The sequence below is a fragment of the Roseateles sp. So40a genome, from assembly GCF_048081605.1.
Taxonomy (GTDB): domain Bacteria; phylum Pseudomonadota; class Gammaproteobacteria; order Burkholderiales; family Burkholderiaceae_C; genus Roseateles.
In genome coordinates, this window is sequence record NZ_CP182288.1 from 4,122,456 (window position 1) to 4,349,522 (window position 227,067).

The window sequence follows — 227,067 nt, forward strand, 5'->3', positions numbered from 1 at the left end:
CACGCGAGCAGCTTGCGCGACGGCGCCGACTTCCGCGCGATCGCGTAGAACGTGCCCCCATACGGCACCTGCGACCCACCGGGCAGCGACGACGCACGCCACAGCCCCTTGGTCTCCGGTGCGACGAAGGCGTTGAGCTGCCCGACCAGCCACGCGCCCGAAAGCTCCGTCGCCAGCCGGCCCTGCTTGAATCCCGCGCCCCAGTCGTTGGACCACGCCTGCACCTTCGCGTCCAGCCCCTTCTGCCGCGCGCGCAGCGCGACCTCGAAGGCGCGCTCGAAACGCGGTGAGTTCACCAGCACCCGCGAGTCGGTGTCGAAGTACACGCCCTCGCCCGGCTTCAGCCCATCGGCGATGAGGATGTCCTTGATCTCCTGCACGTTGGCGATCAGGTAGGCGTCGGTGCGCGCCTTGATGCGCTCGCCCGCGTCCACATAACGGTCCCAGCTGACGGTCAGCTCCTCCGGCGCCACGCCGGCCCGGCCCAGGATGTCCTGGCGATACAGCATCGTGCCGGGTCCGATGTCCGCGGGCATCGCGACGACCGCGCCGCTGCGCGCGATCGCCTGGTCGTAGGCATAGGGCACCAGCCGGGGACGGAAGGCCTCGATGCCGAATGGCGCCTGGCGCAGGTCCTCCAGACCACCCCCCTGCGCGAAGCGGCCGACGAAGCTCGACTCCAGCGCCATCACATCGGGCAGCCCGACCGCCGTCGACAAGGCCGTCGTCATCGCGGTGTGATGGTCGGAGTACTGCCGCATCAGGATGCGCAGCTCGACGTCGGGATGCATCGCCTGCCACGCCGGGATCGCCGCGCGGGCGATCTCGTCCATCAGCGGGAAGGCGGCGACCGTCAGCACCTCGCGCGTCTGCGCCAGCGCCGGCACCACCAGCACGCCGGACCACGCCGGCACCGTCATCGCCGCGAGCATCCCGCGGCGGCTCAAACCACGCGGCGCGCTCAAAAGTCCAGCTCCATCGTCAGCACGGTGCCTTCCTTCAACGAACCGCCGGACGGCGGCTGCAGGTAGACGCCGAAGCGAGACGCCAACCCGGGCCAGCGCTGCGCGCTGAGCGCGGCGATCGCGACCTCGATGCCGGACTGCACGTGGCCGGTGTCCGGATCGACGTTGGGCACGATGCAGCGCTCGCAAGCCGTGCGGTGGACGAGGCGCCGCCAGGTGCCCTCGCCGATCGCGTCGCCGTCCCGCCAGACCATCTGCATCACGTGTTCCTCGATGAAGGGCGGCAGCGGGTCCTGTGCCTCGCGCAGCACGAGATTGGGACGCAAACGCCGCGCATCCACCGGCGCACGCCCTTCAGCCGCCAGGCACTCGTTGAGCTCGACCACGGATCCCGTGGACACCGCATGCAGCGCGTTCGGACCGGTGCCCAGCCGCGAGCTCGGGTTCAGCTTGACCAGCCGCAGCTCCTCGCCGGTCAACTCGCGCAGGAACTGCGCCGCGAGCGCGCCGGCATCGCGCGCGTCATGCCCGACCATGCGGCCTTGCTCCGGGCTCCAGATCGACGCCGTGATCAACTCGCCCGCGGGCTCGCGCGAAAGCCGCAGCGGCTGCTGGCCCTCACCGCGCAACAGCAGCGCGTCGCCGAGCAGCTTCGGCTGCAGCAGCGCGAGCTTCGGATGCGAGCCCAGCCAGGCGAGCTCGCCCCGCGCGTCGACGACGGTCCATTCGCGGTCGCCTTCGATGCGGCCGTCGGCGTCGAAGCGAAGCTCGCTCACGCGCGCACCGGCGCAGGACTTCACCGGATAGACGTAGAGCGCGTCGACGCAGGCAGAGAGCGTCGAGGTCTCGACGATCGCGTCCGACGCCGAGGTCGAGTTCACGAACGCGACGCGGTCCATGACGATCTCAGCGCGGCAGCAGGTAGGTCGCGATGCAACGCGCCGGCAGCGACGCGACACCGGCCTGGCCGTCGATGCGCAGCGAGAAGCGATGCGCCCGCTCGCTGCGGTTCATCACGACGACGGCGATGCTGCCGTCCTCATTGATCGCGGCCGTGCATTCGAGGTCCTGGCTGCTCGCCGAGCACAGCACGCGATGCGCGCCGGGCCGGATGAAGCGGCTGAAGTGGCCGAGGTAGTCGTAGGAGCTCTGCGGCATCAGCCGGTTCTGCTCACGGTCCGCGAGCATCGGCGCGCTGCAAAGGTTGCCGACGTGGTTGGGTCCGCCGGTCTCGTCCAGCAGCAGGTTCCAGTCGATCCAGCCCACCGTCCAGCGGTTGAGGTCGTTGAGGATGCTGCGTCCGTAGCGCTCGCCCGTCGCCCACGAGCCGATGTGCGGCCCGCCCTCCTGGCAGCCCTCGGTGAACAGCAGCTGCTTGTCGGGATAGGCGTCGTGCAGCAGGCCGACGTGATCGAAGTGGTCCTCGACGTACCAGTGGAAGCCGCAGCCCCACACGTACTTCGCGGCCTCGGGGTCCGAGTACACGACATCGGCGCGTTGCACCATCTGGTCGCGGTTGTGGTCCCAGATCACGACCTTGATGCGTTCAAGCCCGGCCGCGTGCAGCGCGGGGCCGAGGTGGTCGCGGACGAAGTCGCGTTCCTCCTCGGCGCTGTAGACGCAGGAATCCCAGCGCTGCACGGCATCGGGTTCGTTCTGCACGGACACGCCCCAGATGGGCACGCCCTCGGCCTCATAGGCCTGGATGAACTTCACGTAGCACTGGGCCCAGGCCTTGGCGTAACGCGGCAGCAGCTTGCCGCCGTTGTTCATCTCGCCGTTGGTCTTCATCCAGGGCGGCGGACTCCACGGCGACACGAGCAGCTTCATCGGTCCGGGCGCGACCTTCATCGCGGCCTGGATCATCGGCAGCAGCGCGCGGCGGTCGCGATCGATGTTGAAGTGCGTCAGCGCCTCGTCGCCGGGGACTTCCGCGTGGGCGTAGTTGCCCAGCGAGAAGTCGCAGCTGTTCATGTGGACGCGGTTGAAGGTGTAGCCGTGGCCGGCGCTCGCGTCGAAGTAGGCCCGCAGCAGCGCGTTGGCTTCCGCGGGCGGGAGCTTCTGCCAGGTGGTGGCGGCGGCCTCGGTGAACGCGCCGCCAAAGCCCTCGATGCGCTGGAAGCGTCTGGCGCTGTTGACGACCAGCTTGGACATGCCGGCGATGGCCGGATCGGCCATCAGCGCGGCCACCGGCTGCAGATCCAGCGGCGGCTGCGGCGCGAGCCGCGTCGCGCTCGCCAGGTCCGCGCCCTTGGCGGACAGCGTCCATCCGAGGGACACGCTGGCGCGTCCCGTCCTTGTCTCCGTCATCGCTGTGCCCTTATGTCCTGCGCGCTTATGAAAGCGCTTTCAGGATCCGAGCATAGAGGCAGTCCGCGTGACGGTCAATCGGTAGCAAACACCCTCGCCCGCGGAGCGGGAGAGGGCGGGGGGTGAGGGCTCGTGGCAGTCAGAGGATCACTTGACCGGATACGCCTTGCGCAGCGCCTCGTACTGCGCCTTGGTGATGGGCATCATCGACCCATGCCGCAGCTGCGCGGGCATCTCGAAGCGATCCCACTCCTTGCGTCGCGAGTTGCCCAGACCTCCACCCACGGCCCTTCGAGCCTCGGCGCCATCGACAGCCCATACCCCGCCCCCGCGTACTGCTCGTAATACAGGTACCAGTCGATCCCATTGGGCGCGCGCACCAGCGTCGGTGCCTCGCGGAATGCCGGGCTCAGCGCGGGACCCGGCTCGGGATACGGCCCCAGCAGCTCCTTCGCGCAGCTCATGCGGATTGTCTTGCCTGTCGTCCAGATGTACGACGGATAACGCTCGTCCTTCACCACCGCGCAGTACCCGCCCTCGGGATTGGCGATCAGGAACGTATCGATCGTCGCGATCTCCCACGAGAACAAGCGCTTGGGCGCCGTCTGGAAACGACGCAGGTCCGGAGAAACTGCGTAGAGCGTGCGCTGGCTCGACCAGTAGCGCTCGGGATCCTCCGGCACGCCGGGCACCGTGGCCGTGTGCCACAGCACGACGAACTGGTTGGACGGCTTGTCGAAATAGAGCTTGGGCGCGCCGATGCGCTGCATCGCATTCGGCAGGCCGGCCACCTGCGACAGGTCCGGCCGGTAGGTGCCGAAGGCTGTATTCCGACGAGACCGACGGCACCGCGGCTGGCGTCTCGCAGACGCTCAAGCTGATGAGCACCGCGGACGGCACCACCTGGACCGCGCCGCGCGTGATCGCCGCGGCGGTCAAGCCCTCGGACCGGCCCGGCATGGCGGTGACCAGCCGCCTGGGCGATGGCAGCTACCTGCTGAGCTACGAGCACTGCAGCACCGCCGGACTGGCTTGCCGCGTCGCGTTCAAGCGCTCGGCGGATGGCCTGGACTGGGGCGACGCGGCCGTGCGCGGCGAGGAGCCCAAGGCCGCCGACGGCCGCTACTTCCGCCACGCGCCGACGCAAGTCTGGCTGCCCGCGCGGCAGCGGCTGGCGCTGGTCGGGCAGATCCTGTTCACCGCGGCCGGTCAGGTCGACGCGGCGGGCAACGGCGGCACGGTCTTCCTGAGCTCGACCGCCGACGGCAGCGGCCCGTGGACGGCGATGGCCGCACCGTTGAAGGTGCTCAATCCGCCGGCGGCGACGAACTGGTGCCAGAACTACTCGTCGCCGATGCAGCCCAGCGCCGATGGCAGCAAGCTGATCATGCTGGTCAGCGACTTCGAGCTCGACGCGCGCGGTCAGCAGGTCTGCCGCACGCGCTTCGCCAGCGCGGCCGTGCCGGCGCCCTGAGCGCTCCGGCTCAGATCGAGCACCAGCACGCGCGTCTGGGCGCGCGACGGATCGCCCGTCAGATCACTCCTCAGATCGCGATCGCGTCGAAGGAGGTGGTCACCGCGCGCGCGCCCGGCCACAGGGCCAGCCCGCCGGCCAGGCTCCAGGCCTGATCGTGGCCCAGGCGGCGCAGCGCCCGCGCCGCCTGCGCGCTGCGGTTGCCGCTGCGGCAGAAGAAGACCACCGGCGTGTGCGCCGGCAACGCGCGCCAGCGCGGCAGCGCGTTGACCAGCGCCGACAGCGGCACCGCCTCGGGCGAGAGCTCCTCGGTGGGGCTCATGCGGGCCTCGTAGGCCTCGCGCACGTCGACCAGCACCGGGGTCGCGCCGCGGTCCCGCAGCAGCGCCTCCAGGCTCGCCACGTCGAGCTCGACCCGCTCGCCCGCTCTCGTGCACGCGACCCGCGCGCCGCAGGCCATGGTCTGGTACTCGGTCGGCGCGAGGTCATGTTCCAGCACGCCCTTGCCGATCGCGAAGGCCTCGGCGCTCAGGCGGCCCTTGAGCACGCCGTCCAGCAGCGGCTGGGCCGCGCACTCGACGGCCAGCGTCGTGGCGAAGCGGTCGTCGTAATCGTGGCCCGGCAGCAGCAGGCCGTGCGGACCGACGTTTCTCTCCAGCGTCTTGAGCGAGGGCCCGAAGGCCTGGGGCGCGCTCTGCGTGAAATCGCTGCGGCCCAGCGCGCCGGGCATCACCGTGTCACCGACGAAGGCCGCCAGGAGCTCCCCGCCGGCATGCAGCAGGTAGGCGGTGGAGTCGGCCGTGTGGCCGGGAATCGCCAGCCGCGACAGCCGATGCGCGCCCAGCGCGAGCACCTCGCTGCCCAGCGGCCAGCCCAGCGCATCGACGCGCTCGGGCCAGGCTTCCTCGGCGAGTTGCGCGGGCAAGGCGTCGCGCAAGGCCTGCGCGGACGAGGCGTGGTCGCCGTGGCTGTGCGTGTCCAGCACCGCGGCCAGTGTCAGCGCGCGACATCGCAGCCATTGCGTCAAGGTGCCGGTGAGCTCCGGCAGCGGATCCACGACGACGCATCGGCCGCTGTCGGCATCGGTCACCACGTAGCAGCAGGCGCCGTCGACGGTGAAGCGGGTGAGCAGGTCCGGGCGCTGCGGCACCGACGTGCCGGTCGCGTCGGCGGACACGCGCTCGGAGGCCGGCGTCTGGCAGGTCGCGCGCAGCGATTCGCCGCAGGCGCGCAGGCGACGGCAGGCCTCGTTGATCGTGGCGTCGGCATCGGCGGCGCCGAAGGACAGCCGCACCGCCGAGGCGGCGCGCCAGGCGGGCAGGCCCATCGCCTGCAGCACGTAGCTGGGCGCGGCCTTCGCCGCCCCGCAGGCGGAGCCGCCGCTGACGCGCAGCCCGGCCGCGTCGAACAGGTCCAGCAGCAGCTTGGCGCCCAGCCCCGGCACGGACACATTGAGCGTGGTCGGCAGGCTGATATCGAACGGCGCGTTGAAGACGACGCCGGGGAAGGCCTCGCGCAGCGCGTCGGCCAGGCGCTGGCGGCGGTCCAGCAGCTGGCTCAGCGAGGCGAAGGTGCCCCCGCCCTCCAGCGCGTCCAGCACGGCGCCCAGCGCGGCGATGCCGGCCATGTTCTCGGTGCCCGAGCGCAGCGCGCCTTCCTGTCCACCGCCGGCCATCAGCGGGGTGAAGGGCGCGCCCTCGCGGACGTAGAGCATGCCAATGCCCTTGGGCGCATAGAGCTTGTGGCCGGAGAACGGCGCGTAGTCGATGGCGCGTTCGCCGAGCTGCAGCGGCAGCTTGCCCAGCGCCTGGACGCCGTCGACCAGCCACAGCGCGCCGCTGCCGCGCAACGCGTCGGCGATGCCGTCGAGGTCGCTGATGACGCCGGTCTCGTTGTTGGCGGCCATCGTGCAGACGAGTCCGGCGCTGGCGGCGTGCGCGCGCAGCCAGACGAGGTCATGGCGGCCGTCCTGGCCGACCGGGATGGCGACGACCTCCCGGTCCAGGCCCAGCAGCGCGTTCCAGTGCTTGAGCGCCTCGGGCACCGCCTTGTGCTCGGTGGCGCCGTAGAGCAGCCGCGCCGGCAGGGCTTCACCGGCGAGCTGGCGCCGACGCAGCGCGGTCAGCGCGGAGAGGACGGCGGTCTGGATGCCCTCGGTGGCGCCGGAGGTGAAGAGCAACTGCCCGGTGGGCGCGCCCAGCACGCGGCGCGCGGTGGCGCGGACCTCGTCGAGCCGGGCACGGGCCTTCAGCCCGCTGCCGTGGATGCTGCTCGGGTTCCCGAAGGCATCCGCCATCACGGACAGCGCGGCATCGCGGGCCTGCGGCAGGACGGGGGTGGTGGCGTTGGCGTCGAGATAGATTTCCATGGGCGTCGATTGTCAGAAGTCGCCCTTGGAATCCACATGCAAAATCCGCCTTTCCTTTGCCAGTTTCGGCAAATGGATTCCATGGATGACCGACATGACGAAACTGGATTCCATCGACCGCAAGATCCTGCAGGTGTTGCAGCAGGACGCCTCGGTCCAGGTCAGCGACCTGGCGGCGGAGGTGGGGCTGTCGACGACGCCCTGCTGGCGGCGGGTGCAGCGGCTCAAGGAAGCGGGCGTGATCACGCGCAACGTGATGCTGGTGGATCCGAAGAAGGTGAACGTCGGGGTGACGGTGTTCGTGTCGGTGCGGGCGAAGGAGCACTCGCAGGCCTGGTTCGACCAGTTCCGCGCGGCGGTCGAGGTGATCCCCGAGGTGGTCGAGTTCTACCGGATGAGCGGCGACGTGGATTACCTGCTCCGCGTGGTGGTGCCCGACATCGCGGCCTACGACCAGGTCTACCGTCGGCTGATCGCCGGGACGCAGCTGTCGGATGTCAGCTCCAGCTTCGCGATGGAGGAGCTGAAGTTCACGACGGCGTTGCCGTTGTCCTATCTGCCGTGACGTCTCCCCTGAGACAGCCCGTGCGATATCTCGTGAGCCCCGCTCACCATCTCAGCCACGATCTGCCCGCCCACGCGCCGAGCGCCGCGGACATGCCCATGCCGAGCACGTACCAGATCGCCACGAACGGCGCGGCCATCTCGGGGCAGTGCAGCGCGTAGACACAAGCGCCCACCGCGCCGGCCAGCCAGCCCGCCGCCGCGCCGGTCAGTACCGGTCTGGTCGGCGCCAGGCCTCTCAAGGCCCACAGCAGCGCCGCTCCGATCGGGAGCGAGGTCGCGGTCACGTTGAACACGCAGGTGCGCCAGGTCGAGCCCAGCACCAGCGGCATCCGCGCCTGCGGTTCGGCCATCCACAGCACCGCCGCCGCCCAGATCCAGAGCAGCGACACCGGCAGCCACACGCCCAGCCACCAGCCGTTCATGCGCGCGCCCGGGTGCCCGAGCCGGAACACCACGATCAGCCCGGTCGCCGCGACCGCCAGCGGCATCGCCACCTTCTGCCAGAACGCGGGCGTCGCCATCACCTGCCCCAGGTCGGCACGAATGCCGAAGGCGGTCTGCACCCAGGCCAGCGCGAGCAGCACGCCGATCACCAGCGCGATCGCGAATCGACGCTCGCCCACGCGGGTCGGCACCGGGCTGGCGTCTCGCGCGAGCATGCCGATCAAGTCCTCGGTCTTCATGTCATGTCCTTCCACAGGCGCGCCAGCGCCTTGAGCCCGCGGTGCACGCCCACCTTCACCGCCGATTCGCTCATGCCCGTCAGCCGCGCCGTCTCCTGCACCGACAAGCCTTCCAGCTTGGTGTGCAGGATGGGCAGCCGCTGATTCGTCGGCAGCTGTTCCAGCATCCGGCCCAGATCGCGGCGCGAGTCGCCCGCCTCCTGGTCCGAGGTCGCGAACACGGCGAGCTCGTCATCCAGCGGCTCGTTCAGCGCCTCGTGCCGCTCGCGCCGTCGCCACAGGTCCACGAGCTTGTAGCGCGCCACCGCATGCACCCAGGCGGTCAGCGGCTCCCCGCGCCGGTAGCTCTGGCGTTGCGCGTGCACCGCCATCAGCGTCTCTTGAACCAGGTCCTCAACCTCGTCGGGCAGCTGCTGCAGCCGCCGCCGGAAGTACCCGCGAAGCAAGGCGCTCAGGCGGTCCAGGAAGCGGCGGTAGGCCACCGCATCCCCATCCAGCCCGGCCAGGAAAAGCTCGTGCAACTCGTGTTCTGTCGCGATCACGAGGTCTATTCGCGTCATGGGGTCGAAAGGTTACAGGGGCGCCGAGAAATTCTTTCGACAGATTTTTCCGTTCGCTGTAACCCCCGGCCTCGCCGCTGCGAACTAGCTCTCGAGACGCCGCAGGAACCTGCCTCGGCGTTCTCCTCACAACCGCAAACTCATTCAACCGCACAAGGAGTGCCCCATGAAGACGACCACCCTGAGCCTGGCCCTCGTGACCCTGACCGCCCTCTCCGCCAGCGCGATGGCCCAGGACGCCAAGCCCGCCGCCGCCGAGAAGGAACGCTGCTACGGCGTGGCGATGGCCGGCAAGAACGACTGCGCCGCCGGGCCCGGCACCACCTGCGCCGGCACGGCCAAGATGGATTACCAGGCCAATGCCTGGAAGTACGTCCCCGCCGGCACCTGCACGACGATCAAGACGCCCAAGGGCATGGGCTCGCTGTCGGCGATGAAGTCCTGATCGGCGCACGGCCATGAGCACCCCGCTGGGCGCGGGGCTGGGCTTCAAGCCCGAGTTCGCCGAGGACGCGCTGAACGCGCGCGATCGGGGGCTCTGGTTCGAGGTCCATCCCGAGAACTACCTCGTCGCGGGCGGCCCGCGCCTGGCGCTGCTCGAGACGCTGCGCGCGAGCCATCCGGTATCGCTGCATGGCGTGTCGATGTCGCTGGCCGGCATCGAGCCGCCGGATGCCGATCACCTGCGCCGGCTCGCGGCGCTGGTCGACCGCGTGCAACCGGTGCTGGTGTCCGAGCACCTGGCGTGGAGCCGCTTCGGCGGCGGCTACGCGCCGGACCTGCTGCCGGTCCCGCGGACGACCGAGTCGCTGCGCCGCCTGGTCGGCAACATCCAGCGCCTGCAGGACGCGCTGCGACGTCGTGTGGCCATCGAGAACCCCAGCCACTACCTGCAACTGGATCACGACTGGGACGAGGTCGAGTTCCTGCACGAGCTGGTGCGGCGCACCGGCTGCGGGCTGCTGGTCGACGTGAACAACCTGGCCGTGTCCGCGCGCAATGTCGGACTGGACGCGTCCGCCTGGGTCGACGCGGTCGACAGCGCGGCGGTGATGGAGATCCACATCGCCGGTCATCGCCCCGACGGGGACGCGTCGACCGGTCTGTGGATCGACAGCCACGACGCGCCCGTCTCAGCCCCGGTCTGGGCGCTGCTGGAGCGCTTGACCGCGCGCATGGGCCCGCGCCCGACGCTGCTCGAGCGTGATGCCAAGCTGCCATCGTTCGAAGAACTCGTCGCCGAGCGCGCCATCGCGCAACGGGTCCTGGACCACGCCACCGATCCAGGGCGCGATGCGGGAGGCGATGCGAAAAGCGATGCGAAAAGCGATGCGGGAAACGATGCCGCGCTCGCCCGGTCGCCGTTTCTGCCCTTCGACCTCAGACGCGAGGAGAGCCTCACATGACGCTCGCCAGCTTCCAGGAAGACTTCTGGCGGGCGCTGTGGATCCCGCCACGCGAGGGCGCACCCATCGACGCGTGGCCGCCCGCGAACCAACCCGGCTTCGCCGTCTATCGCAACACGGTGCTGTCGGGATGCGTGGACGCGCTGGTGTCGTTGTATCCCGCGGTCCATCGATTGGCGGGGGAGGCCTGGATGCGCGCGGTCGCGATGGAATTCGCGCAAGCGAGCCCGCCCTCCGCAGGGGAACTTCAGCATTACGGCGACGGTTTCCCGGACCTTGTCGAGCGCGTCACCGCCGATGGCGACGTCCCCTGGCTCGCCGATGTCGCCCGGCTGGACCGCGGCTGGAACCACAGCCACGTCGCCGCGGACGGGCCGGTCCTGGACCTGCCAACGCTCGCCCGCCAGGACGCGGACCGTCTGTCCACGATGCGGCTCAGACCTCATCCCGCCACCCGCTGGTTCACAAGCGCGGACTGGCCCGCCTTCAGCCTCTGGCAGGCCGCCCGCACCGACGGTGCCGACCCGAACCCGCCGCATTGGCACGGTCAATCCAGCTTGCTGACTCGCCCTGACGGCGCGGTCATCGCCTGCGAGATCAGCCCGGCCGCGCTCGCCCTGCTCCACTGCTGCGCCGCGGACACCGCGCTGGGCGAGGCCCTCGACACGGTCCAGGCCCGCTTCACCGACGCCGACATCGGCGCCGAGCTCGCCCGGCTCCTCCAACAGGGCGCGTTCCTGCGCCCACCCGCCTTCATCACGGAGTCCACATCATGAACACGCTCTCCAGCACCTCGACGCGCACCCGCCCCGGTTCCGCCCGCTGGTCCGCCCTCCTCGCCTGGCTGGATCGCCTGATCTCGCACGACCTCATCGCGCTGGCCAGCCGGTTCAGCATCGCCGGCGTGTTCTGGCTTTCCGGCCGGACCAAGGTCGAAGGCTGGTTCACGCTGACCGACACCACCTTCCTGCTCTTCCGCCAGGATTACGCGCTGCCGCTGATCCCGCCCGAGATCGCCGCCTACCTGGCCACGACCGCGGAACACGTCCTGCCGATCCTTCTGGTGCTGGGCCTGTTCACTCGCTTCGCCGCGCTCGGCGTGCTCGGCATGACGGCGGTGATCCAGTTCCTGGTGTACCCCTCGGCTTGGCCCACCCACCTGAGCTGGGCCGCGCCCATGCTTTACCTGCTCGGGCGGGGGCCCGGACGCTGGTCGCTGGACCACGTCGCCGGGTGGGATGTCCGCCGCAACCCTTGAAACGTCAAAAGCGGTCCATATAATCTCCTGCTAGCACTCGCGAAGGTCGAGTGCTAACAAGCCCCACGGCCTGGGTCGCGGGGCTTACTTCTTGTGAGGGGGCTGGCCGGTGCGATCCACGCACGGCGGGCCCTGACAGCAAGTCCGCACAGTCAAGGAGATCTGATGAAACTGCGTCCTCTGCACGATCGCGTGATCGTTAAGCGCCTGGAAAACGAAACCAAGACAGCCTCCGGCATCGTCATCCCCGACAACGCCGCCGAGAAGCCCGACCAGGGCGAGGTGCTGGCAGTCGGCCCGGGCAAGCGCAACGACAAGGGTGAATTCGTCGCCCTGAACGTCGCCGTCGGCGACCGCGTCCTTTTCGGCAAGTACAGCGGCCAGTCCGTCAAGGTCGATGGCGAAGAGCTGCTGGTGATGCGCGAGGAAGACCTCTTCGCCGTCATCGCCAAGTAAAGCTACTGCGCGGCACGCTGGCGTCGTCGGGCGGTGCTCGGGATCCTCACGTACCCAAGTACGTTCCGGTCCCTCCGCTCCTGCCTCCTAGCCCGCGCACCGCTCGCTACGCTTTCCTCGGCAATGACCTGAGCGTCAGCGTGGCAGCAAATTCATAGTCAGATTTCGGAGAAATTCTCATGGCAGCAAAAGACGTGGTCTTCGGCGGCGAAGCCCGTGCCCGCATGGTCGAAGGCGTGAACATCCTGGCCAACGCGGTCAAGGTCACCCTGGGCCCCAAGGGTCGCAACGTGGTCCTGGAGCGCTCCTTCGGCGCCCCCACCGTGACCAAGGACGGCGTGTCCGTCGCCAAGGAAATCGAGCTCAAGGACAAGCTCCAGAACATGGGCGCCCAGATGGTCAAGGAAGTCGCTTCCAAGACCTCGGACAACGCCGGTGACGGCACCACCACCGCCACCGTGCTGGCCCAGGCCATCGTCCGCGAAGGCATGAAGTACGTGGCCGCGGGCATGAACCCGATGGACCTGAAGCGCGGTATCGACAAGGCCGTAGCGGCCCTGGTCGCCCAGCTGAAGGCCGCCTCCAAGGCCACCACGACCTCCAAGGAAATCGCCCAGGTCGGCACCATCTCCGCCAACTCCGACGCGGACGTCGGCGAGATCATCGCCAAGGCGATGGACAAGGTCGGCAAGGAAGGCGTCATCACCGTCGAAGACGGCAAGAGCCTGGAAAACGAACTCGACATCGTCGAGGGCATGCAGTTCGACCGCGGCTACCTGTCGCCGTACTTCATCAACAACCCGGAAAAGCAGTCGGCGATCCTGGACAACCCGTTTGTCCTGCTCTACGACAAGAAGATCAGCAACATCCGTGACCTGCTGCCGACGCTGGAAGCCGTCGCCAAGTCGGGCCGCCCGCTGCTGATCATTGCTGAAGAAGTCGACGGCGAAGCGCTGGCCACGCTGGTGGTCAACACCATCCGCGGCATCCTGAAGGTCGTCGCCGTGAAGGCCCCGGGCTTCGGCGACCGCCGCAAGGCCATGCTGGAAGACATCGCCATCCTGACCGGCGGCAAGGTCATCGCCGAGGAAGTCGGCATGTCGCTGGAGAAGGTCACGCTGGCTGACCTGGGCCAGGCCAAGCGCGTCGAAGTGGGCAAGGAAAACACCACCGTCATCGACGGCAACGGTTCCGCCGGCGACATCGAAGCGCGCGTCAAGCAGATCCGCGTCCAGATCGAGGAAGCCACCAGCGATTACGACCGCGAGAAGCTGCAAGAGCGCGTGGCCAAGCTGGCCGGTGGCGTCGCCGTCATCAAGGTCGGTGCCGCCACCGAAGTCGAGATGAAGGAAAAGAAGGCCCGTGTCGAAGACGCGCTGCACGCCACCCGTGCCGCCGTTGAAGAAGGCATCGTGGCTGGCGGCGGCGTCGCGCTGCTGCGCGCCCGTCAGGCCGCTGGCACCATCAAGGGCGACAACGCCGACCAGGACGCCGGCATCAAGCTGATCCTGAAGGCCATCGAAGCCCCGCTGCGCGAGATCGTCTACAACGCCGGCGAGGAATCGTCGGTCGTCGTGAACAGCGTGCTGGCCGGTTCGGGCAACCACGGCTACAACGCGGCCAACGGCACGTATGGCGACATGATCGAGATGGGCATCCTGGACCCGACCAAGGTCACCCGCACCGCCCTGCAGAACGCCGCTTCCGTGGCGTCGCTGATGCTGACGACCGAGTGCATGGTCGCCGAAGCACCGAAGGACGAGTCCGCCGGCCCGGCCATGCCCGGCGGCATGGGCGGCATGGGCATGGACATGTAAGGTCCGGCCGAGCCCGATGACCGGCGCCCGGCGCCGGTCGTCATCGCTCACCAGAAAGGGGTCGCTTCGGCGACCCCTTTTTTCATGGCCGCGCGCTGCGGGTGTGCACGGAGCCGTGGACCTGTTTCTCTTGGATACGCTTTGGGCGTCCGCCTTGCCCGCTGGCGGTGCGTGAATCGCCCAGAATCGTTGGCGCCCCGCTCGTCGGACCTCGGTCCGGCCATCACGCTTTCCCCAGTCCGCACGGCCCCGTGCCCCAGGGGATGTCACCTGAATCGGGGGCGACCATAATGCGGCTGACAACTTGTCACAAATGATGGTCCAAGCGTCTTCGCTCTCATTGCAAACCCTGGTCGACGAGGCCCTGGCCCACGCGCCCTCGCTGGCGCATGGGCTGTACAACGGCCTTCAGGACGAACTCAAGAGCCGCCTCGAATACCACCAGTTGCTGGCGGGGTGGTCGAAGCGCCGCGCGAGCTTCGCCGCCGACTTCGAGGCCTCGCTGTCCCGGCTGCTGGCCATCGCCCGCGACGGCGGCGATCCGATCCAGCGCGACAAGGCGCCGGCGCGTGCCTCGGGCGGCGACTTCTCGTTCAGCTTGGTCGACGAGGGCCAGGCGCTCAAGGACGTGGCGCTGTCGCATGTGATCACGGCGATCGAGGACCAGTCCCGCGCCGAGCTCCACCAGCTGGGCAACTTCTTCGCGGCGCTGCGCGGCATCGCCCGCCCGTTGAAGAACGACAACCCGCTGCGGGCCGCGCTGTTCGCGCATGCGCTCTCGCGCGCGGTCGAGGGCGTGGACCTGGACGCGGAGGGCCGTTACGCGCTGATGCGCGTGGCCGCGCTGCCGCTGGCCACACACCTGCAGCCGGTCTACGCCTCGCTGTGTCAGAGCCTGCGTCAGGCGCAGATCAGCGGCATGCTGACCAGCCATGGCGCGGCGCTGAAGGAATCGGACCTGCGCCAGCGCCAGTTCAAGAGCATCACCGAGGCCCCCGCGCCGAAGGCGACGCTGGACCAGGTCGCGCTGAAGCTCGACCTGATGAACACGCGCGCCGCCGAGCTCGGCCCCGCACGCGGGCAGCCGCTGGTTGCGGGATCGGGGTCGGGATCGGGATCGGGATCGACGTCCGCACCGCCTCGGCTGGGTCCGGGCGTCGGCGCGCCGGGCACCGACCTGCTGTCGCGCCTGTACGACCAGATCCTGGCCGACGACAGCCTGCAGCCGCCGCTCAAGGTGTTGATGGGCCGCCTGCAGGTGGCGATCGTGCGCCTGTCCAAGACGGACGCGACGCTGCTGCGCCGCCAGGACCATCCGACCTGGCAGTTGCTGAACCGCATCGCCGCGCACGGCGCCGGCTTCCAGCGTGCCGACGACGCCGAGCTCAAGAGCTTCCTGCAGTTCCTCGAACGCGTGATCCAGCCGCTGCTGGACAGCGCCCATCCGGCGGCGATGCAGTTCCAGCAGGCGCTGACCGAGGTCGACGCGCACATCCGCGCCCAGGCCGAGGCCCGCGGCCAGCGCAGCGCCGTGGCGCTGGAGCGCCTGGACCGCGAGCAGCAGCGCCAGGAATGGCAGCGGATGCTGCGCGACCAGCTTCAGCATCAGCTCGACGACGCCCGTGCGGGCAAGCTGATGAGACGCTTCCTGCTCGGCCCCTGGGTCGAGGTCATCGCGCAGGCGATGGTCCAGCACGGCCGCGACGCGGTGGAGCCGCAGACCTACATCGAACTGGTGGACGCGCTGTTGAACAGCGTGTCGCCGCAACCGGATGAAGCCGCTCGCCAGCGCCTGCGCGGCCAGTTGCCGGACCTGGTCCGCGCGCTGGAACGCGGCATGGACGCGATCGCGTTGCCGCCGATGCAGCGTCAGACCTTCCTGGATGAACTGATGCGCCAGCACGGCCGCGTGCTGCGCGGCCTGCCGGCGGTCGAGGAACCGGCCGTGCCGGCGCCTCCGGCCCCTCGCCGCCCGGCGCTCACGCCCGAGGAGCTGCTCCAGCAGCTGCTCGACGAGCGCGAATCGCAACTGCCCTCGCGCTGGGCGCATGAGCGCGTGGACCGCGGCCAGTTGCCGACGGTGCCGGTGGCGCTGTACAGCGAGGAACATTCGCCGCACGCGCGGGCCGCGCTCCAGGATTGGATGGCCGGGCTGCAGATCGGCGGCTGGTACCACCTGTTCCTGCAGAGCGAATGGATCACCGCGCAGATCGCGTGGATCAGCGACAGCCGGCAGATGTTCCTCTTCGTCGGCCAGATGCCGGACGAGCGCCATTCGATGACGCGCGGCGCGCTCGAGCAGCTCGTGGCCAACGGCCTGATCACGCAGCTCGAGGACGCGCCGCTGCTGCAGCGCGCCATCGGCACGCTGATGCTGGACCTGGACCGCGCCCCACCCAACGGCAACGACCGCTGACGCCCACGGGCCGGGCACCTGCCCGGCCGTTGCGGCACCGCTGAACGGCGCTTGAATCCGGCAAGGGGCTCCTGCTGGTCAGGCTGCTTCAGGTCACAATGCGCCCGCCTCGCGCCATCGCCGCGGGGCTGCTTCGTTGTCCCGACGCTCCATGCCCGCCGTGTTCCGAGTCCTCCGTTCCTCGCGCGTCCTCGCGCTGCCGCTGATCGCCGCCTTCTCGCTGTCGGCGGTCCAGGCCCAGACCGTGCCGCCCAATCCGGCGCCCGGCCGGACCGTGGCCACGCCCGCCGCCGATCAGGCCCAGCGCCCGCGGCTCGGGCTCGTACTGTCGGGTGGCGGCGCGCGCGGCCTGGCGCATGTGGGTGTGCTCAAGGTGCTGGAGCGCGAGCGCATCCCGGTGGACATCGTCACCGGCACGTCCATGGGCGCCATCATCGGCGGCCTGTACGCGAGCGGCATGACCGCCGACGACCTCGACCGCGAGCTCTCGCGCATCGCCTGGGACCGGCTCTTCGCCAGCCGCGTCGACCGCCAGGACCTGTCGCAGCGCCGCAAGGAGGAGGACTTCGAGTTCTCCGCGACGATCGAATTCGGTCTGCGCGACGGCGAGGTCCGCGTGCCCACCGGCACCTTGTCCAGCCGGGGACTGGAGGCGCTGCTGCGCCGGCTCACGCTGCCGGTGCGCAACGTCCGCCAGTTCGATCAGTTGCCCACGCCCTTCCGCGCGGTCGCCACCGACATGGAGAACGGCCGCGAGCGCGTCCTGGCCGAAGGCGATCTCGCGCTGGCGCTGCGCTCCAGCATGAGCGTGCCGGGCGTGTTCGCGCCGGTCGAATGGGAAGACCGCATCCTGGGCGACGGTGGCCTGGTCAACAACCTGCCCGTGGACGTCGCGAGGGAGATGGGCGCCACCCGGCTGATCGCCGTCAACGTCGGCACCCCGGTGGGCGGCCGCGAGACGCTGAACTCGCTGATCGGACTGACGGCGCAGATGATCAACATCCTGACCGAGCAGAACGTGCAGCGCTCCATCGCCAGCATGTCCGCCGGGGAAGACCTGCTGATCACGCCGCAGCTCGGCAAGCTGACGTCGGGCGACTTCGACAAGGTCAAGGCGCTCATCCGCGCCGGCGAGGAAGCGGCCGAGGCGCTGCTCCCGCAGCTGCGCGCCTACGCGGTCGACGACAAGACCTACGCCGACTGGCAGATCGCGCGCATCGGCACGAAGGCGCCGGGCGTGTTCATCACGGCGGTGAAGTTCGAGGGCTCGGACAACACCAATCCCGAGCGCTTCCGCAGCCAGCTGGAATCCAGGCCCGGGCAGCCCTTCAACAACGAGACGGCGGAGCGCGACATGCGTTTCCTGTCCTCCAGCGGCGACTACAACCGCGTGGACTATCACGTCGAGCAACGCCCCGACGGCGAGACGCTGGTCTTCAACATGGAGGACAAGCCCTGGGGCCCCAACTATTTCCGCGTCGGCATGGACCTGTCGACCGACTCCGGCGGCGACAGCTTCTTCAACCTGCGGCTGAGCCACAACCGCCACTGGCTGACCGACAAGGGCACCGAGTGGCGCAACCAGGTCACGATCGGCGAGACGCCGCGCCTGTACACCGAGCTCTACCACCCGCTGGGGCTCAAGCTGGGCGTGGCCGATGACTGGTTCGTGAGCGGCTGGGCCGAGGCCAACCAGCGCAAGCAGATCGTCTATGACGACAACGACCCGGACAACGCCAGCCTGGGTCAGGCCCGGCTGGTGCGGCGCGACGCGGCGATCGGCTTCGACCTGGGTCAGCCCTGGGGCCGCTGGGGCGAGGTGCGCCTGGGGGTGCTGAGCCAGATCCGGCATGCGCGGCCGGACCTGATCACCGTGGCCACGCCGGCCATGGGCCAGCTGCGATGGACCAGCTACGAGCGCGGCTTCCGGCTGCGCACGGTGGTGGACCAGCTCGATTACGCGAACTTCCCGCAGCACGGCTATCGCTTCACCGCGGAGGCCCAGGGCGGCCGGCAGGACAACCGCAACCTGGCCAGCGGACGTTTCCTGCGCCTGAACATGGACGGCAACCTGGTGCGCAGCTTCGGCGGTCACACGGTCAGCCTGTACGCGCGCGCGGTGGCCTCGCAGCAGCCGGACGATACGGGACTGGGCGGCTACACGCTGGGGGGCTTCCATCAGCTGTCGGGCTACAACCCGAACCAGCTCAGCGGCAACTCGCTGCTGTTCACGCGGGCGACCTACTACCGGCGGCTCAACGACAACCCGTTCCTGTCACGCGGCTTCTTCGTCGGCGGCACGCTGGAGGCGGGCAACACCTGGCTCTCGCGCCGAGACATCAGCGTCAAGGACATGCGCTACGCGAGCAGCATCTTCCTGGGATCGGACACTGGGCTCGGTCCGCTGTACGTCGGCATCGGCTACGCGCCCAAGGGCGGCACGGCGTTCTACGTCTTCATCGGCCGGCCGTGAATCACAAGGGGCCCGAATGGCCCCCTCGCCCGCGCAGCGGCGGGAGAGGGCAAGGGCTAGGGGCGGTCCTGGACTTGAGAGGCCTCAGGCCTGACAGGCGTCATCCGACGCCGCTTCATCCTCGCCCTCATCCTCTTCCGAGTACGGGGCGCGCGGCTCCGCGTGGGCCCAGTCGTAGATGACCTCGGCGACGTCCTCGAGGCCCTGCTTGCTCAGCGCCGAGAACAGGGTGATGCCGATGTCCGAGTCCTCGGTCGCCAGGACGGCGATGTCCTTCTGGACCTGCGCGAGGATGGCCGCGCCTTCCTTGCGGTTGAGCTTGTCGGCCTTGGTCAGCACGACCAGCAGGCTGACCTCGCCGGCGGTGACGCGGTCGGAGACGAACTCCAGCAGCTGCTTGTCCAGGTCGGTCAGGCCCAGCCGCGAATCCACCATCAGCACGACGCCCGACAGCGACTCGCGCTGGCTCAGGTAATCGGCCATCACGCGCTGCCAGCGCAGCTTCGCGTCGCGTGCCACGGCGGCGTAGCCGTAACCGGGCAGGTCGGCGAACAACGCGTCGGGCGCGTCGCGCGGTCCCACCGCGAACAGATTGATGTGTTGCGTGCGGCCCGGCGTCTTGGACGCGAAGGCCAGGCGCTTCTGCTGCGCCAGCGTGTTCACCGCGGTGGACTTGCCGGCGTTGGAACGTCCGACGAACGCGATCTCCGGCAGCCGGCGTGGCGCCAGGTCTTGGGCGAGCGCCTCGCCCTCGCCGGCCAGCGCCGAGCCTTCGTCGCCCTCGGGCGCGCCGACGTCGGCGTCATCGAGGAACTCGTCGTCCAGGTCGTCCGCCTCGGCCTGCGCGGCTTCGCGCGCCTTGGCGTCCTCGGGCAGCACGCCGTTGACCGGCAGGTGCCGGAGCTGGCTGGCGGTGGTCAGGAAGCGCGCTGTGTGGGTCCAGGCCAACGCCCGCTTGCCCGGGGTCAGCGCTTCGGTGCTGACGAGCTTGGGCGGCGGGGGCAGGCCTTGCGCCTTGGCCTTCTCGGTGGCCTTGGCGCGCGCCTTGGCGGCGGCGCGCATGCCGGTTTTCCCAGGGCCCTGCTTGGGCGGTTGCTTCTTCTTGGGGGCTCCCGCGCGCCCCGCGACACGGCCTGCGGGTTTCCCTGGGGCCGAAGAGGCGGGTTTCTTGTTGGAATCGGTCATCGCGCTGCGGGGCTCAAAAGAGGTGCCATTGTAAGATCCCGCGCTTGCGCCCACCCGACCCTCAACAATTCATGAAGACTGCCGCTTTCTTGTTGTCGAGTATGGTTCTGATGTCCGGCGCCGCCATCGCCGCCGAACCGCAAGCATCCGCCAAGCCTGATCTCACCAAGGGTCAGGCCATCAGCTCCCAGGTCTGCGCCGCCTGCCACACGGCGGACGGCTCCCGGGGCAGCCCGGCCAATCCGATCATCGCCGGCCAGCACGCCGACTACCTCGCCAAGCAATTGCACGAGTTCAAGTCGGGCAAGCGCAAGAACGCGGTGATGTCGGGCATGGCCGCGCCGCTGTCCGATGACGACATCCGCAATGTCTCCGCGTTCTACGCCAGCAAGGGCAGCAAGCCCGGCTTCGCCAAGAACAAGGAGCTGATCACGCTGGGCGAGAAGATCTACCGCGGCGGCATCGCCGACAAGCAGGTCCCCGCCTGCGCCGGCTGTCACAGCCCCAACGGCGCCGGCATCCCCGCCCAGTACCCGCGCCTGGGCGGCCAGCACAGCGACTACACCGAGGCCCAGTTGACGGCGTTCCGCGCCGGCGGCCGCCCCAACAGCCCGCAGATGCTGGCCATCGCCGCCAAGATGAGCGATCGCGAGATCAAGGCGGTCTCCGACTACATCGCCGGCCTGCGCTGAGCGGCCGCGCGCGGACCGCCCCTTTCGGGGAGAGTCCCGACGAACGAGGCCGGTGATCCGATCACCGGCCTTCGCTTTAACCGGCACTCGCCCCATCGGTCACGCGACGCAACGAGAATGCCGGCCATGACCGAGAAGTCCCCCGACCGTCCCCCCCGGCCCGCGGCCGCCGCGACCCTGCGCGTCGCGTTCGACGACGCGCTGGAGCTGCTGGCGTCGATGCGTTTCGCCATCGCGCTGCTGACGGTGCTGTGCATCGCCTCCGTGATCGGCACCGTGGTGCAGCAGCGCCAGCCGATGACCAACTACGTCAACCAGTTCGGCCCGTTCTGGTCGGAGCTGTTCGGCAAGGTCGACCTCTACACCGTCTACAGCGCGTGGTGGTTCCTGCTGATGCTGGGTTTCCTGGTCGTGTCCACGAGCCTGTGCATCGCGCGCCACACGCCCAAGATCCTCCGCGACCTGAAGACCTTCAAGGAATCGATGCGCGAGCAGGCCATCCAGGCCTTCAAGCTCAAGGCGCTGGGTTACCTGCACATGAACCCGGAAGCGGCGCTGGGCCAGGTCAATGCCTGGCTGGCCGCCGAGGGCTGGAAGGCCCGCGCGCAGGTCCGCCATGGCGGCGTCATGATCGGCGCGCGCAAGGGCTCGGCGCACAAGATCGGTTACCTGGCCGCGCATTCGGCGATCGTGCTGATCTGCCTGGGCGGGCTGTTCGACGGCGATCTGGTCGTGCGCGCCGTCATGTGGGCGCAGGGCAAGCAGATCTACCAGGGCGCCGATCTCAACCAGATCGCGCCGGTGAACCGGCTCTCGCCGGGCAATCCCAGCTTCCGCGGCAACCTGTACGTGCCCGAGGGCAGCCGCTCCTCGACGGCGCTGATCTCCATGCCCAGCGGCGTCGTGGTGCAGGACCTGCCCTTCGATGTCGAGCTCAAGAAGTTCATCGTCGAGTACTACTCGACGGGCATGCCCAAGCTGTTCGCGAGCGACATCGTCCTGCACGACCGCCAGGACGGCTCGACCCACACGGCCAAGATCGAGGTCAACAAGCCCTTCACCTACCGCGGCGTGACGATGTACCAGAGCAGCTTCGAGGACGGCGGTTCGGGTCTGAAGCTCAGGCTGCGGGCGCTGCAGTCCGCGCATGACACGCCGCTGGACGGCCGCGTCAACGGCACCACCACGCTGACCGTGGACGGCGAGAGCTACGGGCTGGAGTTCACCGGCCTGCGCGTGATCAACGTCGAGAACTTCGCCGACGATGGCAAGGACAAGTCGGGCGCCGATGTCCGCAAGGTCGACCTGGTCGGCCGCCTGGAGCAGCACCTGGGCTCGGGCGCCAATGTCAGCGACAAGAAGACACTGCGCAACGTCGGCCCGTCCTTCAGCTACAAGCTGCGCGACGCCAGCGGCCAGGCGCGCGAATACAACAACTACATGTTCCCGCTGGAGCTCGAAGGCCACCGCGTCTACCTGCTCGGCGTGCGCGACACGCTGGCCGACAGCTTCCGCTACCTGCGCGTGCCGGTGGACAGCAAGGACAGCCTCGAGGGCTGGCTCGCGCTGCGCCGCGTGCTGGCCGATCCGGCGCAACGGCTGCTCGCCGCGCGGCATTACGCGCTGGGCGCCAGCCCGACGGACAAACCGGCGATGCAGGCCCAGCTCGAGGCCACCGCGCTGCGCACGCTGACGCTGTTCGCCGGCGCCGAGGGCCTCAAGGCGGACACGCCCGCGCAGGGCGCGGCGCTCGGCGGCCTGCCCGCGCTGTCGCAGTTCATCGAGCGCGAGGTGCCGGAGCCTGAGCGCGGCCGCGTGTCCGAGGTGCTGCTGCGCATCCTCAACGGCAGCCTGTTCGAGCTGCACAAGCAGGCCGAGGAACAGCTCGGCCGCCCGCGCCCCGAGCCCGGCGACGCGACGCAGGCCTTCATGACGCAGGCGGTGCTGTCGCTGTCGGACGCGATGTTCTATCCCGCGCCGGTGGTGATGCAGCTGGACGATTACCAGCAGGTCCAGGCCAGCGTGTTCCAGGTGACGCGCGCGCCGGGCCAGACGCTGGTCTACCTCGGAGCGGTGTTGCTGATCGTCGGCGTGTTTGCGATGCTCTACGTCAAGGATCGGCGCCTGTGGCTGTGGCTGGAAGCCGCCCCGGGACGTCCCGAGCAGACACGGGTGCGCATGGCGCTGTCCAGCAACCGCGAGACCGCCGAGCTCCCCGTCGAATTCGAATCGCTCAAGCAGCGCCTGCTGCATGAGGAGGCCTGACATGACCAGCACCACATCCACCGCGGATTCCTCCCACCTGCCGTCGGGCCTGCCGTCGCAGATGCATTCGCAGATGCCATCCCAGATGCCGGGCTCACCCGAGGGCACGCCCGTGCGCTCGCTGCAGATCGGCAAGCGCGGCTACTTCCAGGGGCGTGACGCGTTCGACTGGATCTTCGCGGCGCTGGTGCTGATCGGCGCGGGCTTCGCGTTCAGCCGCTACCAGGCCTCGATGGATGTCTACGAGAAGGGCATCCTCGCGGGCGCGACGCCGGCGCTGATCGCGCTGGGCTGGTTCTGGCGGCCGCTGCGCCTGCTGTGCCTGATCGTGGGCGCGGCCAGCCTGTTCGCGATCCAGCTCTACCTGCGCCAGACGGACGGCTTCGGCGCGGACCTCGCGGCGGGCGAGAAGACCTCCTTCCTCAAGTACATGCTGTCCAGCCAGAGCGCGATCCTGTGGATGAGCGTGCTGGTGTGGATGAGCACGCTGTTCTACTGGCTGGGCTTCTTCAAGAAGGCCGGCGGCGACAGCGCGGCCGAGGCGATCGGCACGCGGCTGGCCTGGGGCGCGGTGGGCATGGCGCTGATCGGGACGATGGTGCGCTGGTTCGAGAGCCACCAGATCGCGCCCGACATCGGCCACATCCCGGTCAGCAACCTCTATGAGGTCTTCGTGCTGTTCACGTGGCTGACCACGCTGATGTACCTCTATTACGAGCAGCGCTTCGCCACGCGCGCGCTGGGCGCCTACGTGATGCTGGTGGTGAGCGCGGCGGTGGGGTTCCTGCTCTGGTACACGGTGGCGCGCGACGCCCACGAGATCCAGCCGCTGGTGCCCGCGCTGCAGAGCTGGTGGATGAAGATCCATGTGCCGGCGAACTTCATTGGTTACGGCAGCTTCGCGATGGCGGCGATGGTGGCGCTGGCCACCCTGCTGAAGACGGCGACGCCGCGCGCGCTGGTGATCGGCCTGATCGGCGTGCCGGTGGGGCTGGTGCTGGTGCTGCTGGCCTTCCGCTTCGGCGCGAACGTGTCGCCGGAGACGGCCACGGGCCTGAATGGCTGGGCCGGCAAGATGGCCGGCGTGGCGGTGTTCCTGGCGGCGAGCGTGGCGTTGCGCGGTCCGCTGACGGCGCGGCTGCCGGCGCTGTCGACGCTGGACGACCTGGCCTACAAGGCCATTGCGCTGGGCTTCGCGTTCTTCACGATCGCGACGATCCTGGGCGCGTTCTGGGCCGCCGAGGCCTGGGGCGGCTACTGGAGCTGGGATCCGAAGGAGACCTGGGCGCTGATCGTCTGGCTGAACTACGCGGCCTGGCTGCACATGCGCCTGATGAAGGGCCTGCGCGGCGTGGTCAGCGCGTGGTGGGCGCTGATCGGGCTGCTGGTCACGACCTTCGCCTTCCTGGGCGTCAACATGTTCCTGTCGGGGCTGCACTCGTACGGGACGCTGTAAGCCCACGCGACCTCCCTCGAAGGGCGGCCTCGGACTTCGGTCCGGCGCCGCCCTTCCCTCTTTCGAGGTAGCGACACGTGCGAGGCCCCGCGATGCGGGGGGCCGGCGGGGGTCTTAAGCGCGCTTTCATGTCAAGACGGTCCGGGGAGCGTAAGGTTCAGGCCTTCCCTCCCCTGAAGGTCCGCCATGCACTTCCACTCCTCGCGCCACGGCCCGCGCATCCCGTCCTCCGAGATCGCCTCGCGCGAGGTCTACGACGACCGCCGCACCTGGCTGAAGTCCGCGGGCGCGCTCGGGCTCACCGGGCTGGGGTTGAGCGGTCTGGTCGACGGCGTCCAGGCCCAGACCGCCGGACCCGGCAAGCTGGCCAAGCTGCCGGGCGCCAAGAGCGCGGTGGCCGGCGCCAACGTCCTGGAGAAGTTGACGGCCTACAAGGACGTCACCTCCTACAACAACTTCTACGAGTTCGGCACCGACAAGGCCGATCCCGCCGAGAACGCGCACACGCTCAAGCCGCGGCCCTGGTCCGTCGTGATCGAGGGCGAATGCGCCAAGCCGGGCCGCTTCGGCCTGGAGGACCTGCTCAAGGTCGCGCCGATGGAGGAACGCGTCTATCGCCTGCGCTGCGTGGAAGGCTGGTCCATGGTGATCCCGTGGGTGGGCTACTCGCTGTCGGAGCTGATCAAGAAGGCCGAGCCCACCGGCAAGGCGAAGTACGTCGAGTTCACGACGCTGGCGGACAAGGCGCAGATGCCGGGCGTGCGCTCGGGCGTGCTGGACTGGCCCTATGTCGAGGGCCTGCGCCTGGACGAGGCCATGCATCCGCTCACGCTGATGGCCTTCGGCCTGTACGGCGAGGTGCTGCCCAACCAGAACGGCGCGCCGCTGCGACTGGTCGTGCCCTGGAAGTACGGGTTCAAGTCGGCCAAGTCCATCGTCAAGATCCGCTTCGTCGAGAAGCAGCCGGTGAGCAGCTGGACCAAGGCGGCGCAGCAGGAATACGGCTTCTTCTCCAACGTGAATCCCAACGTCGACCATCCCCGCTGGAGCCAGGCCACCGAGCGCCGCATCGGCGAGGACGGCCTCTTCGCCAAGCGCCGCCAGACGCTGATGTTCAACGGCTACGAGGCCCAGGTCGGGCAGCTGTACGCCGGCATGGACCTGAAGAAGAACTTCTGACGCCCTGATCGCATGAGCGCTTCCCCCGCCCTGCCCCGGCGCGCGCCCGCGCGCCGCCATCCCCTGCTGCATCCGGCGGCCAAGGTCGTGCTGTTCGTGCTCTGCCTGGTGCCGCTGGCCTGGTACGTGTTCGGGGCCTTCGCCGACCGGCTGGGCGCGAACCCGGCCGAGACGCTGATCCGCGGCCTGGGCGACTGGGCGCTGCGGCTGCTGTGGATCACGCTGGCGGTGACGCCGCTGCGCACCTGGACGAACCAGCCGGCGCTGGCGCGTTTCCGCCGCATGCTGGGGCTGTTCGCGTTCTTCTACGCCAGCCTGCACCTGCTGGCCTACGGCTGGCTGGACAAGTCGCTGGATCTTGGCGAGATCCTGCGCGACATCGCCAAGCGGCCCTTCATCCTGATGGGCTTCACCGCGTGGGTGCTGCTGCTGCCGCTGGCGGCCACCTCGTTCAATCGCGCGATCAAGGCGCTGGGCGCGCCGCGCTGGCAGGCGCTGCACAAGCTCGTCTACGCGATCGCGATCATCGGGCTGATGCACTTCATCTGGATGCGCGCCGGCAAGAACAACTTCGTCGAGCCCATCGTCTACGGGACCATCCTCGCGGTGCTGCTGGGCTGGCGGGTCTGGCGGCGAGTGCGGCGCTGAGGGGCGCTGATGGGCGCTGATAACCTCCGCGTCATGCTCAGCCTGCACCCCGTGACCGAGCGCGACCTCGCCGCGCTGCGCCGCTTCGAATTCGACAACCGCGCGTTCTTCGAGTCGCGCATCAACGCCCGGCCCGCGGCCTATTACGACGAGGGCGGCATCGAGGCGGCCATCGCCACGGCCCTGCGCGAGGCGGCAGCCGACGTCGGCCACCAATACCTGATCAAGGACGGAGACGGCGCGCTGATCGGCCGCATCAACCTCAGCCACGTGCGGCGCACGCATTACCACTCGTGCGAGCTGGGCTATCGCATCGCCGAGTCCGAGAACGGCCGCGGCCACGCCAAGGAGGCCGTCCGGCTGGTGCTGGCGAAGGCCTTCGGCGAGCTGGGTCTGCAGCGCGTGGAGGCCAAGGCCCGCGCAGGCAACGCGGCGTCGATGAAAGTGCTCGCGCACAACGGCTTCCGCGAGTTCGGCCGATCCACGCGCAGCTTCCAGTTGCGGGACGAGTGGGAAGACATGCTGCACTTCGAGCGCCACGCCGCATGAGCGCCCGTGAACGTCGCGGCCGTGCGCCCGCCGGTTTGCCCGAGGCCCTGGCGGCTCGCCTGGGCGACCACGCCTGGCACCGCAACCTCGTCGGAGAGGCCGGCGCCGCCGTGCATCGGCTGAGCCGTGCCGGCCACCCCGACCTCTATCTGAAACACGGACGCGGCGACGCGGCCTCGGACATCGTCGACGAGTTCGCTCGCCTGCGCTGGCTGGCCGGCGCATGGCCGGTTCCGGTGATCGAGCACTTCGAGGCCCGCGCCGACGAGGCCTGGTTGCTCACCCGCGCCCTGCCCGGACGCACCGCCTACGAGCACCTGAGCGCGACACCCGAGCTCGCGGCGGACCTCGTCGCGACGCTCGGTCGCGCGCTGCGTCGCCTGCATGCGCTGCCGGACGCGTCGTGTCCGTTCAATGCCGATCTTCAGCGGCAGCTCGCGCTCGCGCGTGCTCGCCTCGATGCTGGGCTCGTCGACGCGGACGACTTCGACGAGGCCCGCGCCGGCTGGACACCGCAGCAGGTGTGGGACGCGCTGCAGGCGATGCAGCCGATGACCGAGGAGCGCGTCGTCACGCACGGCGACTTCTCGCTGGACAACCTGCTCCTGGACGATCAAGGCGCGCTGGTCGGGGTGATCGACGTGGGCCGCGCCGGACTCGCCGACCGCCATCGCGATCTGGCCATCCTGGCCAACAACCTCGATGAATTCGGACCCGCGCTGCGCGACGTGCTGTTCGAGGCCTACGGCGGTCCGATCGATCCGCGCCGGATCGAGTGCCAGCTGCTGCTCGACGAGTGCTTCTGACGCGCCGGGCCGCGGCCCCTGCGCCCGGCTGGGTCGACCTATACCAACGCAGGATGTCCGCGGCGCCGGCGTGCTCCTACGCTCTGGTCCGGGTCGTCGCATCACGCGCGCCCCGCTGGCCCGTGTAGAAAGGACGCCGCCGTGTTCCATGCCGCCTACGCCCGCATCCAGGTGCGGGTCGCCCATTCCGACCCGGTGGTCGCCGCCGGTCTCGCCACGCTGCTCGAGCGCGAGGGCGACATCGACGTGCTCGACGACAGCATCGCGCTACCCGCCGTGGTCCGCGACGCGATGCGCGCACCCAACCGCACCGACGTCGTCATCGCCGATTACACCCGCGCGATGGCGCTCGCGGCGATGCGCCCTCCCAGCGACGCCCTGCAGCCGCGCCTGATGGTGCTCACCGCCCACGATCGCGAGCAGGACGTGCGCAGCGCGCTGGAAGCCGGCGTCGACGGTTATGTCGAGCTGGGTTGCGCGTCGCAGGAACTGGTGGCCGGCGTGCGCCAGCTCGCGCGGGGGTCGCGTTTTCTGAGCGCGCTGGCCGCGCGGCGCGTCGCCGACAGCATGAGCCGCAGCCGGCTCACCGGACGCGAGCGTCAGGTGCTCGGCCTGGTGGCCGACGGCAAGAGCAACAAGGCGATCGCGATCGCGCTGGACATCTCCGCCGGCACCGTCAAGACCCACATGAAGGGCATCCTCGGCAAGCTGGCCGCGGGCTCGCGCACGCAGGCCGCCACGATCGCCCGCGAGCGCGGACTGATCTCGGCGGACAGCACCATCGTCTGAGGGCCCGCCCTCGTCAGCGCGGGATCAGTCCCGGAGGAAACGCACCGGCGTGTGCGCGTACTTGGGCTCGGCGTGGTCCTCGAGGACCGCGTGCTTGCCCTTGGCCTTGAGCGCGGCGGCATCCGCCGCGTTGACCAGCTCCACGCCGTTCGCGTTGAACATGCCGCGGTAGTAGCGGACGTAGGTCGTCTGGCCCGCCTGGAGTTTCAGCGGCGTGCGGCCGTCCACGCCGACGAACAGCGAGTAGTCGCCCGGCTTCACGTCGAAGGCCAGGTAGGAGCGCGTGCCCACCACGAGGTTCACCGCCGACGGAGACTTGTAGCGCGCCTTGGCATCGGTCACGTCCGCATCGGCCAGCAGCTGGAAGTGGTCGGGGGTGTACTCGTAGGACTTGCCGACCTTGCCGTAATCGTTGAAGAGCAGCACACGCGCCCGATCCGCGGCCGGCGCCTGCAGCGCCTCGTCCGGCGTCGCCCAGCTCATCGCGTACTGCGGTGCCGGGCTCAGCACGGCGGGACGATTCAGCACCGGGCGCAGCACCTCGTCCTTGAACAGGTAGCCGAGGTCGCGCACGACGTCCTCGGGTTTCATCTTGTCGCCGGTGTAGCGCTCGTAGCGGTGGATCGCCTGCCAGCGCCAGCGCTGGTCGCGGCGGTCGTACAGCACCGATTCGGCGGCGAGCGACATGTGGAAGTAGCTGCCGCCGGCCTCGCGCAGCGCGATCTGCCAATCGATCAGCAGCACGTAACGCGGTCCGGCGGACACGCCCACTTCCGGCAGGCGGCGCACGGTCTCGGCGACGGACGGGCTGGCGAGGTCCTCGGGCACGATCACGTAGTTCACGCCCGAGAGCGCCGGCTCCGCGCCCATGCGCATCATCCCGGCGCAATGCCACTTGCGCACGACGATCCGGTTGCCGGTGTTCGGGCCGGTGCAGTCGGCGACCGGCATCAGCACCACCACCTGCAGGTCGGCGGGGGCGATCGCCTCGCGCAGGTCGTCCTTGCGGACTTCGGTCCAGCGGGATTTCTCCGGGTCCAGCGGGGACGGCTCGGCGGCGGCCTGGCGCGCGGCGCCCATCAGGGAGAGGACAGCCAACGCGGCCAAGGCGGCCGCGGGCAGGGAACGTGAGGGGAGGAAGGACGGGAGGGAGGGGATGAACTTCATGATGACAGCTGGATGCGGGGATCGCGCCTCTCTTGCCGGAGGTCCGCGGAAAGTCGCCTGAACGGCGCGCGGCGAAGATAGCAGCGCCCCGCCCGGCCGCCGTGTCGCGCCTCGGCGCGCCGGTGACGGATTCCCGCAAATCGGCCGCTTCGGCGCTCCTGACGGACCGGACCGCCTCGGGCATCACGCCTGCGCAAGCCCCCGGGCTGGCGGTCGGCGGCCCTCATCCGGGATAATCCCGGGTTTGCTCAGGCCCGCCGCCTCATGTCCCAGCCCACGCCCGACCGACTGCCCGCCAGCCTGCCCGCGCTCGTCGATGCCGCCATCGTCGGCGGCGGACCGGCCGGCTGCAGCGCGGCCAGCTGGCTCAGCCAGCTGGGCCTGAGCGTCGCGCTGATCGAACGCGCGCCCCGCCTGTGCGACAGCCTGCGCCCGCTGGATTACCGCCAGGACTGGCTGCTGGGAGCGCCCGGCGAGTCCCTCGCCGACCTGGGCGAGCGTTACGCCCGCCACGCCAGCGCCCAGGCCGGCGTGCACGCGCTGACCGGCCAGACGGTGCAGCAGCTGGACTGGCACGCCGAGCAGGGGTGGACGCTCTACCTGGACGGCGGCCCGGCCTTCTCGGCGCTGTCCGCCGGCAGCGGCGATCACACCACCCCGGCCGGCCTGCAACCGCTGCGCGCCCGCGCGCTGCTGCTGGCCACCGGACTGACGCCCCGCCACCCTGCGCCGCTCTACCCCGAGGGCCCCGAGGGGGACCGCCATGGCCGGGTGCTCGACGCGATCGAACTCACCGCCGTGCGCGACCGCCTCGCGCCGGGCAAGGTGCTGCTGCTGGGCGGCGGCGACAACGCCGTCGAGAACGCGCTGCACCTGGCCGCCCGGGGACACGCGGTCACGCTGTGGTCGCGCTCGGAATGGCGCGCCCAGAGCCACCTGATCCAGCAGCTGGACACCGCGCCCGGCCTGCGCCGGCGCAGCGCCCAGGCGCTGCCGACCGCTGTGGTCGCCGACGCGGACGGCGTGCGCGTCAGCTCCAAGGCCTACGGTGAGGAGCGCTTCGACCAGGTCGCGGTGCTGCTCGGTTACGAACCCGAACCCTCCGCCTGGCTGCAGGTCGCCGACGCGTTGCAGCGCGCTGGCGTGACCGCGCCCTCGCAGCCCTTCCGCGACGAACCCCGCTTCGGCGTGCTCGGGCTGTTCGTGGCCGGCGACGCCAGCGGCCGCCAGCATCCCTGCGTGCAGACCGCGCTGGGCGACGGAGTCGTCGCGGCCAAGCAGATCGAGGCCTTCCTGCGCCCGCTGCGCGAGTCGCAACCGCCGCCGGCGCTGCGGCGCAACAACCGCCAGGTGATCCACATCCACGGGCTGCGCTTCGGCGCCAACCTGGGCGTGCTCGACTTCGAGCGCGAGGGCCCGCAGCCCATCCTGGTGGACGCAGAGGTCAACCTCGGCGCGCAGACCATCGTCTCGCGCGACGCCGACATCGGCCACGTGCTGGACTACCGCCGCGTGCGCACCATCATCATCGACGAGTGCACCGCCGAACACACCGACCTGCTGGAGGCGCTGCTGGGCAAGCTGTGCGTCCGGCTGATGAAGCTGCCGGGCGTGGTGGGCGTGCGCATCAAGGTGACCAAGCTTGAAATCTTCCCCGACTGCCAAGTCGCAATCTCAGCCGAATGCGGCCAATGGTGATCCCATGACGACCGAAATCCTCTCCCCCGACCAGACCCTCGCCAGCGCCGCCGATGCGGAAGCGAAGAAGCACGCGCACGAGATGAACAAGCTGTCCAAGCGCCTGCATCGCCAGGTCGGCCAGGCCATCGGCGACTTCAACATGATCGAGGACGGCGACAAGGTCATGGTGTGCGTGTCCGGCGGCAAGGACAGCTACTCGCTGCTGGACATCCTGATCAACCTGCGCGACCGCGCGCCGATCAAGTTCGACATCGTCGCGGTGAACCTCGACCAGAAGCAGCCCGGCTTCCCCGAGGACGTGCTGCCGGCCTACCTGAAGTCGCGCGGCGTGGACTTCCACATCGAGGAGCAGGACACCTACTCCATCGTCAAGCGCCTGGTGCCCGAGGGCAAGACGACGTGCTCGCTGTGCTCGCGCCTGCGCCGCGGCATCCTGTACCGCGTGGCCGGTGAGCTGGGCGCGACCAAGATCGCGCTGGGCCACCACCGCGACGACATCGTCACCACGCTGATGCTGAACATGTTCTTCGGCAGCCGCATGAAGGGCATGCCGCCCAAGCTGGTCAGCGACGACGGCAAGAACGTCGTCATCCGGCCGCTGGCCTACGTGAAGGAATCGGACCTGGAGCGCTGGGCCGAGCACCGCGAGTTCCCGATCATTCCGTGCAACCTGTGCGGCAGCCAGCCCAACCTGCAGCGCGCCACGGTGAAGGCGATGCTGCAGGACTGGGACCGCCGTTTCCCGGGCCGGGTCGACAACATGTTCACCGCGATGGGCAACATCGTCACGTCGCACATGCTGGACCGCAACCTGTTCCCGTTCGAGACGATCAAGGCCACCGGCTCGCCGGTCGCCGACGGCGACATCGCCTTCGACGAGGACGAGCAATGCGGCACGCCGGCGCCGGCCACGGGCGTCGTGAACATCATCCGTCCCGGCCAGGCGCCCGCGACCCCGGCGATCCCCGCCCCGGTCGACGACGCCGGCGAGGCCTACTCCGCCGCGGATTGAATCTCCCTCTCCCGCTTGCGGGAGAGGGCGGGGTGAGGGCCAGCAGCGGTGGCAGTACGCCGCTGCTCCCGCAGCTTCGCATTCCCATACGAAGAGATACCCCGCGCTGACCGCACCGTCACGCCGTGCACACGCACGCCGCTTGCCGGAGAGGCCACAATCGGTCGCCTGGAGGTCTCCATGTTCACCTTGAATCGTCGATCGGCCCTGCTGGGCCTGGGCGCGGCGGCGGTGCTGTCGCTGAGCGGCTGTGCCGCGCTGAATTCGGTCTCCGCCGACGCGCAGAGCTTCGGCAGCTGGCCGGCCGGCCGGCAGCCCGGCACCTTCGCCTTCGAGCGCCTGCCCTCGCAGCAGCGCAACGAGGCCAACCAGGCCGCGCTCGAGGACGCCGCCCGCAACGCGCTGCTCAAGGCCGGCTTCACCGAGGCCAGCGACCCCAAGCAATCCGACATCGTCGTCTCGCTGGGCGCGCGCATCACGCGCACGTCGGCGGCGCCCTGGGACGATCCGCTGTGGTGGCGCGGGAACGGCAGCTACTGGGGTTGGCGTTACGGCCCGGCCTGGCGCCCGTATTACAGCCGCTGGGGCTATGCCTACCCGGGCGATTCGATGATGGAGCGCCGGTATGACCGCGAGGTCGCCATGCTGCTGCGCGACCGCAAGTCCAACGAGCCGCTGTATGAAGCGCGCGCCTCCAACGACGGCCTCACCGAAGGCGGTCAGGAGCTGTTCGGCGCGCTCTTCGAGGCGTCGATGATGGACTTCCCGCAGACGCGTCCCGAGCCGCATTCGGTGACGGTGCAACTGCCGCCGCGCACCCTGAAGTAAGGCGACGCCCGGACGCACCTCGTCACCGGAAAGCGCCGGGCGCCTGTCATCGGCGGCCCTGATAATCGCGGTCTCTCCAACAGGGAACCGCGATTTTTCTTATGTCGCTGAACATCGTCGTCATGGCCGCGGGCAAGGGCACCCGCATGAAGTCCTCGCTGCCCAAGGTGCTGCACAAGCTGGCCGGCCGCGCGCTGCTCCAGCATGTGCTGGGCAGCACCGCGGCCCTGGCGGCCGACGCCCGCATCGTCATCACCGGCCATGGCGCCGATCAGGTCGAGGCCGCCGTCGGTGGCGAGGGCCTGCGCTTCGTCCGCCAAGAGCCGCAGCTGGGCACCGGCCACGCGATCCAGCAGACCGTGCCGGCGCTGACGGCCGGCGGCAGCACCCTCATCCTGAGCGGCGACACCCCGCTGATCAGCACCGCGACGACGCGCGCGCTGGTCGACGCCTGCGGCGGCGAGCGCCTGGTGCTGCTCACCATCGAATACGCTGATCCCACCGGATATGGCCGCATCGTGCGCGACGCGGCGGGCGAACAGGTGCTGGCCATCGTCGAGCACAAGGACGCCAGCGACGCGCAGCGCGCGCTGCGCGAGTGCTACACCGGCGTGATGGCCGCGCCCACCGAAGCGCTCAAGCGCTGGGTCGGCCAGCTCGACAACAACAACGCGCAGGGCGAGTACTACCTGACCGACATCGTCGCGATGGCCGTGGCCGAGGGCGTCCCCGTCGTCGCGGTGAAGACCGCCGACGAGACCGAGGTGCTGGGCGTCAACAGCCCCTCGCAGCTGGCGCACCTGGAGCGCCGTTTCCAGCTCGCGCAAGCGGAATCGCTGATGACCGCCGGCGTGCGGCTGGCCGATCCCGCGCGCTTCGACCTGCGCGGCACGCTGCACTGCGGCAAGGACGTCGAGATCGACGTCAACTGCGTCTTCGAGGGCGCGGTCACCTTGGGTGATGGCGTGCGCATCGGCGCGAACTGCGTGATCCGCAACGCGACGATCGGCGCGAATGCCCGCATCCACGAGTTCACCCACATCGACGGCGAGACCGCCGGCGCCAGCGTCGGCGAGGGCGCGCTGATCGGCCCGTTCGCCCGGCTGCGGCCCGGCGCGAAGCTGGGCGCGGAGGTCCACATCGGCAACTTCGTCGAGGTGAAGAACTCGACGCTGGCCAAGGGCGCCAAGGCCAACCACCTGGCCTACCTGGGCGACGCCACCGTGGGCGAGCGCGTCAACTACGGCGCGGGCAGCATTACCGCCAACTACGACGGCGCCAACAAGCACCGCACGACCATCGGCGCAGACGTCCATGTGGGGTCCAATTGCGTGCTCGTGGCCCCGGTGACGCTGGGCGACGGCGCCACCATCGGCGGCGGCTCGACGATCACCAAGGACGTCGAGCCCGGCGGGCTGGCTGTGGCGCGGGGCCGACAAACCGTGATTTCCGGCTGGTCCCGCCCCAAGAAGGTGAAGTGATTCACCCAAATCGGCTGGGAACTGCGTAAGCTCTGCTATTCGTGTCACGAACTGTGACAAGTTCACGGGACTGACTTCTTTGAAGTTTGCAGGTATCGAACTCCCCCCGAGCTGTGGGAGGCGCGATTGCCCCATCCTTCTTAGGATCCGTCCCGTCAACCAGCTGAACGCTGTTCCCCAGCTGAATCCTTATGGCGAACTCCAAGACTGCTGCCCCGCTGCTGCCTCAGAACGACGACCTGATCGCCGTGCCGCCGGCTTCCGCCGCGCTGGACGCGTTGTCGGATCGTTCGGACGCGCCCGCCGCCCAGGCGGCCCGCGCGGAGGCCTTGGAGCAGCTGGCGATGTCGCACGCGATGTGTGATCAGGCGGCTGACGCCTGCTTCTACCTGTGCCGCAGCCTGGGTCTGGCGCGCCAGCAACAGACGCCGGATGCCGCGCCCGACCTGGAACTGCTATTCCAGCTGCTGGGCGCGCTGGCGGACCTGCCGGGCGAGGTGTCGGCGATGCCGATGCCTGAAGGTCAGGCCGATGGCCTGGGCGTCGCGGAACTCTGCCACCAGCTCAGCGCCGCACGCGAGCTCACGACCGCTGCCTGGAACGAGGCCGCCGAGATGGATGACGCCATTGCCGCATGCCCTGCAGCACCCGCCCACGCCCTGCATTGAGGGCGACGTGACGGCAGCCTGCTAGCGCTGCCGCTCATGGCCGGCGATCAGCCGGCTCACTCGCGAAACCGACAAGCCCAGTTCACGCGCCAAGGCAGTCATCGACTGCCCGCCTTCGGTGTGCGCGCGATACAGCGCTTCCTCCCGGCTGTGGCTGGACTTCAGCCATTCGCCCCAGCGACGCAAACGGGGCGTGCGCGGCGGATGCTCGCTCAGGCGCACGGTGCGTTGCACGAAGGCCGCGTCGCCCAGGAAGATCTGATGGCGCAGCTGCCCCCAGATGTCCAGGTCGGGTTCTGCTTCGACGATCGCCTGATACCGCTGCGCCGCCTTGCGCCGGTCTGCCGCGTTCTGCGGCACGCGTCCCAGGACGTTCGTCCACAGGCCTTCGACCTCCAGCCAGTCCGGCGCCGGCACCTGGCCGGCATGCGCCTGCAGGCTGCTCCAGCGCCAGGCGATCGGTGCGTTGGCCAGGCCGGCGCGGCGGCCGATCAGCTCGACGTAGCGGCAGGCGTCCAGCAGCAGATGCTCCCGGTCGACCAACACCGCCTTGAAGCGCCCCTGGAACACATGCCCGATCTGCCCGTGCCGGCGGTTGTGCGCCTGCGTGTACACGCCGTTCAGATGACGCATCAGCCGCGACAGATTGGCCTGCCGCGTGAACAGCAGCAGCTCGTAATGCTCGCGGCCCAGCCCGTAGGCGAGCACCTGCGCGTCGAAGCGCTGCACCGCCTGCTCGATGAGCGCGAGCATCACGCCGCGGTCCTCGTCGTCGGAGAACACGGCGGCGTCGCCGCGCGTGGCGACGTGATAGACGGCGCCGGCGAACTCGATGCGAAGCGGTCTGGCCATGCCCAATAACTAGGCGACAGCCGCACAAAAGACAAGCGCCCGCCCCCCTGTTCAAGGCCCGGGCGCAAGACTTGACCCCTGATCACGGGGCCCGCGATAGCGTTGGGGCTATCGGGGGTCAGGACTCCACAGCAAAACCTGGAACCGCTGCCTACGCATGGGTCCGCAGCGCGCGAAGGCTGACCGATCGGCCGAACGATCGGCTGACCGACTGGCTGACGCGCCTCAGCGCTTGCCCAGCGAGTTCAGCACGCCCATCACGGCGTCCTCGCCCATGTTGCGCGCGTCGGCGAGTTCCCCGCCCTGCGTGGTGCCGAGCACCTGCCCGTCGCCGGCCAGCACGGCCACGGTCGGGATGCCCTTCTTGAGCGTCACGCCCATCTGGTTGGCGACGTCGACGTTCTTGTCGAAGCGCCCGACGTTGACCTTCACCGTGACGAAGCGCTTGTCCACGGCGCCGCCGAGGTGACCTTCGTTGAAGCCCTTGTTCAGCGCCAGGCAGTCCTTGCACCAGTTGGCCCCGTAGACCACCAGCACCTGCTTGCCATCCTTGGCGGCGCGGGCGACGGCCTTGTTGATGTCGGCGCGGGCGTCGGCCTGCTCGTCATAGGGACCGGCGGCCGTGTCGGCGGCATGGACCGGGGTGACGGACACCGCCGAGAACGCGATCAGCGCGGCGGTGAGGAACTGGGTGGCGGTGCGGCGTTTCATGACGCCGGAGTGTGCCACTGCAGCAAAACCGTGACGAAGGTGAGGGTCGTCATCGGGTACAAAGGCGGGTTTCGCACAAATCATCACTTTCAGGGAACGGGACTCTTCCGCCATGGCCTCCAGCCTGCTCGCATTGCTCGACGACATCACCACGGTCCTGGACGACGTGGCCCTGCTCTCCAAGATGGCCGCCAAGAAGACCTCCGGCGTGCTCGGGGACGACCTGGCGCTCAACGCGCAGCAGGTCGCCGGCGTGAGCGCCGACCGCGAGCTGCCCGTGGTCTGGGGCGTGTTCAAGGGCTCGCTCGTCAACAAGGCCATCCTGGTGCCGGCCGCGCTGGCCATCAGCGCGTGGGCGCCGTGGCTGGTCACGCCGCTGCTGATGGTCGGCGGCGCCTACCTGTGCTTCGAGGGCGTGGAGAAGCTCGCCCACAAGTGGCTGCACACGGCCGAGGACGACGCGCACGCCGCCGCCCTGTCCGAGGCGGTCGCCCATCCCGAGGTCGACCTCGCCGCGCTGGAGAAGGACAAGGTCAAGGGCGCGATCCGGACCGACTTCATCCTGTCGGCCGAGATCATCGCCATCACGCTGGGCACGGTGGCCGAAGCCAGCTTCACCACGCGCGTGCTGGTGCTGTCGGGCATCGCGCTGCTGATGACGATCGGCGTGTACGGGCTGGTCGCCGGCATCGTCAAGCTGGACGACGCCGGCCTGTGGCTCAGCCGCAAGGCCGCGGCCTGGCAGCAGGCGCTGGGCCGCGGGCTGCTGTGGCTGGCGCCCTGGCTGATGAAGGCCCTGTCGGTGGCGGGCACGGCGGCGATGTTCCTGGTCGGCGGCGGCATCCTGACGCACGGCGCGCCCTTCCTGCATCACGCGATCCAGCACGTCGTGGAGACGCTGGGCGTGGGCGGTTTCGCCAAGACCCTGGTCGAGCTGCTGGGCGACGCCGTCACCGGCATCCTGGCGGGCATCGTGGTCGTGATCGCGGTCACCGGTATCCAGCGGCTGCGCCATCGCCGAGAATGACGCCCCATGAAGACGCATCACATTGAAGTCCAGAAGTTCAAGGCCGCCTCGAATTCGAGCACCAGCGGCCTGGTGACCTTCAAGGTGGACGCCCTGCTCAAGGAACGCGAACCGGTCGACGGCATCGAGCCGAGCACGCTGCTCGTCATGACCGAGGCCAACGCGCGCGTGCTGATGGCGCTGCTCAAGACGCAGCTGACCGACATGGACGGGCGCAAGCCCAAGAGCCGTCACGGCCGCCACGGCTGACCGGGCGTCCCCTCTTTTTCAAGACCCTCAAGACCCCCGAGACCTCCCCCGAGGCCTCCTCGCTTCCAGGATCCGACATGGACTTCCCGCAGTACCAGCCCGACAAGGCCCTCTACACCCCGCTGACCGACGACGAGTTGTCGGACCTGGACGATTTCCTGTCCGAGATCGACAGCGACGCCGCGATGAACATCGAGGCGCTGGACGGCTACCTGAGCGCGCAGCTGCTCAGCCCGCTGCCGCTGAGCGACAAACCCGGCGCCGAATGGATGAGCCCGGTCTGGGGCGGCGGCGACCCGTTCGCCAGCGGCAAGCAGCGCAAGAAGATCGCCCTGCTGCTGCTGCGCCACGTGCACAGCCTGGCGGTGCAGTGGTCGACCAAGCAGGACGAGTGGGAACCGATCTTCAGCGTCGCCGAGGAAGGTGAGCAGCAGCTCGTCGACGCCGAGGACTGGTGCACCGGTTTCATGATCGGCGTGGACCAGGACGGCGAGGCGTGGACGCCGCTGTTCGATCACGTGAAGACGGCGGCCGCGCTCGCCCCGATCGCGCTGCTGGGCGGCGACGAGAGCCAGCTGAGCGCCGAGGACCAGGAAAAGCTCACCGACCTGCACTGGCGCGACGCGCTGAGCCGCGAGGTGCCCGAGGGCGTGCTCACGCTCTGGACGCTGCGCTCGCAGGCCGACTGATCCGACTGATCCGGCCGTTGCGACTGATTCGTTCGTTCCGACTGAGCTGACGAGGACCCCGATGCGAGCCCTGGCGCGCAAGTTCCCACTCGCCGCGCTGACGGCCGCCTTGCTGGTGGCCGGTTGCGGCACCAACGTCGTCAACCCGGTCACCGGCCGCACTGAGCGCAGCGCGATGAGCCTGCAGCAGGAAGTCGCCGCCGGCCGCGAGGGCCACCAGGACGTGCTCAAGGAGTACACCGTGGTCGAGGATCCCAAGCTGCAGGCCTACGTGTCGGCGCTGGGGCACAAGCTCGCGGCCCAGTCGCACCGGGCCGAGCTCGAGTGGCATTTCACCGTGCTGGACAGCCCCGAGGTGAACGCCTTCGCGCTGCCCGGCGGGTATGTCTACATCACGCGCGGGATCCTCGCCGTGATGGAGAACGAGGCCGACCTGGCCGGCGTGATGGGACATGAGATCGGCCACGTCACCGCCCGGCACGGCGCGCAGCGGGCCACGCGCCAGCAGAACGCCGGGTTCGGCGTGCTGGCGGCGACGGTGCTGGGCGCGGTGCTGGAATCGCGCGGCATGAGCGGCGCGACCGAATCGTTGGGGCAGGCCTCGCAGAACGTGGCGGCGGGCTACATCGCGTCGTACAGCCGCGACCAGGAGCTGCAGGCCGACCAGCTCGGCGCGGAATACCTCTCACGCAACCGCTACGACCCGCGGCACATGATCGACGTGATCCAGGTGCTGAAGGACCAGGAGCTGTTCGCGGCCGATCAGGCCCGCGCGCAGGGCCGGCAGGCGCCGAGCGGCAACAGCTGGCTGGCCTCGCATCCGAGCAATGACCAGCGGCTGCAGCGCATCCGTGACGAGGCCGCGCAGCTCACCGGCGGCCAGACCGTGGACGAGAACCGCGCGGCCTTCCTGCAGGCGATCGACGGCATGGGCTTTGGCGACAGCCCGTCCCAGGGGCTGGTGCGCGGACAGCAGTTCCTGCATCCGACGCTGGACATCGCGCTGACGGCGCCGGCGGGCTGGTCGCTGCAGAACGGCGCCGAGTCGCTGACGGTGATGAGCCCGCAGCGCGACGCGGCCCTGATCCTGCAGCCCGTGCCGCAGAAGGCGGGCACGGTGCATGCGGACATCCTGCGGGCCTGGGGCGCGGAGCAGGGCAACACCGACACGCGGACGATCAACGGCTTGAAGGCCACGCATTTCAGCGGCGTGCGCCGCAACGCGCAGGGCCAGCGCGGCAATGCCGAGCTGACGCTGGTGACGAGCGCCAAGGGCGCGGTGTACGCGCTGGTCTACGCGGCCAAGGACGCGCAGACGCTGCAGGCGCGGCGTGCCGGGCTGGCGCAGGCCGAGGACAGCTTCCGGGCGCTGAGCGCGGAAGACCGCAGGGCGGCCCGGCCGTGGAAGATCGCCTTGCGCGCCTTCCCGGCGGGCGGTTTCGCCGAGATGGCGAAGGGCTCGGTGCTGACCGAGGCGCAGCTCAAGCTGCTCAACGGCCGCTACGGCGGTGAGGCGCTCCCGAAGACGGGCGAGCGCGTGAAGACGGTGGTCGCGGCGCCCTGACGAGCGCCGCGAGGGGCCTCACTTCTGTTGCGCGGCGCCCAGGTGCGCCAGCCAGAAGGCCTCGTACTTGCGGTGCCAGCCCACGGGCTTCACCGCGCCGCCCAGGGCGTGCTCGCCGTCCGGATCCAGGAAGAGCTCCACCAGACCTTCCTTGCCCGACTCCAGCAGCGCGCGGTACACGTTGACGGTGTCCTGGTACAGCACGTTGGGGTCCTGCATGCCGTGCACCAGCAGCAGCGGCTTCTTGAGGTTCTTCGCCAGCGGCAGCAGCGAGAACTTGCGCAGCACCGGCTTGGAGCGGTCGACCTTGCCGATGGTGCGGCCGCTGTACCAGCTGTTGTAGTTCTCCCATTCCGTCGGACCCGCGCCCGCGATGCCGGCCGCGAACAGCTCAGGCTTCGTGTACATCGTGTACTGCGTCTGGAAGCCGCCGAAACTCCAGCCGTTCAGGCCGATGCGCGCGCCGTCCACGCCCAGGTTGCCCTTCATGTACGCGGCCAGGTCCTCGAGGTCCTCGGTCTGCGGCGCGCCCGGCTTCTCCCAGTTGGCGTCAGCGAACTTCTCGCCGTAGTTGGAATGGCCGCGCGGGTCCACCGTCACCGTGACGTAGCCGTGCTTGGCCGCCATGTACATCGCGAAGACATACCCGGTCGGCTGGAAGCTGTCGGTCTCCACCGAGTGGCGGTCGTTGAGCGGGCCGCCGTAGGTGTAGACGATCGCGGCGCGCTTGTCGGTCGGCGCCCAGCCCAGCGGCTTGAAGACGTAGGCCGGGATCAGGTCGCCGTGACGGTTCTTGAAGCTGAAGCGCTCCGGGCGCAGCACGTCGACGTTGGCCCAGGCCGGGTCATGGCTTTGCGTCAGCAGGCGGCCGGCGTCGGCACCGGAGGCGGTGGGCTGGCCCTTGAGCAGCTTCAGCTCCGGACGCTCGGCCCAGTTGCCGGCCACGGCCGCGGCCCACTGGCCGTTGCGCGCGACGGCGGCATTGCGGTGGTAATCCGGCGAGCGGCCCAGCGCGGTCATGCGGCCGTCCTTGAGCTCGACGCGCCAGACGTTCATCGCGGCGTAGTCGTCCTTGTTGGCCACGACGAACATCGACTTGGCGTCCGGCGTGAAGCCCAGCACCTGGAAGGCCTCGAAGTCACCGGTGACCAGCGGCTTGACCGAACGGTCCGCGCCCGCGGCCAGGCTCATCGCATAAGGCTGGCGCCAGCCCTTGTCGGCCAGGATCAGCACCAGCTGCTTCGAATCCGGCGTGAAGGACGGCGTCATCACGTTGACCAGCTCGTGGTGGATGGGCGCGCGACGCTCCAGCACCATCTCCGGCTTCGCGTCGCCGGGCTTGCCCAGATAGACGCGGAACAGGTCCTTCTCGCGCTCGAAGGTCGCGAAGGCGTACTGGCTGCCGTCGCGGGCCCAGACGACCGGCGAGATCTCGAACCAGTAGTCGCCGCCCGGATGCGTGAACACCGGCTCGGGCTGGCGCTCGGGCGCGGCACCGGCGGCCGGCACCTTGCGGATGTAGATCGCCATCGACGGGATGCCGCGCTTGTCGTCGGAGACCTCGCGGTCGACCTTCTTGGCGGTGGCCCAGCGGTCGCCGTAATTCATGATCTCGACCTGCCGGCCCGCGCGGGGCAGCGGCTTGCCGTCGGCACCGACCAGCGGCGCGGTGGCGGTCAGCGCCATCCAGCGGCCGTCCTCGCTCATCACCGTCTGGGCGATGCGGAACTTGCGGTCCTCGTCGTCGGGCGTGAACAGCTCGCGGTTGATCACCTCGATGCCGGCATTGGCCAAGCGCACGCGCAGCACGCGGGTGTCATCCTGCACGATCAGCGACTGGTCGTCCGGCGCGTACGCCACCGGCCGGAGCTGACGGCCCGTGGCGAGCAGCGGCTCGGCGCGCTCGGCACCGGCCTTCCAGCGCAGCAGCTGACCGCGGTAGGCCAGCACCAGCTCATCGCTCTTGGCCGCCCACACGAACTGCGACACGCCGGGATAGAGGTCCTCGGGCTTGAGCTTCTCGCGCTCGCGCTTCTTCTTGAGCTCGTCGCGGAGCTCCCACAGCGCCATGTCCTTGGGATCCTTGACCGGCTTTTTCGCCTCGGCGGCGGCGCCCGAAGCGGCCGAGGCCGGCGCGGCGGCAGCAGCAGGCGCTTCGCCCCAGGCGGCCTTCTCGGCGGCCTTGCGTGCGTCGTCGCGGGCCTTGCGCTCGGCGAGTTCCACCTTCAGCTCGGCGATCGCCTTGCGTTCCCACTGCTCCAGGTCCACCGCCTCGCCGCGCAGATAGGCGGCCTGGGCTTCCTCGCGGGTCTGGCGCTCGGTCTGCTCGTCGCGCTTCTGGCGGAGCTTCTTCGCGTAGCGCTCGAGGTTCTCCGGCGTGTCGACCGCGGCCATCGTCGCGGGCGAGCTCACGCGGACCGTCTTGCCGGTCTGCGTGTCATGGACGTACAGGTCGCTGCCCGGCTCGCCAAACGGGTTCCACAGGTAAGCGACGTAACGGCCGCTGGCGCTGAACTTCACATCCTTGGCTGCCTCGCCGCGGTAGGGCTCGGCGCGGAACAGCTGTTCCAGCGTCAGCGGCCGATTGGCCACGGCGACCGGCGCCGCGGTCGTCGTCTGCGCCAGCGAACCTTCGCTGGTGCCCAGCCCCGTCGCCAGGGTCGCCAGCGCCAGGGTAGTCAGGATCCATTGCTTCAAATCGTTGCTCCAGCCCCTCGGGGGTCGGTTGGGGACGCGGGATTCTAGGGAGCCGCTCAACAACTGCTTACCGCTGGGCTGTGCACCGGATCCGTCAAGCGCGCGTTAACCGTCCATACTTTCCCTAGGCTGGCCGCTTCCGGACCGCTGAACCATGACCTCCGGCAGGGGGATCGGGATCGCAGGACGAACGGCACGCACCGAAGAGAGGTTTTCGATGAAGCACCTGATTCAACGCATCCTAGGCGCCGCGGCGCTCGCCCTCGGCGCGCTGGGCGCGCCAGCGGCCTTCGCGGGCGACGTGGGGGTCTCGATCAGCGTGGGCCAGCCGGGCTTCTATGGCCGGATCGACGTGGGCAATGTGCGTCCGGACGTGGTCTACGCGCAGCCGATGATGATCGAGCGCGTCTATGAACCGGCTCCGCCGCTGTACCTGCGGGTGCCGCCGGCGCATTACCACTCGTGGGCGCGCCATTGCGGCTACTACCGCGCGTGTGGCCGTCCGGTGTATTTCGTGCGGGAGGACTGGTATTCGCGGACCTACGCGCCAGCCTATTACGGCCGTCCGTATCCGCGTCCGCTGCCGGTCTACGCGCCGCCGCCGCCGCCGCGCTGGGAGCCGCCGCGCCGCGACCACTGGGATGGCCGCCGGGACTGGCATGACCACCGCGACGATCGTCGCGGCTGGGAAGGCCGCCGCTGGGAAGAGCGCCGCGATGACCATCGCGGTGGCGACCGCGGAGCCTGGGACCGGGGCGATCGCGGTGACCGCGGTGACCGAGGCGGTGACCGGGGCGATCGAGGTGACCGTGGCCATGGGCATGGCCATCACCGCGACTGACGAGCGAGGCTCGCGTATAGTCAGCGCCTTACACGCCAGCAAGGCGTGATTCACGGCGCCGACGCATGTTCTCCAAAGCCCTCGCCGCTCTCGGTCTGCTGATCTGCGTGTTCCTCGCGATCGACATGGCCCTGCCTTATCGCCACCAGATGGCGTGGCGCGCGTGGCTGAAGCGGCCGGGACGTTTCAGCCCGGCGAGCTGGCGAGGACGGTTCAGTTCCCGTGAACGGCGCCGCGCGGCGCACGATGCAGCGTTGGACGCCATCGCCCGCGCCAAGAACCGGTCGGGCACCTGGGACGGCAACGTCTATCACGGTGACGACTTCGAGCAACGGCAGCGGCGAAAGCCGCATTGAGGGTTCAAGCCCTTCGGATGTCTCGCTCGGCTTACCAGCCTAGCTTCGCCGCCCGTGCGTGAATCTCCACGAGGATGGCCTGGTACTCCGGCGACCGGGGATCAAGAGGCTCTCGCCGGCCAGGAATATGGCTCGAAGTACGTACTCGTGGCAGTTCAACCTTCGGGTCGGCACGCCGCTGTTTCGGAGCGCACCGCCGCTGCAGTGCTTCTGCAAAATCGATGATCAAGTCGTATCTCCTGGGATAGCGAGAAGCGTGTCGGGCGCGCTTCCGCCGCACGCGTAGCGGTACGCAGTGTGGAAATGCGTCGAAGCAGCAGCTTCGAAGTCGGTGTAGTTGTCCATGTACTCCGGCAGCACCTTGTTGGCCGCGTCCTCACGGGTGGGCATCCAGAGACCCGAACGGCGCGCCTTTCGTGTCCCGGATCGGAATGCGACTGGGAAGAGGCGAGGCGCGATCCCCTCGAAGTGCTCAAAGGAAACGCGATCCTCCGCCTTCGTCCCTACACCTTCTGCATCCGCCGTATCAGCGGGTTCAGGCATGGCCTCGAAACGGATCGAGTCGTGGTGCAGGGCTTGAGCCAACCTCTTCAGGCCGCTTGAGCTGGTCGAGGAGGTAGGCCGTCCGTCCCGGAACAGCAACCGGGGCCCGGTCGCTCAAAGGCGCACGGGATCGTTCCGCCAGAACACGCTCCACCGCATATTCGGCCAGCAGGTGAACGTCATCGGACGCTTCGCGCATGCGCAACGCGGCCATCTGCAAGCGGCGACGACGTGCGAATTCTTCAGACCCGGGAGGCGATTCGACGATCACGTGTCCAGCCTCGAGCGCCGCTTCCAGACACGCGCTCAGCTTCAACCGAACGACTGCATAGCCATGATCGATCAGGCTTCGTTCCGTCGCCTCAACCACCCCATCCAACCCGCACCCCACCGGCCCCGCGAACGCAATCACGATCTCGTTGGATTGCCTCGACGCCAATCGCTGCATCAAGGTCCTCGAACCCGTCATCCGCTCATCGTTGCGGGCCACGCCGTCCGGCCGAGACACCCTCTCCTTCAGCTTCGCCTGTCCCATCACCCACCTCGCATCCGCGCCGCGAAAGCCGATAAGTTTCCAGCCGCGATTCAGCGCTGAACAGCCGTTGTCGGACGAACCTTGATCGAATGAGAAAAGGGCCGGAACCGCGTTGCCACGCAGCCACCGGCCCCTCTTCAGCGGGATGTCGTCAGCGCCTGGTCAGCGCCGCGATATCGCCCGTCATCACCGCCGCGCCAACACCGGCCTCAATGCGTTCCCCGTGTGCGTGCCCTGCTCGACCAGCGTTTCCGGACGGCCCTGGGCGACCACGCGGCCACCCGCCGAGCCCCCCTCCGGTCCCAGGTCCAGCACCCAGTCCGCCTCGGCGATCACGTCCAGGTCGTGCTCGATCACCACCACGCTGTGACCGCCATCCACCAACCGGTGCAGCACGCGGATCAGCTTCTCCACGTCGGCCATGTGCAGGCCCACCGTCGGCTCGTCCAGCACGTACAGCGTGTGCGGCGCCTTCTGCCCGCGGCGCGTGACGTCGTCGCGCACCTTCACCAGCTCCGACACCAGCTTGATCCGCTGCGCCTCGCCGCCCGACAAGGTCGGACTCGGCTGACCCAGCGTCAGATAACCCAGCCCCACGTCCTGCAGCAGCTTCAGCGGATGCGCGATGGACGTCATCGCGGCGAAGAACTCCACCGCCTCGTCGACCTCCATCTGCAGCACCTCGCCGATGCTCCGGCCACGCCAGCTCACCGCCAGCGTCTCCGGATTGAAGCGCTGACCATGGCACTGGTCGCACAGCACCTTCACGTCAGGCAGGAAGCTCATCGCGATCGTTCGCATGCCCTGGCCCTCGCAGGCCGGGCAACGCCCCTCGCCGGTGTTGAAGCTGAAACGCCCCGGCCCGTAACCACGAGCCTTCGCCTCCAGCGTCTCGGCGAACAGCTTGCGGATCGCGTCCCAGAAACCGATGTAGGTCGCCGGGCAGCTGCGCGGCGTCTTGCCGATCGGCGTCTGGTCGACCTCCAGCACCCGGTCCACCTGCTGATGGCCCTCGATGGCCTCGCAGCCCAGCCAGCTCGACGGCGCCCGGCGCAGCGGCACCGCCGCGGCCATGTTGGCCAGCAGCACGTCGCGCGCCAGCGTCGACTTGCCCGACCCCGACACCCCCGTGATCGCCACCAGCCGGTGCAGCGGCACGTCCACCGTCACGCCGTGCAGGTTGTGCAGCGTCGCGTTGAGCACCGTCAGCCGCGGCGCGTCCGCCAGCATCTCGCGGCGCTCCTTGATCGGATGCACCAGCGGCTTGGACAGGAAGCGTCCCGTCAGCGATTCCGGGTTCTTCGCGATCTCCTCGGCCGTGCCCTCGGCGATCACCCGTCCGCCGCGCTTGCCCGCGCTCGGACCGATGTCGATGATGTGGTCTGCGCGCCGGATCGTGTCCTCGTCATGCTCGACGACGACCAGCGTGTTGCCCTTGTCGCCCAGCGTCGAGAGCGCCTTGAGCAGGATCTGGTTGTCCCGCGGATGCAGGCCGATGGTCGGCTCATCCAGCACGTAGCACACGCCCTGCAGGTTGGAGCCGAGCTGCGCCGCCAGCCGGATGCGCTGCGCCTCGCCGCCCGAGAGCGTCGGCGCCGCGCGGTCCAGCGTCAGATAGCCCAGGCCCACTTCCTCGAGGAACTCCAGCCGGCCGCGGATCTCGCTGATCACGTCGCGCGCGATTTCCGCGTCACGGCCGGTCAGGGTCAGGCCCGCGATCCACTGGCGCGCCTCGGTCACGCTCCACAACGCGACCGTGCCGATGGTCTCGTGCTCGAAGCTCACCGCGCGCGCCACCGGGTTCAGCCGCGTGCCGTGGCAATCGGGACACGGCGCGTCGCTGAGGTCCTCGATCTCGGCCTCTTCGGCCGGGAAGCTCTGCTCGCGGCCGCGGTTGTCCTTGTCCTGCTGGCTGTCGTCGAGCGCCTTGCGCTGCTCGCGCGTCAGCGCCAGGCCCGTGCCCACGCAGGTGCCGCACCAGCCGTGCTTGGAGTTGTAGCTGAACAGCCGCGGATCCAGTTCCGGATAACTCGTGCCGCACTGCGGGCAGGCGCGCTTGGTCGAGAACACCCGCAGCGCGCCGATGCCGCGCGTCGCCTGCGCGTTGCGCAGCGCGTCATGCAGCCCGTCCAGCGGCGACAGCACGTGCACGACGCCCTTGCCGTGATCCAGCGCCTTGGCCAGCAGCTCGCGCAGCGCGGCTTCCGTCTCCGGCGTCACCGTCATGTCGCCGACCGGCAGCTCGATGCTGTGTTCCTTGAAACGGTCCAGGCGCGGCCAGGGACTCGTGGGCAGGAACTCGCCATCCACGCGCAGGTGCGTGTGGCCGCGCTGCTTGGCCCACTTCGCGAGGTCGGTGTAGACGCCCTTGCGGTTGACCACCAGCGGCGCCAGCAGCCCGATGTGCTGACCGCGGTAGTCGCGCAGCAGCTGCGCGGCGATGGCCTCCACGCTCTGCGGCCGGACCGGCGTGCCGTCGTTGGCGCAGTGCTGCACGCCCAGCTTCACGTAGAGCAGCCGCAGGAAGTGCCAGACCTCGGTCGTGGTCGCGACCGTGCTCTTGCGTCCGCCGCGTGAGAGCCGCTGCTCGATGGCCACCGTCGGCGGAATGCCCCACACCGCGTCGACCTCGGGCCGGCCCGCCGGCTGCACGATGGACCGCGCATAGGCGTTCAGCGACTCGAGGTAACGACGCTGGCCCTCGTTGAACAGGATGTCGAAGGCCAGCGTGCTCTTGCCCGAGCCCGACACCCCCGTCACCACGTTGAACTTGCCGCGCGGGATGCTGACGTCGACCGACTTCAGGTTGTGCTCGCGCGCGTTGACGATGCGGATCGCCTCGTCGGCCTTGCGGCGCTGGCGCAGCAGCGACTGCAGCGGCTTGCCCTCGGCGATCTTCACCGGCGCGCGGTCCATCTCCGCGGCGTACTCGCGCAGCGCCTGCGCGGTGTGCGAGGTCGGGTGATCCTTGAGCTGCTCCGGCGTGCCGGTGGCCACGACCAGGCCGCCGTCCTCGCCGCCCTCGGGGCCCAGGTCGATGACCCAGTCCGCGGCGCGGATCACGTCCAGGTTGTGCTCGATCAGGATCAGCGAATGCCCGGCCGACAGCAGCTTGCGCATCGCGCGCATCAGCTTGGCGATGTCGTCGAAGTGCAGCCCCGTCGTCGGTTCGTCGAACAGGAACAGCGTCCCCTTCGTCGCCGTCGCCTGGCGCGGCTTGGAGGCGGCCTCGGCCAGATACCCGGCCAGCTTCAGGCGCTGCGCCTCGCCGCCCGACAGCGTCGGAACCGGCTGGCCCAGCGTCAGGTAGTCCAGCCCCACGTCCGACAGCGGCTGCAGCTTGTTGATGACCTCGCGGTCGTCCTTGAACACGCCCAGCGCCTCGGTCACGGTGAGCTCCAGCACATCGGACACGCTGAGCTGGCGCCCCGCCCGTTCGAGCTTGACCTCGAGGATCTCGGCGCGGAAGCGCTTGCCGTCGCAATCGGGGCAGCGGAGGTACACGTCGGACAGGAACTGCATCTCGACGTGCTCGAAGCCCGAGCCGCCGCAGGTCGGGCAGCGGCCGTCGCCGGCATTGAAGCTGAACATGCCCGCGCCGTAGCTGCGCTCCTTGGCCAGCGGCGCCTCGGCGAAGCGCTTGCGGATCTCGTCGAACACGCCGACGTAGCTCGCCGGGTTGGAACGCGCGGTCTTGCCGATCGGCGACTGGTCGACGAAGACCGCGTCGGCCAGCCAGTCCGCGCCCAGCAGCCGGTCGTGGGCGCCCGGGGTCTCGGTGGCCTGGCCGAACCAGCGCGCGAGCGCCGGATAGAGCACGTCCTGCATCAGCGTGCTCTTGCCCGAGCCCGACACGCCCGTCACCGCGACCATGCGCTGCAGCGGGAACTCGACGCTGACGTTCTTGAGGTTGTGCTCGCGCGCGCCTTCCAGGATCAGCCGCGGCGTGCCCTCCTCGACGGCGCGCTTGAGGCCCATGCCCACGTGCTTGCGCGCGCCGAGGTAGGCGCCGGTCAGCGTGTCGGCGGCGCGGATCTGCTCGGGCGTGCCGTCGAAGACGATCTGGCCGCCCTGCTGGCCCGGGCCGGGACCCATGTCGATGAGACGGTCCGCGGCCAGCATCACGGCGGGGTCGTGCTCGACCACGACCAGCGTGTTGCCCGCGTCGCGCAGGCGCTGCATCGCCTGGACGATACGGTTCATGTCGCGCGGATGCAGCCCGATGCTGGGCTCATCCAGCACGAACAGCGTGTTGACCAGCGAGGTCCCCAGCGCCGTCGTCAGGTTGATGCGCTGCACCTCGCCGCCCGAGAGCGTGCGGCTCTGGCGGTCCAGCGTCAGGTAGCCGATGCCGACGTCGCACAGGTACTTCAGCCGGTTGCGGATCTCGTCGAGCAGCAGCTTGAGCGCCTCGTCGAGCATCGATCCCGGCAGCTGCAGCTCGTCCATGAAGCGGCGCAGCCGATGGATGGGCAGCTGCATCAGGTCATGGACCGACAGGCCGGGCAGGTCCTCCAGCTGCGCGCGGGTCCACTGGACGCCCTCGGGCAGGAAACGCTGCGCGGGCGGGAGCGCCGCGTCGGCGAGCGCCTTCGTGCCGATGCGCCACAGCAGCGCCTCGGTCTTGAGCCGCGCGCCTCGGCAGGTGGGGCACTCGGTGTAGCTGCGGTACTTGGACAGCAGCACCCGGATGTGCATCTTGTAGGCCTTGCTCTCCAGGTAATCGAAGAACCGGCGCACGCCGTACCACTGCTTGTTCCAGTTGCCGTTCCAGTTCGGGCTGCCCTCGATGACCCAGTCGCGCTGCGCCTGCGTCATCTGGTTCCAGGCGGTGTCGCGCGGGATGCCGGCGTCGCCGGCGTACTTCAGCAGGTCGTCCTGACACTCCTTCCACGCCGGCGTCTGCATCGGCTTGATCGCGCCGGTGCGCAGCGTCTTGCGCTCGTCCGGAATCACCAGGCCGAGGTCCACCCCGATCACGCGGCCGAAGCCGCGGCAGGTCTCGCAGGCGCCCATGGCCGAGTTGAACGAGAACAGCGCCGGTTGCGGATCGGCGTAGCGGATGTCGCTCTCGGGGCAGTGCAGCCCGGTCGAGTAGCGCCACAGCGCCGGCTCGACGCCCTCCTCCGGGCTGAGCACGTAGACCGTCATGCGGCCGCTGCCGCGCTTGAGCGCCAGCTCAATGGCCTCCATCGCGCGGGCCTGCTCGACGCCCTGCATGCGGAAGCGGTCGGCGACGACATCGAGGATCTTGCGCCCGCCCACGACGCGCTCGGACTGCACGCGCGTGAAGCCCGAGGCCGACAGCCACTGCTCGACCTCGCCGGCGCTCACCGTCTCGGGCAGCTCGACCGGGAAGGTCAGCACCAGGCGCGGGTCGTCGCCCACCGTGCGGGCGAGCAGCTCGGCGTGGATGGTCTGCGGGGTGTCGTGACGCACCGGCAGCGCGGTCTCGCGGTCGAACAGGTCGGCGCCGCGCGCGAAGAGCAGCTTCAGGTGGTCGTTGAGCTCCGTCATCGTGCCGACCGTGGAGCGGCTGGTGCGCACCGGGTTGGTCTGGTCGATCGCGATGGCGGGCGGCACGCCGTCGACCTTGTCCACGGCCGGGCGGTCCATGCGGTCCAGGAACTGGCGCGCGTAGGCGGAGAAGGTCTCCACGTAGCGGCGCTGGCCCTCGGCGTAGAGGGTGTCGAACACCAGGCTGGACTTGCCCGAGCCGCTGGGCCCGGTCACCACCGTCAGCTCGCCGGTGCGCAGGTCCAGGTCGAGGTTCTTGAGGTTGTGCTGGCGGGCGCCGCGGATGCGGATATCGGCGTCGGACATTTGGCGGTACGGGGCCGGGGAGCCCCGGAAAAGGCAGTGGGCGATGATTCTAGAGAGCGCGGAGGTCCAGCTTTGGCAGCAGAGAGGGACAAGGCTCGCGCTGCGACCGGATGGACACAGTGGTAAGCAATTGCAAGCAAAAGACCGTTCAGGAAGCCTTCGCATACCTCCTGTCAAGGCCTCTGAATGATGACTTCCGCACACTTGCTAGTCTTCGGGGGCTGCGGCAACAATGGACCCCGTCGTCGCCGAGCAACAGCGGCCCGAGTTCGACCGGACGGTGGGCGACGTATTTCAGGGAATACCCGTATCCCGATCGGATGCGGGACAAGAGCGACATGGACAGACACGACGGCCTTCCCCATACCGAGACCTCGGTGGTCTTGATGACGTCGGACGCGCCCGCGAAACCGGCGCAGCCGTCGTCGATGAACGATGCCTCGGTGTCCGGCCAGCGACCCGCGCCGGGCGAAGCCTTCGTGCTGCTGGTCGAGGACAACCCGATCAACCAGGTCGTCGCGCTGGAGTTCCTGGCGCTGATGGGGCTCAAAACGCAGCTGGCCCGCAATGGTCAGGAAGCGCTGGACCTGTGCGAGCGCGCGGCACCGAGCCTGGTGCTGATGGACATCCAGATGCCGGGCATGGACGGGCTGGAGTGCGCCCGCCGCTTGCGGGACCAGCAGGCGCAAGGCCGTCTGCCGCGTTTCCCGATCCTGGCGCTGACGGCGCATGCGCTGGACAGCGACGTGGCGGACAGCCTGAAGGCCGGCATGGACGAGCACCTGACCAAGCCGCTGGACTTCCTGACGCTGCGCCGCCGGCTGGCGCGCTGGCTAGACCTGCCGCAGCTCAACGACTGAATCGGCGCGGTTGCGCCGATGCGCTGTGCGCCACGCGCGACAGCGACCTGACGTCGCCTTGATCTTGCGCAGACCTGACAGGCATCCCCCTTCGCGAGACTGGCCTTGCACACGCGCTGCGTGATTCACTGCCGGTCCGCGCCCGATGTCCGGGCGTTCTCGCAAGGAGTTCCGCATGCCCGTTCCGCTCACCGCCACGCTCACGGATGAGGCCTACAACGACATCCGTTGGGCTGCTCGCGAAGATCGACACTCCGAGATGGAAGTGATCAGTCGCGCCTTGTACACGTACTTCAAACTTCGGCGCGAGGTGCGGTACGGCAAGGTGCTCGGCTTTGTGGATCCAGGTCACGAGCACCTGCTCCAATCGCAAGTCAGGTGGATCTGACATGAGCGATGACAACGGCGGCGGCTCGACCGCTCAACTCCTGACTGCCAGCGTCGGGATGCCCGAATCGCGAGCCGACGGACGCGCTCTTCGCATCAAGGATCTCGGTCTCTTCGCAGTCAGCATCCTCATCCTGATGGCACTCGTCGGCGTCAGCCTCCTCATCCTTGTGGATCCTTGCGGTGTGGAAGAGAACCGCCAATGGGCCCTATCCACCCTGACCGCGGTCTTCGGCGGCATCCTCGGCTGGCTGATCAAGCGATGAGGCGAGCGATGCCACCAGTCACGCGCCGCCCTCACCCGCCCTCGAGAAACCGCTCCACGATCGCGAAGTGCTCGGGCACGTTGAGCGCGGGCGCATGGCCGCAGCCCGGCATCGTCACGACCACCGCCCGCGGGCCGCGCACGCGCATCGCCTCGGCCGTCTCCGGCAGCAGCAGATCGGACGTCTCCCCGCGCAGGCACAACACCGGCAGGCTCAGCGAGTCCCACTCCGACCAGCGCTTGTAGTCGTCCGGGTGCGCGTGGAATTGCCGCACCATCGCCGGGTCGTAATGCGGCGTGACGCGTCCATCGGCCAGCCGCCGTGTCGAGGTCTCCGTCAAGCGCCGCCATTGCTCGTCGCTCATCCAGCCGTAGGGCTGATAGATCTGGCGGAAGTATTGCTCCAGCTCGCTCACCGTGTCGAAGGCCGCCGGGTTGCCCGCATAACTGCGGATGCGCTGGATCGCCGGCTCGGCAAGCTCCGGACCGATGTCGTTGAGCAGCAGCCGCCGGATGCGTCCGCGCAGCGAGGTCGCCGCGGCCAGGAAGCCGATCGCGCCGCCCATCGAGGTCCCGACCCAGTGGAAGCTCGACAGGCCCAGCTGATCGACCAGCGACACCGCGAGCTTCACGTAGAACGCGAGGTGGTACTCGCCGTCCGGATCGGGACTCCACTGCGAGAGTCCCCGCCCGATCGTGTCGGGGCATACGACGAAGTAGCGCCCCGTGCCGGCGAGATGCGCCGCCAGGTCGTCCATGTCGCGCCCGCTGCGCGCCAGCCCATGCCAGGCGATGACCGGCTCCGCGTCCGGATCGCCCCAGGTCGTGAGGTGCAGCTCGCGGCCCTCGCAGCGCAGGTACTTCGACGACGACTTCACGAGGCTCTCCTTCCCTGCCGCAACCGCCCGACCAATCCATTCGGGAAGTGATAGACGGCCAGCACGAACAACACGCCCAGCCAGAGCAGCCAGCGCTCCGGCGCGATCAGCTGCGACAGCACCGGAACGCCTTCCACGGCCGAGGCGCCCACGCGCATCAGGTCCTGCAGGTAGTTCTGCGCCAGCACGAACAGCGCGCTGCCGATCACCGCGCCGTAGATCGTGCCCATGCCGCCGATCACGACGATCAGCAGGATGTCCAGCATGATCTCGAAGGACAGCGAGGTCTCCGGTCCGTTGTAGCGCAGCCAGATCGCCAGCAGCGCGCCGGCCAGCGTCGCGAACACCGCCGCGAGCAGCGTCGACAGCGTCCGGTAGGTCACCAGCCGGTAGCCGATCGCCTCGGCGCGGAAGTCGTTGTCGCGGATGGCCTGCAGCACGCGCCCGAACGGCGAGTTGACGATGCGCAGCAGCGCCAGCACCAGCACCACGGTGACGACGAACAGCAGGTAGTAGCTCAGCAGCCGTCCGTCGATGCTGACGCCGAGCACCGGCTCCTCGAGGAACTCGGTCGACGGCGACAGCAGCGCCGGGAGGCGGAAGTTCAGCCCGTCCTCGCCACCGGTGAAGTCCGACAGCTGCGAGGCCAGGCCCTGGAAGGCCGCGGCCACGGCGAGCGTGATCATCGCGAAGAAGATCGCCTTCACGCGCAGCGAGAACAGGCCGATGACCAGCGCCAGCCCCAGCGACAGCAGCAGCGCGCCGCCAATCCCCAGTGCCAGCGTCGCGAAGCCGGGCTCCCAGCGCGAGCTCGCGATGGCCACGCCGTAGGCGCCGATGCCGAAGAACATCGTGTGCGCGAAGCTCACGATGCCGGTGTAGCCCAGCAGCAGGTCGTAGCTGGCGACCAGCACGATGAACACGAGGATCTTGGCCGCCACGTTGAGCGCCTTGGTGCCGGGGAACACGAACGGCGCGAGCGCCAGGGCCAGCACGGTCACGAGCAGCAGCGCGGCCAGCACGCGGCTGCGCGGCAGATCGTGGGACAGGAGGGATCGGAGGGGACTCATCGGGACATCACCGTCGGTTCAGCGTTGGCTCACGGGATAGAGGCCTTGCGGCCGCCACAGCAGCACGGCGACCATCAGCGCGATGTTGGAGAACAGTGCCGCCTTGGGCGCGAGGAAGCCGCAGTAGTTGGCCATCAGGCCCACGAGCAGCGCGCCGGCGAAGCAGCCCAGCGTCGACCCCAGCCCGCCGATGATGATCACGATGAAGATCAGCGTGTTGACCTGCGCGCCGATCTGCGGGATCACGCTCTGCTGGTAGAGCCCCCACAACACGCCGCCCAGCCCCGCGAGCCCCGAGCCCGCGACGAACACCGCGACGAAGAGCCGCCGGATGCGATAGCCGAGGCTCTCGACCATCTCGCGGTCCTGCACGCCGGCGCGGATCAGCAGGCCGAGCTTGGTGCGGTTCAGCAGCCACAGCAGGCCCACGAAGACCATCAGCCCGACGACCACGGCCAGCACCCGGAATTTCTCGACGGCCACATCGCCGAGCACCCACGCGCCGCGCAGCGACTCGGGCGGCTGCAGCGGGATCATCTGCGGGCCCCACACGAGCTTGATGAGTTCCTCTCCGATGATCATCCCGCCCATCGTGATCAGGATCTGCTTGAGGTGCATGCCGTAGACTGGCCGCACCAGCACGCGCTCGAAGACCAGGCCCAGCGCCGCGGCGCTGACGATGCCGGCGAGCGCCGCGACCGCCACCGCGGTCAGGTTGGCCGCCAGCGACGGGCTCGCCACGAAGCCGCCCATCGCGCCCATCACGGTGGTCGCCACGAACGCGCCCAGCGCGATGAACACGCCGTGGCCGAAGTTCAGCACGTCCATCAGCCCGAAGACCAGCGTCAATCCGGATGCGATCACGAACACGATCAGGCCCATCGCCAGGCCGGCGATGGTGAGCGTGGCCCAGCTCGAGGCCGAGCCGATCAACGGCAGCGCGACCAGCGCCAGCGCCGCGATCAGCAGCAGCGGGATCGCGTCGAAGCGCGCCTGCGGCACAGGCTCGGCCGCGAAGGACGCGGGCGTCACCACGGTAGAGGAAGAGGATGTGGAGGAAACCGTCATTGATGCGCTCCCAGCGACAGGCCCAGCAGGCGCTGCTGCAACGCGTCGTCCTCGCTCAGCGCGGACATGCGGCCGGCGTGCACGACGCGGCCGTCGTCCATCACCGCGACCTGATCGCCGAGCGCCTGGGCGACCATGAAGTTCTGCTCGACCAGCAGCACCGTCGTGCGCGCGCCGTCGCGGCCGCGCTTGATCTCCTGCAGCGCCTCGATGAGGTTGCGGATGATCGCCGGCGCCAGGCCCTTGGTCGGTTCGTCGATCAGCAGCAGGCGGCGCGGCTCGACCATCGCGCGCGCGATCGCCAGCATCTGCTTCTGTCCGCCGCTGAGCTTGCCCGCCGGATAGAGCCAGAACTTGCGCAGCGCCGGGAACAGCCCGAAGAGCCAGTCCAGCCGCGCGGTGTCAAGGTCCTCCAACGATCGCGCGCGGCGCGCCGCGAGGAGCAGGTTCTCGCGCACCGTCAGGTCGCCGAAGATGCCCATGTTCTCGGGCACGTAGGCGATGTCCAGGCGCGCGATCTCGGGCGTGGGCAGCGTGTGCAGCGGCCGGCCGCCGAGCACGACCGAACCGGCGCTCGCCCGCCACAGGCCCATCAACGTGCGCAGCGTCGTCGTCTTGCCGGCGCCGTTGCGGCCCAGCAGCATCGTGACCTCGCCCTCGGGCACCGAGAGATCGACGCCGTGGAGGATGTGATACGCGCCGATGTGCGTGTGCACGCCGTCCAGACGGAGCAGGTCCTGGCTCATGCGGCCTCCGGCATCGCGAGGCCCAGGTAGGCGTTCTGCACGACCGGCGAGGCGATCACCGCGGCGGGTTCGCCATCGGCGACCAGTTGGCCGTTGTGCAGCACGACGATGCGATCCGCGAGCTCGCGCACCACGTCCATCTTGTGCTCGACCAGCAGCACGGTGTGCGTGCCCTCGGCCTTGAGCGCGCGGATCAGGTCCAGGATCACAGGCACCTCGTCGACGCTCATGCCCGCGGTGGGTTCGTCGAAGAGATAGACCTTGGGCTTGAGCGCCATCAGCATCGCGACCTCGAGCTTGCGCTGATCGCCGTGCGGCAGGCTCGCGGCGGGTGCGTCCGCGCGATGGCCCAGCCGCACGCGCTCGACGATGGCGCGGGCCTCGTCGAGCAGCTCGCGATGGTTCAACCACACCGACCACATCCGCAGCCCCTGCCCCTCACGCGACTGCACCGCGAGGCGGACGTTCTCCAGCACGCTGAGCGTCGGGAACAGCTGCGTGAGCTGGAACGCACGCCCCAGGCCTCGCCGCGTGCGCAACGGCGCGGGCAGACGGGTGAGGTCCTCGCCGTCGAGCAGCACGCGGCCGCCGCTCGCGGCGAGCTGGCCCGAGATCAGGTTGAAGTAGGTCGTCTTGCCGGCGCCGTTGGGCCCGACGATGGCGGTCAGCGTGCCCGGGTGGAAGGCACAGCTGACGCGGTCCACCGCGGTGTGGCCGCCGAAGCGGATGGTGAGGTCTCGGGTCTCGAGCATGCGGGGTCGTTGGGTCGGAAGGCGTCGGCCCTCAGGGGCAGGTGCCGATCACGTAGTAGTTGGGGGCGGTACGTTTCAGCGTCGTGGTCGCGTAGATGTTCCACAGACCCATCGCCTGGTTGGAGCCATTCGCGTAGGTCAGGCCGGACAGCGCGTAGGCACGGCCGGAGATCGTGTGGGTGTAGTTGGAGGACGTGAAGCAGACGGCGGGCGTGCCCGGATCACCGGGGTCGCCAGGATCGCCAGGGTTGCCGGTCGCGCCGCCGGACACCTGGTCCACCATCGCCTTGAGCGCCGCGGCCTGCGTGCCGGCCTTCTGCGCGAAGTTGGAGCCGTACCAGCCGACCCAGTCCCAGCAGCCGTTCGGGTTGGGCAGCGAGCCGCTGGCGGCGGTCGTGCGGTAGGTGTTGTCGACCTTGGTCTGCGGGAACAGGACGACGATGTTGTTGGTGTCGGCCCAGCGCGAGAAGCCGGTGTTCCGCACGAATTTGTCGCCGATGGTGGCGTAGTTCTGCTGGCAGCCGTGCAGCGCGATGTGCAGCTTGCAGGACTGGCCCGCCGCGCAGCCCGCAGGGATGTAGGCCCAGCCGGTGGCCGCGAGCCCGGGGTTGGTGCTGAACGCGGTCTGGTCGAACTCGACGTAGTTGGCCGCGGCCGGGCTGTTGTTGCGCGCGTTCAGCGTGCCGTAGAGCTGCGTGAGCACGGCCTTGGCGCCGTCGTAGCCGCAGTTGGCGATGTAGGGCGAGGCGCTGGTGCCGCAGCTGTTGTTGCCGGTGGCGTCGAAGTCGGTGGGCAGCACGTGCGCGGTGCCGCTGCGCTGCACGTAGGACAGGTTGGCCGCGGGCACGCCGTTGTTGAGGTACTGCGTCTGCACCGCGTTCATCGGATTGGGGCCGACGGTCGAGTCGCTGGTGCCGACGAAGAGATAGATCTTCTGCGCGGCGACGTTGCTCTTGGCGTCGATCGCGGTGCCGCTCCAGTTGTTGATGTCGGCCTGCATCGTGTTGAGCGCCGACGAGGAGATCGTGGCGTTGTACATGCAGGCGGTGTAGTTGCTGTGGCCGGCGCACATGTAGGGACCGCCGGCGAAGACACCGACGCCCTTGAACGTCGATGAATAGGCGTATCCCAGCTGGTTGGCCATGAAGCCGCCGGAGGACAGGCCCGACACGGTGATCTGGGTCTTGTCGATGTTGAGCGACGGCAGCGGTGACGCCGCGTGCGCGGCGCTCGCGAGCGCCATCAAGGCGGCGGGGATGAGCGAGGGAAGCAGGGAACGAAGCACGGAACCACGGACTGCGGAGAACTTCATCGGAAACCTCCAGGGTGTCAGGGGGGGGGTGGGATCACTTCCTGTTGCGGATGGGGATGGCCATCTCTTCGGGCTTGATCTCGCGGACCAGCTCGGGCACGCCCCAGGCGAAGGCCGGGTCGACCTTGATCTTGAAGTGGTACATGGACTGCATCGCCTGATGGTCTTCCGGGCGGAAGGTCATGCGGCCCTTGGGCGTCTCGAAGCTCATGCCTTCCATGGCCTTGATGAGCTTGTTGGTGGTCGTGTCGCCGCCGGTCTTCTTGAGGGCCTCGACGACCGCGATGGCGGCGCTCATGCCGCCGGCGGTGAAGAAGTCGGGCGGCGTCTTGAACTGCTTGTAGTGATTGGCCACGAGCCACTCGTTGACCGGGTTCTTGGGGATGCCGAAGTAGTAGTAGGTCGCGCCTTCCATGCCGGGCAGCGACTTGTAGGCGGCCATTGCCGGCAGGATGTTGCCGCCGGTGGCGATCTCGATGCCGTAGCGCTTCAGGTCGAGGTCGGCGATCTTGAACGGATTGCCCGCGCCGGCCCAGATGATGAAGATCACCTTGCGGCCGGGCTGATCCTTGAGCTTGTCGATCAGGCGTTGCGCGCCGGCGGTGAAGTCGGTCGTGGTGGTGGGCAGGTATTCCTCATGGACGACCTTGGCCTTCTTGATGGCGTCCTTGAACGCCTTCACGCCGTCGCGGCCGAAGGCGTAGTCCTGCGCGAGCGTGGCGATCACGGTGCCGGGCTTGTCGAGCGCCACGGCGTTGGAGATCGCGTCCTGCGAGCTGTTGCGGCCGGTCCGGAAGATGTACTTGTTCCACTTGTCGCCGGTGATGGAGTCGGCGACGGCGGGCTCCACGAGCAGGATCTTCTTGTATTCCTCGGCCACGGGCAGCAGCGCGAGCGCGACGCCCGAGGAGGACGGGCCGACGGCGATGTCGGCCTTGTCGTCGCCGTAGGCGGCGGCCAGCAGGCTCTTGCCCACATCGGGCTTGCCCTGGTCGTCCTTCTCGATGACGACGAGCTTGCGGCCCGCGACGGTCATCGTGCCGCCGGTGGCGTAGTCCAGGCCCATCAGGAAGCCGGTCTGGGTCTGCTTGCCGTAGGCCTCGAGCGGGCCGGTGCGGCTGTAGACGTGGGCGATGCGGATCTCCTTGCCTTGGGCAAGCGCGGGGGCGTGCGCGCCGAGCGCGGCGGACAGCGCCAGCGCCGCGCCGGCTGCGGCGCGGATGAAGCCTTGGGTCATGTGCCTGGTCTCCTGGTGGGGGCGGACCGGTCGAGCGCCGGTCTCTTGCCACCTCTTCGCAAGGCCCGTGCCGTCCGGGAACACCCTCGGTCTGGACGCGTTTTCGCCTCAGGATGAGGCAGAAACGTTCACGCCGCTGTCCGGCTTCCAGACAGCGGCGTGGGTTGGCGAACACAACAACGTCCAGGTTCCGGACGGTGTCCGGAGTCCAGACAGCGACAGAGCGTCGCTCAGGTCCTGAACGTCGCCACCTGCTCGTTGAGCAGGCGGGCCTGTTGCTGGAGCGACTCTGCCGCGGCGGCGGTTTCCTCGACCAGCGCGGCGTTCTGCTGCGTCATGTCGTCCAGGTGCGCCACCGCCTGGTTGATCTGCGCCAGGCCATCGGACTGGCCCGCGCTCGACTGGCTGATCTCCGCCACCGTGCCGCTGACCTGCTGCACCGACTGAAGGATCTGCCCCATCGCCTCGCCCGCGCGCCCCACCTGCGCGCTGCCCGCGTCCACGCGCGACACCGAGTCGTTGATCAGGCCCTTGATCTCCTTGGCCGCATTGGCGCTGCGCTGCGCCAGCGCGCGCACCTCGCTGGCAACCACCGCGAAACCGCGGCCCTGCTCGCCCGCCCGCGCGGCCTCCACCGCCGCGTTCAGCGCCAGGATGTTGGTCTGGAAGGCCACCCCGTCGATCACCGAGATGATGTCGGCGATCTTGCGGCTCGCGCCGGCAATGCCGTCCATCGTCTGCACCACCTCGCCCATCACGTCCGCGCCCAGCCGGGCCCGGTCCGCCGCGCCCTCCGCCAGCTGATTCGTCTGCTGCGCGGCTTGCGCCGAGTTCGTCACCTGCTGCGTCAATTCCTGCATCGACGCCGCCGTCTGCTGCAGGCTCGATGCGGCCTGCTCGCTGCGCTGCGACAGGTCCTGGCTGCCCATCGCCACCTCGCGCGACGCATGCTGGATGGAATCGGTGGCATCGCGGATCGCGCGCACCAGGTCGCTCAAGCGGCCCTGCATCGCAGCGACCTGCGTCAGCACCTCGCCGATCTCGTCGGTGCCGGCGCTGCCGCCCACCACGTGCGCGCGCAGATCGCCGTTGGCCACGGCCTCCACCGCCTCGCGCATCTGTCCAAGACGACGCTTCAACCCGCGCGCGAACCATTCGACGGCGAGCAGCGCGCCGATGCCCACGGCGATCACCAGCGTCAGCGCGATGGTCGCGTCGCGGCGCGCGATCGCGGAGACGTCATCGATGTACACGCCCGAGCCGATCACCCAGCCCCAGGGCTTGAAGCCGGCGACGTAGGAGCGCTTGGGTTCGGGGTCCTTCGCGCCGGGCTTGGGCCAGAGGTAGTCGACGAAGCCGCTGCCCTGGGCCTTGACCGTGTCGACGAAGGCCACGAAGAGCTTGAGGCCGTTGGGGTCCTTGTTGCCGGAGAGGTCCTTGTCGTTGAGCTCGGGCTTGATCGGGTGCATGACCATCTTGGGCGTCATGTCGTTGATCCAGAGGTACTCGTTGCCCGAGTAGCGGATCTTGCCGATCTCCGCCGCGGCCTGCTGCTTCGCGTCGGATTCGGTGAGGCCGCCGGCGCCGATGCGGTCGAAGTAGCGCTTGGCGATGGCCTCGGCGTTCTTCACCTGCTCGACGGTGGTGATCATCTTGACGTCGAGGAGGCTCATCGCGGAGCGATGGCTGAGCCACATGACCAGCACGACGAAGCCCACGACGGCGGCGAGCACGGCCACGCGCAGCTTGTTGGCGAGGGTCCAGGTGCGGGCCTGGCCGGCGCGTGCGGACGGGGCGGCGGCGGACACTGCCTCGGCGGAGAAGCCGTCGGCGGTCGTGGTCAGCGTGTTCATGTCGTCTCCTGGGCGGGCCGGTGGATCCGGGCCTCGTCGTCATCCCTGCTTCGCAATATGCGCATGGCGGACGGTGTCCGGCAAGTGCTGGAACCCTTGATGAGGCCCATGAACACGGGTCAAACGTGAGGATGTGGCGCGAATCAGGCTGGCACGAGGTCCGGGTACTTGGCGAGCTTTTCGTAGAGGGTGGCGCGGGAGATGGCGAGGAGGCGAGCGGCGGCCATGCGATTGCCGTTGGTCTCGCGGAGGGCTTGGGCGATGGCGGCGCGTTCGAGTTCGGCCTTGCGCGCCGGCAACGTCGCCGTCGCTGTCGCTGTCTCCGTAGCTGTCGCTGTTGCGACATCGACGAAGGGAGGAGGTGGGCGTGGCACGCGAAGCGGGAACGGGTGGCCGTCGGAGCGACCTGCCGAGCGTGCGGAGGCTCGGGAGCGGAGAGGGCTGCCCGTTCCCGCTTTGTGTGCGGGCTCGGTCCCGGGGTGGGGGTCTGGGAGGGGTCCGTCCTCAAACGCCGAGTCCCACCCGAAGTGATGAGGCCGGAGTTCCCCGTCGTCGCTCATGAGGAAGGCTTGTTCGAGCGTGTTGCGGAGTTCGCGGACGTTGCCGGCCCAGGGGTTGGACTGGAGGGCGGCGAGTGTGTCGACGCTGAGCGTTTTCGGCGCGAGGCCGCTGCGTCGGGCGATGTCTTCGAGGAGGACCTCGACGAGGGCTTCGACGTCCTCGGGTCGTTCTCGCAGGGCGGGCAGCCGGATGGGGAGGACGTTGAGGCGATAGAAGAGATCAGCGCGGAATTCTCCGCGCTGGACCATGGCGGAGAGATCGCGGCTGGTGGCGGCGATGACGCGGACGTCGACCTTGACGACCTCGTTGGAGCCCAGCGGTTCGAGTTCCTGTTCCTGGAGCACGCGCAGCAGTTTGGCCTGGAGCGCGGGCGGCATGTCGCCGATCTCGTCGAGGAACAGGGTGCCGCCGTCGGCGAGTTTGAACTTGCCGTCGCGGCCCTTGCGCTCGGCGCCGGTGTAGGCGCCGGGGGCGACGCCGAAGAATTCGGCTTCGAGCAGGGTCTCGGGCACGGCCGCGATGTTGACGGAGACCAGTGGGCGGGCCGCGCGGCGGGAGGCGGCGTGGATCGCATGGGCCAGCAGTTCCTTGCCAGTGCCCGTCTCGCCGAGGAGCAGCACGGTGGCGTCGGTCTGGGCGACGCGGCGCGCCTGACGCTTGACCTCGACGGCGGCCGGGCTGGTGCCGATGAAATCGATGATCCGGTGCTTGGCGCGCCGGTTGCGGGTCTGCTCGGCGGCGAGCTGGCGGCGTGTCTCGTCGAGCTCCGCCTGCAGGCACGCGAACTTGTTCATCAGCGGCTGCATCGTGGTCTCGGGATGATCGAGCAGCACCATGCCCATGGCGCCGATCACGTCACCGCCCGGGCCGCGCAGCGGCAGCCGGCTCACGAGGAAGGTGCCCGCCTTGTTGGTCAGCAGGTCCACCAGGATGGGCTGGCCGGTGTCGATCACCTGCGCCATCAGCGTGTTGGGGACGACCTCCTCGACGAGGCGGCCGACGAATTCGGATTCGTCGCGCAGGCCCAGCGCGGGCAGGAAGCGCTTGTAGCCCTCGCTGATCCAGACGATGCGGTGCTCGCGGTTCACCACCATCGCGCCCTGCGCGGTGCTGGCCAGCACGTCGAACATCGACTGCGCCGCCAGGCGCAACACCGCCTCGGCATCCTGCGGAATGTCGTTCATGGCCTGTCTCCTTGGCATTCTTCCGGGCCGGCGGCGCGCTCGCGCCGTCCGTGACGGGAAGGGTCCGGGTCGTGCCGCCGCCGCGCGGGGCCGCCTCGGATCTGATGCGGGGCAATGTAGCAGCCCCCTCGCGCGCGAGGACCGTCGCGGACCGCGACGCGCTCGGGGCTATCCCTGAGCGTCCCCTGAGCGTTCCCTGGGCATTCCCTGAGCAGGAGACTCGCCGCGCCGGGGCTGATGCGGCTATAAACCGCCCTCATGGCGATCGTGGACTCGTGGACATCGGCGCGCGCGGCGCGGCAGGTGCTGGCCCTGGCCCGCAAGCTGCTGTCCGAGCGCGGACAGGCCAACAGCCTGGGCCTGGCCCAGGAGCTGATTCATCGCATGGGCGCGCTGTCTGCCGAGGCCTGGCCCGCGGTCTTCGACAAGCTCGCCGCCGATTTCAATCCCGAGCCGGCCGCGGTGCTGCGCGCCGCGCAGGCCTACGCCGACGCGCCCGGCACCGACACCCTGCGCGTCCTGACCGAACTCAGCGAGCCGCCGCGCCAGGAGCTCTTCCGGCGCCTGAACCGCGCGCCGGGCGGCACCGGCACGCTGGTGCGGATGCGGCGCCGGCTGCTGGATGGCCTGAAGGCGCATCCGGACTGGCGCATGGTCGACGCCGACCTGCTGCACCTGCTGTCCTCCTGGTTCAACCCGGGCTTCCTGGAGATGCGTCAGGTCGATTGGCAGTCCCCGGCGCAACTGCTCGAGCAGATCATTCATCACGAGGCCGTGCATGCGATCGACGGCTGGGACGACCTGCGCCGTCGCCTGCTGCCCGATCGGCGTCTCTTCGCGTTCTTCCATCCGCAACTGCCGCACGAGCCGCTGATCTTCGTCGAGGTCGCGCTGCTGCCCGACATGCCCGAGGCGATCGCGCCGCTGATCGCCAAGCGCAGCGAACCCATGCCCGCCAGCAGCTTCAAGATCGCCGTGTTCTATTCGATCAGCAACTGCGAGCCCGGCCTGCGCGGCGTCTCGCTGGGCAACTTCCTGATCAAGCGCGTCGCCGAGCACCTGCGCCGCGAGCTGCCGCGCTTGAAGGTGTTCTGCACGCTGTCGCCGATCCCGGGCTTCGCCGCCTGGCTGCAATCGGTCCAGACGCTGGACGAGCTGCCCGGGCTGAAACCCGCGCAGCGCGAGCGCGCCTCGGAGTCCCTGGGCCGCGTGCGCCAGCACAGCGCGACGGCGCTCGCGAGCCCGTCCGCGCTGGAGGACGACACGCTCCAGGAAGACCTGCGCCGCATGGCTGCGGTCTATCTGATCGCGCAGACGCCGCTGGCCGGCGGCGACCCGGTCGCGCGTTTCCATCTGGACAACGGCGCGCGGCTCGAGCGCCTCAACCCGGCCGGCGACCGTTCCGCCAAGGGGCTGAAACAGTCGCACGGGATGATGGTCAATTACCTCTACGACCTCGACCGCATCGAGCAGCACCACGAGGCCTTCACCCAGGGAGAGATCGCCGCCGCGCGCGCTGTCGGCGGGCTGCTCTGAGCCCGTCCTCCCCTCGATTCCTTCCTCACGACACAGAGGCCCGCAGAGGGCCCACAGGAGACTTGCCATGATCCCGCGTTCCCCGTCCCGCCGCCGCCTGCTCGGCGCCGCCTCCCTGGCCGCGCTCGGCGCGGGCATCGCCGCCGCGCCGTCCGCCTTCGCGCAGGCTGCGTGGCCCAGCCGGCCCGTCACCATCGTCGTGCCCTTCCCCGCCGGCGGCGGCACCGACGCCTTCGCGCGGCCGCTCACCGCGGTGCTGACCAAGCAGACCGGCAAGCAGTTCATCATCGACAACAAGGGCGGCGCCGGCGGCACCGTCGGCGCGACGCTCGCGTCCAAGGCCGCGCCGGACGGCTACACCTTCTTCATGGGCGCGGTCCATCACACGATCGCGCCGGCGATGTATCCCAAGCTCGAGTACAGGCTCGAGGAGGATTTCATCCCCGTGGGCCTGATCTCCAGCGTGCCGCAGGTCATCGTGATCAACCCGAACAAGGTCGCCGCGACCGACGTGAAGGGCCTGCTGGAGCTGCTCAAGAAGAACCCGGGCAAGCTGAACTACGGCTCCGCGGGCAACGGCACCTCGCACCACCTGGCGGGCGAGCTCTTCAAGCTGCAGACGCAGACCTTCATCACCCACATCCCTTACCGCGGCGCCGGTCCCGCGCTGCAGGACCTGATGGCGGGCCAGGTGGACCTGATGTTCGACGGACTCGGATCGTCGGCCGCGCACATCCGCGGCGGCCGCATCAAGGCGCTGGCCGTGGCGTCCTCCAAGCGCGCGCCGGGCTTCCCCGACATCCCCAGCGCCGTCGAGGCCGGCATCCCGCAGTACCAGGTCTCGACCTGGTACGGGCTGTGGGCGCCCAAGGGCACGCCCAAGGAAGTGGTCGCCGCGATGCAGGCCGAGCTGCGCAAGGCCTTCGCCACCGAGGAGCTCAAGACGATCTGGACCGGCCTGGGCACCGAGATGCCCAACCTCTACGGCGACGCCTTCGGCAAGTATGTGCATGGCGAGGTCGTGCGCTGGGCCGATGTCGTCAAGCGCTCCGGTGCGAAACTGGATTGATGCCCTGACCGCGTAACCGCATCACCGTCTGATTGCCTGACTGCCTTCCGATCGACATGACTCCCAACGCCAATCTCTTCGCGGCGCTGCGCGCGAATTTCTCCGCCGACCTGGATGCCTGCGCCATCGAGCTGGCCGATGGCCCCGAGGCCGGTCAGCGCTACAGCTGGCGCGACATCGACCGCGCCACCGCGATGATCGCCAACCTGCTGGACTCGCTGGACCTGCCAGCGGGCAGCCGCGTGGCGGTGCAGACCGAGAAGAGCGTCGAGTCGCTGCTGCTGTACCTGGCGGTGCTGCGCGCGGGTTACGTCTACCTGCCGCTCAACACCGGCTACCAGGCCGCGGAGCTGGAGTACTTCATCGGCAACGCGGAGCCGGCGGTTGTCGTCTGCGCCGGGAAGAACTTCGGGTGGATCAGCAAGCTGGCCTTCCAGGCGAAGGTGCCCTGGGTGTTCACGCTCAACGAGGACCGCAGCGGCACGCTGCTGGACCGCGCGGTGCAGATGCCCGACACGCATCAGCCCGCGGCGAAGCAGGCCGACGATCTCGCGGCGATCCTCTACACCAGCGGCACGACCGGGCGCAGCAAGGGCGCGATGCTCAGCCACGGCAACCTGCTGGCCAATGCCGAGGTCCTCAAGCATTACTGGGGCTGGCGCCCGGACGACGTGTTGATCCACGCGCTGCCGATCTTCCACGTGCATGGGCTCTTCGTCGCGTCGCACGGGGCGCTGCTCGCGGGCGCGCGGATGTTGTGGTTCAACCGCTTCGACCCGCGCGCCGTCATCGCGCGGCTGCCCGACGCGACGCTGTTCATGGGCGTGCCCACGCTGTACGTGCGCATGCTCGAGCAGGCCACGCTCACGCGCGAGCAGTGCGCGCGGATGCGGCTGTTCATCAGCGGGTCCGCGCCGCTGCTGATCGAGACCTTCCATGACTGGCAGAAGCGCACCGGCCACACGATCCTGGAGCGCTACGGCATGAGCGAGACCGTGATGCTGACCTCCAATCCGTACCAGCCGGCCGACGGCGAGCGCCGCGGCGGCACGGTCGGTTTCCCGCTGCCGGGCGTGGGCCTGCGCGTGGTGGACGACGCCGGCGCGCCCTGCCCCAGCACGGGCGACGGGGAGATCGGCCACATCCAGGTCCGCGGTCCCAACGTGTTCTCCGGCTACTGGCGCATGCCCGAGAAGACGAAGGAGGAGTTCACCGCCGACGGCTGGTTCAAGACCGGCGATGTCGGCCGGCGCGACGACCGCGGCTACGTGACCATCGTCGGCCGCAGCAAGGACCTGATCATCAGCGGCGGCTACAACGTCTATCCGGCGGAGATCGAAGGCTGGCTCAACGAGCTGCCCGGCGTGGCGGAGTCGGCGGTGATCGGCGTGCCGCATCCGGACTTCGGCGAGGGCGTGGTCGCGGTGGTCGTGCCGCGCGCGGGCGCGGCGCTGGACGGCGCGACGCTGATCGCGGCGCTCAAGGACCGCATCGCGGCCTTCAAGGTGCCCAAGCGCGTCTTCGTCGAGACGGAGCTGCCCCGCAACGCGATGGGCAAGGTGCAGAAGAACCTGCTCCGGGATCGGCATCGCGCGCTCTTCGGCTGAGACCGGCGGACAATCCGCCGCCATGAACGCCGCGTCGTCCCTGCCGCCCCAGCCGTCCCTGGACAACACCGCCTGCCCGCGCTGCGGCGGCGGTTTCCATTGCGGCGTGGACGAGGGCTGGTGCGCCTGTTTCGGCACGCGGCTCGGCGAAGGGCTCAAGGCCCAGCTCGCCCAGCGCTGGCCCGGCCAGTGCCTGTGCCTGCGCTGCCTGACCGAGCTCGCCCGCCAGGACCCGGACAGCCACGTGCCGGACGCCCCGAAAAAACCGGACGAGCCCCCGCTGTTGGGCGTTTGAACGCGTCCGCGGCACGGCCACAATGAACCCGATGCCCGCCTCGCCCTTCAGCCAGTCCATCGCCGAGCGCCTCCAGGTGCGACGCCTGGTCGTCTTCGGCCCCTTCCTCGCGCTGGGGCTGGTGCTGGTCGTGCTGTGGGCGCTGGTGCTGTGGTTCGCGCTGGTCTATCCGCGCTCGCTGGTCGACGACCTGCAGGACGACCTGCATGGCGTCGCGCTCAACGCCGCGCAGGACACCGAGCAGCTGCTGCGCGAGACCGAAGGCAGCCTGCGCACGCTCGACCTGCTGCTGCTCACCCGCAAGAACGAACGCCAGGATCTCGACGCCACCGTGTCGCTGCTGGCGGACTCGCTGCGCGACAACTCGCGCGGGCTGACCGACGTGATGCTCGCCAGCGCCGACGGACGGCTGTGGCGCATCCCGTCGGTGACCGGCGATCCGTACGTGAATCTCGGCCCGAAGAGCTTCCTGTCCGAACTCGGACGCCCGGGTGGCCCGAGCATCATCCTGGGCAAGCCGCTGCAACTGCGCCCGGGGGCCCGCTACGTGCTGCCGATGGCCACGCGGTTGAGCGCCCCCACCGGCCCCTTCACCGCCACCGTCGGCTTCATCGACCTGGACACGCTGCTGAAGGTCTACCGGGCGCGCTCGATGCGCGCGGGCACGGCGGTGCTGCTGGAGCGCGACGACGGCGTGGCGATGGCGCGCTGGCCCGAGGTGGCGGGGCTGCTCGGCAAGAACCTGCGCGAGCTCCCCGGCGGCGAGGCGCTGCCGCCCAGCCCGCCGGCCAGCGGCCGGTTCATCGTTACCCAGAGCCCGGTGGACGGCGTCGAGCGCATCGTGTCCTACCGCCTGCTGCAGGACTATCCGCTGCGCCTGTTCGTGTCCTTCGAGCGCGACCGCATCCTCGCCGGCTACCTGCAGCAACGCCGCGCGGTGCTCGCGTTCTCGGTGCTGATCAGCGCGATCGCCGTCGGACTGATGGCCTGGTTCACCCGCATGCAGCACCAGGCGCGGCTGCGCGAGGCGGAACGCCAGGCCACCTCGGACGCGTCCCCGATGGGGCTGTTCCGCTGCGACCTGCAAGGCCGCACCGTCTACGCCAACGAGACCTATCTGAGGATGCTGGAGGTCGACCGCCAGGACCTCGCCTGGGGGTGGCTGGAGCGGCTGCCCGCGTCGGAGCGCGAGCTCACGCGCGAGCAATGGGCGGCGCTGGTCGCGCAGGGCGAGCCGGTTGACCGTGTGCGCCAGCTCACGCGCCGCGACGGCACCGAGCTGCTGGTGCGGCTGCGCATGCAGCCCATGCGCATCGGCGGCCGCATCGTCGCGCACGCCGGCACCATCGCCGACATCAGCGCCGAGCTCGCCGCGCGCCGCGAGCGCGAGCGCAGCCAGGCCGTGATGAGCGCGATGGCGCAGAGCGTCAACGTCATGATGCTGGCCGTGGACACCGACGAGCGCGTGCTCTTCTGCAACAAGGCCTTCGAGCGCCGCTTCGACATCCCCGAGCGCTCCTGGCAAGGCCGCCACGCCTCGGAGGTCTTCGACGACCTTTATCCCGCCGTGCATCCGCTGATCCAGAGCGCCTTCGCCGGCGAGACCAGCGTCGTGGAGATGCGCGACGACGACGGCATCAGCCGCCCGATGCCGCTGGACGGCGACGACCGCGGCGAGATGCGCTACGTCGAGCTGACCTACGCGCCGCTGCTGGGCGACGACGGCGCGATCATCGGCGCCTACGGCGTGGCGCGCGACGTGACCGACGTGAAGCAGGAACAGCTGCGGCTGCTGCGGGCGTCCAACACGGACCCGCTGACGGAGCTGCTCAACCGGGCGGGGTTCGCCTCGCAGGTCAATGCCGCCTTGAGCCGGGCCACCGATCGCGACGAGCTGATCGCGCTGCTGTACATGGACCTGGACCGCTTCAAGCCGGTCAATGACGAGCACGGCCATCCTGTGGGCGACGCGCTGCTCAAGGCCGTGGCCGGCCGGCTGCGGCACGCGCTGCGGCCGCAGGACCTGGTGGCGCGCCTGGGCGGCGACGAGTTCGCCGTGTTCCTGACCCATGTCGCCAAACCGGCCGACGCGCAGGTGGTGGCCGACAAGCTGGTGCACGCGTTGGCGATGCCGTTCCGGATCGGGGCGCTGGAGCTGCACATCGGCATCAGCGTCGGGTTCTGCGTGCAGTGGGCGCGCTCGGCCCACATCGATGAGCTCGTCACCCGGGCCGATGAGGAGCTCTATCGCGCCAAGCGCGCGGGGCGCGGGCGCTCCAGCGGCAGCCTCTGCGCGGAACGCAATCCGGCCGGCACGGCCTGATCGGCACATCCGGGCAGGACGTCGGCGCCGGGCGCGCCGGTCCCGTGGCTCAACCGCAGTTGCCGAAGTCGCCGGGGCTCTTGCCGCCCAGCGTCGCGGTGGGCGTGGCGGGCCCGTGCTTGAGCCGCATCAGCGTCATCTGCAGCACCTTGGCATCGGCGCTGGCGCGGTGGCGGCGCAGCTTGGCCTGCGCGCGCACGTCCTGCTGCACCGCGTTCCAGCGCGCGGCCTCGTCCTCGGTGAGCAGGCGCCGCAGGTCCTCCAGTCGGAATCGCTGCATGCGGCCCGCGCTGTCGAAGAGCTTGCTCAGCCACGGATAGTCGTGGCCCCAGCTGTCGGAGTAGACGGTCTGGCCCGCCAGGCGCTTGTTGAGCTCGTCAGCGACCCATTCGCGGGGGCGGCCATGGCGCAGCAGCAGTTCGCGCGAGATGCCATGCAGCGCCTCGGCCGAAGGGTCCCAGTGCTGCCACTCGGGCGCAGGCTGGATCAACGAGCAGAACGGCAGTCCGCCCGCCTCGACGAAGCCGATCTCGATCGGGTAGCTGCCGCGTCCGAAACCGGAGGCCTCGAGGTCGAGGATGGTCGGCGCGAGGACCTGGGATTCGGCGGGCAGGACGGCGACGGTCATGGCCGGGAGTATGCAAGCGCCGGGCCAGCCGCGCGCGGCCCCCCTCCTCAGATCAGGGGACGGCGGGTGTAGGCGAGGACGGCGAGGAGGGCGGGGGCGGCGCGGAGTTGGCCGTGCTTGCCGGGGTCGCAGGGGTCGCCGGGTTCGCCGATGCGATCGGCTCGGACGCCAGCTCCAGCGCGCCGCCATCGCCGCTGTCGCCGCGATCGCGCATGCGCCGCCGCTGCAGCTCGTGCCAGCCGTCCAGGCCGCCGTCCAGCGCCAGCGCGCGCGGATGGCCGCGCTGGATCAGCTCATGCGCGCCCTGGATGGCGGAGACCTCGTTGGGGCAGTTGCAGTACAGGACGAGCAGCCGGTCGTCGGGCAACTGGTCGGCGTACTCGGGCAGCCGGGTCAGCGGGATGTTCAGCGCGCCGGGCAAGGTGCGCGGATCGGCGGCACGGCCGGGATCGCTGCGCACATCGATGAACAGCGGGGCCATGTCCTGCTCGACCAGCGCGGCGGCGTCCTCGACGCTGATGCGTTCGACCTCGCCCTGCAGCCGCGCCATCTGGCGGCGACGCCGCCAGCGGTTGCCGATCAGCAGCAGCAGCACCGCGCCGACGGCGGCCAGCGCCAGCAGGCCGGCATTGGACAGCGCGTCCAGCACGTCCTGGATCTGGTCGCTGAAGACCAGGCCCAGGCCGAGGAAACAGGCCGTCCAGACCAGGCCGGCGATGGCGTCGTAGGCGACGAATCGCCGCCAGCCCATGCCCAGCGCGCCGGCCATCGGCGCGGCGACGACGGAGATGCCGGGCAGGAACTTGGCCGCCAGCAGCGAGCTCCCGCCCCAGCGCGCGATGAGGCTCTCGCTCTGGCGCACGCAGACGTCGGGGGACAGGGACACACGGCACAGCAGGCGCAGCACGCGGTGGCCGTAATTGCGGCCGGCGATGTACCAGATCGCGTCGCCCAGCACGTTGGCCAGCACGGCGGCCACCACCAGCGACACCGCCGAGAGCCGCCCCGCCGCGGCCAGCCCGCCCGCCACGACCAGCAGCGGCGCGGCCGGGACCGGCGCCCCGATGCGCGCGGCCAGCGTCACGAGGAAGACGAGCAGGAAGTCGTGTTGGATCAGCAGGTCGATCAGGGCGCGCATGGACGCATTGTCGCGGTTGCCGAGGACGCCCATCGGCGGTGGGGCGATTCAGCGCAGCGGGTTCGCCTCGCCCCTCGCCCGTCGTTCATCACCGCGCACCATGCTGGCGCGCGCGGGCCTTCAGGACGCGAGCCGCTGGGCGCCCGGCCGCGCGACGAAGGCGAACTGCACGTACTTGGTCTCCTCGAGCTGCCGGCCGAAGAGCCGGTAGACCAGCCGGCGCTTGAGCGACGGCGTGTACCACTGCTCGTTGATGCCCTGCGCGTGGAGCACGTCGTAGCCGCACTCGTCGAACATGCGCAGCGCGCTGGCGCGCGTGAAGAAGCGCAGATGGGTGCGGTCGCGCACGCCGCTGGACTCGTAGCGGAAGTCGCGGTCATGCACCAGCGGCCAGAGCGTGTCCAGGTGCAGCAAGTTGGGCAGCGACACGACGACCACGCCGCCCGGCGCCAGCAGGGGCGCCGCATGCAGCAGCGCGGCCCACGGATCGGGCATGTGCTCGAGCACGTCGTTGAAGACGATCGCGTGGAAATGCGCCTTGGGCAGCGGCAGCGCGCCGTCGAAGAAGCCCTGCATCACGCGGTCCAGGTGCAGGGTCGCGCGCTCGGCGGCACCGGCGTCGGGCTCCACGCCCCAGACCTCGACACCGGGGCGGGTCTGCTTGACCAGCTCCCCGAAGGCTCCGGTGTTGCAACCGACGTCCAGCACCCGCGGGCAATCGCCCGGCAGGAAGGCCAGCATCTCTCGGCGCGCCAGATGGGGATAGTCGATGCGGACCAGCGGACTGGCGGAAGACGTTGCCGGCATGAGACCTCCTCGATCGCGGCAACTACAAGCACCGCTCAGGTGCGCGCAGCATAGTCAGCCCGAATGGCCGACGACATCCTTTGCTTTCGGGACAGGGTCATCCCGGTTTGCCACAATTCGGTGCGCTGTCAGGACGGTCTGGGATCGTCCCAGGGCCGCAAAGTGGTCGTCTCAGGCCGTTCTCGCGTCATGGGCGGTCTCACCCGCGGCGGCGTGGCCGTCCAGCGGTTCGACGGTCGCCGGCGGCACCAGGCGGAGATGGGAGGAGCGCCTCGGGAACGCCGCGCGCGCGGGCGAGTCCGTCGTCGCGACGACGCGGATCTGGGCTCGGGCTCGGCCGGCCAGCGTCGTGGCGGCGATCGTCGGGGGCGCGAGCGGGGTGACCTGCGGCGCCATCGGTGGCTCGGCGGGATGAGCCGAATGAGCCGAATGAGCCGGCTGGGCAGGATGGGCGCGGGCGCGAGGTGCGAGGCCGCGGGGGTCCAGGTCGATGAAGGCACTGGTGGTTCGGGCCGGGATCGCGGCGCCGGCCGCGTCCCCGGAGGAGGACCTTCTCGCTCGCTGTTGGACGACCAGCCAGGCCACACCAAAGGACACGAGGGCCGTGAGCACGACCGCGCAAACCACCGTGAGGGGTTGCCAGAGTGAAAGACCGTTCATGGGACCTGGTGGCAAAGTCGAACCGGCGAAATGATATTTTTGATCGTGGCCGCGCGGTGAGCGCTGGCGGCCCGCACCGTGACGCTTTTCGCCGATCGGACCTCGGGTGGCCGCCAGACCCCTTGAACACGGGGATCCGGGCCGTGACGGGTGTCACGAGCCTCGGGGAGACCGCGACGCCGACGCGGTCTCCGGCGCGTCCGGCGGGGCTGGAGCAAGAGGCGCGGAGGGGGGCGAAAACGCCCAAGCGCGCGGCTGCGCTACGATGGCCCGATAGACCGTGAGCCTGTCATCCCGAAGTCTTCGCCTGGTTCTGCTTGCAGGACGCCGTGCAAGCCCTCGCCTTGATTGCTTGGCGACTCTGTTCGTGCCGCATGTCGCGGCGCGACACGCGCGGAGGTGTTCCATGCCTGTCCCCCAAACCCTCGACGAGCTTCGCACCTCGTTGCGCCAAAGTGTCGATGCGCTGCGAAGACGCCAGGCCAGCGAGATTCCGGAGCAGCTGATCGATCGGCTGGTGGACCTGGATTGGCTCGAGTGGCACGGCGGCAATTTGCGCCTCACGACCACCGGGGCCAATATCCACCGTCAGGAGATCGTTCGCACCCGCGCCCTCGCCGAGAACCCATCAGGCTCATCGATCACCCCCAACCCATCGGAGGCCACCATCGCTACGCCCAACTACCAATACGAGAAACGTCAACGAGAACTCGCCAAGAAGAAGAAGAAAGAGGAGAAGGCCCAGCGCAAGGCCGCGGGCGTGAGCTCGCACGACGAGCCCGAGGGCCAGGGCCAGGGCCAGGACCAGCCGGCCGACAACGGCACGCCGCCCGAGACCGAGACCCCGGGCACGGCCTGATCGACCCAAGGCGGCGGCTCAGAACGCGCTCTTGACGACGCCGCCGTCCACGCGCAGCGCGGCGCCGGTGGTTGCCGAGGCCAGCGGGCTGGCCACGTAGGCCACGAGGTTCGCCGTTTCCTGCGGCGTCGCGAAGCGCTTGATCAGCGAGGTCGGCCGCACGTGCTCGAAGAATTCCGCCTCGACCTGCTCGAAGGACTTGTCGCTGGCGGAGGCCAGCTGCTCGACGAAGTCACCGACGCCGCGTGACTTGGTCGGCCCGGGCAGCACGCTGTTGACGGTGATGCCGGTGCCGGCCACCGATTCCGCCAGGCCGCGCGCGACGGCGATCTGCGCGGTCTTGCTCATGCCGTAATGGACCATCTCGGGCGGGATCTGCACCGCGCTCTCGCTGGCGATGAAGATGATGCGGCCCCAGTTTGCGCGCTTCATCGCCGGGAGCACCAGCCGGGACAGGCGCACGCCGCTGAGCACGTTGACCTCGAAGAAGCGGCGCCAGTCCTCGTCGGGGATGTCCTCGAAGGGCTTGGGTTCGAAGATGCCCAGGTTGTTGACCAGGATCTCGATCCCGGGATGGCGCTTCACCACTTCCTCGGCGGCGGCGGCCTGGCTCAGGTCGCCGGCGAAACCGAGGACGGTCGCGCCTGTTTCCTTCGCCAACTGCGTGACCACCTCGTCGACCGAGGCCTCGGAGCGCCCGTTGACGATGACGCGCGCGCCTTCCTGCGCGAGGGTCCGGGCGATGGCGTGGCCGATGCCGGCGGTGCTACCGCTGACCAGCGCCAGCTTGCCGTTGAGATTCAGATCCATGAAGTGCTCCTGAAGGGACGGTGAAACCCACCCGCTGCTCCTCGCAGCGGATCGTGCTCTGTTGGCGCTCCTCGAAGGCGGCACAGCTGCGATTGCCCGCGGCGTCCTCGAGTTCGGGATGGATGACGAGCTGATGCGCGCCGGCCGACCACGCACGGGCCGGAACGAAACGCCACACCGCGTCGCCGTCGGACAGCGAGGCGCTGCCCGCGACGCGCCGGCCCGCCGGATCGGCGACGGCGATCAGCGCCTGCGCGGACGCGCTGATCGGCGCATCCAGGCGCACGGACAGCGGCGTGCGGCTGCCCGCGCGCGGCGGGCTCAAGCGCCAGGTGTCGGGCTCCAGGCGCGCCTGGGCCGCCGCGGTCACGCGCCAGCGTTTCACAGCGGGTTCGGCGGACCTTGCGGACCTTGCGGACCTTGCGGACTTTGCGGATTTCTCGGGACCCGCGAGCTCGGGCGCCACGCGCAAGGACACCACCTGCCCCACGCGCAGCGCGCGTCCGGCCTCGACGTTGGGGCCGACATCGCGCTTCACGCGGCCGGGATCGAGCAGCACCGTGATGCGCCGTCCATCCGCGCTGGGCAGGGCGAGGTCCAGCAAGGCGTGCTCGATCACGGCCCCGCGTTCATCGATCAGCTGCACGCGCCGCATGTCGAAGGGCAGCCGCTGCGGCTGCGGGAAGCGGAGCTCGATGCGCAGGAGGTTCTCCGGCACCGACGCGGCCGAGGGGTGGATCTCGACGTCCAGCGGGCGCGCGTGAGCGGCACTGGCACTGGCAACGGCAAAGGCCACGACACCTGCCGCGGCCGCGGCGCCCACGAGCCGCCGCGCGATCGCGAACGACGGCCTCACGCTCATTCCTTGGGCGGCGCGAGGTCGGCGAAGCCCTCGTCGGTGCGGAGCATGCCGTGCACATCGCGCCAGCCGTCCTTGGGCGGGTAGCGGTAGTCGGCGAAGTCGTACTCGTTGACGAAGTCGCTCAGGCGCAGGAACAGGCCCTTGCGCATGGACACCAGCTCCATCGCGCCCGAGGCCTCGTTGCGGCGCAGCGCGGCGAGGTAGGTCGCGTCCTGGTTGTCGATGTGGGCGACCCGCACCGGGACGTAGACGGACTTCAATCCCAGCGTCGGTTCGGCCGGCCACTTGATGGGGGTGGTGACGCCGGGCTTGGCGGAGGCATCGGCGATGTCGGCGACGCTCATCAGGTCGGCCGACTTGTGCGAGTGGGTCAGCAGGACCATGGGGCCCTGACCCGCGTCGAACTGGACCATCCCGGCCGGGGCGCTTCCCCAGCCGAACTCGGCCACGGTCTTGGCGGCGATGTGGGCGCCGTCCTTGAGCTCGCGCAGCGGGATGGTGACCAGCGGCGAGCAGGTGAACGCGGCCACCAGCGTGGGCTCGCCGCCCAGTGTGGCGATGACCATCTTGCGGATGGGCGCGCGGGTCTCGTTCTGGTTGTGGACCGGGTGGTACATCTCGACGCTGGTGGTGGCCGCGCCGCCCTTGAACGGGAAGTCGAAGACGCGCAGCGTGGAAGCGAAGCTCGCGTTGGACAGGCCGGCCACGTAGAGCTTGCCGGCGTGGTGCGTCATGTCGGTGACGGTGTAGGTCGCGGCCGGCGTGTCGCGCCAGAAGGTCGTGCTCGCGGCCGGCGCGTCGGCGATCGGCATCGAGTCATGCGCGACGCGGTCCAGGCGGATCACCTCGACCTTGCCGGCGGCGTTGACGGTGACCAGTGCCGCTGTGGGCGGCGCGTCCGCCCGCTTGCCCGCGACGGACAAGGCGACATAGGCGAGCTCGCTGCCGGGACGCACCACCATGTCCTCGAAGCGCAGCTGCTCGGGCGAAGTCTTCAACGCGCGGGCGATGACGCCGGAGACATTCTTCAGGTTGAAGGCGGCGGGCGCCGCGGCCGGTGCCGCGGGCAGCGTCAGCGCGTGCAGCCGCGCCCCGCGCCAATCGGCGATGACGAGCGTGTTGGCATCGACGAAGCTGAGCTTGCCGGCGGACTGGATGGGCAGGCTTGCGGCGAGCGCGGCGTGGGTGCTGGCGCTCAGGACAGCGAGGGCCAGCAGGTGGCGAGGAGAGATCAGCGGCATCACGGGCTCCATGAACGATGCGGTGACTGTCCGTCCAAGCGCCGGCGCCACCTACTTACGATCGGGTGCTTGGCGTGTTCCTCTTTCGGGGGATGGCGCTAGCCGCACTGCCCCACGAATCCGCACGCGGTGCAGAACTCGCAGCCGTCTCGGTGGATGAGCGTGGCATTGCCGCACTCGGGGCACTTCTTGCCGGCCATCGCCACGATGCCGTTGCCCTCGGACGTCGCGCGCGCGACGACCTCGGCGCGCGTCGGCGCCTGCTGCATCAGGCCCATGTCCACAAGCGGATAACCCGCCTCGTCCAGCACGCCCAGCATCGCGTAGCGGTGGATGACCAGCCGCGCCACGTAGGCCACCGTCGACGGCCAGACCTGCTGTCGGCGCTCGCCGGAGAGCGTCGGCACCGGCGCCATGAAATGGCCCAGCGGCTCGCCGACGTTGAGCAGCTTGCGCAGCTTCATGCCGATCCACCCCGGGTCCAGCACGCGCATGTCCAGCGAGAGCAATCTCGCCAGCCCGTCGAAGGCCTTGGGATAGTTGCCCGAGAACCCCATCGCGCAGGGACGCGTGACGCTGCCGCCATCGGGCGTGGGCAGGCTGACCTCCTTGAGCGTCAGCGTGAAGAGCTCGCCGGTGGCGGGGTTGTCCACGTCCACCGCCCAGGCCAGCGTGCCCGCGGTGCCGGTGCGCGGCTCCTCGCGCGAGAACATCGCGTCCAGCACCGGCGTCGGCCCGCCGTCCTGCAGCGCGCCGAGCTGCTCGCAGCGCCAGCGGATCACCGCCGCCGTCGCCGCGACCACGCCGGGGAACAGGCGCGGATCGCCCTGCGGCGGCATGGGCATCTCGAAGGCGCGCTCCTCGGCGACAGTGGCCAGCGCGTCGAGCTTCAGGCGCAGCCAGGCCGCGTCGTTGGCGCGCAGGTCCATCGACAGCGTCTTGGCCATCGCGCCCAGGCCGCGCGGCTGTTCCGCGCCGTTGACCCACACCTCGAAGGGCAGCGTGCGTCCGAAGAGCCCGGCCTCAGGGCCCTCGGCCGGCAGCTCGCCGACGAAGAGCGCGAAGTCCCCATGCGGGTGGCGGATCATCGTGGACCAAGCCGGATTGCCGCCGGGCAGCTCCGGCCGGCTCGGCCAGCGCAAGGACGCCAGCACCGGCTTCGGCAGGCGCTCGACGCGCAGGCGCTGGTTGGGGCCGGTGTCGGGCTTCAGCGGCTCGGGCTGGGCGATCGGCTCCACGCTCAGCACCGCGCCGAGCACGCTGTTGGGCCGGTAGGTGGCGAGTCCCTTGAGGCCGCTCTGCCAGGCCCATCGGTACAGGTCCTGGAAGTCGGCGTAGGGATAGTCGGCGGGCACGTTCACGGTCTTGGAGATGGACGTGTCCACATACGGCGCGACGGCGGCGACCATGGCCTCGTGGTCCGCGGCCTGCAGCTCGAGCGCGGTGACGAAGGCGTCGGGAAGCGGGGCCTCGGGGCCGAAGAGGTGGCGGAAGAGCCGCCAGGCGTGGTCCTCGACGGCGTACTCCTTGAAGCTGTTGTCGGGCATGCGCTTCTTGCGCGTGTAGCGCCAGGAGAAGGCGGGCTCGATGCCGTTGCTGGCGTTGTCGGCGAAGGCCAGCGAGATGGTGCCGGTCGGCGCGATGGACAGCAGATGGGAGTTGCGCAGGCCTTGCGCGCGGATCTTGTCCTTGAGCCAGGGCGGCAGGCGCGAGGCGAAGTTGCCGCCGGACAGGTAGAGATCGGCGTTGAACAGCGGGAAGGCGCCACGCTCCAGCGCCATGTCGGCGGAGGCCTCATAGGCGGCGTCGCGCATGAGCTCGCTGATGCGGCGCGCCATGGCGCGGGCGGCGTCGCTGTCGTAGCGCAGGCCGAGCATCACGAGCGTGTCACCCAGCCCGGTGAAGCCGAGGCCGACGCGTCGCTTGTTGGCGGCCTCCCGCGCCTGTTGCGGCAAGGGCCACGGGGTGACGTCCAGCACGTTGTCGAGCATGCGCGTGGCGGTCTTGCAGACGTCGGTGAAGCCGGCCTCATCGAACGAGGCCTTCCCGGAGAACGCGTCCACGACGAAGACCGCGAGGTTGATCGATCCGAGGCAGCAGCAGCCGTAGGAAGGCAGGGGCTGTTCGGCGCAGTTGTGGACCATGAAGCCGTTCGCGTCGAACGCATGGATGTGCTCGACGGTCACGTCATACACCGGCGCATCGCCATCGGGCTCGATCGACGCGACCGTCGCGACGAAGCGTTCCCGATTGGGCCGGCGCTTCTGCGCCGCGAGGCGCTCGGCCAGCCGCTGCGATTTCGCCATGTCGGCGAATCCGATCCGATCGGCGAAGATCTGGAGGTTGTCCAGGGCGATGACCAGTCGCTCGTCGCCCGCCTGCCCCTTCAACGCGCTCACGATCCCGAATCGCAGCAACATCCGTTGCACGTCCAGCGTCTCAGAACGATCGCCAGATCGGAAGGACGCGATCGGCTCACCGTCGGGACTGGTCGTCAGAGCGCCTCTCACGTCAAACAGCGCTCGCAGGAACGCGCTCTGGGTGCGCGACGCAGCGGCCTCGATCGACGGTGGGACGCCGACGTCCGTCGGCACCGACGCGCCATTGCCCACGGCACGGAACTCGTCAGCCATCAGCTCGGTGCCGATCCAGCTCGCGCACGCTCGGTGGTCATGCAGCACGACTTCATCGCCGGGTTGCAAGGCCCCCGCCTGCGTCCACGTCAGTTCGGCCTTGGCCCCCCGTCGCTTGAGCACCCGCCGCACCAGATGATTCGCCGTCAGACGCAGCGTGTGACCTTCCTTGGTCTTCAAGGCCAGCACGGGCTTCACTCCCGTCGGGAAGAAGCCGGCGGACTCGGTCCGATACGCCTTCCCGTCGACCATCGCCATGAAGGGCGTGCCGATCAGGTCCGCCACCTGTCGGGGCCCTTCCCCCGTCATCACCCAGGTCTCCGCCGTCACGCACGGATTCGTCGCGCTGATCGACTCGCAGTAATGCAGGTTGTTGTCCGCGTTGATCCGATCCAGAAACAGCACGCCCGGCTCGGCGTGGTCGTAGGTGGAGCGCATCACCTGGTCCCACAGCTTGCGCGCGCGCATCCGCCGATACACCCACAGCCCGTCCGCCCGCTGCGTCGCGCCCGCCGCGCGTTGCTTGGCCCCCGGCGCCGCCTTGTGCACCAGCTCGATGTCCGCGTCCGCGTCCACCGCCTCCATGAACGCGTCCGTCACACCCACCGAGATGTTGAAGTTGCGCAGATCCCCCTGATCCTTCGCGTGGATGAATTCCTCGATGTCAGGGTGATCGCAACGCAACACCCCCATCTGCGCACCCCGCCGCGAGCCCGCCGATTCCACCGTCTCGCAGCTGCGGTCGAACACCCGCATGTAGCTCACCGGCCCCGACGCGCTCGACTGCGTCGACTTCACGTACGCGCCCTTGGGCCGGATCCGCGAGAAGTCGTACCCGACCCCGCCGCCCCGGCGCATCGTCTCCGCCGCCTCCGTCAGCGCCGTGTAGATGCCGGGATAGCCGTCTTCCTCCACCGCGATCGCGTCGCCCACCGGCTGCACGAAGCAATTGATCAGCGTCGCCGACAAACCCGTCCCGGCCGCCGACGCGATCCGCCCCGCCGGCACGAAACCGCGCCGCTGCGCCTCCAGGAAGCGCGCCTCCCAATGCGCGCGCTGCTCCGGCGACTCCGCCGCGGCCAGCGCCCGCGCCACCCGCGCCCGCACCTCCTCCAGGCTGCGCTCGCCGTCCTTGGCGTACTTCTCCAGCAGCACCTCCGCGCTGATGTCCTGCGGCGGCAGGTTCTCGGCGGTCGCGCGCTGCGGCAGCGACGCGACCGCAGGGAGCGTGGGTGTCGTCGAGGCGGTGTCGGGAACGTTCGGCGAAGTCATGCGCGGCCTCTCATCCAGTGACGCGGACCATCCTAGTACCGCGCGCCCCGGCCCGATGTCCCTCCCTTCCTAGACCGCACGGCCGACTCCCGCGCTCACCGTCCCGTCACAAACCCTTCACCGAAGTGACCACCGGTAAGCGCGTACTCGCGCGAAGAACACCGTTTGATGCGATTTCATCGAGCTTTCCGCTGGTTAGCCCGCATTGGTTGGTCGCATAGCGGACGCTATTCTTTTTCGCTATGACTCCCGACAAGGTCTTGCGTGCCAGCCCCAACACCCTGGGTGATCTGGAACAAGGCTGCGCCGATGCCCGCCGTCTGATCACCGACGGGGCGCTCGACGCGGCGCGCTCGCGCCTGGACGAGCTGCGCAAGATCCACGGCGACGACCACGCCGCGATGCAGGAGTCCTTCAGCGTGCTGGCCGAGGCGCATGGCGATTTCGCCGTCGCGCTGGCCCATCACAAGCGATTCCACGCGCTGGCCATCGCAGGCGGCGTGTCCTCGCCGCTGGCCTCCCGCGATCAGCTGCTCGCACGGCTCGTCGAGCGCCAGGAGCAGCAGGCCCCGGACATGACCTGGTGCCTCGTCGCGCTGGCCGCGGCGCGGGCCCCCGCCGGCGCGCTGCCGCACATGCTGCGCCAGCAGTGCCGCTCGCAGGACGTGCTCGCGCTCGGCCAGGGCGAGGCGATGCTGATGCTGCTGCACGATGTCGACCTGCCCACCGGGCGCAAGGTCTGCGAGCGCTTCCGCGCCGTGTGGATGCAGCAGCAGCCCACCGCCGGACCGCTGAGCATGGGCCTGACGGCCTGGCGCGGTCCGGGCGATACCGGCAGCGGCCTGCTCGGCCGCGCCGAACACGCGCTGGCGCGCAGCCAGCGCGAGGGCGCCCCGTTCAGAACGGGTTGATCGTTTTCTCGCGGCGGTAGTGGATGTAGCCCACGCTGGCCCCGGCGCGCAGACCCACGCCCAGACGGATCGGCGCCAGCGTGACGCCGTCGGCGCGCTGGTAGTTGATGCCCGCGCCGCCGATGTAGTACAGGCTGCCGTCCACGCCCGGGAAGCGCCGATAGATGTCGGCCGCCTTGGGCAGCTTGTAGACCAGCGTGAACACCTTGGAGGCGTTGGCGCCCAGGTCGAAACCGACCGACGGTCCCGCCCAGTACACCTTGCCGCCGCCGCCGCGCTTCATGATGAGCTCACCCTCGCCGTATCGCAGGCCCACGGTGATCGCCGCGCCGGCCTCCTGGCCCTTGATGTAGGCGTTCGGGCGGCCCTGGTCCTTGAAGGCCTTCTCGATCACCTTGGCCAGCCCCTCGGTCGTCTCGCCGAAGAAGTCGGTCGCCGCCTTCACGACCGAATCCTGGTCATAGGTGTCGTCCTCGGCCTCCGCGGCCAGCGCCGGCAGCGCCGCCAGTCCCGGCGGCAGGATCAGTCCGGCGGCGGCGTAGCGCCCCAGCCGCCCCAGCGCGTCGCGGCGCGCCGGCGCTTGCAGCGCCTCGTTCAGGTCCATCGAGCCCTCGATCGAAAAGTCTTCGCGGTTCATGCAGGTCTCCGGGTAAGTCTGGATGGCACGTCGGGCAATGCCAAGGCCCGGCGGGGTGCGGCTCGGCAGGGCAAAACAGGTGCCCGCTCTACGAACAGATGGATGCTACCCGCCGACGTGACAAACGGCGTGCGCATCGTGTCAACACGCCGATACACTCCGCTTCACGCCGTCGAGAGGGAACCCAATCCATAACAAGGGAGCGGCGATGCATGCAAATTTCGGTCACGACAAGAGTGCATCAAGGAGGACATGCAGTGAGCAGTGATCTGCCCCGTCTGGCTCGAGCGCTGGAATACCTGGACATGGCATCGGCGCTTTACCTCGCCGGCGGTGCGGACCATTCCGCGCAGCTGCTGGCCGCCGCGGGCGAACGCCTGCTGGGCGACCTGGCCCGCCTGATCCAATCCCCCGAGCACGGCCATGAGGTCCAGCAACTGCTGGCCCGCCTCACCCAGGCGCACACGCCCCACGCGGTGCCGGAAGTGTCCGGCCACAACCAGTCGCGCCAGCTCCAGGCGATGCTGTCGCGTCAGGAAACGCCCGAATCCACCGAGCTGCGCCAGGCGACCTCGGCGCTGCTGCGCGCGTCGTGGTACCTGCTCGAGACGATGGGCCTGGAGCCGCTCGCGCCCTCGCGCCTGCATCAGGCCATCGAGAAGAGCACCATCTACGCCGAGCTCTGAACCGAGCGCCGACACCGCCATGAGCACCGAACGCCGTCACTTCTCCCGCATCGCGTTCGCCGGTCCGGCGCACCTGGTGACGGTCGAGCAACGCCTGCCGGTGCAGGTGCTGGACCTGTCGCTCAAGGGCGCGCTGCTGCTGCTGCCCGAGGGCGCCAGCGTCGAGCCCGGCGCGCTGTGCCTGCTGGACCTGCCGCTGGCGCCGCACGAGGGCCGCATCACGATGGCGGCACAGCTGGCGCATGTCAGCGACGGCCGCGCCGGGCTGCTCAGCCTGGGCATCGACATCGAGAGCATCACCCACCTGCGCCGCGTCATCGAGCTCAACCTCGGCGACGCCTCGCTGGCCGAGCGCGACCTGAAGGCGCTGGTCGCCTCTTGACCCCCTCGCCCGCGAAGCGGGAGAGGGAGGGGTGAGGGCTCGTGATCGACAGCGAGCCCTGCCCCGAGCCCTCACCCCCCGCCCTCTCCCGCTTCGCGGGCGAGGGGGCCCAATGCGCACCGATTGACACGGTTGCTCTCCCGCAAGCGGGAGAGGGTGTCAGGCAGGCTCACTCGGCGATGAACTTCCTCAGCACGGCGAAGGCCGCGACGGGATCGTCGCGCCACGCGCCGTGGCCCACGCCCGGGAATCTCGCCAGCTGACGCCACTCGACCGGCAGTGCCTCGTGGATGTCCAGCGCGTCCTCGAGCGGGCAGACCGGGTCGTCCTCGCCCACCATCACCAGCACCGGGCATTGCGCCTTCTCCAGGCCCTGGAGCAGCCCCAGGTCCTGTTTCTCCCCGCTGACGAAGTGCAGCAGGATGTCCAGGTTCACCAGCGTGCGGCCGCTGGCCTCGGGGTCCGCGGCCGGCCGCGTGTTGTAGAGATGGCGCACGCCGGCCCAGTAGGCCTCGAAGGTCGCGTGCGACGGTCGGCTCCAGAAGGCCTCGGCCAGCGCGCGCGCCTCGGGGCCGCCGCGCCGCTCGAAGGCCGCGAGCTTGCGCTCCAGGCCCATGTGGTGCGAGGTGCTGGACAGGATCACCTTGGACGCATGCCCCGGATGGCGCGCGATGTAGCGCTGCGCGACGAAGCCGCCGAAGGACTGGCCCAGCACGATGGGTTTCTCGATGCCCAGCGCGTCGCTCAGCCGCACGATGTCGTCGGCCCACATGTCCAGCGTCCACTCGGAGGACGGCCGAGGATCGCTGCGTCCATGGCCCCGGTGGTCGTAATAGACGATCTGCGCCAGATCGGCCAGCTGGCTGAAGGCGGGCTTGAACGCCGCGTGGTCGAACCCCGGTCCGCCATGCATGCAGATCAGCGTGGGCTTCTCGCGCATCCGTGTTCCGTCCGGCACCAGGCCGGGCCCCTCGACGTCCACGAACAGGCGGACGCCGTTTCCGATGTTGATCTTCATGGGCGGGGAGTATGCCGCCCTTCCCTCGTCGTTCACCCCACGGATACCGGTCCCATCCCGCTGGGGCCGGCTTCGTCGCAGTCCGCTGGCGGGGCCGCCGGGGCACGGCCAGAATGCCGCCCATGTCCGATGCGCCCCCTCCCCTGTCCGCCCCGGCCCCGCTCGGCGCGGGCGCCCCCTCCCGCCCGTCGGCCCGGGAGGCCGCGCTGCAGCTCTTCAACCTGCGCATGATCGCCGCGGCGTTCTACTTCTGCCTGGCCATGGCCGGCGCGCGCTCGTTGACCTGGCTCACCTCGGACGACGGCGTGTCGGACTGGCTGCTCGAATGGCTGCGCTTCACCCGCCAGACCTTGCTGACCGCGCTCAGCATCCTGGCCGCGCTGGCCCTGGCCGAGGCGCTGCTGGCCCGCACCGCCAGCCGCTGGCCGGTGGCCCTGCGCGCGGTGGCGATCGCCGCCGGCGCGACGGTGGGCACGCTGCTGCGCTACAAGGTCGCCAACCTGGGCGCGCCCGAGGAACCGCTGCATTGGGACTGGGTGCTGTCCACGACGCTGCTGTGGCTGGTGCTGGGCAGCTTCTTCGCGGCGCTGCTGCACGGCCTGCGTGAGGAACGCGGTGCGCAGGCCCGGCTGGCCGCGCTCTCGCGCCAGCACGACACGCTGCAGGCGCAGCAGATGGAGGCGCAGTTCTCCGCGCTGAACGCGCAGATCGAGCCGCACTTCCTGTTCAACACGCTGGCCAACGTCAAGCGCCTGTACGAGACCGCGCCCGAGCGCGGCCGCGACATGATGACCAGCCTGATCGCCTACCTGCGGGCGGCGCTGCCCAGCATGCGCCAGGGCACGTCCACGCTGGGCCAGGAGCTGGAACTCGCGCGCAGCTACCTGACCATCCTCCAGCTGCGCATGGGCGAGCGGCTGCGTTTCGACATCGAGGCCGACGCCGCGCTGTTCAGCACGCCGCTGCCGCCGATGGTGCTGCCGACGCTGGTGGAGAACGCGATCAAGCACGGGTTGTCGCCACTGCCCGAGGGCGGACGCATCGACATCCTCGCGCGGCGCGAGCCCGACGGACGCGCCCTCGTGCTGGAGGTGCGCGACACCGGCCAGGGCTTCGCCGCGAGCGGCGGCAGCGGCGTGGGACTGGCCAACACGCGGGCGCGGCTGATGGCGATGTTCGGCCGCGACGCCTGCCTGGAGCTCGAGGCCGGCACCCCGCGCGGCGTCGTCGCCCGGGTGCGGGTGCCGCTGGGCGCGACTGCCCGGACGGCCGCGCCGTCGAGCGCCGCCACGGCGGGAGCCGCGACGTGAGCGCCGCGATGAACGCCGGCGCATCGGGTGCGTCGAGCGCGGCGGCGTCGCCGCTGGGCCACCTGTGGCACTCGTGGCGCTCGCTGCGCCGCGAGGAGCTGTCGTGGTTCCTGCTGATGGGCGTCTTCTACGGCCTCGTGGACGCGTCGTCGATCTTCTACGTGATGGACAACGCGCGCTGGCCCGCGGCGCTGGCCAACCAGTTGCTGACCCCGCTGCTGGTGGCGCTGGCCATCCTGCTGACCTGGCTGCCGGCCTCGCGCAGCGCGCTCGACAGCCGCTGGCGCATCGCCCGGCTGGGCCTGGCGGTGCTGGTCGGGGCGGTGCTGGCCAAGCTCGTCTACGACCAGCTGATGCCGATGCTGCACCTGCCCTCGATCGCGGACCTCGCCCGCGAGCGCAAGGGCGAGCACGCGGTCCGCCCGATCCAGTGGCTGAACTTCATCGGCGAATGCCTGTCGATCTGCGTCACCGCGAGCCTGTCGGTGGCCTGGTACGAGATGGCCATGCGCCGTCGACGCACCCGCGCCCGGCTCGAGGCGATGCTGCGCGAGCAGAGCGCGATGCAGCGCGACGCGGTCGCGGCGCGGCTGGCCGCGCTGCAGGCGCAGGTCGAGCCGCAGTTCCTCTTCGACACGCTCGTGGACATCGAACGCGCCTACGACCGCGCCGACCGCGAGGCGCCCGATCAGATGGAGCGCCTGATCCGTCACCTGCGCGTGGCGCTGCCGCGGCTGCGCGATCGCGGCGTGACGCTGGAGTCCGAGGCCGCGCTGCTGGACAGCTATCTGTCGGTGGTCGCGGGCCGGCATCGCCGCGCGTTGCCGCTGTCCATCGACTGGCCGGCGTGGCTGTCCGCGCGGCCGCTGCCGCCGATGCTGCTGCTGCCGCTGGCCCAGCTGATGCTGCGCGACGCCACGCGGCTGCCGACGCAGGCACGGCTCGCCGTGCAGGAAACCGCCGGGGGCGGCCTGCAGTTGCGGCTGGGTTTCGACCGCGGCGGCCTGTGCGGCGAGGAAGCCGCGCTGCACGCGCTGGGCGAGCGGCTGGAACGCCTGGAGCGTCCGCTGGGCGCGCCTCCGCCGCGGCTGAACTGCCGCAGCAACGCCGATGACACCGAATTCACGCTGGAGCTGCCCGCATGAGCCTGCATGCCACCCCGACCGCCGTGGTCGCCGAGGACGAGGAAACTCTGCGTCATGAGCTGATCGAGCGCCTGTCGCAGCTGTGGCCGGAGCTGGCCATCGTGGGCGAGGCGTCCGATGGCGTGCAGGCGCTGCGGCTGCTGCACGAGGACCCGCCCGATGTGCTGTTCCTCGACATCCAGATGCCCGGCGCCACCGGGCTGGAGGTCGCGCGCCAGGTGCAGGGGCGCTCGCATGTCGTGTTCGTCACGGCCTATGACCAGTACGCGGTGTCGGCCTTCGACGAGGGCGCGGTGGACTACCTGCTCAAGCCGCTGGAACCGGCGCGGCTCTTCACCGCGATCCAGCGGGTGAAGCAGCGGCTCGCCGGTCCGCCCACCGATCTGAGCGCGGTGCTGAGCCAGCTCGGCGCCCAGTCGGGCAAGACGCCGCAGCGGCAGTTCCTGCGCTGGATCAACGCGTCGGTGGGGCAGACGCTCAAGCTCATCACGGTCGACGAGGTGTTGTATTTCCAGTCCGACAACAAGTACACGCGCGTGGCCACGCGTCAGGGCGAGGCGCTGATCCGCAAGCCGCTCAAGGAGCTGGTGGAGGAACTCGATCCGCAGCAGTTCTGGCAGATCCATCGATCGACGCTCGTCAACGCGGCAGCCGTGGCCGGCGTGTCGCGCGACTTCCGCGGCCGCATGCAGGTCAAGCTCAAGGAAAGCGAGGACGCGTTGATCGTCGCGGAGAGCTACACCCATCTGTTCCGGCAGATGTGAGACCGCGGATCGCCGCGAGCCCTCACCCCCACCCCTCTCCCGCTTCGCGGGCGAGGGGTGTCACGGACAGACTGTCGCGTAGATGACCGCAGGGGCGGGATGGCACTTCCACAATCGCCGCAAACGACGGGAGACAGCCATGGCCGACGCCGCAGCCAACGAGACCAGCCACTACCGCATCTGCCCGCTGTGCGAGGCCGCCTGCGGCCTGCAGATCCGCACCGCCCCCTCCCCCACCGGCCCCACCATCGTCTCCATCCGCGGCGACGAGGCCGACCCCTTCAGCAACGGCTATCTCTGCCCCAAGGGCGTCGCGCTCAAGGACCTGCACGAGGACCCCGACCGCCTGCGCCAGCCGATGCGCCGCCGCGCCGATCGCCAGGGCTTCGACCCCATCAGCTGGGAGGACGCCTTCGCCGAGATCGCCCGGCGCCTGCCGCCGCTGCGCGAGCGCCATGGCTCCGACGCGGTCGCGCTGACCATCGGCAACCCGGCCTCGCACAAGATCGGCCTGTTCAGCTACTTCCCGCACCTGGCGCGCGCGCTGGGCACACGCAATCTCTTCTCCGCCTCGACGCTGGACCAGATGCCCAAGCAGCTCGCGTGCGGGCTGATGTACGGCCACTGGCTCAGCGTCCCCGTGCCCGACCTGCCGCGCACCGACCTCTTCATCTGCCTGGGCGCCAATCCGATGGTGAGCAACGGCAGCCTGTGGACCAGCCCCGACTACCGCGGCAAGGCCAAGGCCCTGCGCGCGCGCGGCGGACGCATCGTCGTCATCGACCCGCGCCGCACCGAGACCGCCCAGGCCGCCGATGAGCACCTCGCGATCCGCCCCGGCGGCGATGTCTACCTGCTGCTGGGCCTGCTGCATGTGATCTTCGACGAGGGCCTGGAGCGGCTCGGCGCGATGGCCGACCACGTCGAGGGTCTGCACGCGCTGCGCGCCGCGGTCGCCGATTTCCCGCCCGAGCGCGGCGCCGCGCACTGCGGCATTCCCGCCGACGCGCAGCGCCGCCTGGCGCGCGAGTTCGCCACGACGCCCAAGGCCGTGCTCTACGGCCGCTTCGGCACGTGCACACAGCGTTTCGGCTCGATCAACAGCTGGCTGATCGACGCGCTCAACATCGTCACCGGCCACTTCGACACCGAAGGCGGGCTGATGTTCCCCAAGGCCGCCGCGTTCGCCGCCAACACCATGGGCCGCCCCGGCCAGGGCAAGGGCGTAACGACCGGCCGGCGCCAGAGCCGCGTGGCCAAGGCGCCCGAGGTCATGGGCGAGTTCCCCATCAGCTGCCTGGCCGAGGAGATCGAGGTGCCCGGCGACGGCCAGGTCCACGCGCTGATCACGGTGGCCTGCAACCCGGTCCTGTCGGCGCCCAACGGCGCGCGCCTGGCGCGGGCGCTCGAGGGCCTGGACTTCATGCTCAGCCTGGACCCCTACATCAACGAGACCAGCCGGCATGCCGACCTGATCCTGCCGCCGCCCTCGCCGCTGGAGGACTGGCATTACGACATGGTCTTCTCGCAGCTGTCGTGGCGCAATCACGCGCGCTGGTCCGGACCGGTGATGCCCGCGTCCACGGGCACCGATGCTGATGCCAAGTCCGACGTCGACGCGCCCCGCGCGGAATGGGAGACGCTGCTGCGGCTGGCCGCGATCGCCATGGGCCTGCCGCCCGATGCCGACCTGCAGGCGGTCGACGACGCGGCGCTGAAGGCCGAGCTCAAGCGCCAGGCGGGCGATCGGGCCGACGAGATCCTGGCGATGCTCGACGGCGGCGCCGGACCGGCGCGCTGGCTGGACCTCGGCCTGCGCTCGGGCCCGTATGGCGATGGCTTCGGGGCACGGCCCGAGGGGCTGACGCTGGCACGCGTCCAAGCCGCGCCGCACGGCATCGACCTGGGCGAGCTCCAGCCGCGCATTCCCGAGGTGCTGCGCACGGCGTCGGGCCGCATCGACCTGGCACCGGCCGCGCTGGTGGCCGATCTCGCGCATGCGGACGCGGCGCTGCGGCATCCCACCGGCGACGAGCTGCTGCTGATCGGCCGCCGCGAGACCCGCAGCAACAACAGCTGGATGCACAACCTGCCGGTGCTGGCCAAGGGCCGCGACCGCTGCACGCTGCTGGTCCATCCGGACGACGCGGCGCGCGCCGGTCTCGCCGACGGCCAGGCGGCGCGGCTGAGCAACGCGCGCGGCAGCGTGATCGCGCCGGTCACCGTCAGCGCGGACATGCGTCCGGGCGTCGTCAGCCTGCCGCACGGCTGGGGCCACGACCTCGCGGGCAGCCGGCTGTCGGTGGCCGCGCGGCATCCGGGCGTCAACATGAACCTGCTGCTCGACGACGAGGCGCGCGATCCGGTCTCGGGCACCTCGGTGCTGAGCGGCATCGCGGTGCGGCTCAGCGCGGCGGAGGGCTGACGCCCACGCGGTTCAACGCGCTCTGACGTCCGTCTCCAGCAGGCTGCGCGGCACGTCGGCCCGCTCGGGCGGGGACGGGAAGCGTCCGGCCAGCATCCCGCTCATCAGCTCCAGGTGATGCATCACCTCCCACTGCTTGCTCAACGCGCGCGAGGGCAGGACGCCGTCGATGAAGCTCGTCAGGTAGCGCCGGGCCGCCTCCGTGGGCCCGAAACACGTGTCAGGCCGGTCCAGCGCCAGGTGGAAGGCCTGCAGCGCGCCGCGGAAGCGCGCCTGCGCGTGGCCGTCCTCGCCGGGCGGCCGATCCCCGATGAAGTGCTCGATCCAGACCTCGCTCCGCCCGGGCCCCGTCGTGGCCGCGCAGCGCAGATAGGTCAGCCGGAAGGACACCAGCCGCGACGACACGTCCGGCGCATCGGGCCGCGAGGGCAGCGTCGCGAAATCTGAGAAGCCCGCCCGCCCCTGCGCCTCGTAGCGCAGCGGCTGCTCGCTGAAGAGGTGGCGCTCGTGCAGCCGCAACGCCTGGTTGTCGGGCGCAGGGCGGTCCTCGACCCACACGGCCGATACGCCCGCCACGCCCGACGCGCCCGGTGCGCCCAGTGCGCTCGACAGGCCCGCCGGGAACACGGACAGCGGCCGCGGTTCGACGTTCTTGAAGAACACCAGCCGCAACGGCGCGCCGGCCAGCAGCGCGAGCACCTCCGCCAGCGGCGGTCCGTCACATCCGACCACCACCCCCAGCGGACGGCCGCTGAAGAGCTGCACGAATCGGCGCACCACCTCCGGCGTCAGCGTCGGACCGAGCAGCAAGGTCGGGTGGATCCATTGGCGCCGAGGCAGCGAGGTGAACAGCTGTCGGCCCCATTCCAGCGTCTGCATCTGCGGCAGCAGCTCGAAGTCCTGCCGCGCGGGATTCACGACCAGCCAGGTCTGCAATCGATGCGCCTCGCAGGCCTCCAGCGTGTGCCGCACCGAGGTCGCCGCCTGCCGCACCGGTTCGATCACCGGCTGCACGCGCCCCTCCGCGCCGAGCAGCGGTGCGAGGTGCCGCAGGGCCAGCACCTCCTTCTGTTTGCCATGGAGATATGGGAAATACATGGTCGGCTCCTCCATCTTGTCCATTGAGGGAGGCGCGATGATGAAGAGCACTGGTCGATCCGTCAGCAGCGATCGCCGATATGTGTGAGCCAAGTCAAGACTTGCGCAAAAAAGCTGGAAACGGTCGAGTGCGATTCGCACCGCCGCCAGCGGTCGCGACACTGACGCGCCCCGTTTTTTTCGGGCCCCGTCCTCGCGGAGTTCAGCGATCGCGCGCCAATGAAAAAGGGACCGCGATGCGGTCCCTTCGGGCGGGCCGCGCGAGCGCGGCGTTCGGGGTCAGGACTTGCGTCCGTGCGGGGTCAGCAGTTGCGTCAGCGGCCGCGTCAGGGGTTGCTTCAGGGGTTGCGTCAAGGGTTGCTCTTGGCGGGCTGCTGCGCCTGACCCATCGCCGCGAGTTCGGCCTCGCTGATGATCTCCATCGCGCGCACGACCTTCTGCACGCCGCGCACGCCACGGGCGATGTCGGTCGCGCGGGTGGCCTCGCGCTCGGTCACGCGGCCCATGATGTAGACGTTGCCGCGTTCCACGACGATGTAGAACGCGTTGGTGATCAGGTCCTTCGCATCGACCAGGCTCGCCTTGACCTTGGCGGAGATGGCCACGTCATTGGCGCGGCTGGACAGCGAGCTCAGCATGCCCACGCCCACCTCGTTCAGCACGCTGGACACGTTCTCCACGCCCTGCGCGATGCGCTCGACAGCGGCCTTGTCCTCGTCGTTGCGGGTCTCGCCGGTCAGCAGCACCATGCGGTTGTAGCTGTTGACGTTGATGTGCACGCGATCCCCGAGCTGCTCGCGGATGCGGTTGGCGGTCTTGAGCTCGATGCCCTGGTCCTCGAGCTGCGTGCCCGAGGTGCGCCGGTCGGTGGCGACGAACGCGCCGCCCACCGCCGCGCCGCCCACGATCAGCGGCACGCACGCGGTCTGCAGCAGCGCGCCGCCGACGGCGGCGGCCAGGATCAGGCGGCGGGAGACTCGGGAGGCGCGCTCGGAGCGGGAAGCGGTGCGGATCGGGGTCGTCATCGGGAGGTCCTTCGAGGTGGGGAGGGGCAAGCCCCGGGAGTCATTCGCTGGCGCCGAGCAGTTGCAGGTCGATCGCGTCGCTCAGGCAGTGCGAGAGCAGACGGTGGGCCTCGCCCACCCGCGCGAAGCGGCTGTGCGGGACGCGCAGCTGCACGTCGGTGTCCAGCAGCGTGGCGCGCCAGTCGTCGTCCTGCGTGCCGCTGAGCACGATGACGCTCATCTCCTGCGCATGCGCGACCTGCAGCAGGGCCGCGGCCGCGCCGCTGGCCTGCGCCTCGAACAGCAGCAGCAGGTCGCCCGGATGGCCGAAGGTCTGGATCTGGCGCATCAGCGCCGACGCCGGATCGGCGTAGCCCTGGGCCTGCGCGTCCAGCGCGATCGCGGCCAGGCCGGGACGTTCCTGCTCGAAGCGGCCCGCGAGGAGCGAGGCCATGTACGTCGCGTCGGCGGCGGAGATGCCCAGGCCGGCGGTCAGCACGCGGCCGCCCCCGGTGAGCGCGTCCACCATCATCTGCGCGGCGACCGCCAGCGGGCGCGAGAGCCCCTCGGCGACCTGATAGAGCAGATCGGCGCTTTCGAAGAATTGTTGTTGTATGCGTTGTTCCAACATGAGCGCGAATGATAAGGGCTGGCCCTGCCCCCGATCCGGGCGCCTGACGGCCCCCTCGCCCGCAAAGCGGGAGAGGGCGGGGGGTGAGGGCCAGTGGCCTCACGCCGTCCACCCTTCGTCTGGCACATCGAACGCCGCTCGCAACCACTCGATCCTGTCCCCCTCGATCGCGACGACGTCGAACCGGCACGGCGGCACGTCCGCCATCGACTGCAGGAAACATCGCGCCGCGAAGATCACACGCTGTTGCTTGCCGCGCGTGACGCTGGCCGCCGCGCCGCCATGCTCGCCGTCCTCCCGCGCGCGCACCTCGACGAACACCAGCGTGCCGTCGCGCTCGCGCAGGATCAGGTCGACCTCGCCGCCGCGCGCGGACGGCCCGCGCGCCACCCGATAATTGCGCGCCACCAGGCGCAGCCCCTGCCGCCGCAGGTGATCGAGGGCGCGCTGCTCGGCCTCGACCCCGCGCCGGCGCGCCGCCTCGCGGTCCGCGCCGCCGCCCCATCCGCTGGAGAGCTTCTTGAACATCCCGTCGTCCCCGTCCGCCTCGTTGACCGCCGCCGCCGCCGCGGCTGCCGGTCATCAGCAATATCCGGGCGGCACGCTCTACGTCGTCGCGACCCCGATCGGCAACCTCGCCGACCTGAGCCTGCGCGCGATCCACGTGCTGGGGCTGGTCGACGCCGTCGCCTGCGAGGACACGCGCGTGAGCGCTCAGTTGCTGCGCTGGCTGGGCTTGCACAAGCCGCTGCTGGCGCTGCATCAGCACAACGAGCAGCAGGCCGCCGAGGGCCTCGTCGCGCGGCTGCTGGCCGGCGAGCGCATCGCCTACGTCAGCGACGCGGGCACGCCCGCGATCTCCGATCCCGGCGCGGTGCTGGTGGCCGCGGCGGCGCGCGCCGGCGTGCGCGTCGTGCCGCTGCCCGGCGCGAGCAGCGCGGCCGCGGCGCTCAGCGTGGCCGGCGACGCGCGGGCGCAAGGGTTCCGGTTCGTGGGGTTCCTGCCGACCAAGGCCGCGGAGCGCCGCACGGCGCTGCAGGCGCTGACGGGCGCGTCCTACAGCCAGGTGCTGTTCGAGGCGCCGCATCGCATCCAGGAGCTGATCGCGCTGCTGGCGGAAGTCGCGCCGACGCAGACGCTGACCGTCTGCCGCGAGGTCACCAAGCAGTTCGAGACGATCCATACCGCCCCCTGCGCGACGCTGCCGGCGTGGATGGCCGAGGACAAGCAGCGGGAGCGCGGCGAGTTCGTGCTGGTGCTGCACGCCGCGCCGGTGGTCCCGGGCGACGACGACTTGCCGGAAGCGGCGCAGCGCACGCTGCGGGTGCTCGTGCGGGACCTGCCGCTGAAGCAGGCCGCGGCGCTGGCCGCCGAGCTGACGGGCGAATCGCGCAAGGCGCTGTATCAGCTGGCGCTGGACTGGAAGCAGGATGCCGAGGGCGACGATGACGAGGGCGCCGACGAGACGCCCTGAGTTCGTCATCCTGCGCAGCTTTTGAAGCCCCTCGCCCGCGGAGCGCGAGAGGGGTTGGGGTGAGGGCTCGTGTGAGCGCACGGTGCCCTTCGCAGAGCCCTCACCCCCGCCCTCTCCCGCTTCGCAGGAGAGGGGGTCAGAGCGGCGGCCTGGAGGGGCCGGCTCAATTGCCGGCGGTGCGCTTGTTGTGCTTCGCGCGGCGGATGTCGGCACTGGCGACGTCCTGCTTCTTCTGGATCTGACGGCGTTCCTTGGCGGTGACCACACCATCCGACTTCGCCTTCGCCTCGGCGTTGTTCACGCGGGCCTGTTCCTTCTCCAGGCGCTGGGTCTCGTGCGCGGTCAGCTGACCCGACGCGGCACCGTTGGCGATGCGTTGCTGCTGGTTGGCTTCACGCTGGTCGACGCGCGGCGTGGCGGTCGAGGCCGGGGCGGCGGTCTGGGCGAACGCCGAGGCGGCGAGCAGGCTGGACACGAGGGCGATCGACAGGGACATGCGCTTCATCGAGGTTCTCCTTGGGAGGGTTGGCTGCGGGTTGTGGGCCGCTGGGGAGACAACGCATGTCGAACCGGACACGGTGACCGGGCATCGGTAAAGGTCTGTGAAGCGATTGCTACGGGTCGATACCGCCACATCGCGGCTGATTGCGGCAGATTGCGCCGGGCGCCACGCCTCGGGTCACCACGCAAGGGTCAGGGTCACGGGCCCTGCCTACAATCGCCCGATGATTTCGCGCGAACCCACCCTCGCCCGCCTGGTCACCGCCCGTGCCCAGCTGCTCGAACCCTTCGGCCTGACCGACGCGTCGCTGTCGCAGGCCTTGCGGCTGATCACCGAGCACCGCGTCGACGACGCCGACCTCTACTTCCAGACCACCCGCGCGGAGGGCTGGAGCCTGGAGGAAGGCATCGTCAAGAGCGGCAGCTTCTCGATCGACCAGGGCGTGGGCGTGCGCGCGGTCGCCGGCGAGAAGACGGCGTTCGCCTACTCCGACGACATCTCCGAGGCCGCGCTGCTGGACGCCGCGCGCACCGTGCGGGCGATCGCGTCGGCCGGGCAGAGCAGGCGGGTGAAGGTGCCGGCCGAGCCGGTGGTCTCCGCCAGCCGCGCGCTCTACGGCGAGGCCGACCCGATCGCCAGCCTGGACAGCGCGCAGAAGGTCGCGCTGCTGGAACGCACCGAGCGCCTGGCCCGGTCCAAGGATCCCCGCATCGCGCAGGTGATGGCCGGCCTGGCCGCGGAGCACGAGGTGGTGCTGATCGCGCGCGCCGACGGCACGCTGGCCGCCGACGTGCGCCCGCTGGTGCGCCTGTCCGTCACCGTGATCGCCGAGAGCAACGGCCGTCGCGAGGTCGGCTCGGGCGGCGGCGGCGGCCGATTCGGCCTGGCCTATTTCACCGACGAGATGATCGCGTCCTATGTCGACCAGGCCGTGAGCGCCGCGCTGACCAACCTGGAATCGCGTCCGGCGCCGGCCGGAGAGATGACCGTCGTCCTCGGCCCGGGCTGGCCCGGCGTGCTGCTGCACGAGGCGGTCGGCCATGGCCTGGAAGGCGACTTCAACCGCAAGGGCTCGTCGACCTTCTCCGGCCGCATCGGCGAACGCGTCGCCGCCAAGGGCGTGACCGTGCTGGACGACGGCACGATCCCCGATCGCCGCGGCTCGCTGAACGTGGACGACGAGGGCTGCGCCTCGCAGCGCAACGTGCTGATCGAGGACGGCATCCTCAAGGGCTACATCCAGGACGCGATGAACGCGCGGCTGATGAAGGTCGCGCCCACCGGCAACGGCCGCCGCGAGAGCTACGCCCACGTGCCGATGCCGCGCATGACCAACACGTACATGCTGGGCGGCGACAAGGATCCGAAGGAGATCATCGCCAGCATCGACAAGGGCCTGTACGCGACCAACTTCGGCGGCGGCCAGGTCGACATCACGTCGGGCAAGTTCGTGTTCTCCGCCAGCGAGGCCTTCTGGGTCGAGAAGGGCAAGATCATGTACCCGGTCAAGGGCGCCACCATCATCGGCAACGGCCCCGACGCGATGACCCGCGTCAGCATGATCGGCAACGACATGCAGCTCGACACCGGCGTGGGCGTGTGCGGCAAGGAAGGCCAGAGCGTCCCGGTGGGCGTGGGTCAGCCCACGCTGCGCATCGACGGCCTGACCGTCGGCGGCACGGCCTGACGCCTGCGAATCGGCTCTCCGGGCCGGTTTCCGACGACCCGGCTCCGGCCGGGTTTCGTTTTTCCGCGAAGGCTGACTTGCCCGATGTCGTCGCGCGACGCGGGCGGATGTCGGCCCTTCGCGCTTGACGCAGCGCAGCAAGCGCAGGCACTATTGCCCCTTATGCGTTCCGCACCGAAGTTTTACTTTGCTTATTTTTGGTTCTCGCACCGCCCCGGCGGAGGAGAGGCGAACGCATAAGCAAACGCCAAGAATCCTCAAGAAACCGCCGGGCCCACAGCCCGGCGGTTTTTTTTCGACCCGGCGTGATTCCCCCTCGAAGCGATTCGTCAGCGGTTCCTGAGCGGCGTCCCCGCACACAACCCAGAAAGCGTCATCCCATGAATGCCAAGTCCAACAGTCCTTATCCCAGCGCCTCGCAGGCGGAGCGCTGGTATTCGCCGCAGGACAAGACCTCCCAGACCGACGATGAACGCATCCTGGACATCACGCCCTTGCCGCCGCCCGAACACCTCATCCGCTTCTTCCCCATCCGTGGCACGGCCATGGAGCAGCTCGTCGTGGGCACGCGCCAGCGCATCCGCGACATCATGCAGCGCAAGGACGACCGCCTGCTCGTGATCATCGGGCCGTGCTCGATCCACGACCCCGGCGCGGCGCTCGAGTACGCCAAGCGTCTGATGACGATGCGCGAGAAGCACGCCGACACGCTCGAGATCGTCATGCGCGTGTACTTCGAGAAGCCGCGCACCACCGTCGGCTGGAAGGGCCTGATCAACGACCCCTACCTCGATGAGAGCTACCGCATCGACGAGGGCCTGCGCATCGCGCGCCAGCTGCTGCTGGAGATCAACCGGCTGGGCATGCCCGCCGGATCGGAGTTCCTGGACGTGATCTCGCCGCAGTACATCGGCGACCTGATCAGCTGGGGCGCCATCGGCGCGCGCACCACCGAGAGCCAGGTGCACCGCGAGCTCGCCTCGGGTCTGTCCGCGCCGATCGGTTTCAAGAACGGCACCGACGGCAACATCAAGATCGCCACCGACGCCATCCAGGCGGCCGCGCGGCCGCATCACTTCCTGTCGGTGCACAAGAACGGCCAGGTCGCGATCGTCGAGACCAAGGGCAACCGCGACTGCCACGTGATCCTGCGTGGCGGCAAGGCGCCGAACTACGACGCGCAGAGCGTCGCGGTGGCCTGCGCCGACCTGGAAGCCTCCAAGCTCGACACGCGGCTGATGGTGGACTGCTCGCACGCGAACAGCAGCAAGAAGCATGAACGCCAACTCGACGTGGCCAAGGACATCGCCGCGCAGATCCGCGCCGGCAGCACCAGCATCTTCGGCGTGATGGTCGAGAGCCACCTGAAGGGCGGCGCGCAGAAGTTCAACCCGGGCAAGGACGATCCGTCGCAGCTCGAGTACGGCAAGAGCATCACCGACGCCTGCCTGGCCTGGGACGACTCGATCGAGGTGCTGGACGTGCTCAGCGAGGCCATCCGCGCCGCGCGCACCGAGACCGTCTGAGCGCCATGGCCCCTTGGCCCCATGGCCCCCTCGCCTGCGAAGCGGGAGAGGGGCTTCAGGCCGATCAGGCCGTCACGTCGAGGATGCGCGGCGTGCCGCCGGCGCGGTCCACATGGCTGACCAGCAGCGGACCGAGTTCGACCCGCACGCTCAGGTCCGGAAAGCGGACGGCGGTGAAACTGCCGTGGGAATACGCCGGCGTCTCGATGCGGCTGACCGGCGGCGCTTCCTGCCCCAGCGGATGGCGGCCGTAGGTGACGTCGGCGCTGTTGCGGGCGTAGGTCTCCTGGAGCGGCCCCTCCGTCCCGATGAACGGGGACAGCTTGAGCACCACCGACGGCGGCGGTCCGTCCAGCATCTCCTGCTGGATCCTCGCGCGGTACTGCTCCAACGGACTGACGTCGAACGGCGACGTCCTGAGCGGCGCCGCCTGTATCTCGGAAAACTTCAAATCGCCCCGGCGGCGATCCGGTTCCTGCCCGGCCGCCGCGCTCCCTCAAAGACTGTTCTGTGTTCTGGTGACCGGGCGGCCCGCGTGCGAGGCGCGTCGATGCGCGTCGATGCGCGCTCAAGTCCGGCCGGCCCAGGCCGAAATTGTCCGGCGTCGCGGGGGCGCGGCGCTCACGCGCGTCGTTGCGCCGGACGTTGATCGCCCGCGCGCCGCGAAAGCGTCGCGTGCACGCTGCATCTTGAAAAGCCGCGGCCACGCGCGCATGTTCGGCGAATGGCCCTCCTCGTCCTGGCGCTGGTTGCCGCGTTGATCTGCTTCTGGCTGCTGAGCCAGCCCTGGCGTCAGGCCCGACGCCGCGCCGCGCTGCGCGCGCGGGCCTTCCCGGCCGCGTGGCGCGCAATCCTGCGCCGCAACGTGCCGCAGGTGGCGCGTCTGCCGACCGATCTGCAGCTGCGGCTGAAGCGGCACATGAATGTCTTCCTCGCCGAGAAATCCTTCATCGGCTGCGCCGGTCAGGTGATCACCGACGAGGTCCGCGTGACGATCGCGGCGTTGGCGTCGCTGCCGCTGCTGGGCCGCACGCGCGGCTATTACCCCAAACTGCACACGGTGCTGGTCTATCCCGGCGCGTTCATCGTCGACCGCGTGCGCCATCAGGGCCCGCTGCAGATGCAGGACCGCCAGGTCCTGAGCGGCGAATCCTGGGGCGAGGGTCAGGTGGTGCTGTCCTGGGACGACGTGCTGCGTGACGCCGCGCAACCGGAGCGCGGCCACAACGTCGCGGTGCACGAGTTCGCGCATCAGCTGGATCAGGTCAAGGGAATGGCCAACGGCGCGCCGTGGCTGGGCAGCCGCTCGCGCCAGGCGCGCTGGGCGACGGTGATGCAGCACAGCTTCGACCTGCTGCGCGCGCGGCTCGCCGAGGGCGAGCCCGATCCGCTGGGCGACTACGCGGCCACCGAGCCGGCGGAGTTCTTCGCGGTCGCGAGCGAACGTTTCTTCGGCCAGCCTTGGGCGCTGGCGCAGGCCCATCCCGCGCTGTACGCGGAACTGCGCCGGTATTACGAGGTGGACCCGATGCTCTGGTCCTGAGCGCGGACCCGCCTCAGAAGCCCATCTCGGCCAGCAGCGCGTCGACGTCGTCCTGTTGCAGCGCCTTGTCGGGCGTCTGCACGCCGGCGAGCTGCTCCTCGGCCGCGGCCGCCTGAGGCGGCTCGTGCGCGGCGAGCAACTGCTGCAGCGGCATCTCCGCCGGACGCAGCATGTTCAGCACCTTGTTGATCACCTGGCCCGAGAGGTCCTGGAAGTCCTGCGCCATCATGATCTCGGTCTGCAGGCCCTTGACGCGATCAGCGAATCCGGCCGCGCCCGCCGCGTAGGCCGCGCACAGCCGCATCATCGCGCGGGCCCGCTCGACGCTCAGGTCGGGCGCGGCGGCAAGCCGCTGCAGCGACTGCGACAGCTCATGGCCCTGACGGGCCACGGCCTGCGCGTCCTCCTGCGCCGATTCCACGATGCCCAGCACCTTGTTGGCGGCCTGGTCGGTCATGCGCTTGACGTAATCCAGGCGCTCGCAGGCGTCCGGCAGCTCCTGCGACAACTGGTGCAGGGCCTGATGTTCAGCGGCGGAAAGGGGTGTTGCGGGCTCTGACATGGCCCATAAATCTTAAATCTGCAACCGCTGTAACCATCGGAAAGGGGGGCGGGCACCCGTGCATTTTTGGGGGTGAACCCTGCATTTGAGTCGCTCCCGCGGCCAGTCGCGGGTAGCCTTCGTCCCGTCCGCTCGCGGTCCGTGCTTGCTGTTGTTGGTCTTTGGCAAAGCGATCCGTCACATGAACATGGCCACCACCCGTCCCTCTCCCGGTTACTCCCGCGCCCCGCAGCGCGCGGGCGACGGCGCGAGCTTCGCCGCCGCGCCACGCGCGCAGAGCGCCCCGCCGCCGTCGCCGCTGCGCGATGTCAGCGAGATCATGGTCGGCGTGGTGCTGATGCTGGGCGTGCTCGCGGCCTTGCTGCTGCTGACGCTGTACACGCGCGATTCCATGGCCGTCGGCAAGGCGCTGCAGGAGCAGGGTCAGGCGCGCGGGACCATGGTCTGCAAGGATGGGCGTATCGCGCGTGGGGATGGGTCCATTCCGGATCGCATCACCGAGGACGGCGTCTTCGTCTGCACCGACTGGCGCACGCTTCAGGCGATCGAGCAGGAAGAGGCTGAGCGCGGGATGCGCAAATACTGAGCGTTTGCTTTCTCCCCTCGCGGATGGGGCAGGTTTACTCCCCTCGCCCGCGGAGCGGGAGAGGGGTGGGGGTGAGGGCTCTGCGTAGGGCACCGTGCCCCGCCACGAGCCCTCACCCCGCCCTCTCCCGCTCCGCGGGCGAGGGGGAATACACGATCAGGACCAGAGGTCGAGCGGCGGCTCGTGCGTCATGCCGCGCAGCAGGTCGCTGCGCGAAAGAAAGCCGATCAGCTGGCCGTTGTCGGCGCTCACCGGCAAGCCGGGCAGTCCGAGGTCCAGCATCAGCTGCGCGGCCTCGCGCAGCGGGGTGTCGGATTGCGCCACCGGCACCGGCGTCCACATCACTTCGTCGACAGGCGCCGCCAGGCGGTGCGCGATCATCGTCATCTCGGTGATCTCATCCAGGTCGTCGGCCAGTCCGCGCGTCAGGTCACCGCGCGTGGCCAGGCCACGCACCTCGCCCATCGGACCCAGCACCGGCGCCTGCGCCACCCCGGCGCGCGACATCAGCCGCATCGCCGCGCGCAGCGGCGCGCCCGAGCGCACGCTGATCATCTTGCGGCTCATCAGCTGGTGGACCTGCGTCAGCGGCTGACGCGTGGTGTCGCCCGCATACGCGGCGAGCGCCTCCTGCGCGACATAGGCCGAGGCACCGCCCGCGACCCCGCCACCGATCGCGCCGCCACCGCCCTGCCCCACGCCCGCCAGCACGACGGTGGATGGCGTCAGATCGCCCTGGCGCGCCATCGGCGCGATCGCGCGCGTGCGCGCGACCGCCTGCACCGGCGCGAGGTCGCGCACCTGCTCGAGCCCGCCCGTCAGGATCTTCCCGGAAGTGCCGTACACGGAAAACATGCGCTCAGGATCTCACGCCGCAACGCCGATGCCCATTGAGGAGAACGCGGATCAGGGCACGGATCACGGGACCGTTCATGGCAAGGCTCACGGCACCGCTCAAGGCACGGCTCATGGAACGGGATAAGCCGTCTCGTACTTCACCTCGCGCAGCACGACGTTGCTGCGCACGCTGGCCACGCCCGGCACCTTGAACACCTTGCTCTGCAGGAACTGGTCATAGCCCTTCATGTCGGGCGCGACGATCTTCATCACGTAGTCCGCCTCGCCGGTGATCGCCTGGCATTCCACGATCTCGGGGCTGGCGGCGACCATCGCCTCGAAGGCCTCGACCGCGCCTTCGGTGTGACGCACGAGGCTCACATTGGCCAGCACGCAGATCGACAGCCCGAGCTGCTCCCGGTCCACCAGCGCCACGTGACGCCGGATCACGCCGCGCTCCTCCAGCTCCTTCACGCGCCGCCACACCGGTGTGGCCGACAGCCCGACCTGCTCGGCCAGTTGCTGCGTGCTCTGCCGCGCGTCCGCCTGGAGCGCCTCGAGGATCAGCCGCGTCGCGCGATCGAAACGTTCATTTCCCATATCGGCCCTTTCTGAGAATGGCGCTATCGATCCACGAACGGAACCGAGCGAACAAGGCAAGAAAGTGCGCATTGTCTCGGAAAGAATCTGCTCATTCATACATTCGAGCCGACCGGGGCGCCCTCAGGGTCCGCGGCCGGCTCTTCCCGTTGGGGGAGACAGCCATGACCCAAGCCAGTCTTGCCGCCGCGCCGGCACTGCGCCCGTATCAGCTCTCGGACAACCTCGCCGCCTTGTCCGGCCAGGTCTTCCTCACCGGCACCCAGGCGCTGGTGCGCCTGCTGCTGATGCAGAAGGCCCAGGACGAACGCCAGGGCCTGGACACCGCGGGCTTCGTCAGCGGTTATCGCGGCAGCCCGCTGGGCATGGTCGACCAGCAGCTGTGGAAGGCCAAGAAGTTCCTCGACAAGGCCGCGGTCAACTTCCTGCCCGCGATCAACGAGGACCTCGCCGCCACCGCCTGCCTGGGCGTGCAGCGCGTGGCGCTGGATCCCAAGCGCACCGTCGATGGCGTCTTCGCCATGTGGTACGGCAAGGGCCCGGGCGTGGACCGCTCCGGCGACGCGCTCAAGCACGGCAACGTCTACGGCACGGCCAAGGAAGGCGGCGTGCTGGTCGTCTGCGGCGACGACCACGGCTGCGTGTCCTCGTCCACGCCGCACCAGAGCGACCTCGCGCTGCAGGCCTGGTCCATGCCGCTGGTGCATCCGGGCAACGTCGCCGAGTACCTCGAGTTCGGTCTCTACGGCTGGGCGCTGTCGCGCTTCTCGGGCGCGTGGGTCGGCTTCAAGGCGATCTCCGAGGTCGTCGAGTCCGGCATGACCGTGGACCTGGATGCCGTGCCGCTGGACTTCGAGCAGCCCGTCGACCACACCCCGCCGACCAACCTCCACATCCGCTCCGTCGACCTGCCTTCGCTGGAGCTGGAATCGCGCCTCGCGCACAAGATCGACGCGGTGCTGGCCTTCGCCAAGGTCAACTCGATCGACAAGCACATCGTGGTGAGCCCGCGCGCGACGCTGGGCATCGTCACCGTGGGCAAGGCGCATTACGACTTCATGGAAGTGCTGCGCCGCCTGGACCTGGACCCCAACGCGCTGGCCGCGGCCGGCGTGCGCGTCTACAAGGTCGGCCTCGTCTACCCGCTCGAACCCACGCGCATCCGCGCGTTCGCGCACGGCCTGACCGACCTGCTGGTCATCGAGGAGAAGGCCCCCGTCGTCGAGCGCCAGATCAAGGAACTGCTGTACCACCTGCCCGACGCGCAACGTCCGCGCGTGGTCGGCAAGTCCGATGAACACGGCGCCGCGGTGCTGAGCGCGCTCGGCGAGCTGCGCCCGTCGCGCATCATGCCGACCGTCGCGGACTGGCTCGCGCGCCTGAATCCCGCGCTGGACCGCCGCCATCTGGTGGTGGACTTCCTCACGCCCTGCCTGCTGTCCAACAGCGCCGATGGGGTGCGCCGTCAGCCCTACTTCTGTTCCGGCTGCCCGCACAACACCTCGACCAAGCTGCCCGAGGGCTCGCGCGCGCTGGCCGGCATCGGCTGCCACTTCATGGCGAGCTGGATGGAACGCGGCACCTCCGGTCTGATCCAGATGGGCGCCGAGGGCGTGGACTGGGCCGCGCATTCGCGCTTCACCACCGAGAAGCATGTCTTCCAGAACCTGGGCGACGGCACCTACTACCACTCGGGTTATCTGGCGATCCGGCAGGCCATCGCGGCCAAGGCCAACATCACCTACAAGATCCTCTACAACGACGCGGTCGCGATGACCGGCGGCCAGCCGGTGGACGGCCAGACCTCGGTGCCGCAGATCGCGCGCCAGGTCGAGGCCGAGGGCGTGAAGCGCCTGGTCGTGGTCTCGGACGAGATCGGCAAGTACGACGGCCACCACGGCCTCTTCCCCGCCGGCACGACCTTCCACGACCGCAGCGAGCTCGACGCCGTGCAGCGCGAGCTGCGCGAGATCGCCGGCGTCACCGTGCTGATCTACGACCAGACCTGCGCCGCCGAGAAGCGCCGCCGCCGCAAGAAGGGCGAGTTCCCCGACCCCAACAAGCGCATCTTCATCAACGAGTCCGTCTGCGAGGGCTGCGGCGATTGCGGACAGGCGTCCAACTGCCTGTCCGTCGTGCCGGTGGAAACCGACTTCGGCCGCAAGCGCGCGATCGAGCAGAGCAGTTGCAACAAGGACTTCAGCTGCGTGAACGGCTTCTGCCCGAGCTTCGTCTCGGTGCACGGCGCCAAGCTCAAGAAGCGCGCCGGCGCGGGCTTCGGTCCGACCGATCTGGCGCGCGAGATCGCCGCCATCCAGCCGCCCGCGGCCTGGGCCTGGACCGGCCCGTTCGACATGCTGGTCACCGGCGTCGGCGGCACCGGCGTGGTCACGGTGGGCGCGCTCGTGACGATGGCCGCGCACCTGGAAGGCAAGCAGAGCTCGGTGCTGGACTTCATGGGCTTCGCGCAGAAGGGCGGCGCGGTGCTGTCCTTCGTGCGGGTCGCGCCGACGCAGGACCTGCTCAACCAGGTCCGCATCGACACGCAGCAGGCCGACGTGCTGCTGGCCTGCGACATGGTCGTGGGCGCCAGCGCCGACGCGCTCGCCACGGTGAAGGCCGGCCGCACCGTCATCCTGGCCAACACGCATGAGCTGCCCACCGCCGCATTCGTCCGCAACCCCGATGCGAGCCTGCAGGCGGATTCGCTGCTGGCCAAGATGCGTCACGCGGTCGGCGAGGGCACGGGGCTGCTCGCGAGCATCGACGCGCAGGACATCGCCCAGCGCCTGATGGGCGACACCATGCCCAGCAACATCGTGATGCTGGGCGCGTGCTGGCAGCGCGGGCTGGTGCCCGTGTCCTTCGACGCGCTGATGCGCGCGATCGAGCTCAACGGCGTCGCCGTCGAGAACAACAAGACCGCCTTCGCGCTGGGCCGCCTCGCGATCGCCGCGCCCGAGGCGCTGCGCCGCCTCGCGGGCGAGCAGGCTGGCTCGGCCGTGCAGTGGTTCAACTTCGACCAGCTCGATGACAAGGACGGTCAACCCGGCCTGGTCTCGCGCCGCAAGGCCTTCCTGACCGAGTACCAGGACGCCGCCTACGCGTCGCGCTACGAGGCGCTGGTGCAGCGCGTGCGCGCCGCCGAGCAGTCGCTGGGCGATGCCGGCAAGGGCCTGCGCCTGACCAAGGCCGTGGCGCGCTACTACGCCAAGCTGCTGGCGATCAAGGACGAGTACGAGGTCGCGCGCCTGTACACCGACGGCCAGTTCGAGGCCGCGCTCAAGGCGCAGTTCGAGGACTGGGACCACCTCAGCTTCCACATGGCGCCCCCGCTGATCTCCAAGCCCGGTGCCGATGGCCGCGCGAAGAAGGTCGAGCTGGGCTCGTGGACCTTCAAGGCGCTCAAGACGCTGGCGAAGTTCAAGGGCCTGCGCGGCGGCGTGCTCGACATCTTCGGCAAGACCGAGGAGCGTCGCATCGAACGCCAGCTGGTGCGCGATTACGAGGCGCTGGTCGATGAGCTGCTCGCGCACCTGAGCGCCGACAAGCTCGAGCTCGCGACCAAGCTCGCGCGGCTGCCCGAGGGCATCCGCGGCTACGGTCACGTGAAGCTCGCCAACGTCGCCACCGTGCGCGCCCAGTGGAAGGACCTGCTGGACCGCTTCCACGGCCGCGCGGTCGAGGCGCCGATCGCTGTCGTGCCGCTGACGAAGGCCCCCGAACGCGTGAAGGGCGTGGCTGAACTCTGACCTTTGGGGGCTCCGCGCCGTCTTGGACATTCGTCAAGGCGCGCGGCGCGCATCGCGGGGAAGCTTTGGTCCTTGTGCCACTTCCTCCGCCGCCCGGGCGCACCGCGGCGGTCACCGCCATGCCGACAATCCTCAGCTTCCAGGGCCTGCGCGCCGCGATCTACCTCAATGACCAGCGGCCCGCGCAGGTCCATGTCATGGGCTCTGGCGGCGAGGCCCGCTTCGAGCTCCATGCGCCCTCCCCCGATGCGCCGCGCGGGCGCGTCGCGCTGCGCGAGAGCCACTTCTTCTCCCATGCTCGGCTGTCGGGCATCGCCGCGGTGCTCGCCGCGCAGCTGCCGCGGCTGCTCGCGGACTGGAGGGCATTGCATGGCCGGCATTGACGACGAACCGCGCGCTGACGACGAACCCGGCGTAGAGGCCGCCATCGACGCGGAGATGTTCGAAGCCGCCGAGCGCGAGGGCACGATGCAGCGCTCGCTGATGCCCGCGGCGATCGCGGTGCGTTACGACGGCGTGACCGATCGCGTGCTGGTGGTGCTGGACACCGGCGTGGAACTCGCGTTCGCGCCCTGGCTGGTGCAGGGCCTGGGCGGCGCGGAGGCGGGCGACCTCGCGCAGGTCGCGATCTCGCCATCGGGCCTGGGATTGCATTTCCCGCTGCTCAACGCGGACGTCTACCTGCCGGGCGTGCTCGAAGGCGTGATGGGCACCCGGCGCTGGATGGCCGCGATGCGCCGTGCGGACCGCTACAACTGTGAAGTAGCGCAAAGGCCTCTGGACAGGCCCGACAGGGGGACGGCATGCTAGCTCCATGTCCGCTTCGACACATCGCCCCGAGACCGTGCCTGCCGCGCTCGCCGCGCCCCGGCTGCGCCGCCGCACGCTGCTGCTGAGCGCCACGGCTGGCGCGGCGCTGGCCGCCTGCGGCGGTCTGCCCTCCGCGCCCGACATCCCGATGGACGCCGCCCAGCGCCTGCGCGCCGCGGATCGCATCGGCTGGGGCGCGACGCAGGCGCAGCTCGCGGAGATCGAGCGCATGGGCTGGGGCCCTTATGTCGAACGCCAGCTCAAGCCCGACGTGAAGGCGGCGATGCCCGGTCCGGTCCAGGCCCGCATCGACGCGATGGGCATCACCCAGGGCGATGTCGCCGCGCGCGTGTGGGCCGCGGAGTCCTTCCGCCGCAACGGCGACAAGGGCGCGACCGAGGACGAACGCGCCGCGGCGCGCAAGGCCTATCAAGAAGCGCAGGGCCTCGCCGCGCGTGAGACCGGCGAGCGCCAGTTGCTGCGCGAGCTCTATGCGCAGCAACAGCTGCTCGAGCAGATGTCGTGGTTCTGGTTCAACCACTTCAACGTGCACCAGGGCAAGCGCGACATCCGCCTGATGCTGTCCGATTACCAGGACCGCGCGTTGCGGCCGCATGCGCTGGGGTCCTTCCGCGCGATGCTGGGCGCCGTCGCGCGGCATCCGGCGATGCTGCGCTACCTGGACAACGATCAGAACGCGGTGCGCGGGCTCAACGAGAACTACGCGCGCGAGCTGCTGGAGCTCCACACCATGGGCGTGGACGGCGGCTACACGCAGCGCGACGTGCAGGAGCTGGCGCGGGTGCTCACCGGTTTCGGCGTCCGCGTGGACCCCGACCCCGCGAAGGTCGCGCCGCGCTTCGAGGCGCTGTACCAGCGCGACGGCCTGTTCGAATTCCACCCCGGCCGCCACGACTTCGGCGACAAGCAGCTGCTGGGCCGCACGATCAAGGGCAGCGGTGCCAAGGAGCTCGACGAGGTGCTGGACCTGCTCGTGGCGCAGCCGGCGACGGCGCGTTTCGTGTGCCGCAAGCTCGCGGTGTTCTTCCTGAGCGACCAGCCGCCGCCCGAGCTCGTCGACGCGATGGCGTCGGCCTTCCTCAAGACCCGCGGCGACATCGCGGCCACGATGCGGCCAATGCTGTACTCGGCGGCTTTCACGTCGACCGACGCGCCCAAGTTCAAGGATCCGCACCGCTACCTGCTGTCCAGCCTGCGCGCCGGCTTCGAGCAGCGCGAGCTGGTCAACGCGCAGCCGCTGCAGAACTGGCTGCGCCGGCTCGGCCAGGGGCTTTTCGACAAGCAGACGCCCGACGGGTATCCGCTCACGGCCGACGCGTGGAACAGCCCCGGGCAGATGACGCTGCGCTTCGAGGTCGCGCGCCAGATCGGCACCGGCGCCGCCGCGCTCTATCGCCCCGAGGGCACGAACGGCCCGGTGCCGATGCCTGACCTGCAGCCGCTGCGCGCCCGGGTGGAGCCCACGCTGGCGCCGTCCACGCGCGGCGCGCTCGCGCAGACCACGTCGCCGCAGCAGTGGCTCACGCTGTGGCTGTCCAGCCCTGATTTCATGTACCGCTGACCATGCAACGACGACACCTCCTGCAAGCCCTCGCCGCGAGTCCTCTGGCGATCTCCGGCGCGCGGCTGTTCGCGGCCGGCGCGGAGCAGGCGTCCGGCAGATCGCCGACCCCGCCCATGACGCGACCGCGTTTCCTGCTCGTGTTCCTGCGCGGCGGTTATGACGCCACGAACCTGCTGATTCCGACCGGCAGCAGCTTCTATTACGAGCAGCGGCCGCGCATCGCGATCGCGCGGCCCTCGGCGAACGATCCGGCCTCGGCGCTGGCGCTCAACGCGGACTGGGGTCTGCATCCGGCGCTCAAGGCCAGCCTGTATCCGCTGGTGCAGGCGGGTCAGGCGCGTTTCCTGCCGTTCGCCGGCACCGAGGACCTCTCGCGCAGCCATTTCGAGACGCAGGACAGCATCGAGCTCGGCCAGCCGGTGGGCGGCTCGCGCGACTACAACTCCGGATTCCTGAACCGGCTCGCGGCGGAGCTCGACGCGCAGCAGGCGCTGTCCTTCACCGACCAGTTGCCGATCGCGTTCCGCGGACCGGTGCGCATCGCCAACGCGGGCTTGCGCGAGACGGCGCGTCCGGCGGTCGATGCGAAGAATCGCGCGCTGATCGCCAGCATGTATCAGGGCCAGGCGCTGGGCGCGACGGTCGAGGAAGGCTTGGCGCTGCGAGAGGAACTGGCGCGCGACCTGTCGCCCGACAAGATGAAGGCCATGACCGATGCCGCCGGGCGCAACGCGATTCCGGCCAAGGGCTTCGAGCTGGAGGCACGGCGCATCGCGACGCTGATGCGCGGGCGATTCAGCCTGGGGTTCATCGATGTGGGCGGCTGGGACACGCACGTGAACCAGGGCGGCGCGACCGGCCAATTGGCCAACCGCTTCGAGGAACTGGGCCGCGGACTGGCGGCGATCGCCGATGAACTGGGGCCGGAAGTCTGGCGCGAGACCACGGTGATGGTGATCAGCGAGTTTGGCCGGACCTTCCGCGAGAACGGCAACCGCGGCACCGACCACGGGCATGGGAGCGTGTACTGGCTGCTGGGCGGCGGACTGGCCAGCGGCGGTCCGGTGGCCGGCGACCAGATCGCGTTGACGGCCAAGTCGCTGTTCCAGAACCGGGACTATCCGGTGCTGAACGACTACCGTGCGGTGCTGGGCGGGCTCTGGCAACGGCAGTTCGGCCTCTCGAACGCCGCGCTCGCGCGCGTGTTCCCCGACGTGCAACCCAAAGACCTGCGGCTGGTCTGAAGACCCCTCACCCCCCGCCCTCTCCCGCTTCGCGGGCGAGGGGGCCTCAGGGCCTCTCTCCGCGAAAGCCCCTCGCCCGCGAAGCGGGAGAGGGGTTGGGGTGAGGGCTCTGGGCAGGGCACGAAGCCGAAGGCGCAAGACCCCAGCCGTTGCAAGCGCTTGCACGGCAGGGCTTGCAGATGCGAGCAATTCTCATCTAGGATCGACGCAAACGAGAAGACTCCGGCGGGATCCGACCCCGCGACCAATGCAAATTGCAGGGAGGCCGCGCCGCGATCCGATCGGCATCGTTGGCGGCTCGGCCTCCTTTTCTTTTGGTCCGCGCCCATCCGGCCCCGCCGCTTTTCGTTTCCCCCGCCACAGCAAGCGTTCCTGCCAGCCCGTGTCCGCCGGACTTCCCGGTTCACACCCGTTCGTCAGGAGCCGCTCATGCCTTCGCTTCCGTCCCGCCTGCCGCTGTCACCGGCCGGGTCCGTGCCGGCCCTCCCTCCGTCGGGGGACGCCCGCCCCGCTCCGATGGCGGGCGACGGGGGATGCGCCGCGGCCGATCATCCCGGCGTCGAGTGCCTGCGCTGGATGGCCTTGAAGATCAGCTGCGGACTGGCCCCGGATGACCCGGGCCTGCTGCGCCAGCACCAGCTGGCGCTGGAGCAGCTCGTCGAGGCCGGCGTGCTGGCGCCGATTCCCGCCCAGGAGCAGGCCCTCCGATTGCTGTACGGCACGGCGCACAACACGCTGCTACCCTGGCATTGGCGATGTGCCTGCCTGGATCAGCTCAACCGGCCGCTCGCGGCGCTGCACCGGCTGGCTCACGCCCATGGCGATGACGCGCTCGTCGCGCGACTGCAGCGCTTCCATTGGCGCCTGACCCGCCGCCCTCTTCAGGATTGACCAGGAACGAAGGATCCCCGATGACCAAGGCCACCCGCATCGAACGCGACTCCATGGGCGATGTCGCCGTGCCCGTCGACGCGCTGTACGGCGCGCAGACCCAGCGTGCCGTCGAGAACTTCGCCATCAGCCGCCAGCCGATGCCCGAGCGTTTCGTGCGCGCGCTGGTGCTGCAGAAGGCCGCCGCGGCGCGCGCCAACATCGCGCTGGAGCAACTGCCTGCCGACATCGGCCAGGCCATCGACCGCGCGGCCACGCAGCTGCTGCAGGACCCGGCGCTGATGAACCACTTCCCGGTGGAGATCTTCCAGACCGGATCGGGCACCAGCTCCAACATGAACGCCAACGAGGTGATCGCCACGCTGGCCACGCGGCTCATCGGCACCGGCGCGGCCAACCCGCTGTCGGTCAGCCCCAACGACCACGTCAACGCGGGCCAGAGCAGCAATGACTCCATCCCCACCGTGCTGCACATCAGCGCGGCGCAGGCGCTGCAGGGCGAGCTGCTGCCGGCGCTGGACCTGCTGGTGCAGACGCTGCAGGACAAGATCGGCAGCGACGGGCATCACGTCAAGACCGGCCGCACCCACCTGATGGACGCGATGCCGCTGCGCCTGGGCCAGGAGCTGGGCGGCTGGTGCGCGCAGATCGACGCGCGACGCGCGCAGCTGCGCGCGCTGTTGCCTTGCGTGTGCGAGCTCGCGCAGGGCGGCACGGCGGTGGGCACCGGCATCAACGCGCACCCGGACTTCGCGCGGCGCTTCTGCGAGGAGCTCTCCACGGCCACCGGCCTGAGCTTCCGGCCGGCGCCGGACTTCTTCGCCGCGCTGTCGGCGCAGGACACGGCGGTGGCGCTCTCGGGCGCGCTCAAGGGCCTGGCGGTGGCGCTGATGAAGATCGCCAACGACCTGCGATGGATGAACTCGGGGCCGCTCGCGGGTCTGGCCGAGATCGAGCTGCATGCGCTGCAGCCGGGCTCGTCGATCATGCCGGGCAAGGTCAATCCGGTGATCCCGGAGGCGGTCACGATGGTGTGCGCGCAGGTGATCGGCCATGACGCGGCGATCACGATCGCGGGGCAGTCGGGCAACTTCCAGCTGAACGTGATGCTGCCGCTGATCGCGACCAACCTGCTGGACAGCCTGGCGCTGCTGGCGGCGGCCTCGAAGGCGCTGGCCGAGCAGGCGATCCGCGACTTCAAGGTCAACACCGACGGCCTGCAGCACGCGCTGGCGCGCAATCCGATCCTGGTGACCGCGCTGAACCGCGAGATCGGTTATCTGAAGGCCGCCGCGATCGCCAAGCGCGCGTATGCGGAGAAGCGCCCCATCCTCGACGTGGCCGAGGAGATGACCGACTTCGACCGCGCGACGCTGCAGCAGATGCTGGATCCAGCGAAGCTGACTGATGGCGGCCTCTGATCCTCACGCGATCCATCCCGCGCTGGCTCGCCGTCATCGGCTGCGCCAGCTGCTCGGGTTCGCGATCCTGCTCGCGGGGGCGGCGGTGCTGCTGCATCAGTGCTGGTCGTGGATCCGGCCCGAGGCCGGTGTCGGCCACGGATCGGTGATCGGGCTGGCGTTGCAGGCGGGTCTGCTCGCGGCGGCGGCGACGGCCTTCGGCACGCTGCCCGCGCTGGGCACGCGCAGCCTGTCGGCGAGGGGGCAGGACGCGCTGATGGGATTCGGCGCCGGCGTGATGCTGGCGGCGTGTTCGTTCTCGCTGATCATCCCGGGCCTGGCCGCGGCGCGCGAGCATGCGACGCCGACGGCCGCGGCGATGCAGGTCGCGCTGGCGGTGCTGCTGGGCGCGTGGGCGCTGATGGCGATGGACCGCTGGCTGCCGCATGAACACTTCATCAAGGGCCGCGAGGGCATGGACCCGACCCGGCTGCGGCGCACGACGCTGTTCGTGATCGCGGTCACGCTGCACAACCTGCCCGAGGGCTTGGCGATCGGCGTGGCCTTCGCGGCGAATGATCCGGTGGCGGCGGCCAGCCTGAGCCTGGCCATCGCGATCCAGGATCTGCCCGAGGGTTTCGTCATCGCGGTGGCGTTGATGTCGGTGGGGTACTCGCGGCGCAAGGCGCTGCTGCTGGGCGCGGCGTCGGGGCTCGTGGAGCCGGTGGGCGCGGTGCTCGGCGCGTGGGTGGTGTCGGCGTGGCCGCTGCTGCTGCCGTGGGGGCTGGGGTTCGCGGCGGGCGCGATGCTCTTCGTCATCAGCCACGAGATCATTCCCGAGTCGCATCGCAAGGGGCATGAGCGCTGGGCCACGCAAGGGCTGATGCTCGGCTTCGCGCTGATGATGGTGCTCGACACGGCGCTGGGCTGACGCACGGCCACGGCCGCTGGCCCTCACCCCTACCTCGCCCGCAAGCGGGCGAGGGGGAACCCGAGGGCGCGTGCAAAGCATCACGAGTCCCCGTCCAGGCCGATTCCGTCGATTTACAACTCGCCGCGCGCGGGCGGCAACCCGTCACGCTGATCGCGATGGCGCGCGTCGGCGACCGCGCACAAGCGGCGCTCGGCCCTTCACCATCGGTGCTCTGCCCTTCCAACCGCAGGACCCGAGCCGTGATGAAGAAGTTCTCCGCCGCGCTGTGCGCGATCGCCGCCGCGATCCCCCTGTTCTCGACGACCGCCTCGGCCGCCGGCCTCACGTCGCTGGAACTGCGTTGGATCTCGGGCATGACGCCGGTGCTGCAACACGCCAAGGCGCAAGGCATGCCGGTGGATGTCGTGGTGCAGCCGCAGGATGCGCCGGAGGCCTCGCCGCTGGCGCTGGGATTCAAGGACGGCCGCTGCAAGCTGGTGCTCAGCCTGCGCGGCAACCCCGAAGGCGAGGCCGCCACCGCGCGCCTGCCCGTGGGTCTCGAGGACAGCGCGCTCGAATTGATGGCCGCGCATGAACTCGGCCACTGCCGTCGCTACCTCGAAGGCGCGTGGTTCCACTTGCCGGCGGGGTTCTCCGCCGCACAGGCACCGGACGGTTTGAGCCCGGATCTGCAGCGGGCCTACCTGTCGATGAAGTCGACCCGCCGCGAGGAGGGTTACGGCGACCTGGTGGCGCTGAGCTGGGCGGCGCAACGGCACGCGGGGCAGTACGCCGCGCTGCACGCGTGGCTGGTCAGCGAGCGCAGCCGGGACCTGCTGCCGGGCAGCCACCACGACACGCTGGCCTGGATCAAGCTGGCCCGCGATCCGCAGGCGCTGGGAAGCGCCCCGTCGATGTTCGAGGCTGCGTTGCCGGTGTGGCAGCGTGGATTGAATATCGACGAAGAGTGAGATATTGGGATCAACCTACTCATTCGAGTAGGTTTTACGATTATCTTCGAATCATTTGAGTGGATACACCCGCCGAGATTTGTTAAGCAAATCTCCCAGGTTTCCACGCGCTGAATTCATTCCTAGACTGACTCCCATTCCTCGATGAATCCCGAAAGGGATAAATCAGGGATTCGGAGTGCCGACCGGTTTCGGCTCGTCTACCAGGAATGGATATGCAACTGCTCACTGAACAGGAAATTGATCTCGTCTCCGGAGGAGAGGTCGGCGCGACTGGCATGGGGGATGACTGGCATTACACGGGGGATCCGGCCAAGGAACCCAAAGACGACTCTTGGGGGCGCTGGATCAAGTGCATGAACCAAGACGTTCAGGCTTGCCTCGACATTTTCTGGACCGCTGCGGGCAAATAAGCAATGAGCCGCCCTCTCTCTCAATGCGGAGGGCGGCTCGATTGCACCAATCGCCATGAAAACATTCATTCGTCTCGGATTGGCCGCGCTGACCTTGGCGGTCGCGAATTCGGCACATTCCGTTGAATCCCGATCCACCCCTGAAAATACATCAGCGCTTTATGTCGCGGGGGATTCTCTCGTCATCAGAAGCACGGCGTTGATTCATCAGACAGTCGATGAAGTCATCGAGAAGCTCGATGCTGACCCCAATATTCGGAAGCTCTGGCTGATCGATGTGCCTGGTGGGTTCTCGATCCCAGGCGCCCGGCTCGCGTGGCGCGCGCAGGAACTGGATGTGATCGTGGGTGGAGGCTGCTACTCCGCGTGCGCAGACGTCGCGCTGGCGGCTCGCTCCTTGCGGGTCTCGCCTCGTCAAGGACGAATGACCGCCGCGATCGTCGTCCACGGGACCTTCGGCATGGACGGCACCTGGAGTTCGAACGGCCTCCACGATCTCGCCCGTTACGCCGCTCGCCTCGATCCGATCAAGCAGGCCGACATCGAGGAGGCGCTCCGTTACCCCTATCCGGTCGCTGCCGGTCTGTTCATCTTCACGGACGGGTCGGTACCCCAAGCCCAGGGAAAGACCACCTTGCTGTGCTCGCACTTCCCTCGCAAGTGCAGAGACCTGGATGTCACGCTGGAACAGTTGCACATCTCGACCACGGACGAGCCAGTGCCACCGCCACCCACCGAGGACACCCGCCAGGCACCCTCGTCGTGATGCCCGCCAGCATCGCGGCGGCGAGCACCCCCATCACCAGCGGCATCGACGCGGACGCGCCCTTCCCCACGGCGGCGCGCGGCCGTCCCGACAGCACATGCATCTTCTCTCCCTGATCGGATCGATGGTCTTCTTGAAGGCGACGCCGCGTCAGCGGACGTCGAAGGTCACCAGCATCGGCCGGTTGGACAGCGCGCTGCGCTCCACCATCAGCGTCAGCGTGCCGTTGGCCGACATCGCCAACGCGCCGCCCGCGCCATACCGCCACACCGCCTGGTGCGTGCCCAGATCGATGGCGAGGGTCTGCCGATCGGTCGAGACGAACAGGTGCTGGTTCGTCAGCACCATCTGGCGCTGGAAGTAGCTGTCGCCCGCGTCCATCGGCCACGACCACAGCAGGCTGCCGTTGGCGATGCTGCGCGCCTCGATGGTCTTGTTTTCCTGGTTGGACGCGTAGACCACGCCGTTGTTGCCGACCGGCAGGTCCATGTAGCGGCCCGACTGCGTCCAGCGCGTCTGTCCGCCGGCCAGATCGACGACGCTCCATTGGTTGTCGCGGCCCTCGCCGGGGCGCAGGTCGCGATTCGTGATGACCGTCGCGGTGCTCGCGTCCAGCAGCACCGGGTGCTGGTTGAGGGGCGTGCTGAACAGCACCACCGGCGACTTGCCCGGCGTGACGATGTCGACGTTGCGCGTACCGTCGCCCAGCGCGAAAGCGCGCAACCGGTCGCCCGCGTTGACGTGGACCCGCCCGTTGCCGACCGTCACGCCCCAGCGGATGAGCCCGGCGAGGTTCAGCGGCGGGTTGTAGGCCTGCGCGGTCCAGCGCACCGTGCCCAGGCTGTCCAGCCCGCGCGCGCTCAGCGTCAGGCCGTTCAGATCCGGCGTGATCAGGGTGTCGCCGCTCAGCGCCCAGGTGTCGCCCATGTCGATGGTGTCCACCGACTGCTGCGCGCGCACGGCGCCATCGGCGCGCGCGACCGTCGAGATCGCCGAGGTCTTGCCGTCGTTGGAAGCCGCGCCCGCGATCAGCAGGCGATCGCCTGAGGCCAGCGCCCGGTTGGGCGTGCCCGGCAGCGCGGCGCTCCACACGCGTTGGCCATCGGTCTCGGACAGCACGGTGACCGTGTCGGTCGCGGTGCCGTCCTCCAGCCGCAGCCCCGGGAGCACGACCTGACCCTGAGACAGCAGCACGTTGGCCGCCGGATAGTTCTGCGACAGGAAGGTGCGCGACCAGCGCGGCTGGATCTTGCTGGGGTCCACCGTCACCGCGATGAAGCCGTTGCGCGAAGGCGTGCCGCCGGGCCCTGCCCAGTCCACCGCCCCGCTGACTGCCTGCAGCGGCCGCGCGACGGAGTCCGCCGTGACGGTCAAGCGATAGCTGAAGCTGACCGAGCGGCGCTCACCCGGTGGCAGCGCGTTGCTCAGGGGGTCCTGGCCGAAGGCGATCGTGCCGCTGTAGGTGCCGGCCTTGAGTCCCGTGGTGAAACCCACGCTCACCAGCCACCGCCCGTCGGCCTGCAGATCGCGGTAGACGTGATCCACGGCCTTGTTGTTGGCCACCGCGGGGCGCTCTTCCCAGCCGGGACGGTAGTCGGTGGTCAGGCCGTTGATCGGGGTGGCGTACAGCTTGACGTCGGCGCAGGTGGTCGCCGGCGCCGCGTCGCAGCTGACGCTGGACTGGCTCAGCGCGTACATGTCCTTGGGCGAGTCCTCGAAGGGACTGCCGCCGCAGCCGCTCAGGACCAGGCCCGTTCCACCCGTCAGCACCGCCAGCATGGCGGCGCGCCACGCGGCATCGCGCCGCGCTTGCATCGTTCGCATGTGTTCTCTCTCCCTGAATGGCCCGAGGGAGGTCACGTGCATGCGTGCCAGGTTGTGCCTCGAGCCGCGCGCAGGCTAGCAGCGAGCGGCTGCGCGCGGAACCCACCCGAGGTGGGAACCGAGGGAAAGTCCCGAGGGTTGCGAGGGTCCTGACGCTCAGACCAGCGCGCGGCCGATCAGGATCTTCTGCACCTCGGACGTGCCTTCATAGATCTGCGTCACGCGCACGTCACGATAGATGCGCTCCACGGGGAAGTCGCTCACGTAGCCGTAACCGCCATGGATCTGGATCGCGGCGGAGCACACGCGCTCGGCCATCTCGCTGGCGAAGAGCTTGGCCATCGCCGCTTCCTTCAGGCAGGGCTGGCCGGCGTCCTTGAGCGACGCCGCATGCCAGATCAGCTGGCGCGCGGCCTCGATCTGCGTGGCCATGTCGGCGAGTTTGTGCTGCATGGCCTGGTGCTCGAAGATCGGCACGCCGAAGGCCACGCGTTCCTTGCTGTAACGCAGCGCCGCCTCGAAGGCCGCGCGCGCCATGCCCACCGACTGCGACGCGATCCCGATGCGTCCGCCTTCCAGGCCCGACAGCGCGATCTTCAGGCCCTGCCCTTCCTCGCCCAGCCGGTTGGCAGCGGGCACGCGGCAGTTCTCGAACAGGATCTGCGCCGTGTCGCTGGCGTGCTGGCCCATCTTGTCCTCGATGCGCGCCACGACGTAACCCGGCGTGGCCGTCGGCACCAGGAAGGCCGAGATGCCCTTCTTGCCGGCGGCCTTGTCGGTCACCGCCATCACGATGGCGACGTCGCCGTTCTTGCCGCTGGTGATGAATTGCTTCACCCCATTGATGACGTAATCGTCGCCCTCGCGGACCGCGGTCGTCTTCAGGCCGCCGGCCTCGGAGCCCACATGCGGCTCGGTCAGGCAGAACGCGCCGAGCATGTCGCCCCGCGCCAGCGGCTTGAGGAAGCGCTCCTTCTGGTCCTCGTTGCCGAAGGCCATCAGGATGGAGCACACCGGGCAGTTGTTGACGCTGACCACCGTGGAGGTCGCGCCGTCACCGGCGCCGATCTCCTCCAGGATGATGGCCAGGGCCAGGTAGTCCAGGCCCGCGCCGTCGTACTCGGTGGGCACGGCCACGCCGTAGCAGCCCAGCGCGGCCAGGCCTTTCAGCTGCTCGGCCGGGAAGTGGTGGGACTTGTCCCATTCGGCGGCCTTGGGCGCGATCTGGTCTTGCACGTAGGCACGGACAGCGTCCTGCACGGCGCGGTGGTCTTCGGAGAGCAGCATGGTCAGCTTCGGGTCGGAGCGGGCCCCGTGCGGGACCCAGGGGTGGTGTCGGCGCTCGTGACGCCGGGGGGAATGGGGTAATGCAGCGTGGACTGTCTGGACACGGGCTCCCACAGGCGCGCGGCGATGCGGTCGCCGTCGAGCGAGAGCCGCTCGCGCAGGCGCGCGTCCATCGGTTGCGCGGCGAGCCACTCGGCGCGGCGGTCGGGCGCGATCTCGCCAGCGGCCAGCGCCAGGCGCGCGGCTTCGTTGAGCAGCAGCAGCGAGGCCTGCTTGCGGGCGTAGACCTGATAGTTCGGTGCCGAGATTCCCACCAGCAAGCGTCCGACGGAATTGCGCCACGCCAGCGCGTCCCAGAAGTCTTCCGTCGTCGAGTCCGGATACCAGTCGAGCATCTCCAGCGGTCCGCCGGGGGCAAGTTGGAGCGCCCGCAGCCATTGCTCGTCCATCAGGTGGCTCGTGGCGTTGGGCATGGACCAGAGCGCCGTGCCACAACGCATCGGCGTCGCGGGCGGCTTAAAGGCGATCACCGCCGGATCGGCCACTGCATCGTCGATGCAGGCCATCTCCCGGATCGACTCCCGACCGAACTGCGCCTCCGTGCGGATCCAGGCGGAGGCATCCAGCGCCCGGGGCGACAGCGGCGGCAGCAGCGCTCGCAGCGCGGGCGCGGAGGCCGGCTCGAGCGCGGCCAGATCGGTGAGGATCCGCCAGTGGCTCCGCGCCATCGCGCCGGCGACCTGCACCCCGATCAGGGTGCGCGTGCCATCGAGCATCGCGCCCGTCAGCGCGCTGGCTTGGCTGAGGCGCGCCAGCATCGCGGCGCGATCGCCTGACGCCGCCGCGAGCGCGGCCCGCAGCTGCAACCAGCGCAGGCAACTGACCGCGGGCGCCATGGGCAGGACCATCGCGCGGCTCGTGTAGCCGTCGCCGACCGTGCGCAAGTCCGCACGCCGCGTGGGCAGCGGCTCCTCGATCGCCATGCCAGGCCGCGCCAGCGCCTCGCAGCGATGACCGATCTCGGCGTGCGCGTCGGCCAGCGCACGCAGACACGCGGCCTCGCGCATCCACGACGCGGCGCAGGCCTGCGTCTGCGTGTCACAGTGCCAGGTCTTGCCGACCGGCTGGCCATCGGTGCCCGCGGGACCCTCGTCTGGCGATGGCCAGCGCCGCGGGTCGGCAGGTTGTTCCAACTGGCCCGCTTCGACCTCGGCCCAGCGCTTCAGACCCTGCGCGTGCGCGTCATCGCCTGGCAGCGACAGGCCGATCAACGCGAACATCGCGTTGCGGTCCGCGGGCACGCTGCTCGGCGGCACGCGCAGCGCCTCGGGCACGGGCCGCGGTGCGTCGTCGGTGTAGCGGTTGTTGAACGCGGCCCACGCCGCCGCGAGCGTGACGACGCCAAGCAGCAAGCCGCCCAGTACCTTCAGACTCACTCGCGCCCAACGCTTCATCGTTCCTGCCCTCAGGGCCTCCGTACTGCCACCGCCTCTGGCCCTCACCCCTGCCCTCTCCCGCAAGCGGGAGAGGGAGTCGGGAGACCGCGGACCATCTACTCCTGCGCGAGGGGAGTTCTCACCAGGGCAGCGGGCTGCCGTCGTAGTTGAAGAACGCGCCGTTGTCGCCCGGACGCAGGCCGTCGAGCACCGCGCGCAGGCTCGACGCGCTGGTCGCGACGTCGATGTCGGCCTCCTGGCCGCCCATGTCCGTCTTCACCCAGCCCGGATGCAGGCTCACGCAGGTCGCGCGGCCTTCCAGCGACAGCGACAAATCCTTCATCACCGAGTTCACCGCCGCCTTCGACGCCCGGTACACCCAGCCCGCCGAGTTCGCGCGCAGCGACATCGACCCCATCCGCGAGGACAGGATGCCGATGCGCGCGTCCGGCGCCAGCGCGTCCAGCAGCTGCGGCAGCACCCGCATCGGACCCAGCACGTTCGTGTGCATCACGGCGTCGAAGTCCGCCTGGCTCGGCGGCTGCAGGCCGATCGTCTTGGGCCCGTACACGCCCGCCACGTACATCACGCGGTTGAACTGATGCCCGTCGAGCTGCCAGGCCAGACCCGCGATGCTGATCATGTCCGACACATCGAGCTTGATCGCCGTCGCGCCCAGCGTGCGCAGCTTCTCCACGCTGGCGTCGTCGCGCGCCGTGGCCACGACCGTGTCGCCGCGCTCACGGTGCTGCTTCACCAGCTCCAGCCCGATGCCCCGCGAGGCGCCAATGATGAGGACTTGCGTCATCGCGTCCTCAGATCAGCTCGACGCCGACCGCCGTGGCCTCGCCACCGCCGATGCACAGCGCGGCCACGCCGCGCTTGAGGCCGCGGTGCTTCAGCGCGCCCAGCAGCGTGACCAGGATGCGCGCGCCCGAGGCGCCGATCGGATGGCCCAGCGCCACCGCGCCGCCGTTGACGTTGACGATCTCGTGCGGCAGCTTGAACTCGGCCATCGCGGCCATCGTGACCGCGGCGAAAGCCTCGTTGACCTCCCACAGATCCACGCTCTTCGCATCCCACTGGTTCTTGGCCAGCAGCTTCTGGATCGCGCCCACCGGTGCGGTCGTGAACCACTCCGGCGCGTTGGCGTGCACCGCCGTGCCGACGATGCGCGCCACCGGCTTCACGCCCAGCTTGTTGGCGGTCGATTCACGCATCAGCACCATCGCGGCGGCGCCGTCGGAGATCGACGACGAGGTCGCCGCCGTGATCGAGCCGTCCTTCTTGAACGCGGGCTTGAGCGTCGGGATCTTGTCCAGCTTGGCCTTGAACGGCTGCTCGTCGCGCGAGATCACGGTGTCACCGCCCTTGCCGGCGATCGTCACCGGCGCGATCTCCCACGCGAAGCTGCCGTCCTCGTTGGCGCGCTTGCTGCGCTCGGTCGAGGCGATCGCGAACTGGTCCTGCGCTTCGCGCGTGAACGCGTACTTGTCCACGCACTGCTCGGCGAAGACGCCCATGGCCTTGCCGCGCTCGTACGCGTCTTCCAGGCCGTCCAGCGCCATGTGGTCGTACATCTGCGCCGCGCCGTACTTCACGCCCTTGCGCGCGAACATCAGGTGCGGCGCGTTGGTCATGGACTCCATGCCGCCGGCGATCAGGATGTCGGCGCTCTCGGCCTTCAGCGTGTCGTGCGCGAACATGACCGCGCGCATGCCCGCGCCGCACATCTTGGACAGCGTGACCGCGCCCACCGATTGCGGCAGACCGGCCTTGAGCACCGCCTGGCGCGCCGGCGCCTGGCCCTGGCCCGCCATCAGGCAGTTGCCGAGGAAGGTCTCCTCGATCGCGTCGGCCGGCACACCGGCGCGCTCGACGGCCGCCTTGATCGCAACGGCGCCCAGCTCCCAGGCGGCCAGACCGGCGAAGTCGCCCAGCAGGCCGCCGATCGGCGTGCGGGCGGCGGAAACGATGACGATGGAATCGGACATGGGGGTCTCCTTCAAAGAAATCAGGGCATGCCGTCGGGCGTCGACGGCGATCAGTGGATCGGAAGCTCGCGGTCCTGGGGCTCCGGCGCCTTCAGGGCCGGCGCCACGTCGCGGACGTGGAAGCGCTTGTGCGGGTCATACGGGAAGACATCCTCCACATGACCCGCCAGGATGCGCTCCTTGTGGGTCTGCCAGAACGCCGCATCGAGCAGGTCGGCGTGATGCGCCATGAAGACATCGCGCACGCCGGGATGGCCGAGCAGGAACGGGCCGAAGGTCTCCGGGAAGACGTCGAGCTTGTTGACGTGGTACCAGACCTCGCCCGACAGCTCCTCTTCCTCGTTGCGCGGCGTGGGCACCTTGCGGAAGTTGCAGTCGGTCAGGTATTCGATCTCGTCGTAGTCGTAGAAGACGACCTTGCCATGACGCGTCACGCCGAAGTTCTTCCACAACATGTCGCCGGGGAAGATGTTGGCCGCCACCAGGTCCTTGATCGCGTTGCCGTACTCCACCACCGCGTGCGCGAGCTGCGCCGGCGACGCCTCCTGCAGGTAGATGTTGAGCGGCACCATGCGGCGCTCGATGTACAGGTGCTTGATGACGAGGTCGTCGCCCGTCTCTTCCAGCAGCGACGGGCAGAAATGCCGCAGCTCGGCCACGAGCTCGTCCTCGAAGCGATGGCGCGGGAAGGCCACGCGCGTGTACTCCAACGTGTCGGCCATGCGGCCCACGCGGTCGTGCTGCTTCACGAGCAGGTACTTGGACTGGATCTGCTCCCGGGTCGTGTCCTTCTGCGGCGGGTAGAAGTCCTTGATGACCTTGAAGACGAACGGGTACGAGGGCAGGTCGAACACCAGCATCACCATGCCCTTGATGCCGGGCGCGATGCGGAACTTGTCGCTGCTGTGGCGCAGGTGATTGAGGAAGTCCCGGTAGAAGAGGTTCTTGCCCTGTTTCTGCAGCCCCAGCGTCGCGTAGATCTCCGAGCGCGGCTTGCGCGGCATCAGCGAGCGCAGGAACTGCACGTAGGCGCTCGGAACCTCCATGTCGACGAGGAAGTACGCGCGCGCGAAGCTGAACAGCATCTGCAGCTCGTCCTCGCCGAACAGCGCGGCATCGATGTAGAGCTGTCGCTCGCCCGTCGCGTCGATCGCGTCGCTCGCGCCGTCGGCCTGTTCCTTGTGCAGGATGGGCAGCGCGAACGGCGTCTCGGTGAAGCCGTTGACGATCTTGCCGACGATGTACGCGCCCTTGTTGCGGAAGAACAGCGAGGACAGCACCTGCACCTGGAAGTTGGTGCGCCAGCGGAAGGCGCCCAGCTCCTCGCCCACGGCCTTGAGCACGAGGTCGATGTCGCGACCGAGGTCCTCGAACTCCAGCGCGAGCTGGAAGTTCCAGACGATGCGCATGAAGGTGTCGCGCAGCGTGTCCTGCGAGGGGTAGTAGCAACGGTAGGTCGGCTGCGCGGCGGGCTCCTCGTTCTCGATGAACTCGGTGGAGATGGCCGGCCGCACGAAGATGAATTCGTTGTGGAAGTAGCTGTGGTGCAGGATGCGCGTCGTGACCGAGTTGAAGAAGGTCTCGGCGAGCTCGGGCCGCAGATGCCGCGTCAGCAGCCCGATGTAGTGCAGCTTGACCTGCTGCCAGACCTCGCTGGGCAGCGCGCTCGTCTTGAAGCGCTGTTCCAGCTGCGCGACCGCCTCGTCCACGCGCAGGTCGTAGAACTCGATGCGTTCGCGCTGCGCGCGCTGCTGACCGTGCCAGTCCGCCCGCTCGAAGCGTTGCTTGGCGGTGGCCGAGGCCTCGCGGAAGAGCCGGTAGTGCTTGTCGAACCCGTCGAGCATCGCCTGCGCGATCTCGAAGGCGCGCGGATCGTTGAGCTCGTGCGGGAACATGGCGCCGCGCGGGCTCAGCCGCCCTTGGCCGCGTCGTAGCGGCGGTGCAGCGCCTCGAGCGCGCGGCGGTAGGCGGGAGCGACGTCCTCGTGGCTCGCCGCGGTCACGCTCAGGTCCTTCAGCAGGCCGTTGTGCAGCCCGTAGACCCAGCCGTGCACCGCCACCGACTGGCCGCGCGACCAGGCATCCTGGACGACGGTCGTCTGGCAGGCGTTGCGGGCCTGTTCCAGCACGTTGAGCTCGCACAGCGCGTTGACGCGCTGGTCCTCAGGCAGCTGGTCCAGCCAGTCCTGATGGTGATTGCGCACGTCCTGGACATGGCGCAGCCAGTTGTCGACCAGGCCCACGCGCAGGTCCTGCAGCGCGGCGCGCACGCCGCCGCAATTGCTGTGGCCCACGATGATGATGTGCCGCACCTGGAGCTGGTCCACGGCGAACTGCATGACGGACAGGCAGTTCAGGTCCGAATGGACTACGACGTTGGCGACGTTGCGATGGACGAAGAGCTCGCCGGGCAGCAGGTCCACGAGCTCATTGGCCGGGACGCGGCTGTCGGCGCAGCCGATCCAGAGGTATTGCGGGGTCTGCTGCTTCAGCAGGCGCGAGAAGAAACCGGGCGAGTCCTGTTCGGTCTCGGCGGCCCAGCGCTTGTTGTTGTCCAGCAGGTCTTGCAGTTCGTTCGTCGTGCTCATGGGCGGGGATTGTCGCGGTTACGGGGCCGGGCGGGCATCAGGCAACCGCGAAGGCCTCACATCGTTTCGGCGAAGAGCTCGCGACCGATCAGCATCCGGCGGATCTCCGACGTGCCCGCGCCGATTTCGTAGAGCTTCGCGTCACGCCACAGTCGGCCCAGCGGGTACTCGTTGATGTAGCCATTGCCGCCGAAGATCTGGATGCCCTCGCCGGCCATCCAGGTGGCCTTCTCGGCGCACCACAGGATCACCGAGGCGCAGTCCTTGCGGACCTGGCGGACATGGGCGCCGTCCAGTGCGTCGAGGTTCTTGCCGACCGTGTAGCAGAACGCGCGGGCGGCCTGCAGCACGGTGTACATGTCGGCGACCTTGCCCTGGATCAGCTGGAACTCGCCGATGGACTGGCCGAACTGCTTGCGGTCGTGGATGTAGGGGACGACGTTGTCCATCACCGCCTGCATGATGCCGATCGGACCGGCGGCCAGCACGGCGCGCTCGTAGTCCAGGCCCGACATCAGCACCTTGGTGCCGCCGCCGACCTGGCCCAGGACGTTCTCGGCCGGGACCTCGACGTTCTGGAAGACCAGCTCGCCGGTGTGGCTGCCGCGCATGCCGAGCTTGTCCAGCTTCTGCGCGATGGAGAAGCCCTTCATGCCCTTCTCGATCAGGAACGCGGTCATGCCGCGGGCGCCGAGTTCGGGTTCGGTCTTGGCATAGACGACCAGCGTGTCCGCGTCGGGACCGTTGGTGATCCACATCTTGTTGCCGTTGAGGACGTAGAAGCCGCCCTTGTCCTCGGCGCGCAGCTTCATCGACACGACGTCGGAGCCGGCGCCCGGCTCGCTCATCGCCAGCGCGCCGACGTGCTCGCCGGAGATCAGCTTGGGCAGGTACTTCTGCTTCTGGGCGTCGGTGCCGTTGCGCTTGATCTGGTTGACGCACAGGTTGGAATGGGCGCCGTAGCTCAGGCCCACCGAGGCGCTGGCGCGGGAGATCTCCTCCATCGCCACCATGTGCGCCAGGTAGCCCAGGCCCGCGCCGCCGTATTCCTCGGGCACGGTGACGCCCAGGACGCCCAGGTCGCCCATCTTGCGCCACAGGTCCATCGGGAACTGGTCGCTGCGGTCGATCTCCGCGGCTCGGGGGGCGATCTCGGCTTGGGCGAACTCGCGCACCGCGTCGCGCAGCGCGTCGATGTCCTCGCCGAGATGGAAGTTCAGACCGGGCAGGCTCATGGGAATGTCTCCTCGACCGCCTCCACGCGGACCTCCTGGGATCCGCGCTGGGCAATTCGTTGTCTTACGTTTACGTAAACGTCAATTGTAGACCCAACAAGGGGCGTTTCGGTGACCAAGGTCACGCTCGCGCCGGGAACCCCCCACCAACAATGGACCGCATGCTGACCTCCGCCCCCGCGACCGGCCCTGCGCTGAACGAGCCGGACGACACCCCCTGCCCCGCCACCCGGGCGCTGATGCGCTCGATGACCGGACCCGCGCCGGCCACGGCGCCGGCCACGGCGGGCGTGTCGGTGCAGACGCTCGCCGGCCTGGGCGCGGGCGGCCAGGTGCTGCTCGACGGCCCCGGCGCGGTCCAGACCGCGCGCACCGTCGTCCGGCTGAGCCCGGCGATGGTGGGCCGGCAGGTGCTGGTCGTCCATGAAGCGGCCGGGCCCATCGTCACCGGCGTGATCCAGGATGGATCTGACGCCCCGGCCGATGCGCTCGATGCGGTCCATGCAGCCGATGCGCCCGATGCGGGCACCCCGCCCTTCGAGCTCGAGGTGGACGGCGAGCGGGTCGTCGTCGACGCCCGCCGCCAGCTGGTGCTGCGCTGCGGCCAGGCCAGCATCACGCTCACGCGCGAGGGCAAGATCCTGCTGCGCGGCACCTACATCTCCAGCCGCGCCAGCGGCGTGCACCGGATCAGCGGTGGCTCGGTCGAACTCAACTGACGCGGCCGACCGCCCGCGCACCCCGATCGCATGAGCAACACCGTCTTCGCCGAGGGCATGGGCCTGTTCCACCGCGGCAGCGGCGGCAAGGGCATCGCGCCGCTGGATGTCTGCCTGTCCCCGCCGCCGCCGCCCACCGGCCCGGTGCCGGTGCCCTACATCAACCTGCTGCAGGCCTCCGACCTGACCAAGGGCAGCGTCACCGTCTCCATCCAGCGCAATCCGACGGCGCTCGAGAACAAGTCCGAGGTGTCCACCAGCACCGGCGACGAGCCCGGCAACCAGGGCGGGGGCGTCGTCACCCACAAGACCAAGGGCAAGGGCTCGTTCAAGAACTGGTCCCGCACGGTGAAGGTCGAGGGCAAGGGCGTGGCCTGCCACGGCCACATGATGGGTCAGAACACGGCCAGCGATCCGCCCAACTGCATCGACGCGGCCGCCGTCGTGAACTTCAAGCTCGAGCTGGGCGATGTCTCCGACAAGGGCCCCTGCCCGCCCTACGACCGCGACCGCGATTCGCCGGCGATCACCTCCGAGCAGGACGAGGCGGTCAAGGGCAAGACCTGCTGGGAATGCGCGCGCCAGAAGGCCGCCGGCGAGGAACCGGTCACCGTCGACCCCACCAACCCGGCCGCCTTCGGCAACTGGCTGCGCAACGAGGCGGAGTTCCTCAGCCGCAGCGGCGGCAAGTACGCCTCGCGCGCCCGCGAGGCGATGACGCCCGACCACCAGCCACCGCTGTGCGTGGCCTGGGCCCTGGGCGGCTGCCACATCGAACCGACGGACACGGACCCCACCGGCTTCAAGCAGAAAATGTCCAAGAAGGAGATGGTGAAGCCGCATTGCCGCCGCCACTCCAACAGCCAGGGCTCGCAGGCCGCGGCCTTTGCCCGGCGTGTCCTCAAGGACCTGTAAGGCGCCACCCCGCCGCCCTCTGCAGTCACTCCGCCGCCATCGAAAGGATGTTCCAGCGTGCATGACGATTTCCGAGCGCTCCGCGACGACTACGTCGCGGCCCTGCGGCCCCGCGTGGCCGAGGCCCTGCAGTGGTGGGACGACCGCTGCGGCTACCCGCACACCGAGCAGCGTCCGTTCGACGCCAAGTCCCCGTTCCATCGCCGCTGGCCCGCCGGCCCGGCCGCGCATCCGCGCGTGCTGGGGCTGTTGCGCGAGTACTGGTTCAAGGTGATCGAGCTCAACGAGCGCTTCGAGCAGGCGCGCGGCGAGGCCGATGGATCCGAGATCGACACGGACGCCGACGGCGGCTGGGGCCGCGACGAGACGCCGCCCACCATCGACCGCGAGCGCCCGATCGACCTGCTGGTGAACGACCTGTCGACGGTCGCGCCCGAGCTGTACGAGGTGATGCAGGGCGTGGTGTACGTGCCGATCGGCGTGGACCCGCAGGACGGACTGGAGTGCTGAACGATGGATGCTGACCTGCTTCACCGCGTCGACCGCGGCCTGGACCGCCTGCTTGGCGCGCCGCGCGACGTCGACGGCGGCACGCCCGTGCCCGACGTCTCCCCCGAGCCCCAGGACGCCGACGAGGCGCTGCGCGCGCTGTTCGAGCAGTACCGCGAGGGCTACGTCTACCTGCACGACCATTGCCTGCGCTGGTGGCGCGGCTGCATCGCCTCGGCGCAGCAGCCGGGCATGTCGCGCGACGAGGCACTGGACGAGGCCTACGCGCAGCGCGCGGCCGGACCCGCGTCCGCGCCTGAATTCGTCTGGTTCATCCGCCACTTCTGGCTGCGTGTGGATGCGCTCAACCGCACGCTGCCGCTGGAACGCCGCGTCGCGCCGCAGGACCTGCTGCTGGGCTGGCTGGCCGAGGCCGGCGACGACGAGTCCGTCGAGCTCGCCACCGCGATGCCCTACTGGCCGATCGGTCTGGACGACGCGGGCCAATGGTGCTGACCGGATCCGGAGCCGCCTGATGTTCGACGTGGCGCTGGTGAACCGCACGCCGTTCTCGGCCGCGACCCATGTCCAGGTCGACCGCGACGGCCAGGAGATGCTGCTGGCGGTGATGTGCGCGACCTTCCAGGCCGCGTCCGACGACGCGCCGCTGACGCTGGCCGAGGTCCAGGCGCCGGTGCGCGACCTGGATCTGCCCCGCGGCGATCCCACGCGCTCCAGCATCGCGTTCGAGACCGACCTCGCGCCGCTCAAGCCGCGCGTCGATGTGCTGGTGCACGGCCATGCGACGGTGCCTCGCGGCGGCAGCGCCGGTGAGCTCGAGGTCGCGCTGCGCATCGCCGACATCGACAAGCGCCTGAAGGTCACCGGCGATCGCGCGGGACCGCGCGACGCGCCACGCCCCTTCAGCCGGCTGCCGCTGGTCTATGAGCGCGCCTTCGGCGGCAGCGCGCCCGACGGCGACTGCTGCCGGGAGAACCCCGTGGGCATCGGCCATCGCGGCGCGAGCTCCGCGGATCCGGCGGTCGCGAGCGCCATGCCCAACATCGCCTACGCCGATCCGCGCGCCGCGAGCGCGTCCAACCCGGGCGGTCCGCAGCTGCCCGCGGGCTTCGGCATCGTCGCGCGCCAATGGCTGCCGCGCCTGCCCCTGGCGGGCACCTACGACCAGCACTGGCTGGACACCGTCTGGCCGCTGCCGCCGGACGACTTCGATCCGCTGTTCCATCAGACGGCGCCGCGCGACCAGCAGACCGCGCGCATCGTCGGCGGCGAGACCGTGGAGCTCGTGCACATGACGCCGTCGGGGCTGTGGCGCTTCCGGCTGCCCGTGCTGGACGTGCCCGTGCACCTGATCCACGCCGACCAGGTGCGCCAGACGCGCTGGGCCGTGGACACGGTGGAGATCGACGCCGACCGGCGCCAGGTGACGCTCAAGGCGCGACAGGCGATCCGTGTGCCGCGCCAGTCGCCGCCGCTGGAGTGCGTGGTGCTGGGCCCGGTCACCCCGGCCTGGCTGCGCGCGCGCCAGCAGCGCAAGGTCTGGCGCCCGCGCGCGGGTGCGACGCCACCGCCCTGCTTCCATCCATGAGCGCGCCGATGTACCTGCTGGACGGCGGCGCGGTCACCGCCGTCGGACTGGACCGGCCGCAGACCTGCGCCGGCATCCGGGCGCGTGTCTCGCCCTTCGACCAATTGATCCGCAGCGCCCCCTTCGGCGATTCGCTGACGGTGGCGCGCATTCCGGCGGCCTGGCAACTGCGGCGCACGCCGCTGGACTGGCTCGTCAACCTGGCCACGCGCGCGATCCGCGAGGTGCTCGAGCGCCACGCGCTGGACCCCGCCGCGACCGTGCTGCTGATGCTGCCGCCGGAGACCTTCCGGCAGCCGGTGTTCGATGACCACGAGCCCGATCCGGGCGATCCCCTGTTTGGCCGGCTGCTCGCGCGAGTCGCCACCGAAGCCCCCGGGCCGAGCCGGGCCCCCTTCCTGCGTGCGCTGACCGTGCCCGCGGGCGGACCGGGCGCGCTGGCCGCGGCACTGGACCTCGCGCAATCGCAACTGGGCGAGCCCGGCGTGCGCCAGGTCCTGCTGGTCGCTGCCGACGGCTACGTCCTGGAGCCCGAGTTCGATCGCCTGACCCGTGCCCATCGGCTGCGCACGCCCCGCCAGGCGCAAGGGCTGATTCCGGGCGAGGGCGCCGCCTGCTTGTGGCTGTCGCGCTCGCCTGCACCGTCCGCCTCCGCCGCCTCCGCCGCGTCACCGTCCGACCGCTGGCTGCATCGGCCGCGTCTGCCCGTCCTGCGGCTGAGCGGCTGGGCATCGGCGACCGAGCGGCAGAGCGCGCTGTCGGACGAGCAGTCGCAGGGCCGCGCGATCGTGCAGGCGATGCGCGACGCCGCGTCGCGCGCCGGCACCGCCGAGCCCGACATCGACTGGGTCGTCTCCAACGACAACGGCGAACGCTACGCCGCCTGGGAAGCGACGCTGGCCCAGGCCCGCTACTTCCGCACCCGCCGCGAGCGGCTGCATGTCGAGCTCCCGTCGACCTCGGTCGGCGAGATCGGCGCCGCCGCCGCGCCGCTGGCCCTGCTGACCGCCGCCCATCGTTTCCTGCATGCCGGCGCGGGCACGCGCCACGCCCTGGTCGCGCTCGCCTCCGAAGCGGGCGAGCGCTCCGCCTGCCTGCTCTCCCCCGTCGAGGACCCCGCCCCGTGACCGCCTCCATCCGCCCCCTGGTCGAGCAGTACGTCGAGGTCATCGCCGTGCTGTGGACGCAGCGCCGGCTCGCCGTGACCGGAGCCTCCCACGATCTGTCCACGCTCGCGGCGCTCGACGAGCGCCTCGCCGCCCACCTCGAAGGGCTTCAGGTCAGCGGCGCGGCCGGCTGGCATGAATCGCTGCGGGCCGTCGACGACACCGCCGGCCCCGGCGAGGCCTTCACCGCCGCGGTGCTGGCGCTGGACGCGGGCGATGCCGACGGGCTGAGCCGCCTGCTCCAGCGCATCGAGGCCGCGCCGGCACAGCCGGACGGCACCGACGCGCTCGACGGCGTGATCGGCGCCTGCGGCTGGGTCGAGCGCTCGCGGCTGCTGCACATCGCGGGCGACTGGTTGTCCAGCCCCGACGCGCGGCTGCGCCGGCTGGGCGTGGCCGCTTGCGCGGCGCACCGCGTCGAGCCCCGCCGCCACTGGGCCGCGCTGATCGAGGATCCCGTCCCGGCGGTCCGTTCGCGCGCGCTGCGCCTGGCCGGCGAGTTGGGCACGCTGCCGCTGCTGGAGACCTGTCTGGATCGCGCGGCGACGGAAGACCATCCCGAGGTCCGCGGCTGGGCGGCGTGGAGCGCCGTGCTGCTCGGCGACCGCGAGGCCGGTCTGCGCGCGCTGCTCGATCACGCGGCCGAGCGGCCCGGCGGCGCGAGCTTCGACCTCGCGCTGCAGGTGCAGGACGCCCGCGACGCGCATGGCTGGCTCAAGCGCGTGGCCGCCCAGGGGCTGGACCTGCGCACGCTGCTGCGCGGCAGCGGCCTGGTCGGCGACCCGGCCTACGTGCCCTGGCTGCTGGATCAGATGGCCGTGCCGACGCAGGCCCGGCTGGCCGGCCTCAGCTTCTCGCTGATCACCGGTGCGGTGCTGGAATCGGCCCCGCTGCGCGGCGAGCCGGTACCCGGCGCGGATGCGGGCCCGACCGACGATCCCGACGACGAGTTCGTCGGCATGGATCCGGACGATGGCCTGCCCTGGCCCGACGCCGCCGCGGTCGCCGCCTGGTGGCAGGGACACCGGGAGCGCCTGCCCGCTGGACGCCGGCTGTTGACCGGCGAGGCGCCCGACGAGGCCCATCTGCTTCACGTGCTGGCGACCGGCCGACAGCGCGCGCGGTCCATCGCGGCCACGGCGCTCGCGCTGCGGCGCCCGGGTCAGCCGCTGTTCGACGTGGAAGCGCCCGTGGCCCGGCAACACCTGGCCCTGAACGCGCGACGCGAGGAAACGGCCTCGGCCTGAGGGGCGGCGCGCCGAGGTCGCTTCAGAGGAAGCGTTCCAGCAGCTTGCGCGAATGGCGGTCCAGCGCGAACCGGTCCGGCACCAGGAAGTGCAGGCCGTGCGAGGACGCGATCAGCAGCCGCCCTTCCCCGATCCGCCGGATGTCTTCCTCGCTCTTGAGGATGAACTCGGTGACGCCACGGTCGGTCTCGACGGTCCACTGCGAGGGCGTCGAGAAGGTCGACACCTCGAGCAGCCGCAGCACGGTGGGCGTGACCTCGCGATGGGCGAGCTCATCGCGCAGCAGCTCGCGCAGCGCCTCGGGCAGGTCGCCCAGGCGGTCGATCCACGCAATCTCGTGACCGTCGGTGCCGACCAGCGAGATGCCGTCCTCGGGCGCCGACAACGGATGCGCGCGCACCGGCGTGACCTGCTCATGCGTCTGGCCGGCCTCGTCGATCAGGGTGAGGCGGCCGAAAGCGTCGCGCGCCAGCGATTGGATGTTGTTCATCGGGATTCCTCGGCGCGGATCAGGCCTGCGTGGCCGTGTGGACGTTGACGTTGGGAGCGACGACGACGACGTTGTCCTGCTCCTCGGCGTCCACGCGGCGGGCCTGCGCTTCCCACAGGCGCCAGTAGGCGCCCTGCTTGGCGATCAGCTCATCGTGCGGACCGACCTCGACGATCTCGCCGCGGTCCATCACCACCAGGCGGTCCGCCTTGCGCAGCGTCGACAGCCGGTGCGCGATCGCGATCGTGGTGCGGCCTCGCACGAGGTTGTCCAGCGCCTTCTGGATCTCCTTCTCCGTCTCGGTGTCCACCGCCGAGGTGGCCTCGTCCATGATCAGGATGCGGGGGTCGATCAGCAGCGCGCGCGCGATCGAGATCCGCTGGCGCTCGCCGCCGGACAGCCCCTGGCCGCGCTCGCCCACCAGCGAGTCATAGCCCTGCGGCAGCCGCAGGATGAATTCATGCGCATGCGCGGCGCGGGCCGCGGCGACGATCTCCTCGCGCGTCGCCTCGGGCTTGCCGTAGGCGATGTTCTCCGCGATCGTGCCGAAGAACAGGAAGGGCTCCTGCAGCACCAGGCCGATGTGGCGGCGGAAGTCCGACAGCGAGAAGCGGCGCAGGTCCACGCCGTCGAGCTTGATGGCGCCCTCGGTCACGTCATAGAAGCGGCAGATCAGGTTGACCATCGTGCTCTTGCCCGAGCCGCTGTGCCCGACCAGGCCGATCATCTCGCCCGGCTTGATCTCCAGCGTCAGGTCGCGGATCACGGTCCGGTTGCCGTAGCGGAAGCCGATGTCCTGCAGCGTCAGGCCGCCCTGGACCTTCTCCAGCTTCACCGGCTGCGCGGGCTCGGGCACGTTGGAGTGGTGGTCCAGGATGTCGAAGATGCGCTTGGCGCCCGAGGCCGCCTTCTGCGTCACCGACACGATCCGGCTCATCGAGTCCAGCCGCCCGTAGAAGCGGCCGATGTAGGCCAGGAACGCCGTCAGCGTGCCGACGGTGATCTGCGAATGCGCGATCAGCCAGATGCCGAAGGCCCAGACCACCAGCAGGCCGATCTCGGTCAGCAGCGACACGCTCGGGGTGAACAGGCTCCAGGTCTTGTTCAGCCGGTCGTTGACGACCAGGTTGTGCTTGTTGGCGGTGCGGAAGCGCTCGGCCTCGCGGCGCTCCTGGGCGAAGGCCTTGACCACGCGGATGCCGGGAATGGTGTCGGCCAGCACCGAGGTCACCTCGCCCCAGACGCGGTCGATCTTCTCGAAGCCGGTGCGCAGCTTGTCGCGCACCATGTGGATCAGCCACGCGATGAAGGGCAGCGGCACCAGCGTGGCCAGCGCCAGCCAGGGGTTGGTCGAGAACAGGATGATGGTGATCATCCCGAGCATCAGGCAGTCGGTGATGAAGTCCAGCGCGTGCAGCGACAGGAAGACGCTGATCCGGTCGGTCTCCGAGCCGATGCGGCTCATCAGGTCGCCGGTGCGCTTGGAGCCGAAATACTCCAGCGACAGGCCCAGCAGGTGGTCGAAGGTCGCCGTGCGCAGGTCCGCGGCGATGCGCTCCGACACCAGCGCCAGGATGTAGGTCTTGGCCCAGCCCAGGATCCAGGACACGATCGCCGCGCCGAACAGCCCGCCCAGGTAGAGCATCACCAGGCTGGTGTCGATCTGCCTGCCCTGCTGGAACGGGATGAGCACGTCATCCATCAGCGGCATCGTCAGGTAGGGGGCCACCAGCGTCGCGCCGGTCGCGCCCAGCATCAGCAGGAAGCCCAGCAGCAGCTGGCCCCGGTACGGGCCGGCGAAGCGCCACAGGCGCAGCAGCACCCAGGTCGATGGGGGCGTGTGCAGCTCGCGGGCGCAGGACGGGCATTCCTCGCTGTCCTCGGGCAGCACGGCCTGGCAACTCGGGCAGAGCTCGGGTTCGGCATCCTGGGTCAGCGCCGGCTCGTCGCGCCGGTTGAAGGCGTCCTGGAAGCGCTGCGCCTGCAGGTTGGCCTTCATCGTGAAGCGCCACTGGGCCAGGCGGCCGCGGCCGTCGACCAGCTCCAGCGCGCCCAGGCCGGCGTGGTCGGACAGCGTCAGGCGCAGCTCGGGGCTCAGCGGCCATTCGCGCTCGACCAGGGCACCCGAGCCGCTCCCGGCGTCCTCGGCCGGTTCCAGCGACAGCAGCCGCTGATCGGTGAGTTGCAGACCGCCCTTCGAGAAACGCAGGCGCACGTCGAGGTCAACCTCCAGCGTGGCCCGAACGTTCTCGCCACGCCGCAGGCGTGATTCGAAAGCCTGGGCGACCGAAACGCCGCCGGCACGGGCCGACGCGACAGGATGTTGATGCTGCATTTGTATTCTTCTGCGATCTTCGAAACCGACACCGAGCGGCCGCTTCCCCCTGCGGGGCAAGACCCGGACCAACCCGAGTGCGGCATTTTTCGCAGGATTTTCGCTTAAGCGCACAATTGTGCTTCGCTTCCCTCTCCGGTAGTCCGCCGGGCGGCCCCCTTCCACGTTTCCACCCCTCATGAGCCGACACGACGACATCAAGCTCCTGCGCATCAACTACCTGCGCGGCCCCAACATGTGGACCTACCGTCCGGTGCTGGAAACCTGGCTGGACCTGGGGGGTCTGGAAGAACACCCCTCCCACCTGATTCCGGGCTTCACCGAGCGGCTGTGCAAGCGGCTGCCGGCGTTGGAGGAACACCACTGCGGCGTCGGCGAGCGCGGCGGTTTCCTGCAGCGCCTGACCGAAGGCACCTGGATGGGCCATGTGCTGGAGCACATCGTCATCGAGCTGCTGAACCTGGCGGGCATGCCCACGGGCTTCGGCCAGACCCGCTCGACGTCCCGCCACGGCGTGTACCGCATGGTCTTCCGCGCCCGGGACGAGCAGGTCGCCCGCTGCGCGCTGGAACAGGGCCACGCGCTGCTGATGGCCACCATCAACGGCGATGACTTCAACGTCGACGCCGCCGTCGAGGCGATCCGCGACAAGCTCGACGACTGCTACCTCGGCCCGTCGACCGCCGCCATCGTGGCCGCGGCGACCGATCGCCGCATCCCCCACATCCGGCTCAACGACGGCAACCTGGTCCAGCTGGGCTACGGCGCGCGTCAGCGCCGCATCTGGACGGCCGAGACCGACATGACCAGCGCGATCGCCGAAGGCATCGCGCGCGACAAGGACCTGACCAAGGAACTGCTGAAGTCGGTGGGCGTGCCCGTGCCCGCCGGCCAGGCGGTCAAGACCGCCGCCGAGGCCTGGGACGTCGCCCAGGACCTGGGCCTGCCGGTCGTGGTCAAGCCCTCGGACGGCAACCACGGCCGCGGCGTCACGCTGGACCTGCGTCATGAGGCCGACGTCGAGGCCGCCTTCCACGTCGCCGACAGGGAAGGCTCGGAAGTGCTGGTCGAGCGCTACATCCCCGGGATGGAGCACCGGCTGCTGGTCGTCGGGGGCCAGGTGGTCGCCGCCGCCCGCGGCGAGGAAGCCTGGGTCACCGGCGACGGCACGCACAGCGTCGTCGAGCTGATCGACCTCCAGATCAACACCGATCCTCGCCGCGGCACGACCGAGGACTTCCCGCTCAACCGCATCGACATCCGCGACGACCCTGTCGTGCTGCTGGACCTGCAGCGCCAGGGCCTGACCGGCGACGGCGTGCCCGAAGCCGGCCAGCGCGTGCTGATCCAGCGCAACGGCAACGTCGCGATCGACTGCACCGCGCAGATCCACCCGGACGTGGCGCATGCCGTCTCGCTGGCCGTGCGCACCGTCGGCCTGGACATCGCCGGCGTCGACCTGGTCTGCAGCGACATCTCCAGGCCGCTGACTGAAACCGGTGGCGCCATCGTCGAGGTCAACGCCGGCCCCGGCCTGCTGATGCACCTGAAGCCCGCCGAGGGCATGCCCCAGCCGGTGGGCCAGGCCATCATCGACCACCTGTTCGCCGAGGACGAGAACGGCCGCATCCCCATCGTCGGCGTGGCCGGTTCGCGCGGCACCGCGCAGATCGCGCGCCTGGTCGGCTGGCTGCTGCACCTGAACGGCCGCCACGTCGGCCTGGCCTGCGGCGCCGGCCTGTTCCTGGGCACCCGCCGCGTGGAGCGCAAGCCCAGCGCGACCTGGGCCGCCAGCCACCGCCTGCTGATGAACCGGGCGGTCGACGCGATCGTCGTGGAGAACGGCGCCGGCACGATCCTGGGCGACGGCCTGGCCTATGACCGCTGCCAGGTCGGCGTCGTCACCGACCTGGGCCGCGTGGCCGAGCTCGACAACCACGACATCCAGACCGAGGACCAGCTCTTCAAGGTCCTGCGCACGCAGGTCGACGTGGTGCTGGCCGACGGCGTCGCGGTGCTCAATGCCGATGAGGCCAAGGTGGCCGAGATGGCCGAGCTGTCCGACGGCGAGGTGATCTTCTACGCGCTGGACGCCGCCAACGAGGCGCTGGCCGCGCACCGCGGCAAGGAAGGCCGCGGCGTGTTCCTGCGCGGCGGCGCCGCCATGCTGGCGCAGGGCACGTCGGAGACCTCCGGCGCCAACGTCGAATCGCTGCAGGCGCGTTACCGCGCGACCGGCCAGGAGATCGCCACCGACGCGGTGCTGGCCGCCGTCGCCACGGCGTGGGCCCTGGGCATCTCGCCCGAGCTGATCTCCGCCGGCCTGGACACCTTCGTGCCGGAGCTGCCGCAGTAAGCCCGCGCGGCTGCTCCGGACCCGATCGCCCCCTCAAGAACAGTCGAAGAAAGACGACAGATGGAAGTCTCCCGCACCCGCGCCCTTCGCGGCCCCAACATGTGGAGCCGCCACACCGCCATCGAGGCGGTCGTGCATTGCAGCGAGACCGAGCGCGCGCTCGCCGACATGGCCGGCTTCGAGGCCCGCCTGCGCGAGCGTTTCCCCGCCATCGGCCCGCTGCGGCCGGCCAGCAGCGCCAAGACGCCGATCACGCTGGCCCATGTGCTCGAGCAGGCCGCGCTGGCGCTGCAGGCGCAGGCCGGCTGCCCGGTGACCTTCAGCCACACGCACACGACGTCCGAGACCGGCACCTACCAGGTGGTGGTCGAGTACAGCGAGGAAGACGTGGGCCGTGCCGCCTTCAACCTGGCCGTCGAGCTGATCGCCGCGGCGCAGTCGGGCGGTGCCTTCGACGCCGATGCCGCGATCAAGTCGCTGCGCGAGACGGACGAGGACATCCGCCTGGGCCCCTCGACCGGCTCCATCGTCGAGGCCGCCGTCAAGCGCGGCATCCCGTTCCGCCGCCTGACGCAGGGCTCGCTCGTGCAGCTGGGCTGGGGCGTCAAGCAGCGCCGCATCTGGGCCGCCGAGGTCGACGCGACGAGCGCGGTGTCCGAATCGATCGCGCAGGACAAGGACCTGTCCAAGCGCCTGCTGCAGTCGGCCGGCGTGCCGGTGCCCATCGGCGCGCCGGTGGAATCCGTCGATGAGGCCTGGGAGCTGGCGCAGGAGATCGGCCTGCCCGTCGTGGTCAAGCCGCTGGACGGCAACCAGGGCAAGGGCGTGACGGTGAACGTTGCCTCGCGTGAGCACCTGGAGATCGCCTACAAGGCCGCCGACGAGATCGGCACGGTGATGGTCGAGAAGTTCCTGCCCGGCAGCGACTACCGGCTGCTGGTGGTCGGCGACAAGCTCGTGGCCGCGGCCCGCCGCGACCCGCCCAACGTCATCGGCGACGGCGCGCACACGGTGCGCCAGCTGGTGGACAAGGTCAACGAGGACCCGCGCCGCGGCGACGGTCACGCGACCTCGCTGACGAAGATCCGGCTGGACGACATCGCGATCGCGCGCCTGGACCTGCAGGGCCTGACGCCGGATTCGGTGCCCGAGAAGGGCCGCCGCGTGATCCTGCGCAACAACGCCAACCTGTCCACCGGCGGCACCGCCACGGACGTCACCGACGACGTGCATCCGGAAGTCGCGGCCCGCGCGATCGCCGCGGCGACCGTGGTCGGCCTGCATGTGTGCGGCGTCGACGTCGTGGCCGAGAGCGTGCTCAAGCCGCTCGAGGAACAGAGCGGCGGCATCGTCGAGGTCAATGCCGCGCCGGGCCTGCGCATGCACCTGAGCCCGTCCTACGGCAAGGGCCGCGACGTGGGCGAGGCCATCATCTCGAGCATCTACGGCTCGGGCAATCGCGGCAGCGCCAACGAGGACGGCCGCATCCCGGTCGTCGCGGTGACCGGCACCAACGGCAAGACGACGACCTCGCGCCTGGTGGCGCACATGTTCGCGACGCAGGGCCTGCGCGTGGGCATGACCAACACGGACGGCGTGTACGTCGACGGCCGCCAGACCGACAGCGGCGACTGCTCCGGTCCCAAGAGCGCGCGCAACGTGCTGATGCATCCGGACGTCGAGGCGGCGGTCTTCGAGACCGCGCGCGGCGGCGTGCTGCGTGAGGGCCTAGGCTTCGACCGCTGCCAGGTCGCCGTGGTGACCAACCTCGGCGAGGGCGACCACCTCGGCATGAACTTCCTCAACACGGTCGACGAACTCGCGCTGGTCAAGCGCGTCATCGTTCAGAACGTGGCGCCCAGCGGTTATGCCGTGCTGAACGCGGCCGATCCGGTCGTGGCCCGGATGGCCGATGTCTGCCCGGGTCAGGTGATCTTCTTCGCCGGCGACCGCCATCACCCGCTGATGGCGACGCATCGCGCGCAGGGCAAGCGCTGCGTCTACATCGACGGCGACGCGCTCGTCGCGGCGCAAGGCGCCTGGCGCGAATCCATCCCGCTGCGCGACATCCCCTTCACGCGCGGTGGCGCGATCCCGTTCCAGAACGAGAACGCCATGGCCGCGGTCGCCGCGGCCTGGGGCGTGGGCCTGGACTGGGACACGATCCGCCGCGGACTGGCCAGCTTCATGAGCGACGCCGACAGCGTCCCGGGCCGCTTCAACGTGATGGACTATCGCGGCGCGACGGTCATCGCCGACTACGGCCACAACGGCGACGCGATGCGCGCGCTGGTGCAGGCGGTGCAGGCGCTGCCGGCCAACAAGCGCTCGGTGGTGATCTCGGGCGCGGGCGACCGACGCGACGAGGACATCCGCATCCAGACGCAGATCCTGGGCGAGGCCTTCGACGAGGCCATCCTGTTCCAGGACGCCTGCCAGCGCGGACGCGAGGACGGCGAGGTCCTGGCGCTGCTGCAGCAGGGCCTGAAGGGCGCGACGCGGACCAGGCACATCGAGGAGATCCGCGGTGAGTTCGTCGCCATCGACCGCGCGCTGGAGCGCCTGCAGCCGGGCGACCTGTGCCTGGTGCTGGTCGACCAGGTCGAAGAGGCCCTGGCCCATCTGAACCAGCGCGTCCGGGAAGCCTGATGGCGGCCGGCCGCTGGCGGCACTGGCCGGCGCACTGGTGGAACGGTCTGAGCGTCGCCCTGGGGGTGATGCTGGTGCAGGCGATCGTGTCGCACGCGGCTCCGGCCGCGTACGCGCATGTCGCCTCGCAGCTGGCGATGGCCTGCGCCATCTGTGCCAGCCTGGCCGATCTGCCGGGCAGCGTGCGGCGCAACCGCAATCGCGTGCTCACCGCCGGCGCGATGACGCTGCTGGCGGTGGCGCTGGTCGCGGTGCTGCATCCGTATCGCGGCGCGATGGGCGTGCTGGTGGCCGCGCTCGCCTTCAGCAGCGCGATGCTGCTCAGCTGGGGCCCGCGCGCGGGCCCCGTCTCGTTCGCGCCCATCCTGGCGATGGTCTTCGCGCTGGCCTGGCCGCCGCAGCCGCTCGGCGTGGTGCTGGCCAGCGGCGCGTCGGGCATCGCCATCTACCTGTTGTGGAGCGTGCTGACCAGCGCGGTGCTGCATCGGCGCTTCCACCGGCTGGCGCTGGGTGATGCGCTGCACGGGCTGTCGCAGATGCTCGCCGCGCGCGCGCAGCTGCTGGGCAGCGGCGGCGCGGCGCATGCGATGCGCGACTGGCTGGGCAACGAGGCCCAGTTGGCGGAGCTGCTGCAGACCGCGCGCGACCAGGTGTTCCCGCGCGCCGGGACCGATCCGCGCAGCGCGGCCGTGCTGCTGCACGTCGTCGAGCTGCGCGACCTGATGCTGGCCAGCCGGCTGGACCTGGAGCTGCTGGGCGAGGACCCGGTGGGCCAGCAGATGCGTGCCGCGCTCGTGGGCCGGCTGCAGGCGCTGGCGGTGCTGCTGGACGAGTACCGCGATGCCTTGCTGGACGAACGCGCGCCGGCGATGACCTCGGTGCGTCCGACGCGCTGGCCGGAGCTGCCGCCGCAGGACCCGCGCACGCGGCTGCAGCTGGTGCTGCAGGACCGGCTCTCGCACCTGGACGGCGAGGTGCTCGCCATGGGCCGCGCGCTGGACCTCGCGCAGCCGGTGGCGCCGCTGGCGCTGGACGCCGGCACGCTGCGCCAGTTCGTCACGCCAGTGGGCTGGCCGATGGGGCTTTTGAAGGCGCAGCTGCATCTGGACTCGCCGGTGCTGCGGCATGCGCTGCGCAGCACGCTGGCGCTGTCGGCGGCGTACTACATCGCGCTGGCGCTGCCGTGGGCCTCGCATCCGCACTGGCTGGTGCTGTCGGTGGCGGTGGTGCTGCGCGGCAGCCTGGACCAGACGCTGGAGCGCCGCAACATGCGCGTGCTGGGCACGGCGATCGGCTGCGGGCTGATGCTCGCGCTGTCGCTGATCCCGAGTCAGACGTTGTGGATCGTCGTGCTGCAGATCGCCGTGGGCATCGCGCATGCGTTCGTGACGCGCCGTTATCTGGTGACCGCGATCGCGGCCACGATGCTGGCGCTGCTGCAGTCGCATCTGGCCGATCCGTCGCACGGCATCGCGGTGTCGGAGCGGCTGGCCGACACGGTGCTCGGCGCGATCCTGGCCTGGGGCTTCAGCTACGTGCTGCCGGCGTGGGAGCGCCGCAACCTGCCTCGCGCGCTGAAGCGGGCGCGGCAGGCGCTGCAGCAGTACGCGTTGCAGGCGATGACGGCGGCGATCACGCCCGCCGGCGCGCTGACGCAGCGCATGGCGCGCCGACAGGCGTATGACGCGCTGGCGGCCTTGTCGGCGGCGTTGCAACGCAGCGCCGCGGAACCTCGCCGCGTGCGCCCGCCGCTGCAGGAGCTCAACACCGTGCTGGACCACGGCTACCGGCTGATGGCGCATCTGTCGATGATGCGGCAGAGCCTGATCCGCCGCGCCAAGGACCTGGATGCCGACCTGCTGGCGGAGATGCCGGTGGCCGCGGCGCGGCTGCAGCGCGCGCTGGCGGGCGAGGAGCCGGTGCCGCACGCGGTGCAGGCGCTGCAGGACTGGAGCCTGCTGCCCGATGTCGGCCCGCTGGAGGACATCCGGCCCTGGATGCGCCGCCGGATGCAGGTCAGCCTGGACGACGCGGCCCGCGCCGGACAGGCCGCGGACGCGGCGTTCGGGGCGATGGCCTTGAAGGACGACCTGCCGCCCTCCACCACCGCGGCGACCTGACCCCTCCCCGCCGCCCGTCGGCCTGAACCACGGGCGGCTTCGCGATCAGCCAGGTCGGTGTGCACATCGACAGCGGCATCAAGGCCGTCCTCTTCGGGCTCTTCATCTACGCGGTCGGTTTCGAGAGCGGGCCGCAGTTCTTCCGCTCGCTGGGCCGCCAGTCGCTGCGCGAGATCTCGATGGCCGCGGTGCTCGCGCTGTCGGGCCTGCTCACGGTGCTGGTCATCGCGCGTGTCTTCCATCTCGACAAGGGCCTGGCCGCGGGACTGGCCGCCGGCGGCCTCACGCAGTCGGCCATCATCGGCACGGCGGGCTCGGCGATCGAGAAGCTCGGGCTGTCGCCCGAGGCCACGCAGGCCATGCAGGCCAACGTGGCCATCGGCTACGCCGTCACCTACATCTTCGGCTCGTTCGGCGCGATCCTCGTCTGCGTCAACCTGCTGCAATGGTTCATGCGGCGCGACATCCGCGAGGACGCGCTGCAAGCCGAGCAGGAACAGCTGCAAGGCGTGCGGCTGTACGCGCAGGGCGAGTCCAGCGCGCTGCCCGACATCGTCGGCCGCGTGCTGCGCGTGACGCGGCCCGGGCTCACCGTGCAGGCGATTGAGGGCGACGCGGGCGCGAGCGGCGTCACCGTCGAGCGCGTGCGCCGCGGAGGCGCGGAGATCGGCGTCACCGCGTCGATGACGCTGGAGGTCGACGACCTGGTGCTGCTGGTGGGCCGCCGCGGCCCGGTGGTGGCGCAGGCCGGACAGATCGGCGTCGAGGAGCGGCATGCCGAGGACCTGGACCTGGTGATGGTCCAACGCGATGTCTCCATCGCCAATCCGCAGTACCTGAACCGGCCGGTGGGCGAGATCGTCACCCACCTGTCCGCGGACGTGCGCCACGGCGTCTTCGCGCTGGCGCTGCTGCGTGCGGGCTCCCCCGTGCCGATGAAGGCGGACACCGTCGTGCTGCCCGGCGACATGGTCACGCTGTTCGGTGCCAGCGCCGACATCCAGCGCGCCGCGCAGTCGGTGGGGCCGGTGATCCTGCCCAGCGACAAGACCGACTTCGTCTATCACGGCCTGGGCATCAGCGTGGGCCTGCTCATCGGATTGCTGGTCGTGCGCGCGGGCCCGGTGCCCATCACGCTGGGCAGCGGCGGCGGCGCGCTGCTGAGCGGCCTGATCTTCGGCTGGTGGCGCAGCCGCCGGCACACCGCGGGCAACCTGCCGACCGCGGCCTCCACGCTGATGCGCGACCTGGGCCTGGCGGGGTTCGTCGCGATGGTGGGCCTGCAATCGGGCCAGCAGGCGGTGCACACCATCCTGGACCAGGGCGTGAAGCTCTTCCTGCTGGGCGTGCTGGTGACCGTGATCCCGCTGCTGATCGCGATGCTCTTCGGCCGCTACGTGCTGCGCTACCGCAACGTCGCGGTCTTCGCCGGCGCGCTGACGGGCGCGCGCAGCGCCAATCCCGCGTTCGGCGAGGTGCTCGACAAGGCCGGCAACAACGTACCCACCGTGCCCTTCGCCATCACCTACGCCCTGGCCAACGTCTTCCTGACGCTGCTGGGGCCGCTGATCATCGCCTTCGCCTAGGAGTCCCTCGCCATGACCGTCAACGGAAAGAATTTCGCCTCGCTGAGCCCGTTCGAACTCAAGGACGAACTGATCCGGCTCGCGTCCTCCGGCAAGGCCAATCGCGCGATGCTCAACGCGGGTCGCGGCAATCCCAACTTCCTGGCCACGACGCCGCGCCGCGCGTTCTTCCGGCTGGGCCTGTTCGCGACGGCGGAGTCCGAGCTGTCCTACAGCTACATGACGCCGGGCATCGGCGGCCTGGCGGGCATCGACGGCCTCGAGGCGCGCTTCGAGCGATTCATCGCCGATCACCACGACCAGGAGGGCGTGCGTTTCCTGGGCAAGACGCTGAGCTACGTGCGCGACCAGCTCGGGCTGGACGCCTCGGCCTTCCTGCACGAGATGGTCGACGGCGTGCTGGGCTGCAACTACCCGGTGCCCGACCGCATGCTGCGCGTCAGCGAGCAGATCGTTGGTCACTACCTCAGCCGCGAGATGACGCAGTCCACGATCGCGCCGGCGGACATGGACCTCTTCGCCGTCGAGGGCGGGACCGCCGCGATGGCCTACATCTTCAACAGCCTGCAGAGCAACGGGCTGCTCAAGGCCGGCGACAAGGTCGCCATCGGCATGCCGGTGTTCACGCCCTACATCGAGATCCCGCAGCTGGAGCAGTTCTCGCTGGAGGTGGTGCCGTTGAACGCCGACCCGCAGGCCGGCTGGCAGTTCCCCGACAGCGAGCTCGACAAGCTCAAGGACCCGGCGGTGAAGGTGTTCTTCTGCGTGAACCCGAGCAATCCGCCGTCGGTCTGCCTGGACCAGCGCAGCCTCGACCGCATCGCCGCGCTGGTGCGCGACGAGCGCCAGGACCTCATGATCATCACGGACGACGTCTACGGCACCTTCGCCGACGGCTTCCAGTCGCTGTTCCAGGGCTGCCCGGCCAACACGCTGCTGGTGTATTCGTTCTCGAAGTACTTCGGCGCGACGGGCTGGCGGCTGGGCGTGATCGCGATGCACAAGGACAACCGCTTCGACCGCGCGCTGGCCGCCGCGCCGCAGGTCGAGCGCGACCGACTGCATCGGCGCTACGAGTCGCTGACGATGGACGTCGGCGCGTTCAAGTTCATCGACCGCATGGTGGCCGACAGCCGCGTCGTCGCGCTGAATCACACCGCCGGTCTGTCATTGCCGCAGCAGGTGCAGATGACGCTGTTCGCGCTCTTCGCGCTGATGGACGAGGCCGACGCGTACAAGACCGCGCTCAAGAAGCTGATCCGGCGTCGCGACAACGCCTTGCACGGCGCGCTGGGCGTGCCGCGCGAGCACGATCCGCATTCGGTCGACTACTACACACTGCTGGACGTCGAGGACATCGCGCGCAAGCTGTACGGCGAGGACTTCGCGAAGTGGGCCATCGAGCAGGCGTCGACGGGCGAGCTGCTGTTCCGCGTCGCGGAGAGCACCGGCATCGTGCTGTTGCCGGGCAAGGGCTTCGGCGCGTCGCGCCCATCGGCGCGCGCGTCGCTGGCCAACCTCAACGAGTACGAGTACGTCGCGATCGGCCAGGCGCTGCGCCGCTGGGCGGACGAGCTGCATGCGCAGTACCAGCAGCGGTCGGAGGCCAACCGCCGCTGATCAGGCTCAGCTCAGCCGGACCTCGATCTTGCGCGGCTGCGCATGCGCGGCCTTGGGGATCCGCACGCGCAGCACGCCGTTGCTGAGATCGGCGGCGATCTGGTCGGCGTCGAGTTCCTTGCTCAGCGTGAACGTGCGGCGGTAGAACTGGCGCGACACCTCGACATGACCGGCCTTCAGGCCCTCGGGCAGGTCGAGTTGCATCTCGGCCTCGATGATCAGGCGGTCCTTGTCCACGCGCAGCTGGAGCTGCTCGCGCGGCACGCCGGGCAGGTCGGCCAGCAGCGTCAGGCCCGAGGCGTCCTCGAGGACATCGACGGCGGGCTGGATCGCGTAGTCGTCGCGGCGGCGCGCGGATTGCGCCGAGGCGCTGGTGGAGGCCGGGCTCGATGCGGAAGTCGGCACCGCGGTGGAGGCATCAGCGGCGGGCGTGTGAACGGCGGTCGTGCTCATGGAAGGCTTTCGTCTCGGTGTTCAGGTTGAAGGGATCGCGGGCGATCCGGCTCAATGGATGTCGATGCGGCGCGGTTGGGGCGCGGGCCGGCGCTTGACGCTGACGCGCAGCACGCCGTCCTTGTAGGACGCCGAGACCTGGTCGGGATCGATGTCGTCGGGCAGGCTGACCGCGCGGCGGAACTTGCCGGCGAAGCGCTCGCGCTGGTGGACGACGGGCTTGGCGACGGGCGCGGCGGTGGCCGTTTCGGCCAATGCGGCGGCGTCCGTGGCGGCCGGCTTGGCAGCGTCCTGCGAGACGCGCTCGCCGGACAGGCTCAGCACGCCGCGGTCCAGGTCGACGCCGATGGTGGCCGGGTCCAGGCCGGGGGCGAAGGCGTAGACCTCCACGGCTTCGGGCGACAGGCCGACGTTGAGCGCCGGATAACCGCCGCGCGAGGCGTTGCGGGCAACGGGGGTGTCGAACAGGCTGCTCATCTCGCGCTGGAAGCGGTCGAGGTCATTGAACAGCTCACGGGCAAACAGGTGACGGTACATGCGGGGCTCCTTGGCTTCCTGCGGATGAGTCGCGGCGGGTGTGTCCGCCATGACTCCCCAACTAGGCGCGTTCAGCGGCGCTTCAAGATCTTGAAATCGCAGGGTCGCCGTCCCCATATGCCGCGCCCGCCAAGCCCCTCCCTGGGGCGTTTGCGTCGATTTCAAGGCCCCTCAACCTGATGAACCGCACGCTTTGACCCCCTCGCCCGCGAAGCGGGAGAGGGCGGGGGGTGAGGGCTCGGGGCAGGGCTCGCTGTCAATCACGAGCCCTCACCCCTCCCTCTCCCGCTTCGCGGGCGAGGGCGATCGATTGGCGCGCTGCGTACCCCCTCTCCCGCTCCGCAGGAGAGGGGATGGAGGTCACTTCAACCGAAGCGCTTCTTGCGTCGTCACACTCGACGCCTGATTGCCCCAGCTCTGGCGGATCACCGTGGCGACTGCCGCGAGTTCCTCCGGGCTCAGCACTTGGCGCATCGGCGGCATGCCGAAGGGCCGCGGATGCGCTTCCGTGGTCGGCGCATACCCGCCGTCAGCCAGCATCTGCAACACGTTCTGCGGCGCGTCCAGCGTCACCGCGCGGTTGCCGGCCAGCGGCGGATACGCCGGCTGCCCATCGATCCAACGCCCCTGCCCCTGATCCCCGTGGCAATCGACGCAGTACTTCGCATAGACCTGCCGCCCCAGCTCCAGCTGCGCCGGCGGCGCGGGCGAGAACTCGGCCCGCTGCCCACCCTCGCGCGGCAACGCTCGCAAGTACACCGCCATCGCGCGCGCATCGGTGTCGCTCAGATGCTGCAGGCTGTCCGCCACCACATCCGCCATCGGCCCGAGCGCCGCGGCGCGCGGCGACCAGCCGGCGCGCAGCCATTGGCGCACCTCGTCCTCCGACCAGTCCTGCACGCCCGCGGCCAAGGGATCCGCGAGCGACGGCGCGATCCAGCCTTGCACGCCCACCCAGCCGCCGCGCAGCCCCGCCGCGTCGCGCAACGCACCCAGCCGGTTGCGCGGTGCATGGCACTCGGCGCAATGCCCGACCGCCTGCACCAGGTAGCGCCCTCTCGCGACCAGCGCTTGCCCCGCTTGCCCCGGCCCAGCGGTGCTCGCCTCGCGCGCCGCGCCCTCGTCCTCGTGCGACAGCGCATCGCCAGGACTGAAGTACATCAACCGCCATACCGCCAGCGCCGACTGCCAGCGATACGGCCAACCGAGCTGATGCGGCGGCGGTGTCTGCGTGACCGCCGGCTGCTGGCGCAGCCAAGCGAAGATCGCATCGGCGTCCTCGCGCGTCATCGCGGTGTAGCTCGTGTACGGGAACGCGGGATAGAGCAACCGCCCATCCCGGCTGCGCCCGTGATGCATCGCGCGCCAGAAGTCGTCGGCGGTCCATCGACCGAGCCCGGTCGCCGCATCAGGCGTCAAGTTGCTGGTGAACACCGTGCCGAACGGCGTGCCGATGGGCAAGCCGCCGGCCAGCGGCGCACCGCCTCTCGGCGAATGACAGCCGGCGCAGTTGGCGACGCGCGCGAGGTACGCGCCACGCGCGATCAGCGCCGGGCTGGTGTCCTCCGCCCCCGGTTGCGCCGGCCGGCCGGCGAGCCACACCTCGCGCCCCCAGGCGATCGCCAGCAGCAGCACGGCCATCAGCGGCACCGCGACCGCGACCCCGATCAGGCCGCGCACGAAGCGCCGCATCGGACCCGCCGCGTCGATGGAAGGCGTCGACGCCCGATCCGCTTCTCCCCCCACCGGGCCGCCGCTCATGGCGTCAATCCTCCACAGCTCACCGGCAAGGGCGCGGCGGACGGCGGCTCCGGATGGGCCCCGGGCGTCTGCGCGGACAACCAGGTCGCGACGAGCGCGATGTCCTCCGTGGAAATCGCCTTCGCCACCTCGGCCATGCAGTCCGGCTGATGCGCGCGGCGCAGGCCGTTGCGCCATGCGCCGAGCTGGCCGATCACGTAATCACGCGGCAGCCCCAGCAAGCCGGGAATCGCCGGCGCGCGACCGGCCATCGACGGCCCGTGACAGGCCGTGCACGCCGGCACCTGTCGCGCGGGGTCGCCCTGCGTGACCAGGCGCAGCGCGCGTGCCTGCTGCTCGGCGCTCAGGTTCACGGGCACGGGCGCCGGGTACGGCAGTTCCAGCGCCGCGAAGTACGCGGCGATCTCACGCAGGTAGGCGTCGTCCATGTTGCGCAGCAGCCCGGCCATCAGCGCGTGATGCCGGCGCCCATCGCGAAAGCCCTGCAGCTGATTGAACAGATACCCGGCGGGTTTGCCCGCCAGCCGCGGGAAGTAGCCCTGCGGGGTCGCCCGCCCCTGCGGACCGTGGCACAGCGTGCAGGCCTGGATGCGCTCGGCGGTGTCGTTGGCGAGCGGACGCAAGACGGGTGCCTGCGGCGTCGGCGTCGGCGTCGGCGTCGGCGTCGGCGTCGTTGCCTGGGCCATCACGGCGGAGAAGGCGGAGATGGCGGACAGCCCCGGGCCCAGGACAGCGGCAAGGAGGACGCCCGTGAGGAGTCGGGAGATCGTCATCCGGCCATCATCGCCGCAGATCCGGCCCCGGCCAGGCGATCGCGGCCCAGCCGTCGCGGCCCTGGTGCTTGGCCTGATACAGCGCGCGGTCGGCCAGCGCGATCAGGTCCATCGCGGGCACCTCGCCGTCGGCCACGGTCGCCACGCCGATGCTGACGGAGATCGTCAGCCCGGTCGGCCGCATCGCGCGCACCGCCTCGACGATCTTCTGCGCGACCTGCTCGGCCTCATCGGGCCGATTCAGTCCCTCGAGCACCGCGACGAACTCGTCGCCCGCGATCCGCGCGACATGATCGCTGCCGCGGACGGTGCGGCGCAGCACGGTCGCGAATTCACGCAGCACCGTGTCGCCGACGCCATGACCGTGCGTGTCGTTGATCGCCTTGAAGCGATCGATGTCCAGGAACAGCAGCGCCATCCCGCGCCCCTCGCGTGCATGGCGGCGCTGACGCGCGAGCGCCCCGCCCAGCGCCTGATCGAACTCGCGCCGGTTGGGCAGGCCGGTCAACGCGTCGGAGCTGGCCAGCCGCGCGAGTTGCGCTTCCGCCTGCTTCATCACGGTGATGTCGATGGACAGCGTGAAGATGCCCTGCACGCGCCCGTCCGCGCCGACATCCGGCACGTAGATCGCGCGCAGGTGCCGCTGCTTGCCCAGCATCGACGTGGTGATCTCGAACTCCACGCGTTCCCCGCTGAGCGCCAGCGCGAGTTGCGCGCTGCGCTGGCTGACGCCAGCCTGGCCGAAGACATCGTCGATGTGCAGCCCGATCACCGCCTGCGGGTCCAGCCCGTACCAGGTGCGCATCGTCTCGTTGGTGTAGCGCAGCTTGCGCTCGGCATCGATGTAGGTGATGAACACCGGCAGGTTGTCGGTGATGGCCTTCATGCGGCGCTCGCTCGCCGCGACCAGCGCCTCGGCGCGCTTGCGCTCGGTGATGTCCATCGAGCACGCATAGAAGCCCTCGACCCGGCCATCGGCCATGTCGGGCACGAAGCGCTGGTGGAAGTGCAGCATCTCGCCGTCGATGAGCTGGTCGGCGTCGAAGGCCACGGACTCGCCCTGGAGCACGCGCTGGACGAAGGGGCGGATCCGCGCGGCGTTCTCCGCGCCGCGCAACTCCTCCATCGACCGCCCCACCAGCGAGGCCGGATCGGTGTGGAAGACGCGCCCGACCTCCGCATTGGCGAAGCGCAGCAGGCCGCGGCCGTCGTAATGGCTGATCAGCGCGGGCACGTTGTCGGCGATGCCGCGCAGCCGGCGCTGCGTGCGCATCAGGTCGCGCGAGCGCAGCACCACCTGCGTCGTGGCCAGCACCGTGAACAGGCCCAGCATCGCCAGCCCCGCGAGCAGGAGCAGCTCGGTGTGCCCGGCATCACGCGACAGCCGCTCGCTGATCGCCGAGCGTTCCGACCGCAGCGAGGAGATCAGCTCGCCCAGCACATCGCGCAGCTCGTCCATGTGACGCATGCCCTGGTCGCCCAGCACCAGCTCCAGCGCCTCGTCGTGCCGGCCTGAATCGTTGAGCCGCACGGTCTGGTTCATCTCGTTGAGCTTCAGCTGCACGAGCTCCCGCACGCGAGCCAGCTTGGGCGCGTGGGCGGGATCGGTGTCCCGCGCGCTGAGCTCCTCGACGCGCTGATCGAGGCGGCGCACGGCGTCGCGGTAGGGCTGCAGGTAGCTGGTGCGTTGCGTCAGCAGGTAGCCCCGCTGGCCCGTCTCGGCGTTGAGCAGGTCCTCCATCAGCAGCGTCATCGCCGGCAGCACGGTGTTGATGCTGTCGGCGCGGCGCAGGTCCTCGAGCGTGTCCCGGGCGCGCCAGGCGAGCATCGCCACGATCACGGCCATCGCGAAGAGCGCCACCATCAGCAGGCCCACGCCGCGACCGAAGGTGGTGCGGTGGATCGGCTCGATGGAGGAACGCATGCGACGGTGGGGCGGGTCGAACGGTCGAGGAGCAGTGCGGGCGATTATGGGTGCCGCCGTGCGATCTCCGTCAAGTTGGCATCCGCCCCGGGGCCGGGGGGCAGCCCGCGTGCGACAGTCCGGGGATGTCTCCGATCCCCCTGCTGCGGACACCCGATCCGCATGGCCACGCCAAGGTCAGCTTCGTCGAGCTGTTCTTCGACCTCGTCTTCGTCTTCGCCGTCACGCAGCTGTCGCACACGCTGATCGGGCATTTCGCCCATGACGGGGTGACGCTGGGCGGGGCGCTGCAGACCGGATTCCTGATGCTGGCCGTGTGGTGGGTCTGGGTCTTCACGTCCTGGGTCACGAACTGGCTGGACCCCGAGCGGCTGCCGGTGCGGATCTGCCTGTTCGCGATGATGCTGGGCGGGCTGCTGATGTCGGTGTCGCTGCCGCAGGCCTTCGGGGAACGCGCGTTGATGTTCGCCGTGTCGTTCTCGTCGATCCAGGTCGGCCGCACGCTGTTCTTCCTCTGGGCGGCGCGGGGCGGCGATGCGATCCTGGTGCGCAACTTCCAGCGCATCGGCGTGTGGCTGGTGATCTCCGCGGTGTTGTGGATCGCCGGCGCGCTGTCGCCGGAGCTGCGCGTGCCGCTGTGGGTGGGCGCGCTGGCCATCGAGGTGGTCGGCCCCTCGGCCGGTTTCTTCGTGCCGGGGCTGGGCCGCTCGACGACCTCGGACTGGACGATCTCGGGTGGTCATCTGGCCGAGCGCTGCGCGCTCTTCGTGATCATCGCGCTGGGCGAGTCGCTGCTGGTGACGGGCGCGACCTTCGCGGCCGAGCCGCTGACGTCGATGAGCCTGCTGGCCTTCCTGGTGTCCTTCGCGGGGTCGCTGGCGCTGTGGTGGCTGTACTTCGACACGACCAATGAATTCGCGTCGGGCCGCATCGCGCATAGCGACGATCCGGGTCGGCTGGCGCGGCTGGCCTACACCTACCTGCACCTGCCGATCGTGGCGGGGATCATCGTCAACGCGGCGGCGGACGAGTTCGTGCTCGCCCATCCGGACGGTCACACCGACCTCAAGACCGCGCTGTGCCTGCTGGGCGGCGTGGGGCTGTACGCGATCGGCGTGGGGCTGTTCAAGCGCGCCGTGGTGGGCCGGTGGCCGTGGTCGCACGGCGTGGCGGTGCTGGTGCTGGCGGCGGCGGGGCCCTTCGTGCACGCCTGGACGCCGGTGGCCACGAGCGCCTTCGCCTGCGCGGTGCTGGTGGCGCTGGCCGCCTGGGAACGTCATTCGCGGGCGCAGTGTCTCGTGCCCGACAGCGCGCGGGAGGACGACGCGCCTAGCATCGGCGAATGAACGCCACCGCCACTCCCTCGCCGACGTCCGCCTCCGCGGACTTCGTCACCGCGCCGCATCCGGCCGATGCGCTGTTTCCGCAGGAAGCCCGCCGGTTCTTCGTCGAGGTCGAACCCGGCGTCCGGAGTCACGCGCGGGTGTGCGGCGAAGGCCCGCCGCTGCTCCTGATCCACGGCCATCCGCAGACGCTGGCCATCTGGCATCGCGTGCTGCCGGCGCTGGCGGCGCGTTTCACCGTGGTGATGCCCGACCTGCGCGGGTATGGCGATTCGTCCAAGCCCGCGGGCGACGCGGACCACGGCAACTACAGCAAGCGGCGCATGGCGCTGGATCTGGTCGCCGTGATGGCGGCGCTGGGGCACGGGCGGTTCCGCGTGCTGGCGCATGACCGCGGGGCGAGGGTGGCGCATCGCATGGCGGCGGATCATCCGGAGCGGGTCGAGCGCCTGGCGCTGCTGGACATCGCGCCGACGCTGGCGATGTACGAGCAGACGACCGAGGCTTTCGCGCGGGCGTATTGGCACTGGTTCTTCCTGATCCAGCCGTCGCCGATGCCGGAGCGGCTCATCGAAGCGGATCCGGCGGCCTATGCGCTGGACGTGATGGGGCGCCGGCACGCAGGGCTGGCGGCTTTCGATGCGCGGGCGTTCTCGGAATATCAGCGGGCGCTGGCGCTGCCCGGCGCGGCGCACGGCATGTGCGAGGACTACCGCGCCGCGGCGGGCATCGATCTCGAGCACGATCGCTTGGATCGTGACGCGGGTGTGAAGCTGGCGATGCCGCTGCGCGTGTACTGGGGCGCGCAGGGCGTGGTGGCGAAGTGCTTCGATCCGCTGAAGGAATGGCGCCGTGTGGCGTCGGACGTCAGCGGCGAGGCCCTGCCCTGCGGGCACTACATCCCGGAGGAAGCGCCGGAGGCTCTGCTCGAGGCGGTGATGCCGTTCCTGAGCGAGGGGCTTTGAGCGGGCTCGGCGTCGAGGCCGTTAGGCTGGGCGTCTGGTCGAGTCCGAAGTGGACGGAGTGATGGCATGAACAAGTTGGTCGCCCTCGGGCAGTTCCTGGGCGGAGCGGTGCTGTGGATCGCGGCGGTGGTGGCGGGCGTGAACGCGCTCAAGCCCTTGATCGGTGTGTCAGAAGGCGCGAGCGCGCCGAACGGCGCGACAGGCGCGCTGGTGATCGTCGCGCTGCTCGCGGGGCTCGGCACCTGGCTGATGCGCAGCGGCTGGCGCCGGCTGAGGGCGAGGGCTGGGGGGCATTGTTGAGCGGCGGGTGGCTGATCAGGCCGCCATCGCCAGCGGCTGGATGGCCCGTTTGATGCTTCGCCCTGCTGCCTTCTCCGCAATGCGGAGGTCGTAAGCGGACTGCAGGTTCAACCACCCTTGAGCGTCGCTGCCGAAGTAGCGTTCCAGGCGAAGCGCGGTGTCGGGAGACACACTGCGCTGACCATCCACGATCTCGCGCAGTCGCGAGTACGGCACGTGCAAGGCCTTGGACACCGCATGGACGCTCATGCCCATGGGCTTGATGTAGTCCGCGAAAAGGATCTCACCGGGGTGGATCGGGCGCATTCCGTTCCTGAACATTGCTTACCTCTCTCGTCTGTGCTGATGCCATGACTGTCGCAGGCACCACGCGCTCAGTTCGACTGCGATCAGTGGGGGTCCTTGATCGCAACATCGATAGGGCCGTCTTCGCTCCACCGGAAGATCAGACGCCACTGGTCGTTGATTCTGACGTGCCAAGCGCCGTCGTACCACTTCATGTCATTGCCGGGCGGCCTTCGCATGAACTCAACAGCCGGCGCGGCATCGAGTTGAGCCAATCGCCGCTCCGCTGTGGCCTTCACGTTCACGAATCGCGTCGTGCGTCCCGTGGTGAAAAGGCGCTCGGTCTCACGACAAGCGAAGGATTGGATCGGCATCCATGCAAGGTAGCGATCACAGGAGCGAGGCTCCATTGAGCAGAGTTGTGCTTTCAACCCCGCTTCGCCTTGTTCATGTCATCGGGATGACTGGAAAAGCGTCGAACGAACCTTCCCGGCCAAGCGGAACTCTTAGCCCAACTGTTTCTAGAATCTGCGCGATAGATCGAGTGGGAGAAGGCGGATGGGAGTCAACGCTTCTGAGGAACGACTTGCACAGTTGTCGCGCCGTACGTTTCTTTCGATGTGGTCCTACCAGAACCCCTTCTACCGGCACGGCAAAGAGCTATGCGACGTCCTAGTCGTTTTTGGCAACGACGTGCTCATCTTCTCGGACAAGTCCATCGGCTTCAAAGAATGTGAGGACGACAAGGAACTGAAGGTTGCTTGGGATCGCTGGTTTCGAAAGGCTGTCCTCGAGAGCATCCAGCAACTCGAGGGTGCACTGAACACCATTAAGAAGCGACCCGAAACCATCCATCTGGACGCCAAGGTATCGTCCCCGTTTCCTCTTAGCCTGCCCGCTCCTTCGCACGCTCGATATCACTTGGTCGCTATCGCCCACGGAAGCGAAGCGACGTGCCTAGCCCGACTGGGACGCTCGAGCCTTCGATTCGATACCAGGATCAAGGGTGATGAGAAGGCGCTATCGATCGGGTACACCGAAGGCCATTTCGTCCACATCTTCAATGGCACAGCGCTCGCTGCGCTCTTCGAGAGTATGGATACGACTGCCGATCTGATTGCCTATCTCCGAGAAAGGCGGGATCTGTTTCAGGGTCGTCCTTTGAGCATGGAGGGTGAAGAGGACTTGATCGCCACCTACATGCGCGCACGCCGACCAGACGGAAGGACCACACTCTGCGACGCTTTCGGATCACCGGGATCAACTTTTCTTGAAGTCGACGCGAGCGCTTGGCGGTCGTGGACTGGTCAACCCGAGTTCTCACTCCGCAGGCAGACTCTTGCCCCGGCATATCTCGTGGATGACGTCATTGAGCACTTGTCCTCTGAGTTCACCCAAGGGCGCATGATCATTGGACAAGAGTTGCCGGTGTCGGAACACGCCAACGCCTTGCACACCCTGGCGGCAGAAGGTCGGATGGGGCGCTACCTCATTGGACTGCAAGTCGCTGACGTTCTGCACGAAACACCCTCGTCTTTTTGGAGCGTCGCTGTCGAGTCACCGGACCAACCTCGCGTCATGTACATCTGGCTGATCTACCCCATGGTCGACGTTCAGATCTCTGAAGCCAGGCTAGAGCAAGCGATCGTCGAACAGTTGCACAAGTACGTCTTCGTCGCCATGGGAAAGTTTCCGACTTTCGATACCTTCCTCGGGATCGCCATGCCAAATGCAAAAGCAACGCGAACGTCCCGGGCGTACTGTCTCGCCCAACGCAATGATTGGACGCAGGAGATGCAACTCGAATCGGAGAAGCTAAGCGCTCGGGAAAATATCTTCGATCACATCGAAACGACCGTCGCCGTGATTAGCGCGGCAATCTAGCGCGACTCAGCACGGGCTTGAGCATGTCGCTAGAGGTTCCAGTTACGCCGCCTGCTCCTGCAAGTCAGCGATCAGCTCCGGCCGCGACGCGTGGGCATAAGACTCGCGCTTCAACTCGAGCGCCTCGATCATGGCCAGGTTGTTCAGCAGGAAGTTGTCCAGCACCGTGTACCAGTTGAGGACGAAGCGCTTCATCCGCCCGTCATCACTGACCAGCCCCAGCATGCCGCGCTCCTTCTGACTCATCATTCGGCTGCGGATCTCGGTGTCCGACGCGGCGATCTTGCGACCGATCAGGATCAGCTCGAAGTGCATGGCCTCGCTGCTGAACTCCGGATGCTTCTTGATCAGCTGTGCGTACCCATCGAGCTGCATGAGATGCTTGTAGTTGAGCGCGATGCCGGGCCGCTTGATCTCCAGCACGATGCAGCGGTAGATCCTTCGGCCCATCGCGTCGTGATGCGGCACCTTGCGGGCGAGGAAGAGGTCCGGCTGCTTGTTGGCGCCCGCGATGAACGCCGAGTCGTCGTCATCCAGATCGTTCAAGTCGATCTCGTCGATGCCCTTCACCGAATCGCGGAGTGACTTGGCGATCTTGGTGAACGTGTCGTCCTCGGCGCCGAGCGTCTCGTAGGCGCTCCCGAACAACCATGTGTTGGCCTCGATGATGCCTTGCAGGTCCGGTGTCTCCAGGGTGTCGCGATAGTGATCATTCATCAGCACCCGCAGCTTCTCGGCCACCTCGTGCCTGCGCCGGAGGATCTCGATCGCGGACACGATGCTTTGCAGTGCCAGCGGAATCTTCGCCTGTACCGAGTGTTCTCGAGTCGCCATTTCAATGCCTGATCTCTTGCTGGTGCGATGTGGCAAATGATGTCCACGACACAGCCGGCGAACCATGACCTCCATTGGCGGAGAACTCGTTGAGACCCACGGCAACTTGCCATCACGCTGACTGGAATCGGGAACGCGACATGGCGACAAGAAAAAAGGGCGTGCATCCCTGCACGCCCAAAGGGGCACCGGTAAAGGTCCGGTCGCGAATGATTGGGGGGCCGGGTCTTGCCCGGCCTGTGGCCTCAGGCCGGCGTCGTCCAGCCGCCGCCCAGCGCGCGAACCAGTCCGACGGTCGCCTGGTACTGCGCCGCCTGCACCTGCAGCGCCGCACGGCGATTGCGCAGCTCGCTCCGGCGCGCGTCCAGCAGATCCAGCTGGCTCACCAAGCCGTTGCGATACCGCGAATCCGACAGCGCCGTCGCCCGCGCCGACGACTGCACCGCCTGCGCCTGCACGTCCGCCTGCGCCGACAAGGTCTGCAACCCGCTCAGCGAGTCCTCGACCTCGCGCAGCGCCTGCAGCAGCTGCTGCCGGTAGCTCGACATCGCCAGGTCCAGGCCCGCCGTCGCCGACTCCACGCCCGCCTTGCGCCGGCCGCCGTCGAAGATCGGCAGCGACAGCAGCGCATCCACCGACCACGCCCGCGCCGACCACCGGAACACGTCGCTCAGCTCCGGCGACGCGTAGCCGCCATTGGCCGTCAGCGACAGGCTCGGGAACCACGCGGCCTGCGCCACGCCCACCCGCGCCTGCGCCGCCAGCAGACCGCGCTGCGACGCCGCCACGTCCGGACGGCGCGCCAGCATCGCGCTCGGCAGTCCCGACGGAATCGCCGGCAAGGCCGCCAGCGAGGTGTCCTCGGCCACCTTGAAGCCCGAGGCCGGCTCGCCCAGCAGCACCGCCAGCGCGTTCTCCAGCTCCGCGCGACGACGGTCCAGGCTGATCGCCTCGGCCTCGGTCGAAGCCACCTCCGTCTGCACGCGCGCCAGGTCCAGCTCGGCCACATCGCCCGCCTGATACCGGCGCTGCGTCAGCGCCAGCGTCTCACGGTAGGCCGCGACCGTGTCGCGCACCAGCCGGCGTTCCTGGTCGGCGAAGCGCAGCGCCAGGTAGGTCTGCGCCACATCCGCCTGCACCATCAGCCGCGTGGACTGCAGCAGCGCCTCTCGCGACTGCGCATCGAGCGACGCCGCCCGGCTCGCCTGCGACAGGCGGCCTGACAGGTCCACTTCCCAGCTCGCCGCCAGGCCCGCGCTGTACAGCGTCGACGGCGCCGGCCCCTGGCCCGCCACCGTGCCGCGCGCCGCGCCGGCATTCAGGCCGACCTGCGGCATGCGATCCGCGTTGGCATTGCGCAGCAACGCCCGCGCCTGCGCCAGTCGCGCTGCCGCGCCCTGCAGGTCGGTGTTGCCGACCAGCGATCGGCGGATCAGATCGCTCAGCGTCGGATCGCTGAACGCGAGCCACCAGTCGCCGCGCGGCTCGGCATCCGCGGGCGGCACCACCGCCCAGCGCGCCTCACCGACCGCGGCCGTGGCCGCCGGGGACGCCTTCCACGCCACCGGCGTCGCCGGCAGCCGCGACTCGTCGATCGGCGGCGGCGTCGCGCAACCGGCCAGCACCAGCGCGGCCAGCAGCGTCGTCATCATCAATTTCATTTTCATGGCATCGAATCCTTTATTCGTGCTCGTGACGCGGCGCGGCCGGATGCGGACGGGCATTGCCACCCGGTCCGAAGTCGTGACCCGCGCCCTGCTCCGGCTGCGCGAAGGCCTCGACGTCATGCGGGACCTCACCGTGCTGCTTGAGCGGCTTGTTGCCCGTCAGGCGACGCACCACCACGTAGAACACCGGCGTCAGGAACAGGCCGAAGGCCGTCACGCCGATCATCCCGGCGAACACCGCCACGCCCATCGCGTTGCGCATCTCCGCACCGGCGCCAGACGCCAGCACCAGCGGCAGCACACCCATCACGAACGCCATCGACGTCATCAGGATCGGACGCAGCCGCAGCCGGCTCGCCTCGATCGCCGCCTGCAGCGGTGACCTGCCGGCGAATTCGAGCTCCCGCGCGAACTCCACGATCAGGATCGCGTTCTTCGCGGACAGCCCCACCAGCACGATCAACCCGATCTGCGTGAAGACGTTGTTGTCGCCCTTGCTGAGCCACACCCCCGTCATCGCCGCGAGCAGCCCCATCGGCACGATCAGGATGATCGCCACCGGCAGCGACAGGCTCTCGTACTGCGCGGCCAGCACCAGGAACACCAGCAGGATCGCCAGCGGGAACACCCACACGGCGGAGTTGCCGGCCAGGATCTCCTGGTAGGTCAGCTCGGTCCACTCGTAGCTGATGCCCGGGGGCAGCGTCTCCGCGGCGATGCGCGCGATCGCGTCCTGCGCCTGGCCGGTCGAGTACCCCGGCGCCGGACCACCGTTGATGTCGGCGGACAGGAAACCGTTGTAGCGCATCGCGCGTTCCGGACCGAAGCTCGGCTCCACCTTCATCAGCGCCGACAGCGGCACCATCTCGCCCGAGGCCGAGCGCACCTTCAGCAGGCCCACGTCCTCGGCGCGCGCGCGATAGGCGGCGTCCGCCTGCACCCGCACCGTGTAGGTCCGGCCGAACTTGTTGAAGTCGTTGACGTAGAGCGAGCCCAGGTAGATCTGCATCGTGTCGAACACATCCGTCACCGCCACGCCCAGCTGGCGCGCCTTGGTGCGGTCCAGGTTCGCGTACAGCTGCGGCACGTTGACCTGATAGCTCGTGAACATGCCGGCCAGCTCGGGCGTCTGGTAGGCCTTGGCCATGAAGGCCTTGACCGCCTGGTCCAGCGCCTCGTAGCCCAGCCCGCCCTTGTCCTCGAGCTGCAGCTTGAAGCCGCCGGTCGTGCCCAGGCCCTGCACCGGCGGGGGCGGGAACATCACCACGAAGGCGTCCTGGAGCTGGCCGAAGTCCGCGTTCATCTTGGCCGCGATCTCGCCCGCCGACAGCCCCTTGCCGGTTCGCTCGTCAAAGGACTTCAGCGAGGCGAAGACAATCCCCGAGTTCGAGCTGTTGGTGAAGCCGTTGATCGACAGACCGGGGAACGAGATGGCATGTTCCACGCCCGGCGTCTTCATCGCGATCTCGCTCATGCGGCGGATCACGTCTTCCGTGCGGTCCAGCGTGGCGCCGTCGGGCAGCTGCGCGAAGCCGATCAGGTACTGCTTGTCCTGCGCCGGCACGAAGCCGCTCGGCACCGCCTTGAACAGGCCCACGGTCAGGCCCAGCAGGCCGCCGTAGACGATCAGCATGATGACCTTGCGCGAGATCGCGCGGGTCACGCCGCCGCTGTAGGCCTTGGCGCCGCGGTTGAACAGCTTGTTGAAACCGCCGAAGAAGCGGCCCAGCACCTTGTCCATCGCGCGGGTCAGCCAGTCCTTGGGCTCGTCGTGGCCCTTGAGCAGCATCGCGGCCAGCGCGGGCGACAGCGTCAGCGAGTTGACCGCCGAGATCACCGTCGACATCGCGATCGTCAGCGCGAACTGCTTGTAGAACTGACCCGTCAGGCCGGTGATGAAGGCCAGCGGCACGAACACGGCCACCAGCACCAGCGCGATCGCGATGATCGGACCCGACACCTCGCGCATCGCGCGGTAGGTCGCCTCTCGCGGACTCAGGCCCGACTCGATGTTGCGCTCGACGTTCTCCACGACCACGATCGCGTCGTCCACCACGATGCCGATGGCCAGCACGAGGCCGAACAGCGACAGCGCGTTGATCGAGAAACCGAACAGGTGCATCACCGCGAAGGTGCCGATGATGGACACCGGCACGGCCAGCAGCGGAATGATCGACGCGCGCCAGGTCTGCAGGAACAGGATCACGACCAGCACCACGAGCGCCACGGCTTCCAGCAGCGTGTGGATCACCGACTCGATGGACGCGCGCACGAACTGCGTCGGGTCATAGACGATCGAGTAGTCCACGCCTTCGGGCATCGCCTTCTTGAGCTCCGCCATCGTGGCGCGCACGTTGTTGGAGATCTCGATCGCGTTGGAGCCCGGCGCCTGGAAGATCGGAATCGCCACGGCGGACTTGTTGTCCAGCAGCGAGCGCAGCGCGTATTCCGACGCGCCCAGCTCGATGCGGCCCAGGTCGCGCAGGCGCGTGACCTGACCGCCCGCGCCGGACTTGACGATGATGTCGCCGAATTCCTGCTCGTTGTTCAGGCGGCCCTGCGCGTTGATCGGCAGTTGCAGGTCGATGCCCTGCAGGCCGGGCGAGGCGCCCACGACGCCGGCGGCGGCCTGCACGTTCTGCTCACGGATCGCCTGGACCACGTCGCTGGCCGACAGGCCGTGTTCAGCGACCTTCTGCGGGTCCAGCCAGACGCGCATCGAGTAGTCACCCGAGCCGAACAGCTGCACCTGGCCCACGCCCTGGATGCGCGCGAGGCGGTCCTTGACGTTGAGCACCGCGTAGTTGCGCAGGTAGGTCATGTCGTAGCGGTCGTTGGGCGACAGCAAGTGCACGACCATCGTCAGGTCGGGGCTGCTCTTGACCGTCGTCAGACCGAGTCGGCGGACCTCCTCGGGCAGGCGCGGCTCGGCTTGCGAGACGCGGTTCTGCACGAGCTGCTGGGCCTTGTCCGGGTCCGTGCCCAGCTTGAAGGTGACCGTCAGCGTCATGAGGCCGTCGGTGGTGGCCTGGCTGCCCATGTAGAGCATGCCCTCGACGCCGTTGATCGATTCCTCGAGCGGCGTGGCCACGGCCTCGGCGATGACCTTGGGGTTCGCGCCGGGATACTGCGCGCGCACCACCACCTGCGGCGGCACGACCTCGGGGTATTCCGAGATCGGCAGCACGCGCACCGCGAGCAGGCCCGCGACGAAGATCAGCACCGACAGCACGCCCGCGAAGATCGGGCGGTCGATGAAGAATTTGGAAAGATTCATGTCAGTCTTTCAAGTCGACTGTGAGAGGCGGGGCGAGGCGACGTCCGATCAGGACTTGTCCGCCTTGGCCGCGCCGTCCTTGGCCTGGATCTCGGCCTTGGCGTTCATCGGCACGATCGTGGGCGCGACCAGCGCGCCCGGGCGCACCCGCTGCAGGCCGTTGACCACGACGCGCTCGTTGGCCTTCAGGCCGGTGGTGACGATGCGCAGCCCGTCCACGTTGGCGCCGAGCTGGACCTCGCGGTAGCTCAGCGTGTTGTCCGCGCCGACCACCATCACGAACCGCTTGCTCTGGTCGGTGCCGACCGCGCGCTCGTTGACCAGCACCGCCGCCTGCGTCTTGGACTGGCCCAGGCGGATGCGGGCGAACTGGCCCGGGATCAGCGCGCCGTCCTTGTTGTCCAGCACCGCGCGCACGCGCACCGTGCCGCTCTTGGCGTCGACCTGGTTGTCGATCAGCTGCAGCTTGCCGTTGAACGGCGTGTCCACCGTGGCGGCCGTGCCGATCTGCACCGGGATGCTGGACAGGTCACCGGAGGCTCCCTTGGCGTTGCCGTGCAGCTCGTTGAGCGCGCGGGCGACGGTGCGCTCGTCGGCGTCGAAGCTCGCGTAGATCGGGCTGACCGACACCAGCGTCGTCAGCACCGGCGCGCCGGGACCGGCGGCCACGAGGTTGCCCTGCGTGACTTCCAGCTTTCCGACGCGGCCGGCCACCGGCGCGCGGACCTGCGTGTAGCCCAGGTTCAGCTTGGCCGACTGCAGCGCGGCCTGCGAGGCGCGCAGGTTGGCGTTGGCCTCGTTGGCGGCGTTGCTGCGCTCGTCCAGCTCGCGCTGCGCGATGGCGCGCTCGCTCCACAGGCGGGTGGAGCGCTCGAGCTCGCTCTTCGTGTAGCTGACGCGGGCCTGCGCGGCCAGCACCTGCGCGTCGGCGCGGTCGACCTCGGCCTGGTAGGGCGCGGGATCGATGGTGATCAGCAGGTCGCCGGACTTCACCAGCGCCCCTTCCCGGAAGTGCACCGACTGCACCGCGCCCGACACGCGGGCGCGCACGTCGACGCGCTCGACGGCCTCGAGCCGGCCGGAGAACTCGTCCCACGCGGCCACGTCCTGGCTGGCCACGGTGGCGACGGACACCGGGATCGCCTGCGGCGCGCCCGACGGTTGATTGGCGACCGCCTGCTGGCTGTGCAGGCCGACGACGACGGCGCCGACGACCGCGGCGACGGCGGTGAGCGAGGTGGCAAAGATCTTCTTGTTCATGGTGGTGCTCCGGTGACGGGGATAGACGTTGGGAGTTCTTGGAAAGTGCGTGGTGGTACGGGGAAAGTCAGACGGTCTCAACCGGGTTGAAGACGGCGGGGGCCCGCCGGGGGAATCAGGGACAGGAAGTCGGCGAGCTTCTGGCGCAGCGCGCTGGCCCAAGGCAGCTGCGGCGCGGTCAGCGCGGGCCGCTTCATGAGGCTGCAGGGCCAGCCGCTGGGACCGGCGATCAGCGCCTGCTGCACGTCGACGCCGGCGCGCTTCATCGCGCGGGCGTAGGCCAGCGCCTCGTCGCGCATCGGGTCGTCCTCGCTGCTCACGACCAGCGCCGGCACCAGGCCCGCGAGGCGGCTGGTGTTGGCGGGCGCGGCATAGGGGTGGTCGCCGTCCTCGCATTCGCCGAGGTAGGCGCGCCAGCCGTGCATCCAGCGGCATTCGCCGTATCCGGCCTCGGCTTGGCGCAACGACGCCGTGGCCAGGCACGGGTTGAGCATCGGCCCGATCAGGATCTGGCCGGCGAGCTTGCGATGGCCCTGATCGCGCGCCATCAGCGCGAGCGCGGCGGCGAGGTTGCCGCCGGCTTCCTCGCCCGCGACCAGCAGCGGCGCGCCCTTGCCCGAGAGCTTGGCGCGGGCCTTGTGCAGGCCGGCGAGCAGCGCGTCCAGCGTCTTGAGCGCGGTGGGGAAGACCTGGCCGGCGCCGGTGGGGTAGTCGACGTCGACGACCACGGCGCCCGCGTCGGCGAGCAGGCGGGAGACGAGCTCGCCGCTGTCCAGATCGCCGCCGGTGAAGGCACCGCCGTGCAGGTGCATGACGACGGGGGCGTCCTTGCGGCGCGCGGCACCCTTGTAGACGCGCACCGGCACGACGCCGTCGCCGGCGGGCAGGAGGTCGTCGTGGCAGGAGGTGAGCGGCAGCGCATCCATGGCAGGCGCAAAGGCCTGCTCCCTGTGGGGGCAGACCGGTTCATGTTGCAATGCAGCGAAATTTAGAGATCGGACGCCGTCCGATAAACAGGTCCCGGCGCGAATCAGCGTTTCATCGACGAAACAATCGATCGGGCAGGATGGCGACCTCGCGCGCGCACGACAGATGCGCCGATCTCGACAGCACCGTGTCCGCAGGGCATGGGCATTCCAGCAGTCGCGGCCAGGGCCGCAGTCAGGGGTTTCGGATGGACAAGCTCAATGCCATGCAAGCGTTCGCGCGCGTCGTGGAGGCCGGCACCTTCACGCGGGCGGCGGAATCGCTGGACCTGCCCAAGACCGCGGTGACGCGGTTGATCCAGTCGCTGGAGGACCACCTCAAGGTCAAGCTGCTGAACCGCACGACGCGGCGCGTCAGCGTGACGCCCGATGGCGCGGCCTATTACGAGCGGGTCACGAGGCTGCTGTCGGACATCGAGGAGCTGGAGGGATCGGTGTCGCACGCGCGGGCCGCGCCCAAGGGCCGCATCCGGGTGGACGTGGCGTCGAGCGTGGCGCGGCTGCTGCTGATTCCGGCACTTCCGGAGTTCTATGCAAGACATCCGGACATTCAGATCGACCTGGGCGTATCGGACCGGCCGGTGGACCTGATCGGCGACAACGTCGACTGCGTCGTGCGCGGCGGCGAGATCACCGATCAATCGCTGGTGGCGCGACGCATCGGCGACTGGGGGTATGGCTGCTGCGCGTCGCCGGAGTACATCCAGCGCCACGGCATGCCGCAGCATCCGCTGGACCTGGAATCGGACCAGCACCACGTGGTGAGCTATTTCTCGACGCGCACCGGCAAGCGGTTCCCGTTCGACTACAGCAAGAACGGCCAGCGCTACGAGGTCTACGGTCACTACAAGGTCTCGGTCAACGACGGCAACGCGTACATGACGGCGGGGCTGACGGGACTGGGCGTGATCCAGGCGCCCTACTTCATGATCAAGCCGCACATCGACGCGGGCGAGCTCCTGCCTTTCCTCTGCGACTGGGAATCGGACCCGCTGCCGCTGTACGTGGTGTATCCGCCCAACCGGCACCTGAGCACGAAGCTGCGGGTGTTCGTCGACTGGGTGGCGGAGCTCTTCGACCGGCACTCGCAGTGGCAGAAGCAGCTGGTGGCCAGCTGCGAGGCCAAGCGCTCCGAGACCGACGAGGCCTACATCCCGCTGCAGGCCAACGCAGCCAAGCAGGCCGTGCTGAGCGCGGCCTGAGGTGCTCTGAACGCGGTGTTGACACCGCTTGAGCGCCGTCACGGCGGGCGACCATAATCGCCGCCGACCCTTGGCGCCGCCAAGCCTTCGGAAGCGTCCGCGCGTCCGGCCGCGGGGCATCCCCGCGGCGCTTTCCACAGTCAGACATCCGGCGCTGATGCGCCATCGCGCTGCCGCGCGAATCTGCATCAGCCAGACCGGTGAGTTGGCGGCGTCCAGGGGTCACCTCTTGCCCGACCGCCGATGACCCTCGCCGCTCCGCTGACCTATGCCCGATGGATCGCCCTGGCGCTCGCCCGCGCGCTGCAAGCGGACGATGACGCGCCGCGTGGTCGCGAGGCCCATGCGCTGCGGGCACGCGCCGAGCGGTGCCTGGGCGCGGAGGCCCACCCCTGGCTGACACCGCTGTGTGACGAGCTCGCGCGCTGGCCCGGACCGGTGTGGCGCGCGCACTCGGTGGCCAGCCTCGCCGATGCGCTGCAGGCGCTCGAGGCTTTCCATGAGGGCTTCGATCCGGAGCGCCCGCGCCCGACGGCGCGTCGTGTGCTGCTGCGCCCGTCGCGAATGCGCCCGCTGCCCTTCGCGCTGGAACATCTGGTGCGCCCCGACTGGTCGACGGAAGCGGACCTCGCCGCGTGGCTGGGTCTCTCGCTGGACGAGCTGGATCACTTCGCGGGCCCCGCGCGCCAGTACCGCGAGCGCGTGGCGACACCGCGCCATCCGCACGCGGCGGCGACGCCGCACTACCGCTGCCTGCTGGTGCCCAAGCGCCGCGGCGGGCTGCGTCTGATCGAGGCGCCGATGCCGCGGCTCAAGGCGCTGCAGCGGCGCGTGCTCGATGGGTTCCTGAACACCCTGCCCTGCCACGAGGCGGCGCATGGCTTCGTGCCAGGCCGGAATGTCAAGACACACGCGGCCGACCATGCGGGTCAGGACTTCGTGATCCGCTTCGACCTGCGCGACTTCTTCCCGAGCATCGGCCGCGCGCGGGTGAGCGCGACGCTGCGCACGCTGGGGCTTCCGGACGCGGTGGTCGAGCGCCTCGCGCTGCTGTGCCTGACACGCACGCCCGCGCCGGTGCGAGAGCGCCTGCGCGAATACGGATCGATCGACTTCGAGGGCGCGAAGCGGCTGGCGTCGTGGCATCTGCCGCAGGGCGCGCCGAGCTCACCGGCGCTGGCAAATCTGTGCGCGTTCCCGCTGGACCTGCGGCTGGACGGCCTGGCACATCGCTTCGGCGCGCGGTACTCGCGTTATGCGGACGACCTGGTGTTCTCGGGTCCGGCCTCGCTGCATCGGAACCAGCGCGCGCTGCGGTCCTGGGTCGAAGCGATCGTCGAGGACGAGGGCTTCCGGCTGCGCCGCGACAAGACGCGCGCGATGCCGGCAGGCGGCCGGCAGTCGATCACCGGCGTCGTCGTGAACGCGAAGCCCAACCTGGCGCGCGAGGACTTCGATCGTCTGAAGGCGGAGCTGCACCAACTCGTCCTGCAATCGCGCTCGGGGCCGGTCGACGCGGCGCTGCGCGCGCCGCTGCTCGGCCGGATGGCCTGGGCGAGGCAGTTCGTCGCGCCGTCGCGGTGGGAGAAGCTGCAGCGGTTGTTGGAGGCGATCAGCTTCGGATGATCGCCCCACCACGTCCCGTCCATGCGCGATTCCCCGAAGGGGATTCCGCCACTACGATCCCGCTCACGGCGTAAGCTCGCGACGACCAGCCTCCATGAGCGCCACCCCCCTCCTCCTCCTGCTGATGGCCCTCGCCATCGGCCTGCTGCTCGTGCGACTGATCCGCGAGGGGCGCGCGCATCGAGCCGCGCTGCTGCGCGCCGAGCGCATGGGGCGCGTGCTGCTCACGCTCTCGCGCGCCAATCGGATGGTGCTGCGCATCGACGATGACCGCGCCCTCTTCCAGGAAGCCTGCCAGCTCTGCGTCGACGCCGGCAATGCGGTCCTCGCCGCGGTCTACGTCCGCGACGGCGACCTCGCCCATCGCGTCGCCAGCGCCGGACCCGCCATCGAGCTGCTGCGCAACGTCCCCGATCCGCTCGACCTCAAGCTGCCCGAGTTCCAGGACACCTACACCGCCCGCGTGCTGCGCGACGGCGTCAGCGCCGTCAGCAACGACTACGTCCTCGACGCCCGCGCCGGCCGCTGGCGCACCGAGGCCGTCGCCCAGGGCATCCGCGCGATCGCCTGGATTCCCATCCGCCGCGCCGGCCTCGTCACCGGCACGCTGATGCTCTGCGCCGACCAGCCCGATTTCTTCGACGCCGAGCTCCTGGCCCTGCTCGAGGAACTCGGCGCCGATCTCTCCTTCGCGCTCGACAGCGTCGACGCCCGTCACTCCCGCGACGCCGCCACCCGCGAGATCGAGGCCGGCCGCGATCGATTCCGCCGCCTGTTCGAGTCCGCCCCGCTGCCCATGGCCATCGTGGCCGTGGCCGATCGCCGCATCATCGACGCCAACCCCGCGATGTGCCATCGCTACGGACTCTCGCTGCCGGACATCATCGGCACCACCACCGCGTCCCATGCCTACGGCGTCATCCCCGAGGACCGCGACCTCTTCTACGACATCCTGAAGTCCCAGGGACGCGTCAGCGACCTCGCCATCCGCATTCGCGATCGCGCCGGCGACATCCGACCCGCCGTCGTCAACGCCGTGCCGCTCGAATACCTCGGCCAGCAGTGCTGCCTGATCATCAGCCTCGAGCTGCAGGCCACGTCCGGCCCGCACCCGACCTGAACCGCCCTGACCCGCGCGGGTCAGCCGTCCTGGCGCTCGCCGCGCCGAGGCAGGCTCAGACGCACGCGCAGGCCCGGGCCCGAGGTCGCGTCGAGCAACTCGAACCTGCCGCGATGCCGCTGCGCGATGTCCGCCGCGATCGCCAGCCCCAGCCCGCTGCCCGTGCCCTTGGACTCGCTGCCCCGCTCGAAGCGGCGCAACGCGCGCTCCCGGTCCTGCGGCGCGATCCCGGGACCGTTGTCCTCGACCTCCATCCGCGACCACTCGCCATCGCAGCCGGTGCGCACCGTGATGCGCGGCGACGGACCCGCGTAGTTCAGGCAGTTGTGCAGCACGTTGGCCAGCAGCTCCCGCAACAGGAAACTCTGCCCCATCGCCGGCGCGCTCTCCAGCTCGAACTCGATGTCGGCGCCGGCCTGCAGCGCGCGCGGCACCCAGTCCTCGGCCACCTGCGCGGCGATCTCGCGCAGGTCCAGCGCCTGCTCGCCGCCATTGGGCTCGGCCTCGGCCCGCGCGATCGACAGCATCTGCGTGGCTAGCCGCGCGCTGCGGTCCACCGAGCTCTGCAACCGCTTCAGCAAGGGCTCCGTCTGCGGATCGTGCGGCTCCAGCAGGGCCAGGTCGATCTCGGTGCGCAGCGAGGTCAGCGGCGTGCGCAGCTGATGCGCCGCGTTGGCCAGAAAGTCCTGCTGCGCCGACGACGCCCTCCTCAAGCGCTCGAACAGCCGGTTGAACGCCGCGATCAGCGGACGCAGCTCCGCCGGCACGTCATGCTGCAGCGGCTCCAGCCGCGCCAGGTCGCGCTGCTCCAGCTCGGCGCTCAACTGCGCCAACGGCCGCAGCCCGCGATAGGTCGCCCACCAGCCCGCGCCCGCGAGCAGCACCGCCATCCCGCCGATCAGCAGCCCCACCACGAGCACCAGCTGCTGCTGCAGCGCGTCGCGTTTGTTCAGCGTCTCGGCGACCAGGATCTGGCACAGCTTGCCCGCGCCGCAGCTCGCGCCCAGCGCGGCCGCGCGCAGCGACTCGCCGTCCAGCGTGGCCAGCGTGAAGAACCATTCGTTGGCCTTGCGCTTGGGCAGCCGCAGCCGCGCCAGCTGGGCGTCGCCCAGCAGCACCTCGCCCGCGGGATCCAGCACCAGGTAGTACACGCGGTCCGTGCGGTCGAAGCGCAGCGCGCGGTCCGTGGCGCCGGAGACATCGACGACCACTTGACCGTCGCGCTCGCGCAGCAGGCCCGACACCGCCAGCGCCGTGTCGCCCAGCGCCTGGTCGAGCCAGGAGATCGCCGTGTCGTGCATCACGCGGTAGAGGACGACACCGGCCGCCGGCACGGCCACCAGCACCGGCACCATCAGCCAGATCAGCAGCCGCTGCTTGAGGCTGAAGGTGCGCCGCCGGTGTCCGCTGCGTGCCGCGTCGGTCATGCCGTGACGTGGTCAGGCCTTGGCCGCGCCCGCGCCAGGCGGCATCTCTTCGAGCAGGTAGCCCAATCCGCGCACCGTGCGCAGCTGCAGCCCGGCGGGTTCGATCTTGGCGCGCAGCCGCGACACGCAGACCTCGATCGCGTTGTCGCTGACGCCCTGCTCCCAGCCATTGCTGGCAGACGCGATCTGCTCCTTGGCGACCACCTTGCCGGCGCGCGCCAGCAGGAATCCCAGCACGTCCCATTCGCGCGCCGACAGCGCCAGCGGCTCCTCGGCGATGTAGGCCCGGCGGGCCTCCAGGTCCATGCGCAGCGTCGACAGCCGGAGCTCGTTGCCGGTACGCGCCTGGCTGCGGCGCACCAGCGCGCGGGCCCGGGCGATCAGCTCGCTCAGCGCGAAGGGCTTGACCAGGTAGTCGTCCGCGCCGCCTTCCAGCCCGCGAACGCGGTCCTCGACGGCGTCACGAGCCGTCAGCAGCAGCACGGGGGTGGTGCTGCCCTGGGCGCGCACGCGGCGCAGCGTCTCGAAACCGTCGATGCCGGCCAGGCCGATGTCCAGGATCAGCAGGTCGTAACGATCCTCCCGCAGCGAGAGCGGAACCGGCTCGCCACGGGCGCTGACGTCCACGACCCAGGACTGCGAGCGCAGAGCCCGGGCGGTGGACTCCGCCAGGAATTCGTCGTCTTCGACCAGAAGGATTCGCATGGAGCGGCAGCATAAGCGCAGAGCCTTGCACCGGCCAATCGGTGACCTGTCAGAAACCTGAGGGCAACGGCGCCGACAGCTTGCGGACAGGTTGGCGTCAAGTCCGCAACAGCGACCCCGGACAGACTGCCGCCCATGCCGAACACTGTTTCACCGCTCCCCGGGGCCGCCGGATCCCCCCAGGCCGCCGAGCTGGACCCGCGTCCCGCCGTGCTGTTGCTGCATGGCCTGTGCGCCAACCCGCTGGAGATGATGCCGCTGGCGCGCTCGCTGCGCGACGCGGGCTACGTCGTCGAGGCGCCGGCGCTGGACGGCTACGGCGTCGTGCCACCGGCCCCTGGTGAAACGGTCAGTGCATCGCCGGCGCGACGCGCCGTCCCGCCTTTCGAGGACTGGGTCCGGATGGCCGCCGCCCATTTCGACGCACTGGCCGCCCGGCATGCCCGTGTGGCCGTGGGCGGGCTGTCCATGGGCGCGGTGCTGACGCTGGCCCTGGCGCTGGAACGCCCGGCCGCGGCGCTGATGCTGCTGTCCACCAGCCTGCATTTCGACGGTTGGAACGTGTCGCCCTGGCGCCGACTGCTGCCGCTGGCCTATGTGCCGCCCCTGCGCCAATGGCTGAGCTTCCGCGAGATGCCGCCCTACGGCATCAAGAACGAACGCCTGCGCGAGTGGGTCGCGCAGGCGATGACCTCGAGTCACGTGTCCGCGGCCGGTGCCGACCGGCTGCCCGCGGCGTCGCTGCATCAGGCCTCGCGCCTGATCCGGCATGTGCGCGCGCGTCTGCCCGAGATCGCGATGCCCGCCGTCGTGCTGCATGCCAGCGAGGACGACGTCAGCGGACCGCGCTCGGTGCTCGAGCTGCAGCGCCGGCTGGGCAGCACGCCCGAGGTGCATTGGTTCCACCACAGCTATCACATGCTGACGTTGGACAACGAACGAGGCGCGGTCACTCAGGCCGCTCGTCAATTCCTGCTGCGCCAGGTGCCCGTCGCGGACCCGGCCGAGCGTTTCCCTTCCACCGCGACCGAGGAACTCCGCCATGAGCAACACGCTTGATCAACTCCGCCAACTCGCCTGCCATGACCTGGGCATGACCGCCGACGAGTTGAAGAACGACGTCACCTTCGCCGAGCTGGGACTGGATTCGCTGATGCTGGTGGACTTCATGTTCGCGGTCGAGGACAAGTTCCTGGTCCAGATCGACCACGACACGGCCATGAAGCAGCCCACGATCGCCGGCCTGGCCGCGCTGGTGGACACGCTGCTCGCGGACAAGGCGGACGCCGGCGGCACCTCGGTCGCCGTGGCGGCCTGATCCCCGGAACCCGCATGAGCGCGGAAGCGGTATGGATCACCGGCATCGGCGCGTGTTGCGCGCTCGGCCCGGACGCGGCGTCGCTCGCGGACGCGCTGGCGCAGGGACGTTCCGGGATCAGCCTGCAGCCGGGCGATCCGGCGCGGGGCGTGCCGCCGTTCGCGGCGGCGGCGATCACGGAGCCGCTGGGGCTGGACATGCCCCCGGCGCAGCGCAACCTGCACGACCGGCACAGCCTGATGGCGTTGCAGGCGGCGCGGGAGGCGTGGACGCAGTCGGGTTTGCCGGCGACGTCCGCGACGCCGGAGCGATCGGCCGTCGCCTGGGGGACCGGGCTGGGCGGGTCCAACGCGTTGCAGCAGTCGTATGGCGAGCACCTGACCAAGGAGACGCCGCGCATCCACCCATACACGGTGGTGCGGGTGATGAGCAACTCGGCCGCGTCGCACCTGGCGATGAAGTACGGGCTGAAGGCGGCGATGCTGACGATCTCCAACGCGTGCGCGTCATCGGCGCAGGCGATCGGCGAGGCGCTGATGCTGCTGCGGCACGGGCGCGCGGATGTGGCGCTGGTCGGGGGCTCGGAGGCGATGCTGAATCCGGGCTCGGTGGCCGCGTGGCAGTCGATGGGCGTGATGGCGCCGGCGGACGCGGAGGACGTGTCGCGCAGCTGCCGGCCCTTCGACGACGGCCGCAAGGGCCTGGTGCTGGGCGAGGGCTCGGCGGCGCTGGTGCTGGAGACGGAGAGCCACGCCCGCGCACGCGGCGCGTCGGCGCTTGCCGTGCTGGCCGGTTACGGGCATAGCGTGGATGCGGTGCACCTGTCGCGGCCGGACGCGGACGGCCAGGAACGCGCGTTGCGCGCGGCGCTGGCCGATGCGGGCCTCACGCCGGCGCAGGTCGGCTACGTGAACGCGCACGGCACGGCCACGGACGTGGGCGATGCGGTGGAGGCGGAATCGCTGGCGCGGGTGTTCGGTCCGCGCGGCGTGCCGGTGAGCGCGACGAAGGCGCTGCACGGTCACCTGATCGGCGCGGGCGGCGCGCTGGAGCTGGTCGCCTGCGTGCAGACGATCCAGCGCGGCGAGCTGCCGCGCAGCGCGCATGTGCGCACGAGCGCGCTGGAGGAGATCGCCGATGTCGTGCGGGAACCGCGAGCCTTCGACCGATCGAAGTCGATCGTCAGCAACTCCTTCGCGTTCGGCGGGAGCAATGTGTCGCTGGTACTACGGGCGGTTTGATCATCCTCAACCTTCGGCCAACGCGAGCCAGACTGGCGCATTGCGGAAGTAGCTTCTAAACTACAGTGGTCGGGTGATCACTGTCCAGTCCACCCGCACGTTCGACAAATGGATCCTCCGCCTCAAGGACTTTGAGGCGAGGAACCGGATCAACGCGCGCATCTCACGTCTCATGTACGGGTATGCGGGCGACGAGAAGCTCGTCGGTCAGGGGGTTCGGGAACTCCGGATCCACTTCGGTCCCGGCTATCGGCTGTACTACGTCAAGCGTGGAGATCGACTCATCCTTCTGCTCTGCGGCGGGGACAAGTCGTCGCAGGACTCGGACATTCGAACCGCGATCGAACTCGCGAAAGGGGAGTTTCAAGATGGCTGAGCAGGTGCGGACCTACGACCCGGCGGAGATGCTGACCTCCGAGGAGTCCATCGCGATCTTCATGGCGGACGCCTTCGAGACCAACGATGCCGGTTACATCGCCTTCGCGCTGGGCATGGTGGCGCGGGCCAAGGGCATGACGCAGGTCGCCGAGGAAACGGGCTTGTCCCGGGAGCACCTTTATCGCTCATTCAGCGAGAAGGGCAATCCGACGCTGCGCACCTTGCTGGCCGTCCTCAATGCGCTCGGCATCGAGCTCACCACTCGACCCGCGGCGGCTCACTGAGCCGCGCCCTTTTCCCGCTTCACGTCGAACCGCTCCAGCATCGTCGCCAGTTCCGCGGACGAGCGCAGGCCGAGCTTGGTGAACGCGCGCGCGGTCAGGGAATGACCCAATGAAGCCCTCGCTCAACTCATGTCCAGTTGGCGAAAGGACAATTGGGAGCAAGGGTTTGAGCGAGGCAACCACTTTTCTTCTTGAGCAACGTGTGCTTGGACCTCATCTGCAGGTCGAGATCACAGAGCAGCGCTATTTGCAGCTTGCGGCCGCTAGAAGGGTGCTGAGTGACGCGCTCAGCTTCGAGCAGCGCTACGAACTCTTGATTGGCAACTTCATCGCCATGGAGTTGGAGTTCACAGAGGTTTCATTGCGAGCCACGATTGAGCCCCAACACCAGTACGCGGAGTTGGCACAGTTGCTTCGCATGGCCAATCGTCAGGTCGTCAATCTTCTGACAGCTTTGAAGGGCTACGCGGACCAGGTCGTACAGGACTTCAAGTCGATTCGCCCTGAGCCTCCCTTCGGTAGCCGAGCAAAGCTGGAACTATCCAAGGCCTACGACGCAACTCCGGAATATCAATTCCTTTGCGAGTTGCGCAATCACGCACAGCACTCCGCCGATGCGGTGCACGGCCTCGGAGACGGACTAGCGGAATCCGAGCCGAATGCTTGGGTCGAGGCGGTGCGATTTACAACCGACAAGGCAAAGCTCGCGCAGGATCCGAAGTTCAAACAACGGGTGCTTGACCTCCTGCCCGATCGGATTGATGTGCGACGCTATCTCAGACGAGGGGTTCAGGCCATCGGCGGCGTGCATCTCAAGCTGCGGGAAAGCGTAGATTCCCAAGTGGCTGAAGCACGTCAATCCTTCGAGCGCGCCTTGGAAGAGTACTCGGCGGCTGGCGCCGAATCGGTGATCGGTCTCTGTGCTCGCAAAGTTGGGCAGCCTGAGGCGGACGTCCCAGTGCTGCTCGACTGGGACGACGTCCGGCGTAGACTCGTCAGCAAGAATGAGCGCGCGCCACACCTATGGCCGCGGCGGACATATCGCCACCCAAAGCCGGAGGATGTCACGACGGGGCGGGGAATGAAAGGGCTTACACCTGAAGAGGCCGGCGATCTAGTCTTCTTGTCGGGACAGCGTTGGCGAGATTACGAAGAGGGTCTGCCAATGCCTCCAGGACTGTTCGAGTTGTTTCGGCTTCAAGCGGGGACTCATCCTACCCATGAGCTAGTGCCTCGATTGCTAGGCGATGAGGGAGAAGCGGCCAAGGGCTGAGAGTGATTTGGGCTGCAGCCTTCGACGACCGATCGAAAGCAGGTCGCTCTTCGCTCTCTCCAGCTAGCTATCGCCTGACATCGAACCGCTCCAGCATCGTCGCCAGCTCCGCGGACGAGCGCAGGCCGAGCTTGGTGAACGCGCGCGCGCGGTGGACCTCCACCGTGCGGATCGCGATGCCGAGCTCGTCCGCGACCTGCTTGTTCAACTTGCCCGCCGCCACCAGCACCGCCACCTCGCGCTCGCGATCGGTCAGGCTGGCCAACCGGCCGGCCACGTCCGCATGCGCCCGCGACTCGCGCCAGCGGTGCACGTCCAGCGCGATCGCGCGCTGCACCTTGTTGACCAGCGCCTGATCGTTGAACGGCTTCTCGACGAAATCGATCGCGCCCTTCTGCATCGCGTCCACCGCCATCGGGATGTCCCCGTGACCGCTCAGGAAGATCACCGGCAACGGCATCCCCCGCGCGATCAGCTCGTCATGCACCTGCAGCCCCGACAGCGGCTCCATCCGCACGTCCAGCACGATGCAGCCATGCGGATCGGTCGCCCGCTCCAGCGCCTCGAACAGCGCCGGCCCGCTCGCGTGCGCCTCCACCCGCAGACCGTGCGAGCGCATCAGGAAGGCCAGCGCGTCGCGGACCGCATCCTCGTCGTCCACCAGGTGGACCGTCGCCTGTGGGTCGCTCATCGCGCGCCCTCCTTGTTGGAAATCGCCGCCACGGCGACATCACCCGCGCACAACGGCAAGGTGAAGCTGATCCTCGCGCCGCCCAGCGCGCCGACACCCGCCTCCATGCCGCCATGGTGGGCCTCGATCACCGAGCGGCAGATCGCCAGACCCATGCCCATGCCCTCGGCCTTGGTCGAGTAGAACGCCGTCGTCAGCTGATCGATGCCGCGTCCCTGCAGCCCGGGGCCGTTGTCGTCGACGTCCACCCGCACGAAACGCTCGCCCACGCGCAGCGCGGCGATGCGCACCCGCGCGCCGGGCCGATGGTGCAGTTCGTCCAGCGCGTTGCGCACCAGGTTGATCAGCACCTGCTCGATGAGCACCGCATCCGCCTGCACGTCGGGCAGGCCGGCCGGCATCTCCACATCCACCCGCACCCCGCGCAGGTCGCGCTTGAGCAGCGCCAGCACCCGTGCGGCCAGGTCCGGCACCGCGCAGCGCTCGGGCTGGGGCGCGCGCCGCGTCAGGAAGGCGCGGATGCGCTGCACGATGCGGCCCGCCTCCTGCGCCTGCTCGCCCAGCCGGCGCAGCGCCTCCATGACGATGTCGTCGGCCTGGCCCGCGCGCTCCAGCGACCGGATCGCGCCCGCGTTGTAGCCGGTGATCGCCGCCAGCGGCTGATTCAACTGATGCGCCAGCGCCGACGCCACCTCGCCCAGCGTGCTCAGGCGCGCCTGATGCGCCAGCGCCTCGGTGCGGCGGCGCTCGCGTTCCTCGGCCTGCTTGCGCGCGCTGATGTCGACGATCGATCCCATCCAGCCGATCTGCACACCGTTGGCGTCCACCAGCGGCGCCTCGAAGATCATGACGTCGAGCTCGTGCCCGTCGTGATGCATCCAGCGCGCCTCGTAGCCTTCGCGCGGCGCGCCGCCGGCCATGTTGCGCTGATGGCGGCGCAGGCTGTCCTCCATCTCGTCGGGCAGCCAGTACGGCATCGGCGGCAGACGTCCGAGCAACTCCTCCGCGCTGTACCCCACCAGGTCACAGAACGCGCGGTTCACATGGGTCAGGCGACCGTCGAGATCCCGCCCGCGCAGGCCCACCGTCAGCGAGTCCTCGACCGCGCGGCGCCAGGCGGCCTCGGTGCGGGCCTCACCCTCGGCGCGGCGCACCTCGCGCATCTGCCGGCGCAGCATGCCGCTGGCCAGCGCCGACAGCAGCAGGAACACACCCATCAGCCCCGCCGCCAGCGTGTACCACCAGGGCCGGTGCGGCACGCGCGTATTGAGCTCCAGCCAGGTCTCGCGCATCGCCGGATCGACGCTCACGCGGTAGCTCTGCGTGTCGGGCAGCACCAGCGCATCACCGGTCTGCGCCAGCCGCTGGCCCAGGCCGTCGACCAGCCGCACGTCGTACTTCTGCGAGAGCCACCACGGCAGCGTCTGCCGGAGCAGCGCGCTCGGCGCGAAGCGCACCACCAAGCGGCCGCCCTGCGGGCGTGGCGCGCTCCAGTGCGCGGTGAGGCCGCCTTCGTCCAGGCTCACGCCGGAGCGCTCCTTGGATGGCGCCATCGCCTGCGGCGCCTGCTGCGGCACATGGGCGATGACGCGGTTGTTGGCGTCCAGCACCGTGACGCTGACCCACAGCCGGCGCAACCCCTCGGCCACCGCGCGGTGGCTGAGCAGCATGTTGTCGTCGACCTGGCCTGGCAGCTGCTGCGCGAGCCGGTCCACCGCGGCGTGCTCGGCGTTGAGCCAGTCCGAGATGCGCGCCTCCAGCGACAGCGAGTCGGCGATCAGCGTCAGGCGTTCCTCCTCGAGGTCGCGCATGTCGCTCAGGCGCAGCCAGACGCCCACCGACGCGGCGAAGGCCAACGCCAGCACGAGCGGCAAGGCCCAGCTGGCGCGCTTGAGCTTCTGGATCAGACGTCGGGACGCGGCCATGGCGGCAGTCTAGGCGCTGCGCCCCGCGCACGCCGGACCGCGCGCGCTGTGGGCATCCCTCATGTGGCAATCCACAACTGGCCGCACCGAGGCCGGATTTCCACAATCCGGCCCATTCCCAAGAACATCAGGAGACCGTCCATGTCCGCTCGTTTCCCCCGTCGCGTGCTGCTGTCCGCCGCGCTGGCCGTCGCCGGCCTCGGCCTGGGCGCCAGCGCCTTCGCGCAGGCCCCGATCGTGATCAAGCTGAGCCACGTCGTGGCGCCCGACACGCCCAAGGGCAAGGGCGCGCAGCGCTTCAAGGAACTCGCCGAGGAACGCAGCAAGGGCCGGCTCAAGGTCGAGGTCTATCCCAACAGCCAGCTCTACAAGGACAAGGAAGAGCTCGAGGCGCTGCAGCTGGGCTCGGTGCAGATGCTGGCGCCGTCGCTGGCCAAGTTCGGCCCGCTGGGCGTCAAGGAATTCGAGGTCTTCGACCTGCCCTTCCTGTTCAAGGACGACGCCTCGTTCCGCAACACGACCAGCACGCTGGGGCTGGAGCTGTTCAAGAAGCTCGAGCCCAAGGGCATCAAGGGCCTGGCCTTCTGGGACAACGGCTTCCACATCATGAGCGCCAACAAGCCGCTGCACCATGTGGCGGACTTCAAGGGCCTGAAGATGCGCATCCAGTCGTCCAAGGTGCTGGACGCGCAGATGCGCGCGCTGGGCGCGATCCCGCAGGTGATGGCCTTCTCCGAGCTGTACCAGGCGCTGCAATCGGGCGTGGTGGATGGCACCGAGGGCGTGCCGTCCAACTTCTACACGCAGAAGACCTACGAGGTGCAGAAGCACACGACGCTCAGCAACCACGGCCACCTGGCCTACGCGCTGATCATCAACAAGAAGTTCTATGACGGCCTGCCCGCGGACCTGAAGGCCGTGGTCGACAGCAGCGTCAAGGACGCGACGACCTACGCCAACGCGATCGCGCAGACCGAGAACCAGCAGGCGCTGGAAAAGATCAAGGCCAGCGGCAAGACGACGATCTACACGCTGACCCCGGCGGAAGTGAACGAGTGGAAGCTGGCGCTGATGCCGGTCCACAAGGAAATGGAAAGCCGCGTGGGCAAGGGCACCGTCGAGGCCGCCTACAAGGCCGCCGGTTTCGTGCCGCCCACGAAGTAATCCCACCCCTCCCGTCTTCTCCACGGCCGCGCCTGCTTCGGCGGCGCGGCTTTTTGTTGCCTGAAGGAGATCGCCATGACCTTGAAGTGGCTTGATCGATTGGAGGAAAGCCTGATCGCTTTCCTCATGGGCGCCGCGACGCTGGTGATCGCGATGGCGGTGCTGCACCGATTCCTGGCCGGCGTGCCGGCGGTGCAGGATCTGGTCATCCGCATCGACGTGAGCTGGGCGCAGGAGCTGTGCATCTACATGTTCGTGTGGATGGCCAAGTTCGGCGCCGCCTACGGCGTGCGCGCGGGCACGCACGTCGGCGTGGACGTGCTGGTGCGCAAGCTCAAGCCCGAGCATGCGAAGTACCTGGTGATCTTCAGCCTGCTGGCCGGTGCGCTCTTCACCGCGACCGTCGGCACGCTGGGCGCGACCTTCGTCTGGGAGAACGGCGCGCACTACGCCTTCACCCATGCGCTGGGCATCGCCAACCCCGATCTCTTCGAGGGTCCCACCTCGCCGGACCTGGAGATCCCGACGTGGATCGCCTACTCCTGCGTGCCGCTGGGGTCCTACCTGATGTGCTTCCGTTTCCTGCAGGTGTGCTGGCATTTCATTCGCACGGGTGAGGCGCCGCACACGGACCATGGTCATGTCGAGGGCATCGAGGAGCAGAAGCCATGAACACCTTGATCATCTTCTCGCTGCTGGTGGTGCTGATGCTCACCGGCATGCCGATCTCGATCTCGCTGGGCCTGACGGTCCTGACCTATCTCTTCACGATGACGAACGTGCCGATCGAATCGGTCGCGCTCAAGCTGTTCACCGGCATCGAGAAGTTCGAGATCATGGCGGTCCCCTTCTTCATCCTGGCGGGGAATTTCCTGACGCACGGCGGGGTGGCCAGACGGATCATCCATTTCGCCACGACGATGATCGGCCACTGGTACGGCGGTCTGGGCCTGGCGGGCGTGCTGGCCTGCGCGATGTTCGCGGCGATCTCGGGCTCGTCGGTGGCGACGGTGGTGGCGGTCGGCTCGATCATCCTGCCGGCGATGACCAAGCAGGGCTACCCGAAGCAGTTCGGGGCGGGGGTGATCACCACGTCGGGCGCGCTGGGCATCCTGTTCCCGCCGTCGATCAACCTGGTGATGTTCTCGATCGCGACGGCGGGCATGTCGGCGACGGGTCCGCACGGCGAGGTGGTCGGGACCGCGTCGGTCGGTCAGCTGTTCATGGCGGGTGTGGTGCCGGGCGTGTGCCTGTCGCTGCTGCTGGGTCTGACGACCTGGTACCGCGCCAAGAAGTACGACTACCCGCGCATGGTGAAGGCGACCTGGGGCGAGCGCTTCAAGGCCTTCCGGGACAGCTTCTGGGGGCTGATGCTGATCGTGGTGGTGATCGGCGGCATCTACAGCGGCAAGTTCACGCCGACCGAGGCGGCCGCGGTGGCGGCGGTGTACGCGTTCATCATCTCGGTCTTCGTCTACAAGGACATGCGCCTGAAGGACGTGCCCAAGGTGCTGCTAAAGGCGGCGGCGATGAGCTCGATGCTGCTGTACATCATCACGAACGCGGTGCTGTTCAGCTTCCTGATGGCGTCGGAGCAGATCCCGCAGACGATGGCGGCGTGGATGTCGGCGCAGGGCTTCGGGCTGTTCGTGTTCCTGCTGCTGGTCAACCTGATCCTGCTGGGCGCGGGCAACTTCATGGACCCGGCGGCGATCGTGCTGATCATGGCGCCGATCCTGTTCCCGGTGGCGGCCAAGCTGGGCGTGGACCCGGTGCACCTGGGCATCCTGATGGCGGTGAACATGGAGGTCGGCCTATGCCATCCGCCGGTGGGGCTGAACCTGTACGTGGCGTCCGGGATCACGAAGATGGGCATCACCGAGCTGACCGTGGCGGTGTGGCCATGGCTGCTGACGATGCTGGGCTTCCTGCTCGTCGTCACCTACTGGCCGGCGCTGTCGCTGGCGCTGCCGAGGGCGCTGGGGTTGGTGGTCTGATCTCCCCCGCGACCTGATGAAGAAGGCCCCTTGCCGAAATCAAGGGGTCTTTTTTCCAAGCCGCTGCTTCAGCCTTTCAGCGATCTCCGCACCCTTCGCGCGCGCAGCAGCGCTGATGCCCGAGAAATCGAAGCTCGAGTTCGGAACGGCGTAACTCTCAGCCACCTTCAGAGAGTTGATGACGCGCCAGCCGATGTCTGGATCAACGGATGCCAGTTTCAATGCGTAGCGGGCGGCATCCTGCTCGTCACGACTGATACCGAAAAGCTTCGTCTCATACATGGCCACGTTGGTCAGAGCACTGACATCGCCGGCGTTCGCGTCCCTCACCACCTGCGACATCGTTGCAGGCTCGCGAGAACCCGCCAGGAAGGCTTCCGTCGCCGCGCCGATCACACCTTGTTGAATCGCCAGATCGAGCAATCGCATGCGGACCTGCTTCTGATCTCCCGGCACGGTCTGGCAGGACGCCTGAAGACGCTGGTACTCCTGCAAGCGCTCCATCCGCACCGCTTGAATGGCGGGATCGGCGTCGGGCCGGGAACCTCGCGAGCTTTCGATCTCCAGAATCCGCTGACTGATGTCGCATTCCTTCAGCGTGTCTGCGAGCTTCGCAGCCATGAGACCGTCCTTGGCGGCGAGCGCGCGCTCCACCTGATCATTCAAGGTGCCGGCTGCCTGATGGCCGCTGGGCACTTGGGCGACCGGCAGTTGGCCAGTCGTTGACGCCGCCGAAGCCGTTGAGGCCGTTGAGGCCGTTGGCGCCGATGCGGTCGCGCGGGTGTCCGCTTGATTGAAGCCGACGGACTGTGCGCCACTTGCAGGAACAGCCGCTGTCGGGAGATCGGCCTCGGACGGACCTTGGTTCAGCTGCCATGCGCCGATCAGGAGCAGACATCCGCCCGCGATCGCGGCGGGAAGCACATGTTTTTTCTCGAGCGCCATCTTTCAGCCCCTATCACCTGAGCGACGCGGACGTCGCGCAGGTGTCCTTCCAGGAACCCGTGGTTCGTTGATTTCAGAAGGGGCGGGATTCTGCCATCACGGCCGCTCGGTCCGGCCGTCCGCGTGTCTGGCGAATCGGTCCTCCAGGTCACCGTGCACCGGTGCCGGGTCCGGCCACGGCCAGCCGCCGAATTCGGTGCGGCGGTAGTCCTCGAAGGCCTGATGCAGCTCCTGCTCGGTGTTCATCACGAAGGGGCCGTACTGCGCCACCGGCTCGCCGATGGGACGGCCTTGCAGCATCAGCAATTCCGCCGGTGCGTCGCCATTGGTCAGCACGACGTCGGCGCCCGCGCGCACCTCGACGGAATGGCCGATGTTCACGGGTTCTGCGTCGATGCTGATGCGGCTGCCGGCGAAGAAGTACAGCTTGCGACGCGTGCCGTCGCCCAGCGCGGCGGGCAAGGTCCATTGAGCGCCGGGCTCCAGGCGCAGCGTCCACATGGCCAGGTCCGAATGCAGTCGCGAGGCCCACGAGTCCGGCGGTGGCGCGAGCGGCCGGATCGCGGATCCGCCGGCATCAGCGGGGACCGGCAACGCGCCGGCGATCACGACCACCTCGGTCGAGCGTCCGGCGCCGTCGACGAAGGTGTGGCGCGGAATGTCCTGCGACCAGAACATCGTGAAGTGCGGCTCCACCATCTTGCTGTCCGCGGGCAGGTTGAGCCAGATCTGAAAGAGCTCCAGCGGGTTGGAGCGATCGGTGTGCAGCAGCGGAAACATCTCCGCGTGGACGATGCCCTTGCCGGCGGTCAGCCACTGCACGTCGCCGCCGCCGAAACGCGCGCCCGCGCCCAGCGAGTCGGCGTGATCGATGCGTCCCTGGCGCACGATGGTCACGGTCTCGAAGCCGCGGTGCGGGTGTGCGGGGAAGCCGGGCACCTGCTGACCGTGATACATGCTCCAGCCGTCCTTGCGCGAGAAGTCCGAGCCCATCTTGCGACCCGCCAGCAGCGAGGCGTCCGGGCCGTGCCGGCCGTTGCCGCGCGGATAGGCGTCGTCGTGATGCACGCAGAAGAGGAAGGGATCGATCGTGTCCCAGGGCATGCCCAGGGGCTCGACGGAGAGGATGGGCGAGGACGGCGAGGTGTGGGGGTCGTTGGCGATGTCGGTCATGGCGAGGTCCCAAAGGTTCATCACCCTACCGCGAAGGCGGGAGTGGTGCTTGGGCGGGTCTTATGGAGACTCCAGCCGTCGCATGCGTGGCGCGTCGCGTCTGGTCTCTCTTCAGCAGAAAAACTTGAAATCCGCGTCTGAAAGCCAGACCAGGCCGTCGACAGCAAAGCTCGCGCAGACGCCGAGGAACACCCAATGCTTCAACTGGGGAACGGACGCTGGCTGATGCCGCCTGCAGATAGCGCGGGCCACGATCCACCACAGCAGGCTTCTGGTGGGCAGAAGCACGAGCACGAAGGCGATCGGCATCGGCAGCCCGAGAGAGGCCAGCAGGGTAACCAGAAAGGCGAGAGGTGCGGTCGCGAGGACGCCGAGCGCGAGCCTGGATGAGCCCCAGGCCAGGGCGAAGGTCATTACATCTTTCGGCTTGATGTGCAGATGCTTCGGCGCCGTCCAGCAAACGGCTGCGTAGATGACGAGCTTGGCGAGAAGCAGCAGAAGGAGATTGAGCATGGTGTTCGCTACCGAGCCGAGCAGCTTTGCCGCTTCAAGCGGAAGGCTTGATGAGCTCCAGGTGACGCGTACGTCGCTTGGCTAACGCTCTGTCTGCACTGCATGAACAGTGAGGCTGTGTCCGTCCAAGTCGACCGTCTTGATCCAGACGTGTTTGGCGCTGGAGACCGGCTGAAAAACTCCCTCGTAAGCGCGCTTGACGAGCTCCTTGCGCAACGATGGACTCAATGAGCGAAGGGCCGACGATGGCATGGACGAGGCCCATGTCATTGCGAACCCAGTGAAATTGCTGTGACTACCTTGAGAGACGTAGGTATCGCCCCGGTAGCTGACGACGTAGGTGAAGAGCGGCATGACTTCGCAGTTGACTCGAGCGAGTTGGCGCGATGGTAGATGAGCAAGTTCTCAGGCGTTCGGTTCCGCTCAGATGCTGCCGACGCTTTGACTCGCTGCAAACCCTATTCGTCGACCTCGAGGATCTCGAGCCCCGCTCGCTCGAGCTCGCGCCGCTCATCCTCGGTGAGCGTCCTGCGCGAGAGAACAAGCGACCGCAGGCCCGGGATCCCAGCCAGCGCTGCGAGCGCCGTCATGGAGAGCTGCGAGGCATCGAGCGCGATCTGCTGGATGCCCACCAGACCGCAAAGCATTCTGGCGTCATCGTCCTCCACAGATACCTCCATGAGAATGACCGTAAAGATCTCCGCGTCCCACGCATAGCCGCCCCCGAGGGCATCGACGGTGTCGAGGATCGACTCATTGGTCTGGAATTCTTCTGGTGTCATGTTCAGATCGATGAGATCTGCGGGGGTTGTCCGTCGATGCGAGGCCGCTCAACGAGAAACTCATGGTGCATCGGACCGCTCCACGTCGCGTCTGATAAATGCGAGTGCAGCGGCCTCGAGGCCCGAGCCTTCCTCGTAGATCAAACGGCCGACTTCTTCATCCAGTCGCTCGAAGGGATCTTGCCCCGAGCGCGCAGCAGCCTTCAGCAATTTCTGACGGACGCCTCGCATGCGAGGGTATGGGTTTCCAAACCAGCTCATCGCTTCTTGCAACTTGCTTGCCAGACGCGGCATCCCGAGCGCTTCACATGCATCGACAGCCTCAGGGGCGAGCACGCCAGTGCTGTTCTCAAAGAACTGGCCCAGGCCGCCATTGAGAAACTCACCTTGAAACCAGTAGGCAGCAAAGATCAATCTGTGTTCGATGCTGACGCGCGCGTAGTCCTCTAGAAAAACGTCGGGGCCGTCGTAGATCGAGATGTACTTCGACGGCACGTCGCTGATTGGCCAGAGCTGCTCGAATGCTTCCATCCGCGGAATCTGAGGTTGAGCGTTCCCGAGGGAGACGCGTGGTGGGGCCAACTGCCGCACGATGGGCGCGGAGAATGCGGCGCAGTTTAGGCGGCCTATCCGTTACGGAACGAGGTCGAGGAGCCGCCTCACAGCTTCAGCTCAACCGTCACTCCGACACTGGGATCCTGGAACTTGCGCGTCGACACACGTGCGGCCGCCTCATCGCCCACGCCGAAGACGTCTTGCCGCCGCTGATCCGAGGACAGCAGATTGCTCGCCAAGAAGCGCAGCTTCATCGTGGGACTGACCGTCCACGCGGCCTGCGCGGACAGATCCTCGCGACGTCCCTGGAACAGACGGCGATCGACGGCCGACCGGTACCAGAGACCCGGCGCCCAATTGGCATCCACCGACAGCTCCAGTGGCATCGACTTGAGCTTGTAGCGCGCCCCCACCTTGGCGGACCACGGCGTCTGTCCCGCAATCCGGTTGTCCGGCCCCGGCACGGTCCTCAGTTCGGACCGTGCCAGCGTTGCTCCGGCCCGCAGTTCAACCTTGGGCCATGTCGCATCCAGATCGACCAGCGCGAGCCGCGTTTCGGCGCTGAGCCCGCGCACGCTGGCCGTGCCAAGGTTGTCCGGCCGGATCACGTAACGCGGCACCTGCGCCCAGGGCACGGACTCCAACGCGACGGACTCGCCGATCACGTCGCTGAGCCGACGCGAAAAGCCGTCCACGCTGAACATGCTGTCCTTGGCGAAGTAATGCTCGTAGGACACGGTGATGCCAAGCGCGCGCTCCGGCTTGAGCGCTGGGTTGCCTGCGGTGTCCGCGTATTCGATCGAGTTGGCGCCACAGCCTGCATTCGGCAGGCAGGACGCCAGCGGGTTCAACGTGGGCCGCCGGAGGTATTGGTCTGATGAAGGCGCATTGAACGAGCGCGAGATGGACACGCGCAGCTTGCGCGCCCCTGCGGCATCGAGCTTATGCGCCACATGCAGAGACGGCGACAACACACGATAGGACGCGCGATCATGGAACGGCCCTTCGTCGATGCGCAGCCGCCGATGCTCGACGCTGACACCGGCAGTCGCGGCCCACTGGGGCGTGATGGTCCATTCGTCTTGAAGGAATGCGGTCCATGTCGGCCCGCGCAGACGTTGCGTGTCTCCGAATGGCGCGAAGGCGGGATCGGGCTGGCCATCGAGTCTCCCGCGCTCGACGTTCTTCGCTCGCTGCAGGCCCACGGATGCTCCGAGCTTCACGGCGTGGTCTTCGGCGAGATGCGGTGAAACATCGATGCGCAGCTTGTCGAGCGAGCTGCGCTCCTCGCGCTTGATCTGTCGGAAGAGCTGCTGTTGCTCAAGGACGCCCGGGCTCTCTCCCAACACACCGTCTCGACGCTGGTTGTCGCGATCAAGGGAAGTGCGGGAGCTCTCCCACTCGAGCCTCATCGAGCCGCCGTCGTCTTGGCGATATTGCCAGCTCAAGGGAAGCGCGACCGACAGCAGCTTGCCGCGCGTGGCGATCAACGCGTCGGGGGGCGGAGAAGCAGGTGAAGGCGATGGGCGCCAGTCGTGGTGCTCCGCGCCGTCGGTGTCCGAGCGCCACAGCAGGACGATCGGTGAGAGGTCCACGTCGACCTGCTTGGACCATGCGTAGCTGTAGGTGCTGCTCAGCGTGAACTGCGTCTGGCGGTCGTCGATGTCCGACGATGCCTGATCAACGATCGTCAGCAGCGCGCCGGCCGAGGTCGCTCGGGAGGTCTCACTTCGCTGGAGGACATCCGACTCCTTGCGTCGCAGGGACACGCGGTTGTTCAAGGACCAAGGCTCGTCGGCCGGCCGGATGCTGTTGGACCAGGCCACGTTGCCATCGCCCAGCGACGGACCGAGGTTCGTTCCCAGACGAATGGAGGCGGATTTCTTCCATTCAGAGCGCCGCGTCACGATGTTGATCGTGCCGGCGATGCCGAACGGGCCGAACTCCGCCAGCGAGCCTTTCACGATCTCGATGCGCTCGATGTGAACCACGTCCTGGTCCAGCGGACTGCGGCCCGGCAGCGGCGGCTTGCCGTCCACCAGCAGCTGCGTGTAGCCCGGCAGGCCCATCAGGCCGAGTCGACCGTCGGCGCCCACGGTGACCGCGGGCTCACGCTTGAGCACCTCATAGACGGTGGTCTGGCCGCTTTCCTCGATGCTCTTGCGGGAGATCAGCAGCTTGCCCGCCACGAAGTCGCGCCGAGCGCGGAGGTCGCTGAGCGATTCGCCCTGCACCTCGACCTTATCCAGCGTTTTCGCCGCAGGCTCGCCCGAAGGTCGATCGACCGCAAAAGAAACTGACTGTCCGAAGAGAGAGCTCCCGGCCACCACCAGCAGCGATTTCCAAGTCCGCATGTTCAGGGTCCGATGGCTCCCGCCATCGCCACATATCGCCTATTACTCCGGCTGCCAGATATATACAAATAAATGCGATCAGCCGAGGCGCTTCTTCGGTTTATTTTCCTTGAAGGAAAACCAATATCGGGCCGCGATCATTACTTCTTTTTGGGATCGCAAATGTATTCACATTTCTCCCGATCTTTTGCCCGCTCCATGCAGCGCTCGAAGCACACCTTGGGGTCGAACTCCGCCGAGGCCTGTCGATGGAAGACTGCGAGAAGCACGGATATGACGCCCAGCGCCAGGATTCTCACTCGCAGTGTCGTGATGGCTGATTTCAATCTTCACTCCCTTGACGGCGCACATCCCGTGCATCGCCGTGGCTGCCGTCTGTGACGGGCCAAATTTGTTTTGTCGGCGGAGTATATCGACCTGATCGCGATCGAATGGGTGGGTATTTCCCCGGGGCTCACTGCTTCCGCGAGGCCTCCGCTTCTTTCCCCGGCCGCTGTGGACAAGTCTGTTGGCAGGCCGAGGGCGGCCACTCCAACTCGTTGATTCCTATGGGAACCGCTTCCATTGCTTGGAAATGAGGCAGTGCTGAGCGTGCCGCGGAGATCAGCTTGCGCGGGTGACGTTCAAACGTTGGAGCCGGTCGGCGGTGGAGCGAGCCAAATCCAGTTCGGTGAGCAACGCTGGTGGGAGTGACTTCATGGTTACTTCACCTTCCGAACCGACATTCCGCTCTGCAGATGCCAAGTCCGAACGGACATTCAGCAACGGTGAATCAAGGGGGTGACATGCTTGGAATGGGGCTTCCAGCTCGGCTATTGGTCGTCGGCGTTGCCGGTGCACTTATCTATACGGCGATCTCATCCGGGTCCCGGCCTGATTCCGACTGGAGAGGTGCGTTCGAATGTCGCTTCCAGGCGTGTCCGGAACTGTCCGACAGCGCATTGAGAGAGCGCGTGATCAAGAGTTACCTGCACACGAAGCTGGAAGAAAACGCTTCTCGCGCCTACGCCGGAGGTTCAGATCAGCTGGTGCTGCTGCCGATGCCTGCGGACGCTCTGGACCTCATGCGCGAAGTTGAAGAAGAAACGCTTCTGAAGTCATTGCATGCAAATGCGCTCCTGCTTCGTACGCATGCGGAAATCGATCTACTTGATGCGGAGGTTATCAATGCCTACAGCGCCATCGCCAATTACTCATTGAATCATCGCAACGTTGATGTCATTCCCTTGAAAAGCTTTCAACGAGCTTCCGAAAATGATATCGCGAGACATCAATACCTTTACAAACGATCTCCACCGGTCTTCGATGACTTGGAAACGACCCGGGGATATGGCCGTAAGTTCTATTGGATTCAGGAGTTCGGGGGTATTAGCCTCGCTTGTTGCGACGGCCTTGAAAGAAACGACGGGACAAACAAACGCTGGCACAAGGACTATAGTATTGTCAATCTTTCAAAGATCCGACCGCAAATTTTGTCGATCACGGATGGCGGAGGGATTTTGATACGGCCCTCTATCAACTAGAAGGTCCGCCTCCACCGCAAACCGGCGCTCCGCGCAGACTACGGGTGGGCCAGACAACCAACGATTTCGCCTTTGCATCCCCAGGCCGCCCAACGCTGCGCTCCCATCGCCAACAATTGGAGGCTGCACGCCCGCCCATCCGTTGTCCATGGTTCTCGACCCCTTCACCCTGCTCGTCCTCACCGCGGCCATGGCCGCTGCCTCGGCGCTGTACCTGGCCGCGGAGTGGGGCAGCGTGCGCGAACGGTCGTTGCTGCTCTGGAGCACCGGCTTCGCCATCATCGCCATCGGCAGCGTGCTCGCCCTGCTTCGCTCCAGCGGCCATGTGCTCTTCGGCATCTGGTTTCCCAATGGCCTGCTGATCGGCGCGCACTGGATGTTCCTCGCCGGCGTCGCGCGATTCACGCGTACCCGGCTTCCTCGCGCCTGGTGGTCGCTGGTCGTCATCTGGCTGGCGATGCTGCTCCTGCCCGACGGACCGTGGTGGTCCAAGGCGATGCTGGGCATCCAGTCGCTGATGATCGCCGTCATCACCCTGCGCGCCGGTCTGCTGCTGCGACCGCACGGCGGCGTGTTGAGCCCGGGCGCGGCGCAACTGCGCTTCGTCCTGCTCGCACACGGTCTCTTCTACCTCGCCAAGGCCGCGTCCGCCGTGGCGCCGGACGCCTTCGTCAACCTCGCCGGCTTCCGCGGCTCGGTGATCCTCGTGTCACTCGTGGAAGGCGCGATGGCGATCATGCTGCTCGCGATGTCCATGACCGGCACCGAGCGTCACCGCCGCGAGGAACGCATCGCCGAGATCGCCGCACGCGACCCGCTCACCAATCTCGACAACCGACGCGCGCTCTATCTGCGCGCACCCGCGCTGCTCGAGCAGTCCTCCCCGTCGAGCCCCAGCGCCCTGATGCTCATCGACATCGACCACTTCAAGCAGGTCAACGACCTGCACGGCCACGCGGCCGGCGATCGCCTGTTGACGACGCTGAGCGACCTCATCCGCGACACGCTTCCCGCTGACGCGATCGCCGCGCGGCTGGGCGGGGATGAGTTCGTGATCCTGCTGACAGGCACCTCCGACGCCAGCGCACAGGCGCTGGGCGACGACTTGCGCGAAGCGTTCTCCCGGCAGGCGCGCGAGATGTTCGTGACGCCCGAGCCGGTGTCGTTGAGCATCGGCGCGACCTTGTCCGGTCAACCCGACGCGGAACTCTCGCACTGGCTCAAGCAGGCGGACGAGGCGCTCTACGCCTCCAAGCGCAAGGGACGCGACCGGATGGAGCTGGTCCATGGATAAATCCCTGCTGCAGCAGCAGGTGCTGGAACGGCTCGCCGCGGACCTGCTGCATGTCGAGCAGTCCGCGCGCGCGGCGCATGAGACGGCGACGCACGAAGAAAACATCGCCGAGAACAAGTACGACACCTTGGGTCTCGAGGCCGCCTACCTGGCCACCGGTCAGGCGCGTCGCGCCGATGCCATCCGGCAGGCGATGACCCACTGGCGCCAGTTCCGCCCGGCCACCTACGACGCCACGAGAGGCATCCAGCTCGGCGCGCTGGTCTGCCTGGTCGATGCCGACGAGAAGGAACAGCTGCTGTTCCTCGGCCCGGACGGGGGCAGCATGCAGCTGGTGAACGACTCTCGGCTCGTCCAGGTCATCAGCATCCAGGCGCCGCTCGGCAACGCCCTGCTGGGCAAATGCGAGGGCGATGAGGTGTCGATCCAGATCGGCGCGATCCGACAGCAGTTCGAGGTGGTGTGGGTCCGATGAAGCTGCCTCGGCTCTACACCTTCCGCCGCTGCCCCTACGCGATGCGCGCGCGCATGGCGCTGCTGCAAGCCGGGCGGGACTTCGAGCCAGTCGAGGTCAGCTTGCGCGACAAGCCGGCCAGCCTGCTGGCCTTGTCTCCCAAGGCGACGGTGCCCGTCCTTCATCTGCCCGATAGCCACGTGATCGAGGAGAGCTGGGACATCATGCGCTGGGCGCTCGCCGAGCCGGATGCGCAAGGCTGGTGGTCGCGAGCGCAGTCGCCGGAGAACCTGGATCTGCTGCGCAGGAATGACGGCGACTTCAAACGTCATCTGGACCGTTGGAAGTACCCGCAGCGCTACGCAGGCGAGACCCTCTCGCCAGACGAGCACCGCGACGCGGCGGTGGATGTGCTTCTGCGACCGCTGGAGGCAAGGCTGAAGGACACACCCTTCCTCGGCGGCGACAGCCCCTGCGCCACCGACCTCGCGCTGATGCCCTTCGTCCGCCAGTTCGCCGCAGTGGACCCGGAATGGTTTGAAGCGCTGGATCTACCCTCGCTGCGATCGTGGCTGAACGGCTGGCTGGCCAGCCCGCTGTTCGCGGCTTGCATGCGCAAGGTGCCCGCGCCAATCGCCCCATGACACAACAACTCTGACAACGACACGCCTCGCCCATGAACGAACCAGCTCTGACCGCCGCCCTCGCGGACGCACTGCGCGCCGCCGACAACGATGTGGACGCGCTACTGGCGCTCGAAGCGCTCTCACGCGTCGGAACTACCTCGGCGGACGAGGCGATCCTCGCGTTCCTTCGTTCCGGGTCGGATCCCGATCTTGCGCACGCCGCGCTGGGACGTCTGTCCCGGCGCGCGCCTGCGCTGCTGGTCCCGGCCACGCAGGATGCGCATCCGGCCGTGGCGGCGGCCGCACAACGCGCCCTGCTGCGCGAGCCCGCCGACGAGGCGCTGCCGTTCTACCTCCGCCTGCTCAAGTCCCGAAGCACGGACGACATCACCTCGGGCCTGGCGAGCCTGGGACGGCTGTCCAGCCCCGAGGTCCGCGCGCCCTTGCTGAAGGCGCTGACGCACCGCAGCCCCAGCGTGCGCCTCGAGGCGGCGAATGCGATCCGGCGTTGCGCGGACGGCAGCTGGGTGAGCGATCTGCTGGAGGCCATCGGCGCGCTGCAACGCGAGGCGAAGGAGAAGAAGAAGGACTTCTCAGAGATCATCGAGACGCTGTGCGCCACGGTGGTCCACAAGGCCGAGACGGCCCAGCGCGAGCGCTTGATGCAGGGGCTGGACGACGACGACGCGCGCGTGCGCCGCACCTGCATTGACGCGCTGGGCCGGGTCGGCGATGAGGCCGCGGTCACGATCCTGTGCCAGCGCCTGGATGACATCGGGGCGAGCGCACCGCTGGTGTGGCGCGATGCCGTGGTGAAGGCGCTCGGGCAACTGGGCGACCCGCGGGCGATCGGACCGCTGCGGCGGCTGGGCGCCAAGGTGACGGCAAAGGCACTGGGGCAACTGAACGCTCTGGAGGCCGCGCCCGACCTGGTGGCCGCGCTCGAACAAGCGAGGTCGCCGCGCGACGCCGACGAGCTCGCTGCCGAGCTCGCCCGCCTGGTCGGCCCAGGCGATCAGCACTGGCCGCGCGTCGGTCTCTCCTCGACGTCGCTGCCCGTGCGCCGCGCAGCGGCCCTCCAGCTGGCCACGTCCGATCCCGACGCCGCGGTGGCCCCGCTCCGCGAGCTGCTGAACGAAGTTCCGCCCGGTGACGCGATCGCCGTGGCCGAGGTGCTGGTGCGGCTGGGCGACGAACAGGGCTGGGAAGGCTTCTCGAAGGCCTTGGCGAACGATCCGCACCACTGGAACGCCAGTGCGGTGGCGAGCGCCTGCGCGAAGCTGCGCGGGCCTCGTGTCCACGCCCAGTTGCTGGAGCTGCTGCCTCGCATCAATCGCGAGTACGTGCACAACGTCTGTCAGGCGATGGCCGCCCAGGGCGCCGATCTGCTGCCGTCGCTGATCAGCGCCGCCACCGCCGGCGAAGGCGTGAACCCGCGCTACACGAGTGCCCTCAGCGAGTTCCGCGATCCCGCCGGTGCCGCGCTGCTGGCGCCGTTGCTGCTGGGCAAGCATCCTCTGCGAGACGGCGCGATGCTGTCCCTGATGAAGACGCCGGATGCTCGAACCGGCGAAGCCCTGGTGGCCGTGCTGGCACAGGCGACCCACGACGACGAGAGGACAAGGATCGTCGAAACCCTGGCTTACGTCGCCACGAAGGACGCCATGCCGGTACTGGAGGACGCGATGCGTCGCGGTATCGCCGTCGCTTCCGTCATGAACGCGCAGGCTCGCCAGCCCAACGATGACGCACGGTCCCTGTTGATCGAGCAACTGACCAGTCAGGACTCGGAGGTCCGCAGCGAAGCCGCAGATGCGCTGCTGCAGCTCGCCGATCCGGCGGCGAGCCAGCCCCTGTTCGATCTCCTGCTGAGGGAGACCCAACTGTCCGTGGTCCACACGGCGCTCGCCGCCTGGTTGAAGTCGAGCACGACGGGCGACGTCGAGGTGACCGAAGGACTGCAGACACCGGGCACGCGGGCCTTCGTGCTCGCGGAGCTCCGCCGACTGGAAGGACAGGAGTCCGTGACCAGCGCCTGAGCCCGGCCTTTGGCGCTCATGGCGTTGTCCGTCTCAGCCAGAATCGCGCACCTGCTGCCGCCGAGCCCCATGAAACGAGCCTTGTCGACCCTCCTCGCATTCCTGCTGGCCACGCCGGCTTTCTCGGTCACCCCACTCGGTGAGAAGGAAGAGGGCGATGTGCTTCGCGAAGCGCAGACCTACCACGTCATGTTCTCTTCGGAGAAGGACGCGGTCGCTGCACGCGCCACGCTGGAGGGGAAGCGCGGCGCCAACCTGTTCGCCGAGTTGCAGAAGCTGGCCCGTGCGCGCAGCAAGGATCCAGGCTCCGCCAGTCGCGGTGGATATCTCGGCACGGTGAAGGAAGGCGAGATGGTGAAGTCCTTCGAGACGGCGCTGTTTGCCTTGCCGCTCAACACCGTCTCGGAGCCGGTGAAGTCCGAATTCGGCTGGCATCTGATCTATGCCAGCTACTTCAGCGAGACGCCGGTCAAGGAGGTTTGCGATCAGAGCCTCGGCGACAGCATTCGCAAGGCCAGACCCGACGAGCGCGCCGCGCTGCAGAAGACGCTGATGCTGGTGCCCGATTCCGAGACCGCGTTTGGAGAGGGCATCGCGTCGCTGCTAGGCGATGCCTGGGGTGAGCCCCTGCGCGGCCAGACCGGCGATCTCAGCTTCATGCGGGTGACCCAACGGGAGGACGACGGCGGTGTGGCCGCCGTGACATTCCATGGCGAGCTTCGCAATGCCGTGCTGTCGGTGAGGCCGGTCGCGTGCAGCCGGTCGCATCGGGTCGAATTCTCGCTCGACTGTCGGGCTCGCACCGTGGCGATGAAGTCCCACGTCAGGTTTGAAGGCCGCGCCGCGCTGGGCCGCCGGCTGGTTGAAAGCAAGCTGTCCCCTGCTCAGCGCGCACCACAGCGCGCGTCGCCCGGGACCTTGGCGGAGCAGATGCTCAATGCGGCCTGTGAAGCCGAACCGCAACGCACGGCTGAATGAGCGCGCGGACATGCAGTTCCACTGCGGCCTTCCTGCGGAAAGTTGACGAGGCGCATACTGACGCCCGTCCGTACTTGGGTGTCCACCTATGAAGCTGTTGCTGACTGGCGTTCGCGGAACCGTCGCCCCATGGGTCGCCAAGGAAGCCGAGTTGCGAGGCTGGGAGGTCGTCGCCTGGAATCGCAACGCGGCGGACCCTGCCGATGAAGCGGCATCCGCCGCGTTTCTTCGGGCCGAGGCGCCGGACGCCATCGCGCATCTGGCCATGGGTTCAGAGCAATGGGCCGGCGGCCTCGCGGCCTTCGCCTCGCATCGAGGCATCGCCATGCTTTTCGTGAGCACCGCCATGGTCTTCGACGCGTCCCAAGGCGGCCCGCACTTCCCGGCCGACATCCGCGGAGCGCGCGATGAGTACGGCCAGTACAAGGTGCGCTGCGAGGATGCCGTGATGGCTGCGAATCCGTTGGCCACGATCGCGCGCATCGGCTGGCAGATCTCGCCCGAGCCGGTGGGCAACAACATGCTGAGGCAACTGGACGAGCAGAACGCCCGCGAGGGTCGCATCAAGGCGAGTTCGGCCTGGCGGCCGGCGTGCTCCTTCATGACCGACACCGCCGCGGCGCTGTGCGACCTGGTCACCGAGCAACCGGCAGGTCCGGTGCATCTGGACAGCAACGCGCAGGACGCCTGGACCTTCGACGAGGTGGTGCGGCGTCTGGCCGCGAAGTACGACCGCCGCTGGATCATCGACGTCACGCAGGACTACGTGCACGACCAGCGACTGGTGAACGAGCTGGGCGGGTCGATGATGCCGCCGCTGCATCAGCATCTGGGCTGAGCCCTTAGAGGACCCTTCGCGCGTTCCCCATGAAATATCCCGCTGTCCTGGACGCCTCCCTGGTGGGCACGTATGCAGCAGCCGCGAAGAGCGGTGGTGGCTATGTGTGGGACGCCGTGTTGGAGTACCGCGTTTGGTGTCATCCAGAACGTGGGGCGCCGGATGAAGCGGACGGCAGCGATTACTTCCTTGCCTTCGCCAGCTTTGAGGAAGCGGCCGCGTTCTCCAAGGAATGCGAGGGTGCCGAGGATCCGCTGGCGCTTGTCCTGCAGCGCGAGTGGATTGATGAGCCGGAAGAAGGCCTCTACATCCACGTCCGTGAACCGCGCATCACCGAGTGGCGAGTGCGTTTTCTCTCCCGTCCGCAGCGCGATGCACACACCATCCCTGACTTCATGGCGCCAGACGCGCCTGCCAATCGCCTGGACATCTTGCGAGGGCTAGCACCTCGACAGCGTCCAGGCGCGGCGTACTGAGCGGGATCTTCAGTCTTGCCCGGACGATCACTCGTGCTCTGAGAGCCTCGTCGGCCACCCGGCCGGAATGAGCTTGCCCTTGAACCGCACATGCCATTCGGGGTCAAAGACACGTTGCGGATAGACCGTTACGGAGCCGTCTGACACGGAGACCGAGATCGGGAGCAGTTCCGGTGATGCCATGCCGAGCAGCTCAACCTCGTGGCCTGGCGAAAGATGCACTTCCGCGCACAGCATCTCCAGATAGAGAACCAGCGGCCGGTCCGTCTCGTTCTTGAAGTTCCCGACGCTGACCAGCCTCTTCTTGTCTCTCAATCCTGCCTCCGCTTGGGTTGCGGCGGAGTATGGCTGCATTCGTTGCGGGGCTGCATCGATGGGGATGTCCATCGGCTGACGCCAAAGGATCCTTCCCCAAACAGAACGCCTGGCTTGTGCCGGGCGTTTTGCGTTTTGCCTTTTGGCCGGGGTCTGCTTTAGGCTGGGTGCAGTCATTCACCAATGACTGCTTTGCGCGCTTCACTAGTGGGCAGCGAGACCAATGGGCTTCGCACAGCGCCGCCGCCGCCCTGGAGCACATGGGTGTAGATCATGGTGGTGGCCACATCGGCGTGGCCCAGCAGTTCCTGCACCGTTCGGATGTCACTGCCGCTCTGAAGCAGATGCGTGGCGAAGCAGTGCCGAAGCGTGTGTGGCGTTGCCGGCTTGGCGATACCAGCTGCCTGCACGGCTCGCTTGAATGCGCGCTGGAAAGTCTGGTCGCAAAGGTGATGGCGGCGCACCACGCCGCTTCGCGGGTCCGTCGAGTGCACGGCCTGCGGGAACAGTCAGAACCAGGCCCACGACGCCCCGGCGCGCGGGTGCTTGCGCTCCAGCGCGTGAGGTAGCTCGACGCCCGCCTTACGGCTGCCGCATCGGCCGTCCAGATCATTCGTCCAGCGGCGAGTTGATCGCGTAGCGGGGCGACAAGCGATTGCGGCAACATCAGCACTCGGTCCTTGCTGCCCTTGCCTGCCCGCACGATGAGGGCCTGGTGTGCGAAGTCGACATCCTTGACGCGCAGTTGCAGGGCTTCGTTGATGCGCATGCCAGTGCCGTAGAGCAGCCAAGCCAAAAGGCCGAGTTCGCCGGTTATCAGCTTCAGCACCGCAGCAAGCTCCTGGCGGCTCAACACAACGGGCAGTCGGCGGCGCACCCGCGGGCGCTCGATACAGCCGTGTGACTTCGCTGAGCAGGTCGCCAATCACGGTGTTGGCGTAGCCGGGGAGATCCTCCAGGTACTCGCAGGCGCGGCGGCGCACGGTGGCGGCCTTGAGCGGCAGCACGACGCCGAACTCGCTGAGCAGTCCACGAATGCGGTTCAGCGTGGCGGTGCGCTGATCGACAAATCCCTGGCAAGCGCGGTGCACCATCAGGCGCGACTGTTGCTCCTGGTTCTTGATCGGCACGAAACGCAAGTGCGGGCGCTGAATGGCCTCGCAGATGGCCTGTGCATCGGCCGCATCGTTCTTGCCGCGCCTGCCCGTCATGCGGTACGGCGTGACGAACTTCGGGGCAATCAGCCGCACGGTGTGACCCGAGGACTGGAACTGTCGCGCCCAGTGATGAGCCCCGGAGCAGGCCTCCATGCCGATCACGCAAGGCGGTAGGCTGGCAACCAGCGCATGGAGCTTCTCACGCGGCACGGCCGGTCGAATCAATTCGGCTTTGCCGGCCTCATTCGCCCCATGCAGGGCAAATACGTTCTTGGCGAGGTCGATACCTGCGTAGAGAATGGCCATGACTTCCCCTTCCGAATGAGTTGATGAGAAACCGCACTTTCCATCGTGGCACCTAGTTGCCGTTTGCCGCAAAGCGGCTGGTTCGGGACGGGGACGTCCCTTTCATTCGTTAGCCCTCTCAAAGAACCAACATGCCTATCCCAGAGAAGGACATAAAGAAGCTGTGGGGGCTCGCCGCTGGACGGTGCTCGCGCCCTGGCTGCGAACAGGAGTGCATCCGCTTTCTAGACGCCAACGATCCGACCGTCATAGGAGAGATGGCGCATGTCATAGCAAAGCAGCCCGGCGGCCCGCGTGGCCAAGCGGAAGGTGGCGCTGATTCCTATGAGAACTTGATACTGCTTTGCCCGACGCACCATACTGAAATCGACAAGGCACCAGAAGGCACTTTCCCTGCTGAAATGATTCACCAGTGGAAAACTGCGCATGAAGATCGAGTCAGAAGGTCATTCCAGAGCCCACGACAACCTGACAAGAAGACTCTGGGCGAAACGATTGCCCGGCTTCTTATTATCAACAAGGCAACGTGGACCCAGTACGGACCAGAGTCAGACGAAGCAAAGAGGAATCCGCTAAGTAATTCTGCTCAGATCTGGGAACTGAGAAAGCTCGACACAGTTGTTCCCAACAACCGAAAGATCATCGGTTTGATCCAGCAGAACCAAGATTTTGTCGATCTCGCCGACTATCCCGTGTGTGCAGCCTTCATTGAACATGCCGAGGGTTTTGAACGAAACTGCCACACGCGTACGGAGGGTGTTCCTCGCTTCCCACCTGCCTTTGAACAACTTGTGAATCGCTATGCCGGACTTCAATAACTGCGGTGTGTCCTTCTCGATAATCACGTTCTTTGAGCAAGCCCTCGCCGGCCACGACAAGGTCCAAGGAGTGATCAGGACTCAGGACATCGTCTTCAGTATCGCGCTACACAACGGAACGACCCTGAAGACACTGCTCCTAGACGAGTACAGCCTCGGGCTTGCAGCCGTTCTTAAGGCCAAGGCAGAGTTCCCTGATGTTGAGTACATCGTCACAGGTGGCAACTGGAACGGCTACACCGCAGAGGCAAAGGAGTATGGGTGGAAAAACGGAATCGGGATCTTCAATACAAGCGAGTTCTTCGGCGCCCTGAATTGGACGAAACCCAAGAAGTACTACAAAAAGGATCACGAAGGCAATCCAACCTATGCGTATAAGAATCCCTGAGCGGTCGACTCTGTTTTTGTTTGGATCAATCCTGAATTCTCAGGCGCCGAATGATCTCGACATCTTGGTGGTGTATGACCCTGAATTCTGTCCACCGGAGCTTGCGTATACATATCACCGCCCAATGGTTGACGACTTGGCAGCCGCGTATGGGCTGCCCGTCCACGCGACGTTCTTGACCCCATCAGAGCAACGCGCAACCGACTTCATTTCTCGCACGCGCAGTCCCGTTTAGCGAGGCGCTCAGAGGGCTAACCCCTCGCTCAACCCGACCCGCTACGGCAAGCACCGTAAGCTCGGGCTGAGGCATTTCATGCATCATCTCAGCCCGGGCTTACGGCGCTCGCCTCCGCAGGCCGGTTAGCTCGAACGTTGAACGACCGCTTCTAGGCGCTGAGTTCGGCAAGTCGAAGGACCGCTCCCGCTGCAAAGCCGACGGCCGCTCCAGGCTGGCTACTGGCAGCCAAATTTCGTCACCCAGTGCTTGATAACTGCGGCATCGGTCATTGAACGGTTCGCCGGCTGAACGGTTGCTGGCCCCCAGGACCGTCCAATTGCCCACGCCCACGTTTGGGGCGACCATGAACCAGAGCAGCGGCCGGGTCAGCGACAGATTTCAAGAGCTAAGAGCTGGAGGTCCCGACCCAAAGCCCGCGTCGGGCGTCGGCCAATGGATACGCAGACCGGCCCGGCGCTGCGGCCAATGCCTCAGGGCGTCCCCATCGCCTCCCTCCAGCGCATCGCATCGTGAATCCGATGCCGGGCGCTCGGATGGTGGAAGAAAACCACCTCCTCAAGGCGCCCCGGATCGGGTTTGCGGTAGTCCGAAAGCTTCAGCATTACCTCGGCAAAGCCGTGTGGATCGCGGGCGAGATGCAGGCCAAAGCGGTCGGCCTCGATCTCCTGGATGCGGATGATGCTATTGAACACTGGTGTGGCCACCAGCATGAACACTGAGAACACGGCGGTCAGCAGTGGCAAGCTGGCCACGTCGGCTACGTCCTGCGTGCCCCAGCGGTGCCCAGAGCGCGCAAACAGCCGGCGCATGGCCCAGTTGCAGAAAAGCAATCCGAACAGGATCAGCAGACCGAACTGCATCAGCATCTTAGGCGCGTGGTTGAGCACGTAGTGGCCCAGCTCATGGGCCATCACGGCACGGATCTCCGGCAGCGACGTGCGATTGAGCAGGTTGTCGTTGAGTCGCACCGCCGCCGTACCGCCCAGACCGCTCACATTCGCGCTGACACGTTGGGTCTGGCGGGAGGCGTCGAAGACGTAGACCTCATCAGCCGGCACGCCGTTGGACTGCGCCATCTTGAGCACGGCGTCCCGCACCGGACCGTGCGCCAGCGGCTTGTAGGTGTTGAACAGCGGATCGATCAGGATCGGAGTGACGAGCAGCAACAACGCCAGCAATGCGGAGCAGGCAGCTGCGCCCCAGAGCCACCAGCGCTCGCCGGCTCGGCGGAACACGGCATAGAGCAGCGCCACCGCCACCGCCGTGCCGATTACCTCGACGCCCAGGGTCAGGATCCACTCGCCCCACCACTCAACGGTGGTCTGCGTGGACATGCCATAGCTGTGTTCACGCCAGTACCCACGGTAAAAGCTCAGTGGCAGCAGCAGCAGCCCGCTGGCCAAGCCATAGACGCCCCCGTACAGGCCGTCGCGCAGCAGGGCATGGCGACCGACGCGCTGCGCCCAATCGCGCACGCGGGCCGAGCGGCCGCCGTGCAGCATCAGGGCGGTGATGGCGAGGGCAAGCAGGAACTCCCAAAGCTGCAGCCAGTAGCCACCCTCTTCGTATTCGTTGGAGCGCATCACCGCTTCCTTGGGGAGGCGCTTGAGGTAGGCCTGAGTGGCCAGCTCGGCATCGCGCGGCAGCGCCGAGTACCAGGCATCATCGACCGGTGCGATGTCCAGCGGCGCGCGCACGCCGTCTTCGCCGGCTTGGATGTGTGCTCTATCAAACTCCGCCGCACGCACGGGCGCGCCGAGCTGCAGACAGCACAGAAGCAGTACGAGACCAATGCGGCGCGTCAGCGCCGGCAGAAGAGTTGGAGCGTTCATGGGTGGCGTTCTGCGGCAAAGCGCTGAGTCTCCTGAACACACACCGCGGCGACGCGCGGCATGCGACGAAGCGGCCAACGGCCGGGACCAACTGCCCAAGCGAGGGCGCTGTCCGAATGAAGTTCGTGTCCCTTCCACCCCAATCGCCGCCAGCGGGCTTTGGCCAACCCTTCCGGTCGAACGCAGCAAGTCCGGTAGATGTCGGCGCCCTGGCTGGCCTTGTCACCGGCTGCTCCCGGCACAGTCAAGACCGCCGGCTCTCGTAATTGCTCGCCCCAAACCGGCGGAGTAGGACATGCCTCTGAGCGACTGCACTTAGCCGAGCCGCGCGAGCAACACGGTGGCGGGGAAATGTCTCCGCCCCTTCTTCATTCGCACGTCATCTCGCTAGGATTTCGATTGCTTGCGTCGATGTCCGCTTCAGGCTGGAAGCGGAAGTTGGTCGCCAGATGACGGTCGGCAGCTTGCGTTCACACCCGGCATTGGACCTCACGAACCGGGCAGCCAAGAATCGACCCGAGTTCGTTCAGCTGTTCTTCGGACATCCCTCGCACCGTTGGATTTGCGACCTCAAGTACAAAGCGTCCGAATGCAACTGGCCAGCCGTAGTGCAATTCGTCAAGTCCGACTTGGCTACCGCAACAACCCGCTTGGACGTTTAGATTCTCGAAGCCGTGTTCGGCCGCTGACGACATCGCATCGCCCCACCAGGACTCCGCATCAGCCCCGCACTTCGGGCATCGAACCCCCTCCCAGTTCTCTCCTGCGTCCACGAATTCGACTGATGCAGCCAACATCGAAGCTACCGATTCAGCGACCATCGCACGGCGAGCGAACTCTTCGGCCCTCGATGCAACATCTCTATCAGGCTCGAACGATGGCGTGCTCGGGACATAACGTAGGTAGGTGTCGGACATAGCTAGCAAGCGGTGTCTCGGATTGGACTGCCAGCGTACCCCAAACCGGTCACCCGCCGGGGTCGGCTTGTGGCCGGATGCAGCCCGTCGAACCTGCGATTCCAATGTCCGCTTCCGCTGCACAGCAGCTTCGCTTCATGCATCACCGCTCATCTAAGCTCTTACCGCAACGCCAACATCGCTCCAACGCACCCATCCATGTCAACTCCTGCCCTGTCCTTCACGCCCCTGTCCGCGCCAGTGATTGAAGAGTTTGCCGAGGCTCGCAACTTCGTTGCAGACCTGGCGGAGCGTTTGGCGAATGGGCGCCGTCTGACACAGTCAGAGGCCGACCTGGCCGTGCTTCAAACCCTCGTGGAGCACGAGGACGTGCAGCACGCCAACTTCGACGCTTGGGTGGCGCTTGGCGTGGCATTCGGCGATGCGCTCGCAGCCAGCATCCCTGGACTCGAATGGCGACTCGTTACCGACCAGTCAGGGACGAGCGCCGCCTTGCAGTTCCGATCGATGCCGATCTCGATCGCGGCGCCCACCATGCTCTGGAAGCGCGTGGAGCGCGGCGAACGGATGGACCTCGCGTTCATGGCCCAAGAGATCCGCATGCTCCTTGAAGAGGCAGCGCTCGATTCCGAAGGCGCGTAGCCGCCCTTCCCTGCGCACCTCCACGCACGACCCTCGCCGGTCTCAACTCCAGCGAGGCCGACGCCCCTTCAAGGCGCCTTCACCTGCGGCTTGCCCTGCAAGCGATCAAACGGAATCGCCAGGTGCCCAGGATGCCCGGGTCGTTTCGGATCCTGGTCGTCCGACACCTTCACGCCAGAGATCGACGGATCCCGCAGGACGGCATGCGCGCTCGATTCATCGACATCCCCGGCCTTGATGAAGGTCCGTGTGTAGACCACGTACAGCGCCGATCCCGCCTGCGCGGTGAAGTCCAGCTGCATCGCGTTCCCGTTCGGGAAGACCAGCAGTCCACGCGCAGTGCCCCGCTCGGCAATACGCTCCAGCAAGTGACGCTGCCAGTCCCGCACCGCCACCGGATCTGCGTTGACGGGCACGACCGTGTCCGCCATCGTCTCCAGCGGCCAGATCGGGAAACCCATCGGGCTCGTCCGGATGCAGGCCCATTGACCCCTCGACGAGATCACCACCCCGCTGCCCGTCGACGCCGACAACTGACGAGAGCCCGGCGTGCTGAACCATCCCGTGCCCTCCTTGATGAAGCGCTCCGCGACCGCCGTCGTGCTCTGGCCGATGCACTCGCTGATGGACGCGGCTGCGTCCGCTGCGTCCAGGCGCCGCAACTCCAGCGTCTCCGGCACCGTCACCTGCGCGTGCGCGGCGACCGCCGCGCTCAGCAAGGCCGTCACCACGGTCAAGGGAAGGAGCCGTTGCATGCGGGTCCCCTTCACTTGGACAGCGGCAGGCCGGCCATGTCCTTCAGCGCCTGCGCCTCATCGCGCGGCACCAGCACGCACGACAGGTGATTCACCGTGCCCGTGCCGGTCAGCGTGAAATCGACCGCCAGGTAGACCGTCTGGCCGGCCTGAAGGTCGACGCGTGCACCTCCGCAGGAGAACTGGTTCAGGTACTCGGTCAGACCGAAGGCATGGCTGCCCGGCGCCAGCACCACGCGCTGCCAGGAGCGGTTGGGCAGCGTGAGCTCCGTCGGTGCGCCATCGACGAAGAGCTTCAGCGACGCCGCACCACCCGGGAACTGCCACGGGCGGTACAGGTAGACCTGCGCTTGCGCCGCGGGCGCGACAAGAGGCTTGTCAAAGGCGGGACCGGTGGCACAGCCGGCCAGCGCCAACATCAGACTGGTGCCGGCGATCAGGCGCAGGCGGGCGGCGTTCAGCAACATTCGAGGCGACTCCATGAGAGCCGCGCAATGTACGAGTCGCCCCCAACGCGCGCGCACCCCGCGCAGACGGGGGACGCGCCGGCGGAACGTCAACTTGTCCACACGATCGCCGCCCGGGCAGCGACACGCGCGTCAAGCCCTCGCGCTCGCGGGCCAGCCGCGTCACACCCCGCCGCGATAACTCCCCTGCTCCGCCGACAGCCCGGCCTTGACCGCGCGCGTCATCTCGTCGGCGTAGACCTCGTCCTTGCCCGCCGCCAGCGCGTCCAGCACCTGCCGGGCGACATCCAGCGGATCGGCCTTCGGCGCATCGATGCCCGACGTCATGTCGGTGTCCATGAATCCCACATGCAGCCCCAGCACCGCCGTCCCCTGATCCTTCAGCTCCTGCCGCAACCCGTTGGTCACCGACCACGTCGCCGCCTTCGACACGCTGTAGGTCGCCGCGCCCGTCAGGTTGAGCCAGCTGAGCACCGACAGCACATTGACCACCGCGCCGCCCCCGTGTTCCTTGAGCACCGGCGCGAACGCGCGCGTCAGTTCAAGCGGCCCGACGACGTTGGTCTCGAACTCATCCCGCAGCGCTGTCAGCGCGTGCTCGCCCAGCAGCGGCGATCCGCGCGTGATGCCCGCGTTGTTGATCAGCAGCGTGACATCCCCCGCCGCCCGCACCGCCGCGGCGATCTGATCCGGCTTCGTCACGTCGAGCTTGACCGGCGTCACCCCCGGCAGGTCGATCGACGACGGGTCTCGCGCCGCGGCGTAGATCTTCTTCACGCCCGCCGCCTGCAGCGCCTTGACGAAGCTCTTGCCGAGGCCACGATTCCCGCCCGTGACGAAGGCGACAGTGTTCTTGAAATCCATGATCAGTCCTTCAGAAGTTGTGCTGTTTCAATTTCAGTCGACATGATTAATGTAATGTCGACCATCATTGAAACGCCGGACAGCCCGGCCTTTGCCCCTGATGCGCGAAGGGCCGTCGTCGATCGGCGCGAGCCCGCATCGGGGTGTCGCGCGAGCAGTCCAGGGCCACGATGCCGCGTCACCCGGACCGTCGCCTCCTCCCTTGGAGAGACGGAGGAATGGCTCTATGGTCCAGCCGAGAACCCGCTGATCGATCGCCGCCACGAAGCGCGCCTTCCCGCCCGCCCGCTTGCCGATGTCCTTCCCGCTCAATGTCTTCCGATGGATGCCGCCCGACCTCATCGCGGAGGAACTGATTCCGCCCTTGGATCCCGCCGCACCCCGCGCTTCGCATCGCGCGCTGCTGAGCGCGCTCGCCGAGCCCGATCGATGGTGTCCGCCCGGCGATGAACCGCAGCTGGTCGCGGCGCTGCTGGCCGCGCTTCGTCAGATGCCCGGATTCCCCCGCGACCTGGCCCTGCATGTGACCTCGCGCCCAACCGATGCGCTTCCCGCGCACATCCGGGCAGGCAGCGGCTTCGTCCTCACCGGCGGCATCGCCCATCCGTCGCACACCTTCTCGGGGTGGCGGCTGGATCACGGTTGTCTCTCGCCGTTCACACCCGACCAGCCCTTGCCCAACGGGCTGTTCGAGACGCTCGCCCAGATGCTCGCGCCCTCGCTGTCCGCGCTGCTCGCCTCCGAAGCCACGTGCGGCCCGGCCTCCGTGCGACTGCGCGCCGCCACCGTCAGTCAGCTCGCGACGATGCCCCAGAGCTGCGACCGCCTGTTCGGCATCGAGCTGCCGAGGCTCGACGGCCTCCTTCCCATCGATGGACACTGGCCTGCGCAAGGATCCCGTCGGGTCGATGACCTCCTGCTGCGACGCATCCAGGAAGCCGCGCCCGTCCTGCAGGCGCTGTTCCGGAACAGGCGGACGACCGAGCGTGCCCTCGGATTGCCGTCGCGATCACTGGAGGCTCACCTGGACGGTGTATTCCAACCCCTCGAGCGCGGTCGGAGGTCCCGGCACCTCGCCCATGTCCCGATCGCTCCCAGACGTCTGCCTCCCATCCAGGACTCATGCGCCGGCAAGGGTCAATAATCACGGCCACGCCCGCCGCCGGAGATCGTGCCGATGCCCTGCGTCCCCCCGAGGTACTTGCCGCGCCTGCTCGCATGGATCGCCCTGACGACCCTGCCCCCCCTGCTCGCCGCCTGCGGCGATGAACGCCCGCCCGCCTGGTCGGGTTACGCGGCACACCGCCGGTGATCTACTCCAACAGTCAACGCGCGCGGCTGGTCTTCCTCGTCGAGGCCCGCCCGGAGCCATCGCAGGCCACGCGCCTGCATCCGGGCCAGCCGCTGGAGGTGCGCGCCGGCGAGGGCACGCCACGATGACGGATCTCGCCATCGACGTCCGCGGCCTGACCAAGCGCTACGGCACCCGGACCGTGGTCGACCACGTCGACCTCCAGCTCGGCCGTGGCCGCATCTGCGGCTTCCTCGGCCCCAACGGCAGCGGCAAGACGACCACGATCCGCATGCTCTGCGGCCTGCTCACGCCCGACGAGGGCGAAGGCACCTGCCTGGGACTGGACATGCGCCATCAGGCCGGGGAGATCAAGCGCCAGGTCGGCTACATGACGCAGCGTTTGGGGCTCTACGAAGACCTGTCGATCCGGCAGAACCTGGACTTCGTCGCCCGCCTCTTCGAGCTCGACGACCGCGCGCGCCGCGTCGCCGAGGCGCTCGATCGGCTGGGCCTGAGCTCGCGCAAGGATCAGCTCGCGGGCGCCCTGTCGGGCGGCTGGAAGCAACGCCTGGCGCTCGCGGCCTGCCTGCTGCACGATCCACGGCTGCTACTGCTCGACGAGCCGACCGCGGGCGTCGATCCCAAGGCGCGACGCGACTTCTGGGATGAGATCCATCGGCTCGCGGCGGACGGCATCACGGTGCTGGTCTCCACGCATTACATGGACGAGGCTGAGCGCTGCCATGAGCTGGCCTACATCGCCTACGGCCGGCTGCTCGCGCGCGGCACGCAGCGCGAGATCATCGACTAGGCGGGGCTCACCGTCTGGGCGCTGCGCGCGGACGATCCGCAGCGGCTGACCGAGATCTCCACCGGGTTGAACGGCGCCGATGGGGTGCTGAGCGTCGCGGCCTTCGGCAACAGCCTGCATGTCGCCGGACAGGACGAGGCCGCGCTCGAACGCGCGATCGCGCCTCATCGCGAGGGCAATCAGCAGAGCCACGGCCTGCGCTGGGAACGCGCGGAGGCCAACCTCGAGGACGTCTTCATCAGCCTGATCAGCCGCACCCCCGACAACTTCGAGGCCGCGTCGTGAGCGGGCCCCGCGTCGATCGGCGCTTCAGCCTCGCGCGCGTGCTCGCGATCTTCATCAAGGAGGTCCAGCAGATGTTGCGCGACCGGCCGACCTTCGCGATGGCCGTCGGCGTGCCCATCCTGCAGCTGCTGCTGTTCGGGTACGCGATCAACACCGATCCCAAAGGGCTGCCGACGGCGTCGTCACCCAGGATCGCGGGCCGATGTCGCGCAGCCTGATCGCGGCGATGGAGCAGAGCGGCTATTTCCGCGTCCAGGCCCGGCCGGCGTCGGAACGTGATGGCGAGGCGATGGTCGAGGACGGCGAGGTGCAGTTCCTGATCCAGACGCTGGACTAGACGAGCGGGCCGGACCGCCCGGATCCCCCATGTCCACGGGGGAAAGCCCCACCCCGGCTTCAGCCGCGCTTCAGCCGCACTTCAGGCGACCTTCAGCGCCCCGGCGCATCGTGATCGCACGCGGTCAGGAGGCTGGAGGACACCATGGAACACCCTTGCATCCACGACACCGGCCCCTCGCGCCGGCTCGTGGCGACGGGACGCCGGCTCCTCGCCGGCGCCGTGCTCGGCACCGTCGGCGCGGCCTGGAGCCAGGCGAGCCCGCCCGCCAGTGCACCGCTCGACGCGACGCCGCTCGCGATGGCCACCCTGTCCGGCGCCACGGCGAGCGCGACGCCCACGGCGCTGGCGCCCGGCGCGGCGATTCCCGCCATCAGCGAGGTCGACGCCGCGGCGCCACCGCCCGTTCGTCCGCCTCTGGCCCTGCAGGCCTCACTGGCCGCGCTGCGCGCTCGACTCCGACCCACCCCGGACTCGCGCGCGGCCAACGGTGCCGGCGTGATGCTGCATCCCGGACTCGACATCAAGGTGATCGAGCTCCCGCGCGAGGGCGCGCCCATCGGGCCGCCGCCCAAGCGCGCGCATCACGCGTTGAGCATCGGCATGGAAGGCCCCAAGCAGATGCTGCGCGGACTCGGCCTGGACGCGACCGAATGCGCTGCGCGCTTCCGCATGCCGTCCAAGCTGAGCAAGCGCGCCGACGGCTCGGCGCAGGTCGATGTGATGGCCCAGCTGGGCATGGGCTGCAAGTTCTGACGCGCGCCACCGGACGCGCCCTGAGCGAGACGCCTCAGGCGTAGAGCGTCGCCCGCCCTTCGCGGACGAAGCCCGCGAGCCGCAGTCCGCAGGCCTGCGCCGTGCGGATCGCCAGGTGCGTCGGCGCGCTGACCGCGGCCAGCATCGGCATGCCGGCGATCGCCGCCTTCTGGACCATCTCGAAGCTCGCGCGGCTGGTCACCGCCGCAAATCCCGAGGATGCATCGATGCCCGCCTTGGCCATCGCGCCGATCAGCTTGTCGAGCGCGTTGTGCCGGCCGACGTCCTCGCGCACCAGCAGGACCTCGCCCGCTGTCCCGCACCACGCCGCGGCGTGGATGCCGCCGGTGCGCTGCTGCAGGGGCTGCGCCGCGGCCAGCTCCCGCATCGCGCGCGACAGCGCCGCCACCAGCGCGGACTCGTCGGCCAGCGCCGCGGGCAGCGGCGGCACCGGCGTGCCGGGCGCTCGAAACACCTGATCGAGGTTGTCCGTGCCGCAGAGCCCGCAGCCGGTGCGACCGGCCATGCTGCGGCGGCGTTCCTTGAGCAGCGCCTCGCAACGCGCGGTCACCCGCAACTGCAACGCGATGCCGTTCGGCCGGGCGCGGACCTCCACGTCGAGCAGGTCCGCCGCCGATCCGAGCAGCCCCTCGGTCAGCGAGAAGCCGAGCGCGAAGTCCTCCAGATCCAGCGGCGTGGCCAGCATCACCGCGTGCGACAGCCCGTTGTACTCGAGCGCCACCGGCACTTCCTCGGCGACGAATTCCTCATCGGCGGCGCGCGCGGCGCCCAGGCGCCGAGGCGTCACGCCGATCAGCGCCGCCGGCAGCGGCGCGTCGTCATCGCTGTCGTCCTGGCTGTCGCGACCGCCCGGCAGATCACACGTCCCGTTCATGGCTGAGCCTCCTCATCGCCGCGTCCGGCCGGCGTGATGCGCGCGATCCAGCGCCCGTCCTCGTCGACGTGCAGGCGCACCCAGCCGGGGCCCTGCTCGTCGCCGACGCGCGCTTCGCTCATCAGCGTGTACAGGCGCAACAGCACGCTCACGCGCAGGCCCGTGCGCTTGGCCAGCCGCGGCAGCGAGACACCGTTGCCCGCATCGAGCTCCGCCAGCGTCTCCAGCGCGAGACGGGCCTGCACGGCCACGTCGTCGTTCTCAGCGGCGACCGGCGGCGCACGGTTCATGCGAGCGACCTCAGGCGCGCGCGTCCGCCACGGAGCGGGCCTCGGCCTGCGGCAGCGGCTCGTCCTGCGGGCGCAGCGTCAGCACCACCGGAATGGACTTGGACGTCGGCGTCCCCGCGCCGATGGAGATGCTGCTCAACGGCACCAGGCTGTTGGTCTCCGGGAAGTAGCTCGCCAGGCAACCGCGCGGGATGTCGTACTCGATCAGCACGAACTTCTCGGCGCGGCGCGTGTCGCCGTCGCTGTAGACGCTGGTGAGGTCGACCCACTGACCCGCCTTCATGCCGATCTGCTTGAGGTCTTCCTTGTTGATGAAGACCACGCGGCGATGGCCCCAGACGCCGCGGTAGCGGTCGTCCATGCCGTAGATCGTCGTGTTGTACTGGTCGTGCGAGCGCACGGTGGCCAGGTTGAAGACGACGGTCTTGTGCTCGCGCGCGCGCTCCTGCGCCAGGTGGAAGGGCGTGTCGGTCGGCAGGCGGTGGGTGATGAAGTTGGCCTTGCCGGTGGGCGTGTTCCAGACACGCTCCGACGCCGTGTTGCGCAGCCGGAAGCCGCCCGGCGTCTTGATCTTCTCGTTGAAGCCCTTGAAGTCGTCGAAGACTTCCTCGATCTTGTCGCGGATGCGCGCGTAGTCCTCGACCAGCCACAGCCACGGCACGTCGGAGCGCCCCTTCAGCGTGGCCGCGGCCAGGCGCGCCACGATCATCGGCTCGGACAGCAGGTGCTCCGAGGCCGGCGCGTTCATGCCGCTGGAGATGTGCACCATGCTCATCGAGTCCTCCACCGTCACGCCCTGCGGGCCGGTGGCCTGCATGTCGATCTCGGTACGGCCCAGGCAGGGCAGCACCAGCGCCTCCTTGCCGTGGATGGTGTGGCTGCGGTTGAACTTGGTGGTGACATGCACCGTCAGGTCGGTCGAGCGCAGCGCCTTCCAGGTCGCCACCGTGTCCGGCGTCGCCGCGGCGAAGTTGCCGCCCAGCGCGATGAACACCTTGCCCTTGCCGTCGAGCATCGCCTGGATGGCCTCGACCGTGCCGTAGCCGTTCTCCCGCGGCGGCTCGAAGCCGAAGACCTGGCCCAGCCGGTCCAGCAGCGCCTTGGGCGGCTTCTCGTAGATGCCCATCGTGCGGTCGCCCTGCACGTTGGAGTGACCGCGCACCGGGCAGGCGCCCGCGCCCTCGCGGCCGAGGTTGCCGCGCAGCATCAGCAGCGCGGCGATGTGCTGGATCGTCGCCACCGAGTGCTGATGCTGGGTGATGCCCATGCCCCAGCAGATGATCACGCGCTTGGCCTGCGCGTACAGGTCGCCCGCAGCGCACAGCTGCTCCTGCGACAGGCCCGATTCGGCTTCCAGCGCTTCCCACGACTCGGCGCGGATGCTGGCTTCGAATTCCTCGATGCCGTTCGTGTGCTCGGCGATGAAGGACAGATCCAGCACGCGCTCGCCGCCAGCGGCGACGGCCGCGTCATCGAGCTCGAAGACGCGCTTGCACAGCGCCTTCATGACGGCCATGTCGCCGCCGATGCGCAGCTGGAAGTAGTTGGTCGAGATCGGCGTGCTGCCCAGCGTCGCCATCTCCATCTTGTCCTGCGGATCGGCGAAGCGCTCCAGGCCGCGCTCGCGCAGCGGGTTGAAGCTCACGATCCTGCAGCCGCGCTTGGACGCCTCGCGCAGCTCGCCGAGCATGCGCGGGTGATTCGTGCCGGGGTTCTGGCCGAAGATGAAGATCGCGTCCGCCTGCTCGAAGTCGTGCAGCGTCACCGTGCCCTTGCCGATGCCGATGGTCGGCTTCAGGCCCTGGCCGCTGGGCTCGTGGCACATGTTGGAGCAGTCGGGGAAGTTGTTGGTCCCGAACTGGCGCACGAACAGCTGATACAGGAAGGCCGCTTCATTGCTGGCGCGACCCGAGGTGTAGAACATCGCCTCGTTCGGGTCCTTCAGCTCGTTGAGCCGCGCGGCGATCAGCTCGAACGCGTCGTCCCACGCGATGGGCACGTAGCGGTCGATGGTCGCGTCGTAGACCAGCGGCTCGGTGATGCGGCCCAGGTTCTCGAGGTCGAAGTCGGACCACTCGGCCAGCTCGCTGACGGTGTGTCCGCCCAGCACCTGCGCGGTGGCGCGGTGCGCGGTCGCCTCGGCGGCGATCGCCTTGGCGCCGTTCTCGCAGAACTCGAAGGTCGAGCGGTGATCCCGGTCGGGCCAGGCGCAGCCCGGGCAGTCGAAGCCGTCGGGCTGGTTGGCGGACAACAAGGTCTTGGCGCCCTTCACCGCGACGCCCTGCTGCTGCAGGTGCTTGGCGACGCTGCGCAGCGCGCCCCAGCCGCCCGCCGGTCCCTTGTAGAAATGGATCTTCTGCTCGCTCATCGAGTCCTCCGGATTCGTACTTTCCGTCCGGTCATCGCCCGAGGCGAAGCCAGAAAACGGCGTCGCCCCGTGGTCGTCCTGGTGAGGACGGCCGCCGGGGCGAGGGTGATGCTAGCCGGTCGGGCGTTGCCGCGCCGACCGGAGGTCATGCGGTCAAGCTCAGTTGAAGAACTTGGCCACGGTCAGCAGGGTCCTGTAGACACCCCAGGCCAGCGGCAGGCCGACGGCCAGCCAGGCCAGCGCGACCAGCACGCCCGGCGTGGCCTTGCCCGCGCCGGGACCGGCGCCGACTTCCGACGCGGCGGCCTTCTCGTGGGCCAGCTTCTTCTCGACGGCCAGTTCGGCGTCGGTCATGAAGTGCTTGTCGGCCACGGGGCGGATCATGAGGTTGGCGATCAGGCCGATCACCAGCATGCCCACCAGCACGTACATGGTCTGGTTGTAGACCTGCTCGCGCGGGATGCCCAGACCCAGCTGGTACTCGCGCATGTAGCCGATCACGACCGGGCCCAGGATGCCCGCGGTGGCCCAGGCGGTCAGCAGACGGCCGTGGATCGCGCCCACCATCTGCGTGCCGAAGAGGTCACCCAGGTAGGCCGGCACGGTGGCGAAACCGCCGCCATACATCGACAGGATGATGCAGACCGCGCCCACGAAGGCCAGCTTGTGGCCCGCGGCGGCGCTGCTGGGCAGGCTCGCGTAGAGCAGGCCACCCAGCACGAAGAAGACCGTGTAGGTCATCTTGCGGCCCAGCTTGTCCGACAGCGACGCCCACACGAAGCGGCCACCGATGTTGAACAGGCTCAGCAGCGCGGTGAAGCCGCCGGCGATCGCGGCGATCGCGGCCAGCTGCGTCTTGTCCAGGTCCGAGAACTTCAGGTCCACGCCGATCAGCGAGCCGCCGAAGATCTCCTGCAGCATCGGGCTGGCCATGCCGATCACGCCGATGCCGGCGGACACGTTCATGCACAACACGATCCACACCAGCCAGAACTGCGGGATGCCCCACACCTTCTTCACGTGCACGTGGCGCTGCGTGATCATGGCGTTGTTGACCTGCGCCGCGGGCGGCGTCCAGCCGGCCGGCTTCCAGCCGGTGGGCGGCACGCGGTAGCCCAGCGCGCCCGCGACCATGAAGACGAAATAGATCAGCGCCATCACGACGAAGGTCTGCATCACGCCCGGGTCGGTGGGGGTGGCGAAGTGCTTCATCAGCTCGACGGCCAGCGGCGATCCGATCATCGCGCCGCCGCCGAAGCCCATGATGGCCATGCCGGTGGCCATGCCGCGGCGGTCCGGGAACCACTTGATCAGCGTGGACACGGGCGAGATGTAGCCCAGCCCGAGCCCGATGCCGCCGATCACGCCGGAGCCCAGGATCATCATCCAGAACTGGTGGGTGTGGATGCCGATCGCGGAGATCAGCATGCCGCCGCACCAGCACACGGCCGACACCAGACCCGCCTTGCGGGGACCGGCGCGTTCCAGCCAGCCGCCCCAGATCGCGGCGGCACAGCCCAGGAACACGAAGAACAGCGTGTACATCCAGCCCAGGGTGGCGACGCTCCAGTCGCACTCGGTGGTGAACAGCTGCGCGAAGAAGCTCACGTCCTTGCCGCAGGCGGCGCCGGCGCCGGCGGTCTGCAGCATCTTGGACAGCGGCAGCCAGAAGACCGAGAAGCCGTAGGCCATCCCGATGCACAGGTGAATGGCCAGCGCGCTCGGCGGCACGAGCCAGCGGTTGAAGCCCGGAGCAGCGATGGTGCGCTCCTTGTCCAGCCAGCTCGAGCCGGCGGATCCGACGCTCGGGTCGGTCAGCACAGTAGACATGAGGTCCTCCTCAAACAATGAATGGCGGCCGCGACGCGGCCCGCTGAATGACGACCCAGTTCCGAACCCTCAACCGGCCTGGATCGACCGTGTCCCGTGTTCTGGCGTCTCTGTCCCTATCGGCGTCAACGTCCTGTGAAGACAGGGGATTGACGTTACCGACGGAAAGAGTTGCGGCAGAACGCTCGCGGCGGGCGCGATCTTGACGCAAGTCATTGACATCCCTTGACAACCACACATAGCAAACGGACATCTATCGCACGAAACCGACAGCCGGTGCCTATTGGGCGTTGGGCGGTACACGCATTCGGGATACGTACTTTGGGCGATTGGCGCACCGCACTCCGTGTTCATGGGCGCTTTGGAGGGGACGCGATTGTTGAGGGCGCCACAACGGTGCGTTGTCCAGTCACACATTTTTTCGTCTCGGGTCTATGCCTATTGTTGCGACCGTGTCTCCCGTCTTCGAAGGCGTCCATCAGCGCCTTCTTCACCGGACCGCCTTCCCAGGCCGTCCGGTTTTTTCTTGGGCGCGCGACACGCGAAGGCCGGGTCGCGCATGTGCGGCGACAGCGGGATGAAAAGCGCGGGATGCCCGTTTGCCCCGATGAACACGCGGATGTATCGGGGTGCAACCTGCCGTTTGTCCTACAAGACCTCGCGACCTCTGCCCACGAAAACCTCCCGGTTGACGGTCCACAGTAGGTCCTAACCGATCTCCACCGATCGGCCCTCAAGCCCTAAGGAGAGACTCAATGAACGCGACCAAATCCCTCGTGACCGGTGCTGTTGCCCTGACCGCTTTCGCCAGCGTGCTGGGTCTGGCGTATGCCCAAGTCGAGAACTCGGCTGACGCGACGCAAGCGCAAGTGCAGCCGGCTGATCAACAGCAGCCGCCCGCCGATCAGACGATGACCCCGGCGGACCAGTCGACCCAGTCGACCGACCCGAACGCTCCGGCGCAGCAGACGCAGCCTGAAGCGCAGTCGCAGCAGACCCAGCCGCAATCGGCCGACCAGTACCAGAGCCAGCAGCCGCAGGCTTCGGAACCGCTGCCGGCTGAGCCGACCAGCGCTGGCGAACCGGCCCCGCGCGCCGACCGCAACTGATCCCCGTGATCACCCCGTCGTGCCTCGCCCGCACCTGACCCCTGATTGAAAGCCTCCCATGCTGCGCGCCTCGAGCGGGTATTACTTCAGCGATCCGCCCCCACCGAAGCCGGTGGCGGAGCGGGCGCCGGAGTCCCTGCGGGAACGCGCGGGCTGGGCGGCCCAGGGGCTGGCGCTGGGCCTGGCCGGCGCGCTGCTGGCCTGGCCAGTGGCGACCTACGTGATGAAGCAGGGCCGCCCCGCGCCGGCAGCTTCCGTCGCGAAGCATGTATCCCCCTCACCGGTCCAGCCGATCGCCCAAGCCACCGCGCCAGTGCCGCGGACCGGCACGGCCGATTTCGGCAAGACCAAGGTTTCCAAGCAGGCTCGCCAGCTCGCCCAATGGGTGATGGCGGGCTGGGACCACAACGGCCGACCCTTCGCGATCCTGGACAAGCGCCAGGCCCGCGTGCTCGTGTTCAACGCCGAGGGCAAGCTGCAGGCGACCACGCCGGTGCTGCTCGGCTACGCAGCCGGTGATGACAGCGTCGCGGGCATCGGCCTGCGCCCGATCGCCGAGGTCAAGCCATCCGAGCGCACCACGCCCGCCGGGCGCTTCGTCGCGCAGCCGGGCAAGAACGCCTCGCACGAGGACGTGCTGTGGGTCGATTACGAAGCGGCCGTGTCCATGCACCGCGTGCGTCCGACCAATCCGGCCGAGCGCCGCCTGGAGCGTCTCGCGTCGCCGACGCCCGCGGACAACCGCATCAGCTTCGGCTGCATCAACATGCCCGTGAGATTCTTCGAGCAGACCCTGTGGCCGACCTTCGGCAAGCGCGGTGGCATCGTCTACGTGCTGCCAGAGAAGAAGTCGATGGAACAGGTCTTCGGTGAACAGATGCGTCGCGCCAAGGCCGGCCCCTCTGCCTGATGCGCGGCGAATGACCGCGCCCACACACTCCCCCGCCCGTTCCGCGCTCGCCCTGGCGATGGCCATGGCACTCACCGTCGGCATGGCCGGCCTCAGCGAGAACGCTCACGCCCAGGTCAGCCGCGCGACCGTGCGCGGTCTGGTGAGCGCGCCGTCGGGCGTCGCGATCGGCGGACTCGCCGTCACCGCGACCAACGTCGCCACCGGCGCCCGGTATCGAACGATTACCCGCGAAGACGGCCGCTACGCGCTGGTCGGCCTCGCGCCGGGCCAGTACGACGTGAGCGTCGCCGGCGCCGATGGCAAGCCGATCAAGACCGAGCGCATCACCCTGGCCGTCGGCGAAAGCGCCGCGCTGGATCTCGCGCCGGCGGCGTCGGCCACGCCTTCAGGTGAAGGCGCCGACGCGGCGGCTGTTCAGCTCAACCGCGTGACCGTCGAGGGCGCCTCGGCGCGTCAGGGCGTCAAGGACTCGCAGCTCGGCACGTCGGTGTCGCAGCGCATGATCGAGGCGCTGCCGCAGAGCACGCGCAACTTCCTCAGCGCGGCCGACCTGGCCCCCGGCGTCGCGTTCTCCAGCGATGCCAGCGGCCTGAGCCGCGTGCAGTCCGGCGCGCAGGACTTCGACCACCTGAACGTCTTCATCGACGGCGTGGGCCAGAAGAACAACATCCTGCGCGGCGGGGTGAGCGGGCAGTCCGACACGCGCGGCAATCCCTTCCCGCAATCGGCGATCGCGGAATACAAGGTCCTGACGCAGAACTACAAGGCCGAGTTCGACCAGGTCAGCAGCGCCGCGATCACCGCCGTGACCAAGTCCGGCACCAACGAGTTCCACGGCGAGGTCTACGGCGACCGCACGGGCACCAACTGGCGATCGCTCAACTCGCTGGAGAAGGAACGCGAGTCGCAAGGCGTGAGTCGCCCCGCCTCCGAGAAGTACGAATACGGCGGCAGCGTGGGTGGTCCCATCGTCCAGGACCGGCTGCATTTCTTCGTGGCCTACGACGCCAAGCGCATCGAGGACTCGCGCCAGATCGCCGGGCAGAACTTCGAGAAGCTGCCCAACGCGGGCATCGTCCCGGAGCTGCTCGCGCGGCGCGGCAACCAGGTGGATCCGTTCCACGAGGACCTGTTCTTCGGCAAGCTCGACGCGCAGCTGAACGAGGAACAGAAGCTGACGCTGAGCGCGCGTCTGCGCCGCGAGACGGACCGCATCGCCGAGGACCGCAACCTCTCGCTGCCCGGCAACGACAAGCAGCGCCGCAATGACGAGACGCGCGTGGACCTCACGCACGAGTGGTCGCGCGGCGATTGGCTCAGCGAGGCGCGCCTCGGCTACGAGGACTACGAGTGGAATCCGCAGTCGACCTCGATGTCGCCGCTGGTCCGCTACAAGGTATCCACGGCGGAGCCGCAGGTGCTCACCAACGCGCAGGACGTGATCCTGGACGGCGGATCGCCCGATGCGCAACGGCGTCAACAGCGCGGCGCGTATCTATCGGAAGAGCTGACCTTCACCGGCTTCGACGGGCATGTGATCAAGGGCGGCGTGAAGCTCAAGGACATGCGCTACGACCTCAGCGGCACGGCCAACCGGGTCGACGCGGTCGAGGTCCTGATTGACAACGTCACCGGCCTGCCCTATTGGGACGGCAGCAACTGCCTCGGCACCACGGTGGCCAGCGACGGCACGTCCAGCGATCAATGCCGCATCCGCCGCGCGACGGATGGCTCCGGGGCGAGTTTCAAGAACAAGCAATGGGGCCTCTATCTCCAGGACGACTGGAGCGTCACGCGCAAGCTCGAGCTCAACCTCGGTCTGCGCTGGGACTACGAGGACAACATGCTCAACAACCAGTACGCGACGCCGGCGGACCGCGTGGCGGCGTTGTTCGCGGCGGACGGCACGCGTTACGGCCTCACGCCGCCCGCGGGCCAGACCTACGCGCAGTCGCTGGCCAAGGGCGGGATCGACGTCTCGCAGTACATCAGCGATGGGCGCTCGCGCAAGGCGTTCAAGAACGCCTTCGCGCCGCGTGTCGGGTTCTCGTACGACGTGCGGGGCGATCGCGAGACGGTCGTCTTCGGCGGATACGGGCGCAGCTATGACCGCACGATGGCCAACCATGCGCTGGACGAGCTGCAGAAGAACCAGGCCACCGGCGGCGAGATCTGGTTGATCCGCAACGACCTCAAGATGCCGTACGCGGACCAGTTCAGCATCGGGCTGCGGCAGGCGCTGGGCAAGTCCTGGAACGGCGAGATCGCGCTGAGCCGCGTGGAGGCGAAGAACCAGTTCGTCTGGTTCAGCGGCAACCGCGACGCCAACGGCGGCTTCGCGCAGCAGTCGGCGCTCGATCCGCTGTGGGGCGGACCGAATGGATTCGGGCAGCTGGTGCTGGGCGATTCGGTCGGGCGAACGCGAACGGACTCGGTGTTCGCGAAGCTGGACAAGCCTTACACCGCGTCGTCGGGTTGGACGGCGACGATCGCGTACACCTACAGCGACGCGAAGACGACCAACCTCCAGTGGAGCAACGACACCTTCGACTGGACCTATGGACGCGCGGGGCGCGGATGGAATCCGAGCACGCTGGTGGACAGGCACCGGGTGGTGGGCGCGTTCATGACGGACAAGTTGCTGCCGTGGGGGATGACGTTCTCCGCGAAGGCGACGTACGCGAGCGGCTTCCCGCGCCGCATGACGAATTGCCTGGGCGGCACGCCGCAGTGTTTCCTGGTCGAGGGCGACTCGCCGAGCTTCCGCCAGGTGGACATCAGCCTGGGCAAGGCGTTCAAGTTCGGCGTCCACCAGCTGGGGATCCGGCTGGACGTGCTGAACGTGTTCGGCGCCGACAACTACGCGGGCTTCGACGACTGGATCGGCAACACGCCGGCCGCCGGCCAGCCGGCGAATCGCCTGGGCGGGGACAACCTCAACCTCGACAAGCCCAACACCGCCCGCGGCGACAACCGCGCGCTGCGGGTGGTGATGAACTACAAGTTTTGAGCCGCCCCGTCTTCCACCGAGCCCATGGAGTGACCAACGGCCTGCGGGTAGACGCCGCGTATGCTCGTCCGCTTCATCCCTCACCGGTCGATCGTCATGTCCCAAGCCCTGCTCATCATCGATCTGCAACGCGCGCTCTGCGTGGGCGAGTACGCCTGCCATGACGTCGACGCCGTGATCTCACGCATCAACGGCCTGATCGCGCGGGCGCGCGAGACCGGCACGCCCGTCGTCTTCGTCCAGCATGAGGAAGACGCCTACGAGCCCCTGCGCCGCGGCAGCGACGGCTGGCAGATCGACGACCGGCTGCACACACGGCCCGACGATCCGCGCGTCTTCAAGACCGCGTCCGATTCCTTCCACCGCACCGAGCTCGACGCCGTGCTCAAGGGCCTGGGCGTCGATCACCTCGTGATCTGCGGCGCGCAGAGCGACTTCTGCGTCGACTCCACCACCCGGCGCGCGCTCAGCGCCGGCTACGACGTGACCCTCGTCGCCGACGGCCACACCACCCTCGCCAACGGCGATCTCAGCGCCGAGCAGATCAGCCGGCACCACACGCTCGTGCTCGGCAACCTCGGCGGCTTCGGCCGCACCAGCAGCGCCAAACCGGCCGCGGACATCCACTTCGCGCGTTCCGCCTGAGCTGCACGCGCGAGCCGGACGCCGACCGGCGCGCGGCCGGCCACGCGCCTACTTGAGCGCGCCGCGCGAGCGGGCCAGCTGCGACAAGGTCATGTCGCACTGGTCCACGGTGCCGATGCACTCGAGCCCGCGCGCCTCGACCTCGCCCATCAGGATCAGCCACGCGTTCAGGCCCTCCAGCGTGACCTTGGTCCGCGAGGTGCGGCTCCAGCCGCGCTCGGCGAGCTGACCCAGGTAGATCCAGGTCTGGCGCCGCGACAGCCCCGACAACTGCCCGATGCAGGCCTGCGACACCGGCAAGGCCAGGCTGTTGCCCGACACCACCCCCACGCGTTGCGAGCTGCTCAGCGCCGCCGCCAGCGTGGCCAGCACGCTGACCAGCCGCTGGAACCCGTTGCCCGCCAGCCTCATCGTGATCTGGTCCTGCAGCCGCGAGGCCGTCGCCGCGTACAGCTCGCCGGTGGCCGCGTCACGCTGCGGCAGCCGGGCTTCCTTCATGCGCGGCAGCGGGATGTGGATCGTCGTCACGTCCACCAGCGCGGTGACGTCATAACGCGCCGCGAGCTTGCCCAGCGGCGAGTCCGCGCCGATCACGTCCCCGAGCCACAGCGCGGCCACGGCCACGCGCGTGTCCGCCGCGACCCGCGCCGCCAGGAAGGCCGCGCCGCCGCTGATCGCGATCCACTCGGCCAGCGGCTTGCCGGCCTCGATGATCTTCTGACCACGGCGATACGTCCGGACCTGACCATCGGCCAGCCAGTCGTCGCTCGTCGTCTCCGGTGCGCCGTCCAGCGGCGTCTGCGTCCCTCTCGTGCTCATGCTTGTTCTGGATGAAGTCCGCCGGACAAGGCTCCGCCCTCCGCGCTGAATGCGGGACTTTCGCGAATGCCTGGATGGCGAACCGTGGGTTATAGAAGCGGACCGCCCCGCCCGATCGCTCGATAAGCGCGGTGGCGTCGGCCCGGTTTGCGGGTTGACCGCGCGGCGATCACCAGATCGACAGGCTCCGCGCCAGCACGCGCTGCAGCCAGCTGCGCGACGACGCCTCCGAGACATCGCCCTGCGCGACGCTCTCCAGGCTGGCGTTCACCACGTCGCGCGAGGACACGACGTTGCCCGGGCGGATGTCGCGCGGATTCACGATGCCCGAGAAGCGCAGCGTGTTCACGCCCTTGTTCAGGCCCACGCTGCGTTCCCCGGCGACCAGCAGGTTGCCGTTGGGCAGCACGTTGATGACGCTCACCGCGACCTGCGTGACGAAGCTGTTGTCGGTCTCGGTCGTGCCCGAGCCCTTGAACGAATCGCTGCCGGAAGCCGTCGCGTCGATGTTGAGCAGCCGTTCCACCGCGCCGATGTTGCTCTTGCCGCCCGGACCCTGCACGGCGAGCTTGTTGTCGCGCGCCGTGTCGGTGGTCTGCTTCTGCGACGCCTTGAGCGTCTCCTGGATGTCGACCTTCATCGTGTCGCCGATCGCGCTGGGCCGCTTCTCGCCGGAGAACAGCGAGGTCGGCGACATGCCCGGCTGGTAGATCGCGCCGTTGTTGGGCCGCTCGATGTACATCGGCGCCTGCGGCGGCGTGACCATCATCGGCCCGGCCACCGTGGGCGTCGGGCTGGCGCAGCCGGTCAAGCCCGCCGATATGGCCATCGTTGCGGCCATCGCGACGATCGCGCCTGCGTGGCGCGCCGATCGTGTCGCTGTGCGTGTCGTTGCTCGTGAAGTCGACATCTCTCCCCTCCCTCAGCTCTGGAAGCCGGTGATCAGCGCCTTGACGACCGGCGCGATCTTGTTGCGGGTCCCGGCCCAGCGGGCCAGTCCGAAGTTCTCATCGGCGACGTAGCTGCTCGTCGACAGCAAGGTGCCGTCCGCGCGATGCAGGCTCATCGACGCGGCGCTCAGGTTGGCGCGGTAGCCGCTGGCCATCGGCGGCACGCCCCATTCGATCGTGGCGACGTAGCGCAGCCAGACCGCGCATTGCTGCTGGCCGGTGCCGGGCTCGTAGACGCGGCTGTCCACGCCCTGCCCCTTCAACTCCGCCTGCATCGCCGGGACCAGGTCCTCCAGCGGCGCGTTGCGGTTGAACTCGATGCAGACGGCGCGCACCGGCGCGTCGCCGTGATGCACGGTGTTGCTCGCCTTGGCCGGCGCCGCCGTGGCCAGCGCCGTCGACGTCGCGGTGCCCGCGCCCTTGACCAGCTCCCACGCCGGCAGCGGGCTCAGCACCGCGCAGCCGGTCAAGCTCAACGCCGCGCCGAGAAGCACGGCGCGACCGGCGCAATTGGCGCAACCGGCGAGATCGCGGAATCGGCGCACGGCGGTTCTCACACCAGCTCGTCGAGCACGGCACCGCCGCCCAGCGCGGCCATCACGCCGTAGCCGACGACATTGCCGACCACCGTGCCGACCGCGCCAGCGACATCGCCGACCGTGCCGGTGACCACGTCGGCCGCGGTCTCCACCGCGTCGACCGCGTCGCCGGCCAGGGCCTGGAGGCCCTTGGCGCTGATGGTGGCGGTCACGCCGAGGACGGGACCCAGCGTCACGCTGGGACCACCGCCCCGGGATCCCCCGGAAGACAGGCTGCTCGAGACAGCGCGTCCCCCTTCGGAGTGCCCGCCATCGGACGAGGTCACCAGGTTGGCGATGCTGGACAGGAAGGGCACGCTGCTCAAGGCGGACTCCCGGTGGCGCTCAGCCGCGCGCGGCCAGCGAGGCCGTGTCGAGCGAGAGCGTCGAGGGCGAGGCGGCCGTCGTGGTGGACTGCGTGGTGGACGGCGCTGAGGCCGTCGCCGTGGCGGGCGCCGTGGAGGACGCCGTCGGTGCGGCCGCCTTCGCGTCCTTCAGCATCTGGGAGAAATCCGGCGCGGCGGCCGGACCGGTGCCGGTGTTGCCGACCTTGCCGGCCTTGGCGCTGCTCGACGGCGCCGGGGCGCCGGCGTGGAGGGCCGGCGACGGAGAAGCGGAGGACTTGACGTGCATGGCGAAGCGCTCTCGTTCATTGGGGTGAACGGATTCTTCGCTTTGGCCGCCCTGCGGCATGCCGTGATGAGCGCGTCGATCTCGTCGTTCGGCGCGGGCTCGGTGAACTGCATCACCGAGCGGTCGATCTGGGCGGCCGGAGGGCCGCTTCATCCGCTCAAGTTCGCGCGAGGCCGGCCCGCATCCGGGCGATCACCGCGCAGGGCGGGCGGCTGGTGTCGCGCGTGGCGCGGGACCCGAGGCGGTGGGCGGGCTCAGCCTACGCGGCGCTGATGCTCGATGGCCTCGGTCCACTCGTCCCAGGTGGACTCGGTGACCTCGAGCCCTTCCAGCGCGGGCGTGTCCTCGATCGGCCAGCCCGACGGGCTGAAGGGGATGCGACGCTGCAGCATCACCTCGGTCTGCCGCAGGATGTGCTGCATGACCGAACCGAAGGGGTGGCCGTGATCTCCGGCCGAAGGCGCGAGACGTTGTCGCATGGGGTCCTCTCCTGACGAGCCCCCACTATCAGCGGGGGTCCACGCAAGTGCCATCCCACCATAGGGTGAACACGGGGGGATGGGAGAGGGGGGATGACGGAAGGCCGGCGTCGCCAGCCAGACGGAAACGCCGATCAGATCGATCACTTCATCGGTGGCGGATCTGATGGAAGTGATGAGCCGACGGACCGCTCGCGCGCCGGCGCGGGCTCAGATCACCTGGCGCAGCAGCGCATACAGCGCGATGCCGCCGGAGACGACGGCGCAGGCGGTCTTCATCGACCGGTTGGCGACGAAGGCCCCGATGAGGCTGGACACCAGGATGGCGGCGAGGAGGTAGTTCGTTTTCATGGGCCGCGATTGTGGCGGCGCCTCCCCTCGCCTCCGGGGAGCCGCGCGGCGCGGATCAGACAGTCACCCGTTCGGGGTGATTGATCTCGACGGTGACGTGAACAAGTTCCTCATGCACCGACAGCAGCCGCCGGACCTCGTCCGGTCGCGCGAGCGGGCTGTCGGTGACCAGCGACACGATGCAGGCGTACTGCGCGCGACCGACGCGCCACACATGGAGGTCGGCGATCTCCGCGGGCCAGGGCGCGGCCGCGATCACCTCGCGGACCTCCGCCACGACCGGCGCGTCCATCTCAGCGTCGAGCAGGACACGGCCGGTGTCGCGCAACAGGCCGCGCGCCCACACGGCCACCAGCACCGCGCCGGCGATGCCCATCACCGGGTCCAGCCAGTCCGCGCCCCACAGCCGGCCGCCGAGCAACGCCACGATCGCCAGCACCGAGGTCGCCGCGTCCGCCAGCACATGCAGGTAGGCCGCGCGGAGGTTGAGGTCGCCATGCGCGTGGTCATGCCCGTGGTCATGCTCGTGGTCGTGTCCATGTCCGTGGTCGTGCCCATGGTGGTGGTGCTCGCCGCGTAGCAGCCACGCGCAGGCCAGGTTCACCCCCAGGCCGATGGCCGCCACGGCGATCGCTTCGTCGTAATGGATGGGCGACGGCGAGATCAGCCGCTCGACCGATTGCCAGAGCATCAGCCCGGCCACGCCGATCAGCAGCAGCGCGCTGCTGAAGCCGCCGAGGATCTCGATCTTCCAGGTCCCGAACGCGAATCGCCCATCCCGGGCCCAGCGCCGCGCGGCGCCATAGGCCAGCAGCGACACGCCCAGCGCGACCGCGTGCGAGCTCATGTGCCAGCCGTCCGCGAGCAGCGCCATCGAGTTGAAGACATAGCCGCCGGCGATCTCCGCGACCATCATGAGCACGGTCAGCAGCACTGCCCAGCGCGTGTTGCGCGCGGCCAGCGGATTGCCTTCATCGAAGACGTGGGTGTGCTGCCAGGGCGTGGCGGAGGACAAGGCGGAGGGGGACATGGACGTGGCGGACATCGGCGACGCGAGGACAGGAATCAGGGAGAGGCGCCCAGTATCCCCGCCGCCCGCGCGAGACCGCGCAGAGGCCCTGTCCGATGTCAGACATCCCGGCACGGTAGACTCCGCCGCAATTCAAGAGAACAGGATCCCCGGGTGGACATTGAGGAGCGACAGCCCTTGCGGGTGGTGGTGCTTGGCGGCTCCGCCGGCAGCATCGATGCGCTCGGCACCATCCTCGGTGCGCTACCGAACCAACCGGGCTTCGCGGTGCTGGTCATCACGCACCTGCCCGCCAACGAGGAGACCCGTCTCCCCGAGGTCCTGCAGGGCCGCAGCACGCTGCCGGTCGAGCGCGTCGAGCATCTCACCAAGGTCGAGCACAACCGCGTCTACGTGATGCCGGAGAACGCCGGCGTGATGGCGCTGGACGGCCACTTCCGCCTCACCCGCCGCGTGCCGGGGCTGCACCTGCCGATCGATGCCTTCCTTGCCTCGCTGGCACAGGACCCGGACCAGGACGGCGCGGTCGTCATCCTGTCGGGCACCGGCCAGGACGGCTCTGCCGGGCTGGTCGACCTGAAGGCCACCGGCGGTTTCGCGATCGCGCAGGCGCCGCACACCGCCGCGCACGACGGCATGCCGGTCGCGGCCATCAACACCGGGCTCGTGGACGAGGTGCTGCCGCCGGCGGAGATCGCCGCGGAGCTCGTGCGCCGCTTCGGCCAGCCCCACCACGAGGGCGACCTGCCCGGCTCGGCCAACGTCACGCAGGACGTCGATTCGATGGAGGCCGCGCTGGCCATCGTCCAGCAGAAGGCCGGCGTCAACCTGGGCTACGTCAAGGACGTCAACCTGCGCCGTCGATTCCTGCGCCGCGTGCTGCTGCAGAAGGACCGCGACGTCGCCGCCTACCTGCACTTCCTGCGCAGCGATCCCTACGAGGCGGCCGCGCTGCGCGACGACGTGCTGATCGGCGTCACCGCCTTCTTCCGCGACGCGGAGTTCGTCAACGTGCTGCGCCAGGTGGTGCTGCCCAAGCTGCTCGCCCTGCGCCACGACCCGATCCGCATCTGGGTGCCCGCGTGCTCCACCGGCGAGGAGGTCTACACGATCGCCATGCTGCTGCGCGAGGCCATGAACGCCGAGGGCATCGAGCGCCGCGTGCAGATCTTCGGCACCGACATCAACGAGGCCTCGATCGAGACCGCGCGCGCGGGCCGCTACAGCGCCTCGGCGCTCGAGAACGTCCCGCAGCCCTTCCGCGACACGGCCTTCGTGCCCAGCTCCGGCGGCTACCTCGTGGCCAAGGTCCTGCGCGAGATGTGCGTCTTCGCGCGGCACAACCTGCTCACGCACGCGCCCTTCTCCGGCATGGGCCTGATCAGCTGCCGCAACATGCTGATCTACCTGCGCAAGGAAGCGCAGCAGCACGTCTTCGAGGTCGCGCACTACGCCTGCCGCAACGACGGCTTCATGCTGCTCGGCCGCGCCGAGGCCGCCTCGACGGCCGATGGCTTCGAGCACGCCGGCGCGCCGCACCTGTATCGCAAGCTGGCCAACTCGCGCCGTCAGCGCCCCCTGTTCCCGATCGACGCCCTGCGGCCCTGGGCCAGCGACGGCAACGCGCCGCGCGTGACCCAGGCCCCGCCGCCGGACCTCGTCAGCGATGCCGCCAACCGCGTGGCCCTGGCGCGTTACGCGCCGCCGGGCTTCGTGGTCACCGAGGGCGGCGATGTCGTGCAGTTCCGCGGCGAGGTCGCCGCCTTCATCGCGCCGGCCAGCGGCGAGGCGACGCTCGCGTTGCCGCGCCTGCTCAACGCCGAGCTCAACACCCCGGTGCGCACGGCGCTGATCGAGGCCAAGCGCACCGCGCAACCGGTGCGCCGCGAGCGCGTGGCCTTCAACGATCGCCGCTACGTGCTGGAAGTGCTGCCGCTGGAAACCGGCGACGCCGTGCAGCACTTCCTCGTCACACTTGCGCTGCAGCCCGAGGAAGCCGCCGCCGAGGCCTCGGCCGCGCTGTCCACGCCGCCCTTCTCGCCGAGCGGCGCGCGCGCCCGGGTCGATGAACTCGAGCGCACCGTGACCACGCTGTCCGACGAGCTCGAGGCCACGCAGGCGCAGCTGCGCACGCTGGTCGTCGAGTTCGAGTCGGCCAACGAGGAGCTGCGCACCGCCAACGAGGAAATGCTCAGCACCAACGAGGAGCTGCAGAGCGCCAACGAGGAACTGCAGAGCGCCAAGCAGGAGCTCGAATCGGCCAACCAGGAGCTGATCTCGCTGAACGAGGAGCTCAAGTCGCGCAACGACGAGCTGGACCTCGCCAACGACGATCTCAGCAACCTCGTCGAGGGCATCCCGTTGCCGGTGGTGCTGCTGGACCGCCAGCTGCGGCTGCGGCATGCGTCGCCGCAGGCGGCGCAGCTCTTCGGGCTGGAGGCCTCCGCCATCGGCGAGGCGATCGGCCAGCCGATCGGTCAGATCTCGTCCCGCTTCGCGCTGGGGCAGCTCGAGCAGCTGGTGCAGGCCGCCGTGCAGGGGCTGGCGCCGGTCGAGCATGAACACAAGGACAGCGAGGGCCGCTGGTGGCTCGTCAACGTGCGGGCCTATCGCACCGCCGACGAGCGCATCGACGGCGCGGTGATCGCCTTCCAAGACATCCATGAATTGAAGTGCGCGCTGGGTTCGGCGCGGCACGCGCAGGACGATGCCGAGCGCGCCAACACCGCCAAGGACGACTTCCTGGGCATGGTCTCGCACGAGCTGCGCGCGCCGTTGAACGTGATCTCGGGCTGGGCCTCGGTGCTCAAGCGGTCGCTGGAGCGCGGCGCGCTGGCCGAGGCCACCGCCACGCGCGCCATCGGCACCATCCTCAAGCACTGCCAGGTGCAGGCGCAGCTGATCGACGACCTGCTGGACGTGTCGCGGATCTCCTCCGGGCACCTCGCGCTGGAGCTGCGTCAGCTGGACCTGGCGGCCTGCGTGCGCGGCGTGGTCGAGGAACTCCAGCCCACGGCCGAGGCCAAGGGCCTGACGCTCGGCGGATCGGGCCTGCAGCAGACGCACCGCATCCAGGGTGACGCGCGCCGCGTGCAGCAGATCGTCGCCAACCTCGTGGGCAACGCGCTGAAGTTCACGCCGCGCGGCGGACGGGTCTCGGTGTCGCTCAGCCGCATCGGCCCCACGGTGGAACTCGCCGTCGTGGACAACGGCATCGGCGTGGCGATCGACCTGCTGCCTCGCCTCTTCGAACGCTTCACGCAGGCCGACATCAGCCGCACCCGCGAGTACGGCGGGCTCGGACTGGGCCTGTCGATCGTGCGCCACCTGGTGCTGGCCCATGGCGGCACGGTCACCGCGCACAGCGACGGCGAGGGCCGCGGCACGCGCCTGACGGTGCGATTCCCCGCGGCGGACCTCGTGTCCGACCCGCTGGAAGCCGCGCCGCGCGAGCTCACGCCGACGGACCTGCGCGGACTGCGCGTGCTGCTGGTGGACGACGATCCGCATGCGCTCGACGCGTTGCAGCACCTGCTCGAGCTGGCCGGCGCCGAGGTGCGCGCCGCCGGCTCGGCCGAGGAAGGCTGGGCCCGCGCCACGGCACAGGGCGATGGCGCCTCGCCGCAGGCGCTGGTCAGCGACGTGGCGATGCCCGGCGCGGACGGTTATTCATTGATCCGGCGGCTGCGCGAGCATGAACGCGCGGTGCGTGAGCCCGAGCCGCTGTATGCCGTGGCGCTGACCGGGCTGGCCACGCTGCAGGACCGCGACGCGGCGATCGCGGCGGGCTTCGACGACCACCTGGCCAAGCCGGTGGACATGTCGCTGCTGATCGAGAAGCTGAACCTCGCGCGGCCGCGCTGAGCGGCTCGCGCTCAAGGGGTTCGCGCTGAAGGGCTTCGCGCTGCCGAGCTCGCGCTGAAGGGCCCGTGTTGAGGGCTCAGTCGGCGGCCTGCGCGATCACTGCGGGCACGACGATGTCGCGGCGCCGCGCGCGCTTGATCTGATACATGCGATCGTCGGCGTGCTGGAGTGCCTGCTCGACGGTCATCCCCGCCGGATCCAGCGCGACGACGCCGACGCTCGCGCCCGCGTACTGCAGGGATCGCCCGTCGAGCTCGAAGCGGCCCACGCTGGCCAGCGCGGCGCGCTGCTCCAGCGTGCGCGCGGCCTGGAGCGGCTCGCCGCGCTCGAACAACGCGCCCTCGGGCTTGGGCAACGCGCCGACGTTGACGCCCGGGCCGACGACGACGAACTCGTCGCCGCCCATGCGCGCCAGCATGTCCGAGCCGCGCAGCTCCAGCGACAGACGCTGCGCCATCTCGCGCAGGAACAGGTCGCCGCGGTGATGGCCCAGTTGATCGTTCACCGCCTTGAAGCCGTCCAGGTCGATGCAGCCCAGCAGCACGCAACTGCCTTCGCGCGTGGCGCGCTGCAGCTGGCGCTGGAGCTCGTCGAACAGCGCGCGGCGATTCGGCAGGCCGGTCAGCGCGTCGCTCAGCGCGTAGCTCGTGAGCTGCTCATTGGCGGCGCGCAGGTCGGCCACCAGCCGCTCGCGCTGCAGGAACTGGCTCACCAGCGTCGAGAACAGCCGCAGCAGCGACTCGGCCTCCGGCGGGATCTTGCGGCGCTGCGCGCTCGCGGCGCACAGGGTGCCGAGCAGCGCGCCGCCGTCGTCGCGCACCGGCGCGCTGACGTAGGTCTGGATGCCGAGCTGGCGCGCGGCGTCGGAGTCGCCCCAGCAGTCCGCCACGTCGCTGGTGGACATGCGGCCGGCGTCGAGCGCGCGCTTGCACAGCGTGTCCGACCAGGCGACGGTGAGGCCCTCGGGGATGGTCATCGTCCCGGCGTTGCGGGCCAGCAGCACATGCTGTTCCCCGGCCTTCAGATCGATGGTCGTGAGGTAGGTGGACTCCAGGCCGGTCACGGTGCCCAGCATGTCCAGCAACGGGCGTGTGAGCTGTTCGACGTTGCGGGCGACGGGGACGGTCGAGGTCAGGCGGGCGAGCAGAGCATCCAAGATCGAAGGCGATGGCGGGTCTGAATCCGGCGATGTTGTCACAAATGGGGCGGCCCATCGGACGCCGTCCGTCATGACACCGGTGCCGTCCGCCGGATC

General features: G+C 69.0%; 203 protein-coding genes and 5 pseudogenes (1 of these 208 cut by a window edge). 112 read left to right on the plus strand and 96 right to left on the minus strand.

Annotation, left to right across the window (positions count from 1 at the left end; translation table 11 throughout):
• The 4 genes from ACNI65_RS18730 to ACNI65_RS18745 all read right to left on the minus strand — a co-directional run.
• A protein-coding gene (locus ACNI65_RS18730; RefSeq protein ID WP_416758604.1) for an ABC transporter substrate-binding protein crosses the window boundary here: on the minus strand, positions 1-965 show its 5' portion. It extends 319 nt beyond the left edge of the window; the window shows 965 of its 1,284 coding nt (coding positions 1-965); the start codon lies at positions 963-965; the stop codon falls past the left edge of the window.
• Complete coding sequence (locus tag ACNI65_RS18735) at positions 962-1,864, minus strand: MOSC domain-containing protein (protein WP_416758605.1); 903 nt, start codon at positions 1,862-1,864, stop codon at positions 962-964. The genes ACNI65_RS18730 and ACNI65_RS18735 overlap by 4 nt, the downstream gene beginning before the upstream one ends.
• 7 nt (positions 1,865-1,871) lie before the next feature.
• Complete coding sequence (locus ACNI65_RS18740; protein WP_416758607.1) at positions 1,872-3,245, minus strand: glycoside hydrolase family 30 protein; 1,374 nt, start codon at positions 3,243-3,245, stop codon at positions 1,872-1,874.
• A 233-nt stretch (positions 3,246-3,478) separates the two neighbouring features.
• Positions 3,479-4,066 (minus strand): hypothetical protein, encoded by a 588-nt coding sequence (locus ACNI65_RS18745; RefSeq protein WP_416758608.1) that lies wholly within the window; start codon positions 4,064-4,066, stop codon positions 3,479-3,481.
• Positions 4,067-4,155: 89 nt separating this feature from the next.
• Here ACNI65_RS18745 and ACNI65_RS18750 point away from each other — a divergent pair, with 89 nt between their 5' ends.
• Positions 4,156-4,749: a hypothetical protein gene (locus ACNI65_RS18750; RefSeq protein WP_416758609.1), complete on the plus strand. Its 594-nt coding sequence runs from the start codon at positions 4,156-4,158 to the stop codon at positions 4,747-4,749.
• 70 nt (positions 4,750-4,819) lie between these two features.
• On the opposite strand, the gene ACNI65_RS18755 is transcribed toward ACNI65_RS18750, so the two are convergent.
• A complete protein-coding gene (locus tag ACNI65_RS18755; protein ID WP_416758610.1) occupies positions 4,820-7,117 on the minus strand; it encodes an aminotransferase class V-fold PLP-dependent enzyme in 2,298 nt (765 codons plus the stop codon).
• 103 nt (positions 7,118-7,220) lie between these two features.
• Between ACNI65_RS18755 and ACNI65_RS18760 the strand changes: the two genes are divergently transcribed.
• Entirely contained in the window at positions 7,221-7,682 is a 462-nt protein-coding gene (locus ACNI65_RS18760) for an Lrp/AsnC family transcriptional regulator (protein WP_416763653.1), read from the plus strand.
• Between the two features lie 43 nt (positions 7,683-7,725).
• On the opposite strand, the gene ACNI65_RS18765 is transcribed toward ACNI65_RS18760, so the two are convergent.
• Positions 7,726-8,367, minus strand: a complete 642-nt coding sequence (locus tag ACNI65_RS18765; protein WP_416758612.1) for an NrsF family protein — start codon at positions 8,365-8,367, stop codon at positions 7,726-7,728.
• Positions 8,364-8,927, minus strand: a complete 564-nt coding sequence (locus tag ACNI65_RS18770) for a sigma-70 family RNA polymerase sigma factor (RefSeq protein WP_416758614.1) — start codon at positions 8,925-8,927, stop codon at positions 8,364-8,366. Before ACNI65_RS18770 ends, ACNI65_RS18765 begins: the two co-directional genes overlap by 4 nt.
• Before the next feature lie 166 nt (positions 8,928-9,093).
• Between ACNI65_RS18770 and ACNI65_RS18775 the strand changes: the two genes are divergently transcribed.
• From ACNI65_RS18775 to ACNI65_RS18810, 8 genes are all read left to right on the plus strand, one after another.
• On the plus strand, positions 9,094-9,372 hold the full coding sequence (locus ACNI65_RS18775) for a DUF2282 domain-containing protein (RefSeq protein ID WP_416758615.1): 279 nt from the start codon (positions 9,094-9,096) through the stop codon (positions 9,370-9,372).
• Positions 9,373-9,385: 13 nt separating this feature from the next.
• Positions 9,386-10,333, plus strand: a complete 948-nt coding sequence (locus ACNI65_RS18780; RefSeq protein ID WP_416758617.1) for a DUF692 domain-containing protein — start codon at positions 9,386-9,388, stop codon at positions 10,331-10,333.
• Positions 10,330-11,109, plus strand: a complete 780-nt coding sequence (locus tag ACNI65_RS18785) for a DNA-binding domain-containing protein (RefSeq protein WP_416758618.1) — start codon at positions 10,330-10,332, stop codon at positions 11,107-11,109. Before ACNI65_RS18780 ends, ACNI65_RS18785 begins: the two co-directional genes overlap by 4 nt.
• Positions 11,106-11,591 (plus strand): DoxX family protein, encoded by a 486-nt coding sequence (locus tag ACNI65_RS18790; protein WP_416758619.1) that lies wholly within the window; start codon positions 11,106-11,108, stop codon positions 11,589-11,591. The genes ACNI65_RS18785 and ACNI65_RS18790 overlap by 4 nt, the downstream gene beginning before the upstream one ends.
• A gap of 165 nt (positions 11,592-11,756) precedes the next feature.
• Entirely contained in the window at positions 11,757-12,047 is a 291-nt protein-coding gene (gene groES, locus ACNI65_RS18795; RefSeq protein WP_416758620.1) for a co-chaperone GroES, read from the plus strand.
• Between the two features lie 179 nt (positions 12,048-12,226).
• Positions 12,227-13,864, plus strand: a complete 1,638-nt coding sequence (gene groL, locus ACNI65_RS18800) for a chaperonin GroEL (protein ID WP_416758621.1) — start codon at positions 12,227-12,229, stop codon at positions 13,862-13,864.
• A 340-nt stretch (positions 13,865-14,204) separates the two neighbouring features.
• Positions 14,205-16,280, plus strand: coding sequence for a DUF1631 family protein (locus ACNI65_RS18805; RefSeq protein WP_416758622.1), 2,076 nt, complete (start codon positions 14,205-14,207; stop codon positions 16,278-16,280).
• A 160-nt stretch (positions 16,281-16,440) separates the two neighbouring features.
• Positions 16,441-18,753, plus strand: a complete 2,313-nt coding sequence (locus ACNI65_RS18810; RefSeq protein WP_416758623.1) for a patatin-like phospholipase family protein — start codon at positions 16,441-16,443, stop codon at positions 18,751-18,753.
• An 84-nt stretch (positions 18,754-18,837) separates the two neighbouring features.
• Here the strand turns inward: ACNI65_RS18810 and yihA are convergent, their stop codons facing one another.
• Positions 18,838-19,815 (minus strand): ribosome biogenesis GTP-binding protein YihA/YsxC, encoded by a 978-nt coding sequence (gene yihA / locus ACNI65_RS18815; protein WP_416758624.1) that lies wholly within the window; start codon positions 19,813-19,815, stop codon positions 18,838-18,840.
• 233 nt (positions 19,816-20,048) lie between these two features.
• On the opposite strand from yihA, the gene ACNI65_RS18820 reads away from it, so the two are divergent.
• The 8 genes from ACNI65_RS18820 (at position 20,049) to ACNI65_RS18855 (ending at position 28,322) form a co-directional block, all read left to right on the plus strand.
• Positions 20,049-20,630 carry a c-type cytochrome gene (locus tag ACNI65_RS18820; protein ID WP_416758626.1) on the plus strand — a complete coding sequence of 194 codons (582 nt, stop codon included), beginning with the start codon at positions 20,049-20,051 and terminating at the stop codon, positions 20,628-20,630.
• A gap of 126 nt (positions 20,631-20,756) precedes the next feature.
• Positions 20,757-22,895, plus strand: coding sequence for a cytochrome c biogenesis protein ResB (locus ACNI65_RS18825; protein ID WP_416758627.1), 2,139 nt, complete (start codon positions 20,757-20,759; stop codon positions 22,893-22,895).
• Positions 22,896-22,980: 85 nt separating this feature from the next.
• Positions 22,981-24,351, plus strand: a complete 1,371-nt coding sequence (ccsB, locus tag ACNI65_RS18830; RefSeq protein ID WP_416763654.1) for a c-type cytochrome biogenesis protein CcsB — start codon at positions 22,981-22,983, stop codon at positions 24,349-24,351.
• 186 nt (positions 24,352-24,537) lie between these two features.
• Positions 24,538-25,530 (plus strand): protein-methionine-sulfoxide reductase catalytic subunit MsrP, encoded by a 993-nt coding sequence (msrP, locus tag ACNI65_RS18835; RefSeq protein WP_416758628.1) that lies wholly within the window; start codon positions 24,538-24,540, stop codon positions 25,528-25,530.
• A gap of 12 nt (positions 25,531-25,542) precedes the next feature.
• Positions 25,543-26,178 carry a sulfite oxidase heme-binding subunit YedZ gene (locus ACNI65_RS18840; RefSeq protein ID WP_416758629.1) on the plus strand — a complete coding sequence of 212 codons (636 nt, stop codon included), beginning with the start codon at positions 25,543-25,545 and terminating at the stop codon, positions 26,176-26,178.
• A gap of 33 nt (positions 26,179-26,211) precedes the next feature.
• Positions 26,212-26,727, plus strand: a complete 516-nt coding sequence (locus ACNI65_RS18845) for a GNAT family N-acetyltransferase (protein WP_416758630.1) — start codon at positions 26,212-26,214, stop codon at positions 26,725-26,727.
• Positions 26,724-27,533 carry an APH(3') family aminoglycoside O-phosphotransferase gene (locus ACNI65_RS18850; RefSeq protein ID WP_416758631.1) on the plus strand — a complete coding sequence of 270 codons (810 nt, stop codon included), beginning with the start codon at positions 26,724-26,726 and terminating at the stop codon, positions 27,531-27,533. Before ACNI65_RS18845 ends, ACNI65_RS18850 begins: the two co-directional genes overlap by 4 nt.
• 141 nt (positions 27,534-27,674) lie before the next feature.
• Complete coding sequence (locus tag ACNI65_RS18855; protein WP_416758632.1) at positions 27,675-28,322, plus strand: LuxR C-terminal-related transcriptional regulator; 648 nt, start codon at positions 27,675-27,677, stop codon at positions 28,320-28,322.
• A gap of 24 nt (positions 28,323-28,346) precedes the next feature.
• Here ACNI65_RS18855 and ACNI65_RS18860 read toward each other — a convergent pair whose 3' ends face one another.
• On the minus strand, positions 28,347-29,489 hold the full coding sequence (locus ACNI65_RS18860; protein WP_416758633.1) for a hypothetical protein: 1,143 nt from the start codon (positions 29,487-29,489) through the stop codon (positions 28,347-28,349).
• Between the two features lie 264 nt (positions 29,490-29,753).
• Here ACNI65_RS18860 and ACNI65_RS18865 point away from each other — a divergent pair.
• From ACNI65_RS18865 to ACNI65_RS18890, 6 genes and pseudogenes are all read left to right on the plus strand, one after another.
• A pseudogene (locus ACNI65_RS18865) lies at positions 29,754-30,734 on the plus strand (FAD-dependent oxidoreductase); the annotation flags it as partial.
• Positions 30,735-30,818: 84 nt separating this feature from the next.
• Complete coding sequence (locus tag ACNI65_RS18870) at positions 30,819-31,187, plus strand: dihydroneopterin aldolase (protein ID WP_416763655.1); 369 nt, start codon at positions 30,819-30,821, stop codon at positions 31,185-31,187.
• 4 nt (positions 31,188-31,191) lie between these two features.
• Positions 31,192-32,202 (plus strand): tRNA 2-thiocytidine(32) synthetase TtcA, encoded by a 1,011-nt coding sequence (gene ttcA, locus ACNI65_RS18875; RefSeq protein WP_416758634.1) that lies wholly within the window; start codon positions 31,192-31,194, stop codon positions 32,200-32,202.
• Between the two features lie 180 nt (positions 32,203-32,382).
• Positions 32,383-33,030 carry a DUF4136 domain-containing protein gene (locus tag ACNI65_RS18880; RefSeq protein ID WP_416758635.1) on the plus strand — a complete coding sequence of 216 codons (648 nt, stop codon included), beginning with the start codon at positions 32,383-32,385 and terminating at the stop codon, positions 33,028-33,030.
• Between the two features lie 101 nt (positions 33,031-33,131).
• Complete coding sequence (glmU, locus tag ACNI65_RS18885) at positions 33,132-34,511, plus strand: bifunctional UDP-N-acetylglucosamine diphosphorylase/glucosamine-1-phosphate N-acetyltransferase GlmU (RefSeq protein ID WP_416758636.1); 1,380 nt, start codon at positions 33,132-33,134, stop codon at positions 34,509-34,511.
• Between the two features lie 191 nt (positions 34,512-34,702).
• Positions 34,703-35,179: a hypothetical protein gene (locus ACNI65_RS18890; protein ID WP_416758637.1), complete on the plus strand. Its 477-nt coding sequence runs from the start codon at positions 34,703-34,705 to the stop codon at positions 35,177-35,179.
• Between the two features lie 21 nt (positions 35,180-35,200).
• On the opposite strand, the gene ACNI65_RS18895 is transcribed toward ACNI65_RS18890, so the two are convergent.
• Together ACNI65_RS18895 and ACNI65_RS18900 are read right to left on the minus strand one after the other, a co-directional pair.
• Complete coding sequence (locus tag ACNI65_RS18895; protein WP_416758638.1) at positions 35,201-36,031, minus strand: transposase; 831 nt, start codon at positions 36,029-36,031, stop codon at positions 35,201-35,203.
• A gap of 225 nt (positions 36,032-36,256) precedes the next feature.
• Positions 36,257-36,742, minus strand: a complete 486-nt coding sequence (locus tag ACNI65_RS18900; RefSeq protein WP_416758639.1) for a thioredoxin family protein — start codon at positions 36,740-36,742, stop codon at positions 36,257-36,259.
• A 112-nt stretch (positions 36,743-36,854) separates the two neighbouring features.
• On the opposite strand from ACNI65_RS18900, the gene ACNI65_RS18905 reads away from it, so the two are divergent.
• The 4 genes from ACNI65_RS18905 (at position 36,855) to ACNI65_RS18920 (ending at position 40,271) form a co-directional block, all read left to right on the plus strand.
• The gene (locus tag ACNI65_RS18905) at positions 36,855-37,769 is read left to right on the plus strand and encodes a DUF808 domain-containing protein (RefSeq protein WP_416758640.1); all 915 of its coding nucleotides are present in this window, start codon (positions 36,855-36,857) and stop codon (positions 37,767-37,769) included.
• A 6-nt stretch (positions 37,770-37,775) separates the two neighbouring features.
• Entirely contained in the window at positions 37,776-38,018 is a 243-nt protein-coding gene (locus ACNI65_RS18910; protein WP_416758641.1) for a hypothetical protein, read from the plus strand.
• 77 nt (positions 38,019-38,095) lie between these two features.
• Positions 38,096-38,707: a UPF0149 family protein gene (locus ACNI65_RS18915; protein ID WP_416758643.1), complete on the plus strand. Its 612-nt coding sequence runs from the start codon at positions 38,096-38,098 to the stop codon at positions 38,705-38,707.
• 61 nt (positions 38,708-38,768) lie between these two features.
• Positions 38,769-40,271 (plus strand): M48 family metalloprotease, encoded by a 1,503-nt coding sequence (locus tag ACNI65_RS18920; RefSeq protein ID WP_416758644.1) that lies wholly within the window; start codon positions 38,769-38,771, stop codon positions 40,269-40,271.
• Between the two features lie 18 nt (positions 40,272-40,289).
• Here ACNI65_RS18920 and ACNI65_RS18925 read toward each other — a convergent pair whose 3' ends face one another.
• Entirely contained in the window at positions 40,290-42,968 is a 2,679-nt protein-coding gene (locus ACNI65_RS18925) for a prolyl oligopeptidase family serine peptidase (RefSeq protein WP_416758646.1), read from the minus strand.
• A 217-nt stretch (positions 42,969-43,185) separates the two neighbouring features.
• Between ACNI65_RS18925 and ACNI65_RS18930 the strand changes: the two genes are divergently transcribed.
• Both ACNI65_RS18930 and ACNI65_RS18935 read left to right on the plus strand, forming a co-directional pair.
• Positions 43,186-43,809 carry a hypothetical protein gene (locus ACNI65_RS18930; protein ID WP_416758647.1) on the plus strand — a complete coding sequence of 208 codons (624 nt, stop codon included), beginning with the start codon at positions 43,186-43,188 and terminating at the stop codon, positions 43,807-43,809.
• Between the two features lie 65 nt (positions 43,810-43,874).
• The gene (locus tag ACNI65_RS18935) at positions 43,875-44,165 is read left to right on the plus strand and encodes a hypothetical protein (protein ID WP_416758648.1); all 291 of its coding nucleotides are present in this window, start codon (positions 43,875-43,877) and stop codon (positions 44,163-44,165) included.
• Between the two features lie 225 nt (positions 44,166-44,390).
• Here the strand turns inward: ACNI65_RS18935 and ACNI65_RS18940 are convergent, their stop codons facing one another.
• The 3 genes from ACNI65_RS18940 to uvrA form a co-directional block, all read right to left on the minus strand.
• A complete protein-coding gene (locus tag ACNI65_RS18940) occupies positions 44,391-44,555 on the minus strand; it encodes a hypothetical protein (RefSeq protein ID WP_416758649.1) in 165 nt (54 codons plus the stop codon).
• A 145-nt stretch (positions 44,556-44,700) separates the two neighbouring features.
• The gene (locus ACNI65_RS18945; protein WP_416758651.1) at positions 44,701-45,243 is read right to left on the minus strand and encodes a hypothetical protein; all 543 of its coding nucleotides are present in this window, start codon (positions 45,241-45,243) and stop codon (positions 44,701-44,703) included.
• Positions 45,244-45,429: 186 nt separating this feature from the next.
• Positions 45,430-51,066, minus strand: coding sequence for an excinuclease ABC subunit UvrA (gene uvrA, locus ACNI65_RS18950; RefSeq protein WP_416758652.1), 5,637 nt, complete (start codon positions 51,064-51,066; stop codon positions 45,430-45,432).
• A 338-nt stretch (positions 51,067-51,404) separates the two neighbouring features.
• On the opposite strand from uvrA, the gene ACNI65_RS18955 reads away from it, so the two are divergent.
• The 3 genes from ACNI65_RS18955 (at position 51,405) to ACNI65_RS18965 (ending at position 52,579) form a co-directional block, all read left to right on the plus strand.
• On the plus strand, positions 51,405-51,926 hold the full coding sequence (locus ACNI65_RS18955; protein WP_416758654.1) for a response regulator: 522 nt from the start codon (positions 51,405-51,407) through the stop codon (positions 51,924-51,926).
• 175 nt (positions 51,927-52,101) lie between these two features.
• The gene (locus ACNI65_RS18960; RefSeq protein WP_416758655.1) at positions 52,102-52,314 is read left to right on the plus strand and encodes a hypothetical protein; all 213 of its coding nucleotides are present in this window, start codon (positions 52,102-52,104) and stop codon (positions 52,312-52,314) included.
• Position 52,315: 1 nt separating this feature from the next.
• The gene (locus ACNI65_RS18965; protein ID WP_416758656.1) at positions 52,316-52,579 is read left to right on the plus strand and encodes a hypothetical protein; all 264 of its coding nucleotides are present in this window, start codon (positions 52,316-52,318) and stop codon (positions 52,577-52,579) included.
• A gap of 31 nt (positions 52,580-52,610) precedes the next feature.
• On the opposite strand, the gene ACNI65_RS18970 is transcribed toward ACNI65_RS18965, so the two are convergent.
• The 9 genes from ACNI65_RS18970 to ACNI65_RS19010 form a co-directional block, all read right to left on the minus strand.
• Positions 52,611-53,456 carry an alpha/beta fold hydrolase gene (locus tag ACNI65_RS18970; RefSeq protein ID WP_416758658.1) on the minus strand — a complete coding sequence of 282 codons (846 nt, stop codon included), beginning with the start codon at positions 53,454-53,456 and terminating at the stop codon, positions 52,611-52,613.
• On the minus strand, positions 53,453-54,526 hold the full coding sequence (locus tag ACNI65_RS18975; protein ID WP_416758659.1) for a branched-chain amino acid ABC transporter permease: 1,074 nt from the start codon (positions 54,524-54,526) through the stop codon (positions 53,453-53,455). Before ACNI65_RS18975 ends, ACNI65_RS18970 begins: the two co-directional genes overlap by 4 nt.
• Positions 54,527-54,544: 18 nt before the next feature.
• Positions 54,545-55,594, minus strand: a complete 1,050-nt coding sequence (locus ACNI65_RS18980; RefSeq protein ID WP_416758660.1) for a branched-chain amino acid ABC transporter permease — start codon at positions 55,592-55,594, stop codon at positions 54,545-54,547.
• Positions 55,591-56,340: an ABC transporter ATP-binding protein gene (locus tag ACNI65_RS18985; protein ID WP_416758662.1), complete on the minus strand. Its 750-nt coding sequence runs from the start codon at positions 56,338-56,340 to the stop codon at positions 55,591-55,593. Before ACNI65_RS18985 ends, ACNI65_RS18980 begins: the two co-directional genes overlap by 4 nt.
• A complete protein-coding gene (locus ACNI65_RS18990) occupies positions 56,337-57,092 on the minus strand; it encodes an ABC transporter ATP-binding protein (protein WP_416758663.1) in 756 nt (251 codons plus the stop codon). The genes ACNI65_RS18985 and ACNI65_RS18990 overlap by 4 nt, the downstream gene beginning before the upstream one ends.
• Before the next feature lie 31 nt (positions 57,093-57,123).
• Positions 57,124-58,404 carry a hypothetical protein gene (locus tag ACNI65_RS18995; protein ID WP_416758664.1) on the minus strand — a complete coding sequence of 427 codons (1,281 nt, stop codon included), beginning with the start codon at positions 58,402-58,404 and terminating at the stop codon, positions 57,124-57,126.
• Positions 58,405-58,438: 34 nt separating this feature from the next.
• A complete protein-coding gene (locus tag ACNI65_RS19000; protein ID WP_416758665.1) occupies positions 58,439-59,641 on the minus strand; it encodes a substrate-binding domain-containing protein in 1,203 nt (400 codons plus the stop codon).
• Between the two features lie 230 nt (positions 59,642-59,871).
• Complete coding sequence (locus ACNI65_RS19005; RefSeq protein WP_416758666.1) at positions 59,872-61,494, minus strand: methyl-accepting chemotaxis protein; 1,623 nt, start codon at positions 61,492-61,494, stop codon at positions 59,872-59,874.
• Positions 61,495-61,637: 143 nt separating this feature from the next.
• Complete coding sequence (locus ACNI65_RS19010) at positions 61,638-63,239, minus strand: sigma-54 interaction domain-containing protein (protein ID WP_416758668.1); 1,602 nt, start codon at positions 63,237-63,239, stop codon at positions 61,638-61,640.
• A 258-nt stretch (positions 63,240-63,497) separates the two neighbouring features.
• Here ACNI65_RS19010 and ACNI65_RS19015 point away from each other — a divergent pair, with 258 nt between their 5' ends.
• The 5 genes from ACNI65_RS19015 (at position 63,498) to ACNI65_RS19035 (ending at position 70,069) form a co-directional block, all read left to right on the plus strand.
• A complete protein-coding gene (locus ACNI65_RS19015) occupies positions 63,498-64,775 on the plus strand; it encodes a malonyl-CoA decarboxylase domain-containing protein (RefSeq protein WP_416758669.1) in 1,278 nt (425 codons plus the stop codon).
• Between the two features lie 67 nt (positions 64,776-64,842).
• Entirely contained in the window at positions 64,843-65,844 is a 1,002-nt protein-coding gene (locus ACNI65_RS19020) for a Bug family tripartite tricarboxylate transporter substrate binding protein (protein WP_416758670.1), read from the plus strand.
• A gap of 56 nt (positions 65,845-65,900) precedes the next feature.
• Positions 65,901-67,451: a malonate--CoA ligase gene (locus ACNI65_RS19025; RefSeq protein WP_416758671.1), complete on the plus strand. Its 1,551-nt coding sequence runs from the start codon at positions 65,901-65,903 to the stop codon at positions 67,449-67,451.
• A 22-nt stretch (positions 67,452-67,473) separates the two neighbouring features.
• Positions 67,474-67,746 (plus strand): cysteine-rich CWC family protein, encoded by a 273-nt coding sequence (locus tag ACNI65_RS19030; RefSeq protein WP_416758672.1) that lies wholly within the window; start codon positions 67,474-67,476, stop codon positions 67,744-67,746.
• Positions 67,747-67,777: 31 nt separating this feature from the next.
• Positions 67,778-70,069, plus strand: coding sequence for a diguanylate cyclase domain-containing protein (locus ACNI65_RS19035; protein ID WP_416758674.1), 2,292 nt, complete (start codon positions 67,778-67,780; stop codon positions 70,067-70,069).
• 49 nt (positions 70,070-70,118) lie between these two features.
• Here ACNI65_RS19035 and ACNI65_RS19040 read toward each other — a convergent pair whose 3' ends face one another.
• The 4 genes from ACNI65_RS19040 to ACNI65_RS19055 all read right to left on the minus strand — a co-directional run bounded on the left by ACNI65_RS19040 (position 70,119) and on the right by ACNI65_RS19055 (position 73,038).
• Positions 70,119-70,697 carry a hypothetical protein gene (locus tag ACNI65_RS19040; protein WP_416758676.1) on the minus strand — a complete coding sequence of 193 codons (579 nt, stop codon included), beginning with the start codon at positions 70,695-70,697 and terminating at the stop codon, positions 70,119-70,121.
• A 52-nt stretch (positions 70,698-70,749) separates the two neighbouring features.
• Positions 70,750-71,835: a VTT domain-containing protein gene (locus ACNI65_RS19045; RefSeq protein ID WP_416758677.1), complete on the minus strand. Its 1,086-nt coding sequence runs from the start codon at positions 71,833-71,835 to the stop codon at positions 70,750-70,752.
• 120 nt (positions 71,836-71,955) lie between these two features.
• Positions 71,956-72,642 carry a class I SAM-dependent methyltransferase gene (locus tag ACNI65_RS19050; RefSeq protein WP_416758678.1) on the minus strand — a complete coding sequence of 229 codons (687 nt, stop codon included), beginning with the start codon at positions 72,640-72,642 and terminating at the stop codon, positions 71,956-71,958.
• A 171-nt stretch (positions 72,643-72,813) separates the two neighbouring features.
• Positions 72,814-73,038, minus strand: a complete 225-nt coding sequence (locus ACNI65_RS19055) for a hypothetical protein (RefSeq protein WP_416758679.1) — start codon at positions 73,036-73,038, stop codon at positions 72,814-72,816.
• A 931-nt stretch (positions 73,039-73,969) separates the two neighbouring features.
• Between ACNI65_RS19055 and ACNI65_RS19060 the strand changes: the two genes are divergently transcribed.
• Entirely contained in the window at positions 73,970-74,161 is a 192-nt protein-coding gene (locus tag ACNI65_RS19060; RefSeq protein ID WP_416763656.1) for a hypothetical protein, read from the plus strand.
• An 18-nt stretch (positions 74,162-74,179) separates the two neighbouring features.
• On the opposite strand, the gene ACNI65_RS19065 is transcribed toward ACNI65_RS19060, so the two are convergent.
• From ACNI65_RS19065 to ACNI65_RS19080, 4 genes are all read right to left on the minus strand, one after another.
• Positions 74,180-74,971: an SDR family NAD(P)-dependent oxidoreductase gene (locus tag ACNI65_RS19065; protein WP_416758680.1), complete on the minus strand. Its 792-nt coding sequence runs from the start codon at positions 74,969-74,971 to the stop codon at positions 74,180-74,182.
• Positions 74,928-75,827 carry a hypothetical protein gene (locus ACNI65_RS19070; protein ID WP_416758682.1) on the minus strand — a complete coding sequence of 300 codons (900 nt, stop codon included), beginning with the start codon at positions 75,825-75,827 and terminating at the stop codon, positions 74,928-74,930. The genes ACNI65_RS19065 and ACNI65_RS19070 overlap by 44 nt, the downstream gene beginning before the upstream one ends.
• Positions 75,828-75,829: 2 nt before the next feature.
• Positions 75,830-77,074 carry a hypothetical protein gene (locus ACNI65_RS19075; RefSeq protein ID WP_416758684.1) on the minus strand — a complete coding sequence of 415 codons (1,245 nt, stop codon included), beginning with the start codon at positions 77,072-77,074 and terminating at the stop codon, positions 75,830-75,832.
• A gap of 98 nt (positions 77,075-77,172) precedes the next feature.
• On the minus strand, positions 77,173-80,979 hold the full coding sequence (locus tag ACNI65_RS19080; RefSeq protein ID WP_416758685.1) for a ribonucleotide reductase N-terminal alpha domain-containing protein: 3,807 nt from the start codon (positions 80,977-80,979) through the stop codon (positions 77,173-77,175).
• 242 nt (positions 80,980-81,221) lie between these two features.
• Here ACNI65_RS19080 and ACNI65_RS19085 point away from each other — a divergent pair, with 242 nt between their 5' ends.
• Complete coding sequence (locus ACNI65_RS19085) at positions 81,222-81,890, plus strand: hypothetical protein (protein ID WP_416758686.1); 669 nt, start codon at positions 81,222-81,224, stop codon at positions 81,888-81,890.
• On the opposite strand, the gene ACNI65_RS19090 is transcribed toward ACNI65_RS19085, so the two are convergent.
• A complete protein-coding gene (locus ACNI65_RS19090) occupies positions 81,877-82,527 on the minus strand; it encodes a DUF1134 domain-containing protein (protein WP_416758687.1) in 651 nt (216 codons plus the stop codon). The two genes, ACNI65_RS19085 and ACNI65_RS19090, sit on opposite strands and share 14 nt — an antisense overlap.
• Positions 82,528-82,784: 257 nt before the next feature.
• On the opposite strand from ACNI65_RS19090, the gene ACNI65_RS19095 reads away from it, so the two are divergent.
• The gene (locus tag ACNI65_RS19095) at positions 82,785-83,213 is read left to right on the plus strand and encodes a hypothetical protein (RefSeq protein ID WP_416758688.1); all 429 of its coding nucleotides are present in this window, start codon (positions 82,785-82,787) and stop codon (positions 83,211-83,213) included.
• Between the two features lie 19 nt (positions 83,214-83,232).
• Positions 83,233-83,595, plus strand: coding sequence for a PilZ domain-containing protein (locus ACNI65_RS19100; RefSeq protein ID WP_416758690.1), 363 nt, complete (start codon positions 83,233-83,235; stop codon positions 83,593-83,595).
• Positions 83,596-83,764: 169 nt separating this feature from the next.
• On the opposite strand, the gene ACNI65_RS19105 is transcribed toward ACNI65_RS19100, so the two are convergent.
• Positions 83,765-84,613, minus strand: a complete 849-nt coding sequence (locus tag ACNI65_RS19105) for an alpha/beta fold hydrolase (protein ID WP_416758691.1) — start codon at positions 84,611-84,613, stop codon at positions 83,765-83,767.
• A 122-nt stretch (positions 84,614-84,735) separates the two neighbouring features.
• Here ACNI65_RS19105 and ACNI65_RS19110 point away from each other — a divergent pair, with 122 nt between their 5' ends.
• The 4 genes from ACNI65_RS19110 (at position 84,736) to ACNI65_RS19125 (ending at position 90,257) form a co-directional block, all read left to right on the plus strand.
• Positions 84,736-85,923 carry a sensor histidine kinase gene (locus tag ACNI65_RS19110; protein WP_416758693.1) on the plus strand — a complete coding sequence of 396 codons (1,188 nt, stop codon included), beginning with the start codon at positions 84,736-84,738 and terminating at the stop codon, positions 85,921-85,923.
• Entirely contained in the window at positions 85,920-87,068 is a 1,149-nt protein-coding gene (locus tag ACNI65_RS19115) for a histidine kinase (RefSeq protein WP_416758695.1), read from the plus strand. The genes ACNI65_RS19110 and ACNI65_RS19115 overlap by 4 nt, the downstream gene beginning before the upstream one ends.
• Positions 87,065-87,832 (plus strand): LytR/AlgR family response regulator transcription factor, encoded by a 768-nt coding sequence (locus ACNI65_RS19120; RefSeq protein ID WP_416758696.1) that lies wholly within the window; start codon positions 87,065-87,067, stop codon positions 87,830-87,832. Before ACNI65_RS19115 ends, ACNI65_RS19120 begins: the two co-directional genes overlap by 4 nt.
• 139 nt (positions 87,833-87,971) lie before the next feature.
• Positions 87,972-90,257 (plus strand): molybdopterin-dependent oxidoreductase, encoded by a 2,286-nt coding sequence (locus ACNI65_RS19125; protein ID WP_416758697.1) that lies wholly within the window; start codon positions 87,972-87,974, stop codon positions 90,255-90,257.
• A gap of 12 nt (positions 90,258-90,269) precedes the next feature.
• Here the strand turns inward: ACNI65_RS19125 and ACNI65_RS19130 are convergent, their stop codons facing one another.
• The 4 genes from ACNI65_RS19130 to ACNI65_RS19145 all read right to left on the minus strand — a co-directional run bounded on the left by ACNI65_RS19130 (position 90,270) and on the right by ACNI65_RS19145 (position 93,518).
• Entirely contained in the window at positions 90,270-91,355 is a 1,086-nt protein-coding gene (locus ACNI65_RS19130; RefSeq protein ID WP_416758699.1) for a hypothetical protein, read from the minus strand.
• 350 nt (positions 91,356-91,705) lie between these two features.
• A complete protein-coding gene (locus tag ACNI65_RS19135; RefSeq protein WP_416758700.1) occupies positions 91,706-92,380 on the minus strand; it encodes a BON domain-containing protein in 675 nt (224 codons plus the stop codon).
• A gap of 40 nt (positions 92,381-92,420) precedes the next feature.
• Positions 92,421-92,990, minus strand: coding sequence for an SIS domain-containing protein (locus ACNI65_RS19140; RefSeq protein WP_416758701.1), 570 nt, complete (start codon positions 92,988-92,990; stop codon positions 92,421-92,423).
• A gap of 99 nt (positions 92,991-93,089) precedes the next feature.
• On the minus strand, positions 93,090-93,518 hold the full coding sequence (locus ACNI65_RS19145; RefSeq protein WP_416758702.1) for a YraN family protein: 429 nt from the start codon (positions 93,516-93,518) through the stop codon (positions 93,090-93,092).
• Between ACNI65_RS19145 and rsmI the strand changes: the two genes are divergently transcribed.
• The gene (rsmI, locus tag ACNI65_RS19150) at positions 93,511-94,464 is read left to right on the plus strand and encodes a 16S rRNA (cytidine(1402)-2'-O)-methyltransferase (protein WP_416758703.1); all 954 of its coding nucleotides are present in this window, start codon (positions 93,511-93,513) and stop codon (positions 94,462-94,464) included. The two genes, ACNI65_RS19145 and rsmI, sit on opposite strands and share 8 nt — an antisense overlap.
• A 163-nt stretch (positions 94,465-94,627) precedes the next feature.
• Here the strand turns inward: rsmI and ACNI65_RS19155 are convergent, their stop codons facing one another.
• The gene (locus ACNI65_RS19155) at positions 94,628-94,969 is read right to left on the minus strand and encodes a hypothetical protein (RefSeq protein ID WP_416758704.1); all 342 of its coding nucleotides are present in this window, start codon (positions 94,967-94,969) and stop codon (positions 94,628-94,630) included.
• Positions 94,970-95,189: 220 nt separating this feature from the next.
• Between ACNI65_RS19155 and tldD the strand changes: the two genes are divergently transcribed.
• On the plus strand, positions 95,190-96,653 hold the full coding sequence (gene tldD, locus ACNI65_RS19160; RefSeq protein ID WP_416758705.1) for a metalloprotease TldD: 1,464 nt from the start codon (positions 95,190-95,192) through the stop codon (positions 96,651-96,653).
• A gap of 380 nt (positions 96,654-97,033) precedes the next feature.
• Positions 97,034-98,179 carry a 3-deoxy-7-phosphoheptulonate synthase gene (locus tag ACNI65_RS19165; protein ID WP_416758706.1) on the plus strand — a complete coding sequence of 382 codons (1,146 nt, stop codon included), beginning with the start codon at positions 97,034-97,036 and terminating at the stop codon, positions 98,177-98,179.
• A 64-nt stretch (positions 98,180-98,243) separates the two neighbouring features.
• Here the strand turns inward: ACNI65_RS19165 and ACNI65_RS19170 are convergent, their stop codons facing one another.
• On the minus strand, positions 98,244-98,630 hold the full coding sequence (locus ACNI65_RS19170; protein ID WP_416758708.1) for a hypothetical protein: 387 nt from the start codon (positions 98,628-98,630) through the stop codon (positions 98,244-98,246).
• Between the two features lie 273 nt (positions 98,631-98,903).
• Here ACNI65_RS19170 and ACNI65_RS19175 point away from each other — a divergent pair, with 273 nt between their 5' ends.
• Positions 98,904-99,722, plus strand: coding sequence for a zinc-dependent peptidase (locus ACNI65_RS19175; protein WP_416758710.1), 819 nt, complete (start codon positions 98,904-98,906; stop codon positions 99,720-99,722).
• Positions 99,723-99,735: 13 nt separating this feature from the next.
• Here the strand turns inward: ACNI65_RS19175 and ACNI65_RS19180 are convergent, their stop codons facing one another.
• Positions 99,736-100,284: a protein phosphatase CheZ gene (locus tag ACNI65_RS19180; protein WP_416758711.1), complete on the minus strand. Its 549-nt coding sequence runs from the start codon at positions 100,282-100,284 to the stop codon at positions 99,736-99,738.
• A gap of 181 nt (positions 100,285-100,465) precedes the next feature.
• Between ACNI65_RS19180 and ACNI65_RS19185 the strand changes: the two genes are divergently transcribed.
• Positions 100,466-100,870: a hypothetical protein gene (locus tag ACNI65_RS19185; protein WP_416758712.1), complete on the plus strand. Its 405-nt coding sequence runs from the start codon at positions 100,466-100,468 to the stop codon at positions 100,868-100,870.
• Between the two features lie 156 nt (positions 100,871-101,026).
• On the opposite strand, the gene ACNI65_RS19190 is transcribed toward ACNI65_RS19185, so the two are convergent.
• Both ACNI65_RS19190 and ACNI65_RS19195 read right to left on the minus strand, forming a co-directional pair.
• Complete coding sequence (locus ACNI65_RS19190) at positions 101,027-101,725, minus strand: HPP family protein (protein ID WP_416758713.1); 699 nt, start codon at positions 101,723-101,725, stop codon at positions 101,027-101,029.
• A 111-nt stretch (positions 101,726-101,836) separates the two neighbouring features.
• On the minus strand, positions 101,837-102,307 hold the full coding sequence (locus tag ACNI65_RS19195) for an Lrp/AsnC family transcriptional regulator (RefSeq protein WP_416758714.1): 471 nt from the start codon (positions 102,305-102,307) through the stop codon (positions 101,837-101,839).
• Positions 102,308-102,471: 164 nt separating this feature from the next.
• Between ACNI65_RS19195 and ACNI65_RS19200 the strand changes: the two genes are divergently transcribed.
• The 11 genes from ACNI65_RS19200 (at position 102,472) to ACNI65_RS19250 (ending at position 115,052) form a co-directional block, all read left to right on the plus strand.
• Entirely contained in the window at positions 102,472-106,059 is a 3,588-nt protein-coding gene (locus ACNI65_RS19200; RefSeq protein WP_416758716.1) for an indolepyruvate ferredoxin oxidoreductase family protein, read from the plus strand.
• A gap of 119 nt (positions 106,060-106,178) precedes the next feature.
• Entirely contained in the window at positions 106,179-106,442 is a 264-nt protein-coding gene (locus tag ACNI65_RS19205) for a DUF4160 domain-containing protein (RefSeq protein ID WP_416758717.1), read from the plus strand.
• Positions 106,429-106,869 (plus strand): DUF2442 domain-containing protein, encoded by a 441-nt coding sequence (locus tag ACNI65_RS19210; RefSeq protein ID WP_416758718.1) that lies wholly within the window; start codon positions 106,429-106,431, stop codon positions 106,867-106,869. The genes ACNI65_RS19205 and ACNI65_RS19210 overlap by 14 nt, the downstream gene beginning before the upstream one ends.
• A gap of 4 nt (positions 106,870-106,873) precedes the next feature.
• Complete coding sequence (locus ACNI65_RS19215; protein ID WP_416758719.1) at positions 106,874-108,451, plus strand: DUF1800 domain-containing protein; 1,578 nt, start codon at positions 106,874-106,876, stop codon at positions 108,449-108,451.
• A gap of 2 nt (positions 108,452-108,453) precedes the next feature.
• Positions 108,454-109,698, plus strand: coding sequence for a DUF1501 domain-containing protein (locus ACNI65_RS19220; RefSeq protein ID WP_416758721.1), 1,245 nt, complete (start codon positions 108,454-108,456; stop codon positions 109,696-109,698).
• Between the two features lie 429 nt (positions 109,699-110,127).
• Positions 110,128-110,589 carry a hypothetical protein gene (locus tag ACNI65_RS19225; protein ID WP_416758722.1) on the plus strand — a complete coding sequence of 154 codons (462 nt, stop codon included), beginning with the start codon at positions 110,128-110,130 and terminating at the stop codon, positions 110,587-110,589.
• Between the two features lie 20 nt (positions 110,590-110,609).
• Positions 110,610-112,010, plus strand: a complete 1,401-nt coding sequence (locus tag ACNI65_RS19230; RefSeq protein WP_416758724.1) for a class II fumarate hydratase — start codon at positions 110,610-110,612, stop codon at positions 112,008-112,010.
• Positions 111,997-112,920: a ZIP family metal transporter gene (locus ACNI65_RS19235; protein WP_416758725.1), complete on the plus strand. Its 924-nt coding sequence runs from the start codon at positions 111,997-111,999 to the stop codon at positions 112,918-112,920. Before ACNI65_RS19230 ends, ACNI65_RS19235 begins: the two co-directional genes overlap by 14 nt.
• Positions 112,921-113,165: 245 nt before the next feature.
• Complete coding sequence (locus ACNI65_RS19240; protein ID WP_416758726.1) at positions 113,166-113,873, plus strand: hypothetical protein; 708 nt, start codon at positions 113,166-113,168, stop codon at positions 113,871-113,873.
• 215 nt (positions 113,874-114,088) lie between these two features.
• Positions 114,089-114,286 (plus strand): hypothetical protein, encoded by a 198-nt coding sequence (locus ACNI65_RS19245; RefSeq protein ID WP_416758727.1) that lies wholly within the window; start codon positions 114,089-114,091, stop codon positions 114,284-114,286.
• A 55-nt stretch (positions 114,287-114,341) separates the two neighbouring features.
• Complete coding sequence (locus ACNI65_RS19250; protein WP_416758729.1) at positions 114,342-115,052, plus strand: hypothetical protein; 711 nt, start codon at positions 114,342-114,344, stop codon at positions 115,050-115,052.
• Between the two features lie 150 nt (positions 115,053-115,202).
• Here the strand turns inward: ACNI65_RS19250 and ACNI65_RS19255 are convergent, their stop codons facing one another.
• From ACNI65_RS19255 to ACNI65_RS19290, 8 genes are all read right to left on the minus strand, one after another.
• Positions 115,203-116,876, minus strand: coding sequence for a PQQ-binding-like beta-propeller repeat protein (locus ACNI65_RS19255; RefSeq protein WP_416758730.1), 1,674 nt, complete (start codon positions 116,874-116,876; stop codon positions 115,203-115,205).
• A 156-nt stretch (positions 116,877-117,032) separates the two neighbouring features.
• On the minus strand, positions 117,033-118,163 hold the full coding sequence (locus ACNI65_RS19260; protein ID WP_416758731.1) for an acyl-CoA dehydrogenase family protein: 1,131 nt from the start codon (positions 118,161-118,163) through the stop codon (positions 117,033-117,035).
• Positions 118,164-118,165: 2 nt separating this feature from the next.
• A complete protein-coding gene (locus tag ACNI65_RS19265) occupies positions 118,166-119,599 on the minus strand; it encodes a hypothetical protein (protein WP_416758732.1) in 1,434 nt (477 codons plus the stop codon).
• 139 nt (positions 119,600-119,738) lie between these two features.
• Positions 119,739-120,407 carry an SDR family oxidoreductase gene (locus tag ACNI65_RS19270; protein ID WP_416758733.1) on the minus strand — a complete coding sequence of 223 codons (669 nt, stop codon included), beginning with the start codon at positions 120,405-120,407 and terminating at the stop codon, positions 119,739-119,741.
• Between the two features lie 7 nt (positions 120,408-120,414).
• Complete coding sequence (locus ACNI65_RS19275) at positions 120,415-121,593, minus strand: acetyl-CoA C-acyltransferase (protein WP_416758735.1); 1,179 nt, start codon at positions 121,591-121,593, stop codon at positions 120,415-120,417.
• Positions 121,594-121,643: 50 nt separating this feature from the next.
• Positions 121,644-123,488, minus strand: a complete 1,845-nt coding sequence (aceK, locus tag ACNI65_RS19280) for a bifunctional isocitrate dehydrogenase kinase/phosphatase (protein ID WP_416758736.1) — start codon at positions 123,486-123,488, stop codon at positions 121,644-121,646.
• A gap of 14 nt (positions 123,489-123,502) precedes the next feature.
• Positions 123,503-124,180, minus strand: coding sequence for a carbonate dehydratase (gene can, locus ACNI65_RS19285; protein ID WP_416758737.1), 678 nt, complete (start codon positions 124,178-124,180; stop codon positions 123,503-123,505).
• Positions 124,181-124,236: 56 nt separating this feature from the next.
• A complete protein-coding gene (locus ACNI65_RS19290) occupies positions 124,237-125,415 on the minus strand; it encodes an isovaleryl-CoA dehydrogenase (protein WP_416758738.1) in 1,179 nt (392 codons plus the stop codon).
• Between the two features lie 161 nt (positions 125,416-125,576).
• Here ACNI65_RS19290 and ACNI65_RS19295 point away from each other — a divergent pair, with 161 nt between their 5' ends.
• The 7 genes from ACNI65_RS19295 to ACNI65_RS19325 are packed head-to-tail and all read left to right on the plus strand — an operon-like array spanning position 125,577 to position 131,560.
• Entirely contained in the window at positions 125,577-126,134 is a 558-nt protein-coding gene (locus ACNI65_RS19295) for a hypothetical protein (RefSeq protein ID WP_416758739.1), read from the plus strand.
• 30 nt (positions 126,135-126,164) lie between these two features.
• Positions 126,165-127,049: a PAAR-like domain-containing protein gene (locus ACNI65_RS19300; RefSeq protein ID WP_416758740.1), complete on the plus strand. Its 885-nt coding sequence runs from the start codon at positions 126,165-126,167 to the stop codon at positions 127,047-127,049.
• A gap of 57 nt (positions 127,050-127,106) precedes the next feature.
• A complete protein-coding gene (locus ACNI65_RS19305) occupies positions 127,107-127,559 on the plus strand; it encodes a hypothetical protein (RefSeq protein WP_416758742.1) in 453 nt (150 codons plus the stop codon).
• Between the two features lie 3 nt (positions 127,560-127,562).
• Entirely contained in the window at positions 127,563-128,054 is a 492-nt protein-coding gene (locus tag ACNI65_RS19310; RefSeq protein WP_416758744.1) for a hypothetical protein, read from the plus strand.
• A gap of 19 nt (positions 128,055-128,073) precedes the next feature.
• Positions 128,074-129,147, plus strand: coding sequence for a DUF2169 family type VI secretion system accessory protein (locus ACNI65_RS19315; RefSeq protein ID WP_416758745.1), 1,074 nt, complete (start codon positions 128,074-128,076; stop codon positions 129,145-129,147).
• Positions 129,144-130,274 carry a hypothetical protein gene (locus ACNI65_RS19320; RefSeq protein WP_416758747.1) on the plus strand — a complete coding sequence of 377 codons (1,131 nt, stop codon included), beginning with the start codon at positions 129,144-129,146 and terminating at the stop codon, positions 130,272-130,274. Before ACNI65_RS19315 ends, ACNI65_RS19320 begins: the two co-directional genes overlap by 4 nt.
• Positions 130,271-131,560, plus strand: a complete 1,290-nt coding sequence (locus tag ACNI65_RS19325; protein ID WP_416758748.1) for a TIGR02270 family protein — start codon at positions 130,271-130,273, stop codon at positions 131,558-131,560. The genes ACNI65_RS19320 and ACNI65_RS19325 overlap by 4 nt, the downstream gene beginning before the upstream one ends.
• A 22-nt stretch (positions 131,561-131,582) precedes the next feature.
• On the opposite strand, the gene ACNI65_RS19330 is transcribed toward ACNI65_RS19325, so the two are convergent.
• Entirely contained in the window at positions 131,583-132,050 is a 468-nt protein-coding gene (locus ACNI65_RS19330) for a DUF1854 domain-containing protein (RefSeq protein WP_416758749.1), read from the minus strand.
• A 19-nt stretch (positions 132,051-132,069) separates the two neighbouring features.
• On the minus strand, positions 132,070-134,385 hold the full coding sequence (locus tag ACNI65_RS19335; RefSeq protein ID WP_416758750.1) for an ABC transporter ATP-binding protein: 2,316 nt from the start codon (positions 134,383-134,385) through the stop codon (positions 132,070-132,072).
• Between the two features lie 178 nt (positions 134,386-134,563).
• On the opposite strand from ACNI65_RS19335, the gene cphA (ACNI65_RS19340) reads away from it, so the two are divergent.
• Genes cphA (ACNI65_RS19340) through ACNI65_RS19360 form a run of 5 tightly spaced genes read left to right on the plus strand, consistent with a single transcriptional unit; the run spans position 134,564 to position 144,716 of the window.
• Complete coding sequence (gene cphA / locus ACNI65_RS19340; protein ID WP_416758752.1) at positions 134,564-136,741, plus strand: cyanophycin synthetase; 2,178 nt, start codon at positions 134,564-134,566, stop codon at positions 136,739-136,741.
• 60 nt (positions 136,742-136,801) lie between these two features.
• Positions 136,802-139,390 carry a cyanophycin synthetase gene (gene cphA / locus ACNI65_RS19345; RefSeq protein ID WP_416758753.1) on the plus strand — a complete coding sequence of 863 codons (2,589 nt, stop codon included), beginning with the start codon at positions 136,802-136,804 and terminating at the stop codon, positions 139,388-139,390.
• Entirely contained in the window at positions 139,390-141,510 is a 2,121-nt protein-coding gene (locus tag ACNI65_RS19350) for an FUSC family protein (protein WP_416758754.1), read from the plus strand. Before cphA (ACNI65_RS19345) ends, ACNI65_RS19350 begins: the two co-directional genes overlap by 1 nt.
• Positions 141,511-141,554: 44 nt before the next feature.
• A complete protein-coding gene (gene aspT, locus ACNI65_RS19355; protein WP_416763657.1) occupies positions 141,555-143,096 on the plus strand; it encodes an aspartate-alanine antiporter in 1,542 nt (513 codons plus the stop codon).
• Positions 143,097-143,108: 12 nt separating this feature from the next.
• Complete coding sequence (locus ACNI65_RS19360) at positions 143,109-144,716, plus strand: bifunctional aspartate transaminase/aspartate 4-decarboxylase (protein ID WP_416758755.1); 1,608 nt, start codon at positions 143,109-143,111, stop codon at positions 144,714-144,716.
• A gap of 6 nt (positions 144,717-144,722) precedes the next feature.
• Here ACNI65_RS19360 and ACNI65_RS19365 read toward each other — a convergent pair whose 3' ends face one another.
• The 5 genes from ACNI65_RS19365 to ACNI65_RS19385 form a co-directional block, all read right to left on the minus strand.
• Positions 144,723-145,169: an Hsp20/alpha crystallin family protein gene (locus tag ACNI65_RS19365; protein WP_416758756.1), complete on the minus strand. Its 447-nt coding sequence runs from the start codon at positions 145,167-145,169 to the stop codon at positions 144,723-144,725.
• Between the two features lie 51 nt (positions 145,170-145,220).
• Positions 145,221-145,706 (minus strand): Hsp20/alpha crystallin family protein, encoded by a 486-nt coding sequence (locus ACNI65_RS19370; RefSeq protein ID WP_416758757.1) that lies wholly within the window; start codon positions 145,704-145,706, stop codon positions 145,221-145,223.
• 360 nt (positions 145,707-146,066) lie between these two features.
• On the minus strand, positions 146,067-147,467 hold the full coding sequence (locus ACNI65_RS19375) for a c-type cytochrome (protein ID WP_416758758.1): 1,401 nt from the start codon (positions 147,465-147,467) through the stop codon (positions 146,067-146,069).
• A complete protein-coding gene (locus tag ACNI65_RS19380) occupies positions 147,464-148,240 on the minus strand; it encodes a c-type cytochrome (protein ID WP_416758759.1) in 777 nt (258 codons plus the stop codon). The genes ACNI65_RS19375 and ACNI65_RS19380 overlap by 4 nt, the downstream gene beginning before the upstream one ends.
• 7 nt (positions 148,241-148,247) lie before the next feature.
• On the minus strand, positions 148,248-150,164 hold the full coding sequence (locus ACNI65_RS19385; RefSeq protein WP_416758760.1) for a diguanylate cyclase domain-containing protein: 1,917 nt from the start codon (positions 150,162-150,164) through the stop codon (positions 148,248-148,250).
• A gap of 125 nt (positions 150,165-150,289) precedes the next feature.
• Here ACNI65_RS19385 and ACNI65_RS19390 point away from each other — a divergent pair, with 125 nt between their 5' ends.
• The 3 genes from ACNI65_RS19390 (at position 150,290) to ACNI65_RS19400 (ending at position 152,772) form a co-directional block, all read left to right on the plus strand.
• A complete protein-coding gene (locus ACNI65_RS19390) occupies positions 150,290-151,510 on the plus strand; it encodes a low temperature requirement protein A (protein ID WP_416758761.1) in 1,221 nt (406 codons plus the stop codon).
• Positions 151,507-152,472: an alpha/beta fold hydrolase gene (locus tag ACNI65_RS19395; protein WP_416758762.1), complete on the plus strand. Its 966-nt coding sequence runs from the start codon at positions 151,507-151,509 to the stop codon at positions 152,470-152,472. Before ACNI65_RS19390 ends, ACNI65_RS19395 begins: the two co-directional genes overlap by 4 nt.
• 66 nt (positions 152,473-152,538) lie before the next feature.
• Positions 152,539-152,772, plus strand: a complete 234-nt coding sequence (locus ACNI65_RS19400) for a hypothetical protein (protein WP_416758763.1) — start codon at positions 152,539-152,541, stop codon at positions 152,770-152,772.
• A gap of 15 nt (positions 152,773-152,787) precedes the next feature.
• On the opposite strand, the gene ACNI65_RS19405 is transcribed toward ACNI65_RS19400, so the two are convergent.
• Both ACNI65_RS19405 and ACNI65_RS19410 read right to left on the minus strand, forming a co-directional pair.
• Positions 152,788-153,078: a HigA family addiction module antitoxin gene (locus ACNI65_RS19405; protein WP_416758764.1), complete on the minus strand. Its 291-nt coding sequence runs from the start codon at positions 153,076-153,078 to the stop codon at positions 152,788-152,790.
• An 83-nt stretch (positions 153,079-153,161) separates the two neighbouring features.
• On the minus strand, positions 153,162-153,431 hold the full coding sequence (locus ACNI65_RS19410; protein WP_416758766.1) for a type II toxin-antitoxin system RelE/ParE family toxin: 270 nt from the start codon (positions 153,429-153,431) through the stop codon (positions 153,162-153,164).
• 184 nt (positions 153,432-153,615) lie between these two features.
• On the opposite strand from ACNI65_RS19410, the gene ACNI65_RS19415 reads away from it, so the two are divergent.
• Positions 153,616-154,941: a hypothetical protein gene (locus ACNI65_RS19415; RefSeq protein ID WP_416758768.1), complete on the plus strand. Its 1,326-nt coding sequence runs from the start codon at positions 153,616-153,618 to the stop codon at positions 154,939-154,941.
• Between the two features lie 42 nt (positions 154,942-154,983).
• Here the strand turns inward: ACNI65_RS19415 and ACNI65_RS19420 are convergent, their stop codons facing one another.
• The 5 genes from ACNI65_RS19420 to ACNI65_RS19440 all read right to left on the minus strand — a co-directional run bounded on the left by ACNI65_RS19420 (position 154,984) and on the right by ACNI65_RS19440 (position 162,905).
• Entirely contained in the window at positions 154,984-155,811 is an 828-nt protein-coding gene (locus ACNI65_RS19420; protein WP_416758769.1) for a hypothetical protein, read from the minus strand.
• A 209-nt stretch (positions 155,812-156,020) separates the two neighbouring features.
• Complete coding sequence (locus ACNI65_RS19425) at positions 156,021-157,442, minus strand: efflux transporter outer membrane subunit (protein WP_416758770.1); 1,422 nt, start codon at positions 157,440-157,442, stop codon at positions 156,021-156,023.
• Between the two features lie 13 nt (positions 157,443-157,455).
• Entirely contained in the window at positions 157,456-160,719 is a 3,264-nt protein-coding gene (locus tag ACNI65_RS19430) for an efflux RND transporter permease subunit (RefSeq protein ID WP_416758771.1), read from the minus strand.
• Positions 160,720-160,767: 48 nt separating this feature from the next.
• Positions 160,768-161,979, minus strand: a complete 1,212-nt coding sequence (locus tag ACNI65_RS19435; protein ID WP_416758772.1) for an efflux RND transporter periplasmic adaptor subunit — start codon at positions 161,977-161,979, stop codon at positions 160,768-160,770.
• Between the two features lie 77 nt (positions 161,980-162,056).
• Positions 162,057-162,905, minus strand: a complete 849-nt coding sequence (locus ACNI65_RS19440; RefSeq protein WP_416758774.1) for an alpha/beta hydrolase fold domain-containing protein — start codon at positions 162,903-162,905, stop codon at positions 162,057-162,059.
• 266 nt (positions 162,906-163,171) lie between these two features.
• On the opposite strand from ACNI65_RS19440, the gene ACNI65_RS19445 reads away from it, so the two are divergent.
• From ACNI65_RS19445 to ACNI65_RS19455, 3 genes are all read left to right on the plus strand, one after another.
• Positions 163,172-164,167, plus strand: coding sequence for a LysR family transcriptional regulator (locus ACNI65_RS19445; RefSeq protein WP_416758775.1), 996 nt, complete (start codon positions 163,172-163,174; stop codon positions 164,165-164,167).
• Positions 164,168-164,410: 243 nt separating this feature from the next.
• On the plus strand, positions 164,411-165,793 hold the full coding sequence (locus ACNI65_RS19450; protein ID WP_416758777.1) for a reverse transcriptase family protein: 1,383 nt from the start codon (positions 164,411-164,413) through the stop codon (positions 165,791-165,793).
• Between the two features lie 94 nt (positions 165,794-165,887).
• Positions 165,888-166,913: a GAF domain-containing protein gene (locus tag ACNI65_RS19455; RefSeq protein WP_416758778.1), complete on the plus strand. Its 1,026-nt coding sequence runs from the start codon at positions 165,888-165,890 to the stop codon at positions 166,911-166,913.
• A 20-nt stretch (positions 166,914-166,933) separates the two neighbouring features.
• Here the strand turns inward: ACNI65_RS19455 and ACNI65_RS19460 are convergent, their stop codons facing one another.
• The gene (locus tag ACNI65_RS19460) at positions 166,934-168,340 is read right to left on the minus strand and encodes a sensor histidine kinase (RefSeq protein ID WP_416758779.1); all 1,407 of its coding nucleotides are present in this window, start codon (positions 168,338-168,340) and stop codon (positions 166,934-166,936) included.
• A 12-nt stretch (positions 168,341-168,352) separates the two neighbouring features.
• Entirely contained in the window at positions 168,353-169,045 is a 693-nt protein-coding gene (locus ACNI65_RS19465) for a response regulator (RefSeq protein ID WP_416758780.1), read from the minus strand.
• Between the two features lie 135 nt (positions 169,046-169,180).
• Here ACNI65_RS19465 and ACNI65_RS19470 point away from each other — a divergent pair, with 135 nt between their 5' ends.
• The 6 genes from ACNI65_RS19470 (at position 169,181) to ACNI65_RS19495 (ending at position 173,539) form a co-directional block, all read left to right on the plus strand.
• Positions 169,181-170,104: an alpha/beta hydrolase gene (locus ACNI65_RS19470; RefSeq protein WP_416758781.1), complete on the plus strand. Its 924-nt coding sequence runs from the start codon at positions 169,181-169,183 to the stop codon at positions 170,102-170,104.
• The gene (locus ACNI65_RS19475) at positions 170,088-170,363 is read left to right on the plus strand and encodes an acyl carrier protein (protein WP_416758782.1); all 276 of its coding nucleotides are present in this window, start codon (positions 170,088-170,090) and stop codon (positions 170,361-170,363) included. The genes ACNI65_RS19470 and ACNI65_RS19475 overlap by 17 nt, the downstream gene beginning before the upstream one ends.
• Positions 170,364-170,377: 14 nt before the next feature.
• Positions 170,378-171,604, plus strand: a complete 1,227-nt coding sequence (locus tag ACNI65_RS19480; protein ID WP_416758783.1) for a beta-ketoacyl-[acyl-carrier-protein] synthase family protein — start codon at positions 170,378-170,380, stop codon at positions 171,602-171,604.
• A 73-nt stretch (positions 171,605-171,677) separates the two neighbouring features.
• Positions 171,678-171,980, plus strand: coding sequence for a type II toxin-antitoxin system RelE/ParE family toxin (locus tag ACNI65_RS19485; RefSeq protein ID WP_416758785.1), 303 nt, complete (start codon positions 171,678-171,680; stop codon positions 171,978-171,980).
• On the plus strand, positions 171,973-172,266 hold the full coding sequence (locus ACNI65_RS19490; protein WP_416758787.1) for an addiction module antidote protein: 294 nt from the start codon (positions 171,973-171,975) through the stop codon (positions 172,264-172,266). Before ACNI65_RS19485 ends, ACNI65_RS19490 begins: the two co-directional genes overlap by 8 nt.
• A 166-nt stretch (positions 172,267-172,432) precedes the next feature.
• Positions 172,433-173,539 (plus strand): hypothetical protein, encoded by a 1,107-nt coding sequence (locus ACNI65_RS19495; protein WP_416758788.1) that lies wholly within the window; start codon positions 172,433-172,435, stop codon positions 173,537-173,539.
• Positions 173,540-173,606: 67 nt separating this feature from the next.
• Here ACNI65_RS19495 and ACNI65_RS19500 read toward each other — a convergent pair whose 3' ends face one another.
• Positions 173,607-174,230 (minus strand): response regulator transcription factor, encoded by a 624-nt coding sequence (locus ACNI65_RS19500; protein WP_416758789.1) that lies wholly within the window; start codon positions 174,228-174,230, stop codon positions 173,607-173,609.
• Complete coding sequence (locus tag ACNI65_RS19505) at positions 174,227-176,155, minus strand: sensor histidine kinase (RefSeq protein ID WP_416758790.1); 1,929 nt, start codon at positions 176,153-176,155, stop codon at positions 174,227-174,229. The genes ACNI65_RS19500 and ACNI65_RS19505 overlap by 4 nt, the downstream gene beginning before the upstream one ends.
• Before the next feature lie 141 nt (positions 176,156-176,296).
• Between ACNI65_RS19505 and ACNI65_RS19510 the strand changes: the two genes are divergently transcribed.
• From ACNI65_RS19510 to ACNI65_RS19520, 3 genes are all read left to right on the plus strand, one after another.
• Complete coding sequence (locus ACNI65_RS19510; RefSeq protein WP_416758792.1) at positions 176,297-177,319, plus strand: TRAP transporter substrate-binding protein; 1,023 nt, start codon at positions 176,297-176,299, stop codon at positions 177,317-177,319.
• 81 nt (positions 177,320-177,400) lie between these two features.
• On the plus strand, positions 177,401-177,991 hold the full coding sequence (locus ACNI65_RS19515) for a TRAP transporter small permease (protein ID WP_416763658.1): 591 nt from the start codon (positions 177,401-177,403) through the stop codon (positions 177,989-177,991).
• Positions 177,988-179,316 (plus strand): TRAP transporter large permease, encoded by a 1,329-nt coding sequence (locus ACNI65_RS19520; RefSeq protein WP_416758794.1) that lies wholly within the window; start codon positions 177,988-177,990, stop codon positions 179,314-179,316. The genes ACNI65_RS19515 and ACNI65_RS19520 overlap by 4 nt, the downstream gene beginning before the upstream one ends.
• Before the next feature lie 39 nt (positions 179,317-179,355).
• Here ACNI65_RS19520 and ACNI65_RS19525 read toward each other — a convergent pair whose 3' ends face one another.
• The 6 genes from ACNI65_RS19525 to ACNI65_RS19550 form a co-directional block, all read right to left on the minus strand.
• On the minus strand, positions 179,356-180,261 hold the full coding sequence (locus ACNI65_RS19525; protein ID WP_416758795.1) for a hypothetical protein: 906 nt from the start codon (positions 180,259-180,261) through the stop codon (positions 179,356-179,358).
• A gap of 96 nt (positions 180,262-180,357) precedes the next feature.
• Entirely contained in the window at positions 180,358-181,434 is a 1,077-nt protein-coding gene (locus ACNI65_RS19530) for a pirin family protein (protein ID WP_416758796.1), read from the minus strand.
• A 111-nt stretch (positions 181,435-181,545) separates the two neighbouring features.
• Positions 181,546-181,947 (minus strand): hypothetical protein, encoded by a 402-nt coding sequence (locus ACNI65_RS19535; RefSeq protein ID WP_416758798.1) that lies wholly within the window; start codon positions 181,945-181,947, stop codon positions 181,546-181,548.
• A 458-nt stretch (positions 181,948-182,405) separates the two neighbouring features.
• A complete protein-coding gene (locus tag ACNI65_RS19540) occupies positions 182,406-182,729 on the minus strand; it encodes a hypothetical protein (RefSeq protein ID WP_416758799.1) in 324 nt (107 codons plus the stop codon).
• A gap of 60 nt (positions 182,730-182,789) precedes the next feature.
• Entirely contained in the window at positions 182,790-183,260 is a 471-nt protein-coding gene (locus ACNI65_RS19545; RefSeq protein ID WP_416758800.1) for a DMP19 family protein, read from the minus strand.
• A 128-nt stretch (positions 183,261-183,388) separates the two neighbouring features.
• Positions 183,389-185,614: a TonB-dependent receptor plug domain-containing protein gene (locus ACNI65_RS19550; RefSeq protein ID WP_416758801.1), complete on the minus strand. Its 2,226-nt coding sequence runs from the start codon at positions 185,612-185,614 to the stop codon at positions 183,389-183,391.
• A gap of 761 nt (positions 185,615-186,375) precedes the next feature.
• On the opposite strand from ACNI65_RS19550, the gene ACNI65_RS19555 reads away from it, so the two are divergent.
• The 8 genes from ACNI65_RS19555 (at position 186,376) to ACNI65_RS19590 (ending at position 193,866) form a co-directional block, all read left to right on the plus strand.
• On the plus strand, positions 186,376-187,161 hold the full coding sequence (locus ACNI65_RS19555) for a hypothetical protein (RefSeq protein WP_416758803.1): 786 nt from the start codon (positions 186,376-186,378) through the stop codon (positions 187,159-187,161).
• Between the two features lie 148 nt (positions 187,162-187,309).
• On the plus strand, positions 187,310-188,455 hold the full coding sequence (locus tag ACNI65_RS19560) for a GGDEF domain-containing protein (protein ID WP_416758804.1): 1,146 nt from the start codon (positions 187,310-187,312) through the stop codon (positions 188,453-188,455).
• On the plus strand, positions 188,448-188,930 hold the full coding sequence (locus ACNI65_RS19565; protein ID WP_416758805.1) for a GreA/GreB family elongation factor: 483 nt from the start codon (positions 188,448-188,450) through the stop codon (positions 188,928-188,930). The genes ACNI65_RS19560 and ACNI65_RS19565 overlap by 8 nt, the downstream gene beginning before the upstream one ends.
• On the plus strand, positions 188,927-189,553 hold the full coding sequence (locus tag ACNI65_RS19570; protein WP_416758807.1) for a glutathione S-transferase: 627 nt from the start codon (positions 188,927-188,929) through the stop codon (positions 189,551-189,553). The genes ACNI65_RS19565 and ACNI65_RS19570 overlap by 4 nt, the downstream gene beginning before the upstream one ends.
• A 32-nt stretch (positions 189,554-189,585) precedes the next feature.
• Positions 189,586-191,574: a HEAT repeat domain-containing protein gene (locus tag ACNI65_RS19575; RefSeq protein WP_416758808.1), complete on the plus strand. Its 1,989-nt coding sequence runs from the start codon at positions 189,586-189,588 to the stop codon at positions 191,572-191,574.
• A gap of 81 nt (positions 191,575-191,655) precedes the next feature.
• Positions 191,656-192,552 carry a peptidylprolyl isomerase gene (locus ACNI65_RS19580; protein WP_416758810.1) on the plus strand — a complete coding sequence of 299 codons (897 nt, stop codon included), beginning with the start codon at positions 191,656-191,658 and terminating at the stop codon, positions 192,550-192,552.
• A gap of 88 nt (positions 192,553-192,640) precedes the next feature.
• Entirely contained in the window at positions 192,641-193,390 is a 750-nt protein-coding gene (locus tag ACNI65_RS19585; RefSeq protein ID WP_416758812.1) for a sugar nucleotide-binding protein, read from the plus strand.
• Between the two features lie 29 nt (positions 193,391-193,419).
• Entirely contained in the window at positions 193,420-193,866 is a 447-nt protein-coding gene (locus ACNI65_RS19590) for a GCN5 family acetyltransferase (protein ID WP_416758814.1), read from the plus strand.
• Positions 193,867-193,893: 27 nt separating this feature from the next.
• Here the strand turns inward: ACNI65_RS19590 and ACNI65_RS19595 are convergent, their stop codons facing one another.
• The 3 genes and pseudogenes from ACNI65_RS19595 to ACNI65_RS19605 all read right to left on the minus strand — a co-directional run.
• Complete coding sequence (locus ACNI65_RS19595) at positions 193,894-194,253, minus strand: hypothetical protein (protein ID WP_416758816.1); 360 nt, start codon at positions 194,251-194,253, stop codon at positions 193,894-193,896.
• 101 nt (positions 194,254-194,354) lie between these two features.
• A pseudogene (locus tag ACNI65_RS19600) lies at positions 194,355-195,073 on the minus strand (integron integrase); the annotation flags it as partial.
• A gap of 1 nt (position 195,074) precedes the next feature.
• Positions 195,075-195,644, minus strand: a pseudogene (locus tag ACNI65_RS19605) (IS110 family transposase); the annotation flags it as partial.
• A gap of 131 nt (positions 195,645-195,775) precedes the next feature.
• Here ACNI65_RS19605 and ACNI65_RS19610 point away from each other — a divergent pair.
• Positions 195,776-196,462 carry an HNH endonuclease signature motif containing protein gene (locus tag ACNI65_RS19610; protein WP_416758817.1) on the plus strand — a complete coding sequence of 229 codons (687 nt, stop codon included), beginning with the start codon at positions 195,776-195,778 and terminating at the stop codon, positions 196,460-196,462.
• Entirely contained in the window at positions 196,446-196,850 is a 405-nt protein-coding gene (locus tag ACNI65_RS19615; protein ID WP_416758818.1) for a hypothetical protein, read from the plus strand. The genes ACNI65_RS19610 and ACNI65_RS19615 overlap by 17 nt, the downstream gene beginning before the upstream one ends.
• 708 nt (positions 196,851-197,558) lie before the next feature.
• Here the strand turns inward: ACNI65_RS19615 and ACNI65_RS19620 are convergent.
• Both ACNI65_RS19620 and ACNI65_RS19625 read right to left on the minus strand, forming a co-directional pair.
• Positions 197,559-198,920: a M48 family metalloprotease gene (locus tag ACNI65_RS19620; protein WP_297525175.1), complete on the minus strand. Its 1,362-nt coding sequence runs from the start codon at positions 198,918-198,920 to the stop codon at positions 197,559-197,561.
• A 470-nt stretch (positions 198,921-199,390) separates the two neighbouring features.
• Positions 199,391-199,837, minus strand: a complete 447-nt coding sequence (locus ACNI65_RS19625; RefSeq protein ID WP_416758819.1) for a hypothetical protein — start codon at positions 199,835-199,837, stop codon at positions 199,391-199,393.
• 198 nt (positions 199,838-200,035) lie between these two features.
• Here ACNI65_RS19625 and ACNI65_RS19630 point away from each other — a divergent pair, with 198 nt between their 5' ends.
• A complete protein-coding gene (locus tag ACNI65_RS19630; protein ID WP_416758821.1) occupies positions 200,036-200,479 on the plus strand; it encodes a DUF3806 domain-containing protein in 444 nt (147 codons plus the stop codon).
• A 68-nt stretch (positions 200,480-200,547) separates the two neighbouring features.
• Here ACNI65_RS19630 and ACNI65_RS19635 read toward each other — a convergent pair whose 3' ends face one another.
• The 3 genes from ACNI65_RS19635 to ACNI65_RS19645 form a co-directional block, all read right to left on the minus strand.
• Positions 200,548-201,234, minus strand: a complete 687-nt coding sequence (locus ACNI65_RS19635) for a hypothetical protein (RefSeq protein ID WP_416758823.1) — start codon at positions 201,232-201,234, stop codon at positions 200,548-200,550.
• A gap of 11 nt (positions 201,235-201,245) precedes the next feature.
• Entirely contained in the window at positions 201,246-201,701 is a 456-nt protein-coding gene (locus ACNI65_RS19640) for a hypothetical protein (protein WP_416758825.1), read from the minus strand.
• Positions 201,702-201,863: 162 nt separating this feature from the next.
• Positions 201,864-202,565, minus strand: coding sequence for an SDR family oxidoreductase (locus tag ACNI65_RS19645; protein WP_416758826.1), 702 nt, complete (start codon positions 202,563-202,565; stop codon positions 201,864-201,866).
• Positions 202,566-202,860: 295 nt separating this feature from the next.
• On the opposite strand from ACNI65_RS19645, the gene ACNI65_RS19650 reads away from it, so the two are divergent.
• The 6 genes and pseudogenes from ACNI65_RS19650 (at position 202,861) to ACNI65_RS19675 (ending at position 206,048) form a co-directional block, all read left to right on the plus strand.
• A complete protein-coding gene (locus tag ACNI65_RS19650; RefSeq protein ID WP_416758828.1) occupies positions 202,861-203,709 on the plus strand; it encodes a hypothetical protein in 849 nt (282 codons plus the stop codon).
• 155 nt (positions 203,710-203,864) lie between these two features.
• Positions 203,865-204,005, plus strand: a pseudogene (locus ACNI65_RS19655) (secretion protein HlyD); the annotation flags it as partial.
• Positions 204,002-204,955 (plus strand): annotated as a pseudogene (locus tag ACNI65_RS19660) (ABC transporter ATP-binding protein). The pseudogenes ACNI65_RS19655 and ACNI65_RS19660, both read left to right, overlap by 4 nt.
• Complete coding sequence (locus ACNI65_RS19665; RefSeq protein WP_416758829.1) at positions 204,952-205,173, plus strand: hypothetical protein; 222 nt, start codon at positions 204,952-204,954, stop codon at positions 205,171-205,173. The pseudogene ACNI65_RS19660 and the gene ACNI65_RS19665 overlap by 4 nt, the downstream one beginning before the upstream one ends.
• Positions 205,158-205,292 carry a hypothetical protein gene (locus ACNI65_RS19670; protein ID WP_416758831.1) on the plus strand — a complete coding sequence of 45 codons (135 nt, stop codon included), beginning with the start codon at positions 205,158-205,160 and terminating at the stop codon, positions 205,290-205,292. The genes ACNI65_RS19665 and ACNI65_RS19670 overlap by 16 nt, the downstream gene beginning before the upstream one ends.
• Positions 205,293-205,436: 144 nt before the next feature.
• The gene (locus ACNI65_RS19675) at positions 205,437-206,048 is read left to right on the plus strand and encodes a hypothetical protein (RefSeq protein WP_416758833.1); all 612 of its coding nucleotides are present in this window, start codon (positions 205,437-205,439) and stop codon (positions 206,046-206,048) included.
• Positions 206,049-206,082: 34 nt separating this feature from the next.
• On the opposite strand, the gene fdhD is transcribed toward ACNI65_RS19675, so the two are convergent.
• The 4 genes from fdhD to ACNI65_RS19695 all read right to left on the minus strand — a co-directional run bounded on the left by fdhD (position 206,083) and on the right by ACNI65_RS19695 (position 211,431).
• Positions 206,083-206,943 carry a formate dehydrogenase accessory sulfurtransferase FdhD gene (fdhD, locus tag ACNI65_RS19680; RefSeq protein ID WP_416758834.1) on the minus strand — a complete coding sequence of 287 codons (861 nt, stop codon included), beginning with the start codon at positions 206,941-206,943 and terminating at the stop codon, positions 206,083-206,085.
• A complete protein-coding gene (locus tag ACNI65_RS19685; protein WP_416758836.1) occupies positions 206,940-207,233 on the minus strand; it encodes a hypothetical protein in 294 nt (97 codons plus the stop codon). Before ACNI65_RS19685 ends, fdhD begins: the two co-directional genes overlap by 4 nt.
• Before the next feature lie 10 nt (positions 207,234-207,243).
• On the minus strand, positions 207,244-209,601 hold the full coding sequence (locus ACNI65_RS19690) for an FdhF/YdeP family oxidoreductase (protein ID WP_416758837.1): 2,358 nt from the start codon (positions 209,599-209,601) through the stop codon (positions 207,244-207,246).
• A gap of 159 nt (positions 209,602-209,760) precedes the next feature.
• Positions 209,761-211,431, minus strand: coding sequence for an OFA family MFS transporter (locus ACNI65_RS19695; RefSeq protein ID WP_416758838.1), 1,671 nt, complete (start codon positions 211,429-211,431; stop codon positions 209,761-209,763).
• Positions 211,432-212,186: 755 nt separating this feature from the next.
• Here ACNI65_RS19695 and ACNI65_RS19700 point away from each other — a divergent pair.
• From ACNI65_RS19700 to ACNI65_RS19715, 4 genes are all read left to right on the plus strand, one after another.
• Complete coding sequence (locus ACNI65_RS19700; protein WP_416758839.1) at positions 212,187-212,540, plus strand: hypothetical protein; 354 nt, start codon at positions 212,187-212,189, stop codon at positions 212,538-212,540.
• Positions 212,541-212,598: 58 nt separating this feature from the next.
• Positions 212,599-213,450, plus strand: a complete 852-nt coding sequence (locus ACNI65_RS19705; protein WP_416758840.1) for a hypothetical protein — start codon at positions 212,599-212,601, stop codon at positions 213,448-213,450.
• Between the two features lie 64 nt (positions 213,451-213,514).
• Complete coding sequence (locus tag ACNI65_RS19710; RefSeq protein WP_416758841.1) at positions 213,515-216,463, plus strand: TonB-dependent receptor; 2,949 nt, start codon at positions 213,515-213,517, stop codon at positions 216,461-216,463.
• Positions 216,464-216,559: 96 nt separating this feature from the next.
• Positions 216,560-217,108, plus strand: a complete 549-nt coding sequence (locus ACNI65_RS19715) for a cysteine hydrolase family protein (RefSeq protein WP_416758842.1) — start codon at positions 216,560-216,562, stop codon at positions 217,106-217,108.
• Positions 217,109-217,156: 48 nt separating this feature from the next.
• Here ACNI65_RS19715 and ACNI65_RS19720 read toward each other — a convergent pair whose 3' ends face one another.
• The 8 genes from ACNI65_RS19720 to dmeF all read right to left on the minus strand — a co-directional run bounded on the left by ACNI65_RS19720 (position 217,157) and on the right by dmeF (position 221,948).
• Complete coding sequence (locus tag ACNI65_RS19720) at positions 217,157-217,927, minus strand: Crp/Fnr family transcriptional regulator (protein WP_416758843.1); 771 nt, start codon at positions 217,925-217,927, stop codon at positions 217,157-217,159.
• A 169-nt stretch (positions 217,928-218,096) separates the two neighbouring features.
• Complete coding sequence (locus ACNI65_RS19725) at positions 218,097-218,768, minus strand: flagellar basal body L-ring protein FlgH (RefSeq protein WP_416758844.1); 672 nt, start codon at positions 218,766-218,768, stop codon at positions 218,097-218,099.
• Positions 218,769-218,849: 81 nt separating this feature from the next.
• Positions 218,850-219,422: a cell division protein FtsI gene (locus ACNI65_RS19730; protein WP_416758845.1), complete on the minus strand. Its 573-nt coding sequence runs from the start codon at positions 219,420-219,422 to the stop codon at positions 218,850-218,852.
• An 8-nt stretch (positions 219,423-219,430) separates the two neighbouring features.
• A complete protein-coding gene (locus tag ACNI65_RS19735; protein ID WP_416758847.1) occupies positions 219,431-219,781 on the minus strand; it encodes a hypothetical protein in 351 nt (116 codons plus the stop codon).
• 19 nt (positions 219,782-219,800) lie between these two features.
• Positions 219,801-220,088 carry a hypothetical protein gene (locus ACNI65_RS19740; protein WP_416758848.1) on the minus strand — a complete coding sequence of 96 codons (288 nt, stop codon included), beginning with the start codon at positions 220,086-220,088 and terminating at the stop codon, positions 219,801-219,803.
• Positions 220,089-220,342: 254 nt separating this feature from the next.
• Positions 220,343-220,567 (minus strand): hypothetical protein, encoded by a 225-nt coding sequence (locus tag ACNI65_RS19745; protein WP_416758850.1) that lies wholly within the window; start codon positions 220,565-220,567, stop codon positions 220,343-220,345.
• A gap of 210 nt (positions 220,568-220,777) precedes the next feature.
• Positions 220,778-220,918 carry a hypothetical protein gene (locus ACNI65_RS19750; RefSeq protein WP_297524778.1) on the minus strand — a complete coding sequence of 47 codons (141 nt, stop codon included), beginning with the start codon at positions 220,916-220,918 and terminating at the stop codon, positions 220,778-220,780.
• 55 nt (positions 220,919-220,973) lie between these two features.
• Positions 220,974-221,948, minus strand: a complete 975-nt coding sequence (gene dmeF / locus ACNI65_RS19755; protein ID WP_416758851.1) for a CDF family Co(II)/Ni(II) efflux transporter DmeF — start codon at positions 221,946-221,948, stop codon at positions 220,974-220,976.
• 153 nt (positions 221,949-222,101) lie between these two features.
• Between dmeF and ACNI65_RS19760 the strand changes: the two genes are divergently transcribed.
• Positions 222,102-225,812 carry a CheR family methyltransferase gene (locus tag ACNI65_RS19760; protein WP_416758853.1) on the plus strand — a complete coding sequence of 1,237 codons (3,711 nt, stop codon included), beginning with the start codon at positions 222,102-222,104 and terminating at the stop codon, positions 225,810-225,812.
• Positions 225,813-225,888: 76 nt separating this feature from the next.
• On the opposite strand, the gene ACNI65_RS19765 is transcribed toward ACNI65_RS19760, so the two are convergent.
• On the minus strand, positions 225,889-226,968 hold the full coding sequence (locus ACNI65_RS19765; protein ID WP_416758854.1) for a GGDEF domain-containing protein: 1,080 nt from the start codon (positions 226,966-226,968) through the stop codon (positions 225,889-225,891).
• Positions 226,969-227,067: the final 99 nt, after the last annotated feature.

Bases quoted from the DNA above. Each gene is read 5' to 3' on its own strand.
- ACNI65_RS18990 (WP_416758663.1), bottom strand. From the start codon at position 57,092: ATGCTCGAGACCCGAGACCTCACCATCCGCTTCGGCGGCCACACCGCG.
- ACNI65_RS18840 (WP_416758629.1), top strand. From the start codon at position 25,543: ATGAGCGCTTCCCCCGCCCTGCCCCGGCGCGCGCCCGCGCGCCGCCAT.
- ACNI65_RS18945 (WP_416758651.1), bottom strand. From the start codon at position 45,243: ATGGGACAGGCGAAGCTGAAGGAGAGGGTGTCTCGGCCGGACGGCGTG.
- ACNI65_RS19240 (WP_416758726.1), top strand. From the start codon at position 113,166: ATGAAGAAGTTCTCCGCCGCGCTGTGCGCGATCGCCGCCGCGATCCCC.
- ACNI65_RS19645 (WP_416758826.1), bottom strand. From the start codon at position 202,565: ATGGATTTCAAGAACACTGTCGCCTTCGTCACGGGCGGGAATCGTGGC.
- tldD (WP_416758705.1), top strand. From the start codon at position 95,190: ATGATTTCGCGCGAACCCACCCTCGCCCGCCTGGTCACCGCCCGTGCC.
- ACNI65_RS19720 (WP_416758843.1), bottom strand. From the start codon at position 217,927: ATGAGCACGAGAGGGACGCAGACGCCGCTGGACGGCGCACCGGAGACG.
- ACNI65_RS19225 (WP_416758722.1), top strand. From the start codon at position 110,128: ATGCCTTCGCTTCCGTCCCGCCTGCCGCTGTCACCGGCCGGGTCCGTG.
- ACNI65_RS19360 (WP_416758755.1), top strand. From the start codon at position 143,109: ATGACCGTCAACGGAAAGAATTTCGCCTCGCTGAGCCCGTTCGAACTC.
- ACNI65_RS19710 (WP_416758841.1), top strand. From the start codon at position 213,515: ATGGCACTCACCGTCGGCATGGCCGGCCTCAGCGAGAACGCTCACGCC.
- ACNI65_RS19565 (WP_416758805.1), top strand. From the start codon at position 188,448: ATGGATAAATCCCTGCTGCAGCAGCAGGTGCTGGAACGGCTCGCCGCG.
- ACNI65_RS18940 (WP_416758649.1), bottom strand. From the start codon at position 44,555: ATGCCCACCCGTGAGGACGCGGCCAACAAGGTGCTGCCGGAGTACATG.
- ACNI65_RS18995 (WP_416758664.1), bottom strand. From the start codon at position 58,404: ATGAAGTTCTCCGCAGTCCGTGGTTCCGTGCTTCGTTCCCTGCTTCCC.
- ACNI65_RS19500 (WP_416758789.1), bottom strand. From the start codon at position 174,230: ATGAGCGACCCACAGGCGACGGTCCACCTGGTGGACGACGAGGATGCG.
- ACNI65_RS19745 (WP_416758850.1), bottom strand. From the start codon at position 220,567: ATGCGACAACGTCTCGCGCCTTCGGCCGGAGATCACGGCCACCCCTTC.
- ACNI65_RS19020 (WP_416758670.1), top strand. From the start codon at position 64,843: ATGATCCCGCGTTCCCCGTCCCGCCGCCGCCTGCTCGGCGCCGCCTCC.
- ACNI65_RS18850 (WP_416758631.1), top strand. From the start codon at position 26,724: ATGAGCGCCCGTGAACGTCGCGGCCGTGCGCCCGCCGGTTTGCCCGAG.
- ACNI65_RS19065 (WP_416758680.1), bottom strand. From the start codon at position 74,971: ATGGATCTGAATCTCAACGGCAAGCTGGCGCTGGTCAGCGGTAGCACC.
- ACNI65_RS18775 (WP_416758615.1), top strand. From the start codon at position 9,094: ATGAAGACGACCACCCTGAGCCTGGCCCTCGTGACCCTGACCGCCCTC.
- ACNI65_RS19210 (WP_416758718.1), top strand. From the start codon at position 106,429: ATGGCCGGCATTGACGACGAACCGCGCGCTGACGACGAACCCGGCGTA.
- ACNI65_RS19460 (WP_416758779.1), bottom strand. From the start codon at position 168,340: ATGACCGACGCGGCACGCAGCGGACACCGGCGGCGCACCTTCAGCCTC.
- ACNI65_RS19700 (WP_416758839.1), top strand. From the start codon at position 212,187: ATGAACGCGACCAAATCCCTCGTGACCGGTGCTGTTGCCCTGACCGCT.
- ACNI65_RS19540 (WP_416758799.1), bottom strand. From the start codon at position 182,729: ATGACACCAGAAGAATTCCAGACCAATGAGTCGATCCTCGACACCGTC.
- ACNI65_RS18780 (WP_416758617.1), top strand. From the start codon at position 9,386: ATGAGCACCCCGCTGGGCGCGGGGCTGGGCTTCAAGCCCGAGTTCGCC.
- ACNI65_RS19180 (WP_416758711.1), bottom strand. From the start codon at position 100,284: ATGTCAGAGCCCGCAACACCCCTTTCCGCCGCTGAACATCAGGCCCTG.
- ACNI65_RS19570 (WP_416758807.1), top strand. From the start codon at position 188,927: ATGAAGCTGCCTCGGCTCTACACCTTCCGCCGCTGCCCCTACGCGATG.
- ACNI65_RS19015 (WP_416758669.1), top strand. From the start codon at position 63,498: ATGGCGATCGTGGACTCGTGGACATCGGCGCGCGCGGCGCGGCAGGTG.
- ACNI65_RS19510 (WP_416758792.1), top strand. From the start codon at position 176,297: ATGTCCGCTCGTTTCCCCCGTCGCGTGCTGCTGTCCGCCGCGCTGGCC.
- ACNI65_RS18930 (WP_416758647.1), top strand. From the start codon at position 43,186: ATGAAGCACCTGATTCAACGCATCCTAGGCGCCGCGGCGCTCGCCCTC.
- ACNI65_RS19415 (WP_416758768.1), top strand. From the start codon at position 153,616: ATGGGAGTCAACGCTTCTGAGGAACGACTTGCACAGTTGTCGCGCCGT.
- ACNI65_RS19190 (WP_416758713.1), bottom strand. From the start codon at position 101,725: ATGTTTTCCGTGTACGGCACTTCCGGGAAGATCCTGACGGGCGGGCTC.
- ACNI65_RS19045 (WP_416758677.1), bottom strand. From the start codon at position 71,835: ATGCGCGCCCTGATCGACCTGCTGATCCAACACGACTTCCTGCTCGTC.
- ACNI65_RS19575 (WP_416758808.1), top strand. From the start codon at position 189,586: ATGAACGAACCAGCTCTGACCGCCGCCCTCGCGGACGCACTGCGCGCC.
- ACNI65_RS19405 (WP_416758764.1), bottom strand. From the start codon at position 153,078: ATGCGCCCGATCCACCCCGGTGAGATCCTTTTCGCGGACTACATCAAG.
- ACNI65_RS19585 (WP_416758812.1), top strand. From the start codon at position 192,641: ATGAAGCTGTTGCTGACTGGCGTTCGCGGAACCGTCGCCCCATGGGTC.
- ACNI65_RS19555 (WP_416758803.1), top strand. From the start codon at position 186,376: ATGCCAAGTCCGAACGGACATTCAGCAACGGTGAATCAAGGGGGTGAC.
- yihA (WP_416758624.1), bottom strand. From the start codon at position 19,815: ATGCGCGCCGCCGCCAAGGCGCGCGCCAAGGCCACCGAGAAGGCCAAG.
- ACNI65_RS19530 (WP_416758796.1), bottom strand. From the start codon at position 181,434: ATGACCGACATCGCCAACGACCCCCACACCTCGCCGTCCTCGCCCATC.
- ACNI65_RS19610 (WP_416758817.1), top strand. From the start codon at position 195,776: ATGCCTATCCCAGAGAAGGACATAAAGAAGCTGTGGGGGCTCGCCGCT.
- ACNI65_RS19625 (WP_416758819.1), bottom strand. From the start codon at position 199,837: ATGTCCGACACCTACCTACGTTATGTCCCGAGCACGCCATCGTTCGAG.
- ACNI65_RS19055 (WP_416758679.1), bottom strand. From the start codon at position 73,038: ATGGCGCCGCAGGTCACCCCGCTCGCGCCCCCGACGATCGCCGCCACG.
- ACNI65_RS19320 (WP_416758747.1), top strand. From the start codon at position 129,144: ATGAGCGCGCCGATGTACCTGCTGGACGGCGGCGCGGTCACCGCCGTC.
- ACNI65_RS18750 (WP_416758609.1), top strand. From the start codon at position 4,156: ATGAGCACCGCGGACGGCACCACCTGGACCGCGCCGCGCGTGATCGCC.
- ACNI65_RS19385 (WP_416758760.1), bottom strand. From the start codon at position 150,164: ATGCGTTCCTCCATCGAGCCGATCCACCGCACCACCTTCGGTCGCGGC.
- ACNI65_RS19375 (WP_416758758.1), bottom strand. From the start codon at position 147,467: ATGAGCGGCGGCCCGGTGGGGGGAGAAGCGGATCGGGCGTCGACGCCT.
- ACNI65_RS19010 (WP_416758668.1), bottom strand. From the start codon at position 63,239: ATGAACGACATTCCGCAGGATGCCGAGGCGGTGTTGCGCCTGGCGGCG.
- ACNI65_RS18980 (WP_416758660.1), bottom strand. From the start codon at position 55,594: ATGACGGTTTCCTCCACATCCTCTTCCTCTACCGTGGTGACGCCCGCG.
- ACNI65_RS19290 (WP_416758738.1), bottom strand. From the start codon at position 125,415: ATGAGCCTGCCCGGTCTGAACTTCCATCTCGGCGAGGACATCGACGCG.
- dmeF (WP_416758851.1), bottom strand. From the start codon at position 221,948: ATGTCCCCCTCCGCCTTGTCCTCCGCCACGCCCTGGCAGCACACCCAC.
- ACNI65_RS19110 (WP_416758693.1), top strand. From the start codon at position 84,736: ATGTCCGATGCGCCCCCTCCCCTGTCCGCCCCGGCCCCGCTCGGCGCG.
- ACNI65_RS18905 (WP_416758640.1), top strand. From the start codon at position 36,855: ATGGCCTCCAGCCTGCTCGCATTGCTCGACGACATCACCACGGTCCTG.
- cphA (WP_416758752.1), top strand. From the start codon at position 134,564: ATGAGCCGACACGACGACATCAAGCTCCTGCGCATCAACTACCTGCGC.
- ACNI65_RS19155 (WP_416758704.1), bottom strand. From the start codon at position 94,969: ATGAAGCGCATGTCCCTGTCGATCGCCCTCGTGTCCAGCCTGCTCGCC.
- ACNI65_RS19630 (WP_416758821.1), top strand. From the start codon at position 200,036: ATGTCAACTCCTGCCCTGTCCTTCACGCCCCTGTCCGCGCCAGTGATT.
- ACNI65_RS19350 (WP_416758754.1), top strand. From the start codon at position 139,390: ATGGCGGCCGGCCGCTGGCGGCACTGGCCGGCGCACTGGTGGAACGGT.
- ACNI65_RS18935 (WP_416758648.1), top strand. From the start codon at position 43,875: ATGTTCTCCAAAGCCCTCGCCGCTCTCGGTCTGCTGATCTGCGTGTTC.
- ACNI65_RS18920 (WP_416758644.1), top strand. From the start codon at position 38,769: ATGCGAGCCCTGGCGCGCAAGTTCCCACTCGCCGCGCTGACGGCCGCC.
- ACNI65_RS19640 (WP_416758825.1), bottom strand. From the start codon at position 201,701: ATGTTGCTGAACGCCGCCCGCCTGCGCCTGATCGCCGGCACCAGTCTG.
- ACNI65_RS19025 (WP_416758671.1), top strand. From the start codon at position 65,901: ATGACTCCCAACGCCAATCTCTTCGCGGCGCTGCGCGCGAATTTCTCC.
- ACNI65_RS18785 (WP_416758618.1), top strand. From the start codon at position 10,330: ATGACGCTCGCCAGCTTCCAGGAAGACTTCTGGCGGGCGCTGTGGATC.
- ACNI65_RS19395 (WP_416758762.1), top strand. From the start codon at position 151,507: ATGAACGCCACCGCCACTCCCTCGCCGACGTCCGCCTCCGCGGACTTC.
- ACNI65_RS19275 (WP_416758735.1), bottom strand. From the start codon at position 121,593: ATGTCCGATTCCATCGTCATCGTTTCCGCCGCCCGCACGCCGATCGGC.
- ACNI65_RS19330 (WP_416758749.1), bottom strand. From the start codon at position 132,050: ATGAACAACATCCAATCGCTGGCGCGCGACGCTTTCGGCCGCCTCACC.
- ACNI65_RS19080 (WP_416758685.1), bottom strand. From the start codon at position 80,979: ATGACTTCGCCGAACGTTCCCGACACCGCCTCGACGACACCCACGCTC.
- ACNI65_RS19635 (WP_416758823.1), bottom strand. From the start codon at position 201,234: ATGCAACGGCTCCTTCCCTTGACCGTGGTGACGGCCTTGCTGAGCGCG.
- ACNI65_RS19215 (WP_416758719.1), top strand. From the start codon at position 106,874: ATGTCCGCTTCGACACATCGCCCCGAGACCGTGCCTGCCGCGCTCGCC.
- ACNI65_RS19475 (WP_416758782.1), top strand. From the start codon at position 170,088: ATGAGCAACACGCTTGATCAACTCCGCCAACTCGCCTGCCATGACCTG.
- ACNI65_RS19220 (WP_416758721.1), top strand. From the start codon at position 108,454: ATGCAACGACGACACCTCCTGCAAGCCCTCGCCGCGAGTCCTCTGGCG.
- ACNI65_RS18960 (WP_416758655.1), top strand. From the start codon at position 52,102: ATGCCCGTTCCGCTCACCGCCACGCTCACGGATGAGGCCTACAACGAC.
- ACNI65_RS19100 (WP_416758690.1), top strand. From the start codon at position 83,233: ATGAGCACCGAACGCCGTCACTTCTCCCGCATCGCGTTCGCCGGTCCG.
- ACNI65_RS19535 (WP_416758798.1), bottom strand. From the start codon at position 181,947: ATGCTCAATCTCCTTCTGCTGCTTCTCGCCAAGCTCGTCATCTACGCA.
- ACNI65_RS19130 (WP_416758699.1), bottom strand. From the start codon at position 91,355: ATGTATTTCCCATATCTCCATGGCAAACAGAAGGAGGTGCTGGCCCTG.
- ACNI65_RS19165 (WP_416758706.1), top strand. From the start codon at position 97,034: ATGAATGCCAAGTCCAACAGTCCTTATCCCAGCGCCTCGCAGGCGGAG.
- ACNI65_RS19370 (WP_416758757.1), bottom strand. From the start codon at position 145,706: ATGTACCGTCACCTGTTTGCCCGTGAGCTGTTCAATGACCTCGACCGC.
- cphA (WP_416758753.1), top strand. From the start codon at position 136,802: ATGGAAGTCTCCCGCACCCGCGCCCTTCGCGGCCCCAACATGTGGAGC.
- ACNI65_RS19175 (WP_416758710.1), top strand. From the start codon at position 98,904: ATGGCCCTCCTCGTCCTGGCGCTGGTTGCCGCGTTGATCTGCTTCTGG.
- ACNI65_RS19335 (WP_416758750.1), bottom strand. From the start codon at position 134,385: ATGCAGCATCAACATCCTGTCGCGTCGGCCCGTGCCGGCGGCGTTTCG.
- can (WP_416758737.1), bottom strand. From the start codon at position 124,180: ATGAGCACGACGAACGAACTGCAAGACCTGCTGGACAACAACAAGCGC.
- ACNI65_RS18900 (WP_416758639.1), bottom strand. From the start codon at position 36,742: ATGAAACGCCGCACCGCCACCCAGTTCCTCACCGCCGCGCTGATCGCG.
- ACNI65_RS19425 (WP_416758770.1), bottom strand. From the start codon at position 157,442: ATGAAAATGAAATTGATGATGACGACGCTGCTGGCCGCGCTGGTGCTG.
- ACNI65_RS19440 (WP_416758774.1), bottom strand. From the start codon at position 162,905: ATGGATGCGCTGCCGCTCACCTCCTGCCACGACGACCTCCTGCCCGCC.
- ACNI65_RS18890 (WP_416758637.1), top strand. From the start codon at position 34,703: ATGGCGAACTCCAAGACTGCTGCCCCGCTGCTGCCTCAGAACGACGAC.
- ACNI65_RS18820 (WP_416758626.1), top strand. From the start codon at position 20,049: ATGTCCGGCGCCGCCATCGCCGCCGAACCGCAAGCATCCGCCAAGCCT.
- ACNI65_RS19315 (WP_416758745.1), top strand. From the start codon at position 128,074: ATGTTCGACGTGGCGCTGGTGAACCGCACGCCGTTCTCGGCCGCGACC.
- ACNI65_RS19040 (WP_416758676.1), bottom strand. From the start codon at position 70,697: ATGACCGTCGCCGTCCTGCCCGCCGAATCCCAGGTCCTCGCGCCGACC.
- ACNI65_RS19435 (WP_416758772.1), bottom strand. From the start codon at position 161,979: ATGAACAAGAAGATCTTTGCCACCTCGCTCACCGCCGTCGCCGCGGTC.
- ACNI65_RS19205 (WP_416758717.1), top strand. From the start codon at position 106,179: ATGCCGACAATCCTCAGCTTCCAGGGCCTGCGCGCCGCGATCTACCTC.
- glmU (WP_416758636.1), top strand. From the start codon at position 33,132: ATGTCGCTGAACATCGTCGTCATGGCCGCGGGCAAGGGCACCCGCATG.
- ACNI65_RS19560 (WP_416758804.1), top strand. From the start codon at position 187,310: ATGGTTCTCGACCCCTTCACCCTGCTCGTCCTCACCGCGGCCATGGCC.
- ACNI65_RS19050 (WP_416758678.1), bottom strand. From the start codon at position 72,642: ATGCCGGCAACGTCTTCCGCCAGTCCGCTGGTCCGCATCGACTATCCC.
- ACNI65_RS19300 (WP_416758740.1), top strand. From the start codon at position 126,165: ATGAGCAACACCGTCTTCGCCGAGGGCATGGGCCTGTTCCACCGCGGC.
- uvrA (WP_416758652.1), bottom strand. From the start codon at position 51,066: ATGTCCGACGCCGATATCCGCATCCGCGGCGCCCGCCAGCACAACCTC.
- ACNI65_RS19245 (WP_416758727.1), top strand. From the start codon at position 114,089: ATGCAACTGCTCACTGAACAGGAAATTGATCTCGTCTCCGGAGGAGAG.
- ACNI65_RS18860 (WP_416758633.1), bottom strand. From the start codon at position 29,489: ATGAAGTTCATCCCCTCCCTCCCGTCCTTCCTCCCCTCACGTTCCCTG.
- groES (WP_416758620.1), top strand. From the start codon at position 11,757: ATGAAACTGCGTCCTCTGCACGATCGCGTGATCGTTAAGCGCCTGGAA.
- ACNI65_RS18880 (WP_416758635.1), top strand. From the start codon at position 32,383: ATGTTCACCTTGAATCGTCGATCGGCCCTGCTGGGCCTGGGCGCGGCG.
- ACNI65_RS19450 (WP_416758777.1), top strand. From the start codon at position 164,411: ATGACCCTCGCCGCTCCGCTGACCTATGCCCGATGGATCGCCCTGGCG.
- ACNI65_RS19090 (WP_416758687.1), bottom strand. From the start codon at position 82,527: ATGAACCGCGAAGACTTTTCGATCGAGGGCTCGATGGACCTGAACGAG.
- ACNI65_RS18955 (WP_416758654.1), top strand. From the start codon at position 51,405: ATGGACAGACACGACGGCCTTCCCCATACCGAGACCTCGGTGGTCTTG.
- ACNI65_RS19145 (WP_416758702.1), bottom strand. From the start codon at position 93,518: ATGTTCAAGAAGCTCTCCAGCGGATGGGGCGGCGGCGCGGACCGCGAG.
- ACNI65_RS19430 (WP_416758771.1), bottom strand. From the start codon at position 160,719: ATGAATCTTTCCAAATTCTTCATCGACCGCCCGATCTTCGCGGGCGTG.
- ACNI65_RS19400 (WP_416758763.1), top strand. From the start codon at position 152,539: ATGAACAAGTTGGTCGCCCTCGGGCAGTTCCTGGGCGGAGCGGTGCTG.
- ACNI65_RS19685 (WP_416758836.1), bottom strand. From the start codon at position 207,233: ATGAACCGTGCGCCGCCGGTCGCCGCTGAGAACGACGACGTGGCCGTG.
- ACNI65_RS18790 (WP_416758619.1), top strand. From the start codon at position 11,106: ATGAACACGCTCTCCAGCACCTCGACGCGCACCCGCCCCGGTTCCGCC.
- ACNI65_RS19075 (WP_416758684.1), bottom strand. From the start codon at position 77,074: ATGCCGCTGATCTCTCCTCGCCACCTGCTGGCCCTCGCTGTCCTGAGC.
- ACNI65_RS19490 (WP_416758787.1), top strand. From the start codon at position 171,973: ATGGCTGAGCAGGTGCGGACCTACGACCCGGCGGAGATGCTGACCTCC.
- ACNI65_RS19230 (WP_416758724.1), top strand. From the start codon at position 110,610: ATGACCAAGGCCACCCGCATCGAACGCGACTCCATGGGCGATGTCGCC.
- ACNI65_RS19125 (WP_416758697.1), top strand. From the start codon at position 87,972: ATGGCCGACGCCGCAGCCAACGAGACCAGCCACTACCGCATCTGCCCG.
- ACNI65_RS18975 (WP_416758659.1), bottom strand. From the start codon at position 54,526: ATGAGTCCCCTCCGATCCCTCCTGTCCCACGATCTGCCGCGCAGCCGC.
- groL (WP_416758621.1), top strand. From the start codon at position 12,227: ATGGCAGCAAAAGACGTGGTCTTCGGCGGCGAAGCCCGTGCCCGCATG.
- ACNI65_RS19380 (WP_416758759.1), bottom strand. From the start codon at position 148,240: ATGACGATCTCCCGACTCCTCACGGGCGTCCTCCTTGCCGCTGTCCTG.
- ACNI65_RS19270 (WP_416758733.1), bottom strand. From the start codon at position 120,407: ATGACGCAAGTCCTCATCATTGGCGCCTCGCGGGGCATCGGGCTGGAG.
- ACNI65_RS19255 (WP_416758730.1), bottom strand. From the start codon at position 116,876: ATGCGAACGATGCAAGCGCGGCGCGATGCCGCGTGGCGCGCCGCCATG.
- ACNI65_RS19715 (WP_416758842.1), top strand. From the start codon at position 216,560: ATGTCCCAAGCCCTGCTCATCATCGATCTGCAACGCGCGCTCTGCGTG.
- ACNI65_RS19525 (WP_416758795.1), bottom strand. From the start codon at position 180,261: ATGGCGCTCGAGAAAAAACATGTGCTTCCCGCCGCGATCGCGGGCGGA.
- ACNI65_RS19675 (WP_416758833.1), top strand. From the start codon at position 205,437: ATGGAACACCCTTGCATCCACGACACCGGCCCCTCGCGCCGGCTCGTG.
- ACNI65_RS18895 (WP_416758638.1), bottom strand. From the start codon at position 36,031: ATGGCCAGACCGCTTCGCATCGAGTTCGCCGGCGCCGTCTATCACGTC.
- ACNI65_RS18965 (WP_416758656.1), top strand. From the start codon at position 52,316: ATGAGCGATGACAACGGCGGCGGCTCGACCGCTCAACTCCTGACTGCC.
- aceK (WP_416758736.1), bottom strand. From the start codon at position 123,488: ATGTTCCCGCACGAGCTCAACGATCCGCGCGCCTTCGAGATCGCGCAG.
- ACNI65_RS19695 (WP_416758838.1), bottom strand. From the start codon at position 211,431: ATGTCTACTGTGCTGACCGACCCGAGCGTCGGATCCGCCGGCTCGAGC.
- ACNI65_RS19455 (WP_416758778.1), top strand. From the start codon at position 165,888: ATGAGCGCCACCCCCCTCCTCCTCCTGCTGATGGCCCTCGCCATCGGC.
- ACNI65_RS19195 (WP_416758714.1), bottom strand. From the start codon at position 102,307: ATGGGAAATGAACGTTTCGATCGCGCGACGCGGCTGATCCTCGAGGCG.
- ACNI65_RS18765 (WP_416758612.1), bottom strand. From the start codon at position 8,367: ATGAAGACCGAGGACTTGATCGGCATGCTCGCGCGAGACGCCAGCCCG.
- ACNI65_RS19085 (WP_416758686.1), top strand. From the start codon at position 81,222: ATGACTCCCGACAAGGTCTTGCGTGCCAGCCCCAACACCCTGGGTGAT.
- ACNI65_RS19250 (WP_416758729.1), top strand. From the start codon at position 114,342: ATGAAAACATTCATTCGTCTCGGATTGGCCGCGCTGACCTTGGCGGTC.
- ACNI65_RS18985 (WP_416758662.1), bottom strand. From the start codon at position 56,340: ATGAGCCAGGACCTGCTCCGTCTGGACGGCGTGCACACGCACATCGGC.
- ACNI65_RS19465 (WP_416758780.1), bottom strand. From the start codon at position 169,045: ATGCGAATCCTTCTGGTCGAAGACGACGAATTCCTGGCGGAGTCCACC.
- ACNI65_RS19445 (WP_416758775.1), top strand. From the start codon at position 163,172: ATGCAAGCGTTCGCGCGCGTCGTGGAGGCCGGCACCTTCACGCGGGCG.
- ACNI65_RS18825 (WP_416758627.1), top strand. From the start codon at position 20,757: ATGACCGAGAAGTCCCCCGACCGTCCCCCCCGGCCCGCGGCCGCCGCG.
- fdhD (WP_416758834.1), bottom strand. From the start codon at position 206,943: ATGAACGGGACGTGTGATCTGCCGGGCGGTCGCGACAGCCAGGACGAC.
- ACNI65_RS18845 (WP_416758630.1), top strand. From the start codon at position 26,212: ATGCTCAGCCTGCACCCCGTGACCGAGCGCGACCTCGCCGCGCTGCGC.
- ACNI65_RS19545 (WP_416758800.1), bottom strand. From the start codon at position 183,260: ATGGAAGCATTCGAGCAGCTCTGGCCAATCAGCGACGTGCCGTCGAAG.
- ACNI65_RS19615 (WP_416758818.1), top strand. From the start codon at position 196,446: ATGCCGGACTTCAATAACTGCGGTGTGTCCTTCTCGATAATCACGTTC.
- ACNI65_RS19590 (WP_416758814.1), top strand. From the start codon at position 193,420: ATGAAATATCCCGCTGTCCTGGACGCCTCCCTGGTGGGCACGTATGCA.
- ACNI65_RS19035 (WP_416758674.1), top strand. From the start codon at position 67,778: ATGCCCGCCTCGCCCTTCAGCCAGTCCATCGCCGAGCGCCTCCAGGTG.
- ACNI65_RS19310 (WP_416758744.1), top strand. From the start codon at position 127,563: ATGGATGCTGACCTGCTTCACCGCGTCGACCGCGGCCTGGACCGCCTG.
- ACNI65_RS19620 (WP_297525175.1), bottom strand. From the start codon at position 198,920: ATGAACGCTCCAACTCTTCTGCCGGCGCTGACGCGCCGCATTGGTCTC.
- ACNI65_RS19650 (WP_416758828.1), top strand. From the start codon at position 202,861: ATGTCCTTCCCGCTCAATGTCTTCCGATGGATGCCGCCCGACCTCATC.
- ACNI65_RS19725 (WP_416758844.1), bottom strand. From the start codon at position 218,768: ATGGCCGCAACGATGGCCATATCGGCGGGCTTGACCGGCTGCGCCAGC.
- ttcA (WP_416758634.1), top strand. From the start codon at position 31,192: ATGACGACCGAAATCCTCTCCCCCGACCAGACCCTCGCCAGCGCCGCC.
- ACNI65_RS19135 (WP_416758700.1), bottom strand. From the start codon at position 92,380: ATGACGACCCCGATCCGCACCGCTTCCCGCTCCGAGCGCGCCTCCCGA.
- ACNI65_RS18915 (WP_416758643.1), top strand. From the start codon at position 38,096: ATGGACTTCCCGCAGTACCAGCCCGACAAGGCCCTCTACACCCCGCTG.
- ACNI65_RS19140 (WP_416758701.1), bottom strand. From the start codon at position 92,990: ATGTTGGAACAACGCATACAACAACAATTCTTCGAAAGCGCCGATCTG.
- ACNI65_RS18910 (WP_416758641.1), top strand. From the start codon at position 37,776: ATGAAGACGCATCACATTGAAGTCCAGAAGTTCAAGGCCGCCTCGAAT.
- ACNI65_RS19365 (WP_416758756.1), bottom strand. From the start codon at position 145,169: ATGAGCACGACCGCCGTTCACACGCCCGCCGCTGATGCCTCCACCGCG.
- ACNI65_RS19470 (WP_416758781.1), top strand. From the start codon at position 169,181: ATGCCGAACACTGTTTCACCGCTCCCCGGGGCCGCCGGATCCCCCCAG.
- ACNI65_RS19595 (WP_416758816.1), bottom strand. From the start codon at position 194,253: ATGGACATCCCCATCGATGCAGCCCCGCAACGAATGCAGCCATACTCC.
- ACNI65_RS19260 (WP_416758731.1), bottom strand. From the start codon at position 118,163: ATGCTGCTCTCCGAAGACCACCGCGCCGTGCAGGACGCTGTCCGTGCC.
- ACNI65_RS19670 (WP_416758831.1), top strand. From the start codon at position 205,158: ATGTCGCGCAGCCTGATCGCGGCGATGGAGCAGAGCGGCTATTTCCGC.
- ACNI65_RS19390 (WP_416758761.1), top strand. From the start codon at position 150,290: ATGTCTCCGATCCCCCTGCTGCGGACACCCGATCCGCATGGCCACGCC.
- ACNI65_RS19185 (WP_416758712.1), top strand. From the start codon at position 100,466: ATGAACATGGCCACCACCCGTCCCTCTCCCGGTTACTCCCGCGCCCCG.
- ACNI65_RS19505 (WP_416758790.1), bottom strand. From the start codon at position 176,155: ATGGCCGCGTCCCGACGTCTGATCCAGAAGCTCAAGCGCGCCAGCTGG.
- ccsB (WP_416763654.1), top strand. From the start codon at position 22,981: ATGCCGGGCTCACCCGAGGGCACGCCCGTGCGCTCGCTGCAGATCGGC.
- ACNI65_RS19705 (WP_416758840.1), top strand. From the start codon at position 212,599: ATGCTGCGCGCCTCGAGCGGGTATTACTTCAGCGATCCGCCCCCACCG.
- ACNI65_RS19030 (WP_416758672.1), top strand. From the start codon at position 67,474: ATGAACGCCGCGTCGTCCCTGCCGCCCCAGCCGTCCCTGGACAACACC.
- ACNI65_RS18735 (WP_416758605.1), bottom strand. From the start codon at position 1,864: ATGGACCGCGTCGCGTTCGTGAACTCGACCTCGGCGTCGGACGCGATC.
- ACNI65_RS19750 (WP_297524778.1), bottom strand. From the start codon at position 220,918: ATGAAAACGAACTACCTCCTCGCCGCCATCCTGGTGTCCAGCCTCATC.
- ACNI65_RS19000 (WP_416758665.1), bottom strand. From the start codon at position 59,641: ATGACCCAAGGCTTCATCCGCGCCGCAGCCGGCGCGGCGCTGGCGCTG.
- msrP (WP_416758628.1), top strand. From the start codon at position 24,538: ATGCACTTCCACTCCTCGCGCCACGGCCCGCGCATCCCGTCCTCCGAG.
- ACNI65_RS19120 (WP_416758696.1), top strand. From the start codon at position 87,065: ATGAGCCTGCATGCCACCCCGACCGCCGTGGTCGCCGAGGACGAGGAA.
- ACNI65_RS19295 (WP_416758739.1), top strand. From the start codon at position 125,577: ATGCTGACCTCCGCCCCCGCGACCGGCCCTGCGCTGAACGAGCCGGAC.
- ACNI65_RS19520 (WP_416758794.1), top strand. From the start codon at position 177,988: ATGAACACCTTGATCATCTTCTCGCTGCTGGTGGTGCTGATGCTCACC.
- ACNI65_RS19005 (WP_416758666.1), bottom strand. From the start codon at position 61,494: ATGAACACGCTGACCACGACCGCCGACGGCTTCTCCGCCGAGGCAGTG.
- ACNI65_RS19690 (WP_416758837.1), bottom strand. From the start codon at position 209,601: ATGAGCGAGCAGAAGATCCATTTCTACAAGGGACCGGCGGGCGGCTGG.
- ACNI65_RS19235 (WP_416758725.1), top strand. From the start codon at position 111,997: ATGGCGGCCTCTGATCCTCACGCGATCCATCCCGCGCTGGCTCGCCGT.
- ACNI65_RS19200 (WP_416758716.1), top strand. From the start codon at position 102,472: ATGACCCAAGCCAGTCTTGCCGCCGCGCCGGCACTGCGCCCGTATCAG.
- ACNI65_RS18755 (WP_416758610.1), bottom strand. From the start codon at position 7,117: ATGGAAATCTATCTCGACGCCAACGCCACCACCCCCGTCCTGCCGCAG.
- ACNI65_RS19410 (WP_416758766.1), bottom strand. From the start codon at position 153,431: ATGCCGATCCAATCCTTCGCTTGTCGTGAGACCGAGCGCCTTTTCACC.
- ACNI65_RS19480 (WP_416758783.1), top strand. From the start codon at position 170,378: ATGAGCGCGGAAGCGGTATGGATCACCGGCATCGGCGCGTGTTGCGCG.
- ACNI65_RS19105 (WP_416758691.1), bottom strand. From the start codon at position 84,613: ATGAAGATCAACATCGGAAACGGCGTCCGCCTGTTCGTGGACGTCGAG.
- ACNI65_RS19740 (WP_416758848.1), bottom strand. From the start codon at position 220,088: ATGCACGTCAAGTCCTCCGCTTCTCCGTCGCCGGCCCTCCACGCCGGC.
- ACNI65_RS18770 (WP_416758614.1), bottom strand. From the start codon at position 8,927: ATGACGCGAATAGACCTCGTGATCGCGACAGAACACGAGTTGCACGAG.